This window comes from Jannaschia aquimarina, from assembly GCF_000877395.1.
Classification (GTDB): domain Bacteria; phylum Pseudomonadota; class Alphaproteobacteria; order Rhodobacterales; family Rhodobacteraceae; genus Jannaschia; species Jannaschia aquimarina.
The window spans coordinates 1-188657 of sequence record NZ_JYFE01000017.1 but is presented as its reverse complement, the minus strand read 5'-3'; the positions used below and the strand labels follow the sequence as shown (position 1 = coordinate 188657).

Sequence of the window (188657 nt, the reverse complement as noted above, 5' to 3'; positions counted from 1 at the left end):
TCGGGCGCCTTGCTCGCGGCGCCCTTCTCGAACACGCCGGACGCCCCCTCAAGCAAGGCCTTCTTCCACTGGTGGATCAGCGTCGGATGCACCTCGAACCGAGCCGCCAGCTCGGCCACCGTCTGCTCGCCGCGCAGCGCCTCGAGCGCCACCTTCGCCTTGAACGCAGCCGCGTGCCGCTTCCTCTTCGCCATCTCTTCCATCTCCTCCTCGAAGACCAGGATGACCTCAGACCGTAGCTTCCGTCAGTGTCCAATTTCCGGGGAGCACCTCACCGGAGAATATCGGCCCTGAGAGACTGCTTTCGGGCCTCCTCGCACCGGGGCCAGTGCTCAGCTCTTCGCGCACAACCCGCGAAAACAACGGAAAAATCCGGCCGCAGCCTTATCGGGAGAACGCTTTCGCGAGGGCAAGTGGCGGAGACGAAGGGATTCGAACCCTCGAGACGGTTTCCCGCCTACTCCCTTAGCAGGGGAGCGCCTTCGACCACTCGGCCACGTCTCCGTCGACCGCTCTAACCGCACCGCGCTGATGGGGCAAGACGGGCGCAAGATTATTCAGCGGGATGCCAGAGTTTCCGCGCGGGATCCCAGTCGCCGCCAGCCGCAGCTTTCGCGTCTAGAAGTCCCGGCCAGCCATAGGCCCACTCGACTGTGCCCGTGCGACACTCGAACCGAGCGATGTCCTCGCCGCCGCGCGAGACCACGACCCCTCCGAATGTCGGCGGGGCCACCTCGACGACCTCGTCACCCAAAGGCCTCTGAAAGCCGGCAAAAACTTCGTAACGGTGGCCATCCGTCAGAAAGATCGCCGCTTCCCAGATATCTCGACCGATGCCGGGCCACGGCTTGAAACCAAGATCCGTCAGCGGCCGGTCAAGCGTCAGTTCCGGCTTGCCGATCTTCCCGAAGCTGTAACGGGCCGAGCATGCGTCGTAATGCACCGACAGCGCCCGACCGTCCGCGACCGTGCAGGACATGAAGACATCCTCGGGCCCGCAATCCGCGGATGCGGGCCCGGCCGCGATCAGCAGGGCGGCGAGCGCCCTCAAGCGGCCTTCGGATAGAGCAGCACGCGCGATTTCATCGGAACCCGATTGTAGAGATCGATGATCTCCGGGTTGATCAGCCGCGCGCAGCCATTGGACACGGCGCTGCCGATCGTTCCCGGCGCGTTGGTTCCGTGGATCCGCAGGAACGTATCGCCGCGCCCCGGCTGGAAAAGGTAGAGCGCACGCGCGCCCAGGGGATTTTCAGGCCCGCCCGGGACGCCGTCCTTGTATTGCTCGTACTTCTCTGGCTCTCGCTCGATCATCGAGGCGGTGGGGGTCCAGGAGGGCCACTCCTTCTTCGCGCCGACATAGAACTCGCCTGACTCGTAGAGGCCGGGGCGGCCAACTCCGATCCTGTACCGCATCGCCCGCCCACCGGGCATCGTCCAGTAGAGCATGAAGGCATCCGGTAGCACATGGATCTCACCGGGAACGATGTCGGCCCGGGTCGGGACGAGAACCGGATCGAAGGCCGGGCCCCTCGCCGATTGGGCGGACGCGGCATCGGCGCGGAACAATGAAATGGTCGAGGCGGCAAGGCCGGCAGTGAGGAAATGGCGTCGTTGCATGGTCGTCCTCCGGAAATCTGTCATGTAAATAACGCCTCGATCGCGGCTTCGCGACACCCGCGATGCGACAAATCACCTTCACGATGCAGTGAGGCCGCAGTGTGGGCGGCGCGCGAGGGGGTGCGCCGCCCCCTCAGCCGCTGTGCAGGAAATGCAGGACGTCGCCATCCCTGACGACATAGCCCTTGCCTTCCGCCCGCATCTTGCCGGCTTCCTTTGCCTTCTGCTCTCCCCCGAGGGTCACGAAATCATCGTAGGCGATCGTCTCGGCACGGATGAACCCGCGCTCGAAATCACCATGGATGACGCCCGCGGCTTGCGGCGCGAGCGTGCCGCGGGGAATCGTCCAGGCCCGCGCTTCCTTGGGACCGACGGTGAAATAGGTCTCCAGCTTCAGAAGCGCGTAGCCGGCGCGGATGAGCCGATCGAGCCCCGGCTCTTCGAGGCCGAGATCGGACAGGAACTCCGCGGCTTCCTCGTCTGAGAGTTGTGCGATCTCTTCCTCGATCGCGGCAGAGATGACGACGGTTCCGGCGCCTTGCTCCGCTGCCATCCGCGCCACCGCTTCCGAATGGGCGTTCCCGGTTGCGGCCGCCGCCTCATCGACGTTGCAGACATAGAGAATCGGCTTCTGCGTCAGGAGTTGCAGGCCACTCCAAGCCTTCAGATCGTCCGGCGCAACCTCCACAGTCCGCGCGGGCTTGCCGTCTTCGAGCGCGGCCTGCGCCGCCTTCAGAAGCCGCTCCTGCGCGATGGCCTCCTTGTCGCCCCCGCGCAGCTTGCGCACCAGATTGGCCAGACGCTTCTCGATCGACTCGAGGTCGGCGATCATGAGTTCCGTCTCGATCACTTCCGCGTCGGCGACCGGGTCGACCCGCCCGTCGACATGGGTGACGTCGCCGTCCTCGAAGCAGCGCAGGACATGGGCGATCGCATCGGTTTCTCGGATGTTGGCCAAGAACTGGTTGCCCAGCCCCTCCCCTTTCGAGGCGCCCTTCACCAGCCCCGCGATGTCCACGAACGTGATGCGCGCCGGGATCGTCTGCTTGGACTGCGCCATCTCGGCCAGCGTGTGCAGACGCGCATCGGGCACGGACACCTCACCGACATTGGGCTCGATGGTACAGAATGGGAAGTTGGCCGCCTGAGCCGCGGCCGTCTTCGTCAGCGCGTTGAAGAGCGTGGATTTGCCCACGTTGGGAAGACCCACGATGCCGATTGCGAGGCCCATGGCCACCTCCGTCCAGACGTCGCGCGCGCCTTACGCCGCGCGGAGGCGGCATGCAACGTCAGGTGGCGCGATCGCGATTCCGCTCGAAGATGATGATCCAGGCCAGAACGATGAAGGCCGGATGTCCGAGGCCGCCCGAGAAGATGATCGCGGGCACCCAGATCAGGAAAGACACGATCGCGACGATGGGTCGACCGGCCAGCAAGATGGAGAGCGGCGGCAGCAGGAGAGCAAGAAGGTAGTTCATGATGCGCATATGGGGGTCCGCGCGGAATTTGCCAGACGTTGCGCCGCGCAGCCCGCCCGGCTAATCGGCGGAAACGCAGGGAAGAGGACCGCATGAGCCGCATCGCCGCCCGTTTCGAGAAGCTGAAGGCCGAGAACAGAAAGGCGTTCGTCGCCTACGTGATGGCGGGCGATCCGGACGAGGAGACCGCGCGTCAGGTGGTCTGCGGTCTCCCCGGTGCGGGTGTCGACATCATCGAGGTCGGGCTGCCCTTCACCGACCCGATGGCGGATGGGCCGACGATCCAGCTCGCCGGTCAGCGCGCGCTCGAAGGCGGCATGACGCTGGACGGGACGCTCGACACGGTACGCGCGCTCCGCAAGAGCGACGACGAGACGCCGGTCGTCATGATGGGTTATTACAACCCCATCTACTCGCGCGGCGTGGAGACGTTTCTGGAGCAGGCGAAGGACGCGGGCGTGGACGGCCTGATCGTCGTCGACCTGCCGCCGGAAGAGGATGAGGAGCTCTGCCTTCCGGCCCTCGAGGCGGAGATCGACTTCATCCGCCTTGCAACGCCCACGACCGACGATGCCCGCCTGCCGAAGGTACTGCAGAACACGTCCGGGTTCGTCTATTACGTGTCGATCACGGGCATCACGGGGGCCGGAGCGGCGGATGCATCCAAGGTCGCCCCGGAAGTCGCGCGGATCAAATCGGCGACCGATCTGCCGGTTATCGTGGGCTTCGGCATCAAGACCCCGGAGGCGGCGCGCGATATCTCTGCCGTAGCTGACGGATGCGTCGTCGGCTCCGCCATCGTCGAGAGGATCGGCAAAGGCGAAAGTGTCGATGACGTGCTGGCCTATGTCCGGTCACTCGCGGACGGGGCGCATTCCGCCTGAACCCCGCCCGGTCACCGCTCCCGGTCCGGAACCGGGTCGTAGCCGGACCCGCCCCAGGGATGGCACCGCCCGAGCCGGCGAAGAGCCAGCCACCCGCCGCGCAGGCCCCCGTGACGTTCCAACGCCTCCAGCGCGTAGACGGAGCAAGTCGGCTGGTAGCGGCAATTGTGCCCGACCCAGGGTGACAGGACCGCACGATAGGCGTGCACCGGCAGGGAGAGGAGGCGGGCGAAGGGGGTCATCGCGGAGATATGGGGCGCGTCATTGCGCAGATCACCCATGGGCCTTGTCGAGCGCGCGTCGCAGATCGTCCAGCAGGCCCTCCCACTCCCGCGCGGCGGTCGCATCCCTGCGGCCGATCAGAACGTAGTCCCAGCCGGGCTGGCCACGCGCGGGCAGGACCAGCCGCGCCGCCTCGCGCAATCGCCGCTTGGCCCGATTGCGGGCGACCGCATTCCCGACCTTCTTCGAACAGGTGAACCCGACCCCGATCGCCGGGTCGCCGTCCGCCCGGTCGCGTGCCTGCAGAAGGAACGCGCCCGCGGGCACACGCAGCGCGCTGTTCATCTTCAGGAACTGCGCGCGACGCTTCAACACGCGCAAAGACGCCGCAGGCGGGACCTGCGGCGCCGATACTTCGTCCGAAGCTTGGATCAGGCCGACAGCGACTTGCGGCCGCGCGCGCGGCGCGCGTTCAGGATCTTGCGGCCGGCCTTCGTCGCCATGCGCGCACGGAAGCCGTGCCGGCGCTTGCGGACGAGGTTCGAGGGCTGGAACGTGCGCTTCATATCATCTCTCCGGGCCTCACGCGTCCTGCGCCCCGTGGGCGGGCCGCGCGCAAAAACTGGGAAGCCGCCTCCTAGGCGGAGGATCGACGCGTGTCAACGGCAACCGCTCTGCAACAAATCTACGTCGCATCCGTTGCGAAAGGTGTAACATCACCTCGAAAACGGCACTCAACCGTCACGTGTTCTCACGGGTCCGAGAGGGTGGCTATCTCGGCCCAACGCCACGGGGCAAGTCGGGATCAACGCAACCCGCACCCGAATCCAGAGAGCTCCAGCCATGCAAGATACAACCATGCCCCAGACATCGCCTCACGAAACACGGAAGGGCCTCGCCCGCTACCTCCCGCTTGCCGTGATCGGCACGGTCGCCGTGGCGGGGGCGTTCCTCCTGCGCGACTATCTCACCTTCGAGACGCTCGCCGAAAATCGCGAGGCGCTGATCGCCTACCGCGACGCGAACTACGTCGTGACCGCTCTCCTCTTCGTGGCGGCCTATATCGCGATCGTGGCCTTCTCGCTTCCGGGCGCGGCGATCGCGACACTCACCGGCGGGTTCCTGTTCGGTCTGTTCCCTGGCGTCCTCTTCAATGCGGGCGCCGCGACCGTGGGGGCGACGATCATCTTCCTGGCCGCGAAATACGGGCTGGGCGACCGGCTCGCAGCGCGGATGGACGCGTCCGAAGGGACCGTGAAGAAGATCAAGGACGGCATCCGCGAGGACGAGACCTCCTACCTCTTCATCATGCGCCTGGTGCCCGCCGTGCCCTTCTTCGTGGCCAACCTGATCCCGGCCTTCGTCGGCGTCGGCCTGACGAAATACGTCGTCACCACCTTCTTCGGCATCCTGCCCGGCGGCTTGGTCTACACCTGGGTCGGAGCCGGTCTGGGAGAGGTCTTCGCCCGCGGCGAGACACCGAACTTCGGCATCATCTTCGAGCCGCACATCCTGGGCCCGATCCTCGGCCTCGTGGCGCTGGCCCTGCTGCCGATCCTCGTCAAGAAGCTCCGGGGGGCAAAGCAATGAACGCGCTCGATACGACCACCTCAACCGTCGCAGAGGACGCATCGATGCAGGACATCAAGACCGATGTGCTGGTCATCGGCGCGGGATCGGGCGGCCTGTCGGTCGCTTACGGGGCCAGCCAGATGGGGGCGGACGTCACCCTGCTCGAAGGTCACAAGATGGGCGGCGACTGCCTCAACTTCGGCTGCGTCCCGTCGAAGGCGCTGATCGCCGCCGGCAAGCACGCCCATGCCATGACTACCGGGGCGGAGTTCGGCGTGACGCCGGTGGCGCCAGAGATCGACTACGCCGCCGCAAAGCGCCATGTCGCCAACACGATCGCCACGATCGCGCCTGTCGACAGCCAGGAGCGCTTCGAGGGGCTGGGCGTCCGCGTCATCCGCGAGTTCGGCCGCTTTGCGGGCGAGGACATCGTCGAGGCCGGCCCCTACCGGATCAAGGCGCGGCGCATCGTGATCGCCACCGGTTCCTCGCCCTTCGTGCCCCCGATACCGGGGCTGGATGCCGTGCGCCACTATACCAACGAGGACATCTTCGACCTGATGGAAAAGCCGGACCACCTGATCGTGGTCGGTGGAGGCCCCATCGGAATGGAGATGGCGCAGGCGCATGTGCGGCTTGGCTGCAAGGTCACGGTGATCGAAGGTGCAAAGGCGCTCGGCAAGGACGACCCGGAAATGGCGGACGTCGTCCTCAAGCGTTTGCGCGCCGAAGGTGTCGAGATCGTTGAAGAGGCTCAGGTCGAGAAGGTCTCCGGCAGAGACGGTGCGATCACGGTCCACACGCCGAGGGGAGACTTCACGGGCACGCATCTCCTGATGGCGGTCGGGCGGAAAGCAAACGTCGACAAGCTGAACCTCGATGCGGCGGGCGTGAAACACGACCGATCAATCGAGGTCGGTGCCGATCTGCGGACCACGAACAAGAAGGTCTACGCGATCGGCGACGTCGCCGGCGGGCTGCAATTCACCCATGTCGCCGGCTATCACGGCGCCACGGTCATCCGGCCGATCCTCTTCGGCCTGCCCGCGAAGGCGCGGACCGATCACATTCCGTGGGCGACTTATACCGATCCGGAACTCGCCCAGGTCGGACTGACCGAGGCGCAGGCCAAGAAGGAGCATGGGATCCATCTGGAAGTGCTCCGCTTTCCGTATCACGAGAACGACCGCGCCATCGCCGAAGGCAAGACCGAAGGCCTCATCAAGGTCATGGTCTACAAGGGCCGCCCGGTCGGCGTTTCGATCGCAGGGGCGCAGGCCGGGGAGCTGATCGGCCTCTGGGCGCTCGTGTTGGCGAACAAGATGAAGATCAGCCAGGTCGCCGCCATGGTCGCGCCCTATCCGACGCTGGGCGAGATATCAAAGCGGGCGGCCGGGCAGTATTACGTGCCCCGGCTCTTCGAGAACGAGACCGTCAAGAAGGCGGTTCGCTTCGTCCAGAAGTATCTTCCGTAAGAGCGCGCGGGCCTTGCCCCCCGGCACGGCCCGCGCCACACCGATCCCGATGCGACGCGAACCCATGCTTACCAGCCTGTCCGGGCGGTTCCTGATCCTGACCGTCATCTTCGTGATGCTGGCCGAGGTGCTGATCTTCGTGCCCTCGATCGCCCGCTATCGCCTCGACTATCTGACGGAACGCCTGGAACGCGCGCAGATCGCATCGCTTGCCTTGCTGGGCGCGGACGGGATGATCCCCGAAGAGGTCGAGCTGGAACTTCTGGAGAATGCCGGCGTCCTGAACGTCGTCCTGCGCCGGGATGCGGCACGTCAACTCGTTCTCAGCTCAGACCTGCCGCGGCCGATCTCGAAGACGGTGGACCTCCGGGATCCGTCACCCGTGACGCTGATCACGGATGCGCTGACACGCTTCTTCATGCCCGGCGGCGACATCATCCGCGTCATCGGAGAGCCGGCGCAAGGCGGCGGCCTCCAGATCGAAGCGGCACTGGACACGCAGCCGCTCCATCGCGCGATGCTCGAATACGGGCTGAACATCCTGATCCTGTCGGCGGTGATCTCCGCGATCACGGCGGCGTTCCTGTTCCTCGCCGTGAGGCGCCTGATGGTGCAGCCGATCAAGTCTCTGGTGGGCTTCATGATGCGCTACGCGGCGGCGCCGGAAGATGCGCGCCGCATTATCGAGCCCCGGTCGCGGATCCGGGAATTGCACGAGGCGGAGACGGCCTTGCGCGATCTCCAGACCGAATTGTCCACGGCGCTCCGCCAGAAGGAGCGTCTGGCGCAGCTCGGCGGCGCGGTGGCCAAGATCGCCCATGACCTGCGCAATATCCTGACGACGACGACGCTCCTGTCGGACCGCCTCGAAAGCGTCGAAGATCCGACCGTGCAGCGCGTGGCCCCGAAACTGGTCGCCTCCCTGACGCGCGCCGTGAACCTGACCGAGGGCACGCTGGCCTTCGGGCGCGCCGAAGAGGCGCCGCCCCGCCTCGAATACCTCCCCGCCCTGCCCTTCCTGAACGAGATCTGCGAAACCGAGCAGCTATCCGTCGCCGACGGTGGCATCAGGATCGAGGCGGACGTCCCGGCCGCAATGGCGCTCCGGGCCGATCGGGAACAGATGCACCGCGTCGTCGGCAATCTCATCCGCAACGCGCGCCAGGCGATCCAGGCGGCGGGCGCCGTCGGAACGATCCGGGTCCATGCCAGCGAGACCCCCGAAACCTGGGTCATCTGCGTGGAAGATGACGGTCCGGGTCTGCCCCCCAAGGCTCGCGAGAACCTGTTCGAGGCCTTCAAGGGCACGGTACGGAAGGGGGGCACGGGTCTCGGCCTCGCCATCGCCGCCGAACTGGTCCGCGGCCATGGCGGCACCATCGCGTTGGAACGGTCGGACGAGACCGGAACCGTCTTCCGGATCGAGCTTCCGCGCGGGTCCGTCGGCTGAACGGCCCTTCCCCACTTCCGCTGTGCCACCCCCACAGGATTCATCGGGACAGCCTGCCGCCGGACCGGGTCTCTCCGAGGCTCGGTTTTTGGCGAGACGGATGAAGGATTTGCGCCGGATCGCCTATCTCGACCGCCACGAAGGCCGTCCAGATACCCGCCGGCGCGCCCGGTTGGATCGGGAACCCGACGGGCGGCTTCCCGATTGTACTAGTTAACGAACAATCACGACGGGGGCTGACAGTGAAGGACCTAAAGACCAGGGCCCGGTCGGGCAAGACGCGGCCGGCGACCGAGACATTCGAGATCGACGCCCCGAGGCTGGCGATCGAAAGCATCCGGCCGTCAGTCGATATGGGCCGGTTCGCCGCGAAGGTCGTCGCCGGGCGCCCCGTGGAGATATCGGCGGACATCTTTTCCGACGGGCACGAGGTTCTGGGCGCCGAGGTGGTGGCGACGAAGGGGGACGGCACGACCCGCTCCTCTGCCCTTACGCACGACGTGAATGACCGGTGGACCGGACGGATCGCCTTCGATGGCCCGGGGCCGGCAAGCTACACGATCCGCGCGTGGCGGGACCTCTGGGCCACTTGGGCCCGGGACACGGCAAAGAAGGTCGCGGCGGGCCAGTCGGTCGCGGTCGAGTTGAAAGAGGCGAGAAGCCTGCTCACGGGACTGCGCGCACGAGGTGACGACGCAGACGCGCTCAAGGCATTGCGTGCGTCGGCCAAGACCGAGGCGGCTCAGACCGCATTCCTCTCCTCCGAGACGGCCCGCCTGATGAGCCGGATCGGACCCCGCGCCCACCTGACCGAAAGCGCCCCTCAGCCCGTCTGGGTCGATCGCGAGCGTGCGGCCTTCTCGGCGTGGTACGAGCTGTTCCCGCGCTCGATGGGTCCCGCCGGCAAGCACGGGACCTTCGTCGATGTGGAGCGGCATCTCGATTACGTCACCGATCTGGGCTTCGACGTCCTCTACTTCCCGCCCATCCATCCGATCGGACGCACCAACCGCAAGGGAAAGAACAACACCCTGACCGCCGCCGAGGGCGACGTCGGCAGCCCCTACGCCATCGGGTCCGAGGAGGGGGGCCACATGGCGGTTCACCCCGACCTCGGCACGCTGGACGATTTCGACCATCTGGTCGGTGCGGCCTCTAAGAAGGGGCTGGAGATCGCCCTCGACATCGCGCTCAACGCGTCTCCGGATCATCCCTGGCTGACCGAGCATCCCAAATGGTTCGAATGGCGGCCCGATGGCAGCATCAAATACGCCGAGAACCCGCCGAAGAAATACGAGGATATCGTCAACTTCCGCTATTATCTCGACGACGGCGCCCCGAACGAGCCATTCTGGCGCGCCGTGCTCGACATGTTCCTCTTCTGGGCGGATCACGGGGTCACGATCTTCCGCGTCGACAATCCGCACACCAAGCCGTTCCCCTTCTGGGAATGGCTGATCGGCGAGGTTCGCCGCACGCATCCCGGCGCAATCTTCCTTGCGGAGGCCTTCACCCGGCCGAAGGTGATGAAGCGGCTGGCCAAGATCGGCTACAATCAGAGTTACAGCTACTTCACCTGGAGGAACACCAAGGCGGAGCTGACCGACTATCTGACCGAGCTGACGACCGAAGAATGCCGCGACCACATGCGCGTCAACTTCTTCGTCAACACGCCCGACATCAATCCGGTTCTGCTTCAGACATCCGGACGTCCCGGATTCAGGACCCGCGCGATCCTTGCCGGATCTCTTGCGGGGAACTGGGGCCTCTATTCCGGCTTCGAATTCTGCGAAGGCACGCCGATGCCGGGCAAGGAGGAATATCTCGACAGCGAAAAGTACGAGTTGAAGCACAGGGATCTGGACGCGCCGGGCCACATCAAGGGCGACGTCCGCCTGATCAACCGGATCCGCAGGGACCACCCGGCGATGCGGGATCACCTGAACCTGCGCTTTGTGCCCGCCTATGACGATCGGGTCCTCGCCTACCTTCGCCATGATGCCGAAAGCGGTGACGCGGTACTGTTCCACGTTCTGCTCGACCCCCATGGCGGCGCCGAGTTCGAATTCGAAGTTCCCCTCTGGGAGTTCGGTCTGCCGAACGAGGCCAGCGTCGAGGTTCAGGATCTGATCCACGGCAACAGCTTCACCTGGCACGGAATGCGGCATCGCCTCACCCTCGACCCGGAAACCCGTCCCTACGCGATCTGGAAGCTGACCCCGCCCGGAGGCCCCCGATGAGCAGCCCTGCCCCGACGATCGTCGCCGATGCCAAGAGGGAGGATTGGTTCAAGGACGCGATCATCTACCAATGTCACGTCAAGGCATTCCAGGACAGCAACGGCGACGGGATCGGCGACTTCGCCGGGCTCATGCAGCGGCTTGATCACGTTCAGTCGCTTGGGGCGACGGCCGTCTGGATCCTGCCGTTCTACCCGTCTCCCCTGCGCGACGACGGCTACGACATCGCCGAATACAAGGCGGTGAACCCCCAATACGGGACGCTCGAAGATTTTCAGGCCTTCGTGGAGGAAGCGCATCGGCGCGGGCTCAAGGTGATCACCGAACTGGTCATCAACCACACGAGCGACCAGCATGAATGGTTCCAGCGCGCACGACGGGCGCCGAAAGGCAGTCCGGAACGGGATTTCTACGTCTGGTCGGACGATCCCAACAAGTGGATGGACAAGACGCGCGTGATCTTCAACGACACCCACGACAGCAACTGGACATGGGATCCGGTGGCCGAGCAATTCTACTGGCACCGGTTCTTCGACCACCAGCCGGATCTGAACTTCGACAACCCCGAGGTTCTCTCCAAGGTTCTGGAGGTGATGCATTTCTGGCTGGACATGGGGGTCGACGGCCTCCGCCTCGACGCGATCCCCTATCTGGTCGAACGCGACGGCACGAACAACGAGAACCTGCCCGAGACGCACGATGTCCTGAAGGCGATCCGCAAGGATCTGGACGAGCACTATTCCGGCCGGATGCTGCTGGCCGAGGCCAACCAATGGCCCGAGGACACCCGCCCCTATTTCGGGGACGGCGACGAATGCCACATGGGGTTCCACTTCCCGCTGATGCCGCGGATGTACATGGCCGTCGCGCAGGAGGATCGGCACGCGATCAGCGACATCATCCGCCAGACGCCCGAGATCCCCGAGGAATGTCAGTGGGGCATCTTCCTGCGAAACCACGATGAACTTACGCTCGAAATGGTGACCGACCGGGAGCGTGACTATCTCTGGGAGACCTATGCCGCCGACAAGCGGGCGCGCATCAACATGGGCATCCGCCGCCGTCTTGCGCCGCTCATGCAGAATGACCGGCGCAAGATCGAACTCCTGAATTCGATGCTGCTGTCCATGCCCGGCACGCCGATCATGTATTACGGCGACGAGATCATGATGGGCGACAACATCTATCTGGGCGATCGCGACGGCGTCCGGACCCCCATGCAATGGAGCGCGGACCGCAATGCCGGCTTCTCGCGCACCGATCCGCAGCGGCTGTACCTGCCGACGATCCAGGACGCGATCTACGGCTACGATGCGGTGAACGTCGAGGCGCAGGCCGCGTCGCCGTCCTCGTATCTCAACTGGATCAAGCGGATGGTCTCCGTCCGCAAGCGGCACGACGTGTTCGGCCGCGGCGAGATCGACCTGCTCTATCCCACGAACCGCAAGATCCTCGCCTATATCCGCCGCAACAAGGATGTCCCGGCCGGAGAGGCAGGCGATGGCGCCGTCCTCTGCGTCGCGAACCTGAGCCGGGCGCCGCAAGCAGTCGAGATCGACCTCAGCCGGTACGAGGGCCGGGTCCCGGTCGAGCTGGTCGGCCAGTCGCGCTTTCCGCCAGTGGGCGAGTTGCCCTACATGCTGACGCTGCCGGCCTACGGGTTTTTCTGGTTCCTCCTTGCACCCGAAGAGGAGGCACCGGACTGGCACACCCCGGTCCCCCCCGTCCTGCCGGATTTCGTGACCCTGACGACGCGGGACGGCACATTGTCCACAGCGTTGTCTGGCCGCGAAGGGGCACAGTTCGAGCAGCACAGCCTGCCGCAATACGTGGCTCTCCAGAGGTGGTTCGCAGGCAAGAGCGCTGGCGCGGGATCGGTCAGCCTTCGCCAGCTCGGCGAATTCGAGGACGGCCGTCACATGCTGGCCGTGGCCCAGGTCGAAACCGGAGGCGAGACACAGTCCTACTTCATGCCGCTTGCCGCGATCTGGGACGAGGATGCCCTCGGCATGTCGCCCAAGCTGCCGGCGACGCTGGCCAAGCTGCGGCGGCAGAACAAGGTCGGCGCGATCCGGGACGGCGCATCCGACGAAGACATGGCGCGCGCGCTCCTCGGGGCGATGCGGGAGGGCCGAGAGATCTCGGGGGAGGGCGGCCGGCTCGTATTTGCTGGCCGGGATCTCCCGGAGACCGAGGCCGCCGGAGAGCCGCGGATGCTGGGCGCCGAACAGTCGAACGCGTCCGTCGCATTCTCCGATCAGGTGATCCTGAAACTCTACCGCAGAATTCATGCCGGTGTGCAGCCCGATATCGAGGTCGCCCGCTTCCTGACGGAGCAGACGGATTTCGATGCCACGCCACGGCTCTTGGGAACGGCGACTTGGGTCGCCGATGACGGCACCGCGACCGTCCTTGCCGCGGTCTCGGAATATGTCGCCAACCAGGGCGATGCCTGGTCCTTCGTCACCGAAGGGCTGGACCGCGAGATGGAGGCCCGCGAGATCGGTCATGACGGCGACGATCGCCCCCTGGCCGTCGGCGCGCTCGACCTCGGCACCTTGCTGGGCCGGCGCACCGGCCAGATGCATCTCGCGCTCAGCAGCGGCGAAGGCGCGTTCGGGACGGACCCGTTCACACAGGATCGGCTGTCCGATCTCGTGGCGGAGACCCGTAAGGAGGTCGAAGGCGTCCTCTCCCGGATCGACCCGAAGACGGTCGAGGAGGATGCCCGCGCCCCGGCAGACGCCATCCTCTCGAGGCGCGACGAAATCCTCGCCCGTATCGACGCAGTGGCCGATATCACGCCCTCGGGGGCCGAGTGCCGGGTGCACGGCGACTACCATCTGGGGCAGGTGTTGGTCGCGCAGAACGATGTGGCGATCATCGACTTTGAAGGCGAACCATCCCGGTCGCTTGCCGAACGTCAGGCGAAGTCGTCTCCATTGCGCGATGTCGCGGGCATGCTTCGCAGCTTCGATTACGCGCTCTGGACCGCCCTCGCCCGCAGGGTCGAAGGCGGCGCCGATCGGGACCACGCCGCCGCGCAGATCGACGGCTGGCGCAAGGCGACGGCGGGCGCGTTCCTGACCGAGTGGCGCAGGACAGTCGGCGAGGAGCTTCGCGGAGACGCCGAGTTCGAAGCCGCGATGCTGGATCTGTGGATGATCCGGAAATGCGCCTACGAAATCGCCTATGAGAGAGAGTTCCGGCCATCGTGGATCGGCGTTCCGATGAAAGGCCTCCTGCAGGTCTTGGGAGGGAGATGATGGACAAGGTCAGCCGCAGCGGACCGGACGCAGCCACCTGCGAGGCGATCGTGCGCGGTCGCCTTTCGGATCCGTTCTCCGTCTTGGGGATGCATGGCACCCCGCCTGCCATCACGGTCTTCGCGCCCGACGCGTCCGAGGTCGAGGTGGTCGACATGAAGGGCGCGCCGCTCGCGACCATGGATCGCATCCACCCCGAGGGGGTCTTCCACGCAACCTTCCCCCGGCGTCGGAAAGCTTTCGCTTACCGCCTGCGGTGCAAGGCGGGTGACAATGAATGGCTCCGCGACGACCCTTACCGGCTGTCCCCCGTTTTGGGTGAAATGGATGAATACCTTTTCGCGGAAGGACGTCACGAGGAACTCTGGACCAAGCTCGGCGCCCATCCGATCACGCATGACGGCATTGAAGGGACCTCGTTCGTCGTCTGGGCCCCGAATGCGAGGCGCGTCAGCGTGGTGGGCCATTTCAACGCGTGGGACGGCCGGCGTCATCCCATGCGCCGCCGGCTCGGAGGCGGCCTGTGGGAATTGTTCGTCCCCGAGGTGGGCGCAGGCGATCTCTACAAGTTCGAGATCGTCGGCGTGCACGGCGATCTGCTGCCTCTGAAGGCGGATCCGTTGGCCTTCCAGATGGAGGAGCCTCCGGGCACCGCGTCCGTCGTCGCCCGTATCAGCCCCGACTGGACAGATGACGAATGGACCGGCCGCGGCCGCCGCGATCTGCGCGGCGAACCGGTCAGCATCTACGAGGTCCATCTGGGATCCTGGCGGCGTGGGGACGGAGACCGCGTCCTGTCCTACACCGAAGTGGGTCCGATCCTCGCCGATTACGTCCAGGATATGGGGTTCACCCATGTCGAGTTCCTGCCACTGAGCGAGCATCCCTACACCCCGTCCTGGGGCTATCAGCCCATCGGGATGTTCGCGCCCACGTCCCGCTTTGGCGATCCGGCCGATTTCGCGGCGATGGTGAACCACCTTCACGAGGCGGGCATCGGCGTCATCATGGATTGGGTGCCCGCGCATTTCCCCTCCGACGAGCACGGGCTCGCCCGGTTCGACGGGACCGCGCTCTACGAGCACGAGGATCCGCGCCTCGGGTTCCACAAGGACTGGAACACCCTGATCTACAATTTCGGCCGCAACGAGGTGTCGAACTTCCTGCGGGCATCCGCGCTCTATTGGCTGAAGGAATTCCATATCGACGCCCTCCGCGTCGATGCGGTGGCCTCCATGCTCTATCTCGACTATTCGCGCGGCCCCGACGAGTGGATCCCCAACCGCTATGGCGGACGCGAAAACCTCGATGCCATCGACTTCCTGCGCAATGTGAACACCCAGGTCGCCGAGCGCACGACCGGCCAGACCATCGCGGAGGAATCGACGGCTTTCCCCGGTGTCTCCCGCCCCGTGGATCAGGACGGGCTGGGCTTCGACTTCAAATGGAACATGGGGTGGATGCACGACACCCTCCAATACATGGCCGAAGACCCGCTCAATCGACGTTGGCACCACGACAAGATGACCTTCGGTCTCCACTACGCCTTCTCGGAGAACTTCGTCCTGCCCCTCAGTCACGACGAGGTCGTGCATGGCAAAGGATCTCTTCTGGGAAAGATGCCCGGCGACCGGTGGCAGCGTTTCGCCAACCTGCGCGCCTATCTGTCGTGGATGTGGACCCATCCCGGCAAGAAACTGCTCTTCATGGGCGGCGAGTTCGGGCAGGAGCGGGAATGGTCCCACGACAGAAGCCTCGACTGGCACCTTCTGGATGACCCGAACCATGCGGGCCTGCAACGTCTCGTGAGGGACCTGAACGCATGCTATCGGTCGCACCCCGCGCTTCATGCGCGCGATTGCGAGCCGGAGGGGTTCCAGTGGATCGACGGCGGCGATGCCGACAACAACGCCTTCAGCTTCCTGCGCAAGGGACATGACGGCGATGCGCCGGTTGCCGTGATCTGCAACTTCGCGCCGGTCCAGCGTTCGGAGTTCCGCGTGGGCCTGCCCTCGGCCGGGAACTGGCGGGAGATCTTCAACAGCGACGCGACGGAATACGGAGGAACCGGCTCCGGCAATGGAGGTTATGTGTCAGCGGAAGGTGATGGGTGGCATGGCCAACCCACCTCCGCTTCGCTAACGCTGCCCCCACTTGCGACCCTGGTCCTGACCCCAGACGAGTAGAAGATGGCCATGCCTTCCGATCCGACGATCCGCCCGGGTTCGGGCGCACGTCTTGGTGCCGTCTGGGACGGGGCCGGGACCAATTTCGCGCTGTTCTCGGCCCATGCCGAAAAGGTGGAACTCTGCCTTTTCAACGATCTGGGAACGCGGGAGATCGCACGCATCCCGCTGGCCGAGAACACGCATCAGGTCTGGCACGGCTACCTGCCCGATGTGCGGCCCGGCCAGCTTTACGGCTACCGCGTCCACGGGCCCTATGCGCCCGAAGCCGGCCACCGGTTCAATCCGCACAAGCTGTTGCTCGACCCCTATGCCCGCGCGCATCGGGGCGAGCTGAAATGGCATGACGCCCTGTTCGGCTACAAGGTTGGCCACAAGCGCGAAGACCTCAGCTTCGACCGGCGGGACAGCGCGCGCATGATGCCGAAATGCGTCGTCACCCCGGATGCCGCCACCTGGGGCGAGGATGTCCGCCCGCGTACCCCGTGGTCCCGGACGGTCATCTACGAGGCGCATGTCGGCGGGCTGACGGCGCGCGCGCCCCATGTGGACGCCCCGCTCAGGGGCACGTTCGAGGGTCTCGCCGATCCGGCGACCATCCAATATCTCAAGAACCTCGGTGTCACCGCGATCGAGCTTTTGCCGATCCACGCCTTCCACGACGACCGCCACCTTCTAGAGAAAGGGTTGGTCAACTGGTGGGGCTACAACACGATCGGATTCTTCGCGCCCGCGACGCGGTATCTCGTCCAGCCCGCGGCTCTCGACGAGTTCCGCGTGATGGTGCGTCGCCTGCACGATGCGGGGATCGAGGTGATCCTCGACGTGGTCTACAACCACACCGCCGAAGGGAACCATCTGGGTCCGACGCTGTCGTTCCGCGGGATCGACAATGCGTCCTACTATCTTCTGGGCGACGATCCCCGGTACTGCTTCGACACGACGGGAACCGGGAACACCCTGAACCTCGAGAATTCCAATGTCATGCAGATGGTCATGGACTCGCTCCGATACTGGGTCGAGGACGCGCATGTGGACGGGTTCCGATTCGACCTCGCGACCTCGCTTGCGCGGCGGCGGGACGATTTCGACCCGCAGGCCCCGTTCCTGACGGCGGTCCATCAGGACCCGGTGCTGAGCCAGGTCAAGTTGATCGCCGAGCCGTGGGACACGGGCGCGGGCGGCTATCAGGTCGGCAACTTCCCTCCCGGCTGGGCCGAGTGGAACGACCGGTACCGCGACACGGTGCGGTCCTTCTGGAAAGGCGATCCGGGCAAGGCGCCAGCCGTCGCCGATTGCCTTCTGGGCAGTGCCCAGACCTTTGAACACGACGGCCGCCGTTCCTGGACCAGCATCAACTTCATCACCGCGCACGACGGCTTCACGCTGGCCGATCTGGTCTCCTACAACGACAAGCACAACGGCGCGAACGGCGAGGAGAACAACGACGGCCATAGCCACAATCTGAGCTGGAACCATGGCGTCGAAGGTCCGACGGACGATCCCGAGATCAGTGCCCTGCGCGACCGCCAGCGACGCAACCTGATGGCGACGCTCACCCTGAGCCAAGGCACCCCGATGATCCTGATGGGCGACGAGAACGGCCGCAGTCAGGACGGGAACAACAATGCCTATTGCCAACCGGGCGAGATGAACTGGCTCGACTGGGATGCCGACGACGACATGGCCGAGTTCCTGCGCGGTCTCCTGGCGGTGAGGCGTGCCAAGCCGATCCTGACGGCCGAACGGTTCCTCCACGCAACCGACGACAATCCTGAACATCGCTTCGTCACCTGGCACCGACTGGCCGGCGGCGCGATGGGGACGGACGAATGGCAGGACGGCGAGCGGCGGGTCATGGCGCTCGCCTATCATGGCCGGGACGACGAGACCCTCTTCCTTGCGATGAACGCCTCCGCAGAGGAGCGGGACGTCCATCTGCCCGAAGGACGCTGGCGGCGGTTGATCTGCACCCGGGATGGGATCGCATCGCCGGAGGGCTTTGGCGACCCGGTCGAGGGCGTGGCGCTGCTGGGCGCGCGGGCGCTCTTGCTGTTGGAGGCGATGCAATGAGCGCGGACTGGACATGGGGCGCGACCCCGACGGATGGGGGAACGCGCTTCCGGCTCTGGGCGCCCGGCGTCCCGACCCTGTCGCTCGTCCTGCCGGACGGGGTCCGCACCATGGATGCCGTGGGCGACGGTTGGTTCGAATGCGTCGCCGACGTGCCCCTCGGCACGGAATATGCCTTCCGCCTGCCCGACGGGATGGACGTCCCCGACCCGGCCTCTCGCCTGCAATCGGGAGACGTGCACGGCACCAGCGTCGTCACTGACACGTCCTACGAGTGGCGCCATGACCGGCCGGACACGCCGTGGCACGACGCCGTCATCTACGAGTTGCACATCGGCACCTTCACGCCCGAGGGGACGTATACCGCGGCCATGTCCAGGCTGCCGCATCTCAGGGATCTGGGTGTGACCGTGGTGGAGATCATGCCCGTCGCGCAATACGGCGGCGATCGGGGGTGGGGCTACGACGGCGTCCTGCCTTACGCGCCGCATCCCGCTTATGGCACCCCGGACGATCTGCGCGCGCTGATCGACGCGGCCCATGCCCATGGTCTGATGGTGCTGATGGATGTGGTCTACAACCATTTCGGACCCGACGGGAATTACCTCCACCTCTACGCCGCGGACTTCTTCGACCCTTCTCGGCAGACCCCTTGGGGCGCCGCGATCGACTACAGCCGCGAACCGGTCCGACGCTTCTTCATCGAGAACGCGCTCTACTGGCTGCGGGACTTCAATTGCGACGGCCTGCGCCTCGATGCGATCGACCATATCCGCGACGCCACGGATCCAGAGCTTCTGGTCCAGCTCGCCCGAGAGGCTCATGCGCTGGGCCGGATGGTCCATCTGACGACCGAGGACAACCGCAACGTCACCCACCTGCATGAACGGGAAAACGGCGCGGTGACCCGGATGACGGCCGAGTGGAATGACGATTGGCACAACGCCGCCCATGTCCTGCTTACCGGAGAGACCGAGGGCTATTACGACGCCTATGCGGACGATCCGACCGGTCTGCTGCTGGGCGCGATGGCCAACGGCTTCTCGACCCGCGGCGCGGGCGGAAAGGGCACCGCTTCGGGACACCTGCAACCCGACGTATTCATCGACTTCCTTCAGAACCACGACCAGATCGGCAATCGCGCCATGGGCGAGCGGTTGACCACGCTCGCCGACCCGGCGCGGCTGAGAGCCCTTCAGGCCGTCCTTCTGCTGTCGCCGCACGTGCCGATGATCTTCATGGGCGACGAATGGGACGAGACGGCGCCGTTCCTTTTCTTTGCCGATTTCGACGGCGATCTGGGCCGCGCGGTGACCGAGGGGCGCCGAAAGGAATTCGAGAAATTCGCCGATTTCGCGACGTCGGACGTGCCCGACCCGATCCGGACGGAGACGTTCGAGCGCAGCCGCATCGACTGGGACAAGGCCGGGACGGATGCGGGCCGGGCCGCCATCGCGCGTCATCGCGAGTTGCTGGCGCTGAGGCGCGCGCGCGTGGCGCCCCTCATTCCCGGGACCGGTCCCGGGTGCGGTCGCATCCTCGATGCCCCGGACCGGTGCCTTGCCGTCGACTGGAAGCTCGGCGGCGGGGTGCTTTCGGTCCGGGCGAACCTGTCGGACGATGATGCCGACTTGCCCGAGGCACGGGGAGAACGGATCCACCTGACGGGGGACGCGCCCGGCGCGGCGGCGTCGGCGGCCTTCTGGATCTCATGAAGGACCTCGCGCGCCATTACGGGCTGACCCTCGACTATGACAGCCGTCCGGTGCCCGAAGAGACGCTGCGCACGGTCCTACGCGGGCTGGGACAGGATCCCGACGCGCCGCCGCAGGGTCCACCCGCGCCCCGCACGATGGAGGTGCCCCAAGATGCGGCCTGCTTCCTCCCGCCATCCCTGTCAAACCATCCCGGCTGGGGTGTCTTCTGTCAGCTCTACGAAATCCGCTCGGCGCGAAGCTGGGGGATCGGCGACTTTGCCGACCTCGCGGACCTGGCCACGATCTGCGGCGAGGCGGGTGCCGATTTCATCGGGATCAATCCAGTCCACGCGCTTTTCACCTCGCGGCCGGATCATTGCTCGCCGTTCTCGCCCTCGAATCGGCAGTTCCTAAACCCGCTCTACATCGCGCCCGACAAGGTGGGATGCACCCGGCCCTCCATGGCAGACGGCGATCTGGTCGATTACGAGGCCGTCGCGCAGGCCAAGCTGCCCGCCCTGCGCGCCGCATTCGACGCCGCCGCGCCGGATGCAGGTTTCGACGCGTTCGTGGAAGTCGGTGGGACATCGCTCTGGCGGCACGCGCTCTTCGAGGCGCTGTCCCACGTCCATGGCGGCGGCTGGACGGGATGGCCCGAGCCGTTCCACGACCCGGCCGGCCCGGCGGTCCGCAAGTTCGCGGACGAGAATGCCGCCGAGATCCGCTTTCACCTGTGGCTGCAATGGATCGCGTCCGAGCAACTCGCCGTCGCCCAGACCGCGGCGAAATCGGCAGGCATGCGCATCGGCCTCTACCTCGACCTCGCCGTCGGAGAGGCGCTGGACGGATCCGCCGCGTGGTCGGGCGGCGACACGATCCTGCCGGGCGTCACGGTCGGCGCCCCCCCGGACGTGTTCAGCGAAAGCGGTCAGAACTGGCAATTGGCGGCGCCCTCTCCGACCGGATTGCGGGCACGGGACTTCGCGCCGTTCCGGGACATGATCGAGGCGCAGCTTCGCCATGCCGGCGCGCTCCGCGTGGACCATGCGATGGCGCTCTGGCAGCTCTTCCTGATCCCTCAAGGCAAGGACGCCGCCGAGGGCACCCACCTGCGCTATCCCTTCGCCGACATGCTGCGCACGCTCGGCGCCGTGTCGCGCGCGCGCGAGGCCATCGTCATCGGCGAGGATCTGGGCTTCGTGCCGGATGGGTTTCGCGACGCGATGAACCGGGCGAACATCCTGTCCTACCGCATCGTCTATTTCGAGCAGTCCGAGACGGGCTTTGCCGCCCCCTCCGAATATCCGGAAATGGCGCTTGCCTGCCTCTCCACCCATGACCTGCCCACCTTCTCGGCCTGGCGGGCCGGGAACGACATCGACCTTCGCGAAGAACACGGCCTCGTCTCGCCGGAGGCCAGCGCCCAGCACCGCGCCCACCGGAAATGGGAGAGGACGGCCCTGTCCAAGGCCGTCGGCGCGACGGGGTCCGATCCGGACAAGTTGCTGGATGCCGTCCACGGCTTCATCGCCCGCACGCCCTGCCTGATCGCCGGTGTCCGCCTTGCCGATCTCGTAGGGCCGGAACGCCCGACCAACCTTCCGGGGGTCGTCGACGGCTACCCGAACTGGAAGCCGCGCAGCCCGACGCCCGTCGAGGACATCGCCGATCATCCGGCTTTCGTCCGTACGGCACGGATCATGCGCGAGGCTCGCCCGAGACCATGAGACTGCCGACCGCGACATACCGGCTGCAATTGCGCGAGGGGATGGACTTCGCCGCCGCACGGGATCTCGTGCCGTATCTGGACGATCTGGGCGTCTCGCATCTCTACCTTTCGCCCATCTTCACGGCCGCGCCGGGCTCGACCCATGGCTACGACATCATCGACATGAACGAGGTCGACCCCTCGCTCGGGGGGCGCGACGGGCTCGTGTCTATGTCCGACGCGCTCAGGGCGCGCGGCATGGGGCTCATCCTCGACATCGTGCCGAACCACATGGCCTTCGCGGTGCAGAATGTCTGGCTGCGGGACGTGCTGCGCCATGGCGAGAAAAGCGCGTTCGCCCATCACTTCGATATCGACTGGTCGGCGGAGTACCTGCCCCTGCCCTGGTTGCCCGCCCCCTTCGCCGCGATGGTCGATGCCGGCGAGATCGGGATCGACGGCGACGAGATGGTGGCCGGCGACCTGCGCGTGCCGCTTGCGACCGAGGCATCCGCCGATCTGGTCGAGACCCATGAGGCACAGTCCTGGCGCCTGACCTTCTGGAAGACGGAGGCCGCGACCATCGCCCACAGGCGGTTCTTCACCGTCACCGGTCTGATCGGATTGCGGATCGAAGACCGCCCTGTCTTCGAAGACGTGCACCGGCTCGTCTTCGATCTGGTCGACGCGGACATCGTGCAGGGGCTCAGGGTCGATCACGTGGACGGGCTGGCCGATCCGGGGGCCTATCTGGACCGGCTCCACGCGCGCCTGCCGGGCACGCCGATCTGGGTCGAGAAGATACTGACCGGGCAAGAGGCTCTGCCGTCCTGGCCGGTACAGGGTACGACCGGCTACGTCGCGGCGCGCGCCATCGCCCGTGTGCTGACCGACGAGGACGGGGCGCAGGCGCTCGCTCAGGGTTTGCCGGACTTCCCTGTCGTGCGGGACGAGGCCAAGGTCCAGATCGTGACGACCGAGTTGCAGGCGGAACTCGAACGCCTGACGGACCTCGCGGCCGAAGCAGGGCGCGACCTCGAATGGGGCGCGGCGGATTGGCGGTCGGCCCTGATCGCCTATCTGCGGGCCTTCCCCCGCTATCGCACCTATACGACCCCGGACGAGATCGGCGCCGAGGATGCGGCGCTGATCCGCGACGTCGCGGAACGGGCGGCCCACCCCCTCGCCCCCGCCGTCGGCGATCTGGCCGGGCTGCTTCTGGACCTGGCGCATCGCGAACTTCGGCTTCGGCTCCAGCAGGTCAGCGGCGCGGCGATCGCGAAGGCGCAGGAGGACACCGCCTTCTACCGCTGGACGCCGCTCCTGTCGGCCAACGAGGTGGGCGCGGAACCGGACGAGCCCTCCATGACGCCGGATGAGTTCCACGCCGCGATGCAAAGGCGCGAGGCCCGGATGCCCCACGGCCTGACGCTGACCTCCAGCCATGACACCAAGCGGTCCGAGGATGCGCGGATGCGGATCGCGGCGATCAGCCATGGGCCCGAGGCGCGCGGCGCGCTGATGGCGCAGGTGCCCGGCCTGCCCGAACCGTGGGGGTGGTATCTCGCCCAGTCCGCCTGGGCCGCCGCCCCGGACGGAGATCTGGCCGAACGCCTCCGGGCCCATCTGGAAAAGGCGATGCGCGAAGCGAAGGCGGAGACGTTCTGGACCGGCCCGGACGAGGCGTTCGAGGAACCGATCCTCGACGCCGCGCGGCGCGTGGCGGCGGAGTTCGACGGGGCCGCGCCCCCGCTTCGGGACCTCGCGCGCCGGGCCGAGAACCTGTCGCTAGTGCAGTGCGCGCTGAAACTGTTCATTCCGGGCATCCCGGACATCTACCAGGGGACGGAAGTCGGTAATTACCGGCTGACCGATCCAGACAACCGCGCCCCCGTCGACTGGGATCGTCTGCGCGGGCTGATGGACGCGCCGGATCTGTCGACATTCGATGGCAGGAAGTTCGACCTGACGCGCACGCTCCTCCGTCTTCGCAGATCGGAGCCCGAGACCTTCGCCGCACCCTGGACCCCCGTCCCAGCGCCGCGCGGGCGCCTGTCGGCCAGGCGCGGCGACCTGCACCTCCTCGCGACGCTGGACGGCACGCCCCTGGACGACGCGGCGTCGGCCCTCTGGCCGCCCGAGGGGCCGAGCCCCGTTCGCCTGACCCGCGCGTGACCTGATCCCGACGCGACCCGGCTCCACTCAGACGGCGGCGAACAGATCCGCGTAGCGCTCGCGCAGCGCGGCTTTCTGGACCTTGCCCATCGTGTTGCGCGGCAATTCGTCGATGACCAACAGCTTGCGGGGCCGCTTGAACCCGGCGAGCGACTTCTCGATCTCGGCGCCGATCCGCTCCAGATCCGGGCCGTCCCCCTCGGGGACCAGCAGGCCCAGAACCGTCTCGCCGAAATCGGCATGGGGCACGCCGACGACCGCGCTTTCCAGAACGCCCGGCTGCTCGTCCAGCAGGACCTCGATCTCCTTGGGATAGATGTTGTAGCCGCCCGAGATGATGAGATCCTTGTTGCGTCCGACGATGTGGACGTAGCCGTCCTCGTCGATCCGCCCCAGATCGCCGGTGATGAAGAACCCGTCCTTGCGCAGTTCGGCGGCCGTCTTCTCGGGCATCTGCCAATAGCCCTTGAACACGTTCGGCCCCCGCACCTCGATCTGGCCGATCTCGCCCTGTCGCAGCGTCTCGCCCGAGGCCGGGTCGGTGATCTTCAACTCGACCTCGGGCAGCGGAAAGCCGACCGTTCCCGCGCGCCGCTCTCCGTCATAGGGGTTGGAGGTGTTCATGTTGGTCTCCGTCATCCCGTAGCGTTCCAGGATGCGGTGCCCCGTGCGCGCCTCGAAGGCGGCATGCGTCTCGGACAGAAGCGGCGCGCTGCCCGACACGAACAGGCGCATGTGCGCGGCCAGATCGCCGGTGAAGCGCGCATCGGCGAGAAGGCGGGTATAGAAAGTCGGCACCCCCATCATCGCCGTTGCCTGCGGAAGCCGGTCGATGATGGCGTCCAGGTCGAATTTCGGCAGGAAGATCATCGACCCGCCCGCGACCAGCGTCACGTTCGTCGCCACGAAGAGGCCGTGGGTGTGGAAGATCGGCAGGGCGTGGAGCAGTACGTCATCGGCCGTGAAGCGCCAGATATCCGCAAGGGCCTGCGCGTTCGACAGCAGGTTCGCATGGGTCAGCATCGCCCCCTTCGAACGCCCTGTCGTGCCGGAGGTATAGAGGAACGCGGCCAGGTCGTCCTCGGACCGGGGCACCGTGTCGAACGAGGCAGGCTGGTCCGCCGCGGCATCCGCCAGCGTCCCGGTGCCGTCGGCGTCCAGCGTCAGCGTCGCCGCGCCCAGACGGTCGGCGATGGCGCCCACCTCGTCCCGTTTGGCGCTGTCGCAGACCACGAGCCGGGCGCCGCTGTTCTCGATGAAATAGGTCAGCTCGTCGCTGGTATAGGCGGTGTTGAGCGGCAGGAAGATCATGCCCGCCTGCACGCAGGCCGCATAGAGGGCCAGCGCGTCGGGCGATTTCTCGATCTGCGCCGCGAGCCGGTCACCGGGGGCGAGGCCCGCCGCGGTCAGCGCGTGGGCGAATCGGGCCGCCATGCCGAGGAACGCGCCATAGCTCAGCGCATCGCCGTCGGACAGGTGAAGGAAAGGCGCGTCCGATCCCGCATGGCGACCGAACAGCGCGTCGTAGAGGGCATTCGCCATGGCGTATCTCCCTAGTTCAACTTCCGGGCGGCCGCCGCGCTCAGCGATCGGACCTCGGACGAGGCCGCGACGACGTGATCGGACGCGAAGCGCTCGTGGTTCTGGAGCACGCGGTCCAGGTCGTAAAGGTAGTTCACCATCACGCCCGCCGATTGCTCGCGCCCCTTGTCGGACAGATCGGCATCGGCATGAAGCTTGTGGATCAGGGCCCCGTTGCCGAGATGAAAGCGGGCCACCGGATCGCGGGGCAGGCCGTCCTCGCGCTTGACGGCATACAGGTAATGCGCGGCCAGCGTCTTCATCAGGTCGCCGTCCGTCCGCTCGGCCTCGGGCCGGACATCGTCCAGCCATCGCGTCAGTCCCGGGATCGGCGACAGCGTGACGAATGTCCGCAGGCCGGGCAGTGCCATCGACAGGTCGGCAGCCACCTGCTTGATCAGCGAGTTGCCGAACGAGATGCTCGCAAGGCCCGCCTGACAGTTGGAGATCGAGTAGAAGACCGCCGTATCCGCCTCCGTGGCGTCCAGCGCGTCGCGCCCTTCGGCCAGAAGCCCTTGGACCGATCCCGGCACGCCCCGCGTCAGCGCGACCTCGACGAAGATCAGCGGCTCGTTCGGCATCGCCGGGTGGAAGAAGGCAAAGCAGCGGCGGTCCGGCGGCTCCAGCCTGCGGCGCAGGTCGTCCCAGGTCTCGATGGCATGGACCGCTTCGTAGGCGATGATCTTTTCGAGGATATGCGCCGGGCTCTCCCAGTTGATCGGGCGCAGGACCAGAAAGCCCCGGTTGAACCAGCTCGCGAAGAGATGGCGGAAGTCGAGGTCCAGCGCCTCGAGCGCATCGTCCCCGCGACCGAGGCGCAGGAGGTCCGCGCGCATCCGCACCAGCGAGCCGGTCGCGCCGGGCAACTGGTTCAAGCGGCGGATCAACTCCTGTCGCGGGGGCTCGGCCGCCTGCATCAGGCGGCGGTAGGAGAATTTCGACTGACCCTCCTCGTAGGCCGCCAACGCGTCCCGCAGCGCTTCGGGAGAAATGCGCATGTCTTCGGCCAGATGGCGGAAGAAGGCGCGCTTGCCGTCGTCGTCCCATCCCTCGTAGCGGCCCAGGATCTCGCGCGCGGCGGTCAGGCCCGCGCTCTCGCCCGTTGCGCCGATCAGGTCGGCGGTCAGCTTTTCCAGCGGCCGCCCGTCCGCCTTGCCCGCAGCGATGAAGCGGTAGCGCCGCTCGAACACCGTCGAGAGGAGATCCGCCAGCAGGGTCACAGCCCCGGCCCCATCACCGCGTCCGGCAGCCAGGTCGCGATGCCCGGGAACAGGCACAGGATCACGATGGCGATCACCATGCAGCCCACGAAGGGCAGCGATCCGGTCAGGATGGTCTTCAGCTTGATGTCCGGCGCGATGCCGTTGATCACGTAGAGGTTCAGGCCCACCGGGGGCGAGATCAGGCCGATCTCCATGTTGATCGTCAGTACGACCGCGAACCAGATCGGATCGAAGCCCGCCGTGGTGATGATCGGCAACAGGATCGGCGCCGCCATCAGGATCACCGCGACCGGCGGCAGGAAGAAGCCCGCGACCAGCAGGAACAGGTTCACCGCGCCCATCAGAACCCAGCGGTTCACGTCCAGCGTCCCGATCCACTCCGCGATGGATTGCGTGATGAAGAGCGAGGACAGCATGTAGCTGAACACGCCCGCCGCGCCGATGATGAAGAGGATCATGACCGACTCGCGCGTCGAGTCCCGCAGAACCTCCCACAGCTTCATCGGCGACCAGAGGCGGTAGATCACCATCGCGATCAGGATGCAGAGCAGCGCGCCCACCGCGGCCGTCTCGGATGGCGTCGCGATGCCGCCATACATCGCGTAGAGCACGCCGAGGATGATCAGGATGAAGGGCAGGACCCGCGGCAGCACTTCCAGCCGCTGGGCCATCGTGTAGCTGCGCGGCGCCAGCACCTGCGCATTCCCCGAACGCCAGGTCGAGAACAGCGACCAGGCCATGAACAGCCCGACCAGCATCAGGCCGGGAAAGACACCCGCCAGGAACAGCCGTCCGATCGAGGTCTCGGTCGCGATGCCGTAGACGATCATGGTGACCGAGGGCGGGATCAGGATGCCCAGCGTACCGCCCGCGGCGATGGAGCCCGCCGCCACCTCGTCGGGATAGCCCCGCTTGCGCATCTCGGGGATACCCATCTTGCCGATGGCTGCACAGGTGGCGGGGCTGGACCCGGACATGGCCGAGAACAGCGCGCAGGCACCCAGGTTCGACACGACCAGCCCGCCCGGCACGCGCGTCAGCCAGCGCTCCAGCGCCTCGTAGAGGTCGGCGCCCGCCCGCGTCGAGGCGATGGACGCCCCCATGATGATGAACATCGGGATCGAGAGCAGCGCGAAATTGTCCAGCTTGCCGAACATGATCTCGGGCATCAGCTCCAGCGAGCGGGCGCCGTCGAAGATCAGGAGAAATCCACCAGAGACGATCAGCAGGCCCAGCGCGACGGACACGCCCGAGAACAGGACGACGATGGTGGCGATGGCGACGATGGCGCCCAGCAACAGCGGATCCATCGCTCAGTCCTCCAACCCGAACGGGTCGTCATGGCCCAGCACCACGGCGACGACATCCGCGACCAGTTGCAGCAGCAGAAGGCCGAGGCCGATCAGCAGCGACAGGTAGGGTTTCCACAGGGTCACGCCCCAGATCGTGTCCGACTTCCAGCCCCGCGACCATGCGAGGTGCCAGAACTCCCATGCGTAGAACAGCATGACCCCGACGATCCCGATCGACAGCGCCATCGTCACGAAGAACATCGCCCGCCGCGCGCCGCCCTTCAGCGCGATGGGGATCAGGTCGACGTTCACGTGACCCCGCAACCGCTGCACGTAGGGCAGGCCGATCAGCGTGGCGGCGATCATCAGGTAGACCACCGCCTCGGTCTGCCAGACGGTCGAGCCGTTCAGCACGAAGCGCACGAAGATCATCTGGCAGGTGATCGCGACGGCGGCCACGATCATCGCCGCCGACACCCATCCCGCGATCGTGCTGATCCAGCCCACCGCGCGCAGGAACGGGTTGCCTCCGTCCCGCGCCGCGTGGGCGCTACCGGTTCCGGCCATGTCACGCCCCTTTCGGCTGGGGCGGACCCTGGGGCCCGCCCGTCCGGGTCACTCGACGCTCAGCGCGAGGTCGAGCAATTCCTGTCCGCCGGGGGTCTCCTCGACGAACGCCTTGTAGGAGGTCTCCTGCGCGAGCGCGCGCCAGGCGTCGAATTCCTCCTGGGACATCTCGGCGATCTCGACGCCGTTCTCGCGGAAGGTCTCGGCCGAGGCGGCATCCTGCTTCTTGGCCTCTTCCAGATAGAAGGCTTCGGCCTTCGCCGAGGCCTCCATCAGGGCCTGCTGCTGCTCTTCGGTCAGGCCCTCGAAGGTCGACTTGTTCATCAGCAGGGGCTGATACATGAACCACAGCGCATAGTCGCCCGCCGGGGTGTAGCAGGCGACCTGCTCGTAGATGCGGTAGCTGACGAAGCTGGACGACGACGTGTTCGCCGCGTCCAGAACGCCGGTCTGCATCGCGTTGTAAATCTCGGACGATGCCATCGAGGCGATCGACGCGCCCGCCCCCGCCAGCATCTGCTCGAACGCCTTGCCGGCCGCGCGGGTCTGCAACCCGTCGATATCGGCGGGCGCGGTGATGCACTTCTCCTTTCCGGCGAAGCCGCCGGCGAGATAGCCATGGACCAGCGCGATCACGTCGTCCTCGGCCATCCTCTCCTCGATGGCTTCCATGAAGGCGCTCTCGTTGAGGCGCGCGGCGTGATCGTGGTTCTTCACGAGGCCCGGCATCAGTGTCAGGTTGTAGGCCGGCTGCACGCCGCCCGCATAGCTGAGCGGCAAGACCGTCATGTCGAGCTGGCCGCGGCTCAGCGGCTGGTACTGTTCGCGCGCCTTGAAGAGGCTGGCGGACGGGAAGATGCGGATCTCCAGCCCCACATCCGCAGCCGCGACCTCGTCGGCCACCATCTGAGCGACCTGATGGCGGACGTCCGACGTGCTCCATTGATGCGAAAGCCGCAGTTCCGCCGCGGACGCGACCGTGGCGGCCGCAAGGGACGATGCGACGGCAAGCGCCGATGCCGCAATTCTTGTGTTCATGATGTTTCCTCCCGGTTGAGGCGCGGCCCTCCCCGACCTCTGCGCCGTTCACACGACTACGTCCCGCTCGTATTCAGTGTCAACATTCTTGTATGCAAGACATTCATCTTGCATGCGACGCGGCAGAGGGGCATCCTTCGCGCGATGGAACCGACCGCCCCTCAGGACACGCAGGCCGACCGCGTCGCGGCGGCCCTCGAAGGGTTGATCTTCGACGGCGTCTTCTCGGATGGCGACCGCCTCGACGAGGTCCGGATCGCGGAGCAATACGGCGTCTCCCGCACGCCGGTGCGCGAGGCTTTCCAGCGCCTCGCCCAGTCCGGGCTCGTGCGGCAGCTTCCCCGCCGGGGCGCCTTCGTGCGCCAGCCGGGCCCGATCGAACTGATCGAGATGTTTGAGGTGATGGCGGAACTCGAAGCCGCCGCCGCCCGCCTCGCCGCCGGCCGCATCACGGACGAGGCGCTCGACCTGCTGAAGGACCTGAACCGACGCTCGGACGATGCGGTGCGGGAACGGGATGCCGACAGGTACTACGACGAGAACGAGCGCTTTCACGCGGCGGTCTACGCCCAGTCCGGCAACGGGTTTCTCGAGCGCGAATGCCTGCGCCTGCAACGCCGCCTGCGCCCGTTCCGGCGAAGGCAGCTTCGCCTGCGCGGCCGACTCCGTCAGTCGCTGGGCGAGCATCGCGCGATCGTCGCCGCGCTGGAGGACGGGGATGCCACAGCCGCGGCCGATGCGATCCGCGCCCATGTCACGGTGCAGGGCGAGAAGTTTCACCACCTGATCGCAAGCCTGCGTCAGGCCGCGGAATAGGCGCCCCGCGCGCGGCGGCTGGCGGATTTTCCGCCCCCGTGCGGTGAAAACGGGCAGCCTCCCGACAGCCGGGCCCTGCCCCGCTGCGGCCCGTGTCGGATCCGCCGGGTCGGATTGACAATCCGCGCACCGCCCCCACATGGTCCCGCGCTCAGAGGCGCCTCCAAGCCGAAAGGTCTCCGCATGCCCGTCGTCGTCGTCGAATCCCCAGCCAAGGCCAAGACGATCAACGGCTATCTGGGCAAGGACTACACCGTGCTGGCCAGCTACGGCCATGTCCGCGACCTGGTGGGCAAGGACGGCAGCGTCGATCCCGAACATGGCTTCGAGATGACGTGGGAAGTGCCCGCCGACAGCAAGAAACACATCAAGGCCATCGCCGACGCCCTGGCCAAGGACGGCGAACTGATCCTCGCCACCGACCCCGACCGCGAGGGCGAGGCGATCAGCTGGCACCTCCACGAGGCGCTGACCAAGCGGCGCGCGATCAAGAAGGACACGCCCGTCCGCCGCGTCGCCTTCAACGCGATCACCAAGAAGGCCGTGCAGGAGGCCATCGCCAACCCGCGCGAGATCGACGCCCCGCTGGTCGAGGCCTACCTGGCCCGCCGCGCGCTGGACTATCTGGTGGGCTTCACCCTTTCGCCGGTGCTCTGGCGCAAGTTGCCGGGCTCGCGCAGCGCGGGGCGGGTGCAATCGGTCTGCCTGCGCCTCGTGGTCGAGCGCGAGATGGAAATCGAGGCCTTCGACGCGCAGGAATACTGGTCGGTCCGCGCCACGCTGGAGACGCCGCGCGGCCAGAGCTTCGAGGCCCGCCTGGTCACGCTGTCGGGCAAGAAGATCGAGCGGCTGACCCTGAAGGACGCGACCCAGGCGGAGATGGCCGTCCAGGCCATCGAGAGCCGCGATCTGACGGTCAGCTCGGTCGAGGCGAAGCCGGGCACGCGCAACCCGTCTCCGCCCTTCATGACGTCGACCCTCCAGCAAGAGGCCAGCCGGAAGTTCGGCATGGGCGCCCGCGCCTGCATGTCGGCGGCCCAGCGGCTCTACGAGGCGGGTCTGATCACGTACATGCGGACCGACGGCATCGACATGGCGCCGGAGGCCGTCCATGCCGCGCGCGACGCGATCAAGGATCGCTACGGCGGCGACTACGTCCCCGGCAGCCCGCGCATGTACAAGAACAAGGCCAAGAACGCCCAAGAGGCGCATGAGTGCATCCGGCCCACGGACATGACGCGCTCGGCCGATGACATCAAGGTGAGCGAGGGTGACCAGCGCAAGCTCTACGACCTGATCTGGAAGCGCACGCTGGCCAGCCAGATGGAAGCCGCACGTCTGGAGCGCACCACCGTCACCATCGGCAGTTCCGACGGCGAGGTGGAGTTGCGGGCCACCGGGCAGGTGATCGTCTTCGACGGCTTCATGAAGGTCTACCAGGAGGGGCGCGACGACGAGGAGGCGAGTAGCGACGACAAGCGCCTGCCCGCGATCCACGAGGGCGACGCGGCGAAGAAGGTCGCGGGCGCCTACAAGGCCGATTACGACAAGATCGCCGAAGGCGAAGCGAAGGACGACCTGATCGAAAGCGACGCCCCCGCCAAGGGCGGCAGGCTGTCGAAATCCGGCGCCGTCCTTGGTCAGCAGCATTTCACCCAGCCGCCGCCGCGCTACACCGAGGCGACGCTGGTCAAGCGGATGGAGGAGTTGGGGATCGGCCGCCCGTCGACCTATGCCTCGATCCTGTCGACCATCGTCGATCGCGGCTACGTCCGGAAGGAGGGCAACCGCCTCTTCCCCGAGGATCAGGGCCGCCTCGTGATCGCGTTCCTGTCGAACTACTTCCGCAAGTATGTGGGCTACGATTTCACCGCGGGGCTTGAGAACGAGCTCGACGAGGTCTCGGCCGGTGACGCGGATTACAAGTCGGTGCTCGAACGGTTCTGGCGCGACTTCAAGGCCGCCGTCGACGAGACGGCCGAGCTGCGCATCACCGACGTGCTGGAGAAGATCAACGAGGTACTCGAGCCGCATCTCTTCCCCGACAAGGGCGACGGCAGCGACCCGCGCCTCTGCCCCAATTGCGGGATGGGGCGTCTGTCGATGCGCACGGCCCGCTCGGGCGGGGCGTTTATCGGCTGCTCGAACTACCCCGAATGCCGCTACACCCGCCCCTTCGGCCCTCCGGGCATGGAGGGGGAGCAGACGGGCACCGACCAGATGCTGGGCGTTGAGCCCGAAAGCGGTCTGGAGGTCTGGCTGAAATCGGGCCGCTTCGGCCCCTACGTGCAGCTTGGCGAAGCGACCGAAGAGAACAAGAAGCCCAAACGCTCCTCGTTGCCGAAATCCTGGGCGCCCGACGCGATGGATCTGGAGAAGGCGTTGCAACTCCTGTCGCTGCCCCGTCAGGTCGGCACCCATCCCGAGGACGGCCAGCCCATCGAGACCAATCTGGGGCGCTACGGGCCCTATGTCATGCACAAGCGGCCCGACGACGCGAAGCCGATCTATGCCAACCTCGCGGACGAGGACGAGGTCTTCACGATCGGCATGAACCGGGCTGTCGAGGTCCTGGCGGAAAAGCGCGCGAACCCGCGGGGGCGTGGACGGGCGGCGGCCAAGGCGCTCAAGGAGCTGGGCGAGCATCCCGATCGCGGCGGCGCGGTCAACGTGATGGAAGGCCGCTATGGTCCCTACGTGAAGTGGGAGAAGGTGAACGCCACCGTCCCCAAGGACACGGAACCCGCCGACGTGACCATGGAGATGGCCGTCGAATTGATCGCCGAGCGCGAGGCCAAGAGCGGCAAGAAGAAGCCTGCCGCCAAGAAGAAGACGGCGGCCAGGAAGAGCACCGCGAAAAAGAGCACGACCAAGAAGGTGTCCTGACCGGACCGGCTTGACGCAGGCCGGCCGCGCGCTTCCCTCTGCGGGAGCAGAGAGGGAGATCGCCATGGAGATCGAGCGCGCCGACGCGGGGACCGGAACCGCCCCGGACCCGTCCTATTTCACCGGCGAGGTCCGGATGCGCCGCCTGCAGGATGCCGAAGACCCCGCGCGCGCCGTCGTGCTGTCGGTCACGTTCCAGCCGGGCGCGCGCACCAACTGGCATACGCACCCGCTGGGCCAGACCCTGATCGTGACGGACGGGCGCGGCTGGGTTCAGCGCGAGGGCGGCCCCCGGGAAGAGGTGGGGCCCGGCGACGTGATCCGCTTTCCCGCCGGAGAGCGGCATTGGCACGGCGCCACCGCCGATCAGGCCATGACGCATATCGCCATTCAGGAACGTCTGGACGGCCGCACCGCCGATTGGCAGGAACCGGTCGCCGATGCGGATTATTCGGGCTGACCACGCCGGATGACGGGCGCGGCCCGAAGCCCCGCCCGGGGGGCGAGCCGTCCCTGGCCCGCCCCCGGTTCCGCCGTCCTGGCCTTTTGGGCGGAACGGCGATCTCTCTGACTGGAAGGGGATGCTGCACGCATCCCGAAATGGATCGAAACCGGCGCCGCGCCTATGGGGGCGGGCGGGTCGCGGAAAGGCCCCGTTTCGGGACCCCTGTCCTGACCGATCCCCTGTCACGGGACCGGCTGATGCCTGGCGGGTCGGACATCGGCCCGGACGGTGCCACCCGCCGGGACCGCAACCCGTCGTCTCGAATGCTGCAGCGAGGAGGGTTCTCCGCCTGAACGCTTAAGGAAATGCAAAGGATCGGCCCCACCGTGCCAGACCTCCCGTCCCGGCCTCAGGATTGCCCCGATCGCCGGCTACGTCCGCCGCAGGGGGATGCGTGGGCGCCCCGACCGAACCTGCGAGCCAGATGACCGAAATCCTGGGCTATGTCGCCGTGATCTGCCTGATCGTCTCGGCGCTCGAATGGTGGATCTTCAGGATCTTCCTGCACAAGCGGAGGGACCGGATCGAGCGGGATCTCGGACCGCTTCATCTGAGCCGGTATCTCATCCATCCATGGCCGCTGTTCCGCAGGAACTACGAACGGATCACGGATCCTGGGATCAGGCGCCATCTGAAGTGGTTCGCCTGGACGATCTACCTTCCCCTGGCTCTATTCTTCGTTCTGGGCCTCCTGCTCGCCATCGTGAGCGGCCCTGCCCCCTGAGATCACGCATCGCCGAAGTGGCAATCAGGAGGGGCGTCCGCGGCGCGAACGCCCGACCGGGCCCGGCATCGGACCCCGGTCAGGATCGACGGCCGGAGCGCGCTGTCAGGCCCATTCCCAGGGACGCGTATAGTTCCCCATGACCGCGGAAACCTCCCGCTCCTCGACGTCCCCGGTCTTTTCCAGCTTGGCGACGAGGCCCCGCTTCTTGTCTTCCACCACCGAAGCCACGCGGGCATTCACACCCGCATCCGCAAGGGCGGCGTCGTAGATCCGCGTGATCGCACGGCGCCGCAGGTCCGGCTTGAAGACCTTGCCGACGGCCGTCTTGGGAAGCTCGTCCAGGATCTCGATGTATTTGGGCCGCGCGGCGCGCTCGTGGACGTGCTTCTCGCAATGGGCGATCAGGTCTTCGGGGGTCACGCTCGCCCCGGCGACCAGTTCGACATAGGCGCAGGGCAACTCGCCGGCGAAGGCGTCGGGCTGACCGATGGCGCCCGCCATGGCCACCGCCTCGTGTCCGGCCAGCGCCTCCTCGATCTCGGCGGGGTCGATGTTATGGCCGCCGCGGATGATCAGATCCTTCGCCCGCCCGGTGATCCAGAGATATCCGTCCTCGTCGATGCGGCCCAGATCGCCCGTCCGCAGATAGTCGCGGTCGTTCACGAGGTGATAGAGCTTCTTGTTCTTCTCGACCTCGGTATAGGTGTGCCCGCCCCAGACGCCGGGATTCGAGACGCAGATCTCGCCCACTTCGTCCACGCCGCATTCAATCGGCCCCTCGCCGTTATCCTTGAGGATGCGGACGTCGGTATGGATCAGCGGGATGCCGACCGAGCCGATCTTCTTCTGGCCGTCGACGGGGTTCACGCTCACGAGGCAGGTGGCCTCGGTCAGGCCGTAGCCCTCGACCAGCGTCACGCCGGTCGCCTTTTCGAAGCGGTTGAACAATTCGACCGGCAGCGGCGAGGAGCCCGAGAACGCCGTCTTGATCGTGCTGACATCCGCATCGACCGGGCGCTGCATCTTGGCCGAGATCGCCGTCGGGACGGTGATGATGAAGGTCACGCCCCAGCGCTCGCAGAGCTTCCAGAAATTGTCGAAGACCCCCTCGCCCCGGTAGCCCTGCGGCGTCGGGAAGACGACATGGGCGCCCGAGGCGACCGCCGCCATCAGGATCACGTGGCAGGCGAAGACGTGGAACAGCGGCAGCGGGCACATGATCACGTCCTGTTCCGAGAACAGGAGGCGGTGGCCCAGCCAACCGTTGTAGATCATCCCCTCGTAGCGGTGCTGCGCGACCTTGGGCATGCCGGTCGTGCCGCCGGTATGGAAGAAGGCGGCGGTCCGGTCCTCGGACGGATCGTCGAAGGTCAGCGTGGTGGGCTGCTTGGCGACCTCTTCGTGGAAGTTCAGAACGCGCGCCTTGTGGGCGACGGGGTTCTTGGGACGGATCAACGGGACGATGAACTTCTTGAGGCCGGTCAGGTAGCGGTGCAGGTCGACCTCGAGGACGGTCTCGACATTCGGGGCCAGCTTGACCGCCTCGGCCACCTTCTGGGCGACGTCGGTCTTGGGGAAGGCGCGCAGGGTGACGACGACCTTTGCGTTGGTCTCGCGCAGGATGGCCCCGATTTGCTCGGGTTCCAGCAGGGGATTGATCGGGTTGGCGATGCCCGCGACAGTGCCGCCAAGCAGGACCGTGGCCGTCTCCGTGGCGTTGGGCAGGACGTAGGCCACCACGTCCGAGGGCCCCACGCCAAGCGAGCGGAAGAGGTTCGCCGTTTGCGAGACCCGATCCTTCAGTTGCGCCCAGGTCAGCGTCTCCGCATGGTCGGTCGGCCCCGACAGAAGCTGGTAGGACAGGGCGGCACGATCCGGATGGGCGGCGGCGGTATTCGACAGAAGCTCGTAGAGCGTGGTGGCCGGCTGCGCCGTTTCCCATGGCTCGGCCGTCGCGATGTTCAGAATGTCCTGCTTGTTGGCGAAACTGCCCATGTCGTCCTCCCCTGTCGCGCCCTCCCAGGCGCGTTGCGCGACAGATTGGACGAACGTCGCATAGGGGGCAAGGTCGGACGCTACGGCGCGGGGGCCGGGATGGACGACGTCGCCGGCCCGACAGGGAGTATGGACCGGCAATCGGGAGGCGCAGCCGGAGGGCGGGTCGGCCTCGCCGGACCGGCGCCCGTTGCGCGGGGCGCACGCCGCGAGGATCGGAAAGCCGCGCGCGTCGCGTCAGCGTCGGATCTCGCGGCGCTTGCGGACGACCCGGATGGCGCTCTCCGCCAGGACCAGCAGGAAGGCAAGCACCAGCACGTGCCCGATCCACTGATCCGCCGCGTAGTCGAGCCCGCGACGGTCGAAGATCATCAGCGTGCGGCGCAGATTCTCGTCGGCGAGCGGCGCGAGGATGACGCCCAAGACGACAGGCGCCACCGGGAAACGCGCAGCCACCAGCGCGTAGCCGGCGACCCCGGCCGCCACCATCACCCAGACGTCGAAAAGCGACAGCCGTACCGACCATGCGCCCAGCACGCAGACCGGCAGGATCAGCGACAGCAGCAGCCCCCGCGGCAGGGCGAAGAGCTTCACGCAGGGTTTGATCAGCGCCAGCGCGGCGCCGAACATGAAGAGGTTGGCGACGATCAGCGCGGCGTAGATGAACCAGATCAGCCCCGGATGGTCGATCTCGATGGTGGGACCCACATTCACCGCCTTGAGCTGGAGTGCCGCGATCAGGGCCGCCGCCGGGGCGTTGCCCGGAATGCCGAGCGCCAGCGTGGGCAGCATCGAGCCGCCTATGTTGGCGTTGTTCGCCGTCTCGGCACAGACGATCGCCTCGTAGCTGCCCTTGCCCCACTTCGCCCGCTCCTCCGGCTTGGCCCACCTGCGGCCGATGTCGTAGGCCAGGAAGCTCGCCACGTTGGCGCCTGCGCCGGGCACCGCCCCCGCGAGCGTGCCGATCACCGAGGAGCGGATCGCAGCCCAGAGGTGGCGCATGAGCTTCGCCAGCGGCGGGATCACGCGGCCCGCCACGGGCGGCGCGGGCCGGTCCGGGGCGGCGGGCAGGGTCTTGAGGATCTCGGTCAGGCCGAAGACCCCGATCAGGATCGCCACGTAAGAGAGGCCATCCTCCAACGCCCGCACTCCGAAGGTGAAGCGCGGCACGCCGTTGATCGGGTCCAGCCCCACGAAGGCCATCAGGAGCCCCAGCCACCCCGCGATCCAGCCCTTGACCGGGCTGGCCCCCGCCGACATCGAGCCGCAGACGAGGATGCCCAGCATCGCCAGCATGAACATCTCGTAGGACCGAAAGCTGAGCGCGAAGCCCAGTAGCATCGGGATGAACAGGATCAGCAGCCCGATCCCCACCCAATTGCCCACGAACGACGCAGCGATGGCCATGCCGAGCGCCTGCCCGCCCTCGCCCTTTCTGGCCAAGGCCGTGCCCTCGATCATCGTCGGCACCGCGTCGGGCGTGCCGGGGATGGCGATCAGGACGGCGGAGATCGCGCCGCCGAAGACCGACCCGGTATAGACGCCCAGCATGAAGCAGAGCGCCGGGTTCTGGTCCAAGGACGCCGTCAGCCCGATCAGCAGACCCATCGCCATCGTGGTCGACAGGCCCGGCAGCGCGCCCCAGACGATGCCTAGCGTGACCCCGGCCAAAGTGACGGCGAGCAGGAGCGGATCCATCAGGGTCGCGAAGGCATCGAGCATGGCGTCACCCGGGCAGTGGGATGCCGAACAGCACCCGGAAAGAGAGCGACAGCGTCAGCGTCCAGCCCGCCGCGACCGCGAGGCAGGCCCAGAGACGCTCGGTCCAGAAGATCCGCAGCAACACGGTCAGCAGGAGGATCGTGCACGGCTCGAACCCGCCCATGGGGATCTGCGCGCCGAGGATCGGAACGAAGCCCTCCAGCGACAGCATGTCGAGCGCGCCCACATAGGTGAGCGTAGCCACGAGGACGGTGGCCCGACCCGCCCTCTCCGCATCCAGCAGGACCGGAATGGCGCCGCCCCGCCCCCGCCGGGGCCAGGCCGACATGGCCAGCATCAGGGCCATGACGGCAAGCGATGCCGAGACGAGGAAGGGTAAGAGACCCGGCGCCGACCGCCAGCCATCGGGAACAGGCAGCGCCAGCGACAGGCCGGCAAAGCCGAGGCCCAGGGCGAGCAGGATCGCGGCCGAGAGGAGGTCGAGGGCGGCCGTCGCGGGGCCGGCCCCCTCTTCCTCGGCGACGGGGAGAGGCGCCGCCATCAGGTGCCCGGCGGGGTGTAGCCCTGCGGGGGCCACCAGCCGTCGAAGGCGGCGGGCTCCGGCAGGTCCAACTCGGCGGGCGAGCGCACGGGGGCACCGATCTTGTCGGCGTATTTCGTGAAGGTCGCCGCCGTGATCGCCTCGAGTTGGGCGGCGCGGCGGTCGGCCGCCTCGCCGGTCAGCATCTCCACGTTGAAGTACTTCGATGCCGCGATCTGCTGGAAAGCGTCGGACGCGACGGCGGCGGCGAAGGCTTCCTCGATCTCGGCCATGACGGCGGGCGGCGTGTCACGGCGCAGCACGAGGTTGTATTGCGGCCCGAGCGGAAGGAGTGGGGCGAGCGAGGGCAGGAGGCCGCCCACGGACGGCAGCACCTGGCCGTCATCGAGCACGATGTCCTCGGTCCCCATCTGCTGCAGGCAGCGTAGCTGGCCCGCGCGGATCAGGTCGACATGCTCGTGCACGCCGCCGCCGGCGACATCGACTTCGCCCTGGAGGCCCGCCAGCGTGGCGGCCTTGCCGCCCTTGTAGGGGACGTAGGCCAGTTCGATCCCGGCCGCGTCGGCGACGATCAGCGCCAGTTCGTGCCACACGCCGCCGGTTCCCGAGGTCGAGATGGCGATCCGGCCCGGCTCGGCCCTGGCGGCGTCGATCACGTCCTGCAGGGTCTCGAACGGGCTGTCGACGGGCACTGCCCAGGATCCGAGCGCAGAGGCGGCCTGAAGATAGGACCATTGCTCCCACGGCTTCGCGTCGACATGGCCCATGACGCGGACGAACTTGTTGAAATTGGCCGCGCCCAGAAGAACATGGCCGTCCGCTTCGCGGCCCGCGACATATTCGGTCGCCACGGCGCCCACGGCGCCGGGTTTGTTGACGACGTTGATCGTCCAACCTTTCGCTGCGGCCATCTCGGCGGCGAGCGTACGCATGATCGTATCGGTGCCGCCCCCCTGGCCGTACATCACCACTAGGGTGATCGGCTGGCCGGGCCAGCCCTGGGCGCCCGCGCGGGGGGCGATGGTGAGGGTCGCGGCGGCGCCGAGCCCCGCGAGGATGTCGCGTCTGGTTTGCATTCTGGGTCTCCTCCGGTCTCTGGAGGCCCCGCGCCCACCCGGCGCGGGGCCGCGATCGTCAGTCGGTCACGAGGGTGTAGAGCCGCTCGTCCCACAGGCTGCCGGTCAGCATGTTCAGGACGAATTGCGGATCGGGGTTCACGCCGCCCTCGGCCGGGATGCCCGACAGCTCGTTGCGGAACGCCTTCTTCTCGGGTGTCATCTGGTGGGCGGCCTGCGCGGCGGCGTCGGTCCACATCTCGACCACGCTCATGTGGTTCGAGCGGTTGGACTGGGTCAGCACATCGTAGCGCATGTTTCCGTCGTGATCGCGACTGAACTCGGCGAGGGCGGTCAGCATGTCGTTGCCGCAGGGCCCGGCGGGGTTCACCTGCCGCTCGCACGGGGCGAACTGTTCGGGTGGAATGATATCGGCATGGGTGACGACATAGACGGTGTCGGCATCGCCCGCAGGCATCTCGGAGAGGCTGGCGGCCACCAGCCCGACATGCGGACGCTCGTCGTAGGGGGCGTAGAGCATCGGCTCCAAAGCCTCGCGGAAGGCAACCGTCTCGGGCGCGGCCGCGTGGGCGGCCCGGGCCTCCGGGCCCTCCCAGGCCTCCAGGATCACGAAATGGCCGGGCTGGCCCATCCGCTGCAGGCCCTCGAACCGCAGGAGCCCGTCATGGCCTGCGCTCGCCTCGGCCTGTCCCTTGATCAGCGAGAGCATCTCGTCGGCGCGCGCGGCGTCGCCCTCGATATAGGTCACAATGAAGGTCGGCGCGTCGGACAGGATCGTGCCGTCCTTCAACTCCACGTCGGCCAAGGCAGGGGCTGCCAGCAGGCACGCCGCCGCCAGTCCCCCAAGGGGGTTCGAGTATCTGGTCATCGTCGTCTCCGGTCGTTCGGGGCCGCCTATGGTCTCCTCCCGGGCGGCCGGTTGGATGCGTCCCTCAGTCGGGATGCACCAGACGCGCGCTGTCGGGGATCGGCAGCGGGTCGTTGGGGCTGTCGAGAAACTCGACGGTGGTGAAGAGCAGGTCGGTTTCGCCGACATTCTCGACGGAATGGGTGAAGCTGGTCCCCTTCGGGAACTCGAAATGCTTCGTCTCGCCCGGATAGTGCCGCACGTCCTGAATGCGGCCATCATCGTAATATCCGCGCGCCGTTCCGTGACTGTGACAGGACCAGAAGTAGTTCAGCACATGGGTATGGAACGCGCACCGCTTGCCCGGCGGCAGGTGCAGGTGCCAGACCCGGACGCGGTCTGTCTCGCTGACGAGGATCGAGCCGACGACGCCGTTGGCATGGCCCTCGGCCAACTCGTCCTGCATCGCCTGCGGCCAGTGGGCGCGGGGGTTGTCGCCGTCGGAGGGGCGTTCCAGCACTTCGATATTGGACATGTCTCGTCTCCTCTCAGGCGGGTTCGATCTGGGTCGCGATGCCCGCTTCGGCGGGCAGGGCCGCGAGGTCGCGGGCGAGACCCGCGCGCTGCGCCTCGGTCAGAGACACGAGCGGCGGCAAGACGGCGCGCCAGGCCGGATCGCCGGAGCGGAGCGCCTCGACCTCCTTCACGGCCGCCATGAGCTGGTAGGCCGAGACCGCCTTCCGGACCTCTGTAAGCAGCGCTTGGAGGCGGTCTCGATCCGCGCCAGAGGCCTCCAGCGTGCGACGCACGAGGCCCGGAGCGACCTGGGTCGTTGCCGAGATCACCCCGCCGCAGCCCCGCGCCAGGGCGTCGACGAGAACGCCCTCGTTGGATGGGAAGACATCGAAGTCGTCCGCCGCTTCGGCGAAGGCGAGGCTGCCCGCGTAATCGCCGGAGCTGTCCTTGAGGCCTGCGATCACGGGCCCGAACGCGGCCTTGAGCCGCTGGACCAGCGCCACCGAGATCGGGGTCTGGGACATCTGCGGGAAATGGTAGAGGTAGACGCGCAGGGCGTCGGACCCGACCCTCTCGATGAGCCGCGCGTACGCGGCGAAGAGGCCCTCATCGCTGACGTTCTTGTAATAGAACGGCGGCAGGACCAGCACGTTCGGGAAGCCCGCGTCGAGCGCCGCCTTCGACAGGGCCGCCGCGTCGTCCATCGCGCAGGCGCCGGTGCCGAGGATCACGCGGTCCCCTGCGATCCCACCCTCGGCCAGCGCCTCCGGCAGGCGGAGCCGCCAGTCCATCGGGGTCGAGTTGCCCTCGGAGGTGGTCCCCACCGGGGCCACCCCGTCGAGCCCGTCCGCGATCAGCCGCTTGCAATACGCGACGAGCTTCCCTGTGTCCGGGCGGCCGTCGGGACCAAGCGGCGTGATGGCGGCGGCGTAGACGCCTCTGCGGGCCTTCATTCCGCGGCCTCCTGACACAATGCGGCGGCGCCGCGGGCCTTCACGACGACCTTGATCGCATCGTCCACCCGCTCGCGCGCGTGGCGCAGCGCCTCGGGCAGGTCCTGGAGCGCGAAGGTGTGGGTGTGGATCAGCGTCGCATCGAAGCGGCGGTCGGCCATCAGCTGCATCGCGCGATGAGTGGCCGAGCGGCCCTCGCCCCGGATGCCGTAGAGGTAGATGTTGTTCTTCACGACATGCGGCAGGTCCACGGTCGCCATGTCGTGCGGGAAGCCCGCAAGACAGACCTTTCCACCCCGGTTCGTCATGCGGATCGCGTCGTTGATCGCGGCCTCTGTCCCGGCGCACTCGATAACGTAGTCGGCGCCCTTGTCGCCGACGATGGCGCGGACCGCCTCGACGGTGTCGGCCTCGCGGACATTCACCGTGTGGGTGGCGCCAAGCTTGCGGCCGATCTCCAACCGGCTTTCGCGGGTGCCTGTCAGGATCACCGGATAGGCGCCCAGGCTGCGCGCCACGGCCACCGCCAGCAGCCCGATTGCTCCGGGCCCCGAGACGACGCAGCTCTCGCCCGCGACCAAGCCGCCCAGCTCGGTCAGCCCGTACATCGACGTCCCCGCCGTGACCACCAGTGTCGCTTCCTCGTCGGTCATCCGATCGGGGACGGGGATGATCGTGTTCACGTGGTTCACGGCATATTCCGCGAAGCCCCCGTCGGTGGTGAAGCCATTCGCCCTATGTCCTTTCGCGCGCTGCCCGTAATTGTGACAGGACGTGTACATGCCCTGCCGACACCGCTTGCATTGACCGCAGCCGGCATGGACCTCGACCGTCACGCGCTGGCCCACCGCCACCTCGTCCACGCCGGGGCCGAGGGCAGCAACGGTCCCCATGTATTCGTGCCCGATGGTGAAGTCCTTGTTGAATGGGGGCTCTCCGTCGACCAACGCTGGCGTGCCGTAATGGATGATCTCCAGATCGGTGGCGCAGATCGCGACGGCGTCGATGCGGATCAGCACTTCGCCGCGGCCGGGCACGGGCACAGGCTTCTCGGTCAGGCGCATCTCGTCGGGGCCGCCGAGGACCCAGGCGCGCATCGTCTCGGGAACGGTGAGGCTGGGCTCTGGCATGAGGCCGGAATCGGGCATGTCGGATCCTTTCGGTCTGTCAGGCGGGCGCCATGTCGGCGTCGAAGAGGGCGAGGAGGTCGCGGGGGATCCGCGCGCGCAGCCGGTCGACCGCCGGGGCGACGGCCGCGGCGAAGCGGGCCCGCTCGGCATCGGTCAGGTCGTGGAGCGTGACGCCCTCGGCGCGCAGGGCGGCAGCGCAGGCGGCGTCGTCCTCGGTGGCGAAGCGCCGCTGCGCCTCGGTGGCGGCGGCGACGGCCTCGGCAAGCCGCGTGCGGAGGTCCGCAGAAAGCGCGGCGAGGCGCGCCGCGTTGAAGAGGACCGGCGCCACGCCGAGCAGGTGGCGCGTCAGAACGACGTGACGATGGGTTTCGTGCAGGCCGAAATTGTAGATGTTGGTGAGCGGGTTCTCCTGAGCGTCGACCGTCCCGTCGCGCACCGCCGCGGCGAGGTCGCGGACATCGGTCCGCCGCGTCCGGAAGCCGAGAGCCTGGAACGCGATCTCGTGCTGGTCGCTCGACAGGGTGCGGATCGTGAGTCCGCTACACGCTTCCGGCGCCAGAAGTGGGACGGCGGCCGAGATGTGGCGGAACCCGTTGTCCCACCAGCCCAGCACCGTGAAGCCCGTCCGCGCCGCAATCAGCGATGCGAGGCGGTCACCCAACGCGCCGTCAAGCCGCGCATAGGCCTCGGCCCGGTCCGGGACGCGGAAATGCTGGTCCAGCACCTCCAGTTCCGGGATCCGACCGGCCAGATAGGACGAGGCGAAGTAGCAGCCGTCCATCTCGCCCGCCTCGACCTCCGTCAACAGGTCCGTCGCGGGCCGCCCCCCGTCGGTCACGTTCTCTTGGAACCGCAGGACGATCTGTCCGCCCGTCCGGCGCGCGACCTCGTCGGCCAGCGCGTGGCCACCGCGGGTATGGACGGAGCCGGGGCCCTGGTATCCGCCGAAGGTGAGGGTGAGGGTCATGTGTCGCTCCGAGGTCGGGCGGCGACCGGCCCGGCGGCCGGACGCCCGGATGTGGTCACTGTCCGGTCAGCGTGCGGACGAGGGTGCCGTAGGCCTCGCCCTGCGCGGCGCGCACCGGCTCGTACTCCGCCCCGCCCATGAACGCGGCGTTCTCGCCCAGCGAAGACAGGAGCTTCTGGTAGGTCTTGTCCTCCTGCATCGCGACGAAAGCCGCGCGCAGCTTGTCGAGCGCCTCGGGCGGCGTATCCCGATGGACGAGCACGACGCGATGCATGATCGACGTGTCCTCGAGCCCTTCCAGCCCGGCCTCGGCGGCGGTGGGTACGCCCTCGTAATGCGCCTCGCGGTCGAGCGTCAGGAGCGGGCGCACGGCGTCGCCCTGGCTCGCGATGACCGAATCGAAGGCCAGGCTGACATCCACATCGCCGGCCAGCAGCGCCTGCATCGCCGGGCCGCCCCCCTTGTGCGGCACCAGCGTCGGCATTGTGCCCGCCGCGTTGAACATCATCGCGCCCGGCACCATGAAGGCGCCCCAGTTTCCGGAATGGCCGAACGTCATCGCGCCGGGATCCGCCTTGGCGCTGGCCAGAAGGGCGTCCATCGTCGCGAATTCGCTGTCGCTGCGCACGATGACCGACGGCGCGGCGAAGTTGGTCCGCGCGACGGCGACAAAGGCCTCGTTCGGGTCGTAGGGCAGTTCGGCGACATGCTGTTGGAGTTGGTCGATGAAGTTCTGCGTGAAGAGGATCGTGTAGCCATCCGCCGGAGCCTCGGCCGCGGCCGACGTACCGATCTGACCGGCGGAGCCGGGCATCAGTTGCACGATGACCGGTTGGCCCAGATAGGTCGGCAGAACGCTGGCGATGACGCGCGCGTTCAGGTCATGACTGCCTCCCGCGCCGAGCGGAATGATCATCGTGACCGGTTTCTCGGGGTAGTCCGCCAGTGCGGCGGTGGCCGCCACTGCGGCCAAGAGGCCGGCGGCGAGGCCCTTGGCGAAGGTCTTGAATGGCATGGTCGTTCCTCCCTTTGGGTGTCGGTGTCAGGTCTGGACGGGGGTGCGCGGTCCCCTGCGGCGCAGCGCGATAAAAGCGAGCCCGGCGGCGATGAGCGCCAGCAGGATTAGGGTGACGGGACGCTCGGCCACGACGTATCCGACGAGATCCCCGCGCGAGAGCGAGAGCGTCTGGCTGACCGCGTATTCGAACGGTCCTATCAGCAAGAAGCCCATCACCATCGGAGTGACGTCGAAGGCCATCTTGCGGGCCGCGTAGCCGAACAGCCCGAAGCCCATCAGGACCACGAGATCCATGGGGTTCGAGCGGTAGACGTAGGTCCCGGCCACTGCGAAGACGAGCGTCAGCGGCACCATGTAGGCGCGCGGGATCGCGACGACCTTTGCGAAGAGCGGGATCGTCAGGCGGCCCAGCACCAAGAGCAGGATGCAGGCGATCACCATCGAGAAGAGCAGCGCGTAGATCGTCGCCGCATCCGTCGCGAAGAGCTGCGGTCCGGGGCGCAGACCCTGCGCCACGAAGGCGCCCAGCAGGATCGCCGTGACGTTGTCGCCCGGGATGCCCAGCGTCAGCAGCGGCACCATGGTCGGGCCGTTGACCGCGTTGTTGGCCGCCTCCGGCGCCGCAACGCCGTCCAGATCGCCATGCCCGAACGTGGACGGGTCGCGCGCCGCGCGGCGGGCGGCCGCGTACCCCATGAAGGCCGCAACCACCTGGCCTACGCCCGGGATCGCGCCGATGCCCGCACCGATCGCCGTCGAGCGCAGGATCGTGCGGCCCGAAGCGCGGAGCTCGGCCATGGTCAGGCTCTCGCCTTCGGGACGGGCGACGGGGGTGGCCTTCGGCTTGCCTTCGACGGCGAGCAGGATCTCGGGAATGGCGAAGAGCCCGATGATGAGCGGCAGAAGGTCGATCCCGGCCTGGAGCGCGAACAAGTCGAAGGTGAAGCGGTTCACGCCGTGGACCGGGTCCTGCCCAACCAGCGCGACAAAGCATCCAAGGCCCAGCATAAGTATGCCCTTGCGCGCCGGTCCGCTCGCCGTCACCGCGATGATCGCCATCGCGGCGGCCAGAACCACGGCCAGTTCCGGCGGGCCGATCCGCATCGCGACCAGTGCGATGGGACCGATCATCAGGATCGTCAGGAGGCTCGACGCCGTATCGCCGAAGACGGACGCATAGAGCGCCATCTCCAGCGCCTTCTTCGACTTGCCCTTCCGTGCCAACGCGGGGCCGTCATAGGTCGTCGCGACCGAAGCCCCGGTGCCCGGCACGCCAATCAGGATCGCCGGGATTGAGCCGCCGTAGATGCCGCCCTTGTAGACGCCGATCAGGAACGGGATTCCGACCAGCGGATCGAGGAAGAACGAGATCGGCAGCAGCACCGCCATGGCCATCACGGTCGTGAAGCCCGGCAGCGATCCGACCGCGATCCCCAGCAGCAGCCCGGCCGCCGTCATCGCCACCGTGTCGGGGCGCAGGACCATCTCGAGGCCCGAGAAAAGCTCGGCCCACATCGCTCAGAACCCCAGCGGGCCGGCGGGCAACGCCACGTGCAATCCCCGCGTGAATGCGACATAGACGAAAGCCGGCACGACCACGGCGGCAAGCAGGAGCGGCATCGGGCGGCGCGCACCGAGATAGAGCCCAAGCGCCGCGACGATCGCCGCGCTGGCCAACAGGAAACCGAACGGCACCAAAGCTGCGGCGAATGCGAAGCTGGCCGCCGCGGTGATCGCCATCCTGACCGATGGGAGGCCCGGTCGCACCCCGCCCTCCCGCCACTCGGCCAGAGCGCCCAGCGTGCCGAGGACGAAGACGCCGGCAAGGACGAGGCGCGGCATCACATCAGGGGACAGGCCCTCGGGCGCCGCGCCGAACAAGGTGACCGGATTGCCGACGAGGGCGGGCACCGAAAGAAACAGACCGGCCGAAAGCGCGGCGACGATGCCGTGGAACAGAAGACCCGCCGAGACCGGCCCACCTCTCTCCCCTGCTGTCCGAACTCGCTTCGGTTCCGGCATTCGTGCCTCCCAACACGTTTCCCGGCCGACGCTACTATCAATTATCGATTATCGTCAATCGACTTTTCTTCCGTCTCCGATTGTCCTAGGTTCAACAATAGAAAAGCGCGGAGCGAACGATGCCCGATGGCGACGTCCTCAAGAGGACTTCCTTGTCCGAACAGATCAGGGACGCGCTGATGGAGCGCATCTTCGACGGCTCCCTACCGCCCGGCGAGCGGATCATCGAACTCAAGGTCGCCGAAGAGATGGGGACCAGCCAAGCCCCCGTGCGCGAGGCGCTACGCGAACTCGAAGCAGCCGGGCTCGTCGAGATCCGCCGCAACCGGGGGGCCCGCGTCCGCATCGTCGGGGAAGCGGAACTGGCCGAGATCTACGGCATCCGTGCGGAGTTGGAGGGATATGCCGGCGAGTTGGCCGCGAAGGCTGCACCGGAGATCAGCGCGGTTCTGGATGCGGTCCTCGACCGGATGATCGAGGCGGCCGAGGCCAGCGACTCGAAGCGGTTCGCCGAACTCAACTCGGAGTTCCACAGCGCGATCGTCGAGGCGGGCGGGAACGCCACCTTGGCCGAGCTTTGGCGCGGGCTGCACGTCCGCAGCCACACACGCATGAACGTGCGCCGCAATGCCACGGATCTGTACGGGTTGGCTCAGTCGCATCGCCCGATCATCGACGCGATCCGTTCGGGCGACGCAGCCGAGGCGAGGGCCACGTCCTGGCAGCACGTCCGCGACAACACTCCCGGTTCCGCGGAGGGCAAGCCGGGTTGACGCCAATCGCCGGGGGAGCCGTCGCTGGCGCCGAAGTCCCGGACATCCGCCGGTAAGTCGTGCGGGGGTTTCACCGTCGAAACGCGGAAACGCATTCAAAGTCACCTCGGCCTCGTGGACGGCGCAAAGGCGCTACGGTGCGTGTGACGACCGTTTTCCCGTGGCGCCCGCGTCCTGCGGTCATCTGGCCGCATCCGAATGAACCGCCGCAAGCTCCAGGAGTTCGCGCGGATTCTAGGTGCTCCCCGTATACCCAGTCATTTCTTCGGAAGTGTCGTTCTTCGATCGCGCTTCTCTTTTCTCGATCAGTGCTCGTGACCATCAGGATTGAGCAGCGCTGTGATCTGGGAGAGAGAAGCCCAAGGCCGACGCCGAATACCGGAGATCGCTCCAGCAGGGCCCAGGGGGCGACGCCGCGACGCCCCTTCGACACCGTCCCTGCCGACTTGCCTATTCTGCCGCCATGCCGGCCGTGAACTGAAGCCGCGCGAGGCGCGCGTAGAGGCCGCCTTCGGCGACCAGTTCGTCATGGGTGCCCTCTGCGACGATGCGGCCGTCTTCCATGACGACGATCCGGTCCGCGGCCTTCACGGTGGCGAGGCGGTGCGCGACGATGATGGTGGTGCGGCCCTCGGCCAGGCGTTCGACGGCGTCCTGCACGGCGCGCTCGCTTTCGGCGTCCAGCGCGCTCGTGGCCTCGTCGAGCAGAAGGACGGGGGCGTCGCGCAGAATGGCACGGGCGATGGCGATGCGCTGCTTCTGGCCGCCGGACAACATCACGCCCCGCTCGCCGACATAGGTGTCGTAGCCCTGCGGCAGGGCCGTCAGGAAGTCGTGCGCGGCCGCCGCCTTGGCCGCCGCCTCGATCTGCGCGTCCGTGGCGCCCGGGCGGCCGAAGGCGATATTGTCGCGCGCCGACGCGGCGAAGATGACCGGGTCCTGCGGCACCAGCGCCATCAGGTGGCGGAACTCGGCGCGGGGGACATCCCTGAGATCGGTGTCGCCGATGATCACGCGACCGACATCCGGGTCGTAGAACCGCTGCAGGAGCTGGATCACCGTCGACTTGCCCGCTCCCGAAGGGCCGACCAGCGCGACCGTCTCGCCGGGGCGCACATGCAGGTCGATGCCGTCCAGCGCGGCCGTCTCGAGCCGGGCCGGATAGCGGAACGTGACCCCTTCCAGCCGGATCCCCTCGCCCAGGGCGGGCGCCGGACCGGAGGCCGGATCGTGGACCGCATCCTCAACCTCCAGGAGTTCGATCAGGCGTTCCGTGGCGCCGGCCGCGCGCTGGAGCTCGCCCCAGATCTCGGACAGGGCGCCGACCGATCCGGCGACCATGATGGCATAGATCAGGAACTGGATCAGTTCGCCGATCGACATGACCTCGGCGCGGACGTCCCGCGCACCGATCCACAGCACGCCCACGATCCCGGCGAAGACGAGGCTGATGACGATGACCGTCATCACGGCCCGCGTCGCGATCCGCTTTTGTGCGGAGCCGAAGCTGTCCTCGGTCACGGCGTCGAAGCGGCGCTGCGCCTCGCCCTCGTAGGTATAGGCCTGCACGGTCTGCGCGCTGAGCAGCCATTCCGAGGCCCGACCCGAGGATTCCGCGATCCAGTCCTGGTTCTCGCGGCTCAGCTTGCGCAGACGGCGGCCCAGAACCACGATGGGCACGATCACGGCCGGGACGATCAGAAGCACGAGGCCCGACAGCTTGGGCGCCGTCCAGAGCATCATCACCAGCCCGCCCGAGAAGATCAGCACGTTGCGCAGCGCGACCGAGACCGACGAGCCGATCACCGACAGAAGCAAAGTCGTGTCGGTGGTGATCCGGCTCAGCACCTCGCCGGTCAGGATATTGTCGTAGAAGTCGGGCGACATGCGGATCATGCGCCCGAAGACCGCCTTGCGGATATCGGCCACGACCCGCTCGCCCAGGCGGGTCACGAGGTAGTAGCGAAGCCCCGTCCCGATGGCCAAGGCCCCCGCGATGACCAGCGCGGCGACAAAATACTGGTCCAGCAGCGCCTCGGCGCCGGTCTCGAACCCGTCCACAACCCGGCGCACGGCCAGAGGCAGGATCAGGCTGACCGCCGCCGTCAGGACCAGCGCGCCCAGGGCGGCGGCCAGCATGACGCGGTAGGGGCGAAAGAATGGGGCAAGGCGGGTCAGGTTGCCGACCTGCTTCGATCCTTCCCGATCTGCTGCCTTCGCGATTTCGGCCATGTCCCCTCCGGTCGTCGGATCCTGAGGTATAGGGGCGGCGCGTGCGGTGCAACGCGGTGCCGTGTTGACCCGTCGCCGCACCCGCGCAAATCTGCCCTCGGAGGGGGCATGTTCGACGTCGATCCGATCGCGATGATCTTCTACGCAGGCGTCTGCGCCGCGCTCGCGGCCTATGCGCCCCAGCAGGTGAGCCGCTTGCGCCGGCTGATGCTGGGTGCCCTGGTGGGTTTGATCGCTGCCGCGACGCTGCCGCCCGCGCGCGGGCTTCTCGGCCTGTGATCCGAAACTCGGGGGATGAGGTCTGGAGCGGGCAGCGGGAATCGAACCCGCACCAAGAGCTTGGAAGGCTCGTGTGATACCATTTCACCATGCCCGCCCAGTGTAGCGGGATTAGCGCGCCTCGTCGGATCGCGCAAGCGGTGCGCGCGGGCCGCAGCCGCACCCGCGCCACCCTGCGCATCTTCCGGGCACGGGGACGCGCTGCTAGGTCGGGCGCATGAGCGTCTACATCATCGCCGCGATGGCCGCGCTGATCGGCTTCGGGCTGGCCGCCTTCTTCGTGCGCGGCCGGCCCCCGCGCGAAAGCCGGCAGGCGTTGGGCGCGCGCCTGCTGGCCGACTATGCCTACCGCCTGCGTGCCTGCGCCGACACGACGCCCGAGCCGGTCGCGGGCACGTTCCGCGACATGGCCGCCCTGGCGGAGCGGATCGGTGCCGATATCCTTGAGGATGCGGGCGATTACGCCCAGACGCGCCGGTTCATTCACCATCACGCCAGCATCATCGTCGGCATCTGCGAAGAGTATGCCCGCCTGCAGGATCGCGCCCGGGTGGAGCATGGGGATCGCCTGAAGACCATCGCCCGGCAGATCGACGGCTACCGCGACGTCTTCGCGCGCGTCGAGCGCGCCTGCATCGACAGCGACTTCGAGTCGCTCGCGGCGACCATGGCGGCCCTCGACACGCAATTGGCCCGCCTCGACCCGTGACACCGTTCGACGCGATGCGGTTTCGCCATGCCTGGCGCGCGTATCAGGCCGTCGTGCTGGACAATCTCGAAAGCCACCTCGAGGACGACCGCCTGCACGTCTCCGCCGCCCCCGGCGCGGGCAAGACGGTGCTGGGGCTCGAAGTGATGCGCCGACTGGCCAAGCCGACGCTGATCCTGTCGCCGGCCCTGTCGATCCGCACGCAATGGGTCCAGCGGCTTGTCGACGGCTTTCTGGACGACGACGCGCCCCCGGACTGGGTCTCGACCGATCTGCGCCGGCCGGCGCCGGTGACGGTCTCGACCTATCAGGCGCTCCACGCGCTGGGGGATCCGGCGCCGCTTGTCGAATACGGGTTCGCGGTCCTGATGCTGGACGAAGCGCATCATCTGCGCCGCGCCTGGTGGGAGGCGTTGGATCATCTGGCCGAGCGATTGGCACCGCAGGTCGTCGCCCTGACCGCGACGCCGCCCTACGACGTCTCGTCGGCCGAATGGCGGCGCTACGACGCGCTTTGCGGACCGCTCGATGCGGAGATCGGGATCCCCGAACTGGTGCGCAGCGGCGATCTGGCGCCGCACCGGGACCTCGTGCACCTGTCCCGGCTTGACGGCTCGTCGGGTTACGTCGATCCGTCGGCTCATGCCGCAGAGCTTCGGGAGGCATTGCGGCGCGACCCGGAGATGCTGGCGCTTTTGCAGGACCATCCCTGGATCGCGGACGCGCCGCCCCATGTCGCGGCCATTCTCGACGATCCCGAATTGCTGTCGGCGATGCTGATCTACCTTGCGGACGCCGAAGCGCCGCTGCCATCGGAGCCGCTGCGCATCCTCGGGGTGGGCCGCGCCCAGCTTCCGCGTCTGGGCGACGAGTGGCTTCAGGTCCTGTTTGCCGGTCTCAAGGATACGCTGCCCGAGGCGCTTGTCGCGAGGCTTCGCAAGGCCGGCGCCTTGCGGAGGGGACGGGTGACGATCCCGCCGCCCCGGCGTGGCGAGGGCGAGACGCTGCTGCGCGACGCCAGCGGCAAGGCCCGGAGCATCGCGGAGATCCTCACCGCCGAGCGCGCGGCCCAGGGCGCCCACATCCGCTGTGCGATCCTCTGCGAGCATGTCGGCCGCGACGCGCTGACCCTGGCGGCGCGCGACCCCGGCCATTTCGCGCCGGGCGGACCGGGAGAAGAGGCGCGCGCGGATGCGGGCAGCCTGTTCGAACGCCTGCGCCATCTCCCCGGTCCGGCGGATCTGGCCGTGCTGACCGGGTCGGTCTGCATCGTCCCGGCGGGCGTGCTGGACGCCGCTGACGCGCGCTGCACGCCGCTTGCCCACGACACCCGCTACGAGAGGGTGGACTTCGACGGCGGCAACGACCGGCGTGTTGCGGCGATCTCGGCGCTGGTGGCCGAAGGCCGGGCCCGGGTCCTGATTGGAACGCGCGCCCTGCTGGGCCAGGGCTGGGATCTGCCGGCGGTCAACACGCTGATCCTCGCGACGAATGTGAGTTCCTTCGTCTCGACCAACCAGCTTCGCGGCCGGGCGATCCGACGCGACCCGGCCCGGCCGCACAAAGTGGCCAATATCTGGCACCTCGCGACGATCGCGCCGGATGGCGGCGGCCCGGAGCTGGAGGCGCTGCGCGCCCGGTTCGACACCTTCGTCCACCTCGATGAACGGGACGGCGTCATCCAGTCCGGCTTCGATGCGTTCGGCGAAAACCCGTCGGCCAACGCGGCGGAGATCGTCCGCGCCGCCGACCGGGACGGTCTGGCCGCCTCCTGGGAGCGCGCGCTCGTGACCGGCAGGCCGGAGCCGCGCATCCGGCACCACCTCGAGACGGCGCACCTGCCCCGGGGCCTCGTGCGGCGCGACGCGATCACCCGCGGGTTGCCGCCGCTGGCGCTTGCCGGCGGGATCGGCGCGTCTTGGGCAACCCTGGGCGGGGGCCTCGCGGCGGGAGCGGTCAGCCTGCTGGCCTGTGCGGGCCTCGCCGTGCCGGTGATCCGGCAGGCGCGGCGGGTCTGGCGCCACGGATCGCTCGGCGGCAGCATGCGGCAGACGGCGGGCGCGCTGGTCCATGCGATGACCGAGACCGGGCTGATCCGCACGCCGGCCGACCGGATCGGGATCGAGACCGGGACCACCCCGGACGGGCTGACCTGGTGTACCCTGTCGGGCGTGACGCTGCCCGAGGAGACGCGGTCACTGTCCGCCATCGAGGAGCTCTTCGCGCCGATCGACAATCCCCGCTATCTTATCTTGCGCGAGACCTATCTGGGCCGGCATCTGCGCGCCGCGCCCTACCCTGTGCCGCGCGATCTCGGCGCGCGGAAGGAGCAGGCGCAGGCCCTGCTCGACGGCTGGCACCGCCATGTCGGTCCCGCGCGGCTGGTCTATACCCGGACCGTCGCGGGACGGCTCGCCCTTCTGCAATCGCGGCTCGTCGTGACGGCGGAGGCGCGAAAGGTGCATCGCCGCTCGGTCTGGGAATAGCCGCGCACCGGCACCAATGGATGATCTTGAAGGGCGGCGAGGCGGTCGCGGTCGGCTTTGGCCGCGCGCGGCGGGCGTCGGCACCTTCGGGACCGGTCGGGCCGGGTTCTCGCATGGGCGATGCCCGCCGCTTCCGGAGCGTCGCAATCGAGGTCTTGCATTCTCTGACTTCTTTACTCAGGAATAGACCATCCCAGCCAGCGCCTCGCGTCAGCCCGGAGCCACCGCCCCAATCAGGAGGCCTCGCGATGTCCGAACTCACACCCGTCGTCCCCGCCTATCGGGCAGAGGAGCTTCTGGCCGGCGCGCGGACCGCGACGATCCGCCTGGGGGACCAGGTCTATACGCTGCGCCTGACCCGTTCGGGCAAGCTGATCCTCACCAAGTAACAGGACTTTTCATGACCCGTCTGTCGACCCTCGCCGTTCTGATGGCTGCCACCGCCGCCCCTGCCCTCGCGCAGGAGCTCAACCTCTACTCGTCGCGCCACTACGATACCGACGAACGGCTCTATTCCGACTTCGAGGATGCCACCGGGATCACCATCAACCGCATCGAGGGCAATGCCGACGAACTGATCGCCCGGATGCAGGCAGAGGGCGAGAACTCTCCGGCCGATGTGCTGCTGACCGTTGACACCACCCGGCTCGAGCGGGCCAAGACTGCCGGGCTTCTCCAGCCCGTGGAAAGCGCGCTTCTGGAAGAGCGGATCCCCGCCAACCTTCAGGATGCCGACAACGAATGGTTCGGCTTCAGCCAGCGCGCGCGGATCGTCTTCTACGACGAGGCGGAGGTCAAGAATCCGCCCCAGACCTATCTCGACCTGGCCGACCCGCAATACGAGGGCATGATCTGCCACCGTTCGTCCACGAACGTCTATTCGCAGACCCTGCTTTCGGCCGTCATCGAGCATCACGGCGAAGACGCAGCCCAGGATTGGGCGCAGGGCTTCGTGAACAATTTCGCCCGCGATCCCCAAGGCGGTGACACCGACCAGCTTCGGGGCATCGTGTCGGGCGAATGCGACATCTCGATCTCCAACACGTACTACTATGCCCGCGCGCTGCGGACCGACGTGGACGGCCTCGGCGCAGAAGAGCTTGAAGGCATCGGCTTCGTCTTCCCGTCGATGACCGAGGATCAGGGGGCGCACGTGAACCTGTCGGGCGGCGGCGTCGCGGCGAATGCGCCCAACCGCGACAACGCGGTGGCGTTCCTCGAATACCTCGCCTCCGACAGCGCGCAGCAATATTTCGCCAACGGCAACGACGAGTATCCCGTCGTGGCGGGCGTCCCGCTCAGCGAGAGCGTCCAGCAGCTTGGCGAATTCGACGCCGACACCGTCGATCTTTCGGCAGTGGCCAAGAATGTCGAGGCGGCGAACCGCATCTTCGCGCAGGTCGGCTGGGAGTAATAGAAAAGGGGGGCGCAATGTCGTTTGGCGAGGCGCCCCCGAACCGCACCGGACGCGGGGTCCGATCCCCGGCATCCGGCCGGCATGAAGAAGCACGGCGGACCGGGTTTCTGATTCGGCGCGGAGATGTGCCGGCCACCCGGTTTTAGATGACGTCGCTCCGAAGACCTTCGATCCCAAGCATCGCTGGCGGGCCCCGACCAAGCCCGCAGCCTGCTGGACAATCCCGATCCCCCCAATAGGATTTCGCGGCCAGAGCCCGAGACCGGCGCAGTGGCGTATAGCTGTGTTTCGAGCCATAGAGGCCGCGATGATCCGCTTCCCTCCTGTCGCACACTCAGATCCGTTCGCCGCAATCGCGGTGGCGTCGATCCTCGTCCTGTCCGCTGCGGCGTCCCCTGCCGCGCGCGCACAAGAGGCGCCCGCGAGCCTGTCGATCGAACTCAACGCGCTCGATCAGATCGAGAATGCGTGCCGGATGATCTTCGTGGTGCGCAACGGGCTCGGGACCGACGTGGATTCGCTCGTGGTCGAGGCCGTGGCCTTCGATGCCGAAGACGCCGTGGCGCGGATCTCGCTTCTCGATTTCGCGGCTGTGCCCGCCTCGCTCTCGCGGGTCAGGCAATTCGACCTGCCCGCCCTGTCCTGTGACGAGGTGGACCGCTTGATGGTGAACGGCGTCCAGACCTGCGAAGGCGTGGAGGCCTGCCCGCTGACCGTGACCTCGCGCACCACCGTGGACATACTCGGATGAGCGGGCCGACGGACCGGGTCGCGGATCTGCTGGCGCTGGGCGGCCCGGTCGTGATGCTGCTACTCGCGATGTCGGTCGTGGCGCTGGCGGTCACCTTCTACAAGCTCTGGCAATTCCGGGCCGCGCGCGTCGGCACGCATACCCGACTTCAAGAGGTGCTGGAGGCCTGGGACCTGGGGGACGAACGCGTAGCCCGCAGCCGTCTGGCCGAGAGCCGTAGCCATCTGGCCCCGCTGGCCGGGCTGGCGCTGAAGGCACGCGACGATGAGGCCCTCCGCGATCGGCTGGACGCGGAAGGCGCGATGTCCTTCGCGAAGCTGGAACGGGGCTTTCGCATTCTCGACAACATCGCCCAACTGGCCCCTTTGCTGGGTCTGTTCGGCACGGTGCTGGGAATGATCGACGCCTTCCGCGCCTTGCAGGCGGCCGGGGCGGCGGTCGACCCCTCGATCCTCGCGGGCGGCATATGGGTCGCCCTCCTGACGACGGCGGTCGGGCTGGCGGTCGCGATGCCCACGTCGCTTGTCCTGTCGTGGCTCGAAAGCCGCGTGGACCGTGAACGCGACTTCGCCGACCTCCTCATCGCGCGCGCCCGCTCGCCGCTTGCCCCGGTGGCGACGACTCCGGCGGGCGTCGTCCATGCTTAGGCGCGGCTTCCGCCGCAGGGCGCTGTCGCTGACCCCTCTCGTGGATGTCATCTTTTTGCTGTTGCTCTTCTTCATGCTGACATCGACATTCGCCCGCTTCGGCGAAATCGAGATCGGCGCCACCTCGGGCGGAACGGGAGCGGCGCCTGCCGGGGACCTCCGCTTCGTGCAGCTGCGCGCGGACGATATTCGCCTGGCCGGACGCATCGTGACGCTGGACGAGCTCAAAGATCAGATCGCAGGCACGACGACGCTCGTCTCCCTGTCCGACGGCGTGGAGGCGCAGACGCTGATCGACCTGTTGGGGGGGCTGCGGCAGGTTCCGGACCTGACGCTGACGGTCCTGCGATGATTGCTCGGCCCCGGCACCGACGCCGCAGGTCCGAGCCGACGATCGCGTTGATCAATATCGTCTTCCTGATGCTGATCTTCTTTTTGGTGGCGGGCACGGTCGCGCCGCCCTTGCGCGAAGACCTGACGCTTGCGCGGGTTTCCGGTCTCGACGGCCGCGCTCCGCCGGATGCGCTGGTTCTGGATGCCGCGGGCGTGTTGTGGTTCCGCGGAGAGGAAACCGACCCCGCCTCCCATCTCGACGCGATCGGGGCGGATGGCGGAGACGTGCGCATCGTCCCCGACCGGTCCGTCGCGGCCGACCGTTTGATAGAGGTGACGCTCGCCCTGCGCGCAGCGGGGGCCGGGCGGGTCTTCGTCGTCACCGAGCGGGGGCTCGAGTGAAGGTCTCTGTTCCCGGATCGACCGCGGTCGCGGGCGGGGCGCTGGTGGCGTCCCTCGGCGTGCATCTTCTCGTGGCGGGGTTGGGCCCCGTGCCCGCGCCCATCGAGGTCGCGGGCGGCGGAGGGGCTGAGGTGGCGGTGGACGGCGTCGCCTTCGAGGATCTGGTCCGCGGCGTGACCGAAGCCGTCGCGCCGGAGGCGGCGGAACAGCCCCTGCCACCTGAGATCGCCATGCCGGTCGAGGCGATGTTCAGGACCCTGCGGCCCGAGCCCGCGCGACGCATGACCCTGCCCGAGGCTCGGGGGGCGACGGCTCCGCTCGCGGCCGTGCAGCCGGACGGGTTGCGGGCACCCGTGGCAGAGGCCCCCCCTCCGGCGGCAGCGCAATCGGGAATCGTCCCCGTCCCTGCTGCGCAGCGGGTGGTCAGCGCATCCCCGCCCGACACGGCCCTGTCGGCCGCATCCCCGACAACGCGGGTCCTGCCGGCTACGACTGCGCCCGATGCCGAGACCCTCACGCCCGAGCTGGACGACTCCACACCGCTGCGATCCGTCCGACCGACGACACGGCCGCGCGCAATAGAGGACCGCGCGACCGATCTGGCGCAGCACCGCGCCGCTCAGGACGGGCGGCAGCGTGCCGCCGCTACCCGCGACCCGGGCCGCCGCCGCGAACCCGCGGCGCAAGCCGGGCCGCAGGGCAACACCAACGAGCGGACTGCCGATCGCGGCGCAACCGGTGGACGCGACGGCAAGGACGCTTCTTCCGGGGCGGGCCGTGCCCAGGCGGCAGGCAATGCGGCCGCCTCGAACTATCCGGGACAGGTGCAGCGCCGGATCGCGCGTCAGCGCATGCCGCGCAGCGTCGGCGCCGGCTCGGCGCGGGTCTCGTTCACGATTTCGGGCAATGGAGCGCTGGCTTCCATCGGGCTGGCCGCGTCGTCGGGGAATGCGCGCCTCGACCAGGCCGCCGTGCGGATCGTGCGCGGAGCCGCACCTTTCCCGCCACCGCCACCCGGTGCGCGACGTCAGTTCGTGATCCCCATTTCGGGTCGCTAGCCGTCTGCCCGGCCCATTCCGGATCACGGAAGACGCCATCGAAGCCCCACGGCCAGGACGGCGATCCGCGAGCCGGTCACGTCTGCGTGTCGGTCCTGCGGCAAGACGGGAACTGCAGGCCGCGGCGGGGACGGTTGCCGCGGCCCATTCGTCAGGTCTGCATGCCCTGCAGCACGTGCTCCATTCGGATGGGGAGGTCGCGCAGGCGCACGCCTGTGGCGTCATAGACGGCGTTGGCGATCGCGGCGGCCATGCCTGTAATGCCCAACTCCCCCACGCCCTTCATGCCCAGCGGGTTGATATGCGGGTCCTCCTCGGGGACGATCTCGACGGCGACCTCGGGCACGTCCGCGTTCACCGGCACGAAGTACTCGCCCAGATCGGCATTCACGAAGCGCGCGGCGCGGGGGTCGACCTCCGTCTGCTCATGCAGGGCGGAGCCCACGCCCCAGATCATGCCGCCCATCAACTGCGATCGCGTCGTCATCTCGTTGAGGATGCGTCCGGCGGCGAAGGCGCCGACCATGCGCGGCACGCGGATCTCGAAGGTCACGGGGTCGACGCTGACCTCGACGAAGTTCGCCCCGAAGGACGACCGCGCGTGGGTGTCGGTGGTGAAGCCGATGAGCGAGGTCGCGCCGCGCCGGTAGAGATCCATGATCGACTTCGGGTCCGCCGATGCCGGGATCCACGAGCCGCGCATCTTGACGACGCCGAAGGGCACCAGCGCGACCACCTCCTGCAAGGGAACGGACCGGTCGCCGATGCTCATCTTGCCGTCGGCCACGGTGGCCGAGGCCGGGTCGGCCCCGGCGAGCGGGCCGTCCTCCTTGGTGGCCACCTGCGCAAGCTCCGCGATCACCTTCTCGCAGGCATCCTTCACGGCGCCGGTCAGGGACGCGGTCTGGCGCGAGCCGCCCGCCACGCCGTTGGGCGCAAGGTCGCTGTCGCCCAGCTCGGCCGTGACGTTGGCCAGCGGGACGCCCAGAGTCGCTGCCGCCATCTGCGTGAGCACGTTGTAGGTGCCGCCGCCGATATCCTGCGCGCCCGCGCTGACGCGCACGCTGAGGTCCGAGCCGAGGCGCACGTCCACCACCGCCGCCGAGGCGTAGATCGGGTACATCGCCGAGGCGACGCCATGGCCGATCAGCAGGCCGTCGCGGGTGCGGGTGCCCGGCCGCTCGGACCGGCCTTCCCAGCCGAAGACCTCCGCGCCTCGGCGCAGGCATTCGGCCAGGCTGCGCGAGGTCCACGGCAGGCCCTCGACCGGCTCGGTCATGCTGTCGGAGGCGAGGCGCACCTCCACCGGATCGCGGCCCGACGCCACGCAAAGCTCGTCGATCGCCGATTCCAGAGCGAAGAAGGCCGGCACCTCGGCGGGCGAGCGCATGAAGCCCGGCGTGTTCGTGTCCGTCGAGACCAACGCATTGGTCCCGCGCACCGCGTTCCAGCCATACATCCGGGTCGTCATCTCGGTGCCCGGAAGCGGCACGTCGTCCATGCGCGAGGTCTGCTGCACCTGGGCGTGGTCGAGCGCGGTCAGCCGCCCCTCGGCATCCATGCCGACCCGCAGGTCGTGGGACGATTCAGGACGGTGGGACCCGGCCGTCCACATGTCGTGACGCGACAGGTAGAGCTTGACCGGCCGCCCCACCATCCGCGCGGCCTGTGCCGCGAGGAAGGTATGCGCCATCACCGTCGCCTTCGATCCGAAGCCGCCGCCGGTGACCGCCGCGATCACGCGCACCCGCTCTACGGCCAAACCGAACTTGGTGGCGAGCGCGGCGCGCGTACCCGTCATCCATTGGGAGGGGCATTGAACGATCAGGCCGCCATCGCGCCATTCTGCGGTCGTCGCGTAGAGCTCGATCGGGTTATGATGCTGGAACGGCGTCGTGTAGCGCGCCTCGACCACATGCGCGGCCGAGGAGAGCGCGGCGTCGACGTCGCCGGCCACAACGTTGGGGATCACGTCGGAGATGTCGCGCGCCTCGGGCGCGGCCTCGGCGAAGATGGAGGCGACGGGCGCCTCGGCCGGGTCGGCGACGGTCAGCGAGACAAGCTTCGCCCCCTCCCGCGCGTTCTGGATCGTGTCGGCGACGACCAGGGCGACCGGCTGCTGCGCGAAGTGGAGTTCGGGGCTTTCGAAGCCCTGCCAACTGGCCTGCGTCGTCCCGCCGGTGGCGAAGGTGGGCACGGCCTCCAGGTCGGACGGATAGTTGAGGTGGCTCAGCACCAGGCGCACGCCGGGCACGGCCTCGGCCGCCGCCGCATCGATGGCGGAGACCGTCCCGCGCGCCTGCGGGGCCAGCACCAGCGCGGCGTGCAGGGTACCGGAGACGGGAGCGTCGGCGGCATAGACCGCCTGTCCGGTCACCTTCATGCGGCCGTCGTAGCGCGGTTCGGGCGCGCCGATCATCGGCAGGCCGGTGGCCGCTTCGGAGATGTCATAGGTCCGGGTCATCGCTCAGCCCTCCATGTCGCGCAGAACCGTCAGGGCGCGCCGGATCGTGTTCTGTCCCAGCGGCACCTTGAAGGCGTTGTGGTGGAAGGTGCGGGCGTCGGCGAAGGCCGCCTCGGCCGCGGCTTTGATGGCGTCGTCCGTCGGACGCTCGCCGCGCAGGACCTCTTCGGCCGCCGTCGCGCGCCAAGGCACCGTGGCCACGCCGCCGAGGCCGAGCCGGACGTCGGCGACCGTCTCGCCCTCCATCGCCAACCCCGCGGCGCAGGACGCGTTGGCGAAGGCGTAGGAGGATCGGTCGCGCACCTTGATGTAGGTCGACCGCCGCGTGGCCGGGGACAGATCCACGCGGAAGGCCGTGATGATCTCGCCCGGCGCCAGCCGCGTCACCTGATCCGGCGCCTCGCGGTCGGCGGGCAGGACGTGCAGGTCGGTGAAGGGGAGGCTGCGCGCGCCGTCGGGGCCGGTGATCTCCACCGTGGCGCCGAAGGCGGCGAGGCTCTGGGCGAAGTCGCCGGGATAGGAGGCGAGAAAGGTCTCGGTCGTGCCCAGCACCGCGCCCAGCCGGTTGGCGCCTTCGGGCTCGCCCGAGTCGCGGGGATCGTTGCGGGTGAGGACCGCCTGCCAGGACGGATCGCGGAAATACGGGTCGCGGGTGCGCTGCAGGACGTTGCCGCCCAGGGTCGCCATGTGGCGCAGCTGCTGCGTCGCCGCGAGCCAAAGCGATTCCGAGATGGCGGGCGCCTCGGCCTTCACGGTCGCGTCCTCGGCAGCCTGGTGCATCGTCACCAGCGCGCCCAGCACCAGAAGGTCCCCGTCGCGGCGGATCTCGCGCAGGCCAGGCTCGCGCAGGCGGGTGATGTCGATGACGCGCTCGGGCGCGTAGACCTTGTGCTTCATGAGGTCGAGCATCGTGGTGCCGCCCGCATAGATCATCGCCCCCGGCTCGGCCGCGCGGGCCGCGGCCCGAGTCAGCTCGGTGGGACGCTCGTAGAAGAAGGGGTCCATGGCTCAGGCCTCCCCGGATCCGAGATGGAAGTCCTGCCGCGCACCGCCGCCATCGACCGCCACGTCGGGCATCCGCTCCTTGGCGTCCAGCACGGCCGCGGTGATGTTCGGGTAGGCCGCGCACCGGCAGAGGTTGCCCGACATGTACTCCCGCACCTCGGCCGCGTCGCTGGCATGGCCCTCGTTGACCACCGCCACGGCGGACATGATCTGGCCCGGCGTGCAGTAGCCGCATTGCAGCGCGTCGTTCGCCACGAAGGCCGTCTGCATCGGGTGCAGCCCGTCCTCGGCATAGCCGCCCGCCTCGGCGATCCGCGCCAGCCCCTCAATCGTCGTCACCTCGCGCCCTTCGACCTGAAGGGCCAGCGTCAGGCAGGCCAGCCGCGGCTCGCCGTCGACATGGACGGTGCAGGCCCCGCATTGCCCGTGGTTGCAGCCGACCTTCGTTCCCGTCAGCTCCCGCGTTTCCCGCAGCCAGTCGAGCAGCGTCTCACGCGGCTCGGCCGCCGCCTGGATGAGCTCGCCGTTGAGCGTGACCTCGAAAGGCAGCGGATCGCGCGGGTCGGTGGGCCCGGAGGCGGGCGCGGCCGTCCCCTGACCCATCGCCGCCCCCGCGGCCAGCCCCCCCACGGCGCCGGCAGACCCCTTCAACAAGCCTCGCCGACTGATTCCTCTGTGCTCCTGGGTCATGCGATGATCTCCAATTCTGGGTCGGGATAAGAAATCTTCCGATCTCAAAACTCTCCCGTTCGACCTAGGTCCCGGCCCGAATCTGGCCAGCCTTCGGTCTGACAAGGGCGGTCCAAGCCGAACCGGGCTGATGCCTCCAGCCTGTCCCGATTGTCCGAATCCTGACGTTCACGGTGCTGCGAATTCGGCGTTCCTTCCGGCCGAGACCATCTCCGGCACGCCATCGGCGTGGGCCCTCCGACAGCATCTCGCCGATGTCCGACAAGCTCTGGCGTGGACGGGCACTGGCTGCTACGGTCGAGGCGCTTCGGTCCGGGCGGCACGCCGTCCGGTGAAAAGGGAACGCGGTGAGGGCTCTGCCCGATTCCGTGGCTGCCCCCGCAACTGTGAGCGGAGAGCGAAGCCGGATCACGCCACTGCCCCCCGGGGCGGGAAGGCCCGGCAAGAGCTGTGACCCGCGAGCCAGGAGACCTGCCGATGCGTCACCCCGTCCCGTCGCGGTGGGCGATGTGGGCGACGGAGCCTTCCGTCGTGGTGAGATCACCGTGCGCGGAGGGGTGCGCCCTCAAGCCACGAACATTGGCGACGCCAGCCCGGATCGGGGCTGTGGGACAGAGGGACGCGCGATGCGCAACGAACAGACGAAGCGGTGGCTGGCTGCCTTGATGCTGACGGCATGCATGGGGCTCGGCCTGCCGGCCGGGGCACAGGACCCGGTGGAATTGGACGAGATCGTGATCGGGGGCGCGCTGACCGCGCTGGGGCCCCAGCCGGTGTCGCGGGTCGGCGCCACGGTCGAGGCCTTGGACGCCGATGCCCTGGCCGCAAGCCCGTCCACAAGCCTTGCCGGCACATTGACACGCCTTCCCGGTGTGACGCTGTCGTCGGATGGCGGCCTGGGCGCGAACACCACGTTGCGCATCCGCGGGCTCGACACGAGCTACATCGGAACGCGGATCGACGGCATCGACGTGACCGACCCGTCGAGCACGCAGACATCGTTCGACTTCGGCGGCCTCACGGCCACGAATATCGGTCAGGTCGACCTGATCAAGGGGTCGCAATCCGCCCTGTTCGGCTCCGAGGCGATTGCGGGCGTCGTCGACATCACCACCGCGCAATCCGATGAGATCGGGTTCTCCAACCGCGCCCGCATCGAAGCCGGCAGCTTCGACACGTTCGCCGGCAGCTTCGGGCTGACCCAGCGCGGCGAGCGGGGCCAGATCTCGTTCAACATCGACCGCACGATCTCCGATGGCATTTCGGCGCGGGCGGGCGACGACGAGAAGGACGGCTTCAACCAGACATTCGCCAGCCTGACCGGCGACTTCGCCGCGACCGACGCGGTCACGCTGGGCTTCTCGGCCTTGTGGCGCGACGCGGAAGTGGAGATCGACCGGTCGGAGACCGACAATTCCGGCGTCAATTACACCGAGCAGCGAGGCGCGCGCGTCTTCGCGAGGGTCGACGCGCTCGGCGCCGCCCATGAGCTGTCCTACAGCGTCTTCTCGTCGGACAGGGAGGATCCGGGCGGCTTCACCCGCGAGTTCGGCGGGGACCGGAGGCAATTGGCCTATGTGGCCTCGGCGGATGTGGGGACGACAACGCTGTCCTTTGGCCTCGACCGGACCGTGGAAGAGATCCGCACCGACACCGTTTCGGCCGAAGACACCACGGTTTCGATCCTGGGCGAAGCGGTGCTCCGCCCCACCTCGTCCATCGAGCTTGCAGTCTCGGTGAGGCACGACGACAGCGACGACTTCGGAGGAGAAACGACCGGCCGACTGGCGCTCGCCTGGCTTGCGAGCGCCGATACGATGATCCGCGCCTCGGTCGGAACAGGGTTTCGCGCGCCCTCGCTCTTCGAGCGCTTCGCCTCCTTCGGCAATCCGGACCTTCGCCCGGAGGAAAGCCTCAGCTTCGATCTGGGCGTGGAGCATCGCTTCGGCACGACCGGGTTCGTCAAGGCCACGCTCTTCCAGGTGGAGATCGACGATCTCATCGACTTCGATGGGGCTTCCACGGTCTGCGCGTCGGGGTTCGGCTGCTATGCGCAGATTCCGGGAACCACCAGGACGCGGGGGATCGAGCTTTCGGGTCGGGTGGACGTCATTCCGGGGCGCGCGGCGGCGTTCGGCGCCTACACCTACACGGAGGCCGAAACCGAAGGAGACCGCCGCGCGCGGGTTCCGCGCCATGACCTGTTGATCGGCGTCGAAGGAGACTTCGCCCCGCGCCTTTCCGGCCGGGTGGAGGTCCGGCACGTGGCCGATGTGGAACCCTCTGTCTTCGCCCCTGCCGACAACAAGGTCGGGGACTACACGCTGGTGGGTCTGGGCCTTGGCTACGACGTGCGGGACGGCGTGGCCGCGACGCTGCGGGTCGAAAACCTGTTCGATGAAGACTACGAAACGGCCGGCGGCTTTCAGCAGCCGGGACGCGCAGTCTTCGCCGGCATCTCGGCGTCGTTCTAGACATGCGCGTCATGCCCCCCGGCAGGTCCGGCCCGTGCCGGGGGGCGATCTGGCGAGTCGTTGCCGCCGCAATCGCTGCGGTCGTGGCCACGGAAGCGTTGGCGGAGGGTCCTGCCGGTCCGCCCGCGCGGGTCGTCTCCATGAACCTCTGCACCGACCAACTCGCGATGCTGCTGGCCGCGCCGGGGCAGCTCGTCTCCGTTTCGTCCCTCGCGCAGGACCCGCGTGGCTCGGCGATGGCGACCGAGGCGGCCGCCTACCCGTCAAATCGCGGACTGGCGGAAGAGATCTATCTTCTCGATCCCGACCTGGTGATCGCGGGCAGCTTTTCGACGCAGGCCACGGTGGACATGTTGCGCAGGTTGGGCGTGCCGGTCGCGGTTCTGGATCCGGCCTATTCGATGGCAGATATCGGCGACCGGATCGAGGAAATGGGTCGCGTGCTCGGCCGCGCCGAGGCCGCCGCGCAACTCAGGGCGGAGTTCGAAGCGGGGCTCGCCGCGTTGCGCGAAGAGATCGCGACCCGGCCCCGCGCGGCGCTCTACTATGCGAACGGCTATACTTCGGGGGATCGGACGCTCGCGGGCGAGATCCTGCTGGCGGCGGGTTTTGCGAACATCGCCGCCGAGGCCGGATTGCCGGAGGGGGGCGTCATGCCACTCGAGATCCTCGCGATGGCCGAGCCGGACGCGCTCGTGACCGGTCGGCCCTATCCGCGCGCCTCCCGCGCAGAAGAGATCCTCGACCACCCCGTTCTCCACCAGATGCGCGAGCGTCGTGCGGCCGGGGCGGTGTCCGACAGCGAATGGGTCTGTGGCACGCCCCATGTCCTGCAAGCCGTCGGGCGGATGCGCGCCCTGCGCGAAAGGCTGGAATGAGAGCGCTCGCGCTGGGGCTCTGCGGGCTGGTGGCGGCGCTCTTCGCCGTCTCCCTTACGGTGGGTCCGGCCGAGATCGGACCGGGCGAGAGCCTCCGCGCGCTCGTGATGGGCGACGCCGGCCCTCTGACGCTGGTCATGCGGGAGATCCGCCTGCCCCGAGCATTGCTTGCCGCCCTCGTCGGGGGCGGTCTCGGCCTCGCGGGCGCGGCGATGCAGGGCTATCTGCGCAACCCGCTCGCAGATCCCGGCCTGATCGGGGTCTCGGCATCGGCCGCGCTCGGCGCCGTCCTCGCGATCCAGACCGGCGTCGCGGCCGCGGTCTGGATCGGCTTGCCCGCGATGGCACTCATCGGCGCGGCCCTCGGCGTCGGCCTCGTCCTGATGCTGGCCGGGCAGCATGGCGGGTCGCTGACACTGATCCTCGCAGGGATCGCCGTCTCCGCCCTGGCGGGCGCGCTGACGGCACTGGTCCTGAACCTGTCGCCGAATCCCTTCGCGGCCAGCGAGATCGTGTTCTGGACGATGGGATCGCTTGCGGACCGCTCGATGTCGCATCTCTGGCTTGCGCTCCCCCTGGTCGTCGCGGGCGCAGCGGTGCTTTTGCGGCTCGGCCCGGCGCTGGATGCTCTGACACTGGGCGAGGATGCCGCGGCCTCGCTGGGCGTCCGCGTGGAACGGCTTCGCCTTTCGCTGGTCGCGGGCACCGCGCTGATCGTCGGCGGGACAACGGCCGTGGCGGGCGCCATCGGCTTCGTCGGCCTCGTGATCCCGCACATCCTGCGCCCCCTGGTCGGTGCCCGGCCCGCGCGCCTGCTCTGGGCGTCGGCGTTGGGGGGCGCGGCGCTGATCCTGGCCGCCGATATCGCGGTGCGCGTGGTGGTGCCCGAGCGGGATCTGAAGCTGGGCGTGTTAACCGCCTTGGTCGGCGCGCCGGTCTTTCTGCACCTCATCTGGCGGTCGCGGAGGCTGGAGGCATGAGCCTGCTGACGCTCGACGGGATCGGGGTCACACTCCGCGGGCGGCGGGTGCTCTCGGACGTCTCTCTCACCGTCGGCCCCCAGGAGTTGGTGGGTCTGCTGGGCGCGAACGGGTCGGGCAAGACGACCCTGCTGCGCGCAGCACTCGGGCTTGTCCCGCATGAGGGGCTTTCGAGCCTCGCGGCGCTGCCGCCCTCTGCCCGCGCCCGCGCGGCCGCATGGATGCCGCAAGGCCGGGCCGTGGCCTGGCCCGTCGCCGTCGAAGAGGTGGTCGCACTCGGCCGGATGCCGCATGGCGACGGCAGGACCGAAACCGGCCGCGCCGCCGTCGATCATGCGCTGACCCGGCTGGGCCTCGACCCGTTCCGCCGCCGCGCCGCCACGCGCTTGTCGGGCGGAGAAACGGCGCGTGTCCTGTTGGCCCGCGCCCTTGCGCAGGATGCGCCGCTGCTGCTGGCCGACGAACCGATGGCGGGGCTCGATCCGGCGCACCAGATCGCGGTCATGCGTCTCTTGCGCGATCTCGCACGGGAAGGGCGCGGGATCGTCGTCTCGATGCACGACCTCGCATTGGCGGCGCGGTATTGCACGCGGTTGATCGTCCTGTCCGGCGGTGGCGTGACGGCGGACGGCCCACCGGAGGAGATCCTGACGCCAGACCTGCTGCGGGATGCGTTCGGCCTCGAGGCGCAGATCGTCGATACCCCTCACGGACCTCTGCTCGACGCCCACGGGGTCGCGCCGTGATCCGCCCGGCCCTCTCCCCCCCTTGGCTGGACATGGATCTGGGACAAGAGATGCGGGTCCTCTCCTTCGCGCCGCATCGCCCGGGCTTCGTGACGGCATCACGCATCCTCTGGCGCGAAGTCCGGGATGCCGATCTGCCGGAGGATTTCGACGCCTATGCCGCGCTCAAAGGCTGGCTGAGGGCGCGGCAGGCCGCGGATTCGGTCTGCTTTCTGACTTCCCGCTCCCTGGATGCGCATCGGGTGGCACGGGCAGAGGTCGAGGGTGTCCGCGCCGATGCCGTCGCCACGGTCGGCCTGAGCAATGCCGAGCGGATCGGCACCCGCCGCCTCGCCATGGCGAGCGTCGGCACGATCAACCTCGCCGTCCGGCTTTCGTTGCCTCTCGCATCCGAAGCCCTGATCGAAGCTCTCACGCTCGCGGCCGAAGCCCGCACGCTGGCAGTTCTGGAGGCCGGATTGGACCTGCCCGGCGGTCCTGCGACCGGCACGGGAACGGACTGCATCGCGGTGGCGGCGCCCGAAGGGTCCTGCCGGCACGCGGGCAAACACACGGCCGCCGGCGAAGCGTTGGGCCAAGCCGTCCTGAGGGCCGTGCGTGCAGGCGTGTCGCGATGGATGGAGGAGACCGGCGGCCAGACGCGATGAGACCCCGTCCGTCCACCGTGTCCCGCGCGGGACCAGGTCGATCCCCACGACATCCACAGACCCGCCGAAAACTCCGAAGGCGACGGCGAGCGCGTTCCGGTTGCCGCATCAGACCCGCGCTCCGGGCGATATGCCTCCTGCCAGGCCGGTGACGCGGCCCAGTCATTCAATCGCGCCGCGGCGAGGTGCGGCCGGCTCGGGCACAGCGTCGTGGACAATGCGTTGCCGGGGCATGACCGGCATGGCCGCACCGAACGCGATCTGTTAGCCGTTGGTTGATTGTCCGGCGAGGATCCCGTGCCGTCCGTCTGGAACCGCATCCTGAGCAAATCCCAGCGTCCCGCGCTGACCTTGTCCCGTCCGAAATGCAGGTGGCGATGGACAATGCGCCTCTCGTGGGCACCACTCGGATGATCACCATCGCATGGCGCGGCGTCATTGCTCCGATCGGGACGGCCTTCGATCTGAGGTCTCCTTCCGTCGCGGGGCCGGTCGTCCATGGCTTCGGAGCCTGCTCCTCGCCCGCCTTCTCAAGCCTCGCGCTTCCGCGAAAGCCGGGTGCCACACCGATGCGGGCACGTTTCGTCAGGGATATGGTCTAGACGTCGATGCGTGCACCGGCTTCAGCCTACCTTGCCGGTGCGGTCGGCGTCGCTGGCGGAACGGTGGCAAGCAGCGTTGCGGGCTTCGCCTCGCTCCTGCTGCTGACGCAGATCCTCTCCAAGGAGATGTTCGGAGGCTATGCCTTCGCGATGGCGGTCGTCACGCTTGTGAGCGTGCTGGCGACGCTCGGCCTCGACCGCGCCCTCATGCTGCGGGTGGCCGGGATCGAACCGTCGTCCCGATGGCTGCGCGGGGGCGGCCTCGCGCTTCGGGTGACGCTGATCTGCACCGCCGTCGCCGGGGCGCTCGGGGCGCTCATGGCGGTCACGGCCGAGCCATTCGTTTCGATGGGCCTGATGCCAGAGGCCCGGTTCTGGTTGCCGGCGCTGGCCTTGTCGGCCGTGCCATTCACGGCGGGAATGGTGCTCCATTCCTGGTACCAGGCAAACCATCGCGTCGCCTTCGCCGCTGCGATGCCCGGCATCGGAGACCTGTCCAGGTGCCTGTTCTTCGCGGTGGTCCTGCTGGCGGGGTTCGGTGCATCCGGCGTCGCGGCGGCTGCTGTCCTCGGGGCCACCGTCCCGGTCGCGCTGCTGATCTGGCAGGCGCGGGGGCGGACCCGACGCGCGCCCCGGCGCTTGAACGGGGGCGATTTCACGAAAGGCATTCAATTCGTCACGATCCGCCTCGCGCAGGAGAGTGGGCGGCAAGTGGATCTGGTCATGATGGGTCTGCTCGCCACCGGGGCCGCGACCGCCGACTACGCCATAGCCGCCCGCATCGCAGCCATCGCGGATCAGGGTCGGCAATCGTTGAAGCCCACCTTCATGCCCCGCACGCGAAGATGGATCGCGGCAGGCGATACCGCCGCGGCCTTGCGCGAATTCGCCCGTACCCGCGACGCCGGATTCGCGGCCGCCTTGGCGGCGGCGACCCTCTTCACGCTAAGCGGGATGCCGATCCTGTCGCTCTTCGGCGCTTTCGAACAGGCCTACTCGGTGCTCCTGCTCGTGACCCTCGGGTTCGTGCTGAATACCGGGCTGGGATTGCATGCCGCCTATCTGGCGATGCACGGAGAGGTGGGCTGGTCCGCCCTGCTCCGCGTCGGCGGGCTTGTCCTTCTCGTCGCGCTCAACTTCCTCCTCATTCCACGCTTCGGGGCGGTCGGCGCGGCGACGGCCGCTGCCCTGACGCAGGGTGTGATCAACGTCGCGAGCGCGACGCTGGCATGGCGTCTGACTGGGCTTATCCCCGTGGACCGGATGCAGGTCGTGCTGATCGTCGCGGCAGTCATTGCCCTCACCGCAGGCGCGACGGCGGCGTTGAGCCCGGTTGCCGCCGGCGGGCTGCTTGGCGCAGCCTTCCTGATTGCGGCCTTCCGCAGCAGAAGCGTTCTCCGTGAACTCGCACGCATGGCCCTGGCGCGTCGGGCGCGGAAGCCCTGATCGGATGGGGCCCCGCCGCGAACGGGTGTACGAAGACCTTGACTGATCGGTCATGACGGCCCGAGTGGCGCTTCGGGCGATGGCTGGCGGGTCTCGTCCGACCGACTCCGGCAGACGGTCAGCGCAGCATTTCGTGCGATCGACCGCGGAGTCCGGCAGGACCCTCGCCTAGCGAGTCCGTCCGATCCGGCGGCACAGGATCAGCACCGGGATCAGGCCGACCGCCACGATGACGAGGCTCGGCACGGCGGCGCCCTGGAGCCGTTCGTCCGAGGCCAGCCGATAGGCCTGAACCGCGAGCGTGTCGTAGTTGAAAGGGCGCATGATCAGCGTGGCCGGCAGTTCCTTGGCCACGTCGACGAAGACGATCAGGGCCGCCGTCATGAGACTGGGCACGAGGGTCGGAACATGCACGTCGCGCACCGTGCCCCAGACGCCCCGTCCGAGTACCCGCGCAGCGGAGTCCGTGTTCCGCGTCACCGTGGCGAGCCCGCCCTCGTAGGCGCCGATCGCCGCTGCGAGGAACCGGATCATGTAGGCCGCGACCAAGAGCCAGATCGACCCGGTGACCAGGAGGCCGGTGTCGATCCCGAACCGCGCCTCCATCAGCCGGTCCAGCCCGTTGTCGAAGGCGGCGAAGGGGACGAGCAGGCCCACCGCGATCACGCCTCCGGGTACGGCGTAGCCCAATCGGCCTATGGACAGGGCCGCGCCGGACGCCCGCCCCGGGGCGACCCGTGCCAACGTCCCCAGGAGCAGCGCGGCCGCCACGGTGACGATGGCGGCTATGGTCGCGAGCGTCACCGTGTTGGTCAGGAACCCGACATAGCGGCGGGACGTCAGATCCTGCTCGGACCCTGCGGCCATGACCGCCAGCGTCAGGACCGGCACCGCGACGCCAAGCAGGACCGGCAGGCCGCAGGCCACCGTGGCGAGCGCCGCCTTCCAGCCCCGCAGCCGTGCACGGGCCTCGACGTGCCGGGCGCGCGAGGCATAGGTCGCCTCGCCCCGGCTGCCCCGTTCCAGCAGCGCCAGCAAGAGGGCGAATGCGAGAAGGCCAAGCGCGAGCTGCGCCGCCGCCGCCCGGTCCGCGAGCGTGAACCACGCCGTATAGATCCCCGTGGCGAAGGTCTGCACGCCGAAGAAGGCAACGGTGCCGAAATCGGCGATCACCTCCATCGAGACGAGCAGCACACCGGCGGCCACCGCAGGCCGTGCCATCGGCAGGGCGGCGGTCGCGAATGCACTCCAGGGGCCACGGCCAAGGGATCGCGCGACGTGGTACGGGCCCTGTCCCTGCAGCACGAAGGCCGACCGGGCCAGCAGATAGACATAGGGATAAAGCACGAGCGTCAGCATCAGCGCCGCACCGCCCAGCGACCGGATCTCGGGAAACCAGTAGTCGCGCGGCCCCCAGCCCGTCAGGTCGCGCAAGCTGGTCTGAACGATGCCCGGATGGTCCAGCAGGTGGGTATAGGCATAGGCCAGCACGTATCCCGGGAAGGCGAGCGGCAGGACCAGCGCGGGCTCCAGCCAGCGGCGGCCCGGGAAATCGCATGCCGTGACCAGCCAGGCGGTCACCGCGCCAAGCACCAGCGTCCCAAGCCCCACCAGCACGATCAGCGCAAGTGTCGCACCCGCATAGGCCGGCAGAACCGTGGTCGCCAACTGAGTGACGGTCTCAAGGTTTCCACCCAGCGCCGCGAGCAGGACGCCGAGATGGGGCAACGCGCAAATGACCGCGACGCATCCCGCCGCGAAGGCGAGCGAACGGGGGACGACCCGCCTGTGCGCGGGGCCGTCGCCTCGTGGGGTCTGTGTGATGCTATCGGACAGGGGTCGGTCTCACCTCGGACGGGAACGACCGTGTCATGGCACGGGCCCGGCTGCGGGGGCCACCCCCGACCGCAGGCCCGCCACGATGGGCTCAGCGCAAGTGGGCGCGCAGCATCCAGGCGAACTTGTCGTGGATACGGCCGCGTTCGATGGCCAGATCCTCGGTCCGGATGTCGCCATGCTTCGCGGCGACTTCCGAGAGACCGGCAAGTGTCGCGCCGATCGTCTCCTGCGCCTCGGCCAGATGGCGGATCATCTCTTTGTCGGACGCGGTCTCGTCGCCTTCCTGGACCTTCGACCGGTCCAGATGGCCGGCCAGCTTGCCTTCCGCGATCTCTCCGATCGCGCGGATGCGTTCCGCAAGGTCGTCCTGACCGACGAAATGGTCCTCGTAGATCTGCTGGAACAGCTCGTGCAACGGCCCGAACGACATGCCGGTCACATTCCAATGGTAATTCTGGGCGAGCATCGTGGTCACGACGGTCTCGGCGACGGCCTGATTCAGAGCCTCGGCGATTTCGGTCGCGGCGTCGGGTGTCAGGTCGGAAGCGGTTTGAGCCATGGGATATCCCTCCGGTGATGAAGAATGGCGGGCTGGCGGCTGCTGGCTGGCTTCGATTAGTTTAGAACTGTTCTAAGAAACTGCAAGCTCCGATCGGCGATGCGCTTCGCGAGGCAGGCGGTCCAGAAAACCCCGCATCAGAAGCGAAATGGCTGTCCCGCCGAGCGGCGTGGTGCGCCGCGACAGAAGGAACCGCTCGGAATCGATGTCCCTCCGGGCGATGGCATCGGCGATGGCGAGGATCCAGCGTTCGTCGAAGCTGCGCGCGGACGCCTCGGTGGCGTGAAATCGCGGACGGACATGCATCGCCTGCGGCAAGGCGCGGGCTAAAAGGCGTGCAATCTCGTCTGCCTTGCTTTCGGGATCGAAGAGCGCGCAGGCGCGCGCCGTGTCGAGCCGCGCCGAGGCCCGGCATTCGAGGGCGGCGCGCCTCAGAAGGACGAGGAGATCCGGCGGGCTGTCGCCGGTCGGGTCTGTGTGAAGAGCGCGGACTGCTTGCATCGGCCTATCCCCTCTAATCCCGACCAAGTTAGTCGGATATCCGCAGGTTTGAAAGACCTGTCTTCAGCCCCGCGCGCAATCGACGCAAAGACGCGTGCACGGATCGAGATCGAGGCGCGCCGGCGCGATCGGCTCTTCGCAGTCCTGGCAACGTCCGAACGTCCCGGTCTCCAGCCGGTCCAGCGCCCTGTCCACCTCGGCAAGTCGGGCGCGGCGTCGTGCCTCTGTCCCGGTGGCCATCGCCTGATCCCGGATCGCATCCATCCGCGAAAGGCGTCCCACCGCCTGCTGGTCTAGTTCCACAGGGCGGCGGCCGGATGCCGTCGTCCCGGATGCGGCAAGCAGATACGCGCGCTCGGCAAGCAGTCGGGCCCGCCAGTCAGCCACGTCGATTGCGCACGGCCTCGGCGGCGGCCCGCCCCAGCGCGGCATGGGCTTCGGCGGTCAGGTGTATCCCGTCCACCGGATCGACGCTCGCATGGCGGCCGGCGTCCAGAAAGCCGCATCCGAGGCGCTTCGCCTCGGCGCGCAAGGCAGGGGCGATCGCACGCGACCGGGCGGGGCCACCCTGATACATCTCAGCCAGAACGCCCGCTTCCTCGATGGGGACCGGCGCGATCAACATGACGTCTGGCGGAGCGCCGGCCGGCCCCGCATTGGACGCGAGGATGACTTCCGCCAGCCGACCGATCCCTGCAGCGATGTCCCATCCACGCAGGCCGAAGCGGGCCTTGCAATCGTTCGTGCCGAGCATGATCAGGACCATTTCGACCGGCCGATGGCTTTCCAGCAGCGCGGGCAGGACGGTCAGACCGTTCTTGTGCGCCCCTTCGACCGGATCGTCATGGACGGTCGTGCGGCCCGGCTGGCCCTCGACGATGACCCGTCCACCCAACAGGTCCGCCATCACATCGGGCCACGGAGTGCCTTCGGGAAAGCGGGCCACGTCCCCGCGGCGGCGTATCGCCGGTGTTCCGTGGGAATTGCTGTCGCCGAAAACCAGGATCATCGCAGCGAGGCTAGCGGCGGGACGGCGACCGGGCAACAGGCCCTCGCGCGGGGGCCTGCCCCGCGCTAGAGGGACAGGCATGACCGATCCGATCCAAGCCGCCGCCATGGCGCTCCTGCATCACCGCACGTCCCGTCTTGCCGAGGGCGATCCGGTTGCGGAGCCGATGCTCACGACCGCGACGTTCCGACTGGGCGACCAGCCCGCGCAAGATGCGATCTACGGGCGCTATGCCACGCCCACCGTCACCGCCTGCGAGGGACGCCTGTCGGAAATCGAAGGCGCGCCCGCGCTTCTTTTCGCCAGCGGCATGGCGGCAATCGCGGCGGTGATGCTCGCCACCTGCCGCGCGGGCGACCGCATCCTGTTGCCGGCGGACGGCTATTTCCACACACGTGTCCTGGGCGGAGAAATGCTGGCCGGGATGGGCATCGAGACGGTGGAGGTTCAGACCCGCGATCTGGGCGACGCCGACCTGGCCGGCATCCGCCTCGCGATGATCGAGACACCATCCAATCCGGCGCTGGATCTCGTGGACCTCGCCGCGTTCTCCGCACGCACCCGTGAGGCGGGGGCTTTGCTTGCCGTGGACAACACCTTCGCCACCGGCTTCCTGCAACGGCCACTGGAACTGGGCGCCGATATCGTCGTCGCCTCGGACACCAAGGCCGCCGGAGGGCATTCGGATCTGATCCTCGGCCATGTCGCCACCCGCGACGAGGCGCTGCACGACCGGCTGGCGGATGTCCGCAAGTTCGCCGGATCCATCCCCGGACCCTTCGAGGCGTGGCTTCTGTCCCGCAGCCTCGAGACGCTGGAATTGCGTCTCGAACGGATGTGCGCGAACGCTGCCGCCGTCGCGGCCCGGCTCGCAGCAGCCGATCTCGCCGTGACCTATCCCGGCCGGCCCGATCACCCCGACCACGCATTGGCCGCCACGCAGATGCGCGCGCCTGGCTTCGTCATCGGAACGGATTTCGGGAGTAAGGCCGCCGCGGAGCGCTTCATCGCCGCCTCGGGCGCGATCCTGTCCGCGACCAGCTTCGGCAGCACGCATACCAGCGCCGACCGACGGGCCCGCTGGGGGGATGCCGTGCCAGAGGGCTATCTGCGCCTGTCGGTCGGGATCGAACCGCAGGCGCCGCTTCTGGACGCCATCGGTCGCGGCTTGGCGGCGATCTGATGAGCCGCGGCCGCGCCCTCGTCATTGGCCGGGGCGTGATCGGAAGTTCCGTCGCGTTGGCGCTGGCGCGCGACGGATGGACGGTCACCGCGCTGGACCGGCACGGCGTCGCCGGCCATGGCTCGACCAGCGCATCCTCCGGGGTCATCCGAACGCACTACTCGACGCGCGAGGGCTCGGCCCTGGCATGGGAAGGCTACCATGTCTGGCGGGATCTGGCCGCGGCGCTCGACGCGCCGCCCGAAGGGTTGGCGCGGTTCCGGGAAACCGGCTGCCTCGTTATGGCGCATGCTGGCAATGACGGCCTGCGACGGCAGCGCGAGATCGCGGACGATCTGGGCATCCCGTGGGAATGGTGGACCGGCGATGCGATCCGCACGCGCCTGCCGCATCTTGACCTGCGCCAGTACGGGCCGCCGAGAAGACCGGACGCGGCCGGGTTCGGGGAACCGACCGGCGGCTCCATCGAGGGAGGTGTCTTCTGGCCCAATGCCGGATACGTGGCCGATCCGATGCTCGCCGCCCAGAATATCTGGGATGCCGCCGCGCGGCATGGCGCCGAAGCCCGGCGCGGAAAGGTGACCGGCTTCCGGATCGACGGGCGGGTCAGGGCGGCTCTGCTGAAAGATGGGGAGGCGGTCGAAGCCGACATCGTCGTCAACGCGGCCGGACCGGCCTCGTCCGGGATCAACGCGATGGCCGGGGCCGATCTCGACATGGGCGTCCATCCCCGGCCGCTTCGTCAAGAGGTGGTCCATCTGCCTCCGCCTCCCGGGCTCGACGGCAGCGACCTCGGGCCGGTCGTGTCGGATGGCGATGCGGGCGTCTATAGCCGTCCCGAGCGGGCCGGGATGCTGATCGGATCCGAAGAGCCGCCTTGCGATCCGATGGTCTGGGTCGAGGATCCTAACAGGATGGCGCGTGACTTCACCGATCAATGGGACGTGCAGGCGATGCGGTACGGTCAGAGAGTGCCGAAGATCGGAATTCCCACCCGGCGGTCGGGCGTCGTCGAATGCTACGACGCGACCGAGGACTTCATCCCGATCTACGACCGGTCCTGTGTCCCCGGTTTCTACATGGCCTGCGGCACCAGCGGCAACCAGTTCAAGACCGCACCGGTGGTCGGCACTCTGATGGCCGCGATCATCGCTCATGTCGAAAGCGGCGGGAACCAGGATGCCGACCCGGTACAGGTCGAGGCGCAGAGGACCGGCCTGACACTCGATACGGGGTTCTATTCGCGATTGCGGTCTCCGAACCCGGAAAGCTCGGGCACCGTTCTCGGTTAGCCTGTCCGCATGTCCCGCCTTGTCGGTTGCGACGCGGCCCCCGCGGCAGGGCACCCCGGTTTGCCGCGCAGTCAGCCTCAGGCCGCACGTCCGGGGCGGACCACCGCGCGGTGGCCCGCCGCACCTGGTTGGCGCCTAGGCGGCGACCTCCATCCGCTGCATCACAAGGCCCGCAACCATTTCGGCCGTGGCAGCAGACAGCGTCCAACCTAAATGACCGTGCCCGGTATTGTAGAACACGCCCGGCATCTTGCCGGCTTCGACCCGCGGCAGCATGTCAGGCATCATCGGACGCAAGCCCGCCCAAGGGCGCACGTCCTCGGTGGACAGACCGGGGTGGTGCTTGCGCACCCATGTCACCAGCGGGGCGATCCGCTCGGCCCGGATGTCGCGGTTCTCGCCCGCGATTTCCGCAGTTCCGGCGACGCGATACCGATCCGCACCCAGACGGGACGTCACGACTTTCGCATCGTCGTCCAGCAGGCTGACCCAGGGCGCGGCCGCGCGGTCCGCCTCCGTGTGCATGTTCACCGTGATCGAATATCCCTTCACCGGGTAGACGTTCATCCGGTCGCCCAGCATCGAGGCGAAGCGCCGCGACGCCACCCCGCCACAGATCACCACGGCATCGTAATGCACCGCTTCCGGCTCGTCGTCCTCGCCCGTCGGGCGCGATTTGACGGTGACGCCGCCGCCCTGCGCCTTCAGGGAGACGACTTCGGTCCCCATCCGCATCTCGGCGCCATGACGCGCGCACGCCGCTGCGAGCCCGGTCGAGAACTTGTGGATGTCGCCGGTGAAATCGCTCTCGGTGTAGAAGCCGCCGACCAGATCGCCGGACAAGGCAGGCTCCAGCGTCGCGATCTCGTCCGGTGTCACGGCATTGCGGACCAGCCCACCCTTCGCCAAAAGCTTGGTCACGCGGGCCGCATCGTCCAGCGCCTTCTGCGTCTTGTAGAAATGCAGGATCCCGCGACGCTCCAGATCGAAGTCGATCCCCTCTTCTTCTGCCATGCGCAGCAGATGCCCGCGCGCCTCAAGCGCCAGACGGACGGTATGCACGGTCGCGTCTTCGTATCCCGGGATCGCCTTGAGGAACTCGGCCATCCAGGAAGCCTTGTGCCAACTGGGTGCAGGCCGAACCAGAAGCGGCGCGCCCGGCGTGACCATCCATTTCGCACCCTTGGCAACGGTCGCGAGGCGGTTCCACACTTCCGCATTCGACGCCGAGAGTTGACCGCCATTGGCGAAGCTCGTCTCCATCGCGGCGTAGGGGTGACGTTCGTAGAGCGTCGGCCGGAGTCCGTGGCGCAGAAGTGCGTAGGCGGCCGTGACGCCGGTGATACCGCCGCCGATGACGGCCACGCGGTCGCCTGCGCGGAAATGGCCCGTCCCGAGACGGCCGGTCGTGATCTGAGGTGCGGTCATGCGCCGGTCCGGGGTGGCCCCCGCCTCTATGCGCCCCTCCGTCCTTGCCTGAGAGATTCGCCGGGCCGACCTCATGCCGGCGCGCGGTTTGCTCCTTCGGCGGGCGGGTCGACGCCCGCCACTCTCCGGATTCTTCAACCTTGTCCGCGGTCCCTGGTACCTGAGAGTTTCCGGGGCGGTTGCTCCTTCGGTGCCCGGCCTCGGGGGCCGAGTCTCTCCCGCTGACGACAAGTGTTTCCTATCGGAAACTCACCCGAAGTCAATTCGCAATTGCAGCATTCGGTTCCGGATCACGACAATCTGGCGACGATCGAACGGGTGCTGACGGCTCCGACAACCGCCCCGTCCCGCTCGACCGGGATCGGTGCGTTTCTGGCGGCCGCAAGCGGCATCAACTCCCGCACGGGCATCGTCGCGGGGACGGGCTCTCCGCTGGCGGCTTCGCCCTCGACCATGACATCGGCGGCGCGCAGCACGCCCAGCGGGTTCATATGCGCCACGAAGTCAGAGACATAGCCGTCTGCCGGGGCCGTCACGATGTCGGAGGGCGTTCCGCACTGGACGATGCGCCCGCCATCCATGATCGCGATCCGGTCGCCGATCTTGAACGCCTCGTCCAGATCGTGGCTCACGAAGATGATCGTGCGGCGCAGCGTGCCTTGCAGATCCAGCAACTCGTCCTGAAGTCGGGTGCGGATCAGAGGGTCCAGCGCCGAGAACGGCTCGTCCATCAGAAGGATCGGGGCATCGGTGACGAAGGCGCGGGCGAGTCCCACGCGCTGCTGCATACCGCCGGACAACTCGCCCACCAGGGCATCGGCCCGGTCGGCGAGCCCCACCAGTTCGAGCTGCCGATCCACGGCGGCGCGACGCGCCCCCGCCCCCTGCCCTGCCAGTTCGAGGCCAAGCCCCACATTCGCGCGCACGTCCCGCCACGGCAGCAGGCCGAATTGCTGGAACACCATCGCGATTCGCTTCTGACGCAGGCGCCGCAGGTCGGCCCCCCTTGCCTTCGTGACCGAGACCATCCTGTCCCCGTCATTGACCCGCACCTCGCCGCGGACGACCGGGTTCAGCCCGTTCACCGACCTCAGAAGCGTCGACTTTCCCGATCCGGACAGCCCCATCAGCACGAGGATCTCCCCCTCGGCCACGGTCAGGCTGCAATCGTGGACACCGAGGATCTGACCGCAGGCGTCCTGGATCTCGCCGCGGCTCTGTCCCCGGTCCATCAGCGGCAGTGCCGTCTCGGGGCGGGTTCCGAACACGATCGAGACGCGGTCGAACTCGACGGCGGGCGCGGTCATTTCCGCTCCAGCCGCAGGATGCGGTCCAGCATGATCGCGACGACGACGATGACGAAGCCGCTCTCGAAGCCCAACGACGTGTTCACCGTGTTGAGCGCGCGCACGACGGGCACGCCCAGACCGTCCGCCCCCACGAGCGCTGCTATGACGACCATGGAGAGGGAAAGCATGATCGTCTGGTTCAGCCCGGCCATGATCTGAGGGAACGCGTAAGGCAACTCCGCCTTCCACAGGACCTGCCGGCCGGTGCCCCCGAACGCCTCGACCGCCTCGACCAGCGGGGCGGGCGTCGAGGACACGCCGAGATGGGTCAGCCGGATCGGCGCGGGCAGAACGAAGATGACCGTGGCGATCAGGCCGGGCACCATGCCGATGCCGAAGAACACGATGGCCGGGATCAGATAGACGAAGGTCGGCAGAGTCTGCATCAGGTCCAGCACCGGCCGCATCGCCGCATAAAGGCGGGGCCGGTGCGCGGCGGCGATGCCGATGGGCACGCCCAGACCCATGCAGACCACGCAGGCCGAGATGACCAGCGTCAGGCTTTCGGTCGTCTCTTCCCAATAGCCCTGGTTGAGGATGAACAGAAAGCCCAGCGCCACGCCGACGCATAGCTTCCAGCTTCGGTGCAGAACCCAGATAAGCACAACCAGAACGGCGACCACGATCAGCGGATGCGGCGTCTGCATCAGCCATAGAAGCCCGTCGATCAACGCCTCCAATCCGTCGGAGATCGCGTCGAAGACCGGCTGACCCGTCACCTGAAGCCAGTCGAACGCGGCCGCGGCGAAATCACCGACCGGGATCTTGTTCTCGGTCAGCCAGTCCATCACGCCGCCGTCAGCCCCACGCGGGCGGCTCGGTCGACGGCTGATAGGTGCCGAAGGACCACTCGTGCCCCTCTGGATCGCGGGCGCGCCAGCGGCGCGCGCCCCATTCGGTGCTCTCCGGCCCGTAGACCACCTCGGCCCCCCCGGCGACGGCACGCGCGTGGTGCGCATCGACATCGTCAACGACCAGTAAGATCCCGGGGGAGCCTTTGGACAACTCCCCCGTGCCCAACATGACGACCCCATTGCCGTGGCTAAGTTCGGCGTGGACGACCGTTCCTGACTCGTCTTTCTGAATCTGCACGACCGATAGGCCAAAGGCGCCGGTAAGGAACTCGATCGCCAAGGCCGCGTCACGATAGCTGAGATAAGGCACGATGCTTGGGGAATGAGCCATCTGATCCTCCGGAAACGAGGGCGTCTCCTTCCCAAGGAGACGCCGCGCGACATCCTCTAAAGACTTCGCGTCCTACTCCAACGCGCCTGCCACGGCGGCCATCGCGTCGCCGCCATCGAACGTGGTCACACCCGCCAGCCAGCCTTCGACGGCCATCATGTTCTCTTGCAGCCAGGTCGTGGCCGCGTCGCGCGGATCCTGCCCTTCATCGAGGATCGCGCCCATGATCTGGTTTTCCATCGACAGCGTGAAGGTCAGGTTGTTGAGGAACGTCCCCAGGTTGGCGCAATCCTCGGCCAGACCGGCACGCGTGTTGGTGTAGACCGTCGCACCCCCCAGGTTCGGGCCGAAGAAGTCATCCCCGCCCTGAAGGTAGGTCAGGTCGAAATTGGCGTTCATCGGATGCGGCTCCCATCCGAGGAAGACGATCGGCTCCTCGCGGCGGGTCAGCCGGTCGACCTGCGCCAGCATCCCCTGTTCGGAGCTTTCGACCACCTCGAAATCCGACAGGCCGAACGCGTTCTCGTCGATCATGGACTGGATCAGGCGGTTGCCGTCATTCCCGGGCTCGATCCCGTAGATCTTGTTGTCCAGCGCCTCGGCATGGGCCTGGATGTCTCCGAACGACGCGATGCCCAGAGCGGCGGCGGCATCGTTGGCGGCCAGCGTGTACTTGGCCCCTTCGAGGTTCGCGCGGATGGTCTCGACGGTGCCGGCCTCCCGGTAGGGGGCGATATCGGCCTCCATCGTGGGCATCCAGTTCCCAAGAAAGACGTCCACGTCGCCCTCGGCCAGAGAGGTGTAGGTGACCGGGACGGACAGGACCTTCACATCGGTCTCGTAGCCCAGCGCATCGAGAACCACCGTGGTCGCGGCGGTGGTCGCGGTGATGTCCGTCCAGCCCACATCGGAGAAGACGACCTCCTTGCAGGCGGCGTGGCCGTCAGCCTGCGCCGTTCCCGCGAACAGCGCCAGGATCGAGGTGACGGTCAGGATGCGGTTCATGTCTCTTCCTCCCCAAGCTCCGATAATTGATTGACGAGTCAATCAACCCGGCATTACCCGGACGACCACCGTCATCAACCGCTTTGTGACAGAGGATGCCATGCCCCGAAAGCCCGTAGAGGCCGAACGTCGCGCCGCGTTGGTCTGCGCCACCATCGGAGAGATCGCGGAAACCGGCAGCGCGGCGGTCACCGTCGCCCGCATCGCGCGGCGTGCCGGCGTCTCGGGGGCGCTGGCGCATCACTATTTCGGCTCCAAGGAGGCGATCCTTCTGGCCGCGATGCGGCACATCCTGCGCGCCTTCGGCGACGAGACCCGCGGGGCGCTCGCACGGGCCGAAACGCCCGCCGCGCGGCTGGAGGCGATCGTGCGGGCCAGCTTTGCGCCCTCAAACTTCGATGCGGATACGGTAGCCGCCTGGCTCGACTTCTATGTCCAATCCCGCACCCACGCCCCGACGCGCCGGCTTCTGAACGTCTATCAGGCCCGCCTCCGATCCAACCTCCGCCACGCCCTGCGTCCTCTCTGCGCCGATCCCGAAGCCGTCGCCGAAGGCGCAGCCGCGCTGATCGACGGGGTCTGGCTTCGGGCAGCACTCGGATCGGGCGACGCGCCCGACGCGCTCGTCCTCGATTGGATCGGACGGAGGATCGCATGACCGGAGGCATCCAGCCGCCCGCCTCTCACTTCGTCGACGGGGCGTGGGTCGAGGATCAGGACGGCCCCGCGCTCGACGTGGTCTATCCCGCGACCGGCAAGGTGGTCGCACGGGTCCACGGCGCGACGGACGCGGTGCTCGACCGCGCGCTCGCCTCGGCCGCCGGTGCACAGACGGAATGGGCCGCCACCGATCCCGCCGAACGCGGCCGCATCCTGCGCCGCGCCGCCGACCTGATCCGCGCCCGCAACCGGGACCTCTCGGAACTGGAGACGCTCGACACCGGCAAGCCCTTGCAGGAGACGCTGGTCGCCGACGCCGCCTCCGGGGCCGATGCGTTGGAATATTTCGGCGCGCTCGCCGCCGATATCCGTGGCGAGACGATGCGCTTCGGCGCCGATTGGGCCTATACGATCCGCCGTCCGCTTGGCGTATGCGCCGGTATCGGCGCCTGGAACTATCCCACCCAGATCGCCTGCTGGAAGGCCGCACCCGCGCTCGCCGCCGGCAACGCCATGGTCTTCAAGCCGTCCGAGGCCACGCCGCTCGGCGCGCTGCGCATCGCCGAGATCCTGCACGAGGCCGGGCTCCCCGCGGGCCTCTTCAACGTGGTGCAGGGGGACGGACGGGTCGGCGCCACGCTCACCACCGACCGGCGCGTGGCCAAGGTCTCGCTGACCGGGTCAGTGCCCACCGGCCGCGAGGTCGCGGGCGCCGCGGCAGGGGCCATGAAGCACGTCACCATGGAACTCGGCGGCAAGTCCCCCCTGTTGATCTTCGAGGATGCCGATCTCGGCGATGCCGTCTCCGGCGCGATCAACGGCAACTTCTATTCCTCGGGTCAGGTCTGCTCGAACGGCACGCGGGTCTTCGTGCAGCGCGGCCTGCGTGATGCCTTCGTCTCCCGCCTGACCGAACGGCTGGCGGGCGTGGTGATCGGCGACCCGCTGGACGAGGCGACGAACTATGGCCCGATGACGACCGAGGCGCAGATGCGCATCGTCCTCGACCACATCGGACGGGCCAGGGCCGAAGGCGCGACCGTCGGCGCAGGGGGGACCCGCATCGACCGCGAGGGGTACTGGATCGAACCGACGATCCTGACCGACCTCACCGATGACATGGCCTGCGTGCGCGAGGAGATCTTCGGCCCGGTCCTCTCGGTCCTGACCTTCGAGGACGAGGACGAGGCCATCGCCCGCGCCAACGCGACCGGGTTTGGCCTCGCCGCTGGCATCTTCACCCGTGACCTGACCCGCGCGCATCGTGTCGCCGCCGCGATGCAGGCCGGGACGATCTGGATCAACCAATACAACCTGACGCCCGCGGGCATGCCGTTCGGCGGCTCCAAGATGAGCGGGATCGGGCGCGAGAACGCCCGCGCCGCCCTCGACCACTATACCGAGGTCCAGACGATCTATGTCGGCATGGGGCCGGTCGAGGCCGCCTATTGATGGAAGCCGACTACGTCATCGTCGGCGCCGGCAGTGCCGGCTGCGCCCTGGCCTACCGTCTGGCCGAGGCGCGCCGGTCGGTGCTGGTCATCGAACATGGCGGGACCGATTGGGGGCCGCTGATCCAGATGCCGGGCGCGCTGTCCTTCCCGATGAACATGGCGCGCTACGATTGGGGCTACCGCACAGAGCCCGAGCCCCATCTGGGCGGCCGCCGCCTCGCCTGCCCGCGCGGCAAGGTTCTGGGCGGGTCCAGCAGCATAAACGGCATGGTCTATGTGCGCGGCCATGCGCGCGACTTCGACCATTGGGCCGAGGCCGGTGCGGCGGGATGGGCCTACGCGGACGTCCTGCCCTACTTCAAGCGGATGGAATGCTGGCATCCCGGCCCCCATGGCGGCGATCCGTCCTGGCGCGGCACGGACGGTCCCCTGCACGTCACGCGCGGCACGCGGGCCAACCCGCTCTATCACGCCTTCGTCGAGGCCGGCAGGCAGGCCGGCTATCCCGTGACCGACGACTACAACGGACGGCAGCAGGAAGGATTCGGCCCCTTCGAGCAGACGGTCTGGAAGGGCCGACGCTGGTCGGCCGCCAACGCCTACCTGCGCCCCGCGCTCGCAACCGGCTTCTGCGCCGTGCTCAACGGCATGGCCACGCGCATCTCCATCGAGGACGGCCGCGCCACCGGCATCGTCCTGGCCGACGGACGGACCGTCCGGGCCCGCGCCGAAGTGATCGTGGCCGCCTCGGCCATCAACTCGCCCAAGCTTCTGATGCTGTCCGGCATCGGTCCCGCCCCGCATCTGGCCGAGCACGGGATCGACGTAGTCGCTGACCGTCCGGGCGTGGGCGCGAACCTTCAGGACCATCTGGAGCTCTACGTCCAGATGGCCGCGTCGCAGCCGATCACCCTCTTCCGCTACTGGTCGTTCTGGGGAAAGGCCTGGGTCGGCGCGAACTGGCTGTTCCGGCGCAGGGGACCCGGCGCGACCAACAATTTCGAAAGCTGCGGCTTCATCCGGTCCGCCGCCGGGATCGAGTATCCGGACACCCAGTTTCACTTCCTGCCGCTGGCGGTGCGCTACGACGGCAAGGCCGCAGCGGAGGGGCACGGCTTCCAGGCCCATGTTGGGCCCATGCGCTCGCGCTCTCGCGGGGCGGTGACGCTCCGCTCCTCCGACCCGGCGGACGCCCCGGCGATCCGCTTCAACTACATGAGCCACGAACAGGACTGGCAGGAGTTCCGCACCTGCATCCGGCTGACCCGGGAAATCTTTGCGCAACCCGCCTTCGCGCCCTATCGGCGGCAAGAGATCCAGCCGGGCGAGGCGGCACGATCCGACGACGCCATTGACGCGGCGATCCGCGAGCATGCGGAAAGCGCCTACCATCCCTGCGGCACATGCCGGATGGGCGCAGCGGACGACCCGATGGCGGTGGTGGACCCTCAGACCCGAGTGATCGGCGTCGACCGACTGCGGGTGGCCGACAGCTCGATCTTTCCACGGATCACCAACGGCAATCTCAACGGACCCTCCATCATGGTCGGAGAGAAAGCGTCGGACCACATACTTGGCCGCCGATTGCCGCCCTCGAACGCCGAACCATGGATCCATCCGGACTGGCAGCGTCTGCAACGCTAGGCAGGGCGCACCCCCCTTCGTCATCCTGCCAAGAATATCCCGTGGCCCCACGGGGGACCTCGTCCCTCCCGCTCTTGCATACGTATGCAAAATCATGTCCCGTCCGGGCGACCACCCACATGAGGACCCCATGAAAGGCTTTTCCCAGCGCTGGAAGGACTTCCCCGATTATATCCTCGGCATCACCAAGGAGATCTGGGAAGAGCGCGGCCTCCACACTCTGCACGAGACCTATGCCGAAGACCTGCCGATGCGCTTTCCCTCGGGGCTCGTGCGCGGGCGCAAGGCGGTGATCGACGGCACCCGCGCCACGCTGGTCGAATTTCCGGACCGGCAGCTTCTGGGCGAGGACGTGATCTGGTGCGGCGACGACGAGACGGGGCGCCTCTCCTCCCATCGGCTGATGACGACCGGCACCCATCTGGGCCATGGCTTCTTCGGCCCGCCCACCGGCAAGCGCTTCGAGGTGCGCGCCATCGCGGACTGCGCCGCACGGGAGAACTTCATCTTCGACGAATGGCTTTGCCGCGACACGTCCGGGATCGTCCATCAACTCGGCATGTCGCCACTGCCCTTCACCCGCGACCTGATCGCGCGCGAGGGCGGACCGGACAAGGCGATCCGCCCGTTCCATCCCCGCGACGATGTGGACGGAGGCTACAATTCGCGCGGCAACGACCACGAGGTCGGCTTGGAATACGAGGATCTGCTGACGCGCATCATGGCCGGCAACGAGCTGTCTGCCATCGCACAGCGCTATGACCGTGCCTGCCGGACCGAGTTCCCCGGCGCACGACGCGGCTGGTCCTGGCCCTATGCCGAACAGATGTGGATGGGTCTGCGGGCCGCTTTCCCCGATGCGACCTTTACCATCGACCACCGGATCGGGCGCGAGGACCCGATGATGCCGCCCCGCGCCGCCCTTCGCTGGAGCCTCCTGGGCAAACATGAAGGCCGCGGCATGTACGGAGAACCGACGGGCGCCGAAGTCTACGTGATGGGCTTCACCCATGCGGAGTTCGGGCCGTGGGGCCTGCGCCGGGAATACACCGTCTTCGACGAGATCAGCATCTGGAAGCAGATCCTGCTTCAGACCGGAATGGCGGATGACGTGAATACCTCCGGGATGGGCGAGACGCACCCGTCGCGGACCGGGATGACGTATGGCTGACCCTCTCGTCCTGCTGCCGGGAATGATGTGCGACGCACGTCTCTTCGCGCCTCAGGCTGCCGCCCTGTCCAAGGACCACGAGATCTTTGTGGCTAAGATATTGGCCCACGACACGGTGGCAGCCCTCGCCGCCGATGTGCTTGCGACGGCGCCGCCACGTTTCATGCTTGCGGGCCTTTCAATGGGCGGGATCGTCGCGATGGAGATCGTTCGCAGGGCCCCGGACCGGATTTCGGCGCTGTGTCTCATGGACACCAATCCGCGCGCCGAGGCGCCCGAGGTCGCGGCAGCCCGCATTCCTCAGATGGACCGGGTCCGCGCAGGTGATCTGCGCGCTGTCATGCGCGACGAGATGAAGCCGAACTACCTTGCCGCCGGGCCCCGACGGACGGAGGTCCTCGATCTCTGCATGGCGATGGCCGAGGCGCTGGGTCCGGAGGTCTTCCTGCGCCAGTCCCGGGCGCTGCAAACGCGTCCCGACCAGCGCGACACCCTGCGCGGCGTTCGGGTGCCGACCCTGATCCTGTGCGGCCGCGAGGACACCCTGTGCCCGCTCCACCGTCACGAAGAGATGGCGGCCCTCGTTCCCGGCGCGCGGCTCACCGTGGTCGAAGCGGCGGGCCACCTGCCGACGCTGGAGCAGCCGCGAGAGACCGTCGATGCGATGCGGAGCTGGATCGGGGACGCCCTGGCCTGAGGCCGGCGCATCTTACTCGTAATCCTCCGCCCGGAAGGTCACGAAGAAGCACCAGACCATCCAGAACCCCGCCGCCCCGAAGAGCGCGGCCCAGAACCACGCCCCGCGCGATGCTTCGAGCGCGGCCCACCCCAGAACGGCCGCCGAGGCCAGCACGCGCGCCCAGAGCGGCCGGAACATCGGATGGCGCAGGTCGAAGGCCCCACGCATCATCCCTGCTTGCCCGCGTCCTTGCCCGCCCAGGGTCCATGCACGTCTTCGCGGCCGTCGACATGGACGAAGCCGTGCAGACCGAAGAAATCCCGCTGCGCCTGGATCATGTTGGCGGTGCCCCGCGCCGTGCGCATCGCGTCGAAATAGGCCAGACCGGACGACAGGGCCGGCACGGAATGGCCCGCGAGCGCAGCTTGCGAGACGACCTGCCGCAGCGCGTCATGCGTCGATTTCAGCATCTCGGCGAAATGAGGCGTCCGCATCAGATTGTCGCCGGGATGGTCGGCAAGCGCGCTGGCCATGTCATCCAGCATCGCCGAGCGGATGATGCAGCCCTCGCGCCAGATCCGCGCGACGGTCGGCAGATCGACGTCCCAGCCATGAGCCTCGCATGTCGCGGCGATCATCACGAAACCCTGCGCATAGCAGAGCACCTTGCCCGCGATCAGGGCCTGTTCCAGCGTGTCGCGGTCGATCTCGACCGCTTGGGGCGCCGCACCGAACATCTCCTGTCCGGCGGCACGTTCGTCCCGTCGGGACGAGACGTTGCGCGCCACCACGGCCGCCTCGATGGCCGGGATCGGCGTGAGCAGGTGCTGGCTCTCGATGGCGGTCCACCGCCCCGTGCCCTTTTGTCCGGCGGCGTCGACGATCACGTCGAGCAACGGTTTGCCGGTGGCGGTGTCGGCGGCGCGGGCGACCTTGCCAGTGATCTCGATCAAGTAGGACTTGAGCGGCCCCTTGTCCCAGGCCTCGAAGACGGTTGCGATCTCGTCCGGGGAAAGGCCGTGTCCGTCGCGCAGGATGCCGTAGATCTCGGCGATCATCTGCATGTCGGCATATTCGATGCCGTTATGGACCATCTTGACGAAATGCCCCGCTCCGTCCGGCCCCAGAAGGCCCGCGCAAGGCTCTCCTTCATGCTTGGCTGCGATGGCGTTCATGATGTCCGCGACGCGGTCCCAATGGCCGGGCTCGCCTCCGCCCATGATCGCGGGGCCGTGGCGCGCGCCCTCCTCTCCGCCGGAGACGCCGACGCCGAGGAAGGGGCCGCCACTCTCCGTCATCCGGCGGTTGGTATCGTGAAAGTTGGCGTTGCCGCAGTCGATGATCAGGTCGTCGGCGTCGAGCAGTGGGCGAAGCGCCTCGATCTGCTGGTCGACCGGTTCCCCGGCCGGTACCATCAGGATGATCGCCCGCGGGGCGTCGATCGCCGCAACGAAGTCCTCGAGGCTTTCGCACGCGGTCATCCGGTCCGCGAGGTCTCCGGCTCCGTCGACGAAGTCACGCGTCACCTTGGTCGTGCGGTTGAAGACCGCGATGTCAAAGCCCTTCTCGGCGATGTTCGAGGCAAGTGCCGCCCCCATCGTCCCGAGACCGATCAACCCGATCCGTGCGCCCATTTCCGTCGCTCCTCCCTGCGTGCCGATCCGCCCTAAGGGGACCGGCCGGGGATGTCACGCCATCAGGCTCGCCAAGAGATTGCGCAGATCCGCGGACGTGAACGGCTTTCGCAGAACGGACGCCGGGGGATAGCGTGAGATGACGCCGCCTTCCTCGCCGTATCCCGTGGTGAGCGCGAACGGGACGCCCTCATCCGCGAGGCGCTGTGCCACGACGATCGACGTCTCGGAGCCGAGATTGACATCCAGCAGGGCAAGGTCGAACCGGCCTTCATCCAACGCCTGCATGGCTTCGGAGACGCTGGAGGCCGTCACGACCTCTCCGGCGCCGAGTTCCGAAAGCATGTCGGCCGTATCGAGTGCGATGATCAGGTTGTCTTCGACCACCAGCGCGCGTTCCACCGGACGGGTCGCCCCAACGGTCGAAGGGGTATCGGACAATGATGGCTTGGCCAAGCGTTCCTGCTTTCTTTCGGACGCGACCGACAGATGGGCGCCGGGCAGGAAGAAGTCCGCCTCCAGCCCACCTTCGGCATATCGCAGGTCGGTGGTTCCGCTCAGTTCATGGGGGATCGAACGGCTGATGATCGTGCTGCCGAAGCCCCGCCGGGTCGGGGGCGAGACGGGCGGTCCACCGGATTCGCGCCAGGCGATGTCTATCCCGCCGCCATCGCGATGAACCAGCGCGACGTCCACGCTGCCCTCCGGACTGGACAGGGCCCCGTATTTCGCGGAATTCGTCACCATCTCGTGCATCACGAGCGCCAATGTCGAGAAAGCCTCGGGCGCAAGCGAGACATCTTCGCCCCGGACTGAGAGACGGCCGCCTCCTCCGCCATAGGCCTCTGCCTCGAGAAGGATGAGGTCCGTCAGCGACGACGCCTCCCATTCGGCCCGCGTGAGCTGGTCGTGCGCACGGGCAAGCGCGTTGATCCTGCCATCGAGATCGCGGGTATATTCCTCGATCGTGGCGGCGCCGTCGCGGCTCCGGCTGGCAAGGCCGCGGATGAGGTTCAGGATGTTGCGAACCCGGTGGTTGAGTTCCGCGACGAGCAGTTCCTGCTTTTCCGCCGCGGCCCGGCGCATCTGCGCTGCTTCATCCGACATGCGCAGCACGACTTCCAGCAAGGTGACGCGCAGCGCCTCTGCGGCATCGAGTTCGGTCTCGGTCCAGCGGGCCGAGGTTCCCTTGACCGTCTCCTTCCACGCTTCGAAGCTCTTGCGCGGTGTCAGCCGCGCGCCGTTGGGGCCCAACTCGACGGGCTTGTTCGGGTTGCCCGCCCACGTCACCATCCGCGCGACCTCTCTCCGGAAAAGAACGATATAGTCCCGCGGAGTGCGACTGATGGGCAAGGCAAGCAAGCCCGCAGGCGGATCGGCAAACTCCGCGGCGGCGGGGAAGCCTGACTGCAACCTGTGGGTCGCGAACACCTGGGATGCCTCGGTCGTGTTCAGGTAACGGGCCAACCCCGTGAACTCGTCCCGCGTGGGGGCGTAGCCATAACACTCGTACTCGCCCTCATGGAAGATCGCGATGCCGTCGTGATTGATGACGGCGCCGACCTCCGCCTGGATCAGTTCGATGCTGCCTATGAAATCACCGTCCCGGCTGACGCGGCCGATCAACGCGTCGTGCAGTTTGCGAGCCTCGATCGTCTGTGCACGTTCCTCCGCGGCCTGCTTGCGGTCCAGTTCGTAGGACAGGAGTTGCGCAAAAAGCTCGACTGCTGTCCGGCGCGAAAAGCTGAGCCGCATCGGACGGCTGGAATGGCAGGCGAACAGGCCCCACAACTCCCCGTCGCGTATGATCGACACGGACATGGATGACACGACACCCATGTTCCGCAGGTATTCCAGATGGATCGGCGAAACCGCCCGCGTGACGGCCAGCGAAAGGTCGAGGGGCTTCCCTTCGGGCGAGGCCGCTGGAATGATCTCGTGCGCCGGGCCGTCGACACTCTCGATCAGACGCAGCAGGCTGCGCTTGTAGAGCTCTCGCGCCTGCTTGGGGATGTCGGAGGCGGGATACCGAAGGCCGAGAAAGCTGTCGACATTCCCGCCGCTGCGAGACTCGGCGATCACGGTACCGGACTGATCCTCGTCGAAGCGGTAGACCATGACGCGGTCGAAGCCCGTGAGGGCCCGCATGCTGCGGGCCGCTTCCTCGACTGCGGCCTGGGCGTCATCGAGGCGCTGTACCCGCTTGATGAGGGGATCGACGAGCCCGAGCTCGCTCTGATCGCTGCGCCCCGCGAATTGCTCGAATTCCAGCACCGTGTTTCGGTCGGATTGGTGGATCGAGACATCGAGGCGCCGTCCGTCGAGTTCGACCCCGAAGAGGCGCGACTGCGCCATGTCGCGGCCCAACCCGGCCATCGCGTCCCGGAGGGTCTGCACCGCGCCCGGCGACATGAGTTGGCTCAGGGGCACGCCGATCGCACTTTCGGCCTCGATGCCGAGCAGGACATCGACGTTGCGGGAAGCATGGCGGACGATCCAATCGGACGAGACCGCGATAAGGCATCCGTAGTCCTGGACATGTCCCAGAAGATGGATCGGCTCGCGATCGCAATTCGTCAGATCGACCTGAGTGTCGATCCACTGCTCTTCATTCTGCCGGGACATGGAGGCCCCCTGTCAGCGCGCTCTGTTCGAACAGGGCGAACCATGCGATCGCGGCTGTGACGATCAGGTCGGCTTCCGGCCCGCGTGCGGACATCTCTTCGGCGCGGGCGGTGAAGGCGCGCCAAGGGGCGGGATCCGCCGCCATGCCAAGATAGGCCGAGGCCCTGCGCACGTCCGGGTCGGTGGCGTCGGCCCAGCGGCGGGCCAGCATCCGCGTTCCGAGCCGCGAGCCCAGCCACAGATAATCCTGCGCGATGGGGTGATCTTCGGTTGGCGCGGGCGCCGCGGCTGCCGGTGGCTCTGCCCCGAGGGATGCAAGATCGGCGTCGATGGCACCGATGCCTTCGCGCAGGCCCGCACAGGTCGCGCCGGCGCCGTGCAGGGCAGCGAGGCCTGCCCGCTGCGCCCTGAGGAACGATGTCAGGCCATCCCGCGAAGTCAGGTCGAACCGGCCGAACGCGCGATCAACGGCATCATGCGCCGCGCGCGTATCCGCCCGCAGCCTTTCCCTCAGCGTCACGATCAGTGCTGGCCTGGTCATCGGCATCTCCTGCGACGAAAGTGCCAGCCAACACGTCAAAAGACAATAAGCAACCCTTTCAAGATCCGACCCTTTTCACGCGAGAACGGAATTGCAGGGAACATCGGGAAGCGCCGGTTGTTGGCTGGCTAACAACCCGAACACGAGAGGAAGACGACATGAATGCTCCGCATATTCCCGCCCAGTCGCAGGACGCGATGCCGGCCGACGAACACAAGATGGATCCCGCGCCCGACTGGAAACCGCGCCATCCCGGCGTGGGCAAACTGGACGGCAAGGTTGCGCTGATCACCGGCGGCGACAGCGGCATCGGGCGCGCCATCGCTGCCCTGTTCGCACGCGAAGGCGCGAAGATCGCCATCGCCTATCTCGAAGAGGACGAAGACGCCGACAAGACCCGTCAGATCGTCGAGGAGGAGGGGTCGGACTGCTTGCTGATCCCGGGTGACCTCGGCGTGAAGGACAATTGCGTGAAGGCCGTCGAAGAGACGGTCGCCGAGTTCGGCAAGCTGGACATCCTGATCAACAACGGCGCCCAGCAATGGGTCGACGAGGATTTTGCCGATCTGTCCGAAGGCAAGATCCGCCAGATGATCGGCTCAAACATCATGGCTTATATGTTCACGACCCAGGCGGCCCTGAAGCATCTCGGCGAAGGCGCACGGATCATCAACACGTCGTCGGTGAATGCCTTCGCCGGCATGGGCTCCTTGGTGACCTATTCGATGACGCGCGGTGCGAGCCTCGCGTTCACGAGGTCCATGGCGTCCAACCTGACGGATAAGGGCATAACCGTGAATGCGGTCGCTCCCGGTCCGATCTGGACGCCCTTCATCCCCGGGACGATGCAGCCCGAGCAGGTCGAGGATTTCGGCTCGGGCACGCCGATGGGCCGCGCGGGGCAGCCGTGGGAAGTGGCGACGGCCTACCTGTTCTTCGCGTCGTCCGACGGCAGCTACTATACCGGCCAGACGATGCATCCGAATGGGGGCATGGTCGTGGGCGCCTGACGCCAGGCTTGACGGCTGCATCCAGGGTGCGGGGACGACAACACCGGTCCCGCACCCTGTACCTGCTGGTCATGCGGGTTACTCGCCTTAAGTTCCGGCCAAAGTTGAACGGAGCGCGCGATGGCCCCCTCCTCTACCTGGCCGCGCTCGCCGGTCATCTATCAGATCTATCCGCGGTCGTTCCGGGATTCGAACGGCGACGGCATCGGGGATCTGAACGGCATCATCCACAAGTTGGAGCATGTCGCGCGCCTGAACGTCGACGCGATCTGGCTGTCACCGTTCTTTCCCTCGCCCTTGGCCGACGGCGGCTACGACGTCGCGGATCATATCGACGTGCATCCGGCGATGGGAACGCTGTCCGATTTCGACAGGCTGATCGAAAGAGCCCGCGAACTGGGGCTCAAGGTGCTGATCGACCAGGTCTTCAACCACACCTCGACCGAGAGCCCCTGGTTCAAACGCGCGATCCAGGGCGACCCGGCCTTCGAGGACTTTTACGTCTGGGGGGACCCGAAGGAGGATGGCAGCCCGCCGAACAACTGGCTCTCCCAGTTTGGCACACCGGCCTGGACGTGGTGCCATCAGCGGCGGCAATACTACTTCCACAACTTCACCAAGGATCAGCCCAGCCTCAATCTGAGATGTCAGGCGGTGCAGGACCAAATGCGCAACGTCATGCGCTTCTGGCTGGACCGTGGCGTGGACGGCTTTCGCGTCGATGCGGTGACGAGCTTCCTGTTCGACCCGTCGATGAAGGACAATCCGCCCGCGCGGCCTGCGGTGAAGGCCCGCGTCTCGGGACCGGATTTCAGCCCGTATACCTGGCAGGATCATGTCTACGACATCCTGCCGGGTGACGGCTTGGCCTTCACCGAGAACCTGCGGACCTGGGCCGGGCACGATGCCTGGATCATGGGGGAGGTCACGTCGGGCAACAATTCGGTGGAACTCGCCTGTGGCTTGACCGAGCCCGGCCGCCTGAACGCCGCCTACACGACCGATTTTCCCGAATCTTCCGGGACCGCGGACGCCTACGGCGACATCCTCGAGCGTGCAGACCGACCGGAGCAGATCTGCTGGTGGCTGTCGTCTCACGACCAGCCGCGCCATGCCGGCAAATCCGGCGACGGGAGCGACCGGGACGTTCGCTTTCTGGCCAGCGTCCTGATGCTGTCGCCCGGCCCGGTGCTCATCTATCAGGGAGAGGAACTGGGACTCTGCCAGCCGACCCTGCCCCGCGCGGCGGTCACGGATCCGTATGACCTTCTCTATTGGCCGGACGGTCCCGGACGGGAGGGGGCACGGGTGCCCATCCCCTGGGCCGAGGGGCCGGGTCGCGGCTTTACGACGGGTGAAAGCTGGCTGCCTATGGACTGGCCGGACAGCGTCTCCGTCGCCGTCCAGGAGATCGGCGACAGCACCCTCACGTTCTACCGCAGGGCGGCTGCGTTTCGCAGGGACTCGGCACTCGGGAACATGGATCTGACCGACTGGTCCCGAACCGGAGAGGTCGTTCGGCTCAGCTATGAGAAGGGGTCGCGGCGACTGGAAGCGGTGCTCAATTTCGGAGAGACCGCCACGCGGGTCAAGGCAGACCCGGCCTTCTGCTCGCAGGAATTCGACGGCAATTCGATGCCGGGCCGGACCGCAGCCGCGTGGGTCGTGGAGTGAGGCGCCTGCTGCGTGGGGGCTCTAGCCCTCTTCTCGCGCCCGTGCGGCCCATCTGACCCAGCCCCAGACGTTCACTCCAAACAGGACGGCGTTCTGGACCACCAGCGCCCATTTCGCCTCGATCGCGGCCGCCCCGATCCAGAGCGCGGATGCGACCGTGAAGACCACGAATCCCCACATGACGAGCCGCGCCGGTTGCCCCCACGCCACCATGAGCGAGGCCGCGATCACGCAGATCGCGGCCCCCCAGCGCGTCACTTCGACGGGATCCATCAGTGCGGCAACGCCCTGACCGAAGAGCCCGCCGGTGGGCGGTCGTAGCCCCACGGACGGCGATTGTCCTGCATGGCGACGCCATTCGGCGACGCCGGCCGCCCCCGACCGCCAAGAAAGCCACCGATCGCTGCGCCCAGACCGAATGCGATGGCCACGCCGCCGAAGACGGCCGCCTTGCGGGCCATGTCGGCATCGACGATAAGGCCCGACGGCTCCGCGCGGTGTCCGTAGCTGCCCTCGGCGCGGGGGGGATAGTCTATGGGCCCCTCCAGATTGTCGGGGCGCCCCCAATCCTTCTGATCCGAGGCCTGCGCCTCGTATCCCGATGTCGCCATCTGCTTGTCGATCATTCCGGGCAAAAGCATATCCCCGAAGACGAGTTCGATGACGGATCGGCCGACCAGCAGTTCCCGAGCATTGGTGTCGATGGCCTTCATCACCGCATCCGCCGCGACTTGGGGCTGGAAGATCGGCGGGGCGGGCTGAGGCTTGGCTGCCATCGCGTTGCGGGCCCAGTCAAATTGCGGTGTGTTGATCGCCGGAAGCTGAACGAGGCTCAGCTCGATGGGTCGGCCCTGATGAATCAACTCGGAGCGCAATGCGCCGGTGAATCCGTTGATGGCGTGTTTCGCCCCGACATAGGCCGCCTGCAGGGGTACCGGCCGATAGGACAGCCCGGACCCGACATTCACGATATTGCCCCGCTTCATGATGCGGAGGGCAGCCCGGCATCCATTGACCTGACCGAAATAGGTCGTGGCGGTGATCTTCTGGAATTCGTCTTCGGTGACGTCCTCGAAGGCGGCGAACTTGGTCAGCATCGCGCAGTTCACCCAGACGTCCGGCGCACCCCAATGACCCATGATCGCATCGGCGGCGGCCTGAAGCTGGGCGTCTTCGGCGACGTTGCAGGTGCGTGTGAAGACCGCGTCGCCGTATTCCGAAGCGATCTCGTCCAGCCGTTCCTTCCCGCGGGCGAGGACGGCGACCTTCCACCCCCTGTCGATCATGGCAGAGACGACGGCCCGTCCCACTCCGGCTGAACCACCTGCGACCACCGCGATGCGTGTCATGGACGAAACTCCTCTGTTGAACGTTTTCGGAGCGCCCGTAGCGGACGCTCCGAAAGGTAGTGGTCCGTCTTCAGGCCGCGAGGTCTTCGCGTGCCTTCAGTTGCTCGATCGCTGCCTTGAGCGACGCATGCTGCTCGACCAGGAACCCATATTCTGGGTCGCTGCCCGCGCCTGCCTCAATCGCGTTGTCGTAGGCGTCCAGCAATGCGCTTTCGCCCCGGACGACCTCCGCCAGGGTGGCGGCGTCGTTCGAGGGCGTCACGGCATCTTTCAGGCCGAGCCAAGTGCGATGTGCCGATGCCAGGATCGAGCCGTCGTCATCAACGTTGTGACCGGCTTTCGTCAGGTAGGCCCGGACCTCGCTGGCATTGCGATCCCGGCGGGCCATGAATTCCTGAAATATCGTCTTAATATGCGCGCTTTCGACGTGATCCAGTGCTTCGCGATAGCCTTCACGGCTGTCAATTAGGCGGGTCAAAAGGTCTTTCAGCGCGTCGATACGATCGGTCATGTAAGTCTTCTCCAGTTTGCAGGTTGGGTAGCTGTTAAACGCGGGTGAAGGGGGGGCGTGTTCCGTCGAAAAGGCGGAAAACGTGGTGGAACGCTGCCTTGTCGATGCGCGTTCCCCTGATCGAGATACCCCAACTAGGAGGATGAAAATGAATACGCTCAAGGACCTCTACATCGATCAGTTGAAGGACCTCTATTCGGCCTGCGATCAGTCGATCGACGTCACCATCAAGCTGGAAGACGCCGCGACGAATGCGGATCTGAAAGAGGCGCTCCACAAGGGCCACAAGGGCACGAGCGCCGGGAAGGACGTCATGGCCGGCATTCTGCGCAAGCACGGTGAGGAGCCCGGCGGAGAGCACTGCCACGGCATGGAAGGCCTCGTGAAGGAGGCTCGGAAGCACGCGCTCGAGGAAGAGTTCGGCGATGCGGACGTGCGGGATGCGATGATCATCACGCAATACCAGCGTATGGCACACTATGCGATCGCCGGTTACGGCTGCGTGAAGGCGTTCGCGGAACGCCTCGGCTTCGAAGAGGATGCCGAATTGCTCGATCGTCACCTTTCGAACACCTACGATGGTGACGAGAAGTTCACCGATCTCGCGAAGGGCGGCATCAACGCGAAGGCGGCTGCGTAAGTCAATTTCGCATCGTGCAGAGGCGGGCTTTCGGGCCCGCCTTTTTTTTCGGCTTATCAAGCCAAAAGAAAAGCGGCGCAGTCATTCAGACCGCGCCGCACTCTATGTCAGGGCGGTGGTGCTGTCTCAGTTCAGCGTCTTTCCGAGGTTCTGCTTTTCCGCTTCGGATTTCGCCGCGTCAGCGACACGCTGTGCCGCAGACCTCACCTCACCCTCGGCCGCTCTGACCGCGTCTTCCCCGGTGGGCGTGTTCTCCCGAGCGTCCTCGTATGCACTCCGCGCGTCGTCGAGCTTTTCGTCAGCGACGGCGCGCGCTTCGTCGACGGCCGCCTCGGCGACGATCTTCAGCTTCTCCATCTCCTCACGGAAAATGCGATCCGCCTCGTCGAAGGCCCGGTCCCGGTAGACCCCGAGATAGGCGTCTTCCGTCCGTGTCCTAGGCAGAGCCGCACCAACCAACGCGCCGATACCGAAGACGAGAAGGCCGCCGAGCAGGGGCTGCTCGTAGAAGGCTCGCCGACCGGAAGCGGCGGCGTTGCCAACCTGGCTCTCAACCCGGCTCTGCGCGACGGCGGCGGCTTCGCGCGCGCGCATCACGCGGAGACGGGCTTGCTCCGACATCTTCTCGGTACCTTCCGCAAGGCGGGCGCGAAGCTCGGCGGACCGGGCGTAACCGCGATCCCGAATGTCGTGATAATCGTAGGTCGGCATGTCATGCGATCCTTTCTGTTCCGCATCCCCCCCTTCTGCAAAAGGAGAATATGCTATGTGTCGGTGAACGGGTTCGATGGGCTCTTTCCGCGTGCCGTCAGCTTCCCTGAGACGCGCGTCGAACCCTGCCTGGTCGTGTGTCGGCGTGCCGAGATCACCCGGCGCGTCGGCATATTCACTATCGTCAAAAGCAGGTTGCGGACGGAGCTCGGCACGGCCCTGACCCGAGATCGCCGGCGTCGTATCGGTGCCGGCAATCCGGTGATCGTTGGGCGCAGGGTCGGCAGGTTTCGCGGACCCGAACAGCAGCCACCCCACCCCTCCGGCGACCATCGCGGCGGCAAGCGGGTTTTCCTTGACCTGGCGGGCAAAACCGTCCGCCAACTCTCCGCTATGTTCCTTGAGATAGCTCGCCGCGTGATCCATCACGCGATCCGGCGCGAACTGGGCTTGCAACTCGTTAAGGGAACGGGTGAGCGCGCTCCGTTCTTCCTCGATTTCCCGCTCGATGTCGTCGGACGTGCGATGCCCGGTCATCGGAACGTCTCCTTTACCGCATCAGCGTCGCGCCGAATGTTCTTTGCGGTCCGATCCGGCGCCAGGCTTGTCAGCTTGAGGTCGTTGACCCCCTTCGCCACCATCGCGAACGCGATGATCGCCAAGCCGCCGCCGACGATGATCGCGGACCAGCCCGGCTCGAGGCCCAGGGCCGAGATCGCCGCGACGAGCGCAGCCGCCAGCACGTTGAGTGCGACCAGAGCGACGACCACCGCGCCGACCAGCAGCCCGATTGCGATCCCCGCGCGCGTGAGGTTCTCATTCACCTCTGCGCGCGCAAGATCGAACTCCTTTCGGACAAGGTTGGAGACGTGGGTCAGGATCTCGCTGACCAGCGAAAGAGGTCCGCGACCTGTCTCGTCCGAGGGGTGTTCGTGAAGACCGTCCTTCATCTTCAATAGCTCCGGCCCGGTCGGACCGATGCGCGGCCGTAAGGCGTATGGGCAAGCCCGGGGCGCGGGGGTTCGATCGGGCGACGTGCCGTGTCATAGGCCGATGCGCCATGATCTTCATCCCGGCTGGTGGCCTTCATCATCCTCGCAACTGCGAACCCCAGAACGGCGGCCGCGCCGAGGAAGAGTGCCGGATTCGCGCGCGCGAACGAGGATACCTCGCCCACCATCCCGCGCACGTCCCGCTCTTCGATGGCACGAGCGGCATCCGAGAGCGTCCCGGCGATGTAGTCGGCGGCATAGGCGGGATAGCTGTCATCCCCGAATTCGTATCCCGCTGCGCGAACCCTGTCGGCGGTCCGGTTCACTTCGCCTGCGGCGCGGGCTTTCGCCTCTTCCGCACGCTGGAATGCCGCAGCCTTGCCGCGTTCGGCGATACTCTCCGCTTCGGCGCGGCCCTGTGCAGCCAGTTCCTCTGCACGCGACATCGCGGCCTGAGACGTGTTCTTGGCGATCTCGGTGGGCGACTGATCGTCCTGCGCGGGCGCCTCGCCCCGCAGAAGCGGATCCGTGGCCGTCGCAGATACGTCGATCCCGGACGTATCGCCGCTGGCGTGAGGCGCCGACGGCGACACATCAGCGGATGGATGCGCCGCCTTGGTCACGCTCTGTTTGTCGGTCTTCGTGGTGCTCGTGTTCGACATGATGTTCACCTGTCTCGTCTTGTCCGCTTGAAAAAAATCCCGGCGAAGGCGACGCTGCGAAACCGAGGCGCGTCACGTGTCCCCGAGGAGTGGCATCAGGCGACGAGGTTGATGACTGCCAAGGCAACAACGACGACGCCGATGATGTAAAAGATGCTGCGCATAGTGTCCTCTCCGGAGATGGCGGTTCTGCTGAACCTATTCGTTTGGGCATAACGCCCACCTCCCCCGTCCGGGTTCCTTTCCCCTATGTCGAATGACGGGTCGATCTTGCGGCCGAGGGTTTCGGAACATAAGAAGAACAAATGGGAAAGATGTCGATTCAGCAGAAGCTTGCGATCCTGTCGGACGCCGCCAAGTACGATGCGTCCTGCGCATCTTCGGGTGGCAGCAAGCGATCGTCGCGCGACGGGTCCGGCTTGGGATCGACCACCGGGTCCGGCATTTGCCATGCCTATACCCCGGACGGACGATGCATCTCGCTTTTGAAAATCCTGATGACCAATGTCTGCGTGTTCGACTGCGCCTACTGCGTCAATCGCAGGTCCTCGAATGTCAGACGGGCGCGCTTCACCGTCGAGGAGGTGGTCTGGCTCACGGAAGAGTTCTATCGCCGGAACTACATCGAGGGGCTTTTTCTGAGTTCGGGGATCATCCGAAGCCCCGACTACACGATGGAACAGCTCGTGCTGATCGTCGAGAAGCTGCGGGCGAACGGGTTCCGTGGTTACGTCCATCTGAAGACGATCCCGGATGCGAGCCCGGACCTGATCGAGCGCGCCGGCCTGGCCGCCGACCGGCTGTCGATCAACATCGAATTGCCCACCGACGCCGGATTGAACGATCTGGCGCCCGAAAAGGATGCCGCTTCGATCCGGAAGGCAATGGGGAACGTGAGGGCGACCAAGGAAGACTATTCCGACAGGACGCACACCGGTCGCCGCCGGGGAAAATTCGCCTCTGCCGGTCAGTCGACGCAGATGATCGTCGGCGCGGATGACGGGACGGACCGTCAGGTTCTGGGCAATGCAAACCGGCTCTACGGCGCCTACGATCTGAAGCGGGTCTACTATTCCGCATTCTCACCGATCCCCGACGCCAGCGCAGTCCTGCCACTGAAGGACCCGCCGCTCATGCGAGAGCATCGCTTGTACCAAGCGGATTGGCTGCTTCGGTTCTACGAGTTCTCTCTCGATGAGATCCTGTCCGATCAGGCCGGGATGCTGGACCTGGATATCGACCCCAAGCTCGCCTGGGCCCTGTCGAACCGAGACCGCTTTCCGGTGGACGTCAACAGCGCACCGAAAGAGGCATTGTTGCGCGTCCCCGGCTTCGGGACACGGATCGTGGACCGGATCCTCAAGGCCCGGCGCAACGGGTCGCTTTCGCTCGAGGATCTGCGCCGCATGGGCGCTCGGCTCAAGAATGCGCGGCCGTTCATCGTGGCGCGCGCCCACAGACCGGGCCCGATGCTGGAGGGAGCCGCGCTTCGCGACCGGTTCGTCAAGCCGCAGCAGATGGAATTGTTCGCGTGACCGGCGGACCCACGTTCGAGTGGATCAGTGGAATGGCCTCGATCGCCCGGCTCGGCTGACATGTTCGCACCGCGCCTTCCCCGTCTCGGAACGTTCGATGCTTGGCGCGACGCAGCCCGGCGGCTGGCGGCCGCGGGCATTCCCCCGTCCGACGTGGAATGGGGGCTCGAAACCGACCCCGCCCCTCTGATCGCGGACCCCTTGCCCGCAGGCGATATGCTTTCAGTCCCGAAAGCGTTCCCTGCCTTGGCCCGCCACCTGATCCCGTATCGGTCGAATGGCGGCATGGCACTGGCCTACACCTTGCTGACGCGGCTGAAGCGCCACCCCCGGCTTCTGTCGGACCCCGCCGACCCGGATGTCGCCCGGGCGAACGAGATCGCAAAGTCCGTCCGCCGCGACATTCACAAGATGCACGCGTTCCTCCGCTTCCGGGAAGTCGAAGGCGACGGCCGGCGGCGGCGGTTTTCGGCGTGGTTCGAACCCGACCACCGGATCGAAGAGAATGTCGGCCGCTTCTTCGCCGACAGGTTCGGAGACATGGATTGGGAGATCGCGACACCCGATGTGAAGATTTCGTTCGAGGCGGGGCGGCTTTCCTACTCGCTTCACGAGGGCGGTAGACCCGCGGAAGGTGACCCGCTCGAAGAACTCTGGACGACCTATTACAAGTCCATCTTCAACCCCGCGCGCCTGAAGCCGAAAGCGATGTCGGCCGAGATGCCCAAGAAATACTGGCGGAACCTTCCCGAGGCCCAGGCGATTCCCGATCTGATAGCCGGCGCGCGGGCGCGCGTGTCCCAGATGGTCACGAACGCACCCCGTCCAGCCCGTGCCCTTACGCCCAGTCAGGAGGCGCAGATGAACAGCCAAACCGACCTATTCGCCGCATCCGGTCTGCCCGAACTCGCCAAAAGCGCGTCGGCCTGCACGCGATGCCCGCTCTACTCGGATGCCACGCAGATCGTTTTCGGCGAAGGGCCTGAGGACGCGCGCGTGATGATCGTTGGAGAGCAGCCCGGCGACAAGGAAGACATCGCAGGCCGCCCGTTCGTGGGCCCCGCCGGCCAGATGTTCGACGAGCAGGCGATCGCCGCGGGTCTGGACCGGTCCGAACTCTACGTCACCAATGCGGTGAAGCACTTCAAATTCGTGCAACGTGGTCGGCGTCGGATCCATCAGAAGCCCGCCGCATCGGAAGTCAGCGCATGTCGCTGGTGGCTGGAGCAGGAATTGACGGCAGTCGATCCGGACCTGTGCGTGGCTCTGGGCGCGACGGCGCTTCATGCGTTGACGGGGAACGGGGCCGGCCTGCTGAAGCGTCGGGGCGGTGTCGAGAAGACCCGCGACGGCCGCCCGGTTCTGATAACGGTGCATCCCTCCTACCTTCTGCGCCTACCGGGCGAAGAGGACCGCGCTCGCGAGACGGAGCGATTCCGGGACGATCTCTCCCGGATTCCCGAACTGCTCAAAGATATGGCAGCTTGACGGCAAGTTGCCGAGGATATGCGGCAAGGCGGCAAGAAGCTGCTTCCGTTAACGTATTTTCATCAAATCGGCTGGGAACTGACACGAATGTGCGCAAGTTTCTTTGCAGTTGCAGCATTCCGAGGAGAGCCAAATGAACCGGTTGGACACTGTCATCTTCCCCGTTGCCGGACTGGGGACTCGGATGCTCCCGGCCACCAAGGTCATGCCGAAGGAATTGCTTCCGGTCTATGATACCCCGCTCCTCCAGTTCGCCGTGGAGGAGGCGATCGCTGCCGGGGCACGGCGCCTCGTGATGGTGTCTCACCCCTCCAAGGACGCGATCCAGAAGTTCTTCGAGCCGGACCCGTCGTTAGAGGCGGAACTAGAGGAGAAGGGGAAGACGGCCCTTCTGGCCAGCGTGCAGGCGACGAACGCCCGTGACGACGTAGAAATCCGCTTCGTAATGCAGCACGAACAGAAGGGGCTGGGACATGCGGTCCTTTGCGCGGCGGACGATGCGCTCGAAGGCCCGGTCGGTGTCATCTTGCCGGACGATCTGATCCTGGGAACGCCTGCCTTGGCCGAGATGACGAAGTCGTTTGATCCCGACCGGATGGGAAGCCTTGTCGCTGCACAGGAAGTCCCGCGTGAAAAGGTATCGAGCTACGGTATATTCGACTGCGACGGCAAGACGCCCTCGATCGACGGCAGGGCGATCGCCGCACGCGGTTTCGTCGAGAAACCTGCCCCGAAGGATGCGCCGTCCCGCCTGGCCGCCGTTGGGCGGTACATCCTGTCCCACAAGGTCTTCGACGTGCTCCGCGATACCGGCTACGGCGCCGGTGGCGAGATCCAGTTGACGGACGCCATCGCGGCGATGGGGAAGATCAATGCTTTCCGGTTTTCGGGAACGCGCTATGATTGTGGTAACAAGGATGGGCTGGTCGACGCCACGCTGGCCGTGCAGAGAGCACGGGTCAACCTGAGGGTCGCCGCCGAATAGCGACCATCAGGGAGGGCACGTGCGGATGCTCTACTACGAACTGACAGGATTCATGACGCCTCCGAAATCTCATGTGAATTCGGGGGCGTTTGATTTGCCGCCACCCGAAGAAACGGCGCTGCTGCTCGATTTCGACGGGACGCTCGTCGAGATAGCCGAGAGACCCATGGAGGTCCGGGTCTCGGATCGGGTCGTGCGCCTCTTGGACAGGGCGCAGGAACGGCTCCAGGGGCGCATTGCACTGATCTCCGGCCGTACGATCGAGGATCTGGAGCATTTCCTTCCGTCGTTCGATGGTCCTCTGGTCGGGATCCACGGGACAGAGTACCGGATCGAGGGCGAGCGAGAGGTCTCTGCCAAGGTCGACGCGGCAATCGTTTCCCGGCTGCATCGGCTGGTCGAGGATTTCGTGGCCCTGCGCCCGGAATTCGTTGCGGAGACCAAGCCTTCCGGTGTGGTCCTTCATTACCGCCAGGCCGAGGACAAGGCCGCTCATGTGATGAAGTTCATGGAGGCGCTCGCCTGTGCTGCTCAGGGCTTCAAGCTTCAGCCGGCCCTAATGGCGTATGAGATCAAACCGGAAGGCGTCGGGAAAGACACTGCCGTCCAGCATCTGATGGAGCTGCCCGCATTCGAAGGCCACAAGCCGATTTACGCCGGCGACGATCTGACGGACGAGGCTGGGATCAAGGCGGCTCAGGCACTGGGTGGGTTGGGCATCAAGATCGGGGACGCAGAGAGCGCCGCACGCCATCGGCTGGCGACGCCGTCCGACCTGATCGACCTGCTGGAGCATTGGCTTGCCTGACACGGACGCAGCAGACGGCCGTCTGATCGTTCTCTCGAATCGTCTGCCCAAAGGCGGAATCCCGGCCGGCGGATTGGTCTTCGCGCTTCACGAAGCGCTGTCCGACGCCGGCGGAATCTGGATCGGCGCCGCAGATCCAGGCACGGACGTCAAATCCGGGCTGACCCGGATCGACGACGGGACACAGCCCTACGAACGCCATACATTCGACCTGACGGAACGAGAGCACGAAGGCTTCTACCTCGGGTACTCGAACGCGGTTCTCTGGCCGCTTTTCCACCATCGGTCGGACCTGCTGCATATCCGCGAGGGCGATTTCGCGTCATATGCGGCGGTCAATGCACGGGTCGCCCGCGCCATTGCCGGGATTGTCGAACCCGACGATGTCATCTGGATCCACGACTATCACTTCCTGATGGTCGCGCACGAGTTGCGCGCGCTTGGCGTGCAGAACCGAATCGGCCTGTTCCTGCACATCCCGTTCCCGTCGCAGAACGAGATCATGGCCCTGCCCCAGGTCGCCCTGCTGCCTGGCTGGATCGCCGCGCACGACCTTTTCGGCGTCCAGACGACGCGGGACGTGGCTGCCGTCAACGAAGTCCTGAAGGTCGACAAGCGGTGTCAGGTGCTGGCAGACGGCACGTGGATCCGGGACAGTCGTCTGTTTCAGGTCAGGTCCTTCCCCATCGGCATCGACGCGGACGGGTTCGCCGAGGCCGCCCGCACAGCCACAATTCCCCGTCTCACGCTGCAGAAACATGCCCCGCTTCTGATCGGGGTGGACCGGCTGGACTACTCCAAGGGCCTTGTCCATCGGATCGAGGCGTTCGGGGCCTATCTCGAACGGCGCGATCCCGGATCCCTGGCGCCGACCTTCCTCCAGATTGCGCCGACGTCGCGCGGGGACGTGGCCGCCTATCAGGAGATCCGCGAAGAGCTGGAACGCGCGGCCGGACATATCAACGGGATTTACGCGGAGCTGGACTGGACCCCGGTCCGCTACGTGAACAGGCATATCGACCGCGACGTGATCGCGGGCCTGTACCGGCGGGCCGACGTGGCGCTGGTCACGCCGCTTGCCGACGGGATGAACCTCGTCGCGAAAGAGTTCGTCGCCGCGCAGGATCCAGAGGATCCGGGCGTCCTGATCCTCTCGCACTTCGCCGGCGCGGTGGAGCAGCTGAGCGCGGCGCTCCTCGTGAACCCGTTCGACCAGAGCAGCTTTGCGGACGCGATCGAACGGGCGCTGACGATGGACCTCGAAGAACGCAAAGAGCGTCATGCGGCCCTCCGGAAGAATGTCTTCGATGAAGACATCGCCTGGTGGACGCAGTGCTTCCTCGACCGGCTGAACGGCGCCCCCAGGTCCTTCGAAGGCGACCTGAAGTCGCTGCGGGACGAGCTTCCGGCCTGAGGTGGGGCGGCAATCAAGCCCTGTGGCTTCCAGAATTTTGAGACGTGATGACGGTGCTGTTGATCACGGAGACTGGCCCCTCAAGCGCCGGTTGGCTGCCCTGTCGAACAGGATCCAAGGCTCCGTCGGCAGCGGGTCTCAAGCCTGCCACCGACACCAGCGCAATGGGTCACCATGTCGGACGCATAAAAGGCTGGGATGCCCGCAAATCGCACGCTGAAACGTGGGCGGGACCGGGGGAAGCTCCGCCTTCGAAAATTCTCACGCGATCTGTAATCACACTGCCGCTCTGTCCTGTTGCAGAGCAGGTGATCGACTTCTCGAAGAAAGGTGTTTGGTGGCGGTACAGGGACTCGAACCCCGGACACAAGGATTATGATTCCTCTGCTCTAACCAACTGAGCTATACCGCCACACCGGCGGCGAGATACGGGGCCGCCCTGCCCCCGTCAAGAGGCCGCCTTCCGCCCGCAGACCGCTCATGCCAGAAGGCGCCTCATGACCGACCATCCTGCTCTCGACGACCTGCGCTCTCTGCTCGGCGCGGACCATGTCCTCATCGGCGCGGACACCCAGCGCTTCGAAAAGGACTGGACGGGGAAATGGCGCGCGCAACCGCTCGCCGTCGTCCGCCCTGCGACGACGCGGGAGGTATCGGAATGCGTACAGCTTGCCGCGCGCCACTGTCTCGCCGTCGTCCCCGTCGGGGGGAATACCGGCCTCGTCGGCGGAACGGCGAATGTCGGTGCGCTGATGATCTCGCTGGAGCGGATGAACCGGATCCGCGAGATCCGCCCTGCCGCCCGGCTCGCGATCGTCGAGGCGGGCGTGATCCTGTCCGATCTTCACGCCGCGGCGGATGACCAAGACCTGGTTTTCCCCCTGACCTTCGGGGCGCGCGGCTCGGCGCAGATCGGCGGGGTCCTGTCCACGAATGCGGGCGGCTCGAACGTCGTCCGCTACGGCTCCACACGAGGTCTGTGTCTCGGGCTGGAAGTGGTTCTCGCGGACGGGCGCGTCCTCGATCTCATGAGCGAATTGCACAAGGACAATTCCGGCTTCGATCTACGGGATCTCTTCATCGGGGCCGAAGGAACGCTGGGTCTGATCACCGCGGCAATCCTCCGGCTCTCGCCCAAACCGAAGCATCACGCGACCGCGCTGCTGGCGGTCGCCGGCGTGCCTGCCGCCCTCGACCTCCTGAACCGGCTGCAACTGGCATCCGAAGGGGCGGTCGAAGCATTCGAGTACATGCCGCGCAGCTATATGGAAGCGTTGGCCGAGCATCGGCCCGACCTCAAACAACCGCTCGGGATCCACGACCATACCGTGATGCTGGAACTCGGGGGCCTGTCACGGAACCCGACGCCGCAGGTCGAGGACATCCTCTCGGGCGCAATCGAGCGTGGCGAAGTTCTGGACGCGACGGTCGCGCAGTCGGAGACGCAGCGGAAGATGGTCTGGGAGATGCGCGAAGCCGCTGCCGAGATCACCTTCACCCGCCTTCCCATCGTTGACAACGACATCTGCCTTCCGGTGGACCGCGTCGCCGACTTCATCGCCGAGATGGAGGCCAGGCTGACGCATCTGGATGAAGGGGCGGGCAACCTGATCGTCGCTCATCTGGGCGATGGGAACGTTCATCTGACGCTCTATCCGACATCGGACGATCCGGACCATCTCGATCGCCTGCGAGAGATGGTCGAGGACGTGACCGTCGGTCTCGGCGGGTCGATCAGCGCGGAACACGGCATCGGGCTGTCGAAGCTGGCGACGATGCGTCGGCGCAAGGACCCCATCGCCCTCGACGTGATGCGCGCGATCAAGAACGCGCTCGATCCCGACAATCGCATGAACCCCGGAAAGGTCGTGCCGCCAGAACGGGATCAATCCGCGAGCAACTGATCCACCGCCTGCCCCATATTGTCGGGGAGCAGCGTCTCGACGGCATCCGTCATGTCCAGGTCGACGTCGAACTCACCGTGTTCAAGAAAGTGCAGCGTTTCTGCGATCACGAGCGGCGAATTCATCATGAACGTGTGCGTCACCGGCAAGATGATGTGATCCGCCATGCCTTCCACGCGGGTGGACTCGACCGTCACCTTGCCGTCGTCCGGCCCGGTCAGGATCGTCGAATAGATCGCAGACAGGGACCGGTTCCCGGCAATCACGCCCACGCCCGGCCAGACCGGTCCCAACTCGGACGGCAGGCCGTCGGTGCCGAGTTGCCCCCCCGCCGGGCCGTTGATCCAGTCGAATGGCGGGATCTCTTCCAGGGTGTCGACGAGTTCCGATCCCTGATTGGGGGGCGCCAGCATCACCGTGCGGCCTGTCGGCATCTCGTTCGCATCCGCCCAGGCCCGGACGATGATACCGCCCATGGAATGGGTAACGAAGTGGATACGTCCCGTCCCCTCACACCCCCGCAACGCCGGCGGTATGATCGAGACCGAGAGCGTCCGGATATCCGCACTCGTCGAGTCGTAGTCCACGTTGACCACGCGATATCCCTCGGCCACCAGCGCGGTTTCCATCAGCAGGAACGAATAGTCGCTCCGCGCGAGGCCGTGTAGCAGGATGACGCACTCATCCTGCCGGGCCGCGGCAGGCGGCGCCAGAAGGGCAAGAAGAAGCAGGAGTGCGCGCATGGGGTGGATCTAGCCATGCACCGCCTGCCGCGCTAGGGGCCGCGAGCCATGCCGATCCGCCTCGCCACCCGCGCCATCCTGATGCACCGCGACCGTCTTCTGATGGTCAATGCCTATCCGGCCCATCGCGGCAGCGACCTGTGGTGCGCACCGGGCGGCGGCGCGGAGCGGCATCAGAGCATGCCGGACAACCTCGCCCGGGAAGTCCAAGAAGAGACGGGACTGACGATCGCTGTGGGCGAGCCGTGCCTGTTGAACGAGTTTCACGACCCGGATCGCGGGTTTCATCAGGTCGAGGTCTTCTTCCGCTGCCGCCTGATCGACGGTGCGCTTTCGGAGGATTGGACGGACCCCGAAGCGGTGGTCACGGACCGGCAGTGGTTCAGCCGCGGCGAGATGGATCTGATCCGGTTCCGTCCGTCGGCGCTGCCATCCGTGGCCTGGCAGGACCCGGGTGCACCGGCTTACGATCCCTTGGAGCGGATCGTCCCCTGAAGTGTCGCCAGCGCGATGCCGACCAAGGTCAGGCAGCCGGCGGCCAGAGCGCGCGCCGATGGCAGTTCCGCCAGGATGAGGGCGCCGAGGATCATCGCGATCACCGGCACCGAGAGCTGCGCGACCCCGGCTGCGGCAAGGCCAAGACGCGGCAGGACACGGTAGAGGATCGCATAGCCGATCCCTGAGGTGATCGCCCCCGAGATCGAGGCGAGCACCGCGCCACGGACGGTGATCGGCGCGTCCCACCATAGCGGCAGCGCAAGCGCGAAGCCCGCCGCCGCCAGAAGGAAGCTGCCCGCATTCGCGCCAAGGGGGTCGGTGGCGTACTTCCCGGCATAGCTGTAGGCCGCCCAGCCCAGACCCGCCGCGATCATGAGGGCTCCGTCGAGCAGGGCGAAATCGACGCGGTCCCCCGGCCAGAGAAGCCAGACCATGCCCACGAGCGCCAGCGCCATGCCCGCCCCGCGCCTAACCGACATCGTCTCTCCCTTGGCCAGGCCCGCGCCTAGCAAAGCCAATTGGACCGTCGCGAAGAGGATGAGCGCCCCGAGCCCGGCGTCGAGGGTCCGATAGGCAAGGCTGAAGCCGACGAGATAAACCGCGAGCGCGACGGCAGGTCCGAGGCGCCCCTTGAGCGGGACCCGGCCGCGCACCAGAAGCGCCAGCATCGCCGCTCCGGCGGCGACGCGGATCGCCGCAAAGGCGAGCGGATCGGTCCCGGCCAGAACGCCCGCCCGCGTCAGCAGCGAATTGCCCGCCATCATCGTCATCGCGAGGCAGGCGAGGGCCACGTATCTCACGGATCGCTCCGGTCGCTGGTGATCAGGATGCCCTCGGTGCCATCGGCCTCCGGGAGAGGCGCTTGCACCGGAGTGCCGCCCGCCCCGGCGCAGACGCGGCCGAGATCCGTCAGCCCGTAGATCCCCCGCTCGACCTTCCGGAACCAGCCGTAATGATTGTCGCGCATCATCGCGGTCGCGCGCGGCACGCCCGTGGCCCGCGCCACATCCGCCCCTCGGCATGCCCCCGCCACGGCCAGGTGGCTCGCCAGCAAAAGGCAATCCTGCCGATAGGCGGTGACGACGGCACCCGCGCTGCCGCCCGGAGAGGGATCGCCCCGGCGCGCGGCGAATTCTTTTAGGAGCCGTTCCCTCGGTCGCGCCAGCAGGCGTGGCCGGAACGGTCCGGGGTCCAGACGCGGCGTGATGGTGCCCCGCGGCGTCACGGTCAGAACGCCAAGCCCCAGCCTGCGCGCGATCTTCAGGTTCGCCTTCAGGGCGCCGGAGGCCCTGCGACCACGCCCTTCGGGGACCGCGAGATAGACATGGGGCGTCGCATCCTGCCGCGCGATGCCTTGTTGAAATAACGTCAGCGACCACCCGGATTTCAGTTCCACGACGACGGGCGGCTCGTCTCCACGCAATCCGACGACGTCGGCGCCCGCGATCTCTCCCTTGACCTCGTAGCCTTGCGCTTCGAGGAATGCCTTCACGGGGGCATAAAGCTCGGTCTCGGGCGGGCGTGACAATCGGCGGGTCCGTTGCTAGGGCGGCGCCGATCTATCCACGGGATGAACGCCATGACCACCCTCGTCTTCGGGCACAAGTCGCCCGACACCGATTCCACCGGCTCTCCGATCGCCTGGGCCTGGTATCTCAACAGCCAAGGCACCGAGGCCGAGGCCGTTCTCTTGGGCGAGCCCAACACCGAGGCCGCCTTCATGCTGGAGCATTGGGGGCTCGAGGCACCGCGGATCATCGAGGATGTCGAGGCCGATCAGCCGGTCGTGATCGTGGACACCAACAACCCCGCGGAACTGCCCGCCTCGCTTGGTCAGGCCGATGTGCGCCAGATCATCGACCACCACAAACTGACCGGTGGAATCGAGACCAAGGCACCGATCGACATCACGATCCGCCCGCTCGCCTGCACCGCGACGATCATGGCCGACCTGATGGGCGACACGCTCGACGATGCTCCCGAAAGCGTGCGCGGTGCGATGCTGACCTGCATCCTGTCGGATACGCTGGAATTCCGCTCGCCCACGACGACCGATCACGACCGGGCCTGGGCCGAGAAGCTGGCCGAGGGGCTCGGCGTGTCGATCCCCGATCTGGCATCCGCCATGTTCCGTGCCAAGTCGGACGTCAGCCGCTTTTCGGAGGCGGAATTGCTGCGGATGGACAGCAAGGAATATGCCGTGGACGGCACCAAGTTCCGCGTCTCGGTGCTGGAAACGACGGCGCCCGAGGCCATCCTCAACCGCAAGGACGCCCTGATGGAGGCGATGACACAGGTCGCCGCCGAGGACGGGGTTCAGCAGGTGCTCCTCTTCGTCGTCGACATCCTGAAGGAGGAAGCGACGCTGCTGGTCCCGAACCCGCTGGTGAAGACGGTGGCCGAAAAGAGTTTCGGCGCGACGGTCGAGAGGGACAGCGTTGTCCTGCCCGGCGTGATGAGCCGAAAGAAGCAGATCATCCCCGCGCTCAAGCTCTGAGGCGGTCAAACGTGCCCATGCGGATGAAGGAACTGCAATGACCCGGATCATCGGCGCGCTTTCGGACGTGTCAGACGCCTACGACGCGATGTTCGTCGACCTGTGGGGCTGCGTGCACGACGGCGTGCGCCCCCTGCCCGGTGCGGTCGAAGCTCTGCAAGCCTACCGCAGACAGGGCGGCAAGGTGATCCTGGTGACCAATGCGCCGCGGCCGCGGAAGTCGGTCGCCGAGCAATTGGACCAGATCGGCGTCGCATCCGACGCGTGGGACGACATCGCGACGTCGGGCGACAGCGCACGGGTCGCGATGTTCACCGGCGCGGTCGGGGCAAGGGTCTTCCATATCGGACAGCCTCACGACGCACCGTTCTTCGAGGCCCCGAAGGTGGTCGAGGATCCGGTCGCGGTCGAGCGCGTGCCATTGGATCAGGCCGAAGGCATCGCCTGCACCGGGCCATTCGATCCCACCGCCGATCCATCGGTCCTGCGGCCGCAGCTTCTGGCGGCGAAGACGCGTCGCCTGCCGCTTCTGTGTGCCAACCCGGATATCGTCGTGGATCGCGGCGGGGTGCGGGAATGGTGTGCGGGGGCCATCGCGGAGCTCTATACCCAGATGGGAGGCACCTCGCTCTATTTCGGCAAGCCGCATCCGCCGATCTACGATCTGGCCCGCCGGCGCCTGTCGCGGATCGCGGACGTGTCAGACGGACGGATCCTGTGCGTGGGAGACGGGATCGCCACCGACGTGGCGGGGGCGATGGGCGAGGATCTGGACATCCTCTTCCTGTCGGGGGGGCTGGGAGCCGAGCCGACAGGGACGGCGCCTGACGGCGACCCCGACCCGGAGAAACTGGCTGCGTTTCTCGAGGCGGAACAGTCGAACCCGACATTCGTGATCGGGACACTTCGGTAACGCTGTTACCCCCACACCATAGTCGCACGAACTTTTCTTGCGTAATGACTTGCCGCATCGCGGCGTGGGCGCTATCTCTCGGGTCAGTTCAGGAGGTGCGCGGTGATGCTCGATACGACCCACAACCTGCCTCGCGGCACGATCTGCATCGAGGATATCGAGATCGGGATGTCCCGATCGCTTTCCAAGGTCGTGACCGACCGGGATATCGAGCTGTTCGCCGAGGTTTCGACGGACCGGAATCCCGTCCATCTGGACGATGACTACGCGCATGACACGATCTTCGAGGGCCGCATCGCCCATGGAATGCTGACGGCGGGCCTGATTTCAGCCGTGATCGGTGAGCAGCTTCCGGGGCATGGCACCGTCTATCTGGGCCAGACGCTGAAATTCCTGGCCCCGGTCCGTCCGGGCGACCGGGTCGAGGCGGTCGTGACCGTCACGGACATGGATCTGCGCAAGCGCAAGGTCACCATGGAGACCTATTGCGCCATCGACGGCAAGAAGGTCCTGGCCGGCGAGGCGGTCGTACTGGCGCCGTCGCGCAAGTTCGACTGAGCTATCCCCTTTTCACCCCCGTTGCCGGGTGATCAAGCGCGGCGATGTCTGCAAGATCGGTGCCGACACCCACCTGCCGGTAGATCCGCTTGCCCTTGCGCGGGTAGTCCGCAACGTCCTGCGGAATGCGTTGCCCGATCACCAGAAGCCGCAGCGTCTCGGTCCCCGTGTTGACGATCGTATGGGGCAGACCACCCGCCCGGTAGCCGATGAAATCCCCCGGCGCGATCGCATGATCCTGATCGCCGGTGGTCGCGGTCGCGTGACCCGCAAGGACATAGACCGCCTCGTCCTCGTGGTAATGAACGTGGTATTCGGTCGTCTCGTGGCCGGGTGCGACCTCGATCAGATGGATGCCGAGCCCGGTCAGGCCCGTCGCGTCGCCAAGGCTCTTGTTCACGCGCTGGGCTGCGGGATTGAGGAAATGGGTCTTCTTCTGACCGTCCATCGCCTCGATTGCGGCCGCCTTCAGCAGATATCCGTCCATCCGTGCCTCCGTCCTGCCGTCCTGCCGTCCGAGCCTAGGCCGGGATGGTTCGAAGGACCAGCGGATGCCCCGTTGAACCCCCCCGCGCCCGCCGCTAGACGAGGCCCGATCTGACGGAGGCTATCATGTCCACCATCGACCGAGAGACGGCCCGCAAGGTCGCCAAGCTCGCCCGCATCGCCGTCCCGGACGAGCAGCTCGATGCGCTCGCCGGCGAGTTCACCGCCATCCTCGACTTCGTGGAGCAGTTGCAGGAAGTCGACGTCGACGGCGTCGAGCCCATGGTGTCGGTGACGCCGATGCGGCTGAAGCGGCGCGAGGACATCGTGACCGATGGCAATCGGCAGGGCGACGTCCTGGCCAATGCGCCCGATGCCCGCGAAGGGTTCTTCGCCGTCCCCAAGGTGGTGGAATGACATGAGCGACCTGACCGACCTGACCCTGGCCGAAGCGCGCGACGCCCTGCGTTCGGGCGAGACCACGGCACAGGCCCTGACCGAGGCGCATATCGAAGCGGTCGAGGGCGCGGGCGCGTTGAACGCATTCGTCCACCCGACCTTCGATCTCGCACGCGCTCAGGCCGAGGCGGCCGACGAGCGCATCCGCCGCGGGGATGCGCCGGACATGTGCGGCCTGCCGATCGGGGTGAAGGATCTGTTCTGCACCAAGGACGTGGCCAGCCAGGCAGGGTCGAAAATCCTCGATGGATTCCGTCCGGCCTACGAATCGACCGTGACGGATAAGCTCTTCACGTCCGGCGCCGTCATGCTCGGCAAGCTGAACATGGACGAGTTCGCGATGGGGTCGTCCAACGAAACCTCGACCTACGGCGACGCGGTGAACCCCTGGCGCGCCGGCAATTCCGATGCCGCGCTCACGCCGGGCGGATCGTCCGGCGGCTCGGCGGCCGCCGTCGCTGCGCGGACCTGTCTTGCCGCATTGGGCACGGATACGGGCGGTTCGATCCGGCAGCCCGCCGCCTTTACCGGCATCGTCGGCATCAAGCCCACTTATGGCCGGGTCAGCCGCTGGGGCATCGTCGCCTTCGCGTCTTCGCTGGATCAGGCGGGACCGATGACGCGCAGCGTTCAGGACGCGGCGATCATGCTGCGCGCCATGTCCGGACACGATCCGAAGGATTCGACCTCGGCCGATCTGGAGGTTCCGGATTTCGAGGCCCTCGCCCAGCAGGATATCGCCGGCAAGGTGATCGGCATCCCGCGCGAATACCGCATGGACGGCATGCCCGAGGAGATCGAGGCGCTGTGGCAGCAGGGCATCGACATGCTCCGCGATGCGGGGGCGGAGACGCGGGATATCAGTCTGCCGCACACGAAGTACGCCCTGCCGGCCTATTACGTCATCGCCCCCGCAGAGGCGTCGTCGAACCTGGCGCGCTATGACGGGGTGCGTTTCGGTTACCGGGCAAAGCTGGATCAGGGCGACGGCGTCACCGAGATGTACGAGAAGACCCGCGCCGAAGGCTTTGGCCATGAGGTCCAGCGCCGCGTCATGATCGGCACGTACGTGCTGTCAGCCGGGTTCTATGACGCCTACTACAACCGGGCCCGGAAGGTTCGCGCGCTGATCAAGAAGGATTTCGACGAGGTCTTCGCGGAGGGCGTCGACGCGATCCTGACCCCGGCGACCCCGTCCGCCGCCTTCGAGCTGGGCGCCATGGCGGATGCCGATCCAATCCAGATGTATCTCAACGACGTCTTCACGGTGACGGTGAACCTGGCCGGCCTGCCCGGCGTCGCGGTGCCGGCCGGGCTGGACCGGCGCGGATTGCCCCTTGGGCTGCAGCTGATCGGCAAACCATGGGCCGAAGGCGAATTGCTCGCGACCGCCCGCGCGCTGGAAGAGCGGGCCGGATTCGTGGCGCGGCCGGAAAAGTGGTGGTAGGCTCGGTCAAAAGTCGAGGCAGTACGATGCGTAAAATCCCCCTGGTCTGTGCAGTTCTGGCCGTCGCCGCATGCGCGGGTCCCGTCCCGGACAGCCGGCCCGACTTCAACGATCCGTTCTTCGACAGAGGGCGAGGCCCGCTGCCGCAGCAATCGTCTGGCGTGCGCTTGCCGGACACGATCCGTCCGCCCAGCACGCCGGTGCCGCGGGATGCAGCCGCACTCGATGCCCGCGCCGATGCGCGCGACGCCGCCGGTCTGGCCCGTGAGACGCGCGCGGCATTGGGTCGGCCGGCCGATCCGATCGGCGCGCCTGCGCCGCTTCCGACCGCCGCGACCGCGTCGCTCGATCCGTCCCTCGACCGGGACAACGCCTCGATCAGCACCGAGCAGGATTTCGGCGCCGTCAGCAACGCCCGCACGATACAGGAAGATGCAGAGCGTCTGCGGCAGGCTCAGCAGCAGCGTCTGGAGGTCCGCCCCGAAGACGTCCAGCTCGAACGCCCCGGCGATACCGGGCCGAACCTTGCGGCCTACGCCCTGAACCGTGCCAGTGCGAAAGGCGCCGCCGGCACCTATCGCCGCAGCCCGTTTGCGGGCGAGGCCGCGGCGCAGCGGCGCTGCAACCGCTTCCGCTCTGCGGATGCGGCCCAGACGGCCTTCCTGGAACGCGGCGGGCCCGAGCGCGACCGACTTGGCCTGGATCCCGACGGAGACGGCAATGCCTGTGCCTGGGATCCAGCCGCCTTCCGCCGGATCGTTCAGGGCAGCTGACGGATGCGCGAGGCGCCCTCGCCCAATTGCGGCGAGCGGCGGGACGGGACCGTTCCGCACCTGATCCTGCTTCACTACACGGCGATGGCCGGAGGAGTCGAACCGGTCATCCGATGGTTCCAGGACCCGGAAACCCAGCTTTCGGCTCATTACGTGGTCGGAGAGGACGGAGAGGTCGTCTCCATGGTCCCGGAAGATCGGCGCGCCTGGCATGCCGGTGCGGGACGATGGGGCGCGATCACGGACGTCAATTCGGCCTCGATCGGGATCGAGATCTGCAATGCGGCCACACACCCTTTCAGCGCCCGTCAGATGGATGCCGTGGAAGACCTGGTGTCCGGGATCATGGACCGTCATGTCATCCCGCCAGAGGGCGTGATCGGGCATTCCGACAGCGCGCCGGGCCGCAAGGTCGATCCGGGCCGGCGCTTCGACTGGCGCAGGTTGGCCCTGTCCGGCCTTTCGGTCTGGCCGAAACCCGCGGCCGGCCCGGCACCGGATCAGGACGGGTTTCGTCGCGACGCGTCGACCTTCGGCTACACGGAGGAGGTTCCCTTCGAGACGCTGCTTTCGGCCTTCCGCCTTCGGTTCAGGCCGGGGATCGAGGGGCCGCTCGACCCGGTGGACATGGCCATGATCGCCGATCTCGCGCGACGCTGGCCCGCCCCGGCGCTTGACGGCGCGCCGGCCGCCTCCTAGCTCCGGCGCGCGGGGGGCCGGGGCGGCCGCGGGAAACCGAGGAAAGTCCGGACTCCACGAAGCGACGGTGCCGGGTAACGCCCGGGCGGGGCAACCCGACGGAAAGCGCCACAGAGAACAGTCCGCCCTCGCATGCGGGGGCAAGGGTGAAACGGTGGGGTAAGAGCCCACCGGGGGGACGGCAACGTCCCCCGCATGGCAAGCCCCACCGGGAGCAATGCCGAATAGGGACCGCGGATCGGGTGCTTCGCCCGGCGGTCCGGGTTGGCAGCTTCAGGCCCGCCGCGAGGCGGTGCCGAGATGAATGGTCGCCGCCCCGAAGGGGGAACAGAATCCGGCTTACACGGCCCCCCGCACCGATCCCGCCCAGGGATCGGGCAAGGACAGCCGCGAGGCGTCGCGGATTGCCGTCGCGTTAAGGAAATCGTTGACAGGGTCGCGCAGGGCCGAAACGCTCAGCCCGATGACGGGGATGGGAACGAAGGGCGCCGCACCGGCGCGGCCACCGCGACGCATGGGGGCCCGCGCGTGATCGCCGCGATGCGCCGTTACATCCTCTGGGTCGACGCGCTCAACCGCCGGATCGGCCGGATCGCGATGTACGGCCTGTTCCTGCTGATGGGCATCCTGCTCTGGTCGATCGTCTCTAAGGCAGCGTTCACACCGTCGCTCTGGACGCTGGAACTCGCCCAGTTCGTGATGGTGGGCTATTACATCCTCGGCGGGCCCTACTCGATCCAGATGGGGTCCCATGTCCGGATGGACCTGCTCTACGGCGAGTGGTCGCCCGCACGGAAGGCGTGGTTCGATCTCTTCACTGTCTGCCTGCTTATATTTTACCTGCTCGTGCTGCTCTACGGAGCGGTCGCTTCGACCGCCTATTCGCTGGGCTATTTCGGGTCGGAGCCCTTCGGCTTCTTCGCGGGCCTCGTCACGGGCAGCGCCGAAACCGGGTTCATGGAACGCTCGTCCTCGGCCTGGCGGCCGTATCTCTGGCCCATCAAGGCGGTGATGATCGCCGGCTTCCTTCTGATGCTACTGCAATGCGTGTCCGAGCTCTTCAAGGACGTCCTGCTGCTGCGTGGCCATGTGGTCGATCCCCTTCCCCCAGAGGAAGCCGCATGAGCTACGAGCTGATCGCCACGCTCATGTTCGCCTCGATGATGCTGATGCTGCTGACGGGGCAGCGCGTCTTCGGAGCCATCGGCTTCGTGGCAGTCGTCGCGTCGCTGGCGCTGTGGGGGGATCGCGGTGGCTACGATCTGGGCTTCTCGGCGGCGATGAAGCTGATGGTTTGGTACCCGCTGCTCACGCTGCCGATGTTCATCTTCATGGGTTACGTCCTGTCGGAGAGCCGTATCGCCGACGACCTCTACCGCATGTTCCACGTCTGGATGGGCGGGCTGTCCGGGGGGCTGGCGGTCGGCACGATCCTTCTGATGGTGCTGGTCTCCGCCATGAACGGGCTATCGGTCGCGGGCATGGCCATCGGCGCGACCATCGCCCTGCCCGAGCTTTTGCGCCGCGCCTACGACAAGCGCATGGTGACGGGCGTCATCCAGGCCGGATCGTCACTGGGCATCCTTGTGCCGCCGTCTGTCGTGCTGGTCCTCTACGCGATGATCGCGCGGCAGCCGGTCGGCCAGCTTTGGCTCGCCGGGATCGTCCCCGGCCTGATGATGGCGGCGATGTTCGTGGCCTACATCGTCATCCGCTGCCGCCTGAACCCGTCCCTGGGGCCCGTCCTGCCGCCGGAGGAGCGGGACATCCCGCAGGCCGAAAAGCTGCGCCTTTTGCGCGCGGGCCTTCTGCCCTTCGGGATCTTCTTCGCTATGATGATCCCCTTCGTCAGCGGCTGGACGTCCCTGGTCGAATCGTCGGCCATCGGTGCGCTGGCCGCCCTGGCCGCCGCGATCCTCAAGGGGCGCATGACGCGCGAGGTCTTCGAGAACTCGGTGCGCAAGACGCTGGGCATCACCTGCATGTTCATGTGGATCATCCTGGCCGCGCTCGCCTTCGGAGCCGTGTTCGACGGGCTGGGCGCGGTCAACGCCATCGAGAGCCTCTTCACGGAGAGGCTGGGCCTGAACCCCTGGATTATCCTGATCCTGATGCAGCTGAGCTTTCTGGTGATGGGCACGTTTCTCGACGACACCGCGATGCTGGTCATCGTTGCGCCGCTCTATGTGCCGCTGGTGGGGGAATTGGGCTTCGATCTGATCTGGTACGGCGTGCTCTACACGATCACCACGCAGATCGCTTACATGACGCCGCCCTTCGGCTACAACCTCTTCCTCATGCGCGCCATGGCCCCGCCCGAGATCGGGCTCAGGGACATCTACGCCTCGATCACCCCCTTCGTCCTCGTGATGATCGCCGCGCTGGCGCTGGTGATGGCGGTCCCGGGCATCGCGCTGTGGTTGCCGCAGACGATCTACGCCCCCTAACCGACAGAGGAGAGAGACCATGACCACACGCCGCAAGCTGCTTGCCGGGGCCGCCGCCGCGCCCGCCGCGCTGGCCACGCCCGCAATCGCGCAATCCACGATCACCTGGCGTCTTCAGACCTATGCCGGCGCCGCGCTGGCGGCCGAGGTGCTGGACCCGGCCATCGAGAAGTTCAACGCCATCGCCGGCGACCGGATGCAGATCGAGACCTACTATGCCGACCAGCTCGTCCCGACGGGTGAGCTGTTCCAGGCGCTTCAGCGGGGCACGATCGACGCGGTGCAGTCTGACGACGACTCGATGGCGTCTCCGACCGAGGTGACGGTGTTCGGCGGCTACTTCCCCTTCGCCTCGCGCTACTCGCTGGACGTCCCGGTCCTGTTCAACCGCTACGGCCTCAAGGAGATCTGGGACGAGGAATATGCCCGCGTCGGCGTCAAGCACGTCTCGGCCGGGGCCTGGGACCCGTGCCACTTCGCCACGAAAGAGCCGATCCGCTCTCTTGCCGATCTGGAGGGCAAGCGCGTCTTCACCTTCCCGACCGCGGGCCGGTTCATGGCGCAATTCGGCGTCGTCCCCGTGTCGATCCCATGGGAGGACGTGGAGGTCGCGCTCCAGACCGGAGAGCTGGACGGGATCGCCTGGTCCGGCATCACCGAGGACTATACCGTCGGCTGGGCGGACGTGACGAACTACTTCCTGACCAACAACATCTCGGGCGCGTGGATCGGGCACTTCTTCGCCAACATGGAACGCTGGAACGAGCTTCCCGACGATCTGAAGGTCCTGTTCGAGGTCTGTTGCGAGCAGTCGCATTACTACCGGCAGCACTGGTACTGGGGCGGCGAGGCCGACCTGCGGGTCAACGGCCCGAAGCTGGAACTGACCAGCATCCCGGACGAGGAATGGGATCAGGTCGAGGCGGCCGCGCGCGAATTCTGGGACGAGATCGCCGCCGAGAGCGAGACCAAGGCCCGGGTGGTGCAGATCTTCAAGGACTACAACGCGCTGATGCAGCAGGCCGGCCGGCCCTATCGCTACGGCTGATCGAAGCGGGGCGGGCGATCGCCCGCCCTCTGGACGCGCCCCGGCATCCGGGGGATGACGGGGCGCATGCTGCGGGGGAAGACCATGCTCAAGCTCGACGATCTGAAATTCGGTCCCTACGACACCGTCCTCGTGGCCATGGTCGACATGCAGGGCCGCCTGATGGGCAAACGGTTCACGGTCTCGAACTTCCTCGAAGCGGGTCATGAAGAGACCCATTGCTGCAACTACCTCCTGGCGACCGACCTGGAGATGGCGACGCCCGACGGATATGCCTCCACCTCGTGGGAACAGGGCTATGGCGACTACGTCATGAAGCCCGACCTGACGACGCTGCGGCCCCTGCCTTGGCTCGATGGGACGGCGCTTGTCCTCTGCGATGTGCTGGACCACCACACCCACGCACCGGTGCCGCATTCCCCGCGCGAGATGCTCAAGGCGCAGGTCGCCCGCGTCGCCGAGATGGGGCTGACCCCCATGATGGCGACGGAGCTGGAATTCTTCGTCTTCCGCGCGTCCTACGACGACATTCGCCGGGGCGGCTTCCGGGATCTGGCGCCATTGGTCGGCTACAATCAGGATTACAACCTGTTCCAGTCCGCGCGCGAGGAGCATGTAATGCGCCCCATCCGCAACCATCTGGTGGCGGCCGGCGTGCCCGTGGAGAACTCCAAGGGCGAAGCGGAGACCGGACAGGAGGAGCTGAATATCCGCTATGCCGACGCGGTGGCGTGTGCGGACCACCACACCATCGCCAAGCAGGCCGTCAAGGAGATCGCCGACCAGCGCGGCCACGCGGCCAGCTTCCTGCCCAAATGGCGTGCCGACAAGGTCGGAAGTGCCTCGCATATCCATCAGTCCATGGCGCGCGAGGACGGCTCGAACGCCTTCCACGACCCTGACGCGCCGCGCGCCATGTCCGATCTGATGGGCAGCTACGTCGCCGGGCTGATGCGGCATACCGGCGAGATGACCGCCTTCCTCGCGCCCTACGTGAACAGCTACAAGCGGTTCCTGCCGGGGACCTTCGCGCCCACCAAGATCGCGTGGTCGGTGGACAACCGGACCGCCGGCTACCGGCTGGTCGGCGAGGACACCAGGGGCGTGCGGATCGAGTGCCGCATTCCCGGGTCGGACGTGAACCCCTACCTCGCCTGCGCGGCCCAATTGGCCGCCGGGCTCAAGGGCATCGAAGAGGGCCTGCCCGCGCCGGATCCCGTAACCGGGGACGTCTACGGGATGGGCGATGTCGACGACATCCCGCGGACCCTGCGCGATGCCACCGAGACCTTGCGCGGATCCGCCATGTTGCGCGACGCGATGGGGGACGACGTGATCGACCATTACGTCCGGGCCGCGGAGGTCGAGCAGGAGGCCTTCGATGCCGCCGTCACCGACTGGGAAGTTGCGCGGGGGTTCGAGCGGGCGTAGCGCTCGCTTCGAAGACGTGTCCGGAAACGAGGCGGGGCGCAGAATGGGACGGGTGCAACTGATATCGCCGATCGACGGGTCGGTTTACATTGAACGCGATACGCTCTCGGCGGAGGCCGCCTTCAATGCGGCGGCGCGTGCGCAGGCGGCGCAGTCGGACTGGGCGGCCCGTCCGCTGGAGGAGCGGATCGAACTCGTCCGGCGCGCCGACGCGATCATCGGCGGCGACACCGAGCGGATGGCGTTGGAGCTGGCCCGCCAGATGGGCCGCCCGATCCGCTATGGCGGCGAATATAGCGGCTTTCACGAACGCGTTGACCACATGGCGAATATCGCGGCCGAGGCGCTGGCCCCGATGGTGGTCGAGGAGTCGAGCACCTTCCGTCGTATGATCAAACGTGTCCCCTGGGGCACCGTCCTGGTGATCGCGCCGTGGAACTACCCGTACATGACCGCGATCAACACCATCGCGCCGGCCCTGATCGCGGGGAACACCGTGATCCTGAAACATGCCGCACAGACTTTGCAGGTCGGTGAACGGCTGGCCGAGGCGTTCCACGAGGCCGGCGTGCCGAAGGACGTCATCCAGAACCTCGTTCTGGATCATGCGACTACGTCCGATCTGCTGTCCGAGCGGGCGGTGGATTACGTGAATTTCACCGGATCGGTCGAAGGCGGTCGGGCGATCGAACGGGCAGCGGCGGGGACCTTCGTTCCCGTCTCGACAGAGCTTGGCGGCAAGGATCCCGGATACGTGCGAGCGGATGCAGATCTGGAGGCGGCCGTCGATACGCTGATGGACGGCGCGATGTTCAATTCCGGCCAGTGCTGCTGCGGGATCGAGCGGATCTACGTTCACCGGTCGCTCTATGACACTTTCGTGGAAAAGGCCGTCGACTGGGCGGAGTCGCAGGTCTTGGGCGACCCACTTTCGCCGGAGACGACGATGGGGCCGATGGCACATGTCCGCTTCGCCCGAGAGGTCCGGACGCAGATCGAAGAGGCGGTCGCTGCGGGCGCCACCGCTCATGTGGCGCGGATGGACGCCGATGACGACGCGGGCGCCTATCTCACGCCGCACGTCCTGACCGGCGTCACCCACGATATGCGTGTGATGCGGGACGAGAGCTTTGGGCCGGTCGTCGGCATCATGCCGGTCGATGACGACGAAGAGGCCATCCGTCTCATGAACGACAGCCGCTACGGCCTGACGGCATCCATATGGTCCGCCGACGTGGAAGCCGTCGAACGGATCGGCGACCGGCTGGAAACCGGCACGGTGTTTCTGAACCGCTGCGATTACCTCGATCCGGCGCTCTGCTGGACGGGCTGCAAGGAGACCGGCCGGGGGGCCGGCCTGTCCGCCCTCGGCTATCACGCTCTGACGCGGCCGAAATCCTTCCATCTGCGGATATCGTGATGATTCTGACGGCAAACTGGTCCTATCCCACCTCTGTCCGTTTTGGCGCGGGCCGCGTGGCGGAATTGGGCGCGGCCTGCGAGCAGGCGGGGCTCACGCGGCCACTTCTGATCACAGACAAGGGGCTGGCCGCGCTGGATATAACCACGCGGACGCTGGACCTGATGGAGACAGCGGGTTTTGGTCGCGCGGTATTCTCTGATGTGGATCCGAACCCCAGCGACATCAACGTCGCTGCCGGGGTTCGGGCATTCCGCGATGGTGGTCATGATGGCATCGTGGCCTTCGGGGGCGGCTCTGCGCTTGACCTGGGCAAGGCGGTCGCCCTGATGGTCGGCCAGACCCGGCCGATCTGGGATTTCGAGGATGTCGGGGATTGGTGGACCCGCGCGGATGCCGAGGCCATCGTCCCCGTCATCGCGATCCCAACGACGGCGGGAACGGGGTCAGAGGTCGGACGAGCCGCGATCATCACGAACTCCGAGACGCTCGAAAAGAAGATCATCTTCCACCCGAAATTGTTGCCCGTGTTCGTCATCAGCGACCCCGAGCTGACGGTCGGAATGCCGCCCGCCATCACGGCCGGAACCGGTCTCGATGCCTTCGCCCACTGTGTCGAGGCCTATTCGAGCCCGCATTTTCATCCGCTGTCGCAAGGCATTGCGCTCGAAGGCATGCGGTTGGTGACGGCGTACCTGCCCCGCGCCTTTGCGGATGGAACCGACATGGAAGCGCGGGCCCAGATGATGGCCGCCGCGTCCATGGGGGCGATTGCGTTCCAGAAGGGCCTTGGTGCCATTCACGCCCTGAGCCACCCGATCGGAGCGATGCACCATACCCATCACGGCACGACCAATGCCGTCTGCATGCCCGCGGTGCTCCGCTTCAACGCCGGCGCTATCTCGGAACGGTTCGACCGGGCGTCGGCCTATCTGGGCATCGAGGGCGGCTTCGACGGCTTCCGCACCTTCGTTGACGATTTCAATGCCTCTCTGGGCATTCCCCGGACGCTGACCGAGCTGGGCGTCGCGGATCCGGATGTCGACCGTCTCGTTGCGGGCGCCCTTGCGGATCCGAGCGTCGGCGGAAATCCGATCGAGATGACGGCGGCCAATACCCGAGCCCTTCTGGAAGACCTGCTCTGATCCAGCGTCAGTCCCGCCGAAGCCGATCGGGTATCGGCCATTTCTTGCCGGTTTCGGGCGACGCTACGTTAGTTCCGTAGCGGTGCGACCGCTAACAGCGGACATTGGTGGTCAAGGGGATATGGAATCGCATGGCGCAACCGCAGGTAGATAAGGGATTTGAGGCGGCCTCCGAGGCTCGGATTGCTCCTCCGGTAGAGGCCCTCAGGGCGGTTGGGCGGAGCCATGCCAGTCTCGTGCTCGTCGGTCGGGACGGGCGCATCGAGTTGATGAACCGCGCCTCCCTAGTTGCCCTCGGCTTCGCACCTTCGGACGATCTGCGCGGCTTGGCGGTCGTTTCGCTCTGGACGTTTCCCGAGAGGCTCTCCGCGCAGTCGGCGATCCATCGTGCCCGGCGCGGCGAGACCGTCACGGTGTCCCTCGACCTGTCGCCACTGGGTTCCGACGGCATGGCCGAAGCCAGCTTCTCACCCTGCGGCGACGGACTTATCCTGATCCGGATCGGAGTGCCTGCCTGACCGCCGATCGAGGCGCTTGACGGGCTGATCGGATCTGGTAGATGGCAGCCTCCTGATTTTTCCGTAGGCGGGGTGCGGGACGCGTTCCCGATCCGCCACGCCCACGAGGAGAGACGAGATGGCGAAGCCCACCACCATCAAGATCCGCCTGAACTCCAGCGCCGGAACCGGCCATTTCTACGTGACCAAGAAGAACGCGCGCACGATGACCGAAAAGATGGTCGTCCGTAAGTACGACCCCGTCGCGCGCAAGCACGTCGAGTACAAGGAAGGCAAGATCAAGTAAGATCGCCGACCTTTCGATTTGTCGGGCCGCGCCGAAGGGTGCGGCCCTTTTCGTTTCAAAATTCCAATGATCCGCCGCCGAACGAGGCCGTGATCGGCAAGCCACTCCCCCTTGGCCTTATCGTCCTGCTCCAACGTCCCTTCAGGCGACCCGCGCGAGGCAAACCTCCGCTATCTCCAAGCGGCCGCGCTCCGATCCGGCAGGCGCGTTAACCATCTGTTTACCATTCTTACCGGTTCTCCGACGACATGGCCCCGCTCCGCAATCGCGATGCGGGGTCATTGAACAGAGGAGAGACCAAGATGGACATACGTCCTTCCACGATAGACGACGTGCCGGCGGTCGCCCGGCTATTGAAGGAGAACTTTCCGCCGCTCCTGCGGGGCGCCTATGATGAACGGACGCTGACGGAGGCCTTGCCGATCATCACCCGCCCCCAGCCCGAACTGATCGGGTCTGGCCGGTATTGGACCGCATGGGACGGGGACGAACTGCTGGGCGCCGGCGGGTGGAGCGTCGGCGGACCGCAGGGCCAGGAAACAGGCTCATGGGGTCACGTCCGCCACTTCATCACATCGCGGAACCATCTGCGGCGCGGCGTGGCCAGCGCAATCATGCAGAACGCCATGGTTCAGGCGCGCGCGGCTGGCGTTGCCGGGCTCCATTGCTTTTCGACGCTGACGGCCACAGCCTTCTACCGGACGATGGGCTTCATCGGAGAAAAGCAGTTCCGCATCGCCTTCCCTGAAGGTCCGCGCTTCCCGGCGGTCGAGATGTCTCAGCCGCTTTGACGCCATAGGCGCACCGATCCTGTGCGCCGGGCGCGGTTTTCTCGCGCCCGGCGCCGCCCGATCTATCTGGCAACTCCAAACGAACAGGAGGTCGCCATGACCAAAAGCATCACCGGCCTGCACCATGTCACCGCCATCAGCGGTCCACCGCAGGCAAATGTCGATTTCTTCACCAAGCTGATGGACCAGCGGCTTGTGAAGAAGACCGTCAACTTCGACGATCCGGGCACCTATCACCTATATTACGGCAATCACGATGCCGAACCCGGCACGATCCTGACCTTCTTCCCGTTCGTCGGCGCCGCACCGGGCCGCATCGGTCCGGGAATGGCGACGGCCTATTCCTACGCGGTCGGCGACAGGGTCTTCGACGACTGGCTGGCCGAGATGCGGGCCCGAGGCTCCGACGTCTCGGCCCCGGTCGAGCGGTTCGGTGCGCAGGTTGCGACGGTCATGGACCCGGACGGCGCCACGGTCGAGCTCGTGTCCACCCCGGGCGATCACGGCCCGGCACAAGGTGGCTTCCATGGCGTGACGCTGTGGGTGGACGACCTCGGACCGACGCAGCGTCTTTTGACGGACCACATGGGATACGCGGAAACGGGTCACGAGGCAGCGAACGGCGAAGAGCGGCTGCGCCTGAAAGTGCCGGGCGATGCCCGCGGCACCGTCGTCGATCTGTACCGCAAGGACGGCGCCGCCCCCGGACGGCAGGGTGCGGGCAGCATCCACCATGTGGCTTTCCGCGCGACGGACGATGCCGATCAACTCGACTGGCGGGAACGAATGATCTCCGCCGGCATGAATGTGACCCCGGTGATCGACAGGCAGTATTTCAACGCGATCTACTTCCGGGAACCAGGCGGTGTGCTGTTCGAGATTGCGACGGATCCGCCCGGCTTCACACGCGATGAACCCCTGGAGAGCCTCGGTGAAACGCTGAAGCTTCCGGAGCAGTACGAACCGATCCGGGACCGGATCGAAGCCATCCTGCCCCCGATCCACGCATGAAGGGGCTGATCCTGCTTCACGGCCGCGGCGGGTCCGCGGCCGACATCACGGGACTTATTCCAGCGCTCGGCGCATCCGGCCTCAAGGTCGCAGCGCCCGAGGCCGCGGACAACTCATGGTGGCCGACGTCCTTTCTCGCGCCCAGCGCGCAGATGGAGCCGTGGGTCGAGCGCGGGCTTCACGCGGTCGAGACCAGTCTGAGAGATCTCGCCCTCCCGCGGGGTGAGGTCGCGCTGGTCGGGTTCAGCCAAGGGGCATGCCTCGCCCTGGAATATGCGGCACGACGCGGGATCGGCGGCGTGGTCGCCCTGTCGGGTGGCCTGGTCGGGACAGAGGACCAGGGAGGTGCAGATCCGGCGCTCTACGGCGCGGCGGGAAAGGCGTTCGACTATCGCACCGATCTGACGGGAACCCGTGCGGTGATCACATGCCATGCGGCCGATCCGCACATTCCGATCAAACGCGCGCGCGACAGCGCCGACGTGCTCCGACGGCTTGGGGCCGATGCCCGGTTCATTGAGCATCCGGGCCCCGGGCACCATCCGATGCCGGACGGGTTGGAGGCAGCCCGCGCGGTCCTGTCCTGAACGTCATTCCCGTCCGAAAGGCCGACAGCCCCTAACGAAACGGGCCGCCCCGAGGGGCGGCCCGATCTGGTCCATGATGCTGCGATCACTCGCGGTTGCCGAGAAGCTGCAGCAGAAACATGAACATGTTGATGAAGTCGAGGTAGAGGTTCAGCGCGCCCATGATGGCCGCCTTGCCGAGCCACTCCTGATCACCATGCACCGCATGCTCCAGGTAGGTGTTCTTGATGTTCTGCGTGTCGTAAGCCGTCAGGCCCGCGAAGAGCAGCACACCGATGAACGCGATCGGCTGAGCGAAGGCCCCGCCGAAGAAGAAGATGTTCACCAGCGACGCGACGATCAGGCCGATCACGCCCATGAACAGGAAGGTGCCCCAGCCGGACAGATCCTTCTTGGTCACGTAGCCCCACAGCGACAGGCTCGCGAAAGCGATGGCCGTCACGAGGAAGGTGCTGGCGATCGACATGCCGGTGAAGACGATGAAGATCGAGCTGATCGACACGCCCATGACTGCGGCGAAGGCGTAGAAGACGACCTGAGCCGTGGCTGCCGACAAGCGATTGATGCTGGCTGCGAAGCCGAACACGAACAGCAGCGGCGCGAACATCAGGGCCCAGCGCAGGGGCGACGTATAGATCGCAGCGCCAAGGCTCGTCAGAAGCGTCCCGTTCCCGAGCTGCACGACGGCCTGCGACGGGTCGCTGGTCACGGACAGGCCCGAAATGGCCCAGGCGGCGGCAAACGTGATCAACATGCCCACGGACATCGTGCCGTAGACCTTGTTCATGTGAGCGCGCAGACCCTCGTCGATCTGGGCCGCGCGTTCGCCGGTCACGCCGGTGGCGCGAAGGGCGTCGAATTGAGCCATCGGAACTCCTCCAGGGATAAAACTTCTCTAGGGCATGCCTGCCCCTTCGGATGGGAATATCGGCAGAGATACCGTGCATTTCAAGTCGCTCGGCCTGCGCAGGCACGGCATTTCGATTGATATTTTCTATAAGCGGCCACGAAGCTCCCGAAGAGACGCAGCACTGCCGCAATTCGGCCATCCACCCGCCCGACATATCAGCATCTCTGATGGCAGCCATCATGCCATTCCGTTTCGGAATGACACCGGGGCGCGGTAGAAGGCTCCCGTCCGAAAGGAGTTCAGGCGATGCCCCGGAACCTCGACCTCAATACGCTCCGCGCCTTCGCAACGGTCGCCTCGACGGGCGGGGTCACGCGCGCTGCAGGCCTCCTCAATCTGACGCAATCGGCGGTCTCGATGCAGGTCAAACGACTGGAAGAGGCACTCGGCGTTCAGCTCTTCGTCCGGACTGCGCGCGGCGTGATGCTCACCCCGGAAGGCGAACAGACGCTGAGCTACGCCAGGCGCCTCTGCGCGCTTAACGACGAATTGCTCGAGCGCATGCGGTCAGAGGCGCCGGCGCGTCAATTGCGGCTGGGCGTGCCCCACGACATCGTCTCGGGTGTCATCCCCCGCGTCCTTCGAACGTTCGCCGCCGAATATCCCCATGTCCGCGTCGCTCTTACGGCGAGCAGCACGAACAGGCTCAAGCAGGAGCTTGCCGGCGGCGAACAGGACCTGATTCTCGGCACCGAGGCCGCCGCGGACGCAAGCGGACGGGTCATTGCCTGCCTTCCCCTGATCTGGGTCGGCGCCGCCGGCGGGACGGCATGGACCCGCCGCCCCCTGCCATTGGCTTTCCCCTCTACCTGCCTCTTCCGGGCTGCGGCGCAGGCCGCGCTCGACACGGCGGGGATTCCGTGGGTGATGGGGGTCGAGGCGGATAGCAGCCGTTCCATCGATGCGGGCGTGAGCGCCGACCTCGCGGTACAGACTGTCCTCGACGGCTTCTTCGACGGTCGCGACATGGAAGCGATACCGCATGCAGGGGCACTCCCGGATCTCGGCGAGATGGCGATCACCCTCTACCGCCGGGATGCGGAGCCCGATCCCGTGCGCGACCGGCTGGCTGACCTTCTGACGCAGGAATACGGCGCTCTTCGTTCAAGGCCCCGGCTCACCGTCGCGGGCTGATCCTCACATGCCGGTCATCGGGCCGAGAAAGGGGCGATCGAACGGGTGACGGCCGATCAGCCGCGCTCCTCCTCGATCACGGGCGGACGACGACCTTGCCAGTGGACTTGCGCCTGCGCAGCAGTTCCAGCGCCTCGTCCGCTTTTTCGAGCGGCAGAACGTGAGAGACATGGGGCGCGATGTCCCCCCGTTCGTACATGGAGAAGAGCGACGCGATACTGTCGGTCACGACGTGCGGATGCGATTTCAGCAGACCGCCCCAGTAGAGCCCGAGAAGGTCTACATTCTTCACCAACAGGTGGTTCAGTTTGGGTTGCGGCACTTCGCCGCTCGCGAAGCCGATCACCAACAGGCGTCCACCGGGCCGCATCGCGCGAAAGGCAGCATCATGCAGCTTGCCGCCGACCGCGTCATAGACAACGTCAGCGCCGCCCAGGTCCCGCAGACGGTTCCGCAGATCCGGCGCTTCCGCGTCGACCAGGTGGTGGGCCCCGGCCGCCCGCGCGACCTCCAGCTTGTCGGGCCCCCGCGCGACGGCCACGACGTCCGCCCCCATACGTGCGCCAAGTTCGACAGCCGTAAGACCCACGCCCCCGGCAGCTCCGAGGACGACCAATCGCTCACCTGCCTGCAATCGCGCCTTCCAGGTCAGGGCCACATGGCTGGTCGAGTAGGCCACGATGAACCCGGCAGCGATTTCCGAGGGCATCGCTGCGGGAACCGCCACGCAGGCGCGGGCCGGAAAGAGCCCCGCCTCCGCAAGACCGCCCTGCCCCGCAAAGCAGGCGACGCGGCTGCCGATCGCAGGCGCCTCAACGCCTTCGCCCAACGCCTCGACTGTCCCACAGACTTCCATGCCGGGAACGAACGGCAGATCGGGCGTGTCCTGATATGTCCCGTCGACCATCAGGAGATCGGCGAAGTTCAGACCGCAAGCCTCGATCCGGAGGCGGACTTCTCCCGGGCCCGGTTCAGGTTCGGGCGCGTCCCTCAGTTCGGGCGGTTCTCCCTTGGTGTGAACGAGATAGTGACGCATGCCGATCCCCTTTCGCCGCCCGAGGGGTGACGGGAGGGCGGCGGCTCGTCAAGCCAGCGGCTACAATCGGAGCGAAGCGACCCCATTGGATTTTGAGTCAGCACGCCCATATGCTGCCTCAACCGGTGCGAGAGGCCGGACCGCGCGGCTCGTGCCGATCCCGTCGCGATTGCCGCGGCGTGAACTTCCCGCCGGGACGCCGCGTTGAGCGCGCAGACTCGTCAGAACGAACACAGTTGAGGAGTGTGACTATGAAGCACCCGGTCGACATACATGTAGGTAAGCGTATCCGGCACCGCCGCTGGATGGTGGGGATGACCCAGCAGCAGCTCGCGGAAAACGTCGGAATCAAGTTTCAACAGATCCAGAAGTACGAGACCGGGATGAACCGCGTCAGCGCGTCCCGGCTTTGGGAGATCGCGCGCACGCTCGACGTTCCGATCAGCCACTTCTTCGACGGCCTTGAAGATGGCGCCGAGGCCGATGCTGACCGCGACTTCTTGTCCGACAAGGAAGCGATGGAACTGATCCGCAGCTACTACGCCATCCCAGAGCATCAGCGGAAGCGTCTCTTCGACCTGGCGCGCGTCCTCTCTGAAAGCGCGGCCTGACGGGATCTCCTTTCGCCGCCGGGCCGGACGCGTGCAGTTTTACAGGCAGGCGCACGACTTCGCGAAAGTCCGTTGACCGGCATCGCGCTCCCGTGCGACCCGCGACGGAATGAGAAGCCTGGACATTGAAGCACTCCTCGCGACGGCCCATGCGCTGGCCGATGCCGCGCGGGAGGCGATCCTTCCTCTCTTCCGGACGCCCCTTTCGATAGAAAGCAAGTCGGACGCATTCGACCCGGTCACTTTGGCCGACCGGCGGGCGGAGGAAGCCATGCGGGCGATCCTCGCGGCCGAGCGACCCGAGGACGGCATACTCGGCGAAGAGGGCGGCGCGATCGGTGGGTCATCCGGCCTGACCTGGGTTCTCGATCCCATCGACGGGACGCGCGCGTTCATCTCTGGAACTCCGACATGGGGCGTCTTGATCGGCTTGAGAGATAGCGAACAGGTTCTCCATGGGATCATCGATCAGCCATTCACGGGCGAGCGGTTCGAGGGGGGCTTTGGGACGGCCGAGTGGACTCATAGCTCCGGAACGCGGCCGCTGGCCGTTCGCAAGACGACGAACCTAGAAGACGCGACGATCCTGACGACCTTTCCCGAAGTGGGCACTGACGCTGAAGGCGCCGCCTTTCGGAAGTTGTCGGAGAAGTGCCGGCTGACGCGCTACGGGCTCGATTGCTACGCCTATGCGCTTCTGGCGGCCGGACATGTGGATCTGGTGGTCGAAGCGGGCCTTCATCCCTACGACATCTGCGCGCCCATCGGGGTGATCGAGGCGGCGGGCGGAGTAGTCACCTCCTGGCAAGGCGAGCCGGCGCTCGACGGGGGCGCGGCGCTGGCCGCAGCAACACCCGAGTTGCACCGTGCGGCAATGGATGTCCTGAATGGCTGAGACGCTGATCCGTGGCGGCACCCTGCTTGCCATGGACGGGACGGCCGCCACCGAAGGTGACGTCCTGATCCGGGACGGTGTGATCACCCAGACGGGCGGTGGGCTCGGCACTTCGGGGGAGGTGATTGACGCGGAAGGCTGCCTGCTGACGCCCGGCCTCGTCAATACGCACCACCACCTCTACCAGACCCTTACCCGCGCCGTTCCGACAGGACAGGACGCGCTTCTCTTCGGCTGGCTCAAGGCACTGTACCCGATCTGGGCACGGTTCACGCCGGATCACGTCGCCTGCGCCACCCGGATCGGCCTGGCCGAACTGGCGCTGTCCGGCTGCACCACGTCGTCCGACCACCTGTATCTCTTTCCGAACGGGGTCCGGCTGGAAGACACGATCCATGCCGCGGCCGACGTCGGCCTTCGCTTTCATCCGACGCGCGGTGCAATGTCCATCGGCGAGAGCGCGGGCGGGCTTCCGCCCGACAGTCTTGTCGAGGACGAGGCCGCGATCCTCGACGATTGCATCCGGGTGATCGACGCGTTCCACGACCCGGACCCGGGATCGATGTGCCGGGTGGGCGTCGCACCCTGCTCTCCATTCTCGGTAAGCCGGGAGTTGATGCGCGATGCCGCGCTTCTCGCCCGCGACAAGCGCGTCCGCCTCCACACACATCTGGCCGAGAATGCCGAGGACGTCGCCTATTCCGAGGCCACCTTCGGCTGCCGTCCGGGCCAGTACGCGCAGGAGTTGGGCTGGACGGGCGACGATGTCTGGCACGCCCATTGCGTCGAACTGGATGCTGGCGAAATCGGTCTGTTTGCGCGCACGGGTACCGGAGTGGCACATTGTCCCTGCTCGAATTGCCGGCTCGGCTCGGGTATCGCGCCGGTCCGCGCTATGGTGGATGCCGGTGTCCCGGTCGGGCTGGGCGTGGACGGTTCCGCCAGCAACGATGCGGCCAGTCTGATCGACGAGGCGCGGCAGGCGATGCTCTTGCAGCGGGTCTCGCGCGGGGCCGATGCGATGGGGTCCACCGAAGCGTTGCATCTCGCGACGCGCGGAGGGGCTGCAGTGCTGGGCCGCGACGATATCGGGATGCTCGTGCCCGGGATGCGAGCCGACATCGCGATCTGGGATATGCGATCGATCGAAGCCGCCGGAAGCTGGGACAAGGCCGCTTTACTGCTGGCCGGTCCGCGCCGGGTGCGGGACCTGTTCGTCGAGGGGCGGCGCGTGGTCGCCTCGGGGCATCTCGTGACGATCGACCTGAGGGCAGAGATCGAACGGGCCACGCGGTTGGTCGCGCAGCTCATGGCCTGACCGGCCTACAGCAGCCCGAGCGCCCGCAACCCACTGTGAAGATCCGGCGCGACCCGGTGGCCCAGAGCGAGCAAATCGTCGGTCGGCGGAACGAGATCCGGCACCTGCGTCACGACCATCCCCGCTGCCACGGCGGAACGCACGCCGTTGGCGCTGTCTTCGAAGGCGGCACACATTTCTGCGCCTATGCTCAGTCGCGCGGCCGCAGCGACATAGATCTCCGGATGTGGCTTGCCGCGGGAGACCTGATCACCGCCGACGAGATCGGGCAGATGGTCCGCCAGACCGGCCTGTTCCAACCGGCGGAGCGCGATCTCGCGCCGCGTGCTGGTGGCCACGATCACAGGAACGCCCGCCGCAGACAGAGCCTCGACACAGGCGCGGACGGTGGGCTTGAGGGGGATGGGCCCCGATAGCAGCTCCGCGTTCTCACGATGCCATGCGTCGGTGAAGGGTTCCGCTGCCTCGCCCATCGCATCGCGCAGCATCCGGCCACCGCTTTCGTGGTTCGTGCCGATCAGGCTGTGGAACAGATCGTCGTCAGGCGGAAGATCCATAGCAGTCCGTGCGCGACGAAACCCCTCGCGGTAGAGCCCCTCACTATCGAGCAGCAGGCCGTCCATGTCGAACACGACCGCCTCGATCCGGGGCCTGCTCATACCGGCATTTCGGGCGGGACACGGTCGCCGGTGGCCTCGCGGAAATGGCGGCGGCACAGGCTGACATAGCGCTCGTTGCCACCGACCTCGACCTGGGCGCCTTCGGTCAGGGCCTGCCCATCCGCCCCCATGCGGATGACCATCGTCGCCTTCCGGCCGCAATGGCAGATCGTGCGCACCTCGCGCATCTCGTCGGCCAGGGCGAGCAAGGCGGCGGATCCGGGAAAGAGCTCGCCCCTGAAATCGACCCGCAGTCCGTAGGCCATGACTGGAACGCTCAGATCATCCACGGCCCGCGCAAGCTGCCAGACCTGTTCTCGGCTAAGCCATTGCGCTTCGTCCACCAGGACGCAGGCGCAGGGCCCTCTCTTCAGCCGGTCGTCGATCATGTCGAACAAGTCGCTTTCAGCGCCGTAGGTATCCGCCCGTGCCTCGATGCCGATCCGGCTCGCGATCTTGCCCTGTCCACCTCGATCGTCGAAATCCGCGGTTAGAAGATAGGTCTCCATTCCACGTTCGACATAGTTGTAGCTGGCCTGCAGCAGCAGCGTGCTCTTGCCGGCATTCATCGTGGAGTAGTGAAAGTAGAGCTTCGCCATCACCGCGGTTCCTGCCCCTTGCATAGGAGGAGATGCAAGGGGCAGGCGGGCGCCGGCGCGGTCAAGCGGCGCCCCCGGTCGGTCCGTCCTCTCGCCATCGTTCCGTGTGTGGCGCTTCCCGTGGTGTCGGACCCAAACCGTTTTGGGGGGATGGCCGGACCCTATCCGCGAAAACCGGGGCGGGTAACGGGAAAAGGGAAGCAAGCTTTCCCCGTTCCCCTACGTAAGCTATCGTCTCCACAAGGAGGCGCCGAATGACACGCGACTTCAGTTCCTATCTCAAGAATCACACCGAAGCGCTGGTGAAGGATGTCGGCGTCGAGGCGGCCTGTGCGATCACGGGCAAGTCGAAGGCGACGCTTGGACGTTACTATTCGCACCACGACGAGCATGCGAACCGCTACATGCCGATCGATACTGTCGCCCATCTGGAGGACGCGGCCGGATACCCGCACGTCACGACGGCGCTGGCGGAATTGGCCGGTTTGCACCTTGCCCGGTCACGGAACGACCCGTCCGCGAGGGATGGTCATGTGACCAGCGACGTCGCGCTTTTGAGTCGCCGGTTCGGTTTGCTCATGGAGGCCTATGCCGAAGCGATCGCCGACAACGTGATCACGACGGCCGAAGCTCGGCAGATGCTTGCCGAAACGATGGAACTCCAGAAGGTCCTGGTCGAGATGAAGCTGCACCTCGAAGCGGCGACCGACTGACCGGCCTGGAAATCAGGCGCGCGTCAGGAGCACGGAGCCGACCGAATAGCCGGCGCCAAAACTGCAGATGAGCCCTCGGTCGCCCGGCTTCAGATCTTCAGAGAACTTCGCAAAGGCGATGATCGACCCCGCCGAAGACGTGTTGGCGTAATCCTGAAGGATATTCGGCTGTTCGCCCGGCTCTGGATCGCGCCCAAGGACGCGCTTGCCGATATAGTCGTTCATCGCCTTGTTGGCCTGGTGCAGCCAAAGGCGCTTCAGATCGTCCGCTGCAACCCCCTCCTCGTCCATGTGAGCGGCGATATGCCGACTGACCAGCGGCAGGACTTCCTTGAAGACCTTCCGTCCCTCCTGGACGAACTGCATGTCGCGCCGGTCGTCCATGGCGTCCCGCGTCCGTCGCAAAAACCCGTCATTGTTGCGGATATTGTTCGAGAACTGGGTAGCGCAGCGGGTCGAGTCGATCACGAAGTGTGGTCCCTTCGTCAGATCCTCGGCCTCGATCACGACGGCGGTGCAGACATCGCCGAAGATGAAATGGCAGTCGCGATCCCGCCATTCGAGATGGGCGGAACAGATTTCCGGGTTGACCATGAGCGCATGGCGGATCGAGCCGGCGCGGATCATGTCGGCCGCGGTCTGGATGCCGAAGGTCGCCGAGGAACAGGCGACATTCATATCGAAGGCGAAGCCGCCGCAGCCCAGCAGGTTCTGGATCTCGACCGCGATGGCCGGATAGGCCCGTTCGTGGTTCGATGCGGCACAGATCACGAGGTCTATCTCGGAGGCCTCGACGCCCGCCTGTGCCAGCGCCTTGCCCGCGGCGTCCAGCGCCATCTCGGCCATCAGGCTGGGTTCGTCGTCCGCACGTTCGGGCAATCGGGGATACATCCGATCCGGATCCAGCACACCGTCCTTGTCCATCACGAAGCGGTTTTCGATCCCGCTGGCGGATTTGATGAAATCGGCATTCGACATCGGCACCGGCGGTTCCGCCCCGCCGGCATTCCGTCGTTCGGCATAGGCGTTGAAGGCGGCGACCAGCTCGTCGTTGGTGATGACGTTCGACGGCGTGAAGACGCCCGTTCCGGTGATGGCAGCCTTGGTCATGGCGGGGCTCCTGCGGGTCGGGACGGGATGGACCTGCAGGCGGATCGGGTCAACCCACCGCGACGGCACGCGCCGTGCGCGCCCGCGCCGGACGCGGCCCCTTCAGCGAAGTGAGGCCCCTACGAACGGTCCATCACGCCGCCGTCCCGAACGGGATGACGATGTTCGTGCCGAACGCGCGGTCGACACGCTCCATCCCATCGCGCCAATGCAGGCCCTGCGGGACGGTAATCAAAGGAATGCCCGTCATTTCGAACAGCTTCGGCGCGAAGGTCTTGCTGCCACCTTCGGGCAGGCGCAGAGCGCAGAGCGGCGTCCCGTCCTCGGCGTAGACCACCGCATCCACCATCCGCTGGGACAGCACGGAGACCACACCTGCAAGCCCGACACCCTCCAGGGTGAAAAGCTCGTCGAGCGGGACGTCCAGTTCGACGAAGAGGTCCCAGTAAGCCGGCAGGGTCGAAAGCTCCACCAAGAGCCATGCGGTATCGCAGGTCTCGTCACGGCTGGCGCGCAGCGCGGCTTCGGCAAGCGTGTGAAGGATGAGCTTGTGGGCCGGAGGAACGTTGACCCCCGTCCTCTCGCGGACTTCCGCTTCCTTCGCTTCCATCGAGGCGATAACACGTCGGGTCGCCATACCAGATACACCAAGAGACATGAGTGACAGGCTCAGCGGGTCCACTCCATCCTCCATCGGCTATGTTCAAGACATGACACCTACGCCCCGATCATCGCGCAGTCGCGGCGGGATTTAGGTGAATTATTGGCTGATGGCCCAAGAATGCGGCACGAGCGCCACTTTCCTCGCCGACATGCCCAGCGAGTTCACGGCTGACCGAAGACTCCGCTGGATCTCACCACTGCCCGATCATTGCAGCGACCGGACCTCCACCGCGCCCTCGGCGCGAGCGGCCATGGCGCGGGCGGCGGCATGGGCACCGGCCAGCGTCGTGTAGTACGGGATCCGGTCCGACAGAGCGACCGCGCGCATGGAGCGGCTGTCCTCGACCGCTTGCGCGCCTTCTGTGGAGTTCATGACCAGCGCCACCTCCCCGTCCTTGAGGACATCGACGATAGTGCGACCGCCCTCGTAGGCCTTGTTGACGGTCGCGGCCTCGATGCCGTGCTCCGCGAGGAAAGCGGCCGTGCCCGACGTCGCGAGAATCCGAAAGCCCTGATCGCGCAGCAGCGTCGCGGTCTCGACCAGTTGATCGGTCTTGTCGGCGTCCTTGATCGACAGGAACACCGTCCCGTTCTCGGGCAACGTCGTCCCCGCACCGAGCTGCGCCTTGAGGAACGCGCGGGCGAAGCTGCGGTCCCATCCCATCACTTCGCCCGTGGACCGCATCTCCGGCCCCAACAGCGTGTCGACACCTGGGAAGCGCGCGAAAGGCAGAACGGCTTCCTTGACCGAGAACCAAGGCGTATGGGCATGGGCCAGCATCATCGCGTCACCCATGGGCAGATGGTCCACGGTGCCTTCGGGATAGGGATCGCGCAGCGGGAAGTTCGACAGAGGCTCACCCGCCATCAACCGTGCTGCGATCGAGGCGATGGCACTATCGACCGCCTTCGCAACGAAAGGCACCGTCCGAGACGCACGGGGATTTACCTCGATCAGGTAGATCTCTCCGTCCTTCACCGCGAACTGGACATTCATCAGACCGACGACCTTCAGCGCCTTCGCCAGCGCCTCGGTCTGGCGCCGGATCTCGGCCACGACGTCGTCCGGCAGGCTGTGCGGCGGCAGACAGCACGCGCTGTCGCCGGAATGAACCCCGGCCTCTTCGATATGCTGCATGATGCCGGCGACATGGACCTCCTTGCCGTCGGACAGGGCGTCGACATCCACCTCGATCGCGCCCGAAAGATAGCTGTCGAGCAGGACCGGGCTGTCGCCCGAGACGACGACCGCATCGCGGATGTATCGCTCCAGTTGCGCCGTATCGCGCACGATCTCCATCGCGCGGCCGCCCAGCACATAGGACGGGCGGATGACCAGCGGATAGCCCAGTTCCTCGGCCCGGATGCGGGCTTCGTCGTCCGAGTGGGCAATGGCGTTGCGCGGCTGCTTGAGGCCCAGTCGCTCGACCAGGGCGGCGAACCGTTCGCGGTCCTCGGCCAGGTCGATCGCGTCGGGCGTCGTCCCCAGGATCGGGATGCCCGCATCGTGCAGCGCATTGGCCAGCTTCAGCGGCGTCTGCCCGCCGAACTGCACGATCACCCCGTGAAGCGTGCCGTTCTCCTGCTCCACGCGCAGGATCTCCATCACGTGCTCGAAGGTCAGCGGCTCGAAGTAGAGGCGGTCGGAGGTGTCGTAATCCGTGCTGACCGTCTCGGGATTGCAGTTGACCATGATGGTCTCGTAGCCGGCATCGCTGAGCGCGAAGCAGGCATGGCAGCAGCAATAGTCGAACTCGATCCCTTGCCCGATGCGGTTGGGGCCACCGCCCAGGATAACCACCTTCTTGGCGTCGGTGGGGCGGCTTTCGCATTCCGCCTCGCCCATCACCGGCGTCTCATAGGTCGAGTACATGTAGGGCGTCTGCGCCTCGAACTCGGCGGCGCAGGTGTCGATGCGCTTGAATTGCGCGGTCACACCGAGGTTCAGGCGGGCGCGGCGCACGTTGTCCTCGCTCCGGCCGGTCAGCTTGGCGAGGCGTGCATCCGTGAAGCCCATCATCTTTAGCCGGCGCAAGCTGTCTTCGGTCACCGGCAGGCCGTCCTTGCGGATCTGGGCCTCGGCCTCGACGATCTCGCGAATGCGGGACAGGAACCATGGATCGAAATGGGTGACGGCGTTGATCTCGTCGTCCGAGAGGCCCTGCCGCATCGCCTGGGCGATCACGCGAAGCCGGTCGGGGGTCTGGCGGGACAACTCCGCCTTGACGGCGGCGGGATCGTCGGGAAGCGCGATTTCGTCGAAGCCGGTCAGACCCGTCTCCATCGACGCCAGCGCCTTCTGGAGCGACTCGTGGATCGTCCGGCCGATGGCCATGGCCTCGCCGACCGATTTCATCGCCGTGGTCAGCAGCGGCTCCGCGCCCGGAAACTTCTCGAAGGCAAATCGGGGGATCTTGGTGACGACATAGTCGATGGACGGCTCGAACGAGGCCGGGGTCACGCCCGTGATGTCATTGTCGAGTTCGTCCAGCGTGTATCCCACGGCCAGTTTCGCGGCGATCTTGGCGATGGGAAAGCCGGTGGCCTTGGACGCCAGCGCCGAAGATCGCGACACGCGGGGGTTCATCTCGATCACGACCATGCGCCCGTCGGCGGGGTTCACCGCCCATTGCACGTTCGAGCCGCCGGTCTCGACCCCGATCTCGCGCAGCACGTTGATCGAGTGCGTGCGCATGAGCTGATACTCCTTGTCGGTCAGCGTCAGCGCAGGCGCGACGGTGATCGAGTCGCCCGTATGCACGCCCATCGGATCGACGTTCTCGATCGAACAGACGATGATCGCGTTGTCCGCCTTGTCGCGGACCACCTCCATCTCGAATTCCTTCCAGCCCAGAAGGCTTTCGTCGACAAGGATCTGGGCGACCGGAGAGGCCTCCAGCCCCGTCCGGCAGATGCGTTCGTAGTCCGCCCGGTTGTAGGCGACGCCACCGCCGGTCCCGCCGAGTGTGAAGGCGGGGCGGATGATCGCGGGCAGGCCGACGAATTCGAGCGCTTCCATGGCGATGCCCATACCGGCGGCAATGTCGTAGCTCCCATCCTCGCGCTTGGGCGCATCCACGATCGTGGCCTTCGGATTCTCGATGCCCAGCCGGTCCATCGCCTCGCGGAACAGCTTGCGATCCTCGGCCATCTCGATGGCCGCGCGCTTGGCCCCGATCAACTCGACGCCGAATTTCTCGAGCACGCCCATATCGTCCAACGCCAGCGACGTATTCAGCCCCGTCTGACCGCCCATCGTCGGCAGGAGCGCGTCGGGACGTTCCTTCTCGATGATCTTCGCGACGACATCCGGAGTGATCGGCTCGATGTAGGTGGCGTCGGCCAAACCGGGATCCGTCATGATCGTGGCCGGGTTCGAGTTGACCAGGATGACCCGGTAACCTTCCTCGCGCAGCGCCTTGCAGGCTTGCGCGCCGGAATAGTCGAACTCGCAGGCCTGCCCGATGACGATGGGGCCCGCACCGATGATCATGATGGACTGGATGTCCGTCCTCTTCGGCATGGTCCCGACTCCCGCGCTGGCCAAACTCGCGGCGTTATAGGGGGGTGGCGAGGGGGCGCAAGGGCACCCCGGGCGACCGGCCCCGAAGGTCAGGAAAACCGGTATCGGCCACATCCCGGGCGAACGCTAGGCTGGGGTCATTGCTTCTGCGAGGTCTGTCATGCCCAGCTTTCTTATCATTCTCTCGATCTTTCTCGGTGGCGCCCTCGCGGTCGCCGGGCACGCCACCTTTGCAGCACCCGCCCCGGTGACCGTGCCGCGCTGATCGTCCGCATTGACCTTGCCGGGCGCGATGGGGACAGTCGCGCCATGGCGGCGATCCGCATCGGTTCTGTGCTTCTTCTAATGCTCGCAGTGCTGCCGTTCGGGCTCTACTCCCTCCTGCGCGGCGCGGCCCTCGGCACCCCGGACGAGGTCGCTTCACGCCTGTTCCACGAAGACGCGTTGGCGCCAACGGCTGCGCTCTATCTCCACATGGTGGCGGGCGGCGCGCTGAGCATTCTGGCGCCGCTGCAGTTGCTGGGGGCGGTCCGTCGTCGCTGGCCGGCGATCCATCGCGGAACCGGCCGCGTGACCTTGGGGCTAGCGGGTATCACGGGGCTGGGCGGACTGATCTATATCGGCGCGTTGGGAACCATCGGCGGGCTTTGGATGAGCTTCGGTTTCGCCCTCTACGGCGCACTCGTGATCGCGGTCGCCTGGGCCACGTGGCGCAGTGCCGTCGATCGCTCTCCGACCCATCCCGACTGGGCCGCACGGATGGTGGTTCTGGCACTCGGCTCCTGGCTGTACCGCGTGCAATACGGGCTGTGGGAACTGGGGACCGGTGGCATCGGGGTGCGCGAGGATTTCACGGGATGGTTCGATCGCATCCAGGTGCTGGCCTTCTACCTGCCCTGGCTGATGGCCTTGGAACTCTGGCTGGCACGGCGGCGCAGTCACGCATTTCCTTGATTTTCGCGGGGGGTATGTCACCCTCCGTTCGTAGCGCGTGGGCAGGACGCGCCGGGATATGGGGGGATCGCAGATGCTGTCAGCATCCGCGCTGTTCTTCGGTGCGATCGGCACGCTGGCCGAGACGACCGAACTGCAGCGTCGCGCCTACAACCGAGCCTTTGCCGAAGCGGATCTCGACTGGGTCTGGGACCATGAGAGCTATCTTCGGATGCTGCACCATCCCGGCGGGCGTGCACGGCTCGCGAGATATGCCGAGGATGCAGGCGACCGTGTCGATATCCGTAGCCTCCACGCCGCGAAGTGCCGTCACTTCGCGGCGCTCGTCCGGCAGGACGGCATACGCCCGCGCCCGGGCGTTCCCGAGATGATCGCCGCCGCGACGGCGCGGGGCCTGCGGATCGCGGTCTGCTCCACGACATCGCCCGATCAGATCCACGCGGTGCTGTCGGGGCTCGAACGGTTCGTCGATATGGACGCATTCGAATGGATCGGCGACGCGACCCATGCCGCAAGGCCCAAGCCCGCGCCCGACATCTATCGGGGCGCCTTGGGGCGAATGGATCTGGATCCGGCGCGCGTCCTCGCCATCGAGGACACGCCAGAGGCGGCCCAGGCGGCCCTGGATGCGGGTCTCCGCGTCCTCGCCTTTCCGGGAGCCGCCGCGCGGCGCAGGGAGTTCCAGACCGGGTTGCTGGTCGTCGACCGGCTTCAGCCGCGCCTGCTGGATCTCGGCATGCCGGTCCCGGCGGAATGATCGCGCCCGGTTGACACTCCGCCCCCCCTTGTGTGCATAGGCGCGGCTTTCTCCGGGGGTCCCGCCATGCATGTCTACCGCACCCATACCTGCGCCGAACTGACCCGCGAGAATGTGGGCGATACGGTCCGCTTGGCCGGATGGGTCCACAGGATCCGCGATCATGGCGGGGTGCTGTTCATCGACCTGCGCGACCATTACGGCGTCACGCAGGTCTTGTGCGACCCCGACAGCCCGGTCTTCTCCGAGGTCGAGAAGGTGCGCAGCGAGTGGTGCATCCGCATCGACGGCAACGTGAAGGCGCGCGACGAAAGCCTGATCAACCCCAAGATCCCGACCGGCGAGGTCGAGGTTTTCATCCGCGATATGGAAGTTCTGGGAAAGGCGGACGAGTTGCCACTGATCGTCTTCGGTGATCAGGAATATCCCGAAGAGACACGCCTGCGCTATCGCTTCCTCGACCTGCGCCGCGAGGCAATGCAGGACAACATGAAGCTGCGCTCGGACGTCGTGCGCGACCTGCGGCAGCGGATGTGGGATCTGGACTTCCGCGAATACCAGACGCCGATCATCACCGCGTCCTCTCCCGAAGGGGCGCGCGACTTCGTGATCCCGTCACGGCTGCATCCGGGCAAGCTCTATGCGCTGCCGCAGGCACCGCAGCAGTTCAAGCAGCTGCTGATGGTGGCCGGCTTCGACAAGTACTTTCAGATCGCGCCCTGCTTCCGCGACGAGGATCCGCGCGCCGACCGCTCGCCCACCGACTTCTACCAGCTCGACATGGAGATGAGCTTCGCCACCCAGCAGGACGTGTTCGACACGATCGCGCCCGTGGTGGCCGGCACGTTCGAACGCTTCGGCGGCGGCAAGCGCGTCGATGCGCCCGAGACCTGGCCGCAGATCCCTTTTGCCGAGGCGGCGCTGAAATACGGCACCGACAAGCCCGACCTGCGCAACCCGATCGAGATGCAGGACGTGTCCGAGCATTTCCGGGGCTCGGGCTTCGCCATCTTCGCCTCGCTGCTGGAGAAGGACGGCACCGAGATCCGCGCCATCCCCGCGCCCACGGGCGGGTCGCGCAAGTTCTGCGACCGGATGAACAAGTTCGCCCAAGAGCAGGGCCTGCCGGGGATGGGGTATATCTTCTGGCGTCCTGACAATGACAAAGCAGCGCAGGTGATCGCAAGAATAAATGAAATCGAGCAGAACTCGACTGGCATGGCGATGATCGCTGTAAAGGCTAGTGACGGACAGACTATCCAAGGAGATCGTTCAGAAGTGCTGGGGCGACTTCGGGATGATCTGGAATCAATCGAGTACTCTGTCGAAGCCGCCGGCCCCCTCGCCAAGAACATCGGCCCCGAGCGCACCGAGGCAATCCGCCAGCAGCTCGGCCTCGGCGTCGGCGACGCTGCGTTCTTCCTCGGCGGCAAGGCGTCAGACTTCGAGGCCGTCGCGGGCCGCGCCCGCACCGTGATCGGGCAGGAACTGGGCCTGATCGACGAGGACCGCTTCGCCTTTGCCTGGATCGTCGACTTCCCGATGTACGAGCGCGACGACGAGGGGAAGGTCGACTTCTCCCATAACCCGTTCTCGATGCCGCAGGGCGGCCTCGAAGCTCTGGACGGCGATCCCGAAGCGGTGCTCGGCTACCAGTACGACCTGGCCTGCAACGGCTACGAACTGGTCTCCGGCGCCATCCGGAACCACAAGCTGGACGTGATGTACCGCGCCTTCGAGATCGCGGGCTACGGCCGCGACGAAGTGGAAAAACGCTTCGGCGGCATGGTGAAGGCATTCCAGTACGGCGCTCCGCCCCATGGCGGCTGCGCGGCGGGGATCGACCGCATCGTCATGCTGCTGGCCGGAGAGGAGAACATCCGCGAGGTGATGCTCTTCCCGATGAACCAGCGCGCCGAAGACCTGATGATGGGCGCCCCTACGGAACCGATGCCCGGCCAATTGATGGAATTGGGCCTCCGGGTCGTCCCCAAGGACTGATCCGCCGGAAAAATCGTGGATCGGATCAAACCGATCCGCCGCTTGTGCGTTGGTATGTTACCTGCATACAGGAGACGAAACATGCGCAAGCTGATCAAGTATCTGGCCCTGTGGAAGCTGTTCAAGCGGCTCCGCCGGTCGTGACGCCAGGCGGGCGCCGCCGATCTTGCAGTGCCCGCTTTTCCGCCCCCTCCCTTTCTGCCGATACTCCACCTATCTTTGCGGGATGGATATGCATTCCGCCCTTGCCGCGATCCGTTTCGGGACCGGCCTTTCCCCACGGATCCCGGCGCCGGACGGACCGGGCGACGTGATAGCGCAACTGGAAGGCCCGGATCGAGCCCTGGAGGCTTTCCCGGCACTGGCCTGGAGCGAGGCGGCGGCCGAGGCCCGCGATTGGTCTCGTCTGAGACGCGCTCGGCGTGACGGCCCGGCGGAGCGCGAGGCCTATACCCAGCACAATCGCCACATCGCAGAACGGAACGCCAACGAGGTCGGCGACATCATCGCGCGGGGCGCCGTCACGGACCAACCATTCCGGGAGAGGCTGGCCTGGTTCTGGGCCGATCACTTCACGGTCACGCCCGGACGGGGATATCTGCGCGCTTCGGTTCCCAGCTATCAGGCAGAGCTACGGCCCCACCTCTCGGGCCGCTTCGCCGATCTGCTGGAGGCCGCTGTCACCCATCCTGCGATGGTCATCTACCTGGATCAGAGCCGCTCGGTCGGCCCGAACTCCCAAAAAGCCCGCAACCGCTATGGCGGGTTGAACGAGAACCTCGCCCGAGAGGTCCTCGAGTTGCATACGCTCGGCGTGGGCGCGGGATACAAGCAGGCGGATGTCACGGAGCTTGCGGAATTGCTGACCGGCCTGACCGTGAACCGCGACGGGTCGCCGGCTTTCAACCCCAAGGCGGCCGAACCCGGCCCCGAGACGGTACTCGGTCGGACCTATGGCGGCGACCCTGCAGCGCCCGATGACCTGCGTGCCGTCCTGCGCGACCTCGCGCGCCACCCCGACACGGCCTGGCACCTGTCCGGAAAGCTGGCGCGACATTTCGTCTCCGACAGACCCGACCGGGGCCTCGTCGATGCGATGGCCGCAAAATGGCTGGCGACCGATGGCGATCTGCGTGCCGTCTATTCCGCGATGCTGGATCATCCGGCTGCCTGGTCTGAACGGCTGGAGAAAGTGCGCAGGCCGGTCGAGTATCTGACGGCCGCGTTCCGCGCGCTCGATGTTCCGGTCCCCCGTGGGCGCAGACTGACGAATGCGATCCTTCGGGGGCCGCTGAACCTGATGGGTCAGAGCCTGCCCGGCGCCCCGGCCCCGGACGGCTGGCCGGAAGAGGCCGAGGCCTGGATCACGCCGCAAGCCCTGGCCGCGCGGATCGAATGGTCGATGCGCGCTCCGGTGCGGATGCAGAGCCAGCCGCAACCGCGGGACGTCCTGCAAACGGCCCTCGGGCCCCTCGCCTCGGGCCGGACCAGATTCGCGGTCGAGGCCGCCGAAACCGCCGAGGCCGCGATCGGCCTCGTCCTCGCCTCACCCGAGTTCCAGAGGAGATGAGCATGGACCGTCGTGCCTTCCTGATCGGATGCTCCCTCGCGGCCTCGCCTCTGGTAACGCCAGTCTCTTTCGCCGCGGCGCCGGGCGATGGGAGGCTGGTCGTCGTGATCCTGCGCGGCGCGATGGACGGTCTGGATATCCTCCAACCCTACGGCGACCCGGTTCTGGCAGGCCTCAGACCGAGCTTCGAGATCGGCCCGGCGGCAGGCAACCCGGATCTCGACGGGTTTCACGCGCTTCACCGGTCGCTTGCGCCTCTGACCAGTTGGTGGACAGGAGGCGACCTTGCCTTCGCCCAGGCCGTCAGCACCCCCTACCGGGGCAAGCGCAGCCATTTCGACGGCCAAGATCTGCTCGAAGCCGGAACACCGGGCCTCTTGCCGCTAAGTCAGCGGGACGGGTGGTTGAACCGCCTTGTGGGCGTTGTGCCCGGTGCGCATGGCCGGACCGCCTTCGCGATCGGACGGGAGAACATGAAGATCCTCCGTGGCGAGGCGGCGCATTCGCGCTGGGCTCCCGATGCCCGCCTGGAGCTGTCGGCGGCCACGGCCGACCTGCTGCGCCACGTCTACCACGACGATTCCCTGTTCCGGCGCAGCGCGCAGGAGGCGTTGATCCTGTCGGCGGAGGATCCGGGCAGTGCCGATCTGAAGCCGCACGAGGCACTGTTCGACTTCGCCGCGACACAGCTTCGCGCCGATGCCCGGATCGCCGCGCTGTCGATCGGCGGGTGGGATACGCACCAATCACAGGCGGCACGCATCAGGCAGCCGCTCGAACGGCTCGCCACCGGGCTTGCGGCTCTCCGCCAGGGGCTCGGACCGTATTGGGACCGGACCGCCGTTCTGGCCGTCACGGAATTCGGTCGCACCGTGCGTGAGAACGGCACGAAGGGAACCGATCACGGGACCGGTGGGACCCTGCTTCTGGCCGGAGGCGCGATCCGGGGCGGGCGCGTGCTTGGTGCATATCCCGGTCTGGCCGAGTCCGATCTCTTGGACGGCCGCGACGTGATGCCGATGCGGGACGTCCGCGCCTATGCCGCATGGGCGATGGCCGGCCTCTTCGGTCTTGGCCGGTATGAGCTTGAGACGACGGTCTTCCCGGGTCTCGAGATGGGTGAGGATCCGAACGTCCTGGCTTAGATCGGCCCGGTCGCGCCACTTCTGTCTCATGCCGGCCAGCCCGCCTCGCGCGGGGGACCGGCCGTCAGCCGATCAGCCGGTTTACATGCCCCATCTTGCGACCCGCGCGGTTCTCGGCCTTGCCGTAAAGATGCAATTGCGCGCCACGCTCCGAGAGGATTGCCGGGATCCCGTCCATGTCGTAGCCGATCAGGTTCTCCATGCGCACATCCGCATGCCGTGCCCCGTCGCCCAGCGGCAGACCGGCGATCGCGCGGATATGCTGTTCGAACTGATCCGTTGCGCAGCCGAGCTGGGTCCAATGTCCGGAATTGTGGACGCGAGGCGCGATCTCGTTGACCAGCATTTCCGTGCCGGTCACGAAAAGCTCGACCCCCAGGACGCCGACATAATCGAGGGCGTTCAGGATGCGTCCGGCGAGCAAGGCCGCATCGGTCCGCTGAGAGGTGCTCAACGTCGCAGGTACGGTCGTCGTTCGGAGGATCCCCCCGGCATGGACGTTCTCGCCCGGATCGAAGGCGACGACCTCTCCTGACGGGCCACGGGCCGCGATGACGCTGACCTCTCGCTCGAACGGGACCATGGCCTCCAGGATCGCGGGCGCACCGCCCATGGCGTCCATCGCATCCTCTGCCTCGTCCGCAGAGGACAGGCGAACCTGCCCCTTGCCGTCGTACCCCAAAGTCCGGGTCTTCAGGATGCCCTCGCCGCCGAACTCCGCCAGCGTCTCCCGTAGCTCGGCCGCGTCCGCGACGGCCCGATACCGTGCGGTGCGAAGTCCTAGTCCGGTCAGGAAATCCTTTTCGGTCAGCCGGTCCTGTGCGACCTCCAGTGCGCGCCGTCCCGGATGGATCGGAGCGAGCTTTCCGATGACGTCGAGGGCGGTCCCCGGCACGTTTTCCCACTCGTATGTCACGACGTCGCAGGCGCCCCCGAATGCCGTCAACGCCTCGACATCGTCCCAGGCGGCCTTGTGATGGTAATTGGCGACGTGCGACGCCGGACAGTCGCCGCCCGGTTCGTAGATCGCACATTTGTAGCCGAGCCGGCTGGCCGCAACGGAAAGCATTCGCCCGAGTTGCCCACCGCCCAGAATTCCGATCGTCGCGCCGGGTCGCAACGCGGTCATTCGGGCCGCTCCGGGATGGAGGCGGACAAGGCCGCCCTCCACGCCTCCAGGCGAGTGGCCAACGCATCGTCGGAAACCGCGAGGATGGCGGCCGCCATCAGACCCGCATTGGCCGCGCCGCCGATCGCCATGGTCGCGACCGGATAGCCGCGCGGCATCTGGACTATGGAATGAAGCGAGTCGACGCCACCCAGCGCCTTCGTCTGGACCGGAACGCCGATTACCGGCAGGCGCGTCTTGGACGCCATCATGCCAGGAAGATGCGCCGCCCCGCCTGCCCCGGCGACGATCACCTTGAGCCCACGCTCCACCGCCGACGTCCCATACTCCCAAAGCCTGTCCGGGGTCCGGTGTGCCGAGACGATCGCGGTCTTGTAGCCGACCTCCAGTTCGTCGAGGATCTCTGCGGCGGCCTTCATGGTCGGCCAATCCGAGGTCGAGCCCATGATGATACCGACGGGCGCGCTCATGCGATGATGTCCGGGGTCAATTCGTCCTCTATGCGTCCGATGCGATCTTTCAGGGCCAGCTTCTGCTTCTTGAGTCGCCGGATCTGAAGCATGTCCGGCAACGGCCCCTGTTCCAGAGCGGCTATCGCGTCATCCAGATCACGATGCTGTTGGCGCAACACCGTCAGTTCGGCGCGCAGCACGTCTTCATGGGACATCTCGTCCGGGGGCAGGGTCACGGCGTTATCCTGGCGGTTCTCGGTTTCGACCTACCGGATTGCGCGGCGGCGTCCAAGCGCTCCGGGCTTGCGGGTGCACGGAACTGCACCCACATTGGTCATGCGACGATGCCGATGACGGGTCGTGGCACGCGGTTCGCTTTTTGGACAAAGGATCCGGATGATGACCAAGCCGACCTTCGGCACACACCCTTTCCTGCTCGGCTTCGATGAGTTGGAGCGTCTGGTGGAACGCACGGCGCGATCCTCGGACGGGTATCCGCCTTACAACATCGAACAGACCGGCGAAGCCGGGTTCCGCATCACGCTCGCGGTGGCCGGTTTCTCGATGGAGGATCTGTCGATCACACTCGAAGATGCACAACTCGTCGTTCGCGGGCGCGCGCGCGATGAGGGAGAGCGGATCTGGCTTCACCGCGGCATCGCCGCCCGACAGTTTCAGCGTGCCTTCGTGCTTGCCGATGGCGTCGAGGTGACGGGTGCGACGATGAAGAACGGATTGCTTCACATCGACCTGCAACGATCCATCCCCGAAAACGTTGTGAAGTCGATCCGTATCGAAACCGCGCAGGATTGAGCGACGAGGAGGTTCGAGCATGACACAGAACTGGAACATCGACGCCGTCGGAAGCGCGACGGTCTATGTGCGGAAGGTCCTCGTCGAGGATCTCCCCCGCGACGTCCAGCGCGAAGCGCGGGAAGGCGGGCTGGAAGAACTTTATGCCCTGCATCGGACGGATGGAGAACAAGTCGCGCTTGTCGGAGATCGGCGATTGGCTTTCACTCTTGCCCGGCAGAATGATCTTCACCCCGTAAGCGTTCACTGAGCGAAGTTGTTCGGGTCAAAACGTTCGGCCGACCGCAAAACGATGCGGTCGGCTTTTTCATGCTAGATGAGGATGTCGAAAGAGCCTGCAAATTCGATTGCAGATCCTACTTGGCTGCCGTCGCCTTTTCCGACTGCGAAGCGACCGCGTCACACAGGATCTTCACCAGCCGCGCGGGGCTCGAGGGCTTGGAGATGATCGGGACGTCGTCGCCGTAACGCTCGCGCAGTTCTGCGAGGTTTGCACGACCCGTGTGGAAGACGAATGGCGTTCCCTCCTCGGCAAGACGGTCGGCGACCGGAAATACTGGCTCACCGCGGATATCGACGTCCAATACCGCGGCGTCGACGTGGGACTGATTACGCAACGCATCGTCTATCGTCATGCACGGCCCTTCGACGACGGCCCCTTCGTCTTCCAGGGTCATCGAGAGGTCGACGGCGAGGAGGGCCTCGTCCTCCACGATCAGGATTTTCATGTCATCGAGCATTGGTCCAGCCTTTGGCTCGCTCATACAAAGGTACATTCGACGAGACCAACACGAGCACCAATGCCAAAGTTCCCCTGTTGCAGGCGTGCCGTCGTCCGAATTCGGACCGCACGGCATACCTGCAACAATGTCTGATGGATCGCAGGCCGGATCAGGCCGAGGGATCCGTTCAGTTCTTCCCGATCAGCCCCATGCTTTCCAGCTTCAGCAGGACCTGTTGAGCGCAGTTGTCGACTTCTGCGCCCTCGGTATCGACAACCAATTCCGCATTCGTCGGAGCTTCGTAGGGGTCCGAAATACCGGTAAACTCGGGGATCTTCCCTTCCCGCGCCAACTTGTACAGACCCTTGCGATCACGACGCTCGCATTCTTCTAGCGACGTCGCGACATGGACCTCCACGAACGCGCCGTAGGCTTCGATCATCTCGCGCGCGGCACGCCGTGTCGCCGTATAGGGGGCGATGGGGGCACAGATCGCGATGCCACCATTCTTGGTGATCTCGGACGCGACATAGCCGATCCGGCGGATGTTGATGTCGCGATGCTCCTTCGAAAAGGTCAACTCGGACGACAGATGCTTGCGGACGACATCGCCGTCCAGCAGCGTCACGGGACGGCCTCCCATCTCCATCAGCTTGACCATGATCGCGTTGGCAATGGTCGACTTGCCCGATCCTGACAGACCCGTGAAGAAGACGGTGAACCCCTGTTGCGAACGCGGGGGCGAGGTGCGGCGCAATTCACGCACCACTTCGGGGAACGAGAACCATTCCGGGATCTCGAGGCCCTCACGCAGGCGACGGCGCAGCTCCGTGCCCGAAATGTTCAGGATCGTGACGCTGTCGCGATCCTCGATCTCGTCGTTGGGCTCGTACTGGGCGCGTTCCTGGACGTAGACCATGTGTTTGAAATCGACCATCTCGATGCCGATCTCGTCCTCGTGCTTCCGGAACAGGTCCTGCGCATCGTAGGGACCGTAGAAGTCCTCTCCCTGGCTATTCTTGCCCGGTCCCGCATGATCACGGCCGATGATCATGTGCGTGCAGCCGTGATTGCGGCGGATGATGCCGTGCCATACCGCCTCGCGCGGACCTGCCATCCGCATGGCGAGGTTCAGAAGGCTCATCGTGGTGGTCGAGGCCGGATACTTGTCGAGCACCGCCTCGTAGCATCGCACCCGGGTGAAGTGATCCACGTCGCCGGGCTTGGTCAGGCCGACGACCGGGTGGATCAGCAGGTTCGCCTGCGCCTCGCGCGCGGCACGAAAAGTCAGTTCCTGATGAGCGCGGTGCAACGGGTTGCGCGTCTGGAAGGCGACGACGCGGCGCCAGCCCAGCTTGCGGAAATAGGCGCGCAGTTCGTTGGGCGTGTCGCGGCGGGCGCGGAAATCATAATGCGTCGGCGGCTGGAGGCCGGTGATGCGCCCCCCCAGATAGACCGGCCCAGCGACGTTATGCAGGTAGTTGACGGCCGGATGCGCCAGATCGTCGGCGCCGAATACCTTCTCGGCCTCGCGCGCCTTGTCGGGGCTCCACTTGTCGGTGACCGACAGGATGGCAAGGATCACGCCCTCGGCGTCGCGCAAGGCGATGTCCTGTCCTTCCTCGACGCCCTCGGCAAATTTCTCGGACACGTCCAGCGTGATCGGCATCGGCCACAGCGCGCCGTCCGCCAACCGCATGTCCTCGACCACGCTTTCGTAGTCGGCTTTGCCCAGAAAGCCCGTCAATGGCGAGAAGCCACCATTCATCAGAAGCTCCAGATCGCAAACCTGGCGCGCGGTCATGTCCCAGCTCGGCAGTTCGCCCGCCTCGTGCTTCAGCTTCTGCGCGCTTTCCCAGGAGACGTAGAGTTCGGGCAGGGGGGCGAGGTTCGGCGCGGACATGGACATGGGTGACTCCGGGACAAGGACGGGCGCCGCCTACGCTGCAGTGCGGCGAAAGACAAGCGCGGGAGCGGAAACGCGGCTATGCGCGTGGCGAAACCACTCGGCGATCAAAGGTACGGCGAAAGGCAGGCGATGCGGTCCGGATCGACGACCGGTTCCCCGGCGATCAGTTGCGCCGTCGCCTGGGCCGTCGCATCTTCGGGGCGCTGCGCGAGAAACGCTTCGACCGGCGTCGCGTCGTCGGCGGCGACCGCCGCGGCCAGCAAGCTGTCGCGCTCGGGAACCGGCAGGGGGCAGGTCCGGTCGGCGGCCAGGGCCAGCGCCTGCTCGACCGACGGGTTGCCTGCGGTCACCGGATTACACGCGGCGAGGATGACGAGAACTGGAACAAGCGCGATGCGAGACATGGGACAAACCTCTCTGACGGCGTTCCCGATCTCGTAGGCCGGGCTCTGCCGCGCTTCAAGTCGGGAAGCGCAGCAAAGCGGGCTTGGCCTTACTCCGCCGGCTCATCCACTGGCGCGCCGTAGCCCAAGGGCACGGTCTGGTCCTGATCCGGCCCACCGTCGAGCCCGTGTTCGGCGAGGAACCGCTCCGCTTCGAGCGCAGCCATGCAGCCCATCCCCGCGCTGGTGACGGCCTGGCGATAGATGTGGTCGGTCAGATCGCCGGCGGCGAAGACGCCCGGAACGCTGGTTGCCGTCGAATCCGGCCTGGTGACGACATAGCCGCCCATATGCGTGTCCAGCACGTCCCTCACCAACTCGTTGGCCGGCGCGTGACCGATGGCGATGAAGACACCTGTGCAGGATACCTCGCGCGTCTCGCCCGTCTTGGCGTGCGCCAGACGGATCCCGGTGACACCCTTGGGCATGTCGGTGCCGAGCACTTCGTCCAGTTGATGATCCCAGATCACCTCGACCTTGGGGTTCTTGAACAGCCGATCCTGGAGGATCTTTTCCGCCCTGAGGCTGTCGCGGCGATGCACCAGCGTCACCTTCGACGCGAAATTCGTGAGGAACAGCGCCTCTTCGACAGCAGTGTTGCCGCCGCCCACGACGACGACCTCCTGGCCCCGGTAGAAGAAGCCATCGCAGGTCGCGCATGCCGACACGCCGAAGCCCTTGAACGCCTCCTCGCTGGGCAGGCCGAGCCATTTGGCCTGAGCACCCGTGGCCAGGATCAGCGCGTCGGCCGTGTAGGTGACGCCCGAGTCGCCATGGGCCGTGAAGGGCCGTTTCGACAGGTCGACCGAGGTGATGTGATCCCCGATGATCTCGGTTCCGACGGCGCGGGCATGGGCCTCCATCCGCACCATCAGATCAGGCCCCTGCACTTCGGTGTCGCCGGGCCAGTTCTCGACCTCGGTGGTGATGGTCAATTGCCCACCCGGCTGGATCCCTTGGATCAGGACCGGCTCCAACATGGCCCGGCTCGCATAGACGGCCGCAGTATAGCCTGCCGGGCCTGAGCCGATGATCAGAACCTTCGTATGCTTCGTCTCGGACGTCTCGGACATGGGGGCCTCCTGCTCGGGGACCCGATATGGGACCGAATCGCGGGCGGGGAAACCCCCTCGGCGATCGGGCATGGCGACCGTGCGGGCGTCGCATGGACTGACCTCACGGTCGGGACGCCACGTTATGAGCCCCTTGCTACGGGTCTCGCTCTCAAACGTGATCCGGGAAATGCCCGCCGCAGCCAGATCGGCCACAAGCGCAAGGGCCCTCAGGCCCAGCGGCCGCCCGAACGTCCTGCCATCGCGATCCAGGCCGCGAGGCGGGCATTGTTCTCGACCAGAGCGATGTTGGCTCCCAATGCCTTGCCATCCGTGACCGCATTCAGATGAGCCAAGAGGTAGGGCGTCACATCCTTGCCCCGCACGCCTTCCGTCTCGGCCCGCGCCAAGGCGTCCTCGACCTGCGTCGCGATCCAGCCCGCATCCAAGGCGTGCGCCTCGGGGATCGGGTTAGCCACCAGCATGCCTGTCCCGAGGCCGCATTCCCTGTTCGCCCGCCGGATCGCGGCGATTTCGGCCGGGTCATCGGCCCGTTCGGGCGAAGGCTGCCCGCTTTCGCGGGTGTAGAAGGCCGGAAAGACGTCCGATCCATAGGTCACGACGGGCACGCGCAGCGTTTCGAGCATCTCCAGTGTCCGCGGAATATCGAGGATCGACTTCGCACCCGCACAGACAACGAGGACGTCCGTCGCGGCCAGTTCGGTCAGATCGGCGCTCACATCCCACTCGTCGCCCCGATGCACGCCGCCGATGCCGCCGGTGGCGAAAACGCCGATGCCCGCAAGCGCCGCGATCCGCATCGTCGCCGAAACCGTCGTGCCTGCCGTTCGCCTCCGCGCGATGGCCGCGCCGAGGTCCCGGGATGCGGCCTTCACCACACCGTCGCCCCGGCCCAGCGCCTCGATCTGGGCAGATCCGAGGCCCGCGCAGAGCCGGCCCTCGATCACCGCGATGGTCGCCGGCACGGCCCCTTCCTCGCGCACGACGTTCTCGACCCGTGCGGCGACCTCGGCGTTCCGGGGCCAAGGCATCCCGTGGCTGATAATGGTGCTTTCCAGCGCAACGACCGGCGCCCCTTCGGTCACGGCGCGCGTGACCTCGTCAGACATGTGAATCTGCATGTGTCCCTCATGCCACCCCGGCGGACGGACGCAACAGTGTTCGAACGGATTTGCCCGGCGCAATGCGTCACGGCAGGCGAACCGATCTGGCAGCGCGGTCGGCCGCATCGGACAGATCTCAGCAGCGGGATCCAGCCCATCCTGCGCACGGCCCCGGCCAAAGCACGACCCGCGGCCCGCGCGGCGTATCGTCATGTCACCCCACTTCCGAGGTCCTCCCGATGAGACGACTCTCCCTCTGCATCGCGCCGGCCGCCTTTGCCGCGCTATACCTGTCCGCCCACCCCTCTGCCGCACAAACGCCCGGGGAGAATGGCATCATACGTGTGGAAAGTGCACATTCCGTCGAAGTGACCGCCGACAGGTACGAGGACGCCGCGCGAGAGCGGGGCATCCGCGTCTTCGCCCGCCACAACCACACCGAGGCCGCGCGCGAATATGAAGAGACCTTGTCGCCGACGATCGTGATCGCCGTCGGCAATCCCGGCTACGGGACGCGGTTCATACGTGAAAACCAGTTGGCCGGGATCGATTTCCCGCCGAAAGCACTGGCCTACGAGGATCCGCAAGGCCGGGTCTGGTTGGCCTACAATTCAGCCGAGTATCTCTACGAGACCATCTTCGCACGACACGGACTGGACTACCCGCCAGAAGACGTCGCGTTCTACGCCGACCTGCTGGAAAGCCTCGCAGAGGCGGCGACCTCTCCCTAGGAGGCCGTGCAGTCCAGTGCCATGTTAAGCATCGCGATGTCGCCGCTCACGCTGCTTGGGACGACCTTGCAGCCGGTCACCTGCTCTGCGGCGATTGCGGCCCCGCGGGCAACCGAAGCGAAGGCGGGGCGCCATTCAGGCGTCATACGCGTCACCTGCGCCGTCGAGACGTTCCAGTTCACGCGATAGTCCCGTCCCTCTACCCGCGCGGTGCCGGTCCGATCCAACCCATCAAGCGGATGCGGCGATCCGCAGGCCGCAAGGCCCGCAAACGCCAGAAAGACAAGCCCGCGCATCACCTGGAATTGACCGTCTTGGCCGGGGTGGAAGCCCCGCTCCTCTCCTTCGGCTCGCGCGCGCTGAGAGGCGGTGGATCCGGTGGCGGGGACAGCAATCGGAGAAGCGAGGCGAACGACATTCTCCCGTCCTCGCGCCATTTCGTTGACAATCGGTTAAGGCGGCGATGCCTTTGCGGAACCGGCTCCGATCGAGGCGCCCGGCGAAGTCGGACGCGGAGGCCGATACAGGTGGAACGCCCTCCGACGAGCCGGATCGCAGCAAGACAACATCCCAACAGGAACGGTTACGGCTCGGTGCATCCCGCGCGCCGCTGGACACCGCGCGCCGCTGGTCCTAGCCCGCGCCCATGCCCCGCTACGCACTCCGCATCGAATATGACGGTCGTCCCTTCGCCGGCTGGCAGCGCCAGGATGGGCCGGACAGCGTGCAGCAACGGATCGAGACGGCGCTCGCGGCGCTCGAGTCAGGCCCGCACCGGATCGCGGCGGCGGGGCGCACGGATACCGGCGTGCATGCCACGGGACAGGTGGCGCAAGCGGATCTTGCACGGGACTGGGACCCGTTCCGCCTGTCCGAGGCGCTGAACTGGCATCTGAAGCCTGCTCCCATCGCCGTGACCGCCTGCGCCCGTGTGACGACCGACTGGCATGCGCGTTTCACAGCCGTCGAACGACGCTACGCGTTTCGGGTTATCGCGCGGCGCGCGCCCTTGACGGTCGACAAGGGCCTCGCCTGGCGCGTGCACGGGCCGCTCGACGCCGACGCGATGCGGGAAGGCGCCACCCACCTGACAGGGCGGCACGACTTCACCACGTTCCGCGCCGTGCAATGCCAGGCGGACAGCCCCGTCCGCACGCTCGACGAGATCCGGATAAGCGAAGCAGAATACCCGGGCGGACGCCTTTTCACCTTCCACATCCGGGCCCGCAGCTTCCTTCATAACCAGGTCCGTTCCATCGTCGGGACACTGGAGCGTGTCGGCGCCGGATCATGGACGCCGGAGCGTGTCGCCGATGCACTCGCCGCGCGCGACCGCGCGGCCTGTGGACCGGTCGCGCCGCCCGACGGCCTGACATTGACGGGTGTAAGCTATCCGGCGGATCCTTTCGCATAGGAAGATAGGCGAGGGCGTGCCATCCGGCCGGAACCACGCCTTCCCCTCGCCGCACAAGCGCCCTAAGATCGCCAAAACCGAGAGGCGGCCCCAGAGCCGCCCGCCCCCGAACGGACAGGCCCCTGCATGACGCCTCGCCTCGCGCTCGAACTCTCGGTCGATGGAATCGCGCTCCTGTCGCGGGCGCCGGACGGCACGTGGTGGCGTGAGGGTGCGGTGACGCTGGACGATCCCGCCTTCACGACGGCCGTCCAGAAACTGCGTGACCGGGGACTGGCGCGTGTCGGCGCGGATGCCTGTTCCTATCTGATCCTCCCGGACAGTCAGCTTCTGTTCACGACGCTGGAGCGCGACGATCGCAAGGCCGAGGTGACGATCCGGCAGAACCTGACAGGCCGCACTCCCTACGACGTGGACGATCTGGCGTTCGACTTCCTGCAGATAGGCGACCGCCTCCAGGTTGCGGTGGTCGCTCTGGAAACGCTCATGGAGGCAGAGACCTTCGCCGCCGAGCACGGTTTCCGTCCGGTCGCCTTCGTCGCGTCGCCCGATCCCTCGAACTATCGCGGCGTCCCCTGGTTCGGTCAGACGGGCCTCGCCAACGACCTGCTGAACGGCGAGGCCCCGCCGAAACCGGAAAGTCCGTTCGTCATCCATGCCGCACCGCCCTTGCCGGGCCCCGGGCTGGGGATGGGGCTTGGCGAGTTGCCGCAGGGTGAGCTTTTTGGCGCTCCGACCCCTTCGCCGCCGGCCGAAACGCCGCCGGAACCCGAATACGTTGACCCACCGGCCCCGGCCGAGGACCGCACCGAGCAAGATCGCGCGCCTTCATTCGCAACGCGGAGGTCGATCCCGGCCGAGGCGTCTCCGCGCCTGTCGCGGATCGCTCCACGGCTCAGCGGTGTGACACGCGATCCGGTCCCTCCGCGGCGCGCGGCCGTTCCGCCACCCGTCGCCGTGCCGGCGCCTTCGCCGGACCCGGAGCCTCCAGCGGAACCCGATGTCGCAATCGACCCGTCCGAGCCTGAGCTGGACGCGGCGCCCGAACCACGTGAAGTCCTTGATCCGCTGCCTGCCGATATGCCCGCGCCGGTCGAGGAGCCCGAGGTGGAGGCCGCCCCCGACCAGGCATATCTCGATCCCGAACGGCATGAGGAATCGGACCGGGAACAGGTAGAGCCGGAGCCGGGAGAGTTGGAGGCCGATGCAGACCTCAGCACGCCTCCCGGTGAAACGGTCTTCACCCCGATCGTCGATTTGCCCTCCGACGATGATCTGGCGGGGGACGCTCCGGAATTGCTGGAGGTCGAGGCGCCAGAGGCCGGCGAACAGGCAGATACTCCGGATCCGGATGCAGAGCCGACGATAGAGACTTTAGACTCGTCCGACGAGGAGCCTGCCGATACGCCCGCACCGGACGTCGTGTCTGACGAACCTGCAGACCCGGAACCGCATCTGGCCGAACGAACGGCAGAGATGTCCGAGGCCACAGAAGAGCCCCGGCAGGACGAGACCGACGAAGGCCCGCAAGACGACGATCGCGGCGCCGAACCCCTACGAACCGCGCCGCCGCCAATCATGGCGACCCGCGAAACCCTTCCGCCCGCGCGGAGGCGTCCGCATCTCACCGCCTCCAACCCGGCCGAGGAAGAGCCGGAAGAAAGTCCGATCCGCCGTCGGATCAGCGCGCTTTTGCCCACGCGTGACGATGAAGACACCGCTGCCGCCGAGATCGCCGCGCAGCAAGATGGCGCTCGCCGGGGCGGGATGGGTCTGTGGCTGACACTCGGCCTGATCGCCGTGATGGCGGCCGTGGCTGGAGGGTCGCTGCTCCTCGATGGCGAGGAGGTTGCGGACCTTCCGGAAGAGACACAGCTCGCGGGCACTCCTCGGGGAGACGCCGCGCTGCTGCCCGGTGCCGGAACGGCTCCGACCGACCGGTTGCCACCGCCGCAGCCGCTCGTCGTCGGGAGCGTTGCGCCTGTCGCGGTCGAGACGCCCTCCACCGAGGAAGCCGCGCCACCGCGGACGTCCGATGTGGTGGACGAACCCGCGCCGCCCGACCAGCCCGAGGCCGTCGCGCCCGCGGACACCGCGGTCGCCGGTACGTCCGATTTGGAAGACGCCCCTTTGGCCACCCCCACGGATGCACCGTCTGAACAGCCCGAGATCGCAACGATCGAAACACCTTCCGAACCAGAGGCGCCTCAGAGTGCCGAGGCGGAGGTGATCGAGACGACCGTTCCGGTCGAGCCTCTGCCCGAGAGCGAGACGACCGAGGCGCCAGGTCCGGCTTCGCCGACGGATGTCGTGCAGACTGAAACCGCCGTGGCATCGGCTCAGACGACCGACACGCCCACTGAGCCGGAACTCTCGACCGAGACAGCGTCGTCGCGCGCGTCAAGCGAGGACGCGCCGGCGACCGAAACGCCTGCCGCACCGACGGCGGACGAAGGGCCCGCGATCGCCTCCACCGACACCCCGGAGGAGGAGGCGCCGAACGCAGGCTCCGCCCTCGTGCCGGACGTTGCCCAGGACGACGACGCACCGGTCCCGTCCGAATCGGAGAGCGTGCAGCTCGTCGCCGCCACGCCGGAAGGCACAGTTGCGCCCGGTGGCTACAGAGTGGTCGCCGGCCGGCCGTCGATCCTGCCAACGCCGCGTCCCGGCGGCGAAGAGGTCGTGACGCCCGCCGCCCTCTCCACCACCGAACCCGAGACGGTGCCGGAGGTCGATCCGGAGGAAGCCGCACGCAGGGAGATCCTGTCGCGCGTTCGCCCGCAGCTCCGCCCCGATGGTGGCGATCTGGGCCTGCCGGATACCGAAGCCGCGGAGCCGACGGAAACGACACCCGAAACGGAGGACCAGGCCGCCACGCCGCCCACGATCCGGCCGACACCGCGTCCGGCAGGGCTGGCCCCAGAAACTGAACCCGAGCCGCAGCAGGATGCCGGGGCGGCCACCGACGAGGACGACCCCGCCGTTATCGCTGCTCAACAAGCGGCCCTCGCGTCGCTTGCCGCCAGACGCAACCGGACGACGGCGGAGACGGCAGAGGTCGAGACCTCGGTTGATGACAGCGAACCCGTTTCCCCGCTGGCCCTCGCGGCCTCCCGGCGCCCGAGTGTCCGTCCGCGTGGTGTCGAACGCGAAGCCGCGCAGATCGTCACGCGCCGACGCGAAGCTGCGGCGGCGAGCCCGGCGCCCCAGCAGGCCGCCGCCAGCACCCAACGCATCACGCCCAGCCGCGGCGGGGTCGCGAACGCCGCGACCGACGAGAATGCGATCCGCCTGAACCGGATCAACCTGATCGGTACGTATGGCCGACCGTCGGCAAGGCGCGCCCTCGTCCGATTGTCGAACGGGCGTTACGTGAAGGTCGAAGTCGGGGACCGGCTCGACCGTGGACGCGTCGTGGCCATCGGAGACGGCGAGCTTCGCTACCAGCGTGGCGGCCGCAATATCGTCCTTCAGATGCCCCGCACGTAACACTAGGTTACGCGGGGTCACCTTTCGCTTGACCTGATGGGTGCCCGCGATAGCTGTTGATCGTGTCCGATATTCCAACAAAGCAGGCGGTCACGCGATACAACGCCGCTCCGTGCAGGCCGGTGGCGGAACGACCACGAAGGAGGGCCCCGGATGGCCACCGGAACCGTCAAATGGTTCAACACCACCAAAGGCTACGGCTTCATTGCGCCAGATGATGGCGGCAACGACATTTTCGTCCATATTTCCGCTGTCGAACGGGCGGGCCTGACCGGCCTGCGGGACAATCAGAAAGTCCAGTTCGAACTGCGCGAGGGACGTGACGGACGCTCCTCTGCGGTAGACCTCGTCACACTGGACTGACGCCGAGGGACGGACCCGGCGCGCCTTGAACTCTTCCATCGGCATTGCGACATCGTTGCCATGCTTCAAGTTGCGCGCCGATGCCTGAGATAGCTCCCCTCCGCCACCAACCGGAGGTGGTCGACTTCCTGCTGTCGCGCAGGTCTCGCCCGGCCAAGAGCCTTCGTGCACCCGGGCCGGACCGTGAGGCCCTCAGGGAGGTGTTGACCGCCGCCGCTCGGGTTCCCGACCATGGGAAACTCGAACCTTGGCGGTTCATCGTGATCGAAGGCGATGCGCTCGGTCGACTGGCGGATCTTGCGCATCGCCGCATGTCGGATCTCGGGCAAGACGGGGCGAAGGCGCAGAAGGCCCGCGCGATGTTCGCGGACGCGCCCTGTATCGTCGCCGTCATCTGCGCCCCCCAGCACAGCGACAAGATCCCGGACCGGGAACAGCTTCTCAGTGCGGGAGCGGCCTGTACGGCGCTCGTCAACATGGCCCTCGCATCCGGATGGGGTGCGAATTGGCTGACAGGCGCCATGGCGACGGATTCGGTCTTTCTCTCAGAAGGGCTGGACCTTGAGGAAGGCCAGTCCGTCGCAGGCTTCATCGTGCTCGGCACCGAAGGCGCCGTTCCGCCGGAACGCCCGCGCCCGGACCTCGACCGCATCACCCGGTGGATCGAGACGTGAAGGAGATCCGCCTCGCGCTCAACCAGCTCGGCGACCCGCGTTTTCGCGGCGTCCTCGCCCGAGGCGTGGGTCTGTCACTCGCCTTGCTGGCGGCGTTCTCGGCCCTCGTCGTCTGGGGCGCTCAAGCGCTCGTCGGGCCATCGGTGAGCCTGCCCTGGATCGGAGAGGTGACGTGGCTCGACGACGTGACCTTCTGGGCCACGATCCCGCTGGTAATGATCCTGTCGGTCTTTCTGATGGTTCCGGTCGCCTCTGCCTTTACCGGCCTGTTCCTCGACCGGATCGCCCAGGCAGTCGAGGACAGACACTATTCCCCCCTTCCCCCGGCCCGCGAACAGGGATGGTCCGAGATGGCACGGGAGACGGCCGGCTTCCTGAGCCTCGTCGTGGTCGTGAACCTTCTGGCGCTGATTGCCTACCTGGTCTTCGCCCCTTTTGCGCTGCTGATCTTCTGGGGGGTCAACGGGTTCCTTCTGGGCCGGGAATACGCGCAGATGGTTGCCGCACGGCGCTTGCCCGCCGAGGAGGCGCGCAGCTTCCGGCTACGTCATCGCGGGCGGATCTGGGCGACGGGCATCCTCATGGCGATCCCGCTTTCCGTCCCGGTGCTGAACCTGCTGGTTCCGGTCGTCGGCGCGGCGGCTTTCACGCATCTGTTCCACCGGCTGAGCCGAGACGCGACCGCCTGAACGGCCGGCCCGCTCACTCCCAGTCGAGCGCGCCCTTCTTCCACTCATAGGCGAAGCCGACGGTCAGGACGCCGAGGAAGACCATCATCGACCAGAAGGCCGCGTCCGACAGGCCCGCAAAGCTCACGGCCCAGGGGAACAGCATCGCGATCTCGAGGTCGAAGATGATGAACAGGATTGCCACGAGGTAGAACCGCACGTCGAACTTCATCCGCGCATCGTCGAAGGCGTTGAAGCCGCATTCATAGGCCGAGACCTTTTCGGGATCAGGCGCGCGCACGGCCAGGACGACCGCGGCGAGGATCAGCACGAGGCCAAGGCCGACGGCCACGCCCAGGAACATCAGGATGGGCAGGTACTCGCGCAGCATCTCGTCCATGGGGGCCTCCTGTCGGTCCGGTCGCGAATGGGGATAGGTCGCGCATCGGGCCGCGTCAATGCGGCCTGAATGTCCATCACCCGAAGCGAAACAGCACCACGGCAAGCGTCATCGCCAGCCGCCGGAGGACCCCGACGCCGTCCGCACGCAGCGCCCGGTTGAAGATGCCTCCGGCGGTGACACGTTCCCATTCGTCGTCGAGCAGCCAATCATGAAGCGCGGCGGCCTTGAGGTATCGGGGATCGCGCGGATCGAAGAGCCACCGCGCCCAGACCGGGATCGAGACGTCGAAATCGTAGCCGATCGGAACGATGACCCACAGACGCGACCCCTTGCGCCCGACCTCCCAGAAGATCGGCTTGATCGTGCGAAAGCCCGTATCCGTCTCGACCCACCATCCATGCAGGTCGGTATAGCGGCTCACCCGCCCAGCGCGCGCAGAAGCGCAGGCGATGGGTCGCCCGTCACCGCAAGCCCATTCGCCCGCTGATAGGCCGAAATCGCCGCCTGCGTTCCCCGACCGATCACCCCGTCCGGGGTGCCCGCATCGTATCCCGCAGCTGTCAGACGCCGTTGCAGAGCGATCCGCTGTTCAAGCGTCATGCCGAACCGGTCCGCGCCGAAGCCGGTGCGGAGCGGCCCGGCGCCCGCGATCCGGTCGGCCAGGTAGCCCACCGCCAAGGCGTAATTGTCGGAATTGTTGTAGCGTTTGATCACCCGGAAATTCGGCCCCGTCCGGAAGGCGGGCCCGCCTGCATCGGGGCGCAGATTGCCGCCTTGCACCTCGTCGGACCAGCGTGCGCCCCGCCGCCAGCCCGCATTGGCCAGATAGGCCGCGGTCGAGGCCAGCGCATCGGTCGGGTCCTCGCCCCAGATGTCGCGTCGTCCGTCGCCGGTGAAATCGACCGCGTTGGACAGATAAGAGGTCGGGATGAACTGCGTATGCCCCATCGCACCCGCCCAGGACCCGACCATTCGGTCCGGCGTCGTGTCGCCGGATTGCAGGATCCGCAGGGCGGCGTCGAGCTGGCTTTCGAAGAACCGCCCGCGTCGCCCGTCGAAGGCGAGTGTCGAGGTCGAAGAGATGACGGGGATGTCGCCCCGCCGTGCGCCGTACCGGCTTTCGACACCCCAGATCGCGGCGACGATCTGCGCGGGCACGCCATAGCGCGCCTCTATCCGGTCCAGAGTGCCGCGCTGGCGGGCGAAGGCGGCGCGACCCTGCGCCACCCGCTCTTCGGACGCGACGATCTGGAGATAGTCCTCGAAGCTGCGGCGGAACTCGGTCTGGTTGCGGTCCCGCGCCACCACGCCGGGCACGAAACCCGCGCCGCGAAAGGCCCGATCGATTACGGAGGGCGACAGCCCCCGCGAGGCGGCGCGCGTCTTGTAGCCCTCGACCCAGGCCAACCAGCCGGGCGTCGCCCGTGGCACGAGGTCCGGATCCCGCGAAGAGGCGGGCCCGGCGGCGGGCGCAGCGTTGCAGGCGGCGAGCGCGACTGGCGCGAGGACGACGAGGCGACGGGTCACATTCATCGGATGCTCCGGTGCAGGATCAGAGCGAGAGCCTAGCGGCCCGCGAGTCGGGGGCAAGCGGAACGAAAGGCGACAGCGTTTCCTCGCCGGGGTCTCAGAATGCGCGGGCCACCACCAGATCCATCCGGACCCAGCCGCGCCCGCCACTGTCGAGAGACAACTGGCACCACCCGGCAAAAGGATCACATGTCCGCACGCGCCCGCCCTCACCGGGCTCGAGGCTTCCCACAACGGCGAGATCGGTGCTCGGCCCTTCGCGTAGATTCACCCGGCCGTCGCCCCGGTTCACGTAGATCATCTCGGGCGTCCAGAAATCGCGCCAGTCGATCATGTGCGGCGAAGGCAGCGGATCACGCGGGGCCGTGCGGGCCAGCGCCGCCCGCACATCATCCGCGATTGACGGATCGACCGCCTGATCCAGCGGCGAGACGGTGATGGGTGGTGGAAGCTGACGGGTCGTCACCTCCGGCACCGGGTCGCGGACAACGGGAACGGAGGACGGGGCCCGCCCCTGCCCGGCCAGCATCGCCGACATGTCCGCCCAGCCGACCGCCTCGCCGAAATCGACGAAGCACCACGACCCGCCCTCGGCGCAGCCCTGCACCACGCCCACCTCGCCGGGCTCCGCGCGCCCCACGACGAGCATCCCCTGCCCCGGCGCTTCGCGCAATGGAAGGGAAAGCGCGTTGGTGTTGCTCAGCATTTGGCCCGGCGCAAAGCCCTGAGCCCAGACCGGTGCAGCGATGACGGTGAACAGCATGAGAGCGCGAAACATGAAACGTCCTTTGACCTGACGGACCAACGCGGAAAGCGCGGGTTCCGATGCGTCCGACGTCGGGATTGGTTCGACGTTAGGCAATAGCACGCTGCCCCCGACGCCGCCGAAGCCCCCGATCCGTTTCGCCCTCGACGGTCGGCGACGATCCGGTCAGACGATCCAGTCCGGCTTTCGCTTGTCGAAGAACGCGCCTACACCTTCGCGTGCCTCTGGATCCTCCCATCGTGCCATCAACGCCTCGATGGAGGCCTCGATCTCGGCCTCCCGGTCCGCGCTGGACAAACGGCGCGCAAGACGCTTTGCATCGCGGACCGCACCCGGGGCGCAGGCCAGATAGGGGGCGATCTCCGCTTCGACGGCCTCGTCCAGCGCATCGACGGGAACGGCGCGCGACACGAGGCCCAGCGTGACCGCCTCGGCCGCGTCGAACCGGCGCGACGACATGAAGACGCGGCGCGTCCCCGGCCCGAGCCTTGCGGCGACATAGGGCCCGATGGTCGCCGGGATCAGGCCCAGCCGCGTCTCGGTCAGCCCGAACTTGGCCGTCTCGGACGCGACCGCGACGTCGCAGACCGAGATCATCCCCACGCCCCCGCCGAAAGCCGCGCCGTTCACCTTGCCGATCAGCGGCGCATCCATCGCGTCCAGTGCCTGAAGCATGTGCGCCAGACGTGAAGCTTCCTGCCGTCGCTGATCCGGCGTGGCATCGAACTGCGCCCGCATCCATCCCAGATCACCGCCCGCGCAAAAGCTGACACCTCGCCCGGTCAGGACGACGACGCGGGCATCCGGCGCCTCGGCGAAGGCCCGAAGATCATCCATCGTCGCGGCATCCAGCGCGTTGTGGACGTCCGGCCGATCCAGGGTGACGGTGGCAACGCCGCGCGCGTCGCGCTCCACGGAGATGGTCATGGCGATCCTCGGGTTGGGCCCGCCGAGTGCTACAGGGCCGCCGCGTGGATGCAAGGCGATGCCGCTCCGAATATGCACGGCGCCGAAGCGAGGGACATATCGGAACGCGGCAGCCGGGGCGCGGGGTCAATTCCCCTCGTCGCGCACATGCTCCCACACCTTCGATATGACGACGGAGCCTTCGCCCACCGCGCTCGCGACCCGCTTGACGGAGCCCGCCCTTACATCGCCGACCGCATAGATGCCCGGTACCGATGTCGCGAAAGGAGAGTCCGTGCCGATCGCCTCGCCGGTCAGGATGAAGCCTTTTGCGTCGGTGGCCACATCGTCGCCGAGCCAGTCGGTGTTGGGCGAGGCGCCGACCATGATGAAGAGGGCGCGGGTCTCCACGACCTCCTCTCCGCCGTCCACCCCCTCCCCCGTGAGGGTCACGCGTTCGAGATGCTCATCCCCATGCAGCGCGGCCACCTCGGTTCTGTACCGGATGCGGATGCGGGGATCGGCCTCCAACCGCTCGCTCAGATAGGACGACATCGACGAAGCCAGACTGTCGCCGCGAACGAGAAGGTTCACGCACTTGGCATAGCGGCTCAGGAACATGGCGGCCTGCCCCGCGGAATTGCCTCCGCCGACGATCAGAACCTCGGTATCCCGGCAGAACCGCGCCTCCACGTCGGTGGCGGCGTAGTAGACGCCCGCGCCTTCCAGGCCCTCCAACCGATCCAGCGGCAGGCGGCGATATTGCACGCCGCATGCCACGACAACGGCACCCGCATGAACGATGGTCCCGCAGGCCAAGGTGACATCGAAGCTTCCGTCCTTGCGGCAGACCAGCGACACAGCCCGGCGGGGCACGGCGAAGCGGGCGCCGAACTTCATTGCCTGCACCTCGCCGCGCCAGCACAGATCCGCACCGGAAATGCCGGTCGGAAAGCCCATGTAATTCTCGATCCGGCTGGATTGCCCGGCCTGTCCGCCGATCGTCTCGTCGTCGATTACCAGCGCGGACAGCCCCTCGGCCCCCGCATAGACGGCCGCCGCGATCCCGCCGGGACCGCCGCCGACGATCAGGACGTCGCACTCCGTTTCACCCCCAAGGTCGAGATCCAGACCGAAAAGCCGCGCAACCTCATGGGGCGTCGGGTTTTCCAGCACCTTGTCCGCACCATAGAGGACGGCGGGCGGACGGATGACATTGCATCTGTCCGCAAGGCGCATCGCTTCGGAGCATTCAGGGTCCAGAACGCGAAAGGGAATCCGGTTGCGGCCGGCGAAGGCGGCGAGGCGCCGGATATCCCGATCCTCATCGAGACCGATCAATGTCAGGCTGGCGGAATTCGACTCGAGCAGGCGTCTCCGCCGGGCGGCGAAGACGGTCACGATGATGTCCGACATCTCGGGAACGCGGGACATCAGTTCCAGCATCCTGTCCCGGGGGACGCACAGAAAACGGCTGTCCTTGATGGTCCGCATCGGCAGGAGGGTCAGGCCGCCGGTCAGGAACGAGACTTCGCCCACGAACTGCGTCGGGCCCAGGGTCGCCCCGTCGCCGTAGCGCTGGTTCAGAAGCGGATCGACCGCTTCCGCCTCGCCCTCGAGGCAATAGAGGAACCTGTCGGTCGGGTCCCCGAGCTTGAAGACCCACTCGCCCGCCGGAATCTCGATCTCCTCGCCGATGCGGCGCAATGCCTCAACATGCTCGTCGTGAAGGGGGGTTCGGACCATCGTGCGAAGGTCTTGCGCAAGGCTTTCCATGTGTCCGGTCCGTTCGATTGGCTCGTGTCAGAGGATAGGTGCCCTGCCCCTATCGTCTAGCGGCAGTTTCGATGCCGGTCAGGGTGAGCAGGTCAGGGTGACCCGTCCAGAAGGCGACGGGCCGACGCCTCGTCCGTGATGATTGTCGTCGGGCGCACCGATGCCAGCGCGGCGCGCAGGATCACGTCCTTCTCGACGCCACCCGACATGAGGATCCGGCTGGGGATACGTTGGAGCCGCTCCAGCGGCATGGACACGCAACGTTCGTTGATCCCGTGCTCGACCAGGGCACCGGACGCATCGACGAAATTGTAGAGAATGTCACCGATGGCACCGGCCTCCTTGAGGGATCGCCGCGCGGGCTCCGGGATGTGCCCGATCCGGTACGACGTCGTCAGCCCGTCGATGCCACCGCAGCTGATCAACGCGACGTCGCTGGACTCGGCCTGTTGGAAGACCTGTTCGATCCCGCAATGCTCCAGCAGAGCGTGTCGCGTCGCCGGGCTGTCGACCAAGGCGGGGGCGGGGACGAGGAAGCCCTCGGCGTCGAAAGCCTCGGCGAACTGCCACGCGAATTCGGCCGGGTTGAAGCGGCGGGCCTCGGCGATGCCACCCAGAAGGGAGACGACCCGCAATCCCTCGATCGCACGCGGGCGCAGATGGGATAGCGTCGCATGCAACGTCCGCCCCCACCCCACGCCCAGCGTCATGTTGGGCCGCAGGATCGACGAGATGTAGGGACCGGCGATTGCCGCGATCGCGTTGGTCGGATCGCCACCGGCATCCGAGAACGGGGCCACGATCGCCTTTTCCAGTCCGAACCGCTCTTCCAGGTCACGCTCCAGCGTGACGGTCTCGGTCAGGTCGGACGCGATGGTGATGGTCACCTCGCCCCGGCGCCGCGCCTCCGAGAGGAGACGTGTAACCGCGATCCGGTTGAGCCCCATCATGCGCGCGGTCTCGCTCTGGGTGTGGCCCTCGACGTAGTAGATCCACGCGGCCCGGATGCGCAGATCGCGCTGGGATTCGTCGGGTTGGGAGGCGGTCCGTTGCTCTTTCACGCGGGGCCCTCCTGCGGCTTACGGCGCCAATCCTACCGACGCAGCCAACAGGTCGGCAACCGCTTCGGGGGCCTCGATCTGGGGCATGTGTCCCAGATCGTCGAACAGGTTCAGCGACACGCGGCCCGGGGCGGACAGGGCGTGGGACCACGGGATGATGCCGTCCCGGCGGCCCCAGATGATACGGGTCGGCATCTCGACACGGCCCAGCGCGGCCTGCAGATCGAAGCATTGCGTTCCGTCGGCGAACAGCGTCTCGGCCATGCGGCGTTGCGCGTCGCGCAAGTCCTCGTCGGATCGGCCGGCAAGAACGGCCTGCACATAGTTCCAACTGATCCGGTCGGGATCGGCGACGAGCCGTTTGAGCCAGGGCGCCAAGCTCTCGGCACGTGTCGCACGCAACATGCCATCAAGCGCCGCTCCGTCGATTTGCGGCCCAAGCCCGGCGGGAGCGATCAGCGTCAGGCTCGCCACACGGCGCGGCCGGGTATCCGCAAGGGCCAATGCGACGGCCCCGCCGAGCGAATGGCCGACAAGATGCATTGCTTCGAGGTTCAACTCATCCAGTCCGCGGCGCATGTGGGAAACCAGCGCGGAGAAATCGGCGGGCGGCTTGCGCGTTGCGCGCCCGTGGCCCGGTAATTCCAGCTTGTGGATCGGGCGTCCCGATCCGAAAGCCTTTTCCAGTGGCCCCCAGCTTTGCGCATCGGACAGGAAGCCGTGGATCAGGACAAGGGGCGGACCGGTCTGCGCTCCTGCACGCCCCTTAGGTTCCGGGTCTGGGCTGGCGCGCATGTCGGTCGCGCGGACAGCCTCGCGCACATCCTCGCCCTGGATCCGTCCCCGGGGGCCGGTGCCGGGGATGTCGCTCAGCCGCAGATCGGCTTCGCGGGCCAAGCGGCGGGCAAGGGGCGTCGCGCGGGGCCCGGCTTCGATCTTCCGTTTCTCATCCGGCGGGGCGGCGGGTTCCTCTTGCACCGGCTGCGTGTCGGAACGTGTCTCGCCACGTCGCCCTGTCGGCTCTTCGGACCCCATGGCCGGCTTTGCACCGGCTGGGGGATCGCCGACCTCCTCGCCCTCGGAATACAGAAACGCGACGGCCGATCCGATGGCGACGGTATCGCCCTCGCCGGCGAGCACATGATGCAATGTGCCTTCGCCGGGGGCTTCGACCTCCATCGCGGCCTTGTCGGTCTCGATATCGAAGAGCGGGTCCCCGCGCGCGACCTTCTCGCCCTCGGATACGTGCCACTTCGCGATGGTGCCCTCGGCCATATCCATGTCGACCTTGGGCATGATGACCTCGACCGGCATGGGTCAGCGCCGGCCCGTCGCCAACGCGCGGGCGGCATCCAGGATGTCGGCGATCTGGGGCACTGCCGCCTTTTCCAGATCCGGATTGTAAGGGATCGGGCATTCCGCCCCGCCCAGCCGGACGATCGGCGCGTCCAGGAAATCGAACGCATCGCTTTCGGCGACCATTGCGCTGATCTCGGCGCCGATGCCCAGCGTCTTGACCGCCTCGTAGACGCAAAGCAGCCGTCCGGTCTTGCGCACGCTTTCAAGGATCGTCTCGCGGTCGATGGGGCGAACCGAGCGCAAGTCGATGACCTCGGCCTCGATGCCATCTTCAGCCAGTTGACCCGCCGCTTCGAGCGCCTTGTGAACCATGATGCCGGACGCCACGACCGTGACCGCATCACCCGCACGCCGGACGACCGCCTTGTCGAGCGGCGTCGTATACCGCCCCTCCGGCACCTGCCCCTTCAGCTTGTAGAGCAGCTTGTGCTCGAAGATCATCACCGGGTCCGGATCGTCGAGCGCGGCCAGCAGCATTCCCTTCGCATCTTCCGGCGTCGTCGGCTGGACGACCTTCAGGCCGGGCACGTGCCCGAGCCACGCTTCGAGGCTTTGGGAATGTTGAGCCGCCGCTCCGGTGCCGGATCCGGCGGGAAAGCGCATGACGACAGGAACGGAAACCGCCCCACCCAGCATGTAGCGCACCTTGGCGGCCTGATTGACGATCTGTTCCATCGCGAGGGTCGCGAAGTCGGAGAACTGGAATTCCAGTATCGGGCGCAGGCCCGTCATGGCAGCCCCGACGGCCACACCGGCCCCGCCCAACTCGGAGATCGGCGTGTCGATCACCCGATCGGGGCCATGACGCTCCACAAGGTCGCCGGTGACCTGAAAGGCGCCGCCATAGACGCCGATATCCTCGCCCATCAGGACGACACGCTCATCCTCGGTCAGCGCGATGTCCATCGCGTCGCGGATGGCCTCGGCATAGGACATCTCGCGCGTCCTGACCCCGGCAGCGGCGTTCATGCGGCGCGATCCGTATGCACGTCCCGTGTCACCTCGGCCGGATCGGGATCGGTTCCGCTGCGGGCGAACTCGATCGCCTCGGCGATCTCGTCGTCCACGTCCGTTTCCATGGCGGCGATATCCTCTTCGGCCATGATGCCATGCGTCACCAGCATGGCCCCCATCCGCGCGATCGGATCCTTCTTCACCCAGCCGGCGATCTCGTCCTTCGTGCGGTAGCGATTGCGATCCGACTTCGAATGGCCGCGCCAGCGGTAGGTCACGTTCTCGATCAGGGACGGCCCCTCGCCGCGTCGCGCGCGGGCTACCGCGGTCTCGACCGCTTCGGCGACCTCCGAGAAGTCGTTCCCGTCCACCGTGACCCCCGGCATCGCATAGGCGGCCGCGCGATCGGCGATGTTCGCGACAGCGGTGGACCGCTCTGTGGACGTGGACATCCCGTACTTGTTGTTCTCGCAAACGAAGACGACGGGCAGCTTCCAGATGGCGGCCATGTTCAGCGCCTCGTGAAACGCCCCCTCGTTGTTGGCGCCATCCCCGAAAAAGCAGACGGTGACCGCGCCGGTCCCCAACCGCTTGGCAGAGAGCGCCGCGCCCACCGCGATGGGAAGCCCACCGCCCACGATACCGTTGGCGCCCAGATTCCCCTTTTCGACGTCCGCGATGTGCATGGAACCGCCGCGGCCGCGGCAATAGCCTTCTTCCTTGCCGAAGAACTCTGCGAACATGCGAGCGACATCCGCGCCCTTTGCTACGCAATGCCCGTGGCCGCGATGCGTCGACGTGATCTTGTCGTCATCCGTAAGTGCCATGCAGGAGGCGACGGCGCTGGCTTCCTGCCCTATGCTCAGATGCATGGTCCCGTGGATCAGGCCGCGGGTGTAGCTGTCTTCCGCCCCTTCCTCGAACTTGCGGATCAGGTACATCTTCCGCAGCGCCGCGCGCAGTCGGTCGGGATCGTAGGTCGCAATGGCGAAGGGGACGTTCGCCTGGGCGGTGTCAGGCATGGGCGGGCTCCCGCTTGCCGAACACCATCTCGTCCTGACGGGCACGCAGGGCGGCGATCTTCGAGTCGGCCGGAACCGAGGCGTTGCGCCGGGTGATCAGGTCCCCCTTGCGGATCGGAGCCGTGACCGCGCATCCGGTCAGGATACCGCAGGGGATCGCCTCGGCCTGCCGTGCCTCGGCCGCCTCCATGATCCAGGCGCGGTAGCAATACTCGCCGATCTGATCCAGCGTCTCTCCGGGCGAGAGGTCGCGCTTGGCGACGGCACAGACCTCCGCGACCGGCTCGCGCAGGGGCACCATGTCCGCCTTGCCGTAGAGGACCGCGCGCGCGCAGGTCAGGGGCACCTCAAGCGACGTCAAATGATACGGGCGGATCAGGCTGAAATAGGGGCCGTCGCCCATCTTGAGGTCGGTCATCCGCTCGTGAATGCGGGGGTGCTGAGCCTCGATCACGACGAAGACGCCGGGCGCGAGCCCTTGTCCGACGGAGAAATCGACCCGTCCGGCCGCGCTCAGGACGCCGCCGTCGGCTTTCGGGATCAGGGTGCTTGCCAGATCCTTCGGTCCCGCGGCAGGGCCGTGCATACCGGGCTTGTCGGGGATCAGGCCGGTCGCGTTGGCGATGGCGGCCATCTCGACCATCGTCTTCGAACCATCCACGAATTCGACCAACATCCGGGCGTTCATGTTCCGGCGCGCGGCTTCGTCCATATAGGCGTCCGGGGTCGCCTCGACGTTAAGAGGATTGTTCTTGCCTTTGCCCGCGCAGACAATCCGATGGCCCATGGCGCTGGCGAACTCGATCAGCTCCATGCAAGAGGACGGTTCGTCCCCTGCGCCAAGGGAATAGACGACGCCCAGACGCTCTGCCTCGGCCCGGAGATAGGCGCCGATGGTGACGTCGGCTTCGACGTTCATCATCACGAGGTGCTTGCCGCGCTCCATCGCCGCCAGGCCGATCTCGGCGCCGACGGAAGGCACGCCGGTCGCGTCGATCACCACGTCGATCAACCCGCTTTCCAGAATCGCCTGCGCATCGGGAGCGACCGCGGTCCGCCCTCCCTCGATCACGCTGTCGAGCGCGACGCTCGTCGCGGCGTCGTTCGAATGCCCCTTCTCACCGTAAGCGATCTCGACGGCCCGATGCGCGGCTGCCGGATCGAGATCGGCGACCGCCGCGACATCGACGCCGTCCATCAGCGCGGCACGGGTGACGATATCGGTTCCCATCTCCCCCGACCCGACGAGGCCAATTCGTACGGGACGTCCGTCGGCCGCGCGGGCGGACAGGTCGCGGGCCAAACCTGTCAGTTCAACGTTGCTCGCCATGTCGAGATCTCCGGGTGGCCGTGCAGAGGGGTTATTTGAACATCTGCTTATCTGTCAATCTATATGTTCAGGGCGGCAAGCCGGGCGGTGGTCAGGCTAGGCCGCGAACTTGTGCTGGTAGTCATAACAAGAATAACGTTGACAGGAACGGCTGCCCGAACATAACGATACTTTTTAGAACTTTTGTTCTGCCCCTGTGGTCGCGGAGGAGGCGATGCGCAAGGGCCAACTGTGCGGCGACACAGCAGGGAGGAAGGAAATGTCCAAAAGCTTATCCCGGAGGGGGTTCCTCGCATCAACCGCGGCAGTCGGCGCGGCAGGGTCCTCGGGCCTGCTAATGCCCCGCATCGCACGAGCCGACGCGCACCTTCCCGACCCGGCCAGTGTGCTGGAGGGTATCTCGGTGCCCGGCTATGTCCGCGAAGACTACCGTCAGCTCTACAACATGAGCGACGCGCCGCTCTGGGATCCGAACAAGGACTGGATCCGCACCGTCGACTGGGAGCGGGTTCGCGAAGAGCTTGCCGGCACGTCGGTCCGGTTCGCGGTCGGCGCGGCGGACGCTGAGTCCGCGGCAGAGGGTCTAGTCCCCTTCGAGCAGCTTTCGGGCATCACGGTCGAGCTGGTTCCGATCCCGGATGACAGCTTCTACGACAAGGCGCTGGCCGAGTTCATCTCCGGCAATGCGAGCTTCGACGCATTGCAGTTCTTCTCTCCATGGATGGGAGATTTCGCGGCACCGGGCTTCCTGTTCCCCCTCGACGACTTCGCCGAGAAGTGGGGCCTGCCGCTCGACGACTTCTACGACACGTACCGATTGAACTACGGCTTCTTCAACGGCCGGATGTACGGCATCCCCTTCGATTGCGACATCCAGATGGTCCATGTCCGCAAGGGCTACATGGAGCAGCTTCTGGGCGGCGAAGTGGACCGGGTGAACTCGGTGCCGAGCTACGACGAACTGATCCGCGTTTCGCGGGAACTGAACCGGATCGAACCGGGCGTCGCGGGCGTCGGTCTGATGGCCGCGCCCGGCTTCTGGTCGACCTACACCTGGGAGCATATCGCCGCCCAGGCCGGCATGATGCTGTTCGACGAGAACTGGGAACCGATCTTCAACGGCGAGGAAGGCATGAAGGGCCTGGAGATCATCCTCGCCCTCACCGAGAACGCCAACGAAGGCCATGCCGGCGCCGGCTGGCCCGAGAACCGCGCCGCGTGGCTGGGCGGGCAGGTGGCGACCAACATCTCCTGGCAGGATAGCGGCACGCAGGCGATGCGCCCGGACCAGAGCCAAATCGTCGACGATTTCGTCACGATCTACGAGCCGCGGATCGAAGGCGGCCGCTTCGCACCGCCTAACATCGCCGGGTCGACCTCCTGCGTCAGTGCCTCGGCGCAGAACCCCGAAGGCGCGTTCCTGATGCTGGGCTTCCTGACGACAGCGTCGATCATGGCCATGAACGAGGCCAATGCGAACGGCGTGGCACCCGGCTATCGCTCGGTCCTGACAAACGAAGAACTGCAGAAGGTCAGCCAGCCGGCAAAGGTCTGGGGTGACAGCCTCGATCATGCCTGGTGCAGCCCGCGCCTGCCCGGCGCCTTCCCGATCGAGCAGGCCATCGGCAACGAGATCAACCGCGCCGTCGTCGGCCAGATCACCGCGAAGGAGGCGCTGGACAACGCAGCCGCCGCCGTGCGCCAGATCATGTCCGAGAACGGGTTCTACGCGGGCAACGATCCGGTCGAGTATGCCGCGGCGGCGCCCGGCCTCTATGTCGGAGAAGGCAAGGACCTGCCCTTCTGATATGATGGTCTCACGGGCCTCGTGTCCGTGGGACCATACCCTTTCAGCCGACCACCGGGAACGAGCATGACGGACACCCCCCTGCGCGATGTGGGACCGGCAGCGGCCGCGGGGCCCGCCTCACAGATCCGCCGCCGTCGGTCCCGCCGCATGAAGGCGCTGTTCCCGTACCTGCTGGTCGCGCCCGCGGTGATCTACCTGCTGGGCATCACGCTCTATCCCGGCATCTACGCCATCATCCAGAGCTTTCACGCCGTGAAGTTCGGCCCCTGGCAACCGGTCGGGTTCGACAATTACGTCCGCCTGATGGGCGACTATCAATTCTGGGGCGCGCTCTGGAATACGTTCGTGATTGGCTCGATCAGCCTGACGCTGCAATGCGTGCTTGCGCTGATCCTCGCCTTCTACGCCTACCGCGACCCTTGGGTGCAGGGCTGGCGGATCGTCTTTCTGGTCCCGATGCTGTTCATGCCGTCGGCGGTGGCCTTCATCTACAAGCTGTCGTTTCTCGATGCCCGCGTCTTCTCGGATCTCTTGCAGCGGATCGGACTGATCGACGGGAACCTCGCGATCCAGTCGTCGGTCTGGGGCAGCCGCGCCCTGCTGATCCTGGCGGATGTCTGGCAATGGACCCCCTTCCTCTTCATCATCTTCGTCGCAGCCCTTCAGGGTCAGGACGAAGAGGTCGAGGAGGCCGCGCGTCTCGACGGGGCTTCGTGGTTCTCGATCTTCTGGAACATCTCCCTGCCGCTCATGAAGCCGGTGATCGCCGTCGCGCTGATCCTGCGGGGGATCGACATCACGACGATGTTCACCAACGTCTTCATCATCACCAAGGGCGGCCCGGCCTTCGGCACGGAGACGATCAGCTATTTCATCTACCGGACGGGCTTCAAGTTCTTCAATTTCGGCTATGCTTCGGCGGCTTCGGTTGTGATGCTGATCCTGACCATCATCATCGCGCAGGTCGTCGTGAAGCGCGCCTTCGTGTCGGCGAGGAACTGAGCCATGGCTTCGGTCCGCAGAAAGAAGGGCGAGAACCTTCTGGTCCGCTACCTGATCCTGGGGGGGTGGGCGCTGTTCTGTCTGGTTCCCGTCCTGTGGTTCCTCTCCATCGGCCTGCGTCCGCGAACGGAGATCATCACGCCCCAGCCGATCTACTGGCCGACCTTCAGCCTGGATGCCTGGCACATGATCTGGGAGGACTGGCCGATGTGGCAGTACCTCCGCAACTCGGTGCTGGCGATCCTCGGCTCGGTGCTGATCGACCTCGTGCTGGCGATCCCCGCGGCATACGCGCTGGCCCGCTACGAGTTTCGCGGGCGCGACGATATCGCGTTCTACATCCTGTCCACGCGGATGATGGCGCCCGCCATCGTGGCGATCCCGATCTTCTTCCTGTTCCGCAATCTGGGCCTGCTCGACACGATCTGGGCGCTCATGCTGGTCTACGCGGCCATCAATCTCAGCTTTGTCACATGGATCATCCGGTCCTACATGCTGGACATCCCGAAGGAGCTGGAAGACGCGGCCCGCACGGATGGCGCCTCCGACCTGCGCATCCTGTGGGAGATCATCATCCCCGCGATCCTGCCCGGCATTATCACGGCCGCCGTCATCGCGATGATCTTCGCGATCAACGAATTCCTGTTCACCCTGCTCATCGCCTCGACCCCCGACGCCTATACGATGTCAATGGCTCTGGCGAATTTCACCGGAGGCTCGGACGGGGTGATCTACAACGCGATCGCTCTGGTGGCCTTCCTCGCCTTCCTGCCGGTCTTCCTGGTGGTCGTGGCAATCCAGAAACATCTGAGCCGGGGCCTGACGATGGGCGCGGTCAAGGGCTGAAGCACATGGCACGCATCGAATTGCAGAACGTGGAGAAGCGGTGGGGCGCCGTGGTCGGCGTGCGTGACGTTGATCTGGACATCGCCGACGAGGAGCTGGTCGTCTTCCTGGGACCGTCCGGCTGCGGGAAGACCACCACGATGCGGATGATCGCCGGGCTCGAAGACCCGTCGGAAGGCGAGATCCGCATGGACGGCGAAGTCATGAACGAGGTCGACGCCCGCGACCGCGACGTTGCGATGGTCTTCCAGGGCTACGCGCTCTATCCGAACATGACCATTTACGAGAACATTCGCTTTCCCCTGCGGATGCGCGACGTGCCCAAGGCCGATCAGGACCGCCTGATCCGCGAGGCGGCCGCCATGGTCGAACTGGAGGATTATCTCGACCGCAAGCCCGGCGCCTTGTCGGGGGGCCAGCGCCAGCGGGCCGCGCTGGCCCGTGCCATCGTCCGCAAGCCGCAGGTCTTTCTGATGGACGAGCCGCTTTCGAACCTCGACGCCAAGCTGCGCCAGGCGATGCGGGTCCAGATCAAGCACCTCCAACGCCAGCTCAGGATCACCACAGTTTACGTCACGCACGATCAGATCGAGGCGATGACGCTGGCGGACCGGATCGTGGTCATGGCCGGAGGGTCGATCCAGCAGATCGGCACGCCCGACCAGATCTATCGCGATCCGGCGAACACGTTCGTCGCGGGGTTCATCGGGTCGCCGCCGATGAACCTGATCGAAGGTCGGGTCGAGGGCGGCACCTTCAGCGCGCCGGGCATCTCCGTTCCGGGCCTGTCTCACGCGGAGGGTCGTGCCGTCACCTTGGGCGTCCGCCCGGAAGATTGCCACGTCGCCGAAGGGGCGGCCCATCTCACCGGGCATGTCTACGGAATCGAGCCGACGGGCGACATGACGTACCTGACCGTGAAGGCAGGCGACAAGCTGATCGAGGTGAAGGCCGACCGCGACTTCCGCGCGGACCTGGACACGCCGCAGGGGGTGACCTTCGACATGGATCGCCTCTATCTGTTCGCCGGGGAAAGCGGGGAACGGATCAGATAAGATGACGAAGTTCGACTACACGTCGGTGGGGTTCTATACCTTCGACGCGCTCTGCCGTCCGGTCACGCAGATCCCGCCCGGCGGCGACACGTATTTCGTCGAGGACTTCGCTCTGGCCGTTTCGGGCGCAGCGGGCAGCGCGGCGATCGTCGCGGCGAAGCATGGCCTGAAGGTGCGGGCCGTGGGCGGCGTCGGCGCCGACCTGATGGGCGAATGGGTCATCCGCCGCCTGGGCGATTTCGGCGTGGACACGGCCAACATGCAGACCTGCGAGGACTTCGCGACCTCGTCCTCGATCGTGACGACGCGCCCCGACGGCGCGAGGCCCGCCCTGCACAAGCGCGGCGCGACGGCAGGGTTCTTCGTGGACGACACCGCGATGGAGAGCGTGCTGGACACGTCGATCCTGCATATCGGCGGCGTGGGACTGATGGACGCGATGGACAAGGGACGATCGGTCGAACTGTTCGCCGAAGCCAAGTCCCGCGGCGTGATTACGACCTTGGACGTCTTCGCCGCGACCGCCGACGACATGAAGCTGGTCGCGCCCCTGCTGCCGCATACGGACTACTTCATGCCCTCCGAAGAGGAGGCGATGGCCCTTTCAGGCCTGACGGATTTCGAGGAGATCGCACGCTTTCTGCTGGATCAGGGCGCGGGCGCGGTGATCCTGACGATGGGCGCGCAGGGTGCCATGTATCGCGACGCGCAGGGCCGTGCCTTCGACGTGCCGGCTTTCGCAATCGACGTCGTGTGCACCTGCGGGTGCGGCGATTGCTTCAATGCCGGCTTCGCCACCGGTCTGCATCTGGGCAAACCGCCCGAGGATTGCGTGAAGCTGGGGCAAGCCGCATCCGCACAGAACGCGACGGGTCTCGGGTCTCAGGCGGGCGTCGTCGATCTGGAGCGGACCCTCGACTTCATCCGGACGACCCCGACACGCTGAGTTCGACCAGGTCGCGGGCGGCGATCTCTTCGGCACGCGCGAGGTCCGCCGGCGTGGTGATCTTGAAGTTGCTCTCGCAGCCGGGGACCAGAACGATGTCCAGAGCCGCCGCCCGAGCCACCGCCACGTCATCCGCCGCCAAAGGATCCCGACAGGCCCGATGCGCCTCGACGATGCGGTCGAAGCGAAAGCCCTGCGGGGTCTGGGCTCTCCAAAGTCCTTCACGGGGGACGGACGCCGTGGCCCGTCCTCCTTCGGTCCGCCACAGGGCATCCACGACGGGCAGCGCCGCGCAGGCGCCATCGGCGCGATCCAGACCCTCGATCACTGCGCCTATGACCTCATGCGGGCAAAAGGGCCGCGCCGCGTCGTGGATCAGCACCTTTTCCGGTTTTCGCTCGGAAAGCGCTTCGAGGCCGCACCGCACGGAGGCCGCCCGGCTGTCCCCACCCGCGATGGGATCGAGAAGACCGGCATCCGTCAGCCCCGCGACCGCCTGCCGGTAGAGAGGGAGGTCATCCATATGGATCACGACCGCGACCGTCCCGATCGAGGGATGGCCGAGAAAGGTCTCGATCGTATGGCGCAGGATCGGGATCCCCGCGACGGGCAGGTACTGCTTGGGCGTCCCGCGAGACATGCGGCGCCCGCGCCCGGCAGCGACGAGGATTGCAGCGACGCTCATGCCAGGGCGTCCGGACTTGCGGGATCACGCATCCTCGACCGTCCCGTTCAGCGGATGCAGGTTCGGAGCATAGAACCGTCCCGCGATCCGGGCCGTCCGATCCGGATGGAAGATCTCCGGCGTCTCCCAATGCGCGTCCTCGCCGGCGAAATGCTCTAGAAAGGCGATCGCCAGGGCGCTGTCCTCCTCCACGTTTTCCCGAAAACTCCACCACGTCCGAACATCATCGAGGTCCGTCCGCGGGGTCTGATGACCGTCGAAATCGGTCTCCAGGACGAGGCCACGAACGTTGAGGCAGAAGACGACATAGAGATAGCCTTCGGGCCAGTAATAGGCCGGGTTCGTCGTGTCGGCCCCTTCGGGCAGTCCCGTCACCTGAACAGGCTTCACCTGCAGAAGCGTGCGCAGCACCAGCCCGGCCGCAAAGCCGACATAGGCCGGGTAATCTGTCGCGTCGCGGGGCTTCTGCGCATCGAACGCCTTGCGCCATTCGGCGAAGACGCGCGCAAGATCTGTGTGATCGGCCTGATAGGCCACCCCCGTTTCCTCGCTAATGCGGGCCGCCTGGTCTTCAAACGCACGCACGAACCAGCGCAGGCTCTGCGCGGCTTTTCGGATTGGCCGGGGCGACGTTGCGGCGAGTTTCGGCATGACCCGGCTAGAGCTTCGCGGAAACCGAGCGCAGCATCTCGGCCAAGGTGTCCGGATCATCGAAGCGGGCCAACACTTCCGCCTCGAGGCTTACCGAAAGCGCAACCGACAGCTCCAGGACGAGGCGTTCCTCGGACACGACATCCTCTCGGTTGGTCAACAGCCATGCGAAGGCGGCAAAGGCGGCCAGCCGCACGGCACGATCCTGCGCCGGATCGGTCGGCAGCGGCAGACCAGGCATCGGGCCGAAGGCGCGCGCCCGGTAGAGGTCCAGCAGGATCCGCGCCGCGCGCCGCTCTGCCGAAACGCCCGCAGCGACGGGTCCCGAATGGAGGCGCATCGTGGCGATGGTCTCGCTGAGGGGAATGGCCGGACCGTCGAGTTGGTCGAGCGCCATCTGCATGGCCGACGCAAGCACCCGGACGAACGCCTCCTCCATGCGATCGGATGGGCCGTCGACCGACAGAAAATCCGACGCGGCCGCGAGGGACGCCGCGTCCACACCTTCAAGCGGGACGCGTTCAGGGTGCGAGTCGGGCAGGACGCCAGAGACGAGTTGCAGCGCTTCGCGCAACGGCGCCGGCAATCCCGCCGCGCCCACGCCGCGGATTGGCGTGAAGGCGGACAGGCCCCGCGCCAGATCGCGCAAGGGCAATCCGACCATGGCACCGATATCCCTGCTCATGAGGCTCCACCCGTCGTTACCGGAGTAGGCTACCAAAAGAGCGCCGCCATGCCAAATCCCGTGGCGAGGCGCGTTCAGACGGACACCATGCCCAAGACGGCCTCTCGGTCCGCCTCGTTTCGCGCGGCGTCATGGATCACCTCGCCCCGGCGCAGGACCACGACCCGGTCGGCGCGCGCCCAGACGAAATCGAACCGCTGCTCGACCAAGACGATCGCCATGTCCCCCCGCGCGCGGACCTGATCGATCACCCTGCCGATCTCGGTGATGATCGACGGCTGGATCCCCTCCGTCGGCTCGTCCAGCAACAGGACCCGTGGCTTTGTCACCAAGGCGCGCGCGATGGCGAGCTGCTGCTGCTGCCCGCCAGACAGATCGCCGCCGCGCCGGTCCCGCATCTGTGCGAGGACCGGAAAGAGGTCGAACACGTCGTCCGGAAGCCTGCGCTCTGCCTTCGGCAGACAGGCGAACCCCGTCTCGAGGTTCTCGGCGACGGTGAGCATCGGAAAGATCTCTCGCCCTTGCGGGACGTAGGCGATACCGGCCCGCGCTCGGGCCCTGGCACCGCTCGGCAGGGGCGAACTGTCCAGCGTCATGCGCCCCTTGGCCGGGTGGCGCCCCGCGAGGGCCTTCAGGAGCGACGTCTTGCCGACCCCGTTCAGCCCCATGACGGCGGTCACCTCTCCGGTCCGCGCCTCGAAATCGAGCCCCGACAGGATCACGCTGCCGCCATAGGACAGGGAGAGGTCGCGCACCGCCAGCATCATCCGCGCCCCAGATAGACATCGATGACCTGCGCATCGGCCGTGACATGGGCCAGGCTGCCCTCGGCGAGGACGCGCCCCTCGTGCAGCACGGTGACGCGGCAATTCAGGCGGGCCACGAACTCCATGTCGTGCTCGACGACGACGACCGCGCGTGTCTTGGCGGCCTCGACCAGCATGGCGGTCGTCCGCTCGCGCTCTGCCGAGGTCATGCCGGCGGCAGGCTCGTCGACCAGCAGAAGGCGCGGCTCGGCGGCCAGCAACATACCGATCTCGAGCCATTGCTTCTGTCCGTGGCTCAACTCGCCCGCACGGCGGGCCAGATGGTCCGACAGCCCCACTTCTTCGGCCAGCGCGGCGATCCGCTCGGCCCGGTCGCGCCGATAGGTGAGCACCGTCAGCGGGCCGCGTGTGCCTTTCAGGGCGAGGCGCAGATTCTCCCACACCGTCTGATCCTCGAAGACGGTGGGTTTCTGGAACTTCCGCCCGATCCCCTCGCGCGCGATGCGGCTTTCGGACAGGCGTGTCAGGTCGCGCGACAACTCTCCCCAGCGGATCGTGCCGCTATCGGGTCGCGTCTTGCCGGTAACGAGGTCCATGAAGGTGGTCTTCCCGGCCCCGTTCGGGCCGATCACCGCCCGGAGTTCCGGCTCGCCGATGGCGAAGGAGAGGTTGTCGATCGCCTTGAACCCGTCGAAGGATTTCGACACGCCGGACACTTCCAGAAGCGCGCTCATTCCGCAGGCTCCGCCGAGGCTTCCTCGCGCCGCAAGGCGCCCTTGTCCGGTCCCATGTCACCGATGCGATCCGGCCGGCGGCGCGTGAGGCGAAGGATCAGACCCGCCAGACCCTCGGGCGCCAGCAAGGTGACCGCGACGAAACCGAAGCCCAGCAGCACGAGCCACCAATCCGTCCAGCGGACAACGTAGATCCCGAGGTCGATATCCGGAGCCCCGCCCCCGGTGAACCAGCTCGACAGGAGCGAGACCGCCGCCGCGCCGAGGATCGCCCCCCAGAGATGTCCCCTGCCCCCGATCGCGACCCAGACCGCAAGATAGATCGAAGCGATCGGCGCGATCTCGGCCGGGTTCACGATGCCCGCCTGCGGATAGTACAGCGCGCCCGCCACGCCGGCGATCATCGCCGTGCCGGTAAAGACGACCAGCTTGTAGCCTTCGACATCGTAGCCGAGAAACCGGACGCGGGCCTCATCGTCCCGGATCCCGCGGACAACGCTGCCGAAGCGGCCGGAGACCGTCCAGGCAGCCAGGATGTAGGTCGCGGCAAGCGCGATCGCGGAGGCCCAGAGGAACCAGAGCGAGAGCGTGGATTGCGGCACATGCGTCAGGCCGGGGATGTTCTGGAGACCGGATAGTCCGTTATTGCCCCGCAGGCCGCTGTCGTTCTGGAACAGCCACAGCGACAGGGCGAGCGTGCCCGCCTGCGTCAGAATCGACAGGTAGACGCCCGTCACCCGGCTGCGGAACGCCAGCCATCCGAAGATCAGTGCCAAGAGACCCGGAACCAGAACCACGGCAATTAGCTGCACGGCAAGAACATCCGACAGTACCCACATCCACGGAAACTGATCCGACCCGACCACGCCGAAGATCTGCGTGGCGGCGGCCTGGTCGATCTCCTCCGGCGTCGGAGGCAGAGGGCGGTTGGCGAGTTGCGCTGCCACGATGTCCTCGGTCCGCGCGCGCATCAGCCACATGCCGATCGCGTATCCCCCGATCCCGAAAAAGGCCATGTGGCCGAGGCTGAGGATACCGCAATAGCCCCAGACCAGATCCATCGCCACCGCGACGAGACAGAGACACAGCGTCTTGCCGAGGGTCTTGACGAACGAGGTCGAGACAAGGCCCATCTCGGCCCCGATCGTCGCGAGCAGTGTCAGGACCGTCAGCCCGACGAGCACGGCCAGCACGTCGGGACGGCGGATCAGGGGAATACGGGTCATCGCCCGCACTCCCCGGACCGGTTCACTCGAATGTCAGAGCGAACTCCTCCTCGTAGAGTGCCTGTGTCGAGACGAGGCAGTCGTCGGCCTCTGCGAAGACGAAGATCGTGGCGACCTCCGCCACGACACTGACGCGGCAATAGCTGCCCTCCGGCGCGTCGATCGCCGATGGGCAGGTCTCGAGATCCGTATGGGGCACGGCGATCTCGTATGTCTCGTAGGGCAGCGCGCATGCGTCCTGCGCAACGGCAGGAAGCGCGAACGGAAAGAGGCAGGCCGCAAGCAGTGCGGCCCGTCGGAAAGCGACGGTTGTCATGGAAAATCATCCTGGTTTCGACACGAGGAAGATTCCCCGCATCGTGACCGTAGTTATTCCCGACTGAATGAGTCAACAATTGATCATCCCCCTGCCGCCCGGCCCTTCTGGGGCACGATCCCGCGGGGGCGAAACTGGATGAACGCGATGATGAACAGGATCATGAAGGTCTGCGCGGCGAGTGTGTTGGACGGGTTGAGCCACTCGATGCCCTTCTGAAGCCCCCCGATCAGCCCGGCTCCGGCGAGCGTTCCGAACACGCTGCCAACGCCGCCGACAACGACCGTCATGAAGGATTGCACGATGTAGCCGGCCCCCATTTCAGAGGTAACCTGCGCATAGAGCCCGATCGCGACGCCGGCCACGCCCGCGATGCCCGAGCCAAGACCGAAGGTGAGCATCCCGATGCGGCCCGGGTCGATGCCCATGCTGGCCGCCATACCGGGATTCTGCGTCACGGCGCGCACTTCCAGCCCCAGTCGCGTGCGCCGCAACACGTAGACGATGGCCGCAAGGAAGATCAGCGCCAGCACGAAGATCGCCACCCGGATCCACGAGACGGAAATAACCTCGGAAATCTGCCAGCTTCCGGCCAGCCAGTCCGGGGAGGTCAGCGGGCGGGCCTGCGTGCCGAACACGTTCTTTGCGATCTGCTGCAGCGCGACCGAGATGCCGAAGGTCGCGAGCAAGGTCTCCAGCGGGCGATGCATGAGATGACGGATCACCAACCGCTCCAGCGCGACGCCGGCCAGCCCCGCCGTGCAGAAGGCCAGCGGCAACGCGATCACCAGAGACAGGGTGTAGTCCGGCACGAACAGTTGGACGACATAGCCCGTATAGGCGCCGATCATGATGAATTCGCCATGGGCCATGTTGATGACCCCCATCACGCCGAACGTGACTGCCAGCCCAATCGCCGCGAGGAAATAGATCGAAGCAAGCGACAGCGCATCGAGGCCCAGATCGGCCGTCTGATGCAGGGCCAGGCGGCCTTCGACGGCATCCATCGACGCGCGCGCGGCATCCGTGATCGCGGAATCCTCCTCGACATAGAGGTCGAGGATCGCGTGCGTTTCCAACGCCTCGGCAATTCCGTCATCCGTCAGGCGCGCGGGGGCCGCGTCCAGCCTCGCCAGCGCATCGTATGCGTCCCAGCGCGTCTGCTCGTCATCGAGCTGCGCGACCGGAAATCCCGCGACAGCACCCTCGGAAATCGCGGCCACCAGCGCCGCATCACGGGCTTCGCGGGTCACACGGGGCGGAACAAGGTCCGCTTCGACCAAAAGGGAATAGGCGTCTTCCGTGCCGATATCTTGTCCGGGACGGAGCCGTGCGGCGACGTTCGCCCCGTCGGGGGCTTCGCCATTCTCGGCGACGATCCGGCGCGTGGTGAGCACGCGGGACAACGCGGCCCGATCCTCGATGCGGATGCTGCCGGACAAATCCTCGATGGCGGCGATCCGGGCTGCGGGATCGGTGTCGAAGCGCGCGGTCAGGCGCCGCTCCGCCGCCTGCTTGAAGGCGCGCAGCGACGGGACCTCCTCTTCTTCGATGGAGGCCCGAAGGATTTCGAGCAACTCTGCCGAGGGCGCGCGCTCCAGGGCCTCGACCGCTTCGCGCCGGACACGGGCCGTCGGATCCGTGAGTTGGAACCGGACGAGCGCCGCGCCGATCACCCTGCGCACGCCCGCATTGGGACGAAGCTCCGTCGCCTCGCGTCGACCGACCTCGCCGGCCGGCTCGCCCGTGTCGATATCGCTGAGACGATAGATGTCGCCGTCCCGCTCGCCGAAGAAGAAGAGACCGTCCTCGTCCCGCATCACGATCCGGCGGTCCGACCAGGCTTCTAGGAAGGCGCGCAATTGCGGCGATCCCGTCTCGGCGAGGGCCTCCAGGACCTCGCCCACGGAACGCCGGGACGCCCGCTCCACCTCGGAGGCGTTGGTCTGGAGGACGGCCTGCAGCGGACCCTCCTGGGCCGCCGCGGGCGAAGCTGCCGACCAGGCGAGCAGCGCCAGACATGCGAGAATGATGCGGATCATACGAGCCCCCCGAAAGCGGGCCCCGGCGACCGGGGCCCGACCATCTCAGTAGTTCGACTCGATCTGGACGCAGCTTTCCGTCTCGGTGTTGTACATGCCGCAGCCCAGTCCCGGCCAATCCGACACGAGGACCGCGCTTTCCGGCAGGAAGTCCGTCCACGCGTCGCCCGGCACCTCTTCGGTCTGCGAGATGATGTCGAACTGCCCGTCCTCGGTGATCTCGCCGATCAGGACCGGCTTGGTCAGATGATGGTTCGGCAGCATGATCGCCGTGCCGCCCGTCAGGTTGGGCACCTCCTGGCCGTACATCGCGTCGCGGACGGCGTCGACATCGGTCGTACCGGCCTCTTCCACGGCCTGAACCCACATGTTGAAGCCGATATAGTGGGCTTCCATCGGGTCGTTGGTCACGCGATCCTCGCCCATGCGCTCTTTCCAGGCGGCGACCCAGGCCTCGTTCTCCGGCGTATCGGCGGACTGGAAGTAGTTCCAGGCGGCGAGGTGGCCGACCAGGTCCGAGGTATCGAGGCCAGACAACTCCTCCTCACCCACCGAAAAGGCGACGACCGGGATGTCCGAGGCGTCGACGCCCTGCGCGGCGAGTTCCTTGTAGAAGCCGACATTCGCGTCGCCGTTGATCGTCGAGATCACGCCGACGGGGCGCCCTTCTTCGGCCATCGCGACGACGTCCGACACGATGGTGGCCCAGTCGGAATGACCAAAGGGGGTGTAGTTGACGAAGATGTCCGCCTCGGCGACGCCATTATCCTTCAGGTAGGCTTCGAGGATGTTGTTGGTCGTGCGAGGGTAGACGTAGTCGGTCCCCAGAAGGGCAAAGCGCTCGATCCCCAGTTCTTCGAGGAAGTAGTCCACGGCCGGGATGGCCTGCTGATTTGGTGCGGCGCCCGTGTAGAAGACGTTCTTGGACGACTCCTCGCCCTCGTACTGGACCGGATAGAACAGCAGGCCGTTGAGTTCTTCGATCACCGGCAGGACGGACTTGCGGCTCACGCTTGTCCAGTTGCCGAAGATCACGTCGACCTCGTGAACGGTCAGCAATTCCCGCGCCTTCTCGGCGAAGAGCGGCCAGTCGGATGCCGGGTCGACGACCACGGCCTCAAGCTGACATCCGAGTACGCCGCCTGCCTCGTTCTGCTGCTCGACGAGCATCTCGACGGTGTCCTTCAGCGTAGTCTCGGAGATCGCCATGGTCCCCGACAGCGAGTGGAGGACGCCCACCTTGATCGGACATTCGGCGTCCTGCGCGCTGGCAAGCCCAGCGGCCGAGGCAAGGAGCGTGCTGCAAAGCGTCAGCTGCGTAATTCTCATGGATGATCCCCCATTCCGGATTGAGAAAGCGACATTGCACGGATCGTTAGACCCACCTCCGACGCCGGAACGAGGGTCGGTCCGGCCGCCGTGGCTGAAAAGCGGGCCTTGCCTGCTTCCTGTGCGCCGTCGACGCGCTGCGGCGCGAAAATCAGCGCGAAGCGGACCGAACGCGGGCACATCCGCACATGCCGGTCTGCGAAACCGTGCGAGCAAGCCGAACCGTCGCCCCGTCATCCCCCGTTCATCGAGGCAGGCGAGCGGAGTTCATTCCGCTCGTGTTAGACTCGCGTCGAAGGACGCGCGAGCGAAGGCGAAGCGGCCAGCCGCCGGGGCACGCCCGTGCGACTTGCATGGCGTGCTCGGCGATCTGGCGTCGAGCCAAATGTGTGACAGACGGGAATGCGATGAGTACGACACGGCTTTTCGGCATCTTCGGGGTTCTCTTCCTCGTGAACGTCGCCGCGCTGGCCGGTTTCGCCCTGCTCAGCATCGAGAAATCGGCTTATTGGGACGCGCGCATCCAGCTCGCTCAACAGAGCTATCAGGCGCATCGCCGCCTCGAGTCCGACGTGTTCCAATTGATCGCCTTCCATGCCGCCCCCCAGGCGATCGACGGAGCGGGCGAGGATTCTCGTCAGGAAGAGTTGCAAGAAAATGTCCTGGCCGACATCGCGACAATCCGGACGATCATCGCCGCAGAGATCGAGTTGGTCGGCGAGGAAGAGATCGAGGAACTCGCGGCCCTGTCCCGGATCGAGCGGGAAATCCTGGCCGTCTTCCGTCTTCTGCCGCTTGCACCGAGCGCCGCGAGCCGGGCGCCTCCTGAGGCCCTTGTGCCAGGTTTCGTCGGTCAACAGGTCCAAGAGCGGGTCGCCCCCCTGATCGACGCCGCCCTCGATGAAGAGCAGGAAGAGGTGGACGAGACGCTAGCGACGGCGTCGGCCTTGCGCGAAAGGATTCGGGCGATCCTTCTGACCCTGTCTTCTTCGGCGCTTCTGTTGGTCGCAGGTTTCATCGTCGCCCATCGGCGCATGATCCGGCATCCGCTCGAACAGACCGAGGCGATCCTTGCCCGGTTCCGCAAAGGAGACTGGACGGGGCCGATCAGGATCGAAGGCGGCCAGGAGTTTCGGAGCCTCGGTCAGGTCCTGCGAGAAATGGCCGACAGCCTGTTGCGGCGGGGGGGG

Annotated in this window: 180 protein-coding genes, 3 tRNA genes, 1 other RNA gene and 2 riboswitches; of the genes, 92 read left to right on the top strand and 92 right to left on the bottom strand. The window is 66.8% G+C overall.

The annotated features are described in order from the left end of the window. The 6 genes from jaqu_RS21930 to jaqu_RS03980 form a co-directional block, all read right to left on the bottom strand. Nucleotides 1–203, bottom strand: a 203-nt coding sequence (locus jaqu_RS21930) for a transposase (RefSeq protein ID WP_152626950.1), incomplete at its 3' end; no start/stop codon positions are given. 211 nt (nucleotides 204–414) lie between these two features. Beyond that, nucleotides 415–504, bottom strand: a tRNA-Ser gene (locus jaqu_RS04000). Nucleotides 505–553: 49 nt separating this feature from the next. After that, complete coding sequence (locus tag jaqu_RS03995; protein ID WP_052500764.1) at nucleotides 554–1051, bottom strand: hypothetical protein; 498 nt, start codon at nucleotides 1049–1051, stop codon at nucleotides 554–556. Beyond that, nucleotides 1048–1620: a L,D-transpeptidase gene (locus jaqu_RS03990; RefSeq protein ID WP_043917627.1), complete on the bottom strand. Its 573-nt coding sequence runs from the start codon at nucleotides 1618–1620 to the stop codon at nucleotides 1048–1050. The genes jaqu_RS03995 and jaqu_RS03990 overlap by 4 nt, the downstream gene beginning before the upstream one ends. Before the next feature lie 133 nt (nucleotides 1621–1753). Beyond that, nucleotides 1754–2851, bottom strand: coding sequence for a redox-regulated ATPase YchF (gene ychF, locus jaqu_RS03985; RefSeq protein WP_043917626.1), 1098 nt, complete (start codon nucleotides 2849–2851; stop codon nucleotides 1754–1756). A 58-nt stretch (nucleotides 2852–2909) separates the two neighbouring features. Further along, on the bottom strand, nucleotides 2910–3098 hold the full coding sequence (locus tag jaqu_RS03980; protein ID WP_043917661.1) for a hypothetical protein: 189 nt from the start codon (nucleotides 3096–3098) through the stop codon (nucleotides 2910–2912). A 92-nt stretch (nucleotides 3099–3190) separates the two neighbouring features. Between jaqu_RS03980 and trpA the strand changes: the two genes are divergently transcribed. Then, nucleotides 3191–3982, top strand: a complete 792-nt coding sequence (gene trpA, locus jaqu_RS03975) for a tryptophan synthase subunit alpha (RefSeq protein WP_043917625.1) — start codon at nucleotides 3191–3193, stop codon at nucleotides 3980–3982. Between the two features lie 11 nt (nucleotides 3983–3993). Here trpA and yidD read toward each other — a convergent pair whose 3' ends face one another. From yidD to rpmH, 3 genes are read right to left on the bottom strand one after another with little or no spacing between them, the layout of a single operon-like run. Beyond that, nucleotides 3994–4224, bottom strand: coding sequence for a membrane protein insertion efficiency factor YidD (gene yidD / locus jaqu_RS03970; RefSeq protein WP_043917660.1), 231 nt, complete (start codon nucleotides 4222–4224; stop codon nucleotides 3994–3996). 31 nt (nucleotides 4225–4255) lie between these two features. After that, complete coding sequence (gene rnpA, locus jaqu_RS03965; RefSeq protein WP_052500765.1) at nucleotides 4256–4579, bottom strand: ribonuclease P protein component; 324 nt, start codon at nucleotides 4577–4579, stop codon at nucleotides 4256–4258. A gap of 56 nt (nucleotides 4580–4635) precedes the next feature. Next, complete coding sequence (gene rpmH, locus jaqu_RS03960) at nucleotides 4636–4770, bottom strand: 50S ribosomal protein L34 (protein WP_012177012.1); 135 nt, start codon at nucleotides 4768–4770, stop codon at nucleotides 4636–4638. A 277-nt stretch (nucleotides 4771–5047) separates the two neighbouring features. On the opposite strand from rpmH, the gene jaqu_RS03955 reads away from it, so the two are divergent. The 10 genes from jaqu_RS03955 (at nucleotide 5048) to treY (ending at nucleotide 24046) form a co-directional block, all read left to right on the top strand. Further along, nucleotides 5048–5794 (top strand): TVP38/TMEM64 family protein, encoded by a 747-nt coding sequence (locus tag jaqu_RS03955; RefSeq protein ID WP_043917623.1) that lies wholly within the window; start codon nucleotides 5048–5050, stop codon nucleotides 5792–5794. 44 nt (nucleotides 5795–5838) lie between these two features. After that, nucleotides 5839–7251, top strand: coding sequence for a dihydrolipoyl dehydrogenase family protein (locus tag jaqu_RS03950; RefSeq protein WP_043917659.1), 1413 nt, complete (start codon nucleotides 5839–5841; stop codon nucleotides 7249–7251). Between the two features lie 64 nt (nucleotides 7252–7315). Then, nucleotides 7316–8701 (top strand): sensor histidine kinase, encoded by a 1386-nt coding sequence (locus jaqu_RS03945; RefSeq protein WP_043917622.1) that lies wholly within the window; start codon nucleotides 7316–7318, stop codon nucleotides 8699–8701. A gap of 242 nt (nucleotides 8702–8943) precedes the next feature. Further along, nucleotides 8944–10941: an alpha-1,4-glucan--maltose-1-phosphate maltosyltransferase gene (locus tag jaqu_RS03940; RefSeq protein ID WP_084629345.1), complete on the top strand. Its 1998-nt coding sequence runs from the start codon at nucleotides 8944–8946 to the stop codon at nucleotides 10939–10941. Next, nucleotides 10938–14207, top strand: coding sequence for a maltose alpha-D-glucosyltransferase (gene treS, locus jaqu_RS03935; RefSeq protein WP_043917621.1), 3270 nt, complete (start codon nucleotides 10938–10940; stop codon nucleotides 14205–14207). Before jaqu_RS03940 ends, treS begins: the two co-directional genes overlap by 4 nt. Beyond that, a complete protein-coding gene (glgB, locus tag jaqu_RS03930) occupies nucleotides 14204–16393 on the top strand; it encodes a 1,4-alpha-glucan branching protein GlgB (RefSeq protein ID WP_392387212.1) in 2190 nt (729 codons plus the stop codon). Before treS ends, glgB begins: the two co-directional genes overlap by 4 nt. A gap of 9 nt (nucleotides 16394–16402) precedes the next feature. After that, nucleotides 16403–18466 carry a glycogen debranching protein GlgX gene (glgX, locus tag jaqu_RS03925; RefSeq protein WP_089268342.1) on the top strand — a complete coding sequence of 688 codons (2064 nt, stop codon included), beginning with the start codon at nucleotides 16403–16405 and terminating at the stop codon, nucleotides 18464–18466. Next, nucleotides 18463–20181 carry a malto-oligosyltrehalose trehalohydrolase gene (treZ, locus tag jaqu_RS03920; RefSeq protein WP_043917618.1) on the top strand — a complete coding sequence of 573 codons (1719 nt, stop codon included), beginning with the start codon at nucleotides 18463–18465 and terminating at the stop codon, nucleotides 20179–20181. Before glgX ends, treZ begins: the two co-directional genes overlap by 4 nt. Further along, nucleotides 20178–21890 (top strand): 4-alpha-glucanotransferase, encoded by a 1713-nt coding sequence (malQ, locus tag jaqu_RS03915; protein ID WP_043917617.1) that lies wholly within the window; start codon nucleotides 20178–20180, stop codon nucleotides 21888–21890. Before treZ ends, malQ begins: the two co-directional genes overlap by 4 nt. Beyond that, nucleotides 21887–24046 (top strand): malto-oligosyltrehalose synthase, encoded by a 2160-nt coding sequence (gene treY / locus jaqu_RS03910; protein WP_043917616.1) that lies wholly within the window; start codon nucleotides 21887–21889, stop codon nucleotides 24044–24046. Before malQ ends, treY begins: the two co-directional genes overlap by 4 nt. 27 nt (nucleotides 24047–24073) lie before the next feature. Here the strand turns inward: treY and jaqu_RS03905 are convergent, their stop codons facing one another. The 5 genes from jaqu_RS03905 to dctP are packed head-to-tail and all read right to left on the bottom strand — an operon-like array spanning nucleotide 24074 to nucleotide 29747. Beyond that, nucleotides 24074–25588 carry a malonate--CoA ligase gene (locus tag jaqu_RS03905; protein WP_043917615.1) on the bottom strand — a complete coding sequence of 505 codons (1515 nt, stop codon included), beginning with the start codon at nucleotides 25586–25588 and terminating at the stop codon, nucleotides 24074–24076. 11 nt (nucleotides 25589–25599) lie between these two features. Then, a complete protein-coding gene (locus tag jaqu_RS03900; protein ID WP_043917614.1) occupies nucleotides 25600–26847 on the bottom strand; it encodes a malonyl-CoA decarboxylase in 1248 nt (415 codons plus the stop codon). Beyond that, nucleotides 26844–28160, bottom strand: coding sequence for a TRAP transporter large permease (locus jaqu_RS03895; protein ID WP_043917613.1), 1317 nt, complete (start codon nucleotides 28158–28160; stop codon nucleotides 26844–26846). Before jaqu_RS03895 ends, jaqu_RS03900 begins: the two co-directional genes overlap by 4 nt. Nucleotides 28161–28163: 3 nt before the next feature. Next, nucleotides 28164–28709 (bottom strand): TRAP transporter small permease, encoded by a 546-nt coding sequence (locus jaqu_RS03890; RefSeq protein WP_043917612.1) that lies wholly within the window; start codon nucleotides 28707–28709, stop codon nucleotides 28164–28166. Nucleotides 28710–28757: 48 nt separating this feature from the next. Beyond that, on the bottom strand, nucleotides 28758–29747 hold the full coding sequence (gene dctP, locus jaqu_RS03885) for a TRAP transporter substrate-binding protein DctP (protein ID WP_043917611.1): 990 nt from the start codon (nucleotides 29745–29747) through the stop codon (nucleotides 28758–28760). Between the two features lie 144 nt (nucleotides 29748–29891). On the opposite strand from dctP, the gene jaqu_RS03880 reads away from it, so the two are divergent. The 4 genes from jaqu_RS03880 (at nucleotide 29892) to jaqu_RS03865 (ending at nucleotide 34678) form a co-directional block, all read left to right on the top strand. Further along, nucleotides 29892–30563, top strand: a complete 672-nt coding sequence (locus jaqu_RS03880; protein ID WP_043917657.1) for a GntR family transcriptional regulator — start codon at nucleotides 29892–29894, stop codon at nucleotides 30561–30563. 183 nt (nucleotides 30564–30746) lie between these two features. Continuing rightward, nucleotides 30747–33449: a type I DNA topoisomerase gene (topA, locus tag jaqu_RS03875; protein WP_043917610.1), complete on the top strand. Its 2703-nt coding sequence runs from the start codon at nucleotides 30747–30749 to the stop codon at nucleotides 33447–33449. A 64-nt stretch (nucleotides 33450–33513) separates the two neighbouring features. Further along, nucleotides 33514–33909 carry a (R)-mandelonitrile lyase gene (locus tag jaqu_RS03870; RefSeq protein WP_043917609.1) on the top strand — a complete coding sequence of 132 codons (396 nt, stop codon included), beginning with the start codon at nucleotides 33514–33516 and terminating at the stop codon, nucleotides 33907–33909. Between the two features lie 469 nt (nucleotides 33910–34378). Further along, nucleotides 34379–34678, top strand: coding sequence for a hypothetical protein (locus tag jaqu_RS03865; RefSeq protein WP_043917608.1), 300 nt, complete (start codon nucleotides 34379–34381; stop codon nucleotides 34676–34678). 105 nt (nucleotides 34679–34783) lie between these two features. On the opposite strand, the gene jaqu_RS03860 is transcribed toward jaqu_RS03865, so the two are convergent. The 12 genes from jaqu_RS03860 to jaqu_RS20445 form a co-directional block, all read right to left on the bottom strand. Continuing rightward, complete coding sequence (locus jaqu_RS03860) at nucleotides 34784–36676, bottom strand: acyl-CoA synthetase (protein WP_043917607.1); 1893 nt, start codon at nucleotides 36674–36676, stop codon at nucleotides 34784–34786. A 237-nt stretch (nucleotides 36677–36913) separates the two neighbouring features. Next, nucleotides 36914–38398 carry a tripartite tricarboxylate transporter permease gene (locus jaqu_RS03855; RefSeq protein WP_043917606.1) on the bottom strand — a complete coding sequence of 495 codons (1485 nt, stop codon included), beginning with the start codon at nucleotides 38396–38398 and terminating at the stop codon, nucleotides 36914–36916. Between the two features lie 4 nt (nucleotides 38399–38402). Beyond that, nucleotides 38403–38939, bottom strand: coding sequence for a tripartite tricarboxylate transporter TctB family protein (locus jaqu_RS03850; RefSeq protein WP_043917605.1), 537 nt, complete (start codon nucleotides 38937–38939; stop codon nucleotides 38403–38405). After that, nucleotides 38939–40015 (bottom strand): Bug family tripartite tricarboxylate transporter substrate binding protein, encoded by a 1077-nt coding sequence (locus jaqu_RS20455; RefSeq protein ID WP_052500763.1) that lies wholly within the window; start codon nucleotides 40013–40015, stop codon nucleotides 38939–38941. The genes jaqu_RS03850 and jaqu_RS20455 overlap by 1 nt, the downstream gene beginning before the upstream one ends. Before the next feature lie 58 nt (nucleotides 40016–40073). Continuing rightward, entirely contained in the window at nucleotides 40074–40883 is an 810-nt protein-coding gene (locus jaqu_RS20450) for a putative quinol monooxygenase (RefSeq protein WP_052500762.1), read from the bottom strand. Between the two features lie 64 nt (nucleotides 40884–40947). Continuing rightward, the gene (locus jaqu_RS03835) at nucleotides 40948–41397 is read right to left on the bottom strand and encodes a cupin domain-containing protein (protein WP_052500761.1); all 450 of its coding nucleotides are present in this window, start codon (nucleotides 41395–41397) and stop codon (nucleotides 40948–40950) included. 13 nt (nucleotides 41398–41410) lie between these two features. Further along, nucleotides 41411–42331, bottom strand: coding sequence for a dihydrodipicolinate synthase family protein (locus jaqu_RS03830; RefSeq protein ID WP_043917604.1), 921 nt, complete (start codon nucleotides 42329–42331; stop codon nucleotides 41411–41413). Then, on the bottom strand, nucleotides 42328–43479 hold the full coding sequence (locus tag jaqu_RS03825) for a zinc-dependent alcohol dehydrogenase (RefSeq protein WP_043917603.1): 1152 nt from the start codon (nucleotides 43477–43479) through the stop codon (nucleotides 42328–42330). Before jaqu_RS03825 ends, jaqu_RS03830 begins: the two co-directional genes overlap by 4 nt. A gap of 19 nt (nucleotides 43480–43498) precedes the next feature. Then, nucleotides 43499–44428 (bottom strand): TRAP transporter substrate-binding protein, encoded by a 930-nt coding sequence (locus jaqu_RS03820; RefSeq protein WP_043917602.1) that lies wholly within the window; start codon nucleotides 44426–44428, stop codon nucleotides 43499–43501. A gap of 55 nt (nucleotides 44429–44483) precedes the next feature. Continuing rightward, on the bottom strand, nucleotides 44484–45443 hold the full coding sequence (locus tag jaqu_RS03815) for a tripartite tricarboxylate transporter substrate binding protein (protein ID WP_043917601.1): 960 nt from the start codon (nucleotides 45441–45443) through the stop codon (nucleotides 44484–44486). 27 nt (nucleotides 45444–45470) lie between these two features. After that, entirely contained in the window at nucleotides 45471–46961 is a 1491-nt protein-coding gene (locus tag jaqu_RS03810; protein ID WP_052500760.1) for a tripartite tricarboxylate transporter permease, read from the bottom strand. Between the two features lie 3 nt (nucleotides 46962–46964). Then, nucleotides 46965–47468: a tripartite tricarboxylate transporter TctB family protein gene (locus jaqu_RS20445; protein WP_052500759.1), complete on the bottom strand. Its 504-nt coding sequence runs from the start codon at nucleotides 47466–47468 to the stop codon at nucleotides 46965–46967. Between the two features lie 152 nt (nucleotides 47469–47620). On the opposite strand from jaqu_RS20445, the gene jaqu_RS03800 reads away from it, so the two are divergent. Further along, nucleotides 47621–48241, top strand: coding sequence for a GntR family transcriptional regulator (locus tag jaqu_RS03800; RefSeq protein ID WP_161793819.1), 621 nt, complete (start codon nucleotides 47621–47623; stop codon nucleotides 48239–48241). A gap of 450 nt (nucleotides 48242–48691) precedes the next feature. Here the strand turns inward: jaqu_RS03800 and jaqu_RS03795 are convergent, their stop codons facing one another. Next, nucleotides 48692–50473, bottom strand: coding sequence for an ABC transporter transmembrane domain-containing protein (locus jaqu_RS03795; protein WP_043917599.1), 1782 nt, complete (start codon nucleotides 50471–50473; stop codon nucleotides 48692–48694). A gap of 108 nt (nucleotides 50474–50581) precedes the next feature. Here jaqu_RS03795 and jaqu_RS21565 point away from each other — a divergent pair, with 108 nt between their 5' ends. Continuing rightward, nucleotides 50582–50752, top strand: a complete 171-nt coding sequence (locus jaqu_RS21565) for a hypothetical protein (RefSeq protein WP_161793818.1) — start codon at nucleotides 50582–50584, stop codon at nucleotides 50750–50752. Between the two features lie 23 nt (nucleotides 50753–50775). On the opposite strand, the gene jaqu_RS03790 is transcribed toward jaqu_RS21565, so the two are convergent. Beyond that, nucleotides 50776–50849, bottom strand: a tRNA-Gly gene (locus tag jaqu_RS03790). Nucleotides 50850–50969: 120 nt separating this feature from the next. Between jaqu_RS03790 and jaqu_RS03785 the strand changes: the two genes are divergently transcribed. The 9 genes from jaqu_RS03785 to jaqu_RS20440 all read left to right on the top strand — a co-directional run bounded on the left by jaqu_RS03785 (nucleotide 50970) and on the right by jaqu_RS20440 (nucleotide 58555). Next, nucleotides 50970–51461 (top strand): hypothetical protein, encoded by a 492-nt coding sequence (locus jaqu_RS03785; RefSeq protein ID WP_043917598.1) that lies wholly within the window; start codon nucleotides 50970–50972, stop codon nucleotides 51459–51461. Then, nucleotides 51458–53947 (top strand): DEAD/DEAH box helicase family protein, encoded by a 2490-nt coding sequence (locus jaqu_RS03780; protein WP_043917597.1) that lies wholly within the window; start codon nucleotides 51458–51460, stop codon nucleotides 53945–53947. Before jaqu_RS03785 ends, jaqu_RS03780 begins: the two co-directional genes overlap by 4 nt. A 248-nt stretch (nucleotides 53948–54195) precedes the next feature. Further along, a complete protein-coding gene (gene hemP / locus jaqu_RS20970) occupies nucleotides 54196–54336 on the top strand; it encodes a hemin uptake protein HemP (protein ID WP_084629339.1) in 141 nt (46 codons plus the stop codon). Nucleotides 54337–54347: 11 nt separating this feature from the next. Further along, on the top strand, nucleotides 54348–55361 hold the full coding sequence (locus jaqu_RS03775) for a Fe(3+) ABC transporter substrate-binding protein (RefSeq protein WP_043917596.1): 1014 nt from the start codon (nucleotides 54348–54350) through the stop codon (nucleotides 55359–55361). Between the two features lie 310 nt (nucleotides 55362–55671). Then, nucleotides 55672–56115 (top strand): hypothetical protein, encoded by a 444-nt coding sequence (locus tag jaqu_RS03770; RefSeq protein ID WP_052500758.1) that lies wholly within the window; start codon nucleotides 55672–55674, stop codon nucleotides 56113–56115. Next, nucleotides 56112–56762, top strand: a complete 651-nt coding sequence (locus jaqu_RS03765; protein ID WP_043917595.1) for a MotA/TolQ/ExbB proton channel family protein — start codon at nucleotides 56112–56114, stop codon at nucleotides 56760–56762. The genes jaqu_RS03770 and jaqu_RS03765 overlap by 4 nt, the downstream gene beginning before the upstream one ends. Further along, nucleotides 56755–57114 carry a biopolymer transporter ExbD gene (locus tag jaqu_RS03760; protein WP_052500757.1) on the top strand — a complete coding sequence of 120 codons (360 nt, stop codon included), beginning with the start codon at nucleotides 56755–56757 and terminating at the stop codon, nucleotides 57112–57114. Before jaqu_RS03765 ends, jaqu_RS03760 begins: the two co-directional genes overlap by 8 nt. A gap of 68 nt (nucleotides 57115–57182) precedes the next feature. Further along, nucleotides 57183–57497, top strand: a complete 315-nt coding sequence (locus jaqu_RS03755; protein ID WP_236687775.1) for an ExbD/TolR family protein — start codon at nucleotides 57183–57185, stop codon at nucleotides 57495–57497. Next, nucleotides 57494–58555 carry a TonB family protein gene (locus jaqu_RS20440; protein ID WP_052500756.1) on the top strand — a complete coding sequence of 354 codons (1062 nt, stop codon included), beginning with the start codon at nucleotides 57494–57496 and terminating at the stop codon, nucleotides 58553–58555. The genes jaqu_RS03755 and jaqu_RS20440 overlap by 4 nt, the downstream gene beginning before the upstream one ends. 151 nt (nucleotides 58556–58706) lie before the next feature. Here jaqu_RS20440 and jaqu_RS03745 read toward each other — a convergent pair whose 3' ends face one another. The 3 genes from jaqu_RS03745 to jaqu_RS03735 are packed head-to-tail and all read right to left on the bottom strand — an operon-like array spanning nucleotide 58707 to nucleotide 62678. Beyond that, a complete protein-coding gene (locus jaqu_RS03745) occupies nucleotides 58707–61019 on the bottom strand; it encodes a xanthine dehydrogenase family protein molybdopterin-binding subunit (RefSeq protein WP_043917593.1) in 2313 nt (770 codons plus the stop codon). A gap of 3 nt (nucleotides 61020–61022) precedes the next feature. After that, nucleotides 61023–62024 (bottom strand): FAD binding domain-containing protein, encoded by a 1002-nt coding sequence (locus tag jaqu_RS03740; protein ID WP_043917592.1) that lies wholly within the window; start codon nucleotides 62022–62024, stop codon nucleotides 61023–61025. Between the two features lie 3 nt (nucleotides 62025–62027). Next, nucleotides 62028–62678 (bottom strand): (2Fe-2S)-binding protein, encoded by a 651-nt coding sequence (locus jaqu_RS03735; protein WP_236687774.1) that lies wholly within the window; start codon nucleotides 62676–62678, stop codon nucleotides 62028–62030. A gap of 327 nt (nucleotides 62679–63005) precedes the next feature. Then, nucleotides 63006–63207, top strand: a riboswitch (cobalamin riboswitch). A 133-nt stretch (nucleotides 63208–63340) separates the two neighbouring features. Between jaqu_RS03735 and jaqu_RS03730 the strand changes: the two genes are divergently transcribed. The 6 genes from jaqu_RS03730 to jaqu_RS03700 all read left to right on the top strand — a co-directional run bounded on the left by jaqu_RS03730 (nucleotide 63341) and on the right by jaqu_RS03700 (nucleotide 70487). Next, nucleotides 63341–65188, top strand: a complete 1848-nt coding sequence (locus jaqu_RS03730; RefSeq protein ID WP_043917591.1) for a TonB-dependent receptor plug domain-containing protein — start codon at nucleotides 63341–63343, stop codon at nucleotides 65186–65188. A gap of 11 nt (nucleotides 65189–65199) precedes the next feature. Then, nucleotides 65200–66066, top strand: a complete 867-nt coding sequence (locus tag jaqu_RS03725; protein WP_043917647.1) for an ABC transporter substrate-binding protein — start codon at nucleotides 65200–65202, stop codon at nucleotides 66064–66066. After that, the gene (locus jaqu_RS03720; protein WP_043917590.1) at nucleotides 66063–67046 is read left to right on the top strand and encodes a FecCD family ABC transporter permease; all 984 of its coding nucleotides are present in this window, start codon (nucleotides 66063–66065) and stop codon (nucleotides 67044–67046) included. Before jaqu_RS03725 ends, jaqu_RS03720 begins: the two co-directional genes overlap by 4 nt. Beyond that, complete coding sequence (locus jaqu_RS03715; RefSeq protein ID WP_043917589.1) at nucleotides 67043–67792, top strand: ABC transporter ATP-binding protein; 750 nt, start codon at nucleotides 67043–67045, stop codon at nucleotides 67790–67792. Before jaqu_RS03720 ends, jaqu_RS03715 begins: the two co-directional genes overlap by 4 nt. Next, nucleotides 67789–68439, top strand: a complete 651-nt coding sequence (locus tag jaqu_RS03710; protein ID WP_043917588.1) for an adenosylcobinamide amidohydrolase — start codon at nucleotides 67789–67791, stop codon at nucleotides 68437–68439. The genes jaqu_RS03715 and jaqu_RS03710 overlap by 4 nt, the downstream gene beginning before the upstream one ends. A gap of 608 nt (nucleotides 68440–69047) precedes the next feature. Continuing rightward, the gene (locus jaqu_RS03700; protein WP_043917586.1) at nucleotides 69048–70487 is read left to right on the top strand and encodes a lipopolysaccharide biosynthesis protein; all 1440 of its coding nucleotides are present in this window, start codon (nucleotides 69048–69050) and stop codon (nucleotides 70485–70487) included. A gap of 168 nt (nucleotides 70488–70655) precedes the next feature. On the opposite strand, the gene jaqu_RS03695 is transcribed toward jaqu_RS03700, so the two are convergent. The 5 genes from jaqu_RS03695 to jaqu_RS03675 form a co-directional block, all read right to left on the bottom strand. Next, complete coding sequence (locus jaqu_RS03695; protein ID WP_043917585.1) at nucleotides 70656–72311, bottom strand: ABC transporter permease; 1656 nt, start codon at nucleotides 72309–72311, stop codon at nucleotides 70656–70658. Nucleotides 72312–72414: 103 nt separating this feature from the next. Continuing rightward, on the bottom strand, nucleotides 72415–72885 hold the full coding sequence (locus jaqu_RS03690; RefSeq protein ID WP_043917584.1) for a Dps family protein: 471 nt from the start codon (nucleotides 72883–72885) through the stop codon (nucleotides 72415–72417). Between the two features lie 72 nt (nucleotides 72886–72957). Then, nucleotides 72958–73386 (bottom strand): hypothetical protein, encoded by a 429-nt coding sequence (locus tag jaqu_RS03685; protein WP_043917583.1) that lies wholly within the window; start codon nucleotides 73384–73386, stop codon nucleotides 72958–72960. Between the two features lie 63 nt (nucleotides 73387–73449). After that, complete coding sequence (locus jaqu_RS03680) at nucleotides 73450–73773, bottom strand: TraR/DksA family transcriptional regulator (RefSeq protein ID WP_236687770.1); 324 nt, start codon at nucleotides 73771–73773, stop codon at nucleotides 73450–73452. Beyond that, on the bottom strand, nucleotides 73766–74395 hold the full coding sequence (locus tag jaqu_RS03675; protein ID WP_043917646.1) for an SGNH/GDSL hydrolase family protein: 630 nt from the start codon (nucleotides 74393–74395) through the stop codon (nucleotides 73766–73768). Before jaqu_RS03675 ends, jaqu_RS03680 begins: the two co-directional genes overlap by 8 nt. Nucleotides 74396–74474: 79 nt before the next feature. Here jaqu_RS03675 and jaqu_RS03670 point away from each other — a divergent pair, with 79 nt between their 5' ends. Beyond that, a complete protein-coding gene (locus jaqu_RS03670) occupies nucleotides 74475–75578 on the top strand; it encodes a cystathionine gamma-lyase (protein ID WP_043917581.1) in 1104 nt (367 codons plus the stop codon). Further along, the gene (locus jaqu_RS03665) at nucleotides 75578–76870 is read left to right on the top strand and encodes an NAD(P)/FAD-dependent oxidoreductase (RefSeq protein ID WP_043917580.1); all 1293 of its coding nucleotides are present in this window, start codon (nucleotides 75578–75580) and stop codon (nucleotides 76868–76870) included. Before jaqu_RS03670 ends, jaqu_RS03665 begins: the two co-directional genes overlap by 1 nt. 135 nt (nucleotides 76871–77005) lie before the next feature. Here the strand turns inward: jaqu_RS03665 and jaqu_RS03660 are convergent, their stop codons facing one another. The 5 genes from jaqu_RS03660 to choX form a co-directional block, all read right to left on the bottom strand. Further along, nucleotides 77006–78298 carry a D-amino acid dehydrogenase gene (locus tag jaqu_RS03660; protein ID WP_084629333.1) on the bottom strand — a complete coding sequence of 431 codons (1293 nt, stop codon included), beginning with the start codon at nucleotides 78296–78298 and terminating at the stop codon, nucleotides 77006–77008. Between the two features lie 137 nt (nucleotides 78299–78435). Next, a riboswitch (glycine riboswitch) is annotated at nucleotides 78436–78529 on the bottom strand. A gap of 59 nt (nucleotides 78530–78588) precedes the next feature. Beyond that, nucleotides 78589–79605, bottom strand: a complete 1017-nt coding sequence (gene choV / locus jaqu_RS03655; protein WP_043917579.1) for a choline ABC transporter ATP-binding protein — start codon at nucleotides 79603–79605, stop codon at nucleotides 78589–78591. After that, nucleotides 79602–80435 (bottom strand): choline ABC transporter permease subunit, encoded by an 834-nt coding sequence (choW, locus tag jaqu_RS03650; RefSeq protein WP_043917578.1) that lies wholly within the window; start codon nucleotides 80433–80435, stop codon nucleotides 79602–79604. Before choW ends, choV begins: the two co-directional genes overlap by 4 nt. A gap of 10 nt (nucleotides 80436–80445) precedes the next feature. Beyond that, nucleotides 80446–80832 carry a VOC family protein gene (locus tag jaqu_RS03645; protein ID WP_043917577.1) on the bottom strand — a complete coding sequence of 129 codons (387 nt, stop codon included), beginning with the start codon at nucleotides 80830–80832 and terminating at the stop codon, nucleotides 80446–80448. 72 nt (nucleotides 80833–80904) lie between these two features. After that, complete coding sequence (choX, locus tag jaqu_RS03640; protein WP_043917576.1) at nucleotides 80905–81837, bottom strand: choline ABC transporter substrate-binding protein; 933 nt, start codon at nucleotides 81835–81837, stop codon at nucleotides 80905–80907. Between the two features lie 100 nt (nucleotides 81838–81937). Here choX and betI point away from each other — a divergent pair, with 100 nt between their 5' ends. The 5 genes from betI to jaqu_RS03615 all read left to right on the top strand — a co-directional run bounded on the left by betI (nucleotide 81938) and on the right by jaqu_RS03615 (nucleotide 87463). Further along, the gene (gene betI, locus jaqu_RS03635; protein ID WP_043917575.1) at nucleotides 81938–82495 is read left to right on the top strand and encodes a choline-binding transcriptional repressor BetI; all 558 of its coding nucleotides are present in this window, start codon (nucleotides 81938–81940) and stop codon (nucleotides 82493–82495) included. Then, complete coding sequence (betB, locus tag jaqu_RS03630) at nucleotides 82492–83949, top strand: betaine-aldehyde dehydrogenase (protein ID WP_043917574.1); 1458 nt, start codon at nucleotides 82492–82494, stop codon at nucleotides 83947–83949. The genes betI and betB overlap by 4 nt, the downstream gene beginning before the upstream one ends. Continuing rightward, the gene (gene betA, locus jaqu_RS03625) at nucleotides 83949–85595 is read left to right on the top strand and encodes a choline dehydrogenase (protein WP_043917573.1); all 1647 of its coding nucleotides are present in this window, start codon (nucleotides 83949–83951) and stop codon (nucleotides 85593–85595) included. The genes betB and betA overlap by 1 nt, the downstream gene beginning before the upstream one ends. A gap of 130 nt (nucleotides 85596–85725) precedes the next feature. Further along, complete coding sequence (locus tag jaqu_RS03620; protein ID WP_043917572.1) at nucleotides 85726–86766, top strand: nuclear transport factor 2 family protein; 1041 nt, start codon at nucleotides 85726–85728, stop codon at nucleotides 86764–86766. Continuing rightward, nucleotides 86759–87463 carry an alpha/beta fold hydrolase gene (locus tag jaqu_RS03615; RefSeq protein ID WP_043917571.1) on the top strand — a complete coding sequence of 235 codons (705 nt, stop codon included), beginning with the start codon at nucleotides 86759–86761 and terminating at the stop codon, nucleotides 87461–87463. The genes jaqu_RS03620 and jaqu_RS03615 overlap by 8 nt, the downstream gene beginning before the upstream one ends. A 12-nt stretch (nucleotides 87464–87475) precedes the next feature. On the opposite strand, the gene jaqu_RS03610 is transcribed toward jaqu_RS03615, so the two are convergent. From jaqu_RS03610 to jaqu_RS03595, 4 genes are read right to left on the bottom strand one after another with little or no spacing between them, the layout of a single operon-like run. After that, nucleotides 87476–87676, bottom strand: a complete 201-nt coding sequence (locus jaqu_RS03610) for a hypothetical protein (protein WP_236687769.1) — start codon at nucleotides 87674–87676, stop codon at nucleotides 87476–87478. After that, the gene (gene gndA / locus jaqu_RS03605) at nucleotides 87673–89079 is read right to left on the bottom strand and encodes an NADP-dependent phosphogluconate dehydrogenase (RefSeq protein ID WP_043917570.1); all 1407 of its coding nucleotides are present in this window, start codon (nucleotides 89077–89079) and stop codon (nucleotides 87673–87675) included. Before gndA ends, jaqu_RS03610 begins: the two co-directional genes overlap by 4 nt. Before the next feature lie 54 nt (nucleotides 89080–89133). Continuing rightward, a complete protein-coding gene (locus jaqu_RS03600; protein ID WP_043917569.1) occupies nucleotides 89134–91704 on the bottom strand; it encodes an HWE histidine kinase domain-containing protein in 2571 nt (856 codons plus the stop codon). Further along, on the bottom strand, nucleotides 91688–92245 hold the full coding sequence (locus jaqu_RS03595) for a biliverdin-producing heme oxygenase (RefSeq protein WP_052500755.1): 558 nt from the start codon (nucleotides 92243–92245) through the stop codon (nucleotides 91688–91690). Before jaqu_RS03595 ends, jaqu_RS03600 begins: the two co-directional genes overlap by 17 nt. 158 nt (nucleotides 92246–92403) lie before the next feature. Here jaqu_RS03595 and jaqu_RS03590 point away from each other — a divergent pair, with 158 nt between their 5' ends. Then, nucleotides 92404–93255, top strand: a complete 852-nt coding sequence (locus jaqu_RS03590; RefSeq protein ID WP_043917568.1) for an SDR family oxidoreductase — start codon at nucleotides 92404–92406, stop codon at nucleotides 93253–93255. 120 nt (nucleotides 93256–93375) lie between these two features. Beyond that, complete coding sequence (locus jaqu_RS03585; protein WP_043917567.1) at nucleotides 93376–94929, top strand: alpha-amylase family glycosyl hydrolase; 1554 nt, start codon at nucleotides 93376–93378, stop codon at nucleotides 94927–94929. A 21-nt stretch (nucleotides 94930–94950) separates the two neighbouring features. On the opposite strand, the gene jaqu_RS03580 is transcribed toward jaqu_RS03585, so the two are convergent. The 3 genes from jaqu_RS03580 to jaqu_RS03570 all read right to left on the bottom strand — a co-directional run bounded on the left by jaqu_RS03580 (nucleotide 94951) and on the right by jaqu_RS03570 (nucleotide 96789). Continuing rightward, nucleotides 94951–95202 (bottom strand): hypothetical protein, encoded by a 252-nt coding sequence (locus tag jaqu_RS03580; RefSeq protein ID WP_043917566.1) that lies wholly within the window; start codon nucleotides 95200–95202, stop codon nucleotides 94951–94953. Further along, nucleotides 95202–96278 (bottom strand): SDR family oxidoreductase, encoded by a 1077-nt coding sequence (locus jaqu_RS03575; protein ID WP_084629330.1) that lies wholly within the window; start codon nucleotides 96276–96278, stop codon nucleotides 95202–95204. Before jaqu_RS03575 ends, jaqu_RS03580 begins: the two co-directional genes overlap by 1 nt. Before the next feature lie 70 nt (nucleotides 96279–96348). Further along, nucleotides 96349–96789: a ferritin-like domain-containing protein gene (locus jaqu_RS03570; RefSeq protein WP_043917565.1), complete on the bottom strand. Its 441-nt coding sequence runs from the start codon at nucleotides 96787–96789 to the stop codon at nucleotides 96349–96351. A gap of 148 nt (nucleotides 96790–96937) precedes the next feature. Between jaqu_RS03570 and jaqu_RS03565 the strand changes: the two genes are divergently transcribed. After that, nucleotides 96938–97429 carry a YciE/YciF ferroxidase family protein gene (locus jaqu_RS03565; protein ID WP_316243054.1) on the top strand — a complete coding sequence of 164 codons (492 nt, stop codon included), beginning with the start codon at nucleotides 96938–96940 and terminating at the stop codon, nucleotides 97427–97429. A gap of 126 nt (nucleotides 97430–97555) precedes the next feature. Here jaqu_RS03565 and jaqu_RS20435 read toward each other — a convergent pair whose 3' ends face one another. The 3 genes from jaqu_RS20435 to jaqu_RS20430 are packed head-to-tail and all read right to left on the bottom strand — an operon-like array spanning nucleotide 97556 to nucleotide 99794. Next, nucleotides 97556–98677, bottom strand: coding sequence for a DUF3618 domain-containing protein (locus tag jaqu_RS20435; RefSeq protein ID WP_052500754.1), 1122 nt, complete (start codon nucleotides 98675–98677; stop codon nucleotides 97556–97558). Continuing rightward, entirely contained in the window at nucleotides 98674–99090 is a 417-nt protein-coding gene (locus jaqu_RS03555; RefSeq protein WP_043917563.1) for a phage holin family protein, read from the bottom strand. Before jaqu_RS03555 ends, jaqu_RS20435 begins: the two co-directional genes overlap by 4 nt. A 2-nt stretch (nucleotides 99091–99092) precedes the next feature. Continuing rightward, a complete protein-coding gene (locus jaqu_RS20430) occupies nucleotides 99093–99794 on the bottom strand; it encodes a hypothetical protein (protein ID WP_141134297.1) in 702 nt (233 codons plus the stop codon). 305 nt (nucleotides 99795–100099) lie between these two features. On the opposite strand from jaqu_RS20430, the gene jaqu_RS03540 reads away from it, so the two are divergent. The 5 genes from jaqu_RS03540 to jaqu_RS03520 all read left to right on the top strand — a co-directional run bounded on the left by jaqu_RS03540 (nucleotide 100100) and on the right by jaqu_RS03520 (nucleotide 106024). Continuing rightward, nucleotides 100100–101329 carry a putative DNA modification/repair radical SAM protein gene (locus tag jaqu_RS03540; protein WP_043917561.1) on the top strand — a complete coding sequence of 410 codons (1230 nt, stop codon included), beginning with the start codon at nucleotides 100100–100102 and terminating at the stop codon, nucleotides 101327–101329. 60 nt (nucleotides 101330–101389) lie between these two features. After that, the gene (locus tag jaqu_RS03535) at nucleotides 101390–102817 is read left to right on the top strand and encodes a UdgX family uracil-DNA binding protein (protein ID WP_043917560.1); all 1428 of its coding nucleotides are present in this window, start codon (nucleotides 101390–101392) and stop codon (nucleotides 102815–102817) included. Between the two features lie 133 nt (nucleotides 102818–102950). Continuing rightward, on the top strand, nucleotides 102951–103802 hold the full coding sequence (locus tag jaqu_RS03530) for a UTP--glucose-1-phosphate uridylyltransferase (protein WP_043917559.1): 852 nt from the start codon (nucleotides 102951–102953) through the stop codon (nucleotides 103800–103802). Between the two features lie 25 nt (nucleotides 103803–103827). After that, nucleotides 103828–104610, top strand: coding sequence for a trehalose-phosphatase (gene otsB / locus jaqu_RS03525; RefSeq protein WP_052500752.1), 783 nt, complete (start codon nucleotides 103828–103830; stop codon nucleotides 104608–104610). Further along, nucleotides 104603–106024 carry an alpha,alpha-trehalose-phosphate synthase (UDP-forming) gene (locus jaqu_RS03520; protein ID WP_043917558.1) on the top strand — a complete coding sequence of 474 codons (1422 nt, stop codon included), beginning with the start codon at nucleotides 104603–104605 and terminating at the stop codon, nucleotides 106022–106024. The genes otsB and jaqu_RS03520 overlap by 8 nt, the downstream gene beginning before the upstream one ends. A 335-nt stretch (nucleotides 106025–106359) precedes the next feature. Here the strand turns inward: jaqu_RS03520 and jaqu_RS03515 are convergent. Next, nucleotides 106360–106436 (bottom strand) — tRNA-Met (locus jaqu_RS03515). A gap of 85 nt (nucleotides 106437–106521) precedes the next feature. Between jaqu_RS03515 and jaqu_RS03510 the strand changes: the two genes are divergently transcribed. Further along, nucleotides 106522–107928 carry an FAD-binding oxidoreductase gene (locus jaqu_RS03510; protein ID WP_043917557.1) on the top strand — a complete coding sequence of 469 codons (1407 nt, stop codon included), beginning with the start codon at nucleotides 106522–106524 and terminating at the stop codon, nucleotides 107926–107928. On the opposite strand, the gene jaqu_RS03505 is transcribed toward jaqu_RS03510, so the two are convergent. Then, nucleotides 107910–108671, bottom strand: coding sequence for an esterase/lipase family protein (locus tag jaqu_RS03505; protein ID WP_043917556.1), 762 nt, complete (start codon nucleotides 108669–108671; stop codon nucleotides 107910–107912). The two genes, jaqu_RS03510 and jaqu_RS03505, sit on opposite strands and share 19 nt — an antisense overlap. A 48-nt stretch (nucleotides 108672–108719) precedes the next feature. Here jaqu_RS03505 and jaqu_RS03500 point away from each other — a divergent pair, with 48 nt between their 5' ends. Continuing rightward, nucleotides 108720–109166: an NUDIX domain-containing protein gene (locus jaqu_RS03500; protein ID WP_043917555.1), complete on the top strand. Its 447-nt coding sequence runs from the start codon at nucleotides 108720–108722 to the stop codon at nucleotides 109164–109166. Here the strand turns inward: jaqu_RS03500 and jaqu_RS03495 are convergent. Together jaqu_RS03495 and jaqu_RS03490 are read right to left on the bottom strand one after the other, a co-directional pair. Continuing rightward, complete coding sequence (locus jaqu_RS03495; protein WP_236687768.1) at nucleotides 109136–109969, bottom strand: DMT family transporter; 834 nt, start codon at nucleotides 109967–109969, stop codon at nucleotides 109136–109138. The genes jaqu_RS03500 and jaqu_RS03495 overlap by 31 nt on opposite strands. Then, nucleotides 109966–110697 carry a DUF2161 domain-containing phosphodiesterase gene (locus jaqu_RS03490; RefSeq protein ID WP_084629329.1) on the bottom strand — a complete coding sequence of 244 codons (732 nt, stop codon included), beginning with the start codon at nucleotides 110695–110697 and terminating at the stop codon, nucleotides 109966–109968. The genes jaqu_RS03495 and jaqu_RS03490 overlap by 4 nt, the downstream gene beginning before the upstream one ends. A 51-nt stretch (nucleotides 110698–110748) precedes the next feature. Between jaqu_RS03490 and jaqu_RS03485 the strand changes: the two genes are divergently transcribed. The 3 genes from jaqu_RS03485 (at nucleotide 110749) to jaqu_RS03475 (ending at nucleotide 113137) form a co-directional block, all read left to right on the top strand. Next, a complete protein-coding gene (locus tag jaqu_RS03485) occupies nucleotides 110749–111666 on the top strand; it encodes a manganese-dependent inorganic pyrophosphatase (protein WP_043917554.1) in 918 nt (305 codons plus the stop codon). Nucleotides 111667–111703: 37 nt separating this feature from the next. Then, entirely contained in the window at nucleotides 111704–112579 is an 876-nt protein-coding gene (locus jaqu_RS03480; RefSeq protein WP_043917553.1) for a TIGR01459 family HAD-type hydrolase, read from the top strand. A gap of 105 nt (nucleotides 112580–112684) precedes the next feature. Continuing rightward, nucleotides 112685–113137: a MaoC family dehydratase gene (locus jaqu_RS03475; RefSeq protein WP_043917552.1), complete on the top strand. Its 453-nt coding sequence runs from the start codon at nucleotides 112685–112687 to the stop codon at nucleotides 113135–113137. 1 nt (nucleotide 113138) lies between these two features. Here the strand turns inward: jaqu_RS03475 and jaqu_RS03470 are convergent, their stop codons facing one another. Next, on the bottom strand, nucleotides 113139–113624 hold the full coding sequence (locus jaqu_RS03470) for a cupin domain-containing protein (RefSeq protein WP_043917551.1): 486 nt from the start codon (nucleotides 113622–113624) through the stop codon (nucleotides 113139–113141). 125 nt (nucleotides 113625–113749) lie between these two features. On the opposite strand from jaqu_RS03470, the gene gatC reads away from it, so the two are divergent. The 16 genes from gatC (at nucleotide 113750) to jaqu_RS03395 (ending at nucleotide 127685) form a co-directional block, all read left to right on the top strand. Further along, complete coding sequence (gene gatC / locus jaqu_RS03465; protein WP_043917550.1) at nucleotides 113750–114040, top strand: Asp-tRNA(Asn)/Glu-tRNA(Gln) amidotransferase subunit GatC; 291 nt, start codon at nucleotides 113750–113752, stop codon at nucleotides 114038–114040. Between the two features lies 1 nt (nucleotide 114041). Continuing rightward, complete coding sequence (gatA, locus tag jaqu_RS03460; protein ID WP_043917549.1) at nucleotides 114042–115529, top strand: Asp-tRNA(Asn)/Glu-tRNA(Gln) amidotransferase subunit GatA; 1488 nt, start codon at nucleotides 114042–114044, stop codon at nucleotides 115527–115529. 26 nt (nucleotides 115530–115555) lie between these two features. Beyond that, entirely contained in the window at nucleotides 115556–116302 is a 747-nt protein-coding gene (locus jaqu_RS03455; protein WP_052500751.1) for a hypothetical protein, read from the top strand. Between the two features lie 3 nt (nucleotides 116303–116305). Then, a complete protein-coding gene (locus jaqu_RS03450) occupies nucleotides 116306–117001 on the top strand; it encodes an N-acetylmuramoyl-L-alanine amidase (protein WP_089268328.1) in 696 nt (231 codons plus the stop codon). Between the two features lie 10 nt (nucleotides 117002–117011). Further along, nucleotides 117012–117359, top strand: an RNA gene (gene rnpB / locus jaqu_RS20460) — RNase P RNA component class A. A gap of 182 nt (nucleotides 117360–117541) precedes the next feature. Next, complete coding sequence (locus tag jaqu_RS03445; RefSeq protein ID WP_236687767.1) at nucleotides 117542–118126, top strand: TRAP transporter small permease subunit; 585 nt, start codon at nucleotides 117542–117544, stop codon at nucleotides 118124–118126. Continuing rightward, nucleotides 118123–119448: a TRAP transporter large permease gene (locus tag jaqu_RS03440; protein WP_043917547.1), complete on the top strand. Its 1326-nt coding sequence runs from the start codon at nucleotides 118123–118125 to the stop codon at nucleotides 119446–119448. Before jaqu_RS03445 ends, jaqu_RS03440 begins: the two co-directional genes overlap by 4 nt. A gap of 19 nt (nucleotides 119449–119467) precedes the next feature. Continuing rightward, nucleotides 119468–120496: a TRAP transporter substrate-binding protein gene (locus jaqu_RS03435; RefSeq protein ID WP_043917546.1), complete on the top strand. Its 1029-nt coding sequence runs from the start codon at nucleotides 119468–119470 to the stop codon at nucleotides 120494–120496. Between the two features lie 84 nt (nucleotides 120497–120580). Then, a complete protein-coding gene (locus jaqu_RS03430) occupies nucleotides 120581–121927 on the top strand; it encodes a glutamine synthetase family protein (protein ID WP_043917634.1) in 1347 nt (448 codons plus the stop codon). Between the two features lie 43 nt (nucleotides 121928–121970). After that, complete coding sequence (locus tag jaqu_RS03425; RefSeq protein ID WP_043917545.1) at nucleotides 121971–123347, top strand: aldehyde dehydrogenase family protein; 1377 nt, start codon at nucleotides 121971–121973, stop codon at nucleotides 123345–123347. Further along, a complete protein-coding gene (locus jaqu_RS03420; protein WP_043917544.1) occupies nucleotides 123347–124492 on the top strand; it encodes an iron-containing alcohol dehydrogenase in 1146 nt (381 codons plus the stop codon). The genes jaqu_RS03425 and jaqu_RS03420 overlap by 1 nt, the downstream gene beginning before the upstream one ends. 131 nt (nucleotides 124493–124623) lie before the next feature. Next, nucleotides 124624–125010, top strand: a complete 387-nt coding sequence (locus jaqu_RS03415; protein WP_043917543.1) for a nitrogen regulation protein NR(II) — start codon at nucleotides 124624–124626, stop codon at nucleotides 125008–125010. Between the two features lie 118 nt (nucleotides 125011–125128). Next, nucleotides 125129–125296: a 50S ribosomal protein L33 gene (gene rpmG, locus jaqu_RS03410; protein ID WP_011454349.1), complete on the top strand. Its 168-nt coding sequence runs from the start codon at nucleotides 125129–125131 to the stop codon at nucleotides 125294–125296. Nucleotides 125297–125598: 302 nt separating this feature from the next. Continuing rightward, the gene (locus jaqu_RS03405) at nucleotides 125599–126087 is read left to right on the top strand and encodes a GNAT family N-acetyltransferase (RefSeq protein ID WP_043917542.1); all 489 of its coding nucleotides are present in this window, start codon (nucleotides 125599–125601) and stop codon (nucleotides 126085–126087) included. Nucleotides 126088–126183: 96 nt separating this feature from the next. Continuing rightward, nucleotides 126184–127098, top strand: coding sequence for a ring-cleaving dioxygenase (locus jaqu_RS03400; protein WP_043917541.1), 915 nt, complete (start codon nucleotides 126184–126186; stop codon nucleotides 127096–127098). Beyond that, nucleotides 127095–127685, top strand: coding sequence for an alpha/beta hydrolase (locus tag jaqu_RS03395; protein WP_043917540.1), 591 nt, complete (start codon nucleotides 127095–127097; stop codon nucleotides 127683–127685). Before jaqu_RS03400 ends, jaqu_RS03395 begins: the two co-directional genes overlap by 4 nt. 85 nt (nucleotides 127686–127770) lie before the next feature. Here jaqu_RS03395 and jaqu_RS03390 read toward each other — a convergent pair whose 3' ends face one another. Continuing rightward, nucleotides 127771–128553, bottom strand: a complete 783-nt coding sequence (locus tag jaqu_RS03390; protein ID WP_043917539.1) for a Bax inhibitor-1/YccA family protein — start codon at nucleotides 128551–128553, stop codon at nucleotides 127771–127773. Between the two features lie 288 nt (nucleotides 128554–128841). On the opposite strand from jaqu_RS03390, the gene jaqu_RS03385 reads away from it, so the two are divergent. Beyond that, a complete protein-coding gene (locus jaqu_RS03385; RefSeq protein ID WP_043917538.1) occupies nucleotides 128842–129729 on the top strand; it encodes a LysR family transcriptional regulator in 888 nt (295 codons plus the stop codon). Nucleotides 129730–129805: 76 nt separating this feature from the next. Here the strand turns inward: jaqu_RS03385 and jaqu_RS03380 are convergent, their stop codons facing one another. After that, complete coding sequence (locus jaqu_RS03380) at nucleotides 129806–130765, bottom strand: NADPH:quinone oxidoreductase family protein (RefSeq protein ID WP_043917537.1); 960 nt, start codon at nucleotides 130763–130765, stop codon at nucleotides 129806–129808. A 251-nt stretch (nucleotides 130766–131016) separates the two neighbouring features. Between jaqu_RS03380 and jaqu_RS03375 the strand changes: the two genes are divergently transcribed. The 3 genes from jaqu_RS03375 (at nucleotide 131017) to jaqu_RS03365 (ending at nucleotide 133589) form a co-directional block, all read left to right on the top strand. Then, nucleotides 131017–131376 carry a helix-turn-helix domain-containing protein gene (locus tag jaqu_RS03375; protein ID WP_043917536.1) on the top strand — a complete coding sequence of 120 codons (360 nt, stop codon included), beginning with the start codon at nucleotides 131017–131019 and terminating at the stop codon, nucleotides 131374–131376. A 109-nt stretch (nucleotides 131377–131485) separates the two neighbouring features. Beyond that, nucleotides 131486–132271: a histidinol-phosphatase gene (hisN, locus tag jaqu_RS03370; RefSeq protein ID WP_043917535.1), complete on the top strand. Its 786-nt coding sequence runs from the start codon at nucleotides 131486–131488 to the stop codon at nucleotides 132269–132271. Beyond that, nucleotides 132264–133589: an 8-oxoguanine deaminase gene (locus jaqu_RS03365; protein ID WP_043917534.1), complete on the top strand. Its 1326-nt coding sequence runs from the start codon at nucleotides 132264–132266 to the stop codon at nucleotides 133587–133589. The genes hisN and jaqu_RS03365 overlap by 8 nt, the downstream gene beginning before the upstream one ends. Before the next feature lie 5 nt (nucleotides 133590–133594). Here jaqu_RS03365 and jaqu_RS03360 read toward each other — a convergent pair whose 3' ends face one another. Together jaqu_RS03360 and jaqu_RS03355 are read right to left on the bottom strand one after the other, a co-directional pair. After that, a complete protein-coding gene (locus tag jaqu_RS03360; protein WP_043917533.1) occupies nucleotides 133595–134248 on the bottom strand; it encodes an HAD family hydrolase in 654 nt (217 codons plus the stop codon). Beyond that, nucleotides 134245–134847, bottom strand: coding sequence for a thymidine kinase (locus jaqu_RS03355; RefSeq protein WP_043917532.1), 603 nt, complete (start codon nucleotides 134845–134847; stop codon nucleotides 134245–134247). Before jaqu_RS03355 ends, jaqu_RS03360 begins: the two co-directional genes overlap by 4 nt. Before the next feature lie 254 nt (nucleotides 134848–135101). Between jaqu_RS03355 and jaqu_RS03350 the strand changes: the two genes are divergently transcribed. Further along, nucleotides 135102–135560, top strand: a complete 459-nt coding sequence (locus jaqu_RS03350; RefSeq protein WP_043917531.1) for a phage regulatory CII family protein — start codon at nucleotides 135102–135104, stop codon at nucleotides 135558–135560. 12 nt (nucleotides 135561–135572) lie between these two features. Here the strand turns inward: jaqu_RS03350 and jaqu_RS03345 are convergent, their stop codons facing one another. The 3 genes from jaqu_RS03345 to carB all read right to left on the bottom strand — a co-directional run bounded on the left by jaqu_RS03345 (nucleotide 135573) and on the right by carB (nucleotide 140856). Then, nucleotides 135573–136670, bottom strand: coding sequence for a beta-ketoacyl-ACP synthase III (locus jaqu_RS03345; protein ID WP_043917530.1), 1098 nt, complete (start codon nucleotides 136668–136670; stop codon nucleotides 135573–135575). A gap of 133 nt (nucleotides 136671–136803) precedes the next feature. Next, complete coding sequence (locus tag jaqu_RS03340; protein WP_043917529.1) at nucleotides 136804–137280, bottom strand: hypothetical protein; 477 nt, start codon at nucleotides 137278–137280, stop codon at nucleotides 136804–136806. Nucleotides 137281–137538: 258 nt separating this feature from the next. Next, complete coding sequence (gene carB, locus jaqu_RS03335; protein ID WP_043917528.1) at nucleotides 137539–140856, bottom strand: carbamoyl-phosphate synthase large subunit; 3318 nt, start codon at nucleotides 140854–140856, stop codon at nucleotides 137539–137541. Nucleotides 140857–141165: 309 nt separating this feature from the next. Between carB and jaqu_RS03330 the strand changes: the two genes are divergently transcribed. The 5 genes from jaqu_RS03330 to jaqu_RS03310 all read left to right on the top strand — a co-directional run bounded on the left by jaqu_RS03330 (nucleotide 141166) and on the right by jaqu_RS03310 (nucleotide 147283). Continuing rightward, nucleotides 141166–141810 carry a DUF2306 domain-containing protein gene (locus jaqu_RS03330; protein WP_043917633.1) on the top strand — a complete coding sequence of 215 codons (645 nt, stop codon included), beginning with the start codon at nucleotides 141166–141168 and terminating at the stop codon, nucleotides 141808–141810. Between the two features lie 73 nt (nucleotides 141811–141883). Then, on the top strand, nucleotides 141884–142567 hold the full coding sequence (locus jaqu_RS03325) for an HAD-IA family hydrolase (protein ID WP_043917632.1): 684 nt from the start codon (nucleotides 141884–141886) through the stop codon (nucleotides 142565–142567). A 66-nt stretch (nucleotides 142568–142633) separates the two neighbouring features. Beyond that, nucleotides 142634–144568, top strand: a complete 1935-nt coding sequence (aspS, locus tag jaqu_RS03320; RefSeq protein WP_043917527.1) for an aspartate--tRNA ligase — start codon at nucleotides 142634–142636, stop codon at nucleotides 144566–144568. A 226-nt stretch (nucleotides 144569–144794) separates the two neighbouring features. Further along, nucleotides 144795–146138 (top strand): DUF1800 domain-containing protein, encoded by a 1344-nt coding sequence (locus jaqu_RS03315; RefSeq protein ID WP_043917526.1) that lies wholly within the window; start codon nucleotides 144795–144797, stop codon nucleotides 146136–146138. A gap of 2 nt (nucleotides 146139–146140) precedes the next feature. Further along, complete coding sequence (locus tag jaqu_RS03310) at nucleotides 146141–147283, top strand: DUF1501 domain-containing protein (protein ID WP_043917525.1); 1143 nt, start codon at nucleotides 146141–146143, stop codon at nucleotides 147281–147283. A gap of 64 nt (nucleotides 147284–147347) precedes the next feature. Here jaqu_RS03310 and jaqu_RS03305 read toward each other — a convergent pair whose 3' ends face one another. From jaqu_RS03305 to jaqu_RS03295, 3 genes are read right to left on the bottom strand one after another with little or no spacing between them, the layout of a single operon-like run. Then, complete coding sequence (locus tag jaqu_RS03305) at nucleotides 147348–148412, bottom strand: 5-(carboxyamino)imidazole ribonucleotide synthase (protein WP_043917524.1); 1065 nt, start codon at nucleotides 148410–148412, stop codon at nucleotides 147348–147350. Continuing rightward, nucleotides 148409–148882, bottom strand: a complete 474-nt coding sequence (purE, locus tag jaqu_RS03300) for a 5-(carboxyamino)imidazole ribonucleotide mutase (RefSeq protein WP_043917523.1) — start codon at nucleotides 148880–148882, stop codon at nucleotides 148409–148411. The genes jaqu_RS03305 and purE overlap by 4 nt, the downstream gene beginning before the upstream one ends. Then, complete coding sequence (locus jaqu_RS03295) at nucleotides 148879–149079, bottom strand: YdcH family protein (RefSeq protein WP_043917631.1); 201 nt, start codon at nucleotides 149077–149079, stop codon at nucleotides 148879–148881. The genes purE and jaqu_RS03295 overlap by 4 nt, the downstream gene beginning before the upstream one ends. Nucleotides 149080–149263: 184 nt before the next feature. Here jaqu_RS03295 and jaqu_RS03290 point away from each other — a divergent pair, with 184 nt between their 5' ends. Further along, entirely contained in the window at nucleotides 149264–149677 is a 414-nt protein-coding gene (locus tag jaqu_RS03290) for an Hsp20 family protein (protein ID WP_043917630.1), read from the top strand. Between the two features lie 19 nt (nucleotides 149678–149696). After that, nucleotides 149697–149927 (top strand): DUF1150 family protein, encoded by a 231-nt coding sequence (locus jaqu_RS03285; protein ID WP_043917522.1) that lies wholly within the window; start codon nucleotides 149697–149699, stop codon nucleotides 149925–149927. Nucleotides 149928–150033: 106 nt separating this feature from the next. On the opposite strand, the gene jaqu_RS03280 is transcribed toward jaqu_RS03285, so the two are convergent. From jaqu_RS03280 to jaqu_RS03260, 5 genes are all read right to left on the bottom strand, one after another. Next, nucleotides 150034–150417: a response regulator gene (locus tag jaqu_RS03280; RefSeq protein ID WP_043917521.1), complete on the bottom strand. Its 384-nt coding sequence runs from the start codon at nucleotides 150415–150417 to the stop codon at nucleotides 150034–150036. 169 nt (nucleotides 150418–150586) lie between these two features. Beyond that, on the bottom strand, nucleotides 150587–152302 hold the full coding sequence (locus jaqu_RS03275) for a bifunctional sulfate adenylyltransferase/adenylylsulfate kinase (RefSeq protein WP_392387213.1): 1716 nt from the start codon (nucleotides 152300–152302) through the stop codon (nucleotides 150587–150589). A gap of 110 nt (nucleotides 152303–152412) precedes the next feature. Beyond that, on the bottom strand, nucleotides 152413–152712 hold the full coding sequence (locus jaqu_RS03270) for a hypothetical protein (protein ID WP_043917519.1): 300 nt from the start codon (nucleotides 152710–152712) through the stop codon (nucleotides 152413–152415). An 89-nt stretch (nucleotides 152713–152801) separates the two neighbouring features. Then, the gene (gene trxB, locus jaqu_RS03265) at nucleotides 152802–153824 is read right to left on the bottom strand and encodes a thioredoxin-disulfide reductase (protein WP_043917518.1); all 1023 of its coding nucleotides are present in this window, start codon (nucleotides 153822–153824) and stop codon (nucleotides 152802–152804) included. A 209-nt stretch (nucleotides 153825–154033) separates the two neighbouring features. Further along, the gene (locus jaqu_RS03260) at nucleotides 154034–154945 is read right to left on the bottom strand and encodes a pseudouridine-5'-phosphate glycosidase (protein WP_043917517.1); all 912 of its coding nucleotides are present in this window, start codon (nucleotides 154943–154945) and stop codon (nucleotides 154034–154036) included. A 221-nt stretch (nucleotides 154946–155166) separates the two neighbouring features. Here jaqu_RS03260 and jaqu_RS20965 point away from each other — a divergent pair, with 221 nt between their 5' ends. Then, nucleotides 155167–155658: a DUF302 domain-containing protein gene (locus jaqu_RS20965; RefSeq protein ID WP_161793817.1), complete on the top strand. Its 492-nt coding sequence runs from the start codon at nucleotides 155167–155169 to the stop codon at nucleotides 155656–155658. Here the strand turns inward: jaqu_RS20965 and jaqu_RS03250 are convergent. Beyond that, nucleotides 155655–156095, bottom strand: a complete 441-nt coding sequence (locus tag jaqu_RS03250; RefSeq protein WP_043917516.1) for a hypothetical protein — start codon at nucleotides 156093–156095, stop codon at nucleotides 155655–155657. The genes jaqu_RS20965 and jaqu_RS03250 overlap by 4 nt on opposite strands. A 209-nt stretch (nucleotides 156096–156304) precedes the next feature. Between jaqu_RS03250 and truA the strand changes: the two genes are divergently transcribed. The 5 genes from truA (at nucleotide 156305) to jaqu_RS03225 (ending at nucleotide 162287) form a co-directional block, all read left to right on the top strand. Next, the gene (gene truA, locus jaqu_RS03245; protein ID WP_043917515.1) at nucleotides 156305–157072 is read left to right on the top strand and encodes a tRNA pseudouridine(38-40) synthase TruA; all 768 of its coding nucleotides are present in this window, start codon (nucleotides 156305–156307) and stop codon (nucleotides 157070–157072) included. Nucleotides 157073–157198: 126 nt separating this feature from the next. Then, entirely contained in the window at nucleotides 157199–160561 is a 3363-nt protein-coding gene (locus jaqu_RS03240; protein ID WP_043917514.1) for a hypothetical protein, read from the top strand. Nucleotides 160562–160714: 153 nt separating this feature from the next. Further along, nucleotides 160715–160924, top strand: a complete 210-nt coding sequence (locus tag jaqu_RS03235; RefSeq protein WP_043917513.1) for a cold-shock protein — start codon at nucleotides 160715–160717, stop codon at nucleotides 160922–160924. An 80-nt stretch (nucleotides 160925–161004) separates the two neighbouring features. Next, a complete protein-coding gene (locus jaqu_RS03230; protein ID WP_043917512.1) occupies nucleotides 161005–161598 on the top strand; it encodes a nitroreductase family protein in 594 nt (197 codons plus the stop codon). After that, entirely contained in the window at nucleotides 161595–162287 is a 693-nt protein-coding gene (locus tag jaqu_RS03225) for an EI24 domain-containing protein (protein ID WP_043917511.1), read from the top strand. The genes jaqu_RS03230 and jaqu_RS03225 overlap by 4 nt, the downstream gene beginning before the upstream one ends. A 13-nt stretch (nucleotides 162288–162300) precedes the next feature. On the opposite strand, the gene jaqu_RS03220 is transcribed toward jaqu_RS03225, so the two are convergent. The 11 genes from jaqu_RS03220 to jaqu_RS03170 form a co-directional block, all read right to left on the bottom strand. Beyond that, a complete protein-coding gene (locus jaqu_RS03220) occupies nucleotides 162301–162666 on the bottom strand; it encodes an NADH-quinone oxidoreductase subunit A (protein WP_043917510.1) in 366 nt (121 codons plus the stop codon). A 76-nt stretch (nucleotides 162667–162742) separates the two neighbouring features. Then, nucleotides 162743–163090: a DUF1353 domain-containing protein gene (locus jaqu_RS03215; protein WP_043917509.1), complete on the bottom strand. Its 348-nt coding sequence runs from the start codon at nucleotides 163088–163090 to the stop codon at nucleotides 162743–162745. Next, on the bottom strand, nucleotides 163087–164202 hold the full coding sequence (locus jaqu_RS03210) for a lytic murein transglycosylase (protein ID WP_043917508.1): 1116 nt from the start codon (nucleotides 164200–164202) through the stop codon (nucleotides 163087–163089). The genes jaqu_RS03215 and jaqu_RS03210 overlap by 4 nt, the downstream gene beginning before the upstream one ends. A 94-nt stretch (nucleotides 164203–164296) precedes the next feature. Continuing rightward, nucleotides 164297–164977, bottom strand: a complete 681-nt coding sequence (locus tag jaqu_RS03205; RefSeq protein ID WP_043917507.1) for an SH3 domain-containing protein — start codon at nucleotides 164975–164977, stop codon at nucleotides 164297–164299. A gap of 153 nt (nucleotides 164978–165130) precedes the next feature. Further along, nucleotides 165131–165898: a crotonase/enoyl-CoA hydratase family protein gene (locus jaqu_RS03200; RefSeq protein WP_089268343.1), complete on the bottom strand. Its 768-nt coding sequence runs from the start codon at nucleotides 165896–165898 to the stop codon at nucleotides 165131–165133. A gap of 120 nt (nucleotides 165899–166018) precedes the next feature. Beyond that, nucleotides 166019–167617, bottom strand: a complete 1599-nt coding sequence (locus jaqu_RS03195; RefSeq protein WP_236687759.1) for an FAD-dependent oxidoreductase — start codon at nucleotides 167615–167617, stop codon at nucleotides 166019–166021. Nucleotides 167618–167739: 122 nt separating this feature from the next. Beyond that, complete coding sequence (locus tag jaqu_RS03190) at nucleotides 167740–168708, bottom strand: sugar-binding transcriptional regulator (protein WP_043917504.1); 969 nt, start codon at nucleotides 168706–168708, stop codon at nucleotides 167740–167742. A gap of 18 nt (nucleotides 168709–168726) precedes the next feature. Then, entirely contained in the window at nucleotides 168727–170022 is a 1296-nt protein-coding gene (locus tag jaqu_RS03185) for an acetoin dehydrogenase dihydrolipoyllysine-residue acetyltransferase subunit (protein ID WP_043917503.1), read from the bottom strand. 3 nt (nucleotides 170023–170025) lie between these two features. Further along, on the bottom strand, nucleotides 170026–171036 hold the full coding sequence (locus jaqu_RS03180; protein ID WP_043917502.1) for an alpha-ketoacid dehydrogenase subunit beta: 1011 nt from the start codon (nucleotides 171034–171036) through the stop codon (nucleotides 170026–170028). Next, nucleotides 171033–172043, bottom strand: a complete 1011-nt coding sequence (locus jaqu_RS03175) for a thiamine pyrophosphate-dependent dehydrogenase E1 component subunit alpha (protein WP_043917501.1) — start codon at nucleotides 172041–172043, stop codon at nucleotides 171033–171035. Before jaqu_RS03175 ends, jaqu_RS03180 begins: the two co-directional genes overlap by 4 nt. Further along, a complete protein-coding gene (locus tag jaqu_RS03170) occupies nucleotides 172036–173373 on the bottom strand; it encodes an NAD(P)H-dependent oxidoreductase (RefSeq protein WP_043917500.1) in 1338 nt (445 codons plus the stop codon). The genes jaqu_RS03175 and jaqu_RS03170 overlap by 8 nt, the downstream gene beginning before the upstream one ends. 337 nt (nucleotides 173374–173710) lie before the next feature. Here jaqu_RS03170 and jaqu_RS03165 point away from each other — a divergent pair, with 337 nt between their 5' ends. The 5 genes from jaqu_RS03165 (at nucleotide 173711) to jaqu_RS03145 (ending at nucleotide 179032) form a co-directional block, all read left to right on the top strand. Continuing rightward, on the top strand, nucleotides 173711–175180 hold the full coding sequence (locus jaqu_RS03165; protein ID WP_236687757.1) for an ABC transporter substrate-binding protein: 1470 nt from the start codon (nucleotides 173711–173713) through the stop codon (nucleotides 175178–175180). 66 nt (nucleotides 175181–175246) lie between these two features. Beyond that, entirely contained in the window at nucleotides 175247–176185 is a 939-nt protein-coding gene (locus tag jaqu_RS03160) for a carbohydrate ABC transporter permease (RefSeq protein WP_043917498.1), read from the top strand. A 3-nt stretch (nucleotides 176186–176188) separates the two neighbouring features. Beyond that, a complete protein-coding gene (locus jaqu_RS03155) occupies nucleotides 176189–177031 on the top strand; it encodes a carbohydrate ABC transporter permease (RefSeq protein WP_043917497.1) in 843 nt (280 codons plus the stop codon). Nucleotides 177032–177036: 5 nt separating this feature from the next. After that, on the top strand, nucleotides 177037–178086 hold the full coding sequence (locus tag jaqu_RS03150) for an ABC transporter ATP-binding protein (protein ID WP_043917496.1): 1050 nt from the start codon (nucleotides 177037–177039) through the stop codon (nucleotides 178084–178086). A 1-nt stretch (nucleotide 178087) separates the two neighbouring features. After that, nucleotides 178088–179032 carry a carbohydrate kinase family protein gene (locus tag jaqu_RS03145; protein WP_043917495.1) on the top strand — a complete coding sequence of 315 codons (945 nt, stop codon included), beginning with the start codon at nucleotides 178088–178090 and terminating at the stop codon, nucleotides 179030–179032. Here the strand turns inward: jaqu_RS03145 and ispD are convergent. From ispD to urtA, 9 genes are all read right to left on the bottom strand, one after another. Further along, nucleotides 179007–179717 carry a 2-C-methyl-D-erythritol 4-phosphate cytidylyltransferase gene (ispD, locus tag jaqu_RS03140; protein WP_043917494.1) on the bottom strand — a complete coding sequence of 237 codons (711 nt, stop codon included), beginning with the start codon at nucleotides 179715–179717 and terminating at the stop codon, nucleotides 179007–179009. The genes jaqu_RS03145 and ispD overlap by 26 nt on opposite strands. A gap of 24 nt (nucleotides 179718–179741) precedes the next feature. Then, nucleotides 179742–180368: a hypothetical protein gene (locus jaqu_RS03135; protein ID WP_141134300.1), complete on the bottom strand. Its 627-nt coding sequence runs from the start codon at nucleotides 180366–180368 to the stop codon at nucleotides 179742–179744. A 7-nt stretch (nucleotides 180369–180375) separates the two neighbouring features. Continuing rightward, on the bottom strand, nucleotides 180376–181053 hold the full coding sequence (locus jaqu_RS03130; protein WP_043917493.1) for a hypothetical protein: 678 nt from the start codon (nucleotides 181051–181053) through the stop codon (nucleotides 180376–180378). Nucleotides 181054–181127: 74 nt separating this feature from the next. After that, nucleotides 181128–181817: an urea ABC transporter ATP-binding subunit UrtE gene (gene urtE / locus jaqu_RS03125; protein ID WP_043917492.1), complete on the bottom strand. Its 690-nt coding sequence runs from the start codon at nucleotides 181815–181817 to the stop codon at nucleotides 181128–181130. Further along, nucleotides 181817–182554, bottom strand: coding sequence for an urea ABC transporter ATP-binding protein UrtD (gene urtD / locus jaqu_RS03120; RefSeq protein ID WP_043917491.1), 738 nt, complete (start codon nucleotides 182552–182554; stop codon nucleotides 181817–181819). Before urtD ends, urtE begins: the two co-directional genes overlap by 1 nt. After that, on the bottom strand, nucleotides 182551–183780 hold the full coding sequence (gene urtC / locus jaqu_RS03115) for an urea ABC transporter permease subunit UrtC (RefSeq protein WP_043917490.1): 1230 nt from the start codon (nucleotides 183778–183780) through the stop codon (nucleotides 182551–182553). Before urtC ends, urtD begins: the two co-directional genes overlap by 4 nt. Before the next feature lie 22 nt (nucleotides 183781–183802). After that, complete coding sequence (locus jaqu_RS03110; protein ID WP_043917489.1) at nucleotides 183803–184096, bottom strand: hypothetical protein; 294 nt, start codon at nucleotides 184094–184096, stop codon at nucleotides 183803–183805. Between the two features lie 83 nt (nucleotides 184097–184179). Continuing rightward, the gene (gene urtB / locus jaqu_RS03105) at nucleotides 184180–186138 is read right to left on the bottom strand and encodes an urea ABC transporter permease subunit UrtB (protein WP_043917488.1); all 1959 of its coding nucleotides are present in this window, start codon (nucleotides 186136–186138) and stop codon (nucleotides 184180–184182) included. Between the two features lie 45 nt (nucleotides 186139–186183). Further along, nucleotides 186184–187467 carry an urea ABC transporter substrate-binding protein gene (gene urtA, locus jaqu_RS03100; RefSeq protein WP_043917487.1) on the bottom strand — a complete coding sequence of 428 codons (1284 nt, stop codon included), beginning with the start codon at nucleotides 187465–187467 and terminating at the stop codon, nucleotides 186184–186186. A gap of 407 nt (nucleotides 187468–187874) precedes the next feature. On the opposite strand from urtA, the gene jaqu_RS03090 reads away from it, so the two are divergent. Continuing rightward, a partial coding sequence (locus jaqu_RS03090) for a HAMP domain-containing protein (RefSeq protein ID WP_043917485.1) occupies nucleotides 187875–188657 on the top strand: 783 nt, incomplete at its 3' end.

Excerpts from the sequence above, each read along its gene's own strand:
- yidD (WP_043917660.1), bottom strand. The coding sequence starts at position 4,224 with ATGACCCCCTTCGCCCGCCTCCTCTCCCTGCCGGTGCACGCCTATCGT.
- jaqu_RS03160 (WP_043917498.1), top strand. The coding sequence starts at position 175,247 with ATGACGGACACCCCCCTGCGCGATGTGGGACCGGCAGCGGCCGCGGGG.
- jaqu_RS03580 (WP_043917566.1), bottom strand. The coding sequence starts at position 95,202 with ATGGATCCCGTCGAAGTGACGCGCTGGGGGGCCGCGATCTGCGTGATC.
- purE (WP_043917523.1), bottom strand. The coding sequence starts at position 148,882 with ATGAGCGCGCCCGTCGGTATCATCATGGGCTCGACCTCGGATTGGCCG.
- choW (WP_043917578.1), bottom strand. The coding sequence starts at position 80,435 with ATGGACTGGCTGACCGAGAACAAGATCCCGGTCGGTGATTTCGCCGCG.
- jaqu_RS03505 (WP_043917556.1), bottom strand. The coding sequence starts at position 108,671 with ATGCGCGCACTCCTGCTTCTTCTTGCCCTTCTGGCGCCGCCTGCCGCG.
- jaqu_RS03585 (WP_043917567.1), top strand. The coding sequence starts at position 93,376 with ATGGCCCCCTCCTCTACCTGGCCGCGCTCGCCGGTCATCTATCAGATC.
- jaqu_RS03665 (WP_043917580.1), top strand. The coding sequence starts at position 75,578 with ATGAGCCGCGGCCGCGCCCTCGTCATTGGCCGGGGCGTGATCGGAAGT.
- jaqu_RS03450 (WP_089268328.1), top strand. The coding sequence starts at position 116,306 with ATGCGCGAGGCGCCCTCGCCCAATTGCGGCGAGCGGCGGGACGGGACC.
- jaqu_RS03645 (WP_043917577.1), bottom strand. The coding sequence starts at position 80,832 with ATGGCTCATTCCCCAAGCATCGTGCCTTATCTCAGCTATCGTGACGCG.
- jaqu_RS03195 (WP_236687759.1), bottom strand. The coding sequence starts at position 167,617 with ATGGTCCGAACCCCCCTTCACGACGAGCATGTTGAGGCATTGCGCCGC.
- aspS (WP_043917527.1), top strand. The coding sequence starts at position 142,634 with ATGCATGTCTACCGCACCCATACCTGCGCCGAACTGACCCGCGAGAAT.
- jaqu_RS03475 (WP_043917552.1), top strand. The coding sequence starts at position 112,685 with ATGCTCGATACGACCCACAACCTGCCTCGCGGCACGATCTGCATCGAG.
- jaqu_RS03895 (WP_043917613.1), bottom strand. The coding sequence starts at position 28,160 with ATGGATCCGCTGTTGCTGGGCGCCATCGTCGCCATCGCCACCATCGTC.
- jaqu_RS03765 (WP_043917595.1), top strand. The coding sequence starts at position 56,112 with ATGAGCGGGCCGACGGACCGGGTCGCGGATCTGCTGGCGCTGGGCGGC.
- jaqu_RS03210 (WP_043917508.1), bottom strand. The coding sequence starts at position 164,202 with ATGAATGTGACCCGTCGCCTCGTCGTCCTCGCGCCAGTCGCGCTCGCC.
- jaqu_RS03860 (WP_043917607.1), bottom strand. The coding sequence starts at position 36,676 with ATGGGCAGTTTCGCCAACAAGCAGGACATTCTGAACATCGCGACGGCC.
- jaqu_RS03610 (WP_236687769.1), bottom strand. The coding sequence starts at position 87,676 with ATGATGCGTGGGGCCTTCGACCTGCGCCATCCGATGTTCCGGCCGCTC.
- jaqu_RS03595 (WP_052500755.1), bottom strand. The coding sequence starts at position 92,245 with ATGACCAGGCCAGCACTGATCGTGACGCTGAGGGAAAGGCTGCGGGCG.
- jaqu_RS03135 (WP_141134300.1), bottom strand. The coding sequence starts at position 180,368 with ATGCCGAAACTCGCCGCAACGTCGCCCCGGCCAATCCGAAAAGCCGCG.
- choX (WP_043917576.1), bottom strand. The coding sequence starts at position 81,837 with ATGAACCGCATCCTGACCGTCACCTCGATCCTGGCGCTGTTCGCGGGA.
- jaqu_RS03890 (WP_043917612.1), bottom strand. The coding sequence starts at position 28,709 with ATGGCCGGAACCGGTAGCGCCCACGCGGCGCGGGACGGAGGCAACCCG.
- jaqu_RS03435 (WP_043917546.1), top strand. The coding sequence starts at position 119,468 with ATGACCACACGCCGCAAGCTGCTTGCCGGGGCCGCCGCCGCGCCCGCC.
- jaqu_RS03310 (WP_043917525.1), top strand. The coding sequence starts at position 146,141 with ATGGACCGTCGTGCCTTCCTGATCGGATGCTCCCTCGCGGCCTCGCCT.
- jaqu_RS03220 (WP_043917510.1), bottom strand. The coding sequence starts at position 162,666 with ATGGACGAGATGCTGCGCGAGTACCTGCCCATCCTGATGTTCCTGGGC.
- jaqu_RS20430 (WP_141134297.1), bottom strand. The coding sequence starts at position 99,794 with ATGTCGAACACGAGCACCACGAAGACCGACAAACAGAGCGTGACCAAG.
- gndA (WP_043917570.1), bottom strand. The coding sequence starts at position 89,079 with ATGGGCGCACGGATCGGGTTGATCGGTCTCGGGACGATGGGGGCGGCA.
- jaqu_RS03485 (WP_043917554.1), top strand. The coding sequence starts at position 110,749 with ATGACCACCCTCGTCTTCGGGCACAAGTCGCCCGACACCGATTCCACC.
- jaqu_RS03570 (WP_043917565.1), bottom strand. The coding sequence starts at position 96,789 with ATGACCGATCGTATCGACGCGCTGAAAGACCTTTTGACCCGCCTAATT.
- jaqu_RS03455 (WP_052500751.1), top strand. The coding sequence starts at position 115,556 with ATGCGTAAAATCCCCCTGGTCTGTGCAGTTCTGGCCGTCGCCGCATGC.
- jaqu_RS03715 (WP_043917589.1), top strand. The coding sequence starts at position 67,043 with ATGAGCCTGCTGACGCTCGACGGGATCGGGGTCACACTCCGCGGGCGG.
- topA (WP_043917610.1), top strand. The coding sequence starts at position 30,747 with ATGCCCGTCGTCGTCGTCGAATCCCCAGCCAAGGCCAAGACGATCAAC.
- jaqu_RS20445 (WP_052500759.1), bottom strand. The coding sequence starts at position 47,468 with ATGCCGGAACCGAAGCGAGTTCGGACAGCAGGGGAGAGAGGTGGGCCG.
- jaqu_RS03145 (WP_043917495.1), top strand. The coding sequence starts at position 178,088 with ATGACGAAGTTCGACTACACGTCGGTGGGGTTCTATACCTTCGACGCG.
- jaqu_RS03180 (WP_043917502.1), bottom strand. The coding sequence starts at position 171,036 with ATGAACGCCGCTGCCGGGGTCAGGACGCGCGAGATGTCCTATGCCGAG.
- jaqu_RS03980 (WP_043917661.1), bottom strand. The coding sequence starts at position 3,098 with ATGAACTACCTTCTTGCTCTCCTGCTGCCGCCGCTCTCCATCTTGCTG.
- jaqu_RS03425 (WP_043917545.1), top strand. The coding sequence starts at position 121,971 with ATGGGACGGGTGCAACTGATATCGCCGATCGACGGGTCGGTTTACATT.
- jaqu_RS03825 (WP_043917603.1), bottom strand. The coding sequence starts at position 43,479 with ATGCCCGATTCCGGCCTCATGCCAGAGCCCAGCCTCACCGTTCCCGAG.
- jaqu_RS03945 (WP_043917622.1), top strand. The coding sequence starts at position 7,316 with ATGCTTACCAGCCTGTCCGGGCGGTTCCTGATCCTGACCGTCATCTTC.
- jaqu_RS03340 (WP_043917529.1), bottom strand. The coding sequence starts at position 137,280 with ATGGAAGCGAAGGAAGCGGAAGTCCGCGAGAGGACGGGGGTCAACGTT.
- jaqu_RS03820 (WP_043917602.1), bottom strand. The coding sequence starts at position 44,428 with ATGACCCTCACCCTCACCTTCGGCGGATACCAGGGCCCCGGCTCCGTC.
- jaqu_RS03905 (WP_043917615.1), bottom strand. The coding sequence starts at position 25,588 with ATGGCGAATGCCCTCTACGACGCGCTGTTCGGTCGCCATGCGGGATCG.
- jaqu_RS20965 (WP_161793817.1), top strand. The coding sequence starts at position 155,167 with ATGAGACGACTCTCCCTCTGCATCGCGCCGGCCGCCTTTGCCGCGCTA.
- jaqu_RS03990 (WP_043917627.1), bottom strand. The coding sequence starts at position 1,620 with ATGCAACGACGCCATTTCCTCACTGCCGGCCTTGCCGCCTCGACCATT.
- jaqu_RS03395 (WP_043917540.1), top strand. The coding sequence starts at position 127,095 with ATGAAGGGGCTGATCCTGCTTCACGGCCGCGGCGGGTCCGCGGCCGAC.
- jaqu_RS03555 (WP_043917563.1), bottom strand. The coding sequence starts at position 99,090 with ATGAAGGACGGTCTTCACGAACACCCCTCGGACGAGACAGGTCGCGGA.
- hisN (WP_043917535.1), top strand. The coding sequence starts at position 131,486 with ATGAGAAGCCTGGACATTGAAGCACTCCTCGCGACGGCCCATGCGCTG.
- jaqu_RS03175 (WP_043917501.1), bottom strand. The coding sequence starts at position 172,043 with ATGCCTGACACCGCCCAGGCGAACGTCCCCTTCGCCATTGCGACCTAC.
- jaqu_RS03330 (WP_043917633.1), top strand. The coding sequence starts at position 141,166 with ATGGCGGCGATCCGCATCGGTTCTGTGCTTCTTCTAATGCTCGCAGTG.
- rpmG (WP_011454349.1), top strand. The coding sequence starts at position 125,129 with ATGGCGAAGCCCACCACCATCAAGATCCGCCTGAACTCCAGCGCCGGA.
- jaqu_RS03615 (WP_043917571.1), top strand. The coding sequence starts at position 86,759 with ATGGCTGACCCTCTCGTCCTGCTGCCGGGAATGATGTGCGACGCACGT.
- urtD (WP_043917491.1), bottom strand. The coding sequence starts at position 182,554 with ATGAGCGCGCTTCTGGAAGTGTCCGGCGTGTCGAAATCCTTCGACGGG.
- dctP (WP_043917611.1), bottom strand. The coding sequence starts at position 29,747 with ATGAACACAAGAATTGCGGCATCGGCGCTTGCCGTCGCATCGTCCCTT.
- jaqu_RS03565 (WP_316243054.1), top strand. The coding sequence starts at position 96,938 with ATGAATACGCTCAAGGACCTCTACATCGATCAGTTGAAGGACCTCTAT.
- jaqu_RS03700 (WP_043917586.1), top strand. The coding sequence starts at position 69,048 with ATGCGTGCACCGGCTTCAGCCTACCTTGCCGGTGCGGTCGGCGTCGCT.
- jaqu_RS03280 (WP_043917521.1), bottom strand. The coding sequence starts at position 150,417 with ATGCTCGATGACATGAAAATCCTGATCGTGGAGGACGAGGCCCTCCTC.
- jaqu_RS03855 (WP_043917606.1), bottom strand. The coding sequence starts at position 38,398 with ATGCTCGATGCCTTCGCGACCCTGATGGATCCGCTCCTGCTCGCCGTC.
- jaqu_RS03720 (WP_043917590.1), top strand. The coding sequence starts at position 66,063 with ATGAGAGCGCTCGCGCTGGGGCTCTGCGGGCTGGTGGCGGCGCTCTTC.
- jaqu_RS03240 (WP_043917514.1), top strand. The coding sequence starts at position 157,199 with ATGACGCCTCGCCTCGCGCTCGAACTCTCGGTCGATGGAATCGCGCTC.
- jaqu_RS03315 (WP_043917526.1), top strand. The coding sequence starts at position 144,795 with ATGGATATGCATTCCGCCCTTGCCGCGATCCGTTTCGGGACCGGCCTT.
- jaqu_RS03270 (WP_043917519.1), bottom strand. The coding sequence starts at position 152,712 with ATGTCTCGCATCGCGCTTGTTCCAGTTCTCGTCATCCTCGCCGCGTGT.
- jaqu_RS03590 (WP_043917568.1), top strand. The coding sequence starts at position 92,404 with ATGAATGCTCCGCATATTCCCGCCCAGTCGCAGGACGCGATGCCGGCC.
- treS (WP_043917621.1), top strand. The coding sequence starts at position 10,938 with ATGAGCAGCCCTGCCCCGACGATCGTCGCCGATGCCAAGAGGGAGGAT.
- jaqu_RS03360 (WP_043917533.1), bottom strand. The coding sequence starts at position 134,248 with ATGAGCAGGCCCCGGATCGAGGCGGTCGTGTTCGACATGGACGGCCTG.
- choV (WP_043917579.1), bottom strand. The coding sequence starts at position 79,605 with ATGACCGCGCCCGCCGTCGAGTTCGACCGCGTCTCGATCGTGTTCGGA.
- jaqu_RS03170 (WP_043917500.1), bottom strand. The coding sequence starts at position 173,373 with ATGGCGAGCAACGTTGAACTGACAGGTTTGGCCCGCGACCTGTCCGCC.
- jaqu_RS03660 (WP_084629333.1), bottom strand. The coding sequence starts at position 78,298 with ATGACCGCACCTCAGATCACGACCGGCCGTCTCGGGACGGGCCATTTC.
- jaqu_RS03540 (WP_043917561.1), top strand. The coding sequence starts at position 100,100 with ATGGGAAAGATGTCGATTCAGCAGAAGCTTGCGATCCTGTCGGACGCC.
- jaqu_RS03400 (WP_043917541.1), top strand. The coding sequence starts at position 126,184 with ATGACCAAAAGCATCACCGGCCTGCACCATGTCACCGCCATCAGCGGT.
- jaqu_RS03155 (WP_043917497.1), top strand. The coding sequence starts at position 176,189 with ATGGCTTCGGTCCGCAGAAAGAAGGGCGAGAACCTTCTGGTCCGCTAC.
- jaqu_RS03850 (WP_043917605.1), bottom strand. The coding sequence starts at position 38,939 with ATGGCGGCGCCTCTCCCCGTCGCCGAGGAAGAGGGGGCCGGCCCCGCG.
- jaqu_RS03600 (WP_043917569.1), bottom strand. The coding sequence starts at position 91,704 with ATGTCCCGGCAGAATGAAGAGCAGTGGATCGACACTCAGGTCGATCTG.
- jaqu_RS03510 (WP_043917557.1), top strand. The coding sequence starts at position 106,522 with ATGACCGACCATCCTGCTCTCGACGACCTGCGCTCTCTGCTCGGCGCG.
- jaqu_RS03445 (WP_236687767.1), top strand. The coding sequence starts at position 117,542 with ATGCGCCGTTACATCCTCTGGGTCGACGCGCTCAACCGCCGGATCGGC.
- jaqu_RS03295 (WP_043917631.1), bottom strand. The coding sequence starts at position 149,079 with ATGTCCCATGAAGACGTGCTGCGCGCCGAACTGACGGTGTTGCGCCAA.
- jaqu_RS03390 (WP_043917539.1), bottom strand. The coding sequence starts at position 128,553 with ATGGCTCAATTCGACGCCCTTCGCGCCACCGGCGTGACCGGCGAACGC.
- jaqu_RS03865 (WP_043917608.1), top strand. The coding sequence starts at position 34,379 with ATGACCGAAATCCTGGGCTATGTCGCCGTGATCTGCCTGATCGTCTCG.
- jaqu_RS03620 (WP_043917572.1), top strand. The coding sequence starts at position 85,726 with ATGAAAGGCTTTTCCCAGCGCTGGAAGGACTTCCCCGATTATATCCTC.
- jaqu_RS03285 (WP_043917522.1), top strand. The coding sequence starts at position 149,697 with ATGACACAGAACTGGAACATCGACGCCGTCGGAAGCGCGACGGTCTAT.
- treY (WP_043917616.1), top strand. The coding sequence starts at position 21,887 with ATGAGACTGCCGACCGCGACATACCGGCTGCAATTGCGCGAGGGGATG.
- urtE (WP_043917492.1), bottom strand. The coding sequence starts at position 181,817 with ATGCTGGCGGTGCGCGACCTCTCCCTGTCCTATGGCGGCAGCGTGATC.
- trxB (WP_043917518.1), bottom strand. The coding sequence starts at position 153,824 with ATGTCCGAGACGTCCGAGACGAAGCATACGAAGGTTCTGATCATCGGC.
- jaqu_RS03325 (WP_043917632.1), top strand. The coding sequence starts at position 141,884 with ATGCTGTCAGCATCCGCGCTGTTCTTCGGTGCGATCGGCACGCTGGCC.
- jaqu_RS03375 (WP_043917536.1), top strand. The coding sequence starts at position 131,017 with ATGAAGCACCCGGTCGACATACATGTAGGTAAGCGTATCCGGCACCGC.
- jaqu_RS20435 (WP_052500754.1), bottom strand. The coding sequence starts at position 98,677 with ATGACCGGGCATCGCACGTCCGACGACATCGAGCGGGAAATCGAGGAA.
- betI (WP_043917575.1), top strand. The coding sequence starts at position 81,938 with ATGCCCCGAAAGCCCGTAGAGGCCGAACGTCGCGCCGCGTTGGTCTGC.
- jaqu_RS03385 (WP_043917538.1), top strand. The coding sequence starts at position 128,842 with ATGCCCCGGAACCTCGACCTCAATACGCTCCGCGCCTTCGCAACGGTC.
- jaqu_RS03345 (WP_043917530.1), bottom strand. The coding sequence starts at position 136,670 with ATGACCAAGGCTGCCATCACCGGAACGGGCGTCTTCACGCCGTCGAAC.
- jaqu_RS03955 (WP_043917623.1), top strand. The coding sequence starts at position 5,048 with ATGCAAGATACAACCATGCCCCAGACATCGCCTCACGAAACACGGAAG.
- jaqu_RS03380 (WP_043917537.1), bottom strand. The coding sequence starts at position 130,765 with ATGCGTCACTATCTCGTTCACACCAAGGGAGAACCGCCCGAACTGAGG.
- jaqu_RS03870 (WP_043917609.1), top strand. The coding sequence starts at position 33,514 with ATGGAGATCGAGCGCGCCGACGCGGGGACCGGAACCGCCCCGGACCCG.
- jaqu_RS03685 (WP_043917583.1), bottom strand. The coding sequence starts at position 73,386 with ATGCAAGCAGTCCGCGCTCTTCACACAGACCCGACCGGCGACAGCCCG.
- jaqu_RS03205 (WP_043917507.1), bottom strand. The coding sequence starts at position 164,977 with ATGTTTCGCGCTCTCATGCTGTTCACCGTCATCGCTGCACCGGTCTGG.
- glgX (WP_089268342.1), top strand. The coding sequence starts at position 16,403 with ATGCCTTCCGATCCGACGATCCGCCCGGGTTCGGGCGCACGTCTTGGT.
- jaqu_RS03770 (WP_052500758.1), top strand. The coding sequence starts at position 55,672 with ATGATCCGCTTCCCTCCTGTCGCACACTCAGATCCGTTCGCCGCAATC.
- jaqu_RS03480 (WP_043917553.1), top strand. The coding sequence starts at position 111,704 with ATGACCCGGATCATCGGCGCGCTTTCGGACGTGTCAGACGCCTACGAC.
- jaqu_RS03260 (WP_043917517.1), bottom strand. The coding sequence starts at position 154,945 with ATGCAGATTCACATGTCTGACGAGGTCACGCGCGCCGTGACCGAAGGG.
- jaqu_RS03305 (WP_043917524.1), bottom strand. The coding sequence starts at position 148,412 with ATGACCGCGTTGCGACCCGGCGCGACGATCGGAATTCTGGGCGGTGGG.
- jaqu_RS03110 (WP_043917489.1), bottom strand. The coding sequence starts at position 184,096 with ATGACAACCGTCGCTTTCCGACGGGCCGCACTGCTTGCGGCCTGCCTC.
- ispD (WP_043917494.1), bottom strand. The coding sequence starts at position 179,717 with ATGAGCGTCGCTGCAATCCTCGTCGCTGCCGGGCGCGGGCGCCGCATG.
- jaqu_RS03235 (WP_043917513.1), top strand. The coding sequence starts at position 160,715 with ATGGCCACCGGAACCGTCAAATGGTTCAACACCACCAAAGGCTACGGC.
- urtC (WP_043917490.1), bottom strand. The coding sequence starts at position 183,780 with ATGACCCGTATTCCCCTGATCCGCCGTCCCGACGTGCTGGCCGTGCTC.
- jaqu_RS03290 (WP_043917630.1), top strand. The coding sequence starts at position 149,264 with ATGACCAAGCCGACCTTCGGCACACACCCTTTCCTGCTCGGCTTCGAT.
- truA (WP_043917515.1), top strand. The coding sequence starts at position 156,305 with ATGCCCCGCTACGCACTCCGCATCGAATATGACGGTCGTCCCTTCGCC.
- jaqu_RS03775 (WP_043917596.1), top strand. The coding sequence starts at position 54,348 with ATGACCCGTCTGTCGACCCTCGCCGTTCTGATGGCTGCCACCGCCGCC.
- jaqu_RS03500 (WP_043917555.1), top strand. The coding sequence starts at position 108,720 with ATGCCGATCCGCCTCGCCACCCGCGCCATCCTGATGCACCGCGACCGT.
- malQ (WP_043917617.1), top strand. The coding sequence starts at position 20,178 with ATGAAGGACCTCGCGCGCCATTACGGGCTGACCCTCGACTATGACAGC.
- jaqu_RS03420 (WP_043917544.1), top strand. The coding sequence starts at position 123,347 with ATGATTCTGACGGCAAACTGGTCCTATCCCACCTCTGTCCGTTTTGGC.
- jaqu_RS03405 (WP_043917542.1), top strand. The coding sequence starts at position 125,599 with ATGGACATACGTCCTTCCACGATAGACGACGTGCCGGCGGTCGCCCGG.
- jaqu_RS03835 (WP_052500761.1), bottom strand. The coding sequence starts at position 41,397 with ATGTCCAATATCGAAGTGCTGGAACGCCCCTCCGACGGCGACAACCCC.
- jaqu_RS03740 (WP_043917592.1), bottom strand. The coding sequence starts at position 62,024 with ATGGACCCCTTCTTCTACGAGCGTCCCACCGAGCTGACTCGGGCCGCG.
- gatA (WP_043917549.1), top strand. The coding sequence starts at position 114,042 with ATGAGCGACCTGACCGACCTGACCCTGGCCGAAGCGCGCGACGCCCTG.
- ychF (WP_043917626.1), bottom strand. The coding sequence starts at position 2,851 with ATGGGCCTCGCAATCGGCATCGTGGGTCTTCCCAACGTGGGCAAATCC.
- jaqu_RS03690 (WP_043917584.1), bottom strand. The coding sequence starts at position 72,885 with ATGGCTCAAACCGCTTCCGACCTGACACCCGACGCCGCGACCGAAATC.
- jaqu_RS03230 (WP_043917512.1), top strand. The coding sequence starts at position 161,005 with ATGCCTGAGATAGCTCCCCTCCGCCACCAACCGGAGGTGGTCGACTTC.
- jaqu_RS03830 (WP_043917604.1), bottom strand. The coding sequence starts at position 42,331 with ATGAAGGCCCGCAGAGGCGTCTACGCCGCCGCCATCACGCCGCTTGGT.
- gatC (WP_043917550.1), top strand. The coding sequence starts at position 113,750 with ATGTCCACCATCGACCGAGAGACGGCCCGCAAGGTCGCCAAGCTCGCC.
- jaqu_RS03575 (WP_084629330.1), bottom strand. The coding sequence starts at position 96,278 with ATGACACGCATCGCGGTGGTCGCAGGTGGTTCAGCCGGAGTGGGACGG.
- urtB (WP_043917488.1), bottom strand. The coding sequence starts at position 186,138 with ATGATCCGCATCATTCTCGCATGTCTGGCGCTGCTCGCCTGGTCGGCA.
- jaqu_RS03130 (WP_043917493.1), bottom strand. The coding sequence starts at position 181,053 with ATGAGCAGGGATATCGGTGCCATGGTCGGATTGCCCTTGCGCGATCTG.
- jaqu_RS03535 (WP_043917560.1), top strand. The coding sequence starts at position 101,390 with ATGTTCGCACCGCGCCTTCCCCGTCTCGGAACGTTCGATGCTTGGCGC.
- jaqu_RS20450 (WP_052500762.1), bottom strand. The coding sequence starts at position 40,883 with ATGACCAGATACTCGAACCCCCTTGGGGGACTGGCGGCGGCGTGCCTG.
- jaqu_RS03725 (WP_043917647.1), top strand. The coding sequence starts at position 65,200 with ATGCCCCCCGGCAGGTCCGGCCCGTGCCGGGGGGCGATCTGGCGAGTC.
- jaqu_RS03185 (WP_043917503.1), bottom strand. The coding sequence starts at position 170,022 with ATGCCGGTCGAGGTCATCATGCCCAAGGTCGACATGGATATGGCCGAG.
- jaqu_RS03150 (WP_043917496.1), top strand. The coding sequence starts at position 177,037 with ATGGCACGCATCGAATTGCAGAACGTGGAGAAGCGGTGGGGCGCCGTG.
- betB (WP_043917574.1), top strand. The coding sequence starts at position 82,492 with ATGACCGGAGGCATCCAGCCGCCCGCCTCTCACTTCGTCGACGGGGCG.
- jaqu_RS03675 (WP_043917646.1), bottom strand. The coding sequence starts at position 74,395 with ATGATCCTGGTTTTCGGCGACAGCAATTCCCACGGAACACCGGCGATA.
- jaqu_RS03810 (WP_052500760.1), bottom strand. The coding sequence starts at position 46,961 with ATGTGGGCCGAGCTTTTCTCGGGCCTCGAGATGGTCCTGCGCCCCGAC.
- jaqu_RS03815 (WP_043917601.1), bottom strand. The coding sequence starts at position 45,443 with ATGCCATTCAAGACCTTCGCCAAGGGCCTCGCCGCCGGCCTCTTGGCC.
- otsB (WP_052500752.1), top strand. The coding sequence starts at position 103,828 with ATGCTCTACTACGAACTGACAGGATTCATGACGCCTCCGAAATCTCAT.
- jaqu_RS03165 (WP_236687757.1), top strand. The coding sequence starts at position 173,711 with ATGCCCCGCATCGCACGAGCCGACGCGCACCTTCCCGACCCGGCCAGT.
- jaqu_RS03275 (WP_392387213.1), bottom strand. The coding sequence starts at position 152,302 with ATGTCCGCGCCGAACCTCGCCCCCCTGCCCGAACTCTACGTCTCCTGG.
- jaqu_RS03470 (WP_043917551.1), bottom strand. The coding sequence starts at position 113,624 with ATGGACGGATATCTGCTGAAGGCGGCCGCAATCGAGGCGATGGACGGT.
- jaqu_RS03795 (WP_043917599.1), bottom strand. The coding sequence starts at position 50,473 with ATGGCCGAAATCGCGAAGGCAGCAGATCGGGAAGGATCGAAGCAGGTC.
- jaqu_RS03745 (WP_043917593.1), bottom strand. The coding sequence starts at position 61,019 with ATGACCCGGACCTATGACATCTCCGAAGCGGCCACCGGCCTGCCGATG.
- jaqu_RS03365 (WP_043917534.1), top strand. The coding sequence starts at position 132,264 with ATGGCTGAGACGCTGATCCGTGGCGGCACCCTGCTTGCCATGGACGGG.
- glgB (WP_392387212.1), top strand. The coding sequence starts at position 14,204 with ATGATGGACAAGGTCAGCCGCAGCGGACCGGACGCAGCCACCTGCGAG.
- jaqu_RS21565 (WP_161793818.1), top strand. The coding sequence starts at position 50,582 with ATGTTCGACGTCGATCCGATCGCGATGATCTTCTACGCAGGCGTCTGC.
- rpmH (WP_012177012.1), bottom strand. The coding sequence starts at position 4,770 with ATGAAGCGCACGTTCCAGCCCTCGAACCTCGTCCGCAAGCGCCGGCAC.
- jaqu_RS03950 (WP_043917659.1), top strand. The coding sequence starts at position 5,839 with ATGCAGGACATCAAGACCGATGTGCTGGTCATCGGCGCGGGATCGGGC.
- jaqu_RS03355 (WP_043917532.1), bottom strand. The coding sequence starts at position 134,847 with ATGGCGAAGCTCTACTTTCACTACTCCACGATGAATGCCGGCAAGAGC.
- treZ (WP_043917618.1), top strand. The coding sequence starts at position 18,463 with ATGAGCGCGGACTGGACATGGGGCGCGACCCCGACGGATGGGGGAACG.
- jaqu_RS03755 (WP_236687775.1), top strand. The coding sequence starts at position 57,183 with ATGCTGATCTTCTTTTTGGTGGCGGGCACGGTCGCGCCGCCCTTGCGC.
- jaqu_RS20455 (WP_052500763.1), bottom strand. The coding sequence starts at position 40,015 with ATGCAAACCAGACGCGACATCCTCGCGGGGCTCGGCGCCGCCGCGACC.
- jaqu_RS03530 (WP_043917559.1), top strand. The coding sequence starts at position 102,951 with ATGAACCGGTTGGACACTGTCATCTTCCCCGTTGCCGGACTGGGGACT.
- jaqu_RS03760 (WP_052500757.1), top strand. The coding sequence starts at position 56,755 with ATGCTTAGGCGCGGCTTCCGCCGCAGGGCGCTGTCGCTGACCCCTCTC.
- jaqu_RS03415 (WP_043917543.1), top strand. The coding sequence starts at position 124,624 with ATGGCGCAACCGCAGGTAGATAAGGGATTTGAGGCGGCCTCCGAGGCT.
- jaqu_RS03250 (WP_043917516.1), bottom strand. The coding sequence starts at position 156,095 with ATGGCGCGAGGACGGGAGAATGTCGTTCGCCTCGCTTCTCCGATTGCT.
- hemP (WP_084629339.1), top strand. The coding sequence starts at position 54,196 with ATGTCCGAACTCACACCCGTCGTCCCCGCCTATCGGGCAGAGGAGCTT.
- jaqu_RS03430 (WP_043917634.1), top strand. The coding sequence starts at position 120,581 with ATGCTCAAGCTCGACGATCTGAAATTCGGTCCCTACGACACCGTCCTC.
- jaqu_RS03880 (WP_043917657.1), top strand. The coding sequence starts at position 29,892 with ATGGAACCGACCGCCCCTCAGGACACGCAGGCCGACCGCGTCGCGGCG.
- trpA (WP_043917625.1), top strand. The coding sequence starts at position 3,191 with ATGAGCCGCATCGCCGCCCGTTTCGAGAAGCTGAAGGCCGAGAACAGA.
- carB (WP_043917528.1), bottom strand. The coding sequence starts at position 140,856 with ATGCCGAAGAGGACGGACATCCAGTCCATCATGATCATCGGTGCGGGC.
- jaqu_RS03350 (WP_043917531.1), top strand. The coding sequence starts at position 135,102 with ATGACACGCGACTTCAGTTCCTATCTCAAGAATCACACCGAAGCGCTG.
- jaqu_RS03730 (WP_043917591.1), top strand. The coding sequence starts at position 63,341 with ATGCGCAACGAACAGACGAAGCGGTGGCTGGCTGCCTTGATGCTGACG.
- urtA (WP_043917487.1), bottom strand. The coding sequence starts at position 187,467 with ATGAGAATTACGCAGCTGACGCTTTGCAGCACGCTCCTTGCCTCGGCC.
- betA (WP_043917573.1), top strand. The coding sequence starts at position 83,949 with ATGGAAGCCGACTACGTCATCGTCGGCGCCGGCAGTGCCGGCTGCGCC.
- jaqu_RS03670 (WP_043917581.1), top strand. The coding sequence starts at position 74,475 with ATGACCGATCCGATCCAAGCCGCCGCCATGGCGCTCCTGCATCACCGC.
- jaqu_RS03785 (WP_043917598.1), top strand. The coding sequence starts at position 50,970 with ATGAGCGTCTACATCATCGCCGCGATGGCCGCGCTGATCGGCTTCGGG.
- jaqu_RS03440 (WP_043917547.1), top strand. The coding sequence starts at position 118,123 with ATGAGCTACGAGCTGATCGCCACGCTCATGTTCGCCTCGATGATGCTG.